Origin of the sequence: Bacteroides sp. AM16-13 (assembly GCF_003602705.1) — a bacterium.
GTDB classification, from domain to species: domain Bacteria; phylum Bacteroidota; class Bacteroidia; order Bacteroidales; family Bacteroidaceae; genus Bacteroides; species Bacteroides xylanisolvens.
Map to the genome: position 1 here is coordinate 57672 of NZ_QTLK01000003.1, position 230686 is coordinate 288357.

Annotated in this window: 166 protein-coding genes and 2 tRNA genes (2 of these 168 only partly in view); 106 read left to right on the forward strand and 62 right to left on the reverse strand. The window is 41.2% G+C overall.

The window, feature by feature from the left end; translation table 11 throughout:
* Both DW173_RS02840 and mazG read left to right on the forward strand, forming a co-directional pair.
* Positions 1-241, forward strand: partial view of a DUF3810 domain-containing protein gene (locus DW173_RS02840; protein WP_032811710.1) — the final stretch only. 812 nt of this gene lie to the left of the window's left edge; the window shows 241 of its 1053 coding nt (coding positions 813-1053); the start codon falls outside the window, past its left edge; the stop codon is at positions 239-241.
* A gap of 28 nt (positions 242-269) precedes the next feature.
* Positions 270-1058 (forward strand): nucleoside triphosphate pyrophosphohydrolase, encoded by a 789-nt coding sequence (gene mazG / locus DW173_RS02845; protein ID WP_008020955.1) that lies wholly within the window; start codon positions 270-272, stop codon positions 1056-1058.
* 218 nt (positions 1059-1276) lie between these two features.
* On the opposite strand, the gene DW173_RS02850 is transcribed toward mazG, so the two are convergent.
* The 6 genes from DW173_RS02850 to rpsA all read right to left on the reverse strand — a co-directional run bounded on the left by DW173_RS02850 (position 1277) and on the right by rpsA (position 7393).
* The gene (locus tag DW173_RS02850) at positions 1277-1744 is read right to left on the reverse strand and encodes a hypothetical protein (protein WP_049703292.1); all 468 of its coding nucleotides are present in this window, start codon (positions 1742-1744) and stop codon (positions 1277-1279) included.
* A 27-nt stretch (positions 1745-1771) separates the two neighbouring features.
* Entirely contained in the window at positions 1772-2149 is a 378-nt protein-coding gene (locus DW173_RS02855) for a hypothetical protein (RefSeq protein WP_004315844.1), read from the reverse strand.
* Positions 2150-2196: 47 nt separating this feature from the next.
* Entirely contained in the window at positions 2197-2748 is a 552-nt protein-coding gene (locus DW173_RS02860; RefSeq protein ID WP_008016827.1) for an RNA polymerase sigma factor, read from the reverse strand.
* A gap of 24 nt (positions 2749-2772) precedes the next feature.
* Positions 2773-4314 carry a L,D-transpeptidase family protein gene (locus DW173_RS02865; protein WP_233562087.1) on the reverse strand — a complete coding sequence of 514 codons (1542 nt, stop codon included), beginning with the start codon at positions 4312-4314 and terminating at the stop codon, positions 2773-2775.
* Positions 4304-5242 carry a ribonuclease Z gene (locus DW173_RS02870; RefSeq protein ID WP_049703294.1) on the reverse strand — a complete coding sequence of 313 codons (939 nt, stop codon included), beginning with the start codon at positions 5240-5242 and terminating at the stop codon, positions 4304-4306. Before DW173_RS02870 ends, DW173_RS02865 begins: the two co-directional genes overlap by 11 nt.
* 351 nt (positions 5243-5593) lie before the next feature.
* The gene (gene rpsA, locus DW173_RS02875; RefSeq protein ID WP_120143682.1) at positions 5594-7393 is read right to left on the reverse strand and encodes a 30S ribosomal protein S1; all 1800 of its coding nucleotides are present in this window, start codon (positions 7391-7393) and stop codon (positions 5594-5596) included.
* A 96-nt stretch (positions 7394-7489) separates the two neighbouring features.
* Here rpsA and DW173_RS02880 point away from each other — a divergent pair, with 96 nt between their 5' ends.
* Positions 7490-13531 (forward strand): DUF3320 domain-containing protein, encoded by a 6042-nt coding sequence (locus DW173_RS02880; protein WP_120143684.1) that lies wholly within the window; start codon positions 7490-7492, stop codon positions 13529-13531.
* Positions 13532-13581: 50 nt separating this feature from the next.
* Here DW173_RS02880 and DW173_RS02885 read toward each other — a convergent pair whose 3' ends face one another.
* The 3 genes from DW173_RS02885 to DW173_RS02895 form a co-directional block, all read right to left on the reverse strand.
* Positions 13582-14712, reverse strand: coding sequence for a retron St85 family RNA-directed DNA polymerase (locus DW173_RS02885; RefSeq protein ID WP_049703296.1), 1131 nt, complete (start codon positions 14710-14712; stop codon positions 13582-13584).
* Between the two features lie 207 nt (positions 14713-14919).
* Positions 14920-17127: a DUF5686 family protein gene (locus tag DW173_RS02890; RefSeq protein ID WP_199722808.1), complete on the reverse strand. Its 2208-nt coding sequence runs from the start codon at positions 17125-17127 to the stop codon at positions 14920-14922.
* A 168-nt stretch (positions 17128-17295) separates the two neighbouring features.
* Positions 17296-18108 (reverse strand): Rpn family recombination-promoting nuclease/putative transposase, encoded by an 813-nt coding sequence (locus tag DW173_RS02895; protein WP_233562089.1) that lies wholly within the window; start codon positions 18106-18108, stop codon positions 17296-17298.
* A 397-nt stretch (positions 18109-18505) separates the two neighbouring features.
* Between DW173_RS02895 and DW173_RS02900 the strand changes: the two genes are divergently transcribed.
* From DW173_RS02900 to DW173_RS02960, 13 genes are all read left to right on the forward strand, one after another.
* Positions 18506-20695 (forward strand): glutamine synthetase III, encoded by a 2190-nt coding sequence (locus tag DW173_RS02900; RefSeq protein WP_055235832.1) that lies wholly within the window; start codon positions 18506-18508, stop codon positions 20693-20695.
* A gap of 116 nt (positions 20696-20811) precedes the next feature.
* A complete protein-coding gene (locus DW173_RS02905) occupies positions 20812-21513 on the forward strand; it encodes a Crp/Fnr family transcriptional regulator (protein WP_009039694.1) in 702 nt (233 codons plus the stop codon).
* 34 nt (positions 21514-21547) lie between these two features.
* Complete coding sequence (locus tag DW173_RS02910) at positions 21548-22102, forward strand: RNA polymerase sigma factor (RefSeq protein ID WP_008645681.1); 555 nt, start codon at positions 21548-21550, stop codon at positions 22100-22102.
* A 67-nt stretch (positions 22103-22169) separates the two neighbouring features.
* Entirely contained in the window at positions 22170-23330 is a 1161-nt protein-coding gene (locus tag DW173_RS02915) for a FecR family protein (RefSeq protein WP_008645680.1), read from the forward strand.
* A 29-nt stretch (positions 23331-23359) separates the two neighbouring features.
* Positions 23360-26926, forward strand: coding sequence for a SusC/RagA family TonB-linked outer membrane protein (locus DW173_RS02920; protein ID WP_199722809.1), 3567 nt, complete (start codon positions 23360-23362; stop codon positions 26924-26926).
* A gap of 19 nt (positions 26927-26945) precedes the next feature.
* Positions 26946-28490, forward strand: a complete 1545-nt coding sequence (locus DW173_RS02925) for a RagB/SusD family nutrient uptake outer membrane protein (protein ID WP_004315454.1) — start codon at positions 26946-26948, stop codon at positions 28488-28490.
* Positions 28491-28521: 31 nt separating this feature from the next.
* A complete protein-coding gene (locus DW173_RS02930; RefSeq protein WP_120143686.1) occupies positions 28522-29535 on the forward strand; it encodes a hypothetical protein in 1014 nt (337 codons plus the stop codon).
* Positions 29536-29546: 11 nt separating this feature from the next.
* Positions 29547-30572, forward strand: a complete 1026-nt coding sequence (locus DW173_RS02935) for a TlpA family protein disulfide reductase (protein ID WP_120143688.1) — start codon at positions 29547-29549, stop codon at positions 30570-30572.
* Between the two features lie 31 nt (positions 30573-30603).
* Positions 30604-32310 (forward strand): S8 family serine peptidase, encoded by a 1707-nt coding sequence (locus DW173_RS02940; protein ID WP_004315451.1) that lies wholly within the window; start codon positions 30604-30606, stop codon positions 32308-32310.
* A 10-nt stretch (positions 32311-32320) separates the two neighbouring features.
* Positions 32321-33460, forward strand: coding sequence for an aspartyl protease family protein (locus tag DW173_RS02945; RefSeq protein ID WP_004315450.1), 1140 nt, complete (start codon positions 32321-32323; stop codon positions 33458-33460).
* A gap of 1 nt (position 33461) precedes the next feature.
* Positions 33462-34622, forward strand: coding sequence for an aspartyl protease family protein (locus DW173_RS02950; protein ID WP_004315449.1), 1161 nt, complete (start codon positions 33462-33464; stop codon positions 34620-34622).
* 20 nt (positions 34623-34642) lie between these two features.
* Entirely contained in the window at positions 34643-35932 is a 1290-nt protein-coding gene (locus tag DW173_RS02955; protein ID WP_008645677.1) for a thioredoxin domain-containing protein, read from the forward strand.
* 157 nt (positions 35933-36089) lie between these two features.
* On the forward strand, positions 36090-38519 hold the full coding sequence (locus DW173_RS02960; protein WP_117810829.1) for a glycoside hydrolase family 20 protein: 2430 nt from the start codon (positions 36090-36092) through the stop codon (positions 38517-38519).
* A gap of 195 nt (positions 38520-38714) precedes the next feature.
* Here DW173_RS02960 and trxB read toward each other — a convergent pair whose 3' ends face one another.
* Genes trxB through DW173_RS02975 form a run of 3 tightly spaced genes read right to left on the reverse strand, consistent with a single transcriptional unit; the run spans position 38715 to position 42861 of the window.
* On the reverse strand, positions 38715-39665 hold the full coding sequence (trxB, locus tag DW173_RS02965) for a thioredoxin-disulfide reductase (protein WP_004315443.1): 951 nt from the start codon (positions 39663-39665) through the stop codon (positions 38715-38717).
* 36 nt (positions 39666-39701) lie between these two features.
* Positions 39702-40349 carry a LolA-like putative outer membrane lipoprotein chaperone gene (locus tag DW173_RS02970; protein ID WP_120143690.1) on the reverse strand — a complete coding sequence of 216 codons (648 nt, stop codon included), beginning with the start codon at positions 40347-40349 and terminating at the stop codon, positions 39702-39704.
* A gap of 19 nt (positions 40350-40368) precedes the next feature.
* Positions 40369-42861: a DNA translocase FtsK gene (locus DW173_RS02975; protein ID WP_120143691.1), complete on the reverse strand. Its 2493-nt coding sequence runs from the start codon at positions 42859-42861 to the stop codon at positions 40369-40371.
* Between the two features lie 126 nt (positions 42862-42987).
* On the opposite strand from DW173_RS02975, the gene DW173_RS02980 reads away from it, so the two are divergent.
* The 23 genes from DW173_RS02980 (at position 42988) to DW173_RS03100 (ending at position 70818) form a co-directional block, all read left to right on the forward strand.
* Positions 42988-43650, forward strand: coding sequence for a DUF5063 domain-containing protein (locus DW173_RS02980; protein WP_117683290.1), 663 nt, complete (start codon positions 42988-42990; stop codon positions 43648-43650).
* 8 nt (positions 43651-43658) lie between these two features.
* Positions 43659-44327, forward strand: a complete 669-nt coding sequence (locus DW173_RS02985) for a 3'-5' exonuclease (protein WP_004315434.1) — start codon at positions 43659-43661, stop codon at positions 44325-44327.
* 112 nt (positions 44328-44439) lie between these two features.
* Positions 44440-45618 (forward strand): class I SAM-dependent rRNA methyltransferase, encoded by a 1179-nt coding sequence (locus DW173_RS02990; protein ID WP_004315432.1) that lies wholly within the window; start codon positions 44440-44442, stop codon positions 45616-45618.
* A gap of 523 nt (positions 45619-46141) precedes the next feature.
* On the forward strand, positions 46142-47392 hold the full coding sequence (locus tag DW173_RS03000) for a nucleoside permease (RefSeq protein WP_008020916.1): 1251 nt from the start codon (positions 46142-46144) through the stop codon (positions 47390-47392).
* Positions 47393-47405: 13 nt separating this feature from the next.
* A complete protein-coding gene (locus tag DW173_RS03005) occupies positions 47406-47999 on the forward strand; it encodes a bifunctional nuclease family protein (RefSeq protein WP_074707531.1) in 594 nt (197 codons plus the stop codon).
* Between the two features lie 8 nt (positions 48000-48007).
* Positions 48008-48706, forward strand: coding sequence for a 16S rRNA (uracil(1498)-N(3))-methyltransferase (locus DW173_RS03010; RefSeq protein ID WP_004315426.1), 699 nt, complete (start codon positions 48008-48010; stop codon positions 48704-48706).
* Between the two features lie 51 nt (positions 48707-48757).
* The gene (locus DW173_RS03015; protein WP_120143759.1) at positions 48758-50305 is read left to right on the forward strand and encodes a DUF4836 family protein; all 1548 of its coding nucleotides are present in this window, start codon (positions 48758-48760) and stop codon (positions 50303-50305) included.
* A gap of 20 nt (positions 50306-50325) precedes the next feature.
* The gene (locus DW173_RS03020) at positions 50326-50970 is read left to right on the forward strand and encodes an ATP-binding cassette domain-containing protein (protein ID WP_009039688.1); all 645 of its coding nucleotides are present in this window, start codon (positions 50326-50328) and stop codon (positions 50968-50970) included.
* A 105-nt stretch (positions 50971-51075) separates the two neighbouring features.
* Positions 51076-52281, forward strand: a complete 1206-nt coding sequence (locus tag DW173_RS03025; RefSeq protein ID WP_004313013.1) for a hypothetical protein — start codon at positions 51076-51078, stop codon at positions 52279-52281.
* A 21-nt stretch (positions 52282-52302) separates the two neighbouring features.
* Entirely contained in the window at positions 52303-54957 is a 2655-nt protein-coding gene (locus DW173_RS03030; protein ID WP_120143761.1) for a TonB-dependent receptor plug domain-containing protein, read from the forward strand.
* A gap of 875 nt (positions 54958-55832) precedes the next feature.
* Positions 55833-56753: a tRNA (adenosine(37)-N6)-dimethylallyltransferase MiaA gene (gene miaA / locus DW173_RS03040; protein ID WP_004316676.1), complete on the forward strand. Its 921-nt coding sequence runs from the start codon at positions 55833-55835 to the stop codon at positions 56751-56753.
* Positions 56754-56810: 57 nt separating this feature from the next.
* A complete protein-coding gene (locus DW173_RS03045; RefSeq protein ID WP_004316677.1) occupies positions 56811-57737 on the forward strand; it encodes a diacylglycerol/lipid kinase family protein in 927 nt (308 codons plus the stop codon).
* A 117-nt stretch (positions 57738-57854) separates the two neighbouring features.
* Positions 57855-58655: a 3-deoxy-8-phosphooctulonate synthase gene (gene kdsA, locus DW173_RS03050; protein ID WP_009039686.1), complete on the forward strand. Its 801-nt coding sequence runs from the start codon at positions 57855-57857 to the stop codon at positions 58653-58655.
* An 81-nt stretch (positions 58656-58736) separates the two neighbouring features.
* Positions 58737-61574 (forward strand): M16 family metallopeptidase, encoded by a 2838-nt coding sequence (locus DW173_RS03055; protein ID WP_120143693.1) that lies wholly within the window; start codon positions 58737-58739, stop codon positions 61572-61574.
* 24 nt (positions 61575-61598) lie between these two features.
* Entirely contained in the window at positions 61599-63092 is a 1494-nt protein-coding gene (locus DW173_RS03060; protein WP_008020902.1) for a DUF5687 family protein, read from the forward strand.
* A gap of 38 nt (positions 63093-63130) precedes the next feature.
* Positions 63131-63838 (forward strand): ABC transporter ATP-binding protein, encoded by a 708-nt coding sequence (locus DW173_RS03065; protein WP_074708534.1) that lies wholly within the window; start codon positions 63131-63133, stop codon positions 63836-63838.
* A gap of 46 nt (positions 63839-63884) precedes the next feature.
* Positions 63885-64415, forward strand: coding sequence for a C40 family peptidase (locus tag DW173_RS03070; protein ID WP_004316687.1), 531 nt, complete (start codon positions 63885-63887; stop codon positions 64413-64415).
* A 26-nt stretch (positions 64416-64441) separates the two neighbouring features.
* Positions 64442-65326, forward strand: coding sequence for a TraB/GumN family protein (locus DW173_RS03075; protein WP_120143695.1), 885 nt, complete (start codon positions 64442-64444; stop codon positions 65324-65326).
* A 38-nt stretch (positions 65327-65364) separates the two neighbouring features.
* A complete protein-coding gene (locus tag DW173_RS03080) occupies positions 65365-66003 on the forward strand; it encodes an HAD-IA family hydrolase (RefSeq protein ID WP_009039680.1) in 639 nt (212 codons plus the stop codon).
* Positions 66004-66196: 193 nt separating this feature from the next.
* Complete coding sequence (gene rplU / locus DW173_RS03085) at positions 66197-66514, forward strand: 50S ribosomal protein L21 (protein ID WP_004316691.1); 318 nt, start codon at positions 66197-66199, stop codon at positions 66512-66514.
* A gap of 21 nt (positions 66515-66535) precedes the next feature.
* On the forward strand, positions 66536-66799 hold the full coding sequence (gene rpmA, locus DW173_RS03090) for a 50S ribosomal protein L27 (RefSeq protein ID WP_004316697.1): 264 nt from the start codon (positions 66536-66538) through the stop codon (positions 66797-66799).
* Positions 66800-67084: 285 nt separating this feature from the next.
* Positions 67085-68359: a serine--tRNA ligase gene (serS, locus tag DW173_RS03095; RefSeq protein ID WP_004316699.1), complete on the forward strand. Its 1275-nt coding sequence runs from the start codon at positions 67085-67087 to the stop codon at positions 68357-68359.
* A 158-nt stretch (positions 68360-68517) separates the two neighbouring features.
* The gene (locus DW173_RS03100; protein WP_074910206.1) at positions 68518-70818 is read left to right on the forward strand and encodes a bifunctional dihydroorotate dehydrogenase B NAD binding subunit/NADPH-dependent glutamate synthase; all 2301 of its coding nucleotides are present in this window, start codon (positions 68518-68520) and stop codon (positions 70816-70818) included.
* 145 nt (positions 70819-70963) lie between these two features.
* Here the strand turns inward: DW173_RS03100 and panD are convergent, their stop codons facing one another.
* Both panD and panC read right to left on the reverse strand, forming a co-directional pair.
* Entirely contained in the window at positions 70964-71317 is a 354-nt protein-coding gene (gene panD / locus DW173_RS03105; protein ID WP_004316702.1) for an aspartate 1-decarboxylase, read from the reverse strand.
* An 18-nt stretch (positions 71318-71335) separates the two neighbouring features.
* Positions 71336-72181 carry a pantoate--beta-alanine ligase gene (gene panC, locus DW173_RS03110; RefSeq protein ID WP_074910211.1) on the reverse strand — a complete coding sequence of 282 codons (846 nt, stop codon included), beginning with the start codon at positions 72179-72181 and terminating at the stop codon, positions 71336-71338.
* 142 nt (positions 72182-72323) lie between these two features.
* Here panC and DW173_RS03115 point away from each other — a divergent pair, with 142 nt between their 5' ends.
* Positions 72324-73157 carry a glycogen/starch synthase gene (locus tag DW173_RS03115; RefSeq protein WP_008020874.1) on the forward strand — a complete coding sequence of 278 codons (834 nt, stop codon included), beginning with the start codon at positions 72324-72326 and terminating at the stop codon, positions 73155-73157.
* Between the two features lie 21 nt (positions 73158-73178).
* Positions 73179-74870, forward strand: a complete 1692-nt coding sequence (locus tag DW173_RS03120; RefSeq protein WP_074708548.1) for a DUF4270 domain-containing protein — start codon at positions 73179-73181, stop codon at positions 74868-74870.
* A 372-nt stretch (positions 74871-75242) separates the two neighbouring features.
* Here DW173_RS03120 and DW173_RS03125 read toward each other — a convergent pair whose 3' ends face one another.
* From DW173_RS03125 to DW173_RS03135, 3 genes are read right to left on the reverse strand one after another with little or no spacing between them, the layout of a single operon-like run.
* Positions 75243-76697 carry a glycoside hydrolase family 57 protein gene (locus DW173_RS03125; RefSeq protein WP_004316708.1) on the reverse strand — a complete coding sequence of 485 codons (1455 nt, stop codon included), beginning with the start codon at positions 76695-76697 and terminating at the stop codon, positions 75243-75245.
* 17 nt (positions 76698-76714) lie between these two features.
* Complete coding sequence (locus DW173_RS03130; protein WP_004316709.1) at positions 76715-77980, reverse strand: glycosyltransferase family 4 protein; 1266 nt, start codon at positions 77978-77980, stop codon at positions 76715-76717.
* Positions 77981-77996: 16 nt separating this feature from the next.
* Positions 77997-79934 carry a glycogen debranching enzyme N-terminal domain-containing protein gene (locus DW173_RS03135; protein ID WP_074910216.1) on the reverse strand — a complete coding sequence of 646 codons (1938 nt, stop codon included), beginning with the start codon at positions 79932-79934 and terminating at the stop codon, positions 77997-77999.
* A gap of 213 nt (positions 79935-80147) precedes the next feature.
* Here DW173_RS03135 and DW173_RS03140 point away from each other — a divergent pair, with 213 nt between their 5' ends.
* Positions 80148-80804: a rhomboid family intramembrane serine protease gene (locus DW173_RS03140; RefSeq protein ID WP_087318523.1), complete on the forward strand. Its 657-nt coding sequence runs from the start codon at positions 80148-80150 to the stop codon at positions 80802-80804.
* Between the two features lie 140 nt (positions 80805-80944).
* On the opposite strand, the gene DW173_RS03145 is transcribed toward DW173_RS03140, so the two are convergent.
* Positions 80945-81544: a MarC family protein gene (locus DW173_RS03145; RefSeq protein ID WP_004316176.1), complete on the reverse strand. Its 600-nt coding sequence runs from the start codon at positions 81542-81544 to the stop codon at positions 80945-80947.
* Between the two features lie 137 nt (positions 81545-81681).
* Here DW173_RS03145 and DW173_RS03150 point away from each other — a divergent pair, with 137 nt between their 5' ends.
* Entirely contained in the window at positions 81682-82350 is a 669-nt protein-coding gene (locus DW173_RS03150; RefSeq protein WP_004316175.1) for a Crp/Fnr family transcriptional regulator, read from the forward strand.
* Between the two features lie 95 nt (positions 82351-82445).
* Here the strand turns inward: DW173_RS03150 and guaA are convergent, their stop codons facing one another.
* On the reverse strand, positions 82446-83969 hold the full coding sequence (guaA, locus tag DW173_RS03155; RefSeq protein ID WP_120143696.1) for a glutamine-hydrolyzing GMP synthase: 1524 nt from the start codon (positions 83967-83969) through the stop codon (positions 82446-82448).
* 131 nt (positions 83970-84100) lie between these two features.
* Positions 84101-84547 (reverse strand): large-conductance mechanosensitive channel protein MscL, encoded by a 447-nt coding sequence (gene mscL, locus DW173_RS03160; RefSeq protein ID WP_004316173.1) that lies wholly within the window; start codon positions 84545-84547, stop codon positions 84101-84103.
* Positions 84548-84689: 142 nt separating this feature from the next.
* Here mscL and gap point away from each other — a divergent pair, with 142 nt between their 5' ends.
* The 7 genes from gap to DW173_RS03195 all read left to right on the forward strand — a co-directional run bounded on the left by gap (position 84690) and on the right by DW173_RS03195 (position 91969).
* Positions 84690-85700 (forward strand): type I glyceraldehyde-3-phosphate dehydrogenase, encoded by a 1011-nt coding sequence (gene gap, locus DW173_RS03165; RefSeq protein ID WP_004316172.1) that lies wholly within the window; start codon positions 84690-84692, stop codon positions 85698-85700.
* 173 nt (positions 85701-85873) lie between these two features.
* The gene (locus tag DW173_RS03170; RefSeq protein ID WP_120143698.1) at positions 85874-87934 is read left to right on the forward strand and encodes a M3 family metallopeptidase; all 2061 of its coding nucleotides are present in this window, start codon (positions 85874-85876) and stop codon (positions 87932-87934) included.
* A 38-nt stretch (positions 87935-87972) separates the two neighbouring features.
* Positions 87973-88488 (forward strand): DUF4847 family protein, encoded by a 516-nt coding sequence (locus DW173_RS03175; RefSeq protein ID WP_087318520.1) that lies wholly within the window; start codon positions 87973-87975, stop codon positions 88486-88488.
* A gap of 8 nt (positions 88489-88496) precedes the next feature.
* On the forward strand, positions 88497-88946 hold the full coding sequence (locus DW173_RS03180) for a dCMP deaminase family protein (protein ID WP_118194540.1): 450 nt from the start codon (positions 88497-88499) through the stop codon (positions 88944-88946).
* 30 nt (positions 88947-88976) lie between these two features.
* Positions 88977-90728 carry a S41 family peptidase gene (locus DW173_RS03185; protein ID WP_008020856.1) on the forward strand — a complete coding sequence of 584 codons (1752 nt, stop codon included), beginning with the start codon at positions 88977-88979 and terminating at the stop codon, positions 90726-90728.
* Complete coding sequence (locus DW173_RS03190; protein ID WP_008020855.1) at positions 90706-91233, forward strand: 5-formyltetrahydrofolate cyclo-ligase; 528 nt, start codon at positions 90706-90708, stop codon at positions 91231-91233. Before DW173_RS03185 ends, DW173_RS03190 begins: the two co-directional genes overlap by 23 nt.
* Positions 91178-91969 (forward strand): histidinol-phosphatase, encoded by a 792-nt coding sequence (locus tag DW173_RS03195; RefSeq protein WP_008771137.1) that lies wholly within the window; start codon positions 91178-91180, stop codon positions 91967-91969. The genes DW173_RS03190 and DW173_RS03195 overlap by 56 nt, the downstream gene beginning before the upstream one ends.
* Here the strand turns inward: DW173_RS03195 and DW173_RS03200 are convergent.
* Both DW173_RS03200 and recF read right to left on the reverse strand, forming a co-directional pair.
* On the reverse strand, positions 91956-92243 hold the full coding sequence (locus DW173_RS03200) for a DUF721 domain-containing protein (protein ID WP_004316165.1): 288 nt from the start codon (positions 92241-92243) through the stop codon (positions 91956-91958). The two genes, DW173_RS03195 and DW173_RS03200, sit on opposite strands and share 14 nt — an antisense overlap.
* Positions 92230-93348 carry a DNA replication/repair protein RecF gene (gene recF / locus DW173_RS03205; RefSeq protein WP_008771136.1) on the reverse strand — a complete coding sequence of 373 codons (1119 nt, stop codon included), beginning with the start codon at positions 93346-93348 and terminating at the stop codon, positions 92230-92232. The genes DW173_RS03200 and recF overlap by 14 nt, the downstream gene beginning before the upstream one ends.
* Positions 93349-93508: 160 nt before the next feature.
* On the opposite strand from recF, the gene DW173_RS03210 reads away from it, so the two are divergent.
* The 8 genes from DW173_RS03210 to DW173_RS03245 all read left to right on the forward strand — a co-directional run bounded on the left by DW173_RS03210 (position 93509) and on the right by DW173_RS03245 (position 103241).
* Positions 93509-94192 carry a tetratricopeptide repeat protein gene (locus DW173_RS03210; protein WP_004316163.1) on the forward strand — a complete coding sequence of 228 codons (684 nt, stop codon included), beginning with the start codon at positions 93509-93511 and terminating at the stop codon, positions 94190-94192.
* Positions 94193-94342: 150 nt separating this feature from the next.
* Positions 94343-94837 carry a 6,7-dimethyl-8-ribityllumazine synthase gene (gene ribH, locus DW173_RS03215; RefSeq protein WP_004301766.1) on the forward strand — a complete coding sequence of 165 codons (495 nt, stop codon included), beginning with the start codon at positions 94343-94345 and terminating at the stop codon, positions 94835-94837.
* Between the two features lie 51 nt (positions 94838-94888).
* Positions 94889-94971: transfer RNA gene (locus DW173_RS03220), tRNA-Tyr, on the forward strand.
* An 8-nt stretch (positions 94972-94979) separates the two neighbouring features.
* Positions 94980-95052: transfer RNA gene (locus tag DW173_RS03225), tRNA-Gly, on the forward strand.
* A 1241-nt stretch (positions 95053-96293) separates the two neighbouring features.
* Positions 96294-97703, forward strand: a complete 1410-nt coding sequence (locus tag DW173_RS03230) for a Gfo/Idh/MocA family protein (RefSeq protein WP_120143763.1) — start codon at positions 96294-96296, stop codon at positions 97701-97703.
* 114 nt (positions 97704-97817) lie between these two features.
* Positions 97818-98708 carry a YitT family protein gene (locus tag DW173_RS03235; RefSeq protein WP_004312663.1) on the forward strand — a complete coding sequence of 297 codons (891 nt, stop codon included), beginning with the start codon at positions 97818-97820 and terminating at the stop codon, positions 98706-98708.
* Between the two features lie 72 nt (positions 98709-98780).
* Positions 98781-102122 (forward strand): glycoside hydrolase family 2 TIM barrel-domain containing protein, encoded by a 3342-nt coding sequence (locus DW173_RS03240; RefSeq protein WP_199722811.1) that lies wholly within the window; start codon positions 98781-98783, stop codon positions 102120-102122.
* Positions 102123-102152: 30 nt separating this feature from the next.
* Positions 102153-103241, forward strand: a complete 1089-nt coding sequence (locus tag DW173_RS03245; RefSeq protein WP_120143699.1) for a phosphotransferase enzyme family protein — start codon at positions 102153-102155, stop codon at positions 103239-103241.
* A gap of 32 nt (positions 103242-103273) precedes the next feature.
* On the opposite strand, the gene DW173_RS03250 is transcribed toward DW173_RS03245, so the two are convergent.
* The 5 genes from DW173_RS03250 to DW173_RS03270 form a co-directional block, all read right to left on the reverse strand.
* Positions 103274-103924 (reverse strand): DUF3256 family protein, encoded by a 651-nt coding sequence (locus tag DW173_RS03250; protein ID WP_120143701.1) that lies wholly within the window; start codon positions 103922-103924, stop codon positions 103274-103276.
* A gap of 45 nt (positions 103925-103969) precedes the next feature.
* Positions 103970-104872 (reverse strand): DMT family transporter, encoded by a 903-nt coding sequence (locus tag DW173_RS03255; RefSeq protein ID WP_120143703.1) that lies wholly within the window; start codon positions 104870-104872, stop codon positions 103970-103972.
* Positions 104873-104890: 18 nt separating this feature from the next.
* Positions 104891-105640 (reverse strand): tRNA pseudouridine(38-40) synthase TruA, encoded by a 750-nt coding sequence (truA, locus tag DW173_RS03260; RefSeq protein WP_120143704.1) that lies wholly within the window; start codon positions 105638-105640, stop codon positions 104891-104893.
* A 47-nt stretch (positions 105641-105687) separates the two neighbouring features.
* A complete protein-coding gene (locus tag DW173_RS03265; RefSeq protein ID WP_120143706.1) occupies positions 105688-109830 on the reverse strand; it encodes a response regulator in 4143 nt (1380 codons plus the stop codon).
* Positions 109831-110130: 300 nt separating this feature from the next.
* A complete protein-coding gene (locus DW173_RS03270) occupies positions 110131-110763 on the reverse strand; it encodes a DUF5033 domain-containing protein (RefSeq protein WP_120143708.1) in 633 nt (210 codons plus the stop codon).
* A 496-nt stretch (positions 110764-111259) separates the two neighbouring features.
* On the opposite strand from DW173_RS03270, the gene DW173_RS03275 reads away from it, so the two are divergent.
* The 13 genes from DW173_RS03275 to DW173_RS03335 all read left to right on the forward strand — a co-directional run bounded on the left by DW173_RS03275 (position 111260) and on the right by DW173_RS03335 (position 127934).
* Positions 111260-111829, forward strand: coding sequence for a DUF3575 domain-containing protein (locus DW173_RS03275; protein ID WP_120143766.1), 570 nt, complete (start codon positions 111260-111262; stop codon positions 111827-111829).
* 12 nt (positions 111830-111841) lie between these two features.
* Entirely contained in the window at positions 111842-113293 is a 1452-nt protein-coding gene (locus DW173_RS03280; protein ID WP_120143709.1) for a DUF3868 domain-containing protein, read from the forward strand.
* Positions 113294-114633: 1340 nt separating this feature from the next.
* Positions 114634-115890 (forward strand): Mfa1 family fimbria major subunit, encoded by a 1257-nt coding sequence (locus DW173_RS03285; protein ID WP_120143768.1) that lies wholly within the window; start codon positions 114634-114636, stop codon positions 115888-115890.
* A gap of 116 nt (positions 115891-116006) precedes the next feature.
* Complete coding sequence (locus tag DW173_RS03290; RefSeq protein WP_120143711.1) at positions 116007-117086, forward strand: FimB/Mfa2 family fimbrial subunit; 1080 nt, start codon at positions 116007-116009, stop codon at positions 117084-117086.
* Between the two features lie 12 nt (positions 117087-117098).
* Positions 117099-118466 carry an Mfa1 family fimbria major subunit gene (locus DW173_RS03295; RefSeq protein ID WP_199722812.1) on the forward strand — a complete coding sequence of 456 codons (1368 nt, stop codon included), beginning with the start codon at positions 117099-117101 and terminating at the stop codon, positions 118464-118466.
* Positions 118467-118478: 12 nt separating this feature from the next.
* Positions 118479-119471 (forward strand): fimbrillin family protein, encoded by a 993-nt coding sequence (locus tag DW173_RS03300; protein WP_120143713.1) that lies wholly within the window; start codon positions 118479-118481, stop codon positions 119469-119471.
* 28 nt (positions 119472-119499) lie between these two features.
* Positions 119500-121632, forward strand: coding sequence for a fimbrillin family protein (locus DW173_RS03305; protein WP_233562088.1), 2133 nt, complete (start codon positions 119500-119502; stop codon positions 121630-121632).
* 22 nt (positions 121633-121654) lie between these two features.
* Positions 121655-122689 carry a BF2992 family fimbrillin-A clan protein gene (locus tag DW173_RS03310; RefSeq protein WP_120143714.1) on the forward strand — a complete coding sequence of 345 codons (1035 nt, stop codon included), beginning with the start codon at positions 121655-121657 and terminating at the stop codon, positions 122687-122689.
* 19 nt (positions 122690-122708) lie between these two features.
* The gene (locus DW173_RS03315) at positions 122709-123935 is read left to right on the forward strand and encodes a DUF4906 domain-containing protein (RefSeq protein ID WP_120143716.1); all 1227 of its coding nucleotides are present in this window, start codon (positions 122709-122711) and stop codon (positions 123933-123935) included.
* 19 nt (positions 123936-123954) lie between these two features.
* Complete coding sequence (locus DW173_RS03320) at positions 123955-124215, forward strand: hypothetical protein (RefSeq protein ID WP_120143718.1); 261 nt, start codon at positions 123955-123957, stop codon at positions 124213-124215.
* A 259-nt stretch (positions 124216-124474) separates the two neighbouring features.
* Positions 124475-124972, forward strand: a complete 498-nt coding sequence (locus DW173_RS03325; protein ID WP_120143720.1) for a hypothetical protein — start codon at positions 124475-124477, stop codon at positions 124970-124972.
* A 20-nt stretch (positions 124973-124992) separates the two neighbouring features.
* Complete coding sequence (locus DW173_RS03330) at positions 124993-126639, forward strand: flotillin family protein (protein WP_120143722.1); 1647 nt, start codon at positions 124993-124995, stop codon at positions 126637-126639.
* Positions 126640-126803: 164 nt separating this feature from the next.
* On the forward strand, positions 126804-127934 hold the full coding sequence (locus DW173_RS03335) for an AAA family ATPase (RefSeq protein ID WP_049701976.1): 1131 nt from the start codon (positions 126804-126806) through the stop codon (positions 127932-127934).
* 413 nt (positions 127935-128347) lie between these two features.
* Here the strand turns inward: DW173_RS03335 and DW173_RS03340 are convergent, their stop codons facing one another.
* Positions 128348-128785, reverse strand: a complete 438-nt coding sequence (locus tag DW173_RS03340) for a DUF6078 family protein (protein WP_008020821.1) — start codon at positions 128783-128785, stop codon at positions 128348-128350.
* Positions 128786-128976: 191 nt separating this feature from the next.
* Between DW173_RS03340 and DW173_RS03345 the strand changes: the two genes are divergently transcribed.
* The 20 genes from DW173_RS03345 (at position 128977) to miaA (DW173_RS03440) (ending at position 147089) form a co-directional block, all read left to right on the forward strand.
* Positions 128977-129837 carry a hypothetical protein gene (locus DW173_RS03345; RefSeq protein WP_120143724.1) on the forward strand — a complete coding sequence of 287 codons (861 nt, stop codon included), beginning with the start codon at positions 128977-128979 and terminating at the stop codon, positions 129835-129837.
* Positions 129838-129919: 82 nt separating this feature from the next.
* Entirely contained in the window at positions 129920-130597 is a 678-nt protein-coding gene (locus DW173_RS03350; RefSeq protein ID WP_008020814.1) for a DUF5715 family protein, read from the forward strand.
* A gap of 101 nt (positions 130598-130698) precedes the next feature.
* Positions 130699-131646: a PhoH family protein gene (locus DW173_RS03355; protein WP_004315678.1), complete on the forward strand. Its 948-nt coding sequence runs from the start codon at positions 130699-130701 to the stop codon at positions 131644-131646.
* Positions 131647-131659: 13 nt separating this feature from the next.
* Complete coding sequence (locus DW173_RS03360) at positions 131660-132604, forward strand: phosphoribosylaminoimidazolesuccinocarboxamide synthase (RefSeq protein WP_117809785.1); 945 nt, start codon at positions 131660-131662, stop codon at positions 132602-132604.
* 161 nt (positions 132605-132765) lie between these two features.
* Positions 132766-133503 carry a bifunctional demethylmenaquinone methyltransferase/2-methoxy-6-polyprenyl-1,4-benzoquinol methylase UbiE gene (ubiE, locus tag DW173_RS03365; RefSeq protein ID WP_004315680.1) on the forward strand — a complete coding sequence of 246 codons (738 nt, stop codon included), beginning with the start codon at positions 132766-132768 and terminating at the stop codon, positions 133501-133503.
* Between the two features lie 39 nt (positions 133504-133542).
* Complete coding sequence (locus DW173_RS03370) at positions 133543-134289, forward strand: shikimate dehydrogenase family protein (RefSeq protein WP_008645474.1); 747 nt, start codon at positions 133543-133545, stop codon at positions 134287-134289.
* Between the two features lie 18 nt (positions 134290-134307).
* Positions 134308-135258, forward strand: a complete 951-nt coding sequence (locus tag DW173_RS03375) for an alpha/beta hydrolase (RefSeq protein ID WP_008645475.1) — start codon at positions 134308-134310, stop codon at positions 135256-135258.
* A 72-nt stretch (positions 135259-135330) separates the two neighbouring features.
* Positions 135331-136248, forward strand: coding sequence for a TPM domain-containing protein (locus tag DW173_RS03380; RefSeq protein WP_120143726.1), 918 nt, complete (start codon positions 135331-135333; stop codon positions 136246-136248).
* A gap of 71 nt (positions 136249-136319) precedes the next feature.
* Positions 136320-136619, forward strand: a complete 300-nt coding sequence (locus tag DW173_RS03385) for a hypothetical protein (RefSeq protein WP_120143728.1) — start codon at positions 136320-136322, stop codon at positions 136617-136619.
* Positions 136616-136936, forward strand: a complete 321-nt coding sequence (locus DW173_RS03390) for a type II toxin-antitoxin system RelE/ParE family toxin (RefSeq protein WP_008645477.1) — start codon at positions 136616-136618, stop codon at positions 136934-136936. The genes DW173_RS03385 and DW173_RS03390 overlap by 4 nt, the downstream gene beginning before the upstream one ends.
* An 8-nt stretch (positions 136937-136944) precedes the next feature.
* On the forward strand, positions 136945-137526 hold the full coding sequence (locus DW173_RS03395) for a LemA family protein (protein WP_004304537.1): 582 nt from the start codon (positions 136945-136947) through the stop codon (positions 137524-137526).
* A gap of 212 nt (positions 137527-137738) precedes the next feature.
* Entirely contained in the window at positions 137739-138905 is a 1167-nt protein-coding gene (locus DW173_RS03400) for an AIR synthase-related protein (protein WP_008997792.1), read from the forward strand.
* A gap of 3 nt (positions 138906-138908) precedes the next feature.
* Positions 138909-140021 carry a peptide chain release factor 1 gene (gene prfA / locus DW173_RS03405; RefSeq protein WP_004301709.1) on the forward strand — a complete coding sequence of 371 codons (1113 nt, stop codon included), beginning with the start codon at positions 138909-138911 and terminating at the stop codon, positions 140019-140021.
* Positions 140022-140103: 82 nt separating this feature from the next.
* A complete protein-coding gene (gene pyrF, locus DW173_RS03410; RefSeq protein WP_004301706.1) occupies positions 140104-140928 on the forward strand; it encodes an orotidine-5'-phosphate decarboxylase in 825 nt (274 codons plus the stop codon).
* Between the two features lie 30 nt (positions 140929-140958).
* Positions 140959-142188 carry an HD domain-containing protein gene (locus DW173_RS03415; RefSeq protein WP_004308539.1) on the forward strand — a complete coding sequence of 410 codons (1230 nt, stop codon included), beginning with the start codon at positions 140959-140961 and terminating at the stop codon, positions 142186-142188.
* A gap of 82 nt (positions 142189-142270) precedes the next feature.
* Positions 142271-143311: a UDP-3-O-(3-hydroxymyristoyl)glucosamine N-acyltransferase gene (gene lpxD / locus DW173_RS03420; protein ID WP_120143729.1), complete on the forward strand. Its 1041-nt coding sequence runs from the start codon at positions 142271-142273 to the stop codon at positions 143309-143311.
* A gap of 11 nt (positions 143312-143322) precedes the next feature.
* Positions 143323-144708: a bifunctional UDP-3-O-[3-hydroxymyristoyl] N-acetylglucosamine deacetylase/3-hydroxyacyl-ACP dehydratase gene (locus DW173_RS03425; RefSeq protein ID WP_022199903.1), complete on the forward strand. Its 1386-nt coding sequence runs from the start codon at positions 143323-143325 to the stop codon at positions 144706-144708.
* 18 nt (positions 144709-144726) lie between these two features.
* Positions 144727-145494, forward strand: coding sequence for an acyl-ACP--UDP-N-acetylglucosamine O-acyltransferase (gene lpxA / locus DW173_RS03430; protein WP_004320906.1), 768 nt, complete (start codon positions 144727-144729; stop codon positions 145492-145494).
* A 21-nt stretch (positions 145495-145515) separates the two neighbouring features.
* Entirely contained in the window at positions 145516-146070 is a 555-nt protein-coding gene (locus tag DW173_RS03435) for an IS1096 element passenger TnpR family protein (RefSeq protein ID WP_120143731.1), read from the forward strand.
* Positions 146071-146192: 122 nt separating this feature from the next.
* Positions 146193-147089 (forward strand): tRNA (adenosine(37)-N6)-dimethylallyltransferase MiaA, encoded by an 897-nt coding sequence (miaA, locus tag DW173_RS03440; protein WP_087318798.1) that lies wholly within the window; start codon positions 146193-146195, stop codon positions 147087-147089.
* A gap of 49 nt (positions 147090-147138) precedes the next feature.
* Here the strand turns inward: miaA (DW173_RS03440) and DW173_RS03445 are convergent, their stop codons facing one another.
* From DW173_RS03445 to DW173_RS03455, 3 genes are all read right to left on the reverse strand, one after another.
* Positions 147139-148770 (reverse strand): M56 family metallopeptidase, encoded by a 1632-nt coding sequence (locus tag DW173_RS03445; RefSeq protein WP_120143733.1) that lies wholly within the window; start codon positions 148768-148770, stop codon positions 147139-147141.
* A 23-nt stretch (positions 148771-148793) separates the two neighbouring features.
* Positions 148794-149162 carry a BlaI/MecI/CopY family transcriptional regulator gene (locus DW173_RS03450; protein ID WP_004301694.1) on the reverse strand — a complete coding sequence of 123 codons (369 nt, stop codon included), beginning with the start codon at positions 149160-149162 and terminating at the stop codon, positions 148794-148796.
* A gap of 139 nt (positions 149163-149301) precedes the next feature.
* A complete protein-coding gene (locus DW173_RS03455) occupies positions 149302-149604 on the reverse strand; it encodes a hypothetical protein (RefSeq protein WP_004301693.1) in 303 nt (100 codons plus the stop codon).
* A 154-nt stretch (positions 149605-149758) separates the two neighbouring features.
* On the opposite strand from DW173_RS03455, the gene DW173_RS03460 reads away from it, so the two are divergent.
* The 3 genes from DW173_RS03460 (at position 149759) to DW173_RS03470 (ending at position 153999) form a co-directional block, all read left to right on the forward strand.
* Positions 149759-151969 (forward strand): S9 family peptidase, encoded by a 2211-nt coding sequence (locus DW173_RS03460; RefSeq protein ID WP_008645487.1) that lies wholly within the window; start codon positions 149759-149761, stop codon positions 151967-151969.
* A complete protein-coding gene (lipA, locus tag DW173_RS03465; protein WP_009040139.1) occupies positions 151969-152817 on the forward strand; it encodes a lipoyl synthase in 849 nt (282 codons plus the stop codon). The genes DW173_RS03460 and lipA overlap by 1 nt, the downstream gene beginning before the upstream one ends.
* A gap of 63 nt (positions 152818-152880) precedes the next feature.
* Positions 152881-153999, forward strand: coding sequence for a hypothetical protein (locus DW173_RS03470; RefSeq protein WP_049701970.1), 1119 nt, complete (start codon positions 152881-152883; stop codon positions 153997-153999).
* Here DW173_RS03470 and DW173_RS03475 read toward each other — a convergent pair.
* The 3 genes from DW173_RS03475 to DW173_RS03485 all read right to left on the reverse strand — a co-directional run bounded on the left by DW173_RS03475 (position 153965) and on the right by DW173_RS03485 (position 156639).
* Entirely contained in the window at positions 153965-154669 is a 705-nt protein-coding gene (locus tag DW173_RS03475) for an SAM-dependent methyltransferase (RefSeq protein ID WP_008645497.1), read from the reverse strand. The genes DW173_RS03470 and DW173_RS03475 overlap by 35 nt on opposite strands.
* Before the next feature lie 98 nt (positions 154670-154767).
* Positions 154768-155775 carry a hypothetical protein gene (locus DW173_RS03480; RefSeq protein ID WP_008020785.1) on the reverse strand — a complete coding sequence of 336 codons (1008 nt, stop codon included), beginning with the start codon at positions 155773-155775 and terminating at the stop codon, positions 154768-154770.
* A gap of 6 nt (positions 155776-155781) precedes the next feature.
* A complete protein-coding gene (locus tag DW173_RS03485) occupies positions 155782-156639 on the reverse strand; it encodes an enoyl-ACP reductase (protein WP_004301687.1) in 858 nt (285 codons plus the stop codon).
* Between the two features lie 351 nt (positions 156640-156990).
* Here DW173_RS03485 and DW173_RS03490 point away from each other — a divergent pair, with 351 nt between their 5' ends.
* From DW173_RS03490 to DW173_RS03510, 4 genes are all read left to right on the forward strand, one after another.
* Entirely contained in the window at positions 156991-158610 is a 1620-nt protein-coding gene (locus tag DW173_RS03490; protein ID WP_117683310.1) for a glycoside hydrolase family 28 protein, read from the forward strand.
* 152 nt (positions 158611-158762) lie between these two features.
* Positions 158763-160004, forward strand: a complete 1242-nt coding sequence (locus DW173_RS03500) for a DUF4861 domain-containing protein (RefSeq protein WP_008020781.1) — start codon at positions 158763-158765, stop codon at positions 160002-160004.
* Positions 160005-160159: 155 nt separating this feature from the next.
* Positions 160160-161836 (forward strand): glycoside hydrolase 43 family protein, encoded by a 1677-nt coding sequence (locus DW173_RS03505; RefSeq protein WP_120143735.1) that lies wholly within the window; start codon positions 160160-160162, stop codon positions 161834-161836.
* A 145-nt stretch (positions 161837-161981) separates the two neighbouring features.
* A complete protein-coding gene (locus DW173_RS03510) occupies positions 161982-162632 on the forward strand; it encodes an HAD family hydrolase (protein WP_120143737.1) in 651 nt (216 codons plus the stop codon).
* Positions 162633-162655: 23 nt separating this feature from the next.
* On the opposite strand, the gene DW173_RS03515 is transcribed toward DW173_RS03510, so the two are convergent.
* Together DW173_RS03515 and DW173_RS03520 are read right to left on the reverse strand one after the other, a co-directional pair.
* A complete protein-coding gene (locus DW173_RS03515) occupies positions 162656-163057 on the reverse strand; it encodes a HEPN domain-containing protein (protein WP_120143739.1) in 402 nt (133 codons plus the stop codon).
* Complete coding sequence (locus DW173_RS03520; protein ID WP_004301671.1) at positions 163054-163377, reverse strand: nucleotidyltransferase domain-containing protein; 324 nt, start codon at positions 163375-163377, stop codon at positions 163054-163056. The genes DW173_RS03515 and DW173_RS03520 overlap by 4 nt, the downstream gene beginning before the upstream one ends.
* A gap of 264 nt (positions 163378-163641) precedes the next feature.
* On the opposite strand from DW173_RS03520, the gene DW173_RS03525 reads away from it, so the two are divergent.
* Positions 163642-164781, forward strand: coding sequence for a glycoside hydrolase family 88 protein (locus tag DW173_RS03525; RefSeq protein ID WP_049701966.1), 1140 nt, complete (start codon positions 163642-163644; stop codon positions 164779-164781).
* Positions 164782-164847: 66 nt separating this feature from the next.
* Here DW173_RS03525 and DW173_RS03530 read toward each other — a convergent pair whose 3' ends face one another.
* The 18 genes from DW173_RS03530 to DW173_RS03620 all read right to left on the reverse strand — a co-directional run bounded on the left by DW173_RS03530 (position 164848) and on the right by DW173_RS03620 (position 203894).
* Positions 164848-169134, reverse strand: coding sequence for a two-component regulator propeller domain-containing protein (locus DW173_RS03530; RefSeq protein WP_120143774.1), 4287 nt, complete (start codon positions 169132-169134; stop codon positions 164848-164850).
* 974 nt (positions 169135-170108) lie between these two features.
* On the reverse strand, positions 170109-171518 hold the full coding sequence (locus DW173_RS03535) for a glycoside hydrolase family 28 protein (RefSeq protein WP_199722813.1): 1410 nt from the start codon (positions 171516-171518) through the stop codon (positions 170109-170111).
* 35 nt (positions 171519-171553) lie between these two features.
* Positions 171554-174817 (reverse strand): DUF4450 domain-containing protein, encoded by a 3264-nt coding sequence (locus DW173_RS03540; RefSeq protein WP_120143740.1) that lies wholly within the window; start codon positions 174815-174817, stop codon positions 171554-171556.
* Positions 174818-174833: 16 nt separating this feature from the next.
* Positions 174834-176945 carry a hypothetical protein gene (locus DW173_RS03545; protein WP_118219684.1) on the reverse strand — a complete coding sequence of 704 codons (2112 nt, stop codon included), beginning with the start codon at positions 176943-176945 and terminating at the stop codon, positions 174834-174836.
* Positions 176946-177066: 121 nt separating this feature from the next.
* On the reverse strand, positions 177067-178749 hold the full coding sequence (locus tag DW173_RS03550) for a hypothetical protein (protein ID WP_008645534.1): 1683 nt from the start codon (positions 178747-178749) through the stop codon (positions 177067-177069).
* Positions 178749-181892: a SusC/RagA family TonB-linked outer membrane protein gene (locus DW173_RS03555; RefSeq protein ID WP_049701963.1), complete on the reverse strand. Its 3144-nt coding sequence runs from the start codon at positions 181890-181892 to the stop codon at positions 178749-178751. The genes DW173_RS03550 and DW173_RS03555 overlap by 1 nt, the downstream gene beginning before the upstream one ends.
* Positions 181893-181913: 21 nt before the next feature.
* Positions 181914-183584 (reverse strand): hypothetical protein, encoded by a 1671-nt coding sequence (locus DW173_RS03560; RefSeq protein ID WP_049701962.1) that lies wholly within the window; start codon positions 183582-183584, stop codon positions 181914-181916.
* 3 nt (positions 183585-183587) lie between these two features.
* Positions 183588-185294: a DUF5108 domain-containing protein gene (locus DW173_RS03565; protein WP_049701961.1), complete on the reverse strand. Its 1707-nt coding sequence runs from the start codon at positions 185292-185294 to the stop codon at positions 183588-183590.
* Between the two features lie 17 nt (positions 185295-185311).
* Entirely contained in the window at positions 185312-186850 is a 1539-nt protein-coding gene (locus DW173_RS03570) for a RagB/SusD family nutrient uptake outer membrane protein (RefSeq protein ID WP_049701960.1), read from the reverse strand.
* 13 nt (positions 186851-186863) lie between these two features.
* Entirely contained in the window at positions 186864-190115 is a 3252-nt protein-coding gene (locus DW173_RS03575; RefSeq protein ID WP_120143742.1) for a SusC/RagA family TonB-linked outer membrane protein, read from the reverse strand.
* A gap of 20 nt (positions 190116-190135) precedes the next feature.
* Positions 190136-192397, reverse strand: a complete 2262-nt coding sequence (locus DW173_RS03580) for a fasciclin domain-containing protein (RefSeq protein WP_049701958.1) — start codon at positions 192395-192397, stop codon at positions 190136-190138.
* A gap of 99 nt (positions 192398-192496) precedes the next feature.
* Positions 192497-194182 carry a polysaccharide lyase family 1 protein gene (locus DW173_RS03585; RefSeq protein ID WP_008645557.1) on the reverse strand — a complete coding sequence of 562 codons (1686 nt, stop codon included), beginning with the start codon at positions 194180-194182 and terminating at the stop codon, positions 192497-192499.
* A 181-nt stretch (positions 194183-194363) separates the two neighbouring features.
* The gene (locus DW173_RS03590) at positions 194364-195476 is read right to left on the reverse strand and encodes a hypothetical protein (RefSeq protein ID WP_008645558.1); all 1113 of its coding nucleotides are present in this window, start codon (positions 195474-195476) and stop codon (positions 194364-194366) included.
* A gap of 69 nt (positions 195477-195545) precedes the next feature.
* Positions 195546-197975 (reverse strand): glycoside hydrolase family 88 protein, encoded by a 2430-nt coding sequence (locus DW173_RS03595; protein ID WP_369904565.1) that lies wholly within the window; start codon positions 197973-197975, stop codon positions 195546-195548.
* 309 nt (positions 197976-198284) lie between these two features.
* Positions 198285-199595 (reverse strand): glycoside hydrolase family 28 protein, encoded by a 1311-nt coding sequence (locus tag DW173_RS03600; RefSeq protein WP_049701955.1) that lies wholly within the window; start codon positions 199593-199595, stop codon positions 198285-198287.
* Positions 199596-199890: 295 nt separating this feature from the next.
* Positions 199891-200325 carry a hypothetical protein gene (locus tag DW173_RS03610; RefSeq protein ID WP_049701953.1) on the reverse strand — a complete coding sequence of 145 codons (435 nt, stop codon included), beginning with the start codon at positions 200323-200325 and terminating at the stop codon, positions 199891-199893.
* A gap of 46 nt (positions 200326-200371) precedes the next feature.
* Positions 200372-201916: a right-handed parallel beta-helix repeat-containing protein gene (locus tag DW173_RS03615; RefSeq protein WP_120143745.1), complete on the reverse strand. Its 1545-nt coding sequence runs from the start codon at positions 201914-201916 to the stop codon at positions 200372-200374.
* 514 nt (positions 201917-202430) lie between these two features.
* Complete coding sequence (locus DW173_RS03620; RefSeq protein WP_120143747.1) at positions 202431-203894, reverse strand: glycoside hydrolase family 28 protein; 1464 nt, start codon at positions 203892-203894, stop codon at positions 202431-202433.
* Between the two features lie 220 nt (positions 203895-204114).
* On the opposite strand from DW173_RS03620, the gene DW173_RS03625 reads away from it, so the two are divergent.
* From DW173_RS03625 to DW173_RS03645, 5 genes are all read left to right on the forward strand, one after another.
* A complete protein-coding gene (locus DW173_RS03625) occupies positions 204115-206016 on the forward strand; it encodes a rhamnogalacturonan lyase (RefSeq protein ID WP_120079403.1) in 1902 nt (633 codons plus the stop codon).
* 14 nt (positions 206017-206030) lie between these two features.
* Positions 206031-208994 carry a glycoside hydrolase family 2 protein gene (locus DW173_RS03630; protein WP_004308503.1) on the forward strand — a complete coding sequence of 988 codons (2964 nt, stop codon included), beginning with the start codon at positions 206031-206033 and terminating at the stop codon, positions 208992-208994.
* 71 nt (positions 208995-209065) lie between these two features.
* On the forward strand, positions 209066-209314 hold the full coding sequence (locus DW173_RS03635; protein ID WP_004308502.1) for a DUF3791 domain-containing protein: 249 nt from the start codon (positions 209066-209068) through the stop codon (positions 209312-209314).
* Positions 209311-209835 carry a DUF3990 domain-containing protein gene (locus DW173_RS03640; protein ID WP_004308501.1) on the forward strand — a complete coding sequence of 175 codons (525 nt, stop codon included), beginning with the start codon at positions 209311-209313 and terminating at the stop codon, positions 209833-209835. Before DW173_RS03635 ends, DW173_RS03640 begins: the two co-directional genes overlap by 4 nt.
* Positions 209832-210038: a DUF3791 domain-containing protein gene (locus DW173_RS03645; RefSeq protein WP_004308500.1), complete on the forward strand. Its 207-nt coding sequence runs from the start codon at positions 209832-209834 to the stop codon at positions 210036-210038. The genes DW173_RS03640 and DW173_RS03645 overlap by 4 nt, the downstream gene beginning before the upstream one ends.
* Before the next feature lie 70 nt (positions 210039-210108).
* Here the strand turns inward: DW173_RS03645 and DW173_RS03650 are convergent, their stop codons facing one another.
* The 4 genes from DW173_RS03650 to DW173_RS03670 all read right to left on the reverse strand — a co-directional run bounded on the left by DW173_RS03650 (position 210109) and on the right by DW173_RS03670 (position 218214).
* Positions 210109-214401, reverse strand: coding sequence for a two-component regulator propeller domain-containing protein (locus DW173_RS03650; protein WP_120143777.1), 4293 nt, complete (start codon positions 214399-214401; stop codon positions 210109-210111).
* A 225-nt stretch (positions 214402-214626) separates the two neighbouring features.
* Complete coding sequence (rhaM, locus tag DW173_RS03660) at positions 214627-214941, reverse strand: L-rhamnose mutarotase (RefSeq protein ID WP_117810863.1); 315 nt, start codon at positions 214939-214941, stop codon at positions 214627-214629.
* 18 nt (positions 214942-214959) lie between these two features.
* On the reverse strand, positions 214960-216369 hold the full coding sequence (locus DW173_RS03665) for a glycoside hydrolase family 105 protein (RefSeq protein ID WP_117810866.1): 1410 nt from the start codon (positions 216367-216369) through the stop codon (positions 214960-214962).
* A 3-nt stretch (positions 216370-216372) separates the two neighbouring features.
* Positions 216373-218214, reverse strand: a complete 1842-nt coding sequence (locus DW173_RS03670) for a rhamnogalacturonan lyase (protein WP_022199518.1) — start codon at positions 218212-218214, stop codon at positions 216373-216375.
* Between the two features lie 244 nt (positions 218215-218458).
* Here DW173_RS03670 and DW173_RS03675 point away from each other — a divergent pair, with 244 nt between their 5' ends.
* Entirely contained in the window at positions 218459-219598 is a 1140-nt protein-coding gene (locus tag DW173_RS03675) for a glycoside hydrolase family 88 protein (protein WP_009040096.1), read from the forward strand.
* Positions 219599-219704: 106 nt separating this feature from the next.
* The gene (locus tag DW173_RS03680) at positions 219705-221339 is read left to right on the forward strand and encodes a rhamnogalacturonan acetylesterase (RefSeq protein ID WP_009040095.1); all 1635 of its coding nucleotides are present in this window, start codon (positions 219705-219707) and stop codon (positions 221337-221339) included.
* A gap of 318 nt (positions 221340-221657) precedes the next feature.
* Here DW173_RS03680 and DW173_RS03685 read toward each other — a convergent pair whose 3' ends face one another.
* From DW173_RS03685 to DW173_RS03700, 4 genes are all read right to left on the reverse strand, one after another.
* Positions 221658-225056, reverse strand: a complete 3399-nt coding sequence (locus tag DW173_RS03685) for a DUF6250 domain-containing protein (protein ID WP_120143749.1) — start codon at positions 225054-225056, stop codon at positions 221658-221660.
* A gap of 171 nt (positions 225057-225227) precedes the next feature.
* Complete coding sequence (locus DW173_RS03690; protein ID WP_015532405.1) at positions 225228-227363, reverse strand: hypothetical protein; 2136 nt, start codon at positions 227361-227363, stop codon at positions 225228-225230.
* 77 nt (positions 227364-227440) lie between these two features.
* Positions 227441-229162, reverse strand: a complete 1722-nt coding sequence (locus DW173_RS03695) for a RagB/SusD family nutrient uptake outer membrane protein (protein ID WP_004312577.1) — start codon at positions 229160-229162, stop codon at positions 227441-227443.
* A 21-nt stretch (positions 229163-229183) separates the two neighbouring features.
* A protein-coding gene (locus DW173_RS03700) for a SusC/RagA family TonB-linked outer membrane protein (protein ID WP_015532403.1) crosses the window boundary here: on the reverse strand, positions 229184-230686 show its 3' portion. 1548 nt of this gene lie beyond the right edge of the window; only the last 1503 of its 3051 coding nucleotides appear in the window; the start codon falls outside the window, past its right edge; the stop codon is at positions 229184-229186.

The following is a 230686-nucleotide window of genomic DNA, read 5'->3' on the forward strand; positions in this document are numbered from 1 at the left end:
GCAAAGATTACTCCCGGAAGAAGAATACACCCGACTGTTTAAACGCGTCCGACCGGAAATTATCGAATTAGCTAAGAATAATCAGGCGTATTGGGCTGCCAAGTATAGCCCTGTGGTCGGTGCTGTGCAGGATTGGATATACGATCTTTATCTGAAAGGGAATAAGATAGAAAGCGGACGACAAAACTATTCGGAAGTAGTGGGGCTGCTGATTTCCTATCAGGAGTGGAAAAAGAAATAAAAATCAAGAACAAAAAATAGATATATTTATGTCACATACCAGACAAGAACAGATGGAAGCCTTCGGACGCTTCCTGGACATTCTCGACGAACTGCGTGTTAAATGTCCCTGGGACCGCAAACAGACCAATGAAAGTCTGCGTCCCAACACCATAGAAGAGACTTACGAACTTTGCGACGCCCTGATGAGGGATGACAAGAAAGAAATCTGCAAGGAATTGGGCGACGTATTATTGCACGTTGCTTTCTATGCCAAGATAGGCTCGGAAACAGGAGATTTTGACATCAAAGATGTTTGCGACAAACTGTGTGATAAACTGATTTTCCGTCACCCGCATGTATTCGGAGAGGTAAAAGCAGAGACAGCAGGACAAGTTTCCGAAAATTGGGAACAGTTGAAGCTAAAGGAGAAAGACGGAAATAAGAGTGTATTGAGCGGTGTACCCGCTGCCCTCCCCTCGCTCATCAAGGCTTATCGTATTCAAGACAAGGCCCGCAATGTAGGTTTCGACTGGGAAGAGCGTGAACAAGTATGGGATAAAGTGAAGGAAGAAATCGGAGAGTTTCAGGATGAAGTAGCCAATATGGATAAGGACAAGGCGGAAGCTGAATTCGGCGACGTTATGTTTAGCCTTATCAATGCAGCGCGTCTCTACAAGATCAATCCTGATAATGCTTTGGAACTTACCAATCAAAAGTTTATCCGTCGCTTCAATTATTTGGAGGAACATACTATCAAGGAAGGAAAAAGCCTGAAGGATATGTCTCTTGAAGAGATGGATGCTATTTGGAATGAAGCAAAGAAAAAAGGACTGTAAAACCCATGAGTAATATTGATTTAAATGCCATCATCGAAAGATGATTTGGAGTTCATAACACATGCCAAACAGGATATTCCACTATTGATTGCAGAAATAGAATACTTAAAATCAATGCTGTCTAAATAAAAAAATAGAGGCTCTATTCCGTGCGAGTAGAGCCTCTATTTTACTCAAACAGAGCGTCTATTCATACGAGTTAGACGCTCTGTTTTTCTTTATTTCTTCTTCGAATCGTTTCCTTTATCCTTGCCACGATTCATTCCTTTTATCATCTCCCGGTGGAAGCGCATTTCCGCACGCTGCACGAGAAATATCTTCTTACTGGAAAGAATCTTTTTGAACTTACCCAGATAAGTCTTATCAAGCTGATCGGCAGCAATACGATTGTTAGCTACCTTATCGTTGATTTCTGCATATTGAGCTTCCGTTGTCTTATCATCCTTGCCTTTGCGCATCAAATCCCACGATTCATCATTCAGCTTCTTCTTCTTATCCTGGAGTTCAAAATAGACGGGAAAGAACTTGGCTGCCTCCTTTTTACTCAATCCTGCCTGTTCGGTAATGAATTCCTTTTGTTTTGCCCTGAACTCCTCCCGGGATAAATGCTGATCACATCCGTCAGCAGCCCAAAGAACAGGCATAAAGCCACACAACAAAACAACCCATGCGATTAGTTTTCTCATTTTCTGTATTCAATCAGTTTTAATAAATCATTCTACACTTGCGTCACTCAAATAAACATATAACGAATAATCATCCAGCATAGCGCGGTCTAGTGCCACATCCAGCATTTCGTCCGATACGACTTCAGTATCCACCTCCGTCACCGCCACTTCATCGACCGCAGCAGGCTTGTGATCTGTCGACGCTACCCGGATAATCAGGGCCGCACCTACAAACATAGCAGCGAGATAGAGCAATGGTTTCAGTCTTGTCCATGTGCTGACAGATTCTTCCTTGAAAACAACTTTTTCTTTTTCAGGAAGTTTATTCATTACCTCCGAAGTCAGGTTTTCAAAGTAACCATCAGGCACTTTGAAGGAATTTTCCTTACCAAGCTTCTTCAATAGGATATCTTCTTCTTTCATACGTTTTTCTCCTCTCTTTTACTTAGACAACGTCCAATTTAAAAGGTTTAATCTATTTCTTCTAAAAACTTCTCTATTTTCTTCACCGCATGATGATATGACGCCTTGAGCGCACCAACCGATGTGCCGAAGATTTCCGACATCTCTTCGTATTTCATTTCCTGATAATATTTCAGGTTGAACACCATACGCTGTTTTTCCGGCAAAGTCAATAGAGCTTTTTGCAGACACAACTGTATTTCGTCGCCCGAAAAATAGGAGTCACTTTCCAACTTCTGCACAATCGCAGCTTCAGGATCGTCAATATCCACGGTAGTCATAGCGCGCTGCTTGTTCAGAAAGGTAAGACATTCGTTCAGCGCGATGCGATAGAGCCAGGTAGACAGTTTCGCCTCGGCACGGAAATAATCGATATTCGTCCATGCCTTGATGAAAGTGTTTTGCAGGAGATCGTTCGCATCCTCATGCGACAGTACCATCCGGCGGATTTGCCAATATAATTGCTCGCTATACTGCGCCACAATCATTTCAAATCCTTTCCGCTGTGTACTCTCCTCCTGAAGGAGTTTCAGAACTTCGCGTTCGTTATAAGGAATCATAATCTCTTGTATCTGTATGTTTATTTATGGTTTCAAATTCAAGTTGTTCATTGCCTCTAGTAAAGACGAATCATATTTATAAATGTCCTCACAATACCTCAAATTATTATCGGCAGACAGATAAACCGTCTGATAATCTATAAATAAAGATATATATTTCTCTAAACTATAATGTTTCAGTTCGCGATAGGCCGCACTGACAGGCAGCTTCTTCCCCTCTTCACTCACCGGTTTGATATCCATTGCAATGCGGATACGGTCTTCCAATAATTCATCCGGTTCTTTCAACAGGAAGAAAGCAAAGTCGAGTGCTTTCTGAAGGCGGACGCAACCGTGGCTCACTGCACGATTGTTTCGCGTGAAAGCCCACCGGGAAGGAGTATCGTGCAGATATACAGAATGAGGATTAGGAAAGCGGAAGATGATGCGTCCCAATGAATTCCCCGTTTTATTGTCCTGCTTCACTGTATAAGGTACACCTTTTCCTGCATATTTAGCCCAATTAACCTGATGAGGGTTTACTTGTAAGCCGTTCTTATCGTATACCTTCATGCGATTACGGGTGAAATAGGTCGTATCTCTGCGATAAGTAGGGATGATTTCTTTCCGGATAATACTTTGAGGTACATTCCAATACGGATTCAGTTCCATATAATAAATCCTGCTCGACAACAGAGGAGTTTTATTTTTCACACTCCCCACACAGATACGCATCTCCAGGATAGAGTCCGTTTCTTCGTTGATTGCCTGCAACATGAATGCCGCCACATTGGCTATCACATATTTCTGTCCTTTGTCCAATGCATATTGCCAACGTGCCCGCTCCATATTTACCAACAGACGATTCCGGTAATAATCCGTAGTATCCGTTTTCCCCCAAGCATTTACACGAACCAGTTCTTCCTGCATCTTGCGATAAAGCGGAGAAGAAGGCTGTGCTCCATGAAGAGCAGCAATTGGATTTGCACGCAATGAATCGAGGGCGGCATTTGCAAAAGTAACATCACAATGTTTTAAGGGGATACGATTGATCGAATCATTCCATCTGCGTTCCGAAGGCAAGAAACCAAACTTCAACTGGCACACATACGAAAGATATGCGGCTGTCAACTGATATTCCACATCTGCCAACAGACGGTTCATTGTCTTTCCTTCCTGCAACTTCAAAGAACGTATTTGTTGCAATCTCTCACGGATGCTATCAACCGAATAAAGATTCGGGTTAATGCCATGCCGTGAGATGTCTCCCAGCCAGAACAACATAGAGTCCGCCACCTGTGCGGCAGGTTTATCGGACACGAGCGAGTCATTCAACCAGAAGAATTCATCTTTTTCCCGATAATGGGCCAACAAAGCCGAATCCCAGGGAGTTATAGGGTTTTCGTTCAAATAGGAACGGATCATCAGACGAATACTGTCGGCATCTATTTGATAAGCAGGGTTGAACAGTTCTTGCAGGGAAGCCAGAGAGTCCGGTATCGGAGATTGGGGTTTCTCTTTCTTACAGGCTGCCAAACAAACGACGAACAGGATTACCGCTCCCCAAAGCAGGCGTCTATTTCTCATACACAGTTCCTCCATCAACGTCAATACACATATTCTCTTTCGCTAAAATGGTTTGCGGGAAAATGGCGGATGCTTCATCAAATAGAATAGATTCATCCTCGTAACGGGCTGAAAAGTGTCCGATCACCAATTGTTTCACATTGGCGTCCAAAGCTAGTTGTGCGGCTTGCGCAGCTGTAGTATGATAAGTTTCCTTGGCACGTGCCTGCTCTGTCTGCGCAAAGGTAGCCTCATGGAAAAGCAAATCTACATTGCTGATTTGTTCGGCAAGCGACGGGCGATAGATTGTATCGGAGCAATAAGCATATTTACGAGCCGGAGCCGAAGGACGGGTCAAACGCAAATTGGGTATTACTTCTCCTTCGGGAGTTACAAAGTCTGCTCCGTTCTTGATACGGTTCAGTTCATAGACCGGGACTTTATAAAAGTCCACCATGTCTCTGATAATATGGTTCGGACGCTGTTTCTCTTCAAAAAGGAAACCGCAGCAGGGAATTCGATGTTTTAAAGGGATGGTGGTTACAGTCACCGAACGGTCATCGTAGATAAGCATCGGCTCTTTCGTTTCGAATTCATGGAAGAACACCTTATAAGTCAAAGTCTTGCAAAAGAAAGCAAGCATCGGTGCAAACAGTTCTTCCAGTCCTCGTGGAGAATGAATATGCAAATCGGCTGTTCTTCCCAATAATCCGAATGTAGAAATCAGCCCCAACAATCCGAAACAATGGTCACCATGTAGATGAGAGATGAAGATATGATTCAATCGGGAAAATTTCAGTCGCGAACGACGTAACTGCATTTGTGCTCCCTCGCCACAATCAATCATAAATAGTTTTTCACGCAGGTTCACGACTTGAGAGGTCGCAAAATGTCGCGTGGTAGGCAAAGCGGAACCGCATCCCAATATATGTAACTCAAATTTTTCCATGGTATGCAAAGATAAAGCATTTCAGATTCAATCTTGCAAAGGAAGAAACTTTTTTTTCTATTCACCACAGAGGACACGGAGGACGCAGAGGGTAAGAAGGGTAAGGAGGATATGGAGAAGATGCGGAGGATAAGAAGAGGGTAGATTTATATAAATAAAATATATCGCCATCGTTAGTTTGTTAAATCAAGCCTTCACCCCCTCTGTATTCTCCATATCCTTCCTGTCCTCCATATCCTCTCCATATCCTCCTTACCCTTCTTACCCTCTGTGTCCTCTACGTCCTCTGTGGTGAATAGAAAAAGGCGCCCCCAACCGGGAGCGCCTTCATCAGAAAATATTCTGTTCAGATTATTTCTTTCCTTCCAACTGTTCTTTCAATGCAGCCAGAGCGTCGATGTCGCCCAGAGTAGTTGAAGCAGCTTGGTTTTGAATCATCGGAGAATCTTCTCTCTTACCAGAAGATGCTTTCTTTGCGCCAGAAGCAGCTTTCTTTTCTGCTCTTTCTTCAGCTTTAGCTACATCTTCGAAGATACGGCTGTGAGACAGGATGATTCTCTTAGCGTCTTTATTGAACTCGATCACTTTGAATTCAAGTTTCTCATCCAACTGTGCTTGTGAACCGTCTTCTTTTACAAGGTGTTTCGGAGTTGCGAAACCTTCTACACCGTAAGGAAGAGCTACAACAGCACCCTTATCCAACATTTCGATGATAGTACCTTCGTGTACAGAACCTACAGTGAACACTGTTTCGAATACATCCCAAGGATTTTCTTCGAGTTGTTTGTGGCCAAGGCTCAAACGACGGTTGTCTTTATCGATTTCCAATACCTGAACTTCGATGTCAGCACCAATCTGTGTAAATTCTGACGGGTGTTTCACTTTCTTAGTCCAAGAAAGGTCAGAGATGTGGATCAAGCCGTCTACACCTTCTTCGATTTCTACGAATACACCGAAGTTAGTGAAGTTACGTACTTTTGCAGTATGCTTAGAACCTACAGGATACTTCTCTTCGATTGTTTCCCATGGATCTTGTTTCAGTTGTTTGATACCCAAAGACATCTTACGTTCTTCACGGTCAAGTGTAAGAACAACAGCTTCCACTTCGTCGCCTACCTTCATGAAATCTTGTGCAGAACGCAGGTGTTGGCTCCAAGACATTTCTGAAACGTGGATCAAACCTTCTACGCCAGTAGCGATTTCGATGAATGCACCGTAGTCAGCCATAACAACCACTTTACCTTTCACCTTGTCACCAACCTTCAAGTCAGTATCAAGAGCATCCCATGGGTGCGGAGTCAGTTGTTTCAAACCAAGAGCGATACGTTTCTTTTCGTCATCGAAGTCAAGGATAACAACGTTGAGCTTCTGATCCAGTTCAACCACTTCTTTCGGATCGCTAACGCGTCCCCAAGAAAGGTCAGTGATGTGGATCAAACCGTCTACGCCACCAAGGTCGATGAATACACCGTAAGATGTGATATTTTTAACAGTTCCTTCAAGAACTTGTCCTTTTTCGAGTTTACCGATGATTTCTTTCTTCTGTTGTTCCAGTTCAGCTTCGATAAGAGCCTTGTGAGATACAACAACGTTTTTGAATTCCTGGTTGATTTTAACCACTTTGAATTCCATTGTTTTGCCAACGAATACATCATAGTCGCGGATCGGTTTAACGTCGATTTGAGAACCCGGCAAGAATGCTTCGATTCCGAATACGTCTACGATCATACCACCCTTCGTGCGGCACTTGATGTAACCCTTGATAATTTCTTCATTTTCCAGAGCAGCGTTAACGCGATCCCAAGAACGAGTAGCGCGGGCTTTTCTGTGTGACAGAACGAGCTGTCCTTTTTTGTCTTCCTGGTTTTCGATGTATACTTCTACAGTATCACCTACTTTCAGGTCCGGATTGTAACGGAATTCATTCAAAGGGATGATACCGTCTGATTTGTAACCGATGTTCACAACTACTTCACGCTTGTTCATTGCGATTACGGTTCCGTCAACAACCTCACGGTCGTTCACTTTGTTAAGCGTACCGTCGTAAGCTTTTTCAAGTTCATCGTGGCTAACGTTGGTTACTGTTTCGCCATTTTCATAAGCATCCCAGTTGAAATCTTCAATAGGAGCTACGTTCTTTAAGTTTTCCATTAATAATAAAATTGTTTAATACTTTAATTAAATAAGACATTATATTATCTATAAATCGGGCGCAAAGGTAGAAATATTTTCTTGATTGACAAAAGAATGGCAGAAGAAAAGAGATTTATATCCGTATTTTTTGTAATATTGCAATTCTTAATTTATACAGTTTTTGCCATGGACGAGAGATTGGACAAAGTCAAGGTGCAATGCGACTATTTACCGCTTATTAATTTTGCGATACAACAAAACGGAGCATCGGTCATTCATCAGCTTTCTATTGAGAACACGACATCTGCCCCACTGAAGGACATTCAAGTAGTAATCACGACAGAACCGACTTTCGGAAACGCCGCTCCGATGGCTGTTGAACAGATCCCGGCCAACGATTCGATCCGTCTGTCGTCATTCAATCTCACTTTGTCCGCCAACTACTTCACGCAACTGACCGAACGTTTATCCGGCAACCTGAAAATTGAAATTACTGCTGAAGCGGAACCGATATTCTGCCAAACATATCCTATCGACATCCTGGCATACGACCAATGGGGCGGACTCAACGTATTGCCCGAAATGCTGGCTGCTTTCATCACTCCCAATCATACGGCTCTCCTGCCGATTATCAAAAGAGCAGCTTCCATCCTGGGGCAATGGACCGGTAACCCGTCTCTCGATGAATATCAAAGCCGCACTCCGGACAGGGTGAGGAAACAGATGGCTGCCATCTATACGGCTATCGCGGAGCAACAGATTATATATAGTACCGTTCCCGCCAGTTTCGAAGAATATGGGCAGCGTGTCCGGTTAGCCGATTCTGTAATGGCACAGAAATTGGGAACCTGCCTGGATATGGCTTTGCTCTATGCTTCCTGCCTGGAGGCAATCGGGCTGAATGCTTTAATCGTCATCACGCAAGGGCATGCCTTTGCAGGAGCCTGGCTGGTACCGGAAACTTTCCCGGATCCTACGATTGATGATGTTTCTCTATTAACGAAAAGAACAGCGGAAGGAATCTACGACATTACTTTGGTCGAAACGACCTGCATGAACATGGGACATTCGTCCGATTTTGACGATGCGGTGAAGAAAGCAAACGGAAAGTTGACGGACGGGAATAACTTCCTTCTTGCAATAGACATCAAAAGAGCGAGATATTCGGGTGTACGCCCCATCCCTCAACGTATTTTGCACGGACAGGTATGGGAAGTCGACGAAAAAGAGACCAACATTCAGAAAAGTGCCGTTCATGCCACTCCGCAAAGTATCAATCCGTATGATTTATCGGGCAATGAAACCCAGACCGTAATCACCAAACAACTGTTATGGGAAAGGCGGTTGCTGGACTTGAGCCTTCGCAACAACCTGCTGAATATCCGGATTACCAAAAACACGCTCCAACTGATCCCGGCTAATCTGGCTTGTCTGGAAGATGCATTGGCTGACGGAGAAGAATTCCGCATCCTGCACCGCCCTGCCGATTGGGAAAGCCCGGCGATGGATTTCGGAATTTATTCCTCTGTACCGGAGTCTGATCCGGTGGTTGGTTTCATCAACTCGGAGCTTTCACAGAAAAGACTGCGTTTTTATCTGTCCGAAAACGATTTAGGCAAAGCACTGACTCACCTATACCGTTCCTCGCGTACCTCTATTGAAGAGAACGGAGCCAACACTCTTTATCTGGCTCTCGGACTTTTGAAATGGTACGAGACTCCTTCCAGCGAACGTCCCCGCTACGCTCCCATCCTGCTAATGCCGGTTGAAATCATCCGTAAGTCGGCAGCTAAAGGCTATGTGATCCGTTCACGGGAAGAGGAAACGATGATGAATATTACGTTATTAGAAATGCTTCGCCAAAACTTCGGAATTACCGTATCGGGATTAGACCCGTTGCCCACCGATGAAAGCGGCGTTAACGTCAAACTGATTTATTCCATCATTCGTAACAGTATCAAAAACCAACGCAAATGGGACGTGGAAGAGCAGGCCATCTTAGGCATCTTCTCTTTCAATAAGTTCATCATGTGGAATGACATTCACAACAATGCCAATAAACTGGTTCAGAACAAAATAGTTTCAAGCCTCATCAACGGAAAGATAGAATGGGAAGCCGCAACAGAAGAAATAGACGCAACGGATATGGACAAACAACTGTCGCCAACGGACATCGTATTGCCTATCATTGCCGATTCTTCGCAATTGGAAGCTATCTATGAAGCCGTACACGATAAGACTTTTATCCTGCACGGTCCTCCGGGAACGGGTAAATCACAAACGATTACCAATATCATCGCCAACGCACTTTACAAAGGGAAACGTGTCTTATTCGTTGCGGAAAAAATGGCTGCCCTCTCCGTTGTTCAAAACCGATTGGCGGCTATCGGTTTGGCTCCGTTCTGTTTGGAAATTCATTCCAACAAAACAAAGAAATCCGCCGTTATCTCACAACTGAAAGAAACAACGGAAATTATCAGGCAGACACCTCCCGAAGAATTCAAAAAGGAAGCGGAACGTTTGCTGAATTTGCGGGCGGAACTGAATCAGTATATCGAAGCCCTGCATAAAGAATATCCGTTCGGAGTTTCACTATACGACGCCATTATCCATTATCAATCTGTGGACGTCGAACCTTGTTTTGAGATTCCACAACCTTATCTGGATACATTAGACAAAGATACATTTGCGCAATGGGAAGAGGCTATCGAATCGTTGGTCAGAACCGCCAATGCGTGCGGACACCCTTATCGGCATCCATTAACAGGTATCTCGATTTCCGAATATTCATCTGCCGGAAAAGAAGAAGCCTCCCAATTACTTACCGGTTTCATTGATTTATTAAATACCATCCGGCAGAAGTTGGATGTATTTTCCGTACTTCTGAAAGATACGGATATACACCCGACACGCAAGGATTTCCAAACGATTGCCTGTATCATCCGGAGAATACTCGATATTCCGGAGCTGACTCCGGGATTGCTGACTCTGCCGTTATTGAATGAAACGCTGAATGAATATCGTGAAGTGGTGGTTCATGGGCAAAAACGTGATGAACAAAGAAAAGAAATAGAGGCAGGATTCACCAAAGAGATTCTGTCTATCAACGCAAAGCAGACGGTAGCCGAATGGAACCGGGTATCCGATCAATGGTTCCTTCCCAGATATTTCGGTCAGCGAAAAATCAAAAAGGCTATCAACATCTATGCTTTAAAAACCATTGAAACAGAAGACATCAAACCGCTACTCCACCGGATTATCCGGTATCAGGAAGAAGAGGACGCTGTTCAGAAATACACCGGCCAACTCCCCTCTTTGTTCGGACGATTCGGCAAGAATGAGGATTGGACTGCCATTGAGCAGATTATCAATGACATGGCTTCTCTTCACTCGCATTTGCTGAATTACGCAAAGGACATAGCCAAGGTGTCACAAATCAAACAGAATTTGTCTGTACAGCTCACAGAAAGAATTCAAACATTCAGAGATATTCACGCTCACTCTTTCAATGAACTGTATCAGTTGTCGGATACACTCACAGTCATTGAAAAGAAGTTGTCCGACACGTTGGGTATATCAACAGAAGAGCTTTATACCTCTTCAGCCGACTGGATAACGATTGCGCTATCAAAAGCCCAAACCTGGAAAGATAACCTCGACAAACTCAAAGACTGGTATCAGTGGTTACAAGCATACCAAACTCTGAATAAACTGGGAATCGGATTTGTCGCGACAGAATATAAGGAAAAGAATATCCCTACCGACCAACTGACAGACATCTTCTACAAGAGTTTCTACCAGGCGGTTATTCAGTATATCATTGCCAAAGAACCCACGTTGGAATTATTCAACGGCAAAATTTTCAACGATATTATTGCTAAATACAAACAAATATCCGCCAAATTCGAAGAAACGACCAAAAAAGAATTGTTTGCGCGGCTGGCTTCCAACATTCCGTCTTTTACTCACGAAGCTATCCAAAGTTCCGAAGTGGGCATCCTTCAAAAGAATATCCGCAACAATGCTCGTGGCATATCCATCCGCAAGCTGTTCGATCAGATTCCTACTTTATTGTCGCGTATGTGTCCGTGTATGCTAATGAGCCCGCTTTCCGTCGCTCAATTCATTGATACGGATGCTGACAAATTCGATTTGATTGTCTTTGACGAAGCGTCACAGATGCCTACTTATGAAGCGGTGGGCGCTATTGCCCGAGGCAAAAACGTGATTATCGTGGGGGACCCGAAACAAATGCCTCCTACCAGTTTCTTCTCGGTCAGCACCGTAGATGAAGATAATATTGAGATGGAGGATTTGGAGAGTATTCTTGACGACTGCCTTGCTTTGTCTATCCCTTCCAAATATTTATTGTGGCACTATCGAAGCAAACATGAGAGCCTCATCGCTTTCAGCAACTCCGAATATTACGATAACAAACTGATGACTTTCCCTTCTCCGGACAACATTGAATCGAAAGTCAGGATAGTCAACATCAACGGTTATTATGATAAAGGCAAATCGCGCCAAAACCGGGCGGAAGCTCAAGCGGTGGTAGACGAAATAGCCAGAAGATTGAGAAGCGAGGAATTGAGAAAGAAAAGTATCGGTGTGGTGACTTTCAGCATCGTTCAGCAAGCCTTGATAGAAGACTTACTTTCCGACCTCTTTATCTTCCATCCCGAACTGGAAACTCTTGCTCTGGAATGTGACGAACCGTTGTTTATCAAAAACCTGGAGAATGTGCAGGGAGATGAACGGGACGTTATTCTCTTTTCTGTGGGCTACGGTCCGGATGCGGAAGGACGTGTCAGCATGAATTTCGGCCCATTGAACCGGGTAGGTGGCGAAAGAAGGTTGAATGTGGCCGTTTCCCGTGCCCGGTATGAGATGATTATCTATTCCACTTTAAGATCGGATATGATTGACCTGAACCGGACTTCCTCTATCGGAGTAGCCGGATTAAAACGTTTCCTCGAATATGCGGAGAAAGGAACTAGGAATACAATCAACAGTGTGACAGCCCAATCAACGGAAACAGCAGCCTCCATCGAGAATATCATTGCCGATAAACTGCGTTCATTGGGATACACCGTGCATACAGACATCGGATGCTCCGGTTACAAAATAGATATAGGTATCGTTGACACCGAAAATACCTCCAACTATCAATTAGGTATTATCTGCGACGGCAAAAACTACAAACGTACCAAGACCGCACGTGACCGGGAAATTGTGCAAAACAATGTACTGAAAGCACTCGGCTGGGATATCTACCGGATATGGACTATGGACTGGTGGGAAAAACCGGACGAAGTAATAGCTGCTATTCAAGAGGCTATCGCACGCAAAAAGAGTTCAAAGGTTAATGCCCAAACAACGACAACCACCGAAATTGATTCTGCCCCAATGACAGCAGAAAAAGAATCTGTGAACAAAGAGTCGACAGACAAAGAAAAAATAACAAAAGAAGAGCCAATAAAAGAAGAGTCAATAAAAGAAGCAGTACCGACTGCAGAGAGAGATAACAATGAAATTTCATTTGTACTCAAAGCATCACCTGCCACTTCTGAAAAGCAAACTGCTTTCGCATCTTCCGCACAAAGCGGAATACAGCAAAAGTACCGATCGGCAAAGATCACTCCAGGCAGCTATTCGCCGGAAGACTTTTTCTTTAGTGAAAGCTATTCTATCCTCACTTCTCAAATACGGAAGATTATAGAGAATGAAGCTCCGGTCAGCAAATCATTGCTTTGCAAGAAGATTCTGTCTGAATGGGGAATCAGTCGTTTGGGAGCACGGGTAGAAACACAGATAGAGACGGCTTTAGATACACTAAATATCTATCGCACCGAACATGAAGGATTTGTTTTCTGCTGGAAAAACAGAGAGCAATGTATCTCCTACTCTATTTATCGTCCGGTTTCCGAGCGAGAAGCGACAGATATAGCTCCTGAAGAGATAGCCAATGCCATCCGACAACTGTTGACAGACTCCATTAGCCTGCCTGTGGCAGATTTGATAAAAGCATGTGCACAACAATTCGGCTTTGCCCGTATGGGATCGAACATAGACGCTGCCATGCAAAGAGGTATTCGCGAAGCCGTGAAAAGGAATTATGCCAAAATTGAAAATGAACGGGTGACGATTGCGGATTAAATGTTGGTTCGAGTGATCCTGTCTAGTAGATTCAGGTGACAGAAATTAGATCAATACCCTTTCTCCAAACGTTTCAGGGCAGCAATAGAATCGGATACATAGCTATTGTCCGGTTCTATTGACCGCCAATAACAAAGCTCTCCAATCAGCCGTTTCAGATAGACAGGATCACTCGAACCAATCCGTCGCTGATGTTCTGCCAAACCTTTCGTCAGGATGAAATAGACATTCTTTCGGATTTCCCTCTTTCTGGCTTTAGGGATAGTCAGTTTCACACCGGAAGAGATGGACACTCCCGTGATAATCTTTCTACCATACTCATTGATGAAACGGGTCTTTTTATGATTCGGTTCGAATTTCTCATCACGAATGATTTGTTTAATACGGGGAATAATCTGCTCTTTGGGAAATACATCTCCCGAAAAAGTCAGGTCATCGGCATACCGGGTATAAGTCAGTCCGTATTCCGCTGCCAATGCCGCCAACTTCCTATCCATCTCATAACTAACGATATTACTTAACGACGGACTTGTAGGCGCTCCCTGCGGCAAATGTCTGTGCAAACAACACAACGTTCCCAATACTTTAGATACATTTTCCGGATAACCGATCTTCTCAAATGTCTTTTTCACTCTCGGACTCCGTATAGAAAAGAAAAAATCATGAATATCCATTTTCAACACATACCGCTTTCCTAAATGAGGATTGGCATTGTCGACTACAGAATGACCGTTCCGGAAACCTACCGCTGCCGGATGAATCATCGTTACAGGTGATAATATACGTGAATTAATAGTCGCTTGAATGGATTGCATTGTTTTGTTAGGAGCAGAGATCATACGATACCCTCCTTTTCTTTTTCTCATCCAAAATTCCCGGTAATGTACAGAAACGTTTCGTAGTATTTCCTTCAATTGTCCCGTTTCCATTCCCAACAGATTGGCACACCAGACAACAGCCGATTCATCATACTTTTGAACATACTGTGCTCTTGAAACTGTCGCTCCCAAAGCATGCCTAAGCCAGGCTCCATGCTCCCATTTTACTTTAGTAGTCTTTTCTTCCTTACTACCGTCTGTCGCTTTCCATCTTTTATACCCCTCTTGTTTTCTGCTTGAGGAAATCATCTTATAAATCAGAAAACCTGTGACAATAAGTATCGTTATTAGAATTCCGTCCATTTTGTATTATGTATATAAACAAAGAGAAGAGAGGATGAGTTATTTACTAAAATAAATTTAGGTATTTATACCTTAGAATTTATTTTCTAGGAAAAACACCTGTGCTTACGAGGCGACTACACCTCTTTGATGCTAAATTCGGCCCTCATCCTCTCTTATACAAAGATAAGTATAATCTTTCGATAAAACAACCGGAACGGGGAAAAACTATCGGTTGAACAACTCAAACGTGAACTTACAGCCTATTCCTCCGAATTTCCAGTTTTCGCTGCTTACGAAGACTCCCACGTCGAAAATATGCGTACCGATGCCATATCCGACTTCCAGATAAGGTTGAAGATGCGGCATAGAAAGTGCACTGATGTAAATACGTTCATTCTGCACATAACGGGTGTACTTCATCAGATGCCGGAGAATAAGGAATGGAGCTTCGTAGGTGAAATGTCCCCGCACATAACGACGGGAGGAGTTATACCAACGTGAGTCAAGCACCTGAAATACTCCGCCGATTTCATCATTCCAGCCTACGGGAAGATTATGGCGGGAGAAATTGGCAAAGTCCACAAAATACAGTTCATCCTGATTGGTGAATGCCCCGAATCCGAAACGATAATAAATATTACGCATCAATCCCATCCGGATTTGATGCTGAAGGTCAAACTCTATTCTTTCATATTCGCCCGTACTTTTAAATACTCCTTTAATTCCCCGTTCATAATCGACCGAGAAGGTTGGATAGATAGAATGTAAGTTTATCTTTCGCTTTCCGTTCATATAATAGTAGAGTCCCGGCGTCCACTCTATCCGGATGCGGGGAGCGAAACTGATATAAGTGTTCTTGAATTTATCCATAAACTCCGGAGGCGGCATCGGATAATCACCGGTAATCACAAAACGGGAAGGCTCTACGGCTGTTCTTTTATGGGCAGAGAAACCCAGACCGATATCCAGTCCGTTGACTATCTCAACTGTATGGCGGAAGTTAAAATACAAGTCCTTGAAATAATCAAGATGAATTAAATCGAAATTAAAGATACTATCCGGCATGGCTTTCAGTTCGTCGAGCACCTTACTGCTATAGATACGGTTACCATTACCTACATTCAACCGGAAGAATCCCCGTTTCTGCGGCCAGTATTCAAAGTCGGCATTCAACGACCAGTAGAACTCTTTACGCGTGAAGTTGTATCCGAGTTTCGGCACAATACGAAGTAATTTATCCCCTCTGAAAAGACGGTTGTAACGGAAATCCTGTCGATAAGACAAACCGTTGCTTCCGCTATAACTGAATAAAAGCGGATTTATAAACGGAGAGAACCGTACGCTTCCGATATTGGACAAATTGAATTTATAATCTTCTACCATCAAGTCCCCCATCGTTCCCCAAAAGGCCTGACTCTTGGATGGCTTTTGTATGGTAGCCGTGTCACGTCTAAGCGCATTGTCGAAATATAGTTTTTTCTCGCTCTCGTTCAAAGGGATCGGGCGCATGATAGCAAAGGTAGAGGCGTCCGTCTTATAAGCATTCGTATCACACTGTAAAGAGAAAGATTCCGAAAGATTATATTTCCTCTCCTCTTTCTTACGTACCTTCTTTTCTTTCAGTTCGATGGATTTATAATCTAAAGAAGCTGTATAATTACCATCTACCTTATTTCCGAGGAATTTGAAAAGGGCTTCTACATCATAACGCACCGGCAGAAATTCATTTTTTTTGCCGACATCTCCCATCTGAATCCAACAGGTAAATGTTATCAGCTCCGATCTTCCCGAAAAACGGATTTCACGAACACTCCAGACGTTGCTGCTAACCACCATATATCCACCTACCAACTGATCGCTCTTGGTACGGGGAATGAAACGTATCCGATAATCCAGATTGTTAGGATCTCCCATTACGCTGTCTATCCGATACTTATAATATTTCTGCCCGTTTTTAGCCAGTGGTGATAGCAAGCGTTCATCATTCAGCAAAGAAGAAGAGTAGATATTTACATTAAAGTATTCAAGCAAACCCGGCAATCCTCTGTTTCCCCTCACAGTTCCTTGGGAGGCTTTTACTTTTTGGTCGTAAATATTGGGAGCTGTATAATGCAGGTCACTGTATGTTTCAAGCAGATATTCGCGAACACCCTTTTGCAAACGAAACATAGAAGGTACATAGCGGAGAATAAAATTCTTTTTCTGAATGTCCATCTTACCTTTTATATATAGGTTCGCACGATAATCGCTGACTATCGTTTCATACAAAGGCGCAAAGGTCATCACACGTTCTATGATGGAGTCGGCAGAGATTTCCTGATGAGTATAAGGATTCATTATATAATTATTGGCTGCCCCCTTTGATATAAAAGAGAACAGACACAATATGCATCCTATCAATATTTTATCTCTCAATTGTCGTATCTCCTTCATTAACGTAGGCAAATATAAAAAAGAATATCGAAAAGCAATGGAATTAAGCTACTAAAAAGAGTTATCAGGGGAAGGAAGCTTTTCACACCTGATTAATATAAATATATGAATAAACAAAAACGACTCATGTTTGAATGCATGAGTCGCCTATTAATAATAGGAGAAAGATTATAATTTCTCTATTTCTTCTTTCGAAATACCCGTAGATTTTATGATAATATCATTATCCACCCCTAATTCTTTCAATTTACGGGCTGTTTCTCGTATACCTTTTTGTATACCTTTTTGTTCTGCAAAGTCCAACGTATTAAAATAATCGTTGTAAACTTTCCATTCTTCCTCGTACTGCATTCTTTCCTCCTGGGTCATATTCGCTTTGGAGGCTAACTTTTCCAGTCGTTCAAAAACGGCTTTACGAGCCTTGAAAGGCATTCGATCAAGTGTATCCATGTGCTTTAATATATAAATCCAGCGTTCAAAATCATTTTCACATTCATCCTCTTCTTTATTAAAGTTCGGCAATTCAATAAAAATCTGCCGGAACTTACTATTGAAAAGCTTACCTGTATCCCTGTCAGAAAGGATAACATCCGTTCTGATTTTAGAGGGTATATCCTTGTCCATCACGAAGTTCATGAAGAACACTCCGTACACAGCATCTAATTGAAAGTTCCAAATCCCTTTTCTCGCTTGTTGGGTAATAGCCCTAGAGAGATAGAAAAGGGCACGGTCTTTAAAGTAAGGCTGTTCCCGGTTCTGCATTTCTACGATAATATGTTCCCCCGTATTGGTTCTACAATATATATCATAGATAAGTCCTCGTTCTGTTTTTACTTCCGGCTGCTGTTCGTTGTTTAGGAACTGGATGTCGGTAATTACATGCTCTCCTACGAGCAAATCATTCAAGAAGTCGATTAATAACTCCTTTTCTACCTCTCTGCCGAATAAAAACTTAAAGCCAAAATCGGTAAAGGGATTGATAAATCATCCCATTATATGCTGTGTCTCAATTATAAAACAAAGATAGAGTTTTTTTGTTGAATAGTGTCAAGTATGGGATAAAATAAAATGTTTAGCAGTGTGAAAAGAAATGAATGTCGCTATGGGCAAACATTTACAATTCCTTACTCAAATGGCCATGAATAGCCAAATATTCAAACTGTTGTACAAAAACTATCACAACCATTATAAAGTTTGGTTAAACAGATGGCTAAAGAAATGGAGCAACAGAAGCAATAAGAACAGAAGTTGGAGAATCAACAGAGGGGGTATCTATAGAAAAATACATTCATTTCTAAAAATACCCCCTTCAAAATAGGGGTACTTTCAGAAAAAACATATAATTTTGCGCCATCAACCGATAAAAAGTAGACCATTTATGTCAAAAATGCGTTTTTTTGCCTTACAAGAGCTTTCCAACCGGAAACCTCTGGAAGTAACTGCTCCTTCCAACAAACTCTCTGATTATTATGGTAGCCACGTGTTCGACCGCAAGAAGATGCAGGAGTATCTTCCCAAAGAAGCCTACAAAGCTGTAACCGATGCTATCGAAAAAGGTACGCCTATCAGCCGCGAAATAGCAGACTTGATTGCTAACGGCATGAAAAGTTGGGCCAAGTCACTCAACGTCACTCACTACACACACTGGTTCCAGCCTCTGACAGACGGAACAGCCGAGAAACATGACGGTTTTATCGAATTCGGCGAAGACGGCGGAGTAATCGAACGCTTCTCCGGAAAACTACTGATCCAGCAAGAGCCGGATGCCTCTTCTTTCCCTAACGGCGGTATCCGCAACACTTTCGAAGCACGAGGATATACAGCCTGGGATGTTTCTTCACCGGCATTCGTGGTAGACACCACTCTTTGTATCCCCACTATCTTCATTTCTTATACAGGTGAAGCACTGGATTACAAAACTCCCTTATTGAAAGCACTTGCCGCCGTAGATAAAGCAGCAACGGATGTCTGCCAACTATTCGACAAGAACATCACCCGCGTATATACCAATTTAGGATGGGAACAGGAATATTTTCTAGTTGACTCTTCCTTATATAATGCACGCCCCGACCTCTGCCTGACAGGACGGACACTGATGGGACACTCTTCCGCCAAAGACCAACAGTTGGAAGACCACTATTTCGGCTCCATCCCTCCACGTGTCACGGCATTTATGAAAGAACTCGAAATTGAGTGTCACAAACTGGGTATTCCCGCCAAAACCCGTCATAACGAAGTAGCCCCCAACCAATTTGAGTTGGCCCCTATCTTCGAAAACTGCAACCTTGCCAACGACCACAACCAGCTTGTCATGGATTTGATGAAACGTATCGCAAGGAAACATCACTTCAATGTACTCCTACACGAAAAGCCATACAGCGGAGTAAACGGTTCGGGCAAGCACAACAACTGGTCGCTCTGCACCGACACCGGCATCAACTTGTTCGCCCCCGGAAAGAATCCGAAAGGAAACATGCTATTCCTCACTTTCCTGGTAAACGCCTTAATGATGGTTTATAAAAACCAGGATTTACTGCGTGCCTCCATCATGAGCGCCAGCAACAGCTACCGTTTGGGAGCCAACGAAGCTCCTCCCGCCATTCTCTCCTGCTTCCTGGGTTCACAACTATCGTCTACTCTCGACGAAATTGTCCGCCAGGTAGGAAACGAGAAAATGACACCGGAAGAAAAAACCACTCTTAAATTAGGTATCGGACGTATCCCCGAAATCCTACTGGATACTACCGACCGTAACCGCACCTCTCCTTTCGCATTCACCGGAAATCGTTTCGAGTTCCGTGCCGCAGGTTCGTCTTCCAACTGTGCCGCCTCCATGATTGCAATCAATGCCGCCATGGCAAATCAGTTGAACGAATTCCGCGCATCAGTAGAAAAACTGATGGAAGAAGGAGTAGGCAAAGATGAAGCCATCTTCCGCATACTGAAAGAAACGATTATCGCTTCCGAACCGATTCGTTTTGAGGGCGACGGTTATTCTGAAGAATGGAAACAGGAAGCCGCACGCCGCGGACTGACTAACATCTGCCACGTACCGGAAGCCCTGATGCACTATATTGACAACCAATCCAAATCAGTGCTGATTGGCGAACGTATCTTCAACGAAACCGAATTGAACAGCCGTCTGGAAGTGGAACTGGAGAAATATACCATGAAGGTGCAAATCGAAGGCCGTGTACTGGGCGACCTCGCCATTAACCACATCGTACCGACTGCCGTTGCCTATCAGAACCGGTTGCTCGAAAATCTTCGCGGACTGAAAGAAATATTCCCGGCTGAAGAATACGAAGTGTTGAGTGCCGACCGCAAAGAGCTGATCCGTGAGATTTCACACCGGGTCACTTCCATCAAAGTACTGGTTCGCGAAATGACCGAAGCACGAAAAGTTGCCAACCACATGGAGAACTACAAGGAAAGAGCATTTGCATACGAAGAAAAAGTACGTCCATACCTCGATCAAATCCGCGATCACATCGATCATTTGGAGATGGAAGTGGACGATGAAATATGGCCGTTACCCAAATACAGGGAACTGTTATTTACTAAATAAAATGCCTATAAGATTGCACGAAAGCTCCCACTTTTGTGCAATCTTTTTATAGATTCGTTCATTTTCTCATTTTTTCTTTTTACTTTTGTGCTGTATAACACAGTTTTGTAGCACTCATGGTAAAAATGAATATGTCAGACATCGATATTTCGGAACCGTTATCCGATATGTTAGCTCCTTTAAATAACGAGCAAAAGGAGTTTCTGATGAACAATTATACGATACAAACCTACAAAAAAAATGAAACCATCTACTGCGAAGGGGAAACACCTTCTCATCTGATGTGTCTTATCAGTGGGAAAGTAAAAATCTTCAAAGATGGCGTGGGAGGTAGAAGTCAGATTATTCGCATGATTAAACCACGCGAATACTTTGCTTATCGTGCTTATTTTGCCAAACAAGATTTTGTAACTGCCGCAGCAGCTTTCGAACCCTCTGTTGTTTGTCTGATTCCTATGAATGCTATCTTAACTTTAGTTGCCCAGAATAATGACCTGGCTATGTTTTTTATCCGCCAGCTTTCTATTGATCTCGGCATCTCAGACGAACGCACTGTCAATCTGACACAAAAGCATATCCGCGGACGCTTGGCCGAATCTCTCATCTTCCTGAAAGAAAGCTACGGCTTGGAAGAAGACGGATCTACTTTGAGCATTTATCTTTCACGCGAAGATTTAGCTAATCTCTCTAATATGACTACTTCGAATGCTATCCGCACATTGTCACAGTTCGCTACGGAACGACTGATTACAATCGACGGAAGAAAGATCAAAATCATCGAAGAAGAAAAGCTGAAGAAAATAAGTAAGATTGGATAAGAAAATTCCTGCACCAGTCGCTCCACCCTAAATAGTGAACATACATATAGAAAATATAATTGCAGACATCAGACGTGGTAACAAACAGGCTTTCAAAAAGCTATTTGATGACTACTATCCTATTCTTTGCGTGTTCGCATCCCACTATATTGAAGACAAAGAAGTTTGCAAAGACATTGCGCAAGATGTATTGTTAGCTTATTGGGAACGGAAAGAAGATTTCGACAACATTTTGAAAGTAAAAAGCTTCCTTTATACCGTCACCCGAAATAAATGTCTGAATCACCTAAAACATGAACAATTAGATATTCCTAATTTTTCCGGACAGGAAGAATTCGATAGTGGTTTTGAAGCTGCTATTATCGAACAGGAAACATTCCACATGGTTCGCAAAGCGGTAGAAGAATTGCCTACCCAAATGCGAAATATCATCTTATACTCTATGAAAGGGTTAAAAAACCATGAGATTGCTGACAAATTGCAAATTTCAGAAGGCACTGTCCATACGTTAAAGAAATTCGCCTATCGCAAACTTCGCGAAAGTCTCAAAGGCATAAATTACACCTTATTACTATTTTTATGCAAATAAAGTAACTTTTTGATTACCCCGTTTTTTCGATTGGATTGTTTTACTTATATAACAAATCGAAAAAACGATGAATTCATTCAAAGAAAAATTTAAAATTGCAAAAATCTTAGCTTCCTTATTTACTCATTCGTCTACTCCCGAAGAGAAAAAAAACTATCATGCGTGGTTGGATGAAAATCCGGAGCATCAAAAAATAGCCGACCGGATATTAAATAAGGAAACGTATGAAGAAAACAGCCGGTTAATAAAAAGCTTCTCTTCACAAAAGGCATGGGACAGAATCTATCCGCTACTAGGAGGAGAAAAAACATCCGGTTTTCTTTCATGGAAAAGGAGTCTGAAATATGCGGCTCTTCTTTTGCTATTGTTAATACCGATTTCATACCTTATTTATAATTGGGTAGCCGGAGAACCAATCGGTGAAATCACTCCAGGAACCCATGGCGGAGAACTGACTTTAAGTAATGGCAACACCTTCAACCTTTTTGAGAATGTCCTTCCGGAGGGTGCAACTGAAGTGTTCATCATTGACTCCAAAGGGATAAATTATCAAACTCCTGCCAACAAGCCCAAAGTGAAAGAAATCAAAAATACGCTTCGTACACTGCATGGTATGGAATGTCACATTGTCCTTTCGGATGGAACAAAAGTACATCTGAACGCAGAATCACAACTGACTTATCCGATTTGTTTCAGCGATAAGGAACGCATCGTACAGGTTGAAGGTGAAGCCTATTTTGATGTTGCTCCAGATAAAGCACATCCTTTTATCGTGCAAACACCGCACACTTCTATTCGGGTGACAGGAACTTCTTTCAATGTAAGGGCTTATGCGGATGAAGAAGTGGAAAGTACTACACTAATTAGTGGAGCTATAGAGATTAGCAGTGAAAACGAAGATTATGAATTGATTCCAAACCAACATTTCGTATATGACAAAAATAGTCGGGAAAGTACCGTATCTAACGTAAATACAGAATTATACACTTCCTGGGAGTCCGGATCATTCATATTTATGAACGTTCCTCTTGAGAATGTAATGTCATATCTTTCCAAATGGTACGGATTCACATACACTTTTGAAGACGATGCAGCCAGACAGGTACAAATCGGAGCTTATCTCAACCGCTATGCAAACATGAATCCAATTATCGACATGATAATGGAATTAAATATGGTAGACATAAAACAAAGAGAAGGTATACTGCACATTTCTTATAAACAATAACTATTAATACATATTATAACTAACGCATTATGAAAAAACGAACACAATCCTCCTCAAAGGGAGTATCTTATGTAAGCAGAAATTTCGTTAAGCTCTGCCTTTTATGGATATTCTCCCTTTCTTCACTTATGATTCAAGCACAAGACAATCAGCGAATCTCCGTTGATCTGAGAGGCGAAAGCCTGGAATCTACGCTTTGGTATTTGCAAAACCGTACAAAATTCATCTTTATGTACGCAACAGAAGATATCGCTAACATAACCGATATCAGCGTAAGGGCAAAAAACAAAACGATCACCGAAATTCTGGATGAATGTCTGGAAGGAACTAACCTGACTTATGAAGTATCAGGCACTGCCATCGTTATTAAGAAAAGAAAGACTAATAAAATCACGATTAGTGGATGGATACGTGATGCAAGCGGTGAAGCACTTCCCGGAGCTACAGTCACTGTCCGAGGTTCAAAACATGGAGCTATCGCCGGACTAGACGGACATTACACTTTTAATATTCCTGCGCAAGAAGGGTTAATATTAACTTATTCATTCATCGGAATGGAGAAAAAGACTGTAAGATATACAGGAAAGAAAACGATTAATGTCACTCTAAACAGTTCCAGTACTGAAATCGACGAAGTGGTTGTAACCGGTTATCAGAATATTCAACGCCGTGACCTAGTAGGTTCTATTACCACAGTAAAAGCAAAAGATATTTTAATGCCTTCGTATACCACTATTGACCAAATGTTGCAAGGACGTGTAGCAGGTATGATTGTCACCAATACAAGTAGTCGTGTAGGTACTGCCCCGAAAATTCAAATCCGTGGTACCAGTACCTTACTGGGTAATCAAGACCCACTTTGGGTAGTCGACGGCATCATTCAGGAAGACCCCCTGGAATTGAATGCATCTTCTCTCATGACAGAGGACTTGAAAAACATTATCGGTAATCAGATTTCTTGGTTAAATCCTGCTGATATCGAAAGCATTAGTATTTTAAAAGATGCTTCTGCGACCGCTATTTATGGTTCAAAAGCATCGAATGGTGTTATTGAGATCACAACCAAAAAGAATACGACTGATCGTCTAAGTGTCAATTACACCTCTAATTTTGTAATGGGTACGCGTCCCAACTATGGACAGTTTAATTATATGAACTCCAAAGAAAGAGTACTATTCTCACAAGAAGCTTTTAACTGGGGAACACCTTATGGCACAGAACCAATCAAACAAATATATACTTATGAAGGATTATTGAATATGTATCTATCGCACGATATATCTTCTGAAGATTTTCTGGCACAACGCAATGTTCTGGAAACACAAAATACAGACTGGTTCAAACTACTAACCCGCCGTTCTTTTAGCCATAACCATAATATAAGTGTTTCCGGCGGAACAAATAAATACAGTTATGCAGCTTCTATGGGATATTCCAATAGCGAAGGGCAGGAAATAGGAAACGACAGTGAACGTATGACCGGACGCGTTGCCATCACCATACGCCCGGTACAAAAACTAACGATTAATGCAACGATCAACGGTAGCGTAAGTACGAATAACGGTTTTGCCGGAGGAGTCAATCCTATGGGGTATGCTACTACTACCAATCGTTCTATAGACCCTGATGCTTACTATCAAATGAAAGCCTCATACCCATACAATAGCGGAGTCAAATCATTATCATACAATTTCGTAAATGAACGGAATAATAGTGGTTCTAAATCAAAATCAAGTTTCATGTCAGCTTCGCTAGACTTGAAATGGAATATTTTGGACTGGTTAACTTACCAATTTACTGGTGGATATTCCAATAATAACAGCACAAACGAAGCTTGGGAAACTGAACAAACGTTTTATATTGCTGAAACATATCGTGGTTATGATTTCAACTCTGTCTCACCAAACAGTAAAGAGTTTGGAGCAGCCTTACTCCCATTCGGAGGCGAATTATTCACAAATAACGCACAGCAATACTCTTACAACATCCAAAATAAACTGCAATTCAGTAAAGCCTTTAATAATGAGAACCGAATTAATGCTTTAGTAGGTATGGAATTACGTTCTTCCACTAATAAAGGTGTCAGCAATACGGTATGGGGATATGCCCCAGATAGAGGAGAAGTAATAACATTACCAACCACTCCACAAGCTTTTACACCTATTACAGGTTCTAAAGACGAAGGATGGGGGCTTTTAAAAAAGATATATGATGGTGGATGGAGAAAAGTCAATACTACAGACAATTATCTTTCCGTATTCGCCACACTAGCATATTCACTCAAAAACCGATATGTTGTTAATGCAAATATACGTAATGATGCATCCAACCGTTTCGGTCAGGATGCCAATCACCGTATTGATCCTACCTATTCATTCGGTTTCTCCTGGAGAGCTTCAGAAGAGGACTTCATGAGGAAATATGTAAAATGGATAACAACTTTAAACTTCCGCGGCACCTATGGTATTCAAGGAAATGCAGTAACGCGCATTAGTCCGGATTTGATTTTAAATCAGGGGAAAGTGGCAAATCTATACAACAGATATCAGTCTACCATCTCCCAAATCCCAAATCCGAATCTATCATGGGAACGTACCAAATCATGGAATTTCGGTGTAGACCTGGAATTATTCAGTATGTTTTATATGAATTTGGAATATTATACAAGACGCTCCAATGCCATTGTTGAACTGGAATTACCTTATGAATATGGAATAACATCCATGAAACGCAACGGTGGTATTATCCACAACAGAGGTATCGAATACACATTAACTTTTACCCCGATACAGAAACGGGACTATGCATTAAGTGTCAGTTTGAATGCTTCCAAGAACTGGAATGAAGGCGGACATACAGACATTGATGTCAATGCAGCTTCCTTCTTAAGTGGACGTTCAGATATTGTATTAAAAGAAGGATATCCGCTCAGCAGTTTCTGGTCATACTCTTTTGCAGGATTAGACGGAAAAACCGGTGAAGCTTTATTCAATCTTTTGGATATTCCGGAAGAAGAACGTAGCAGACAAATAGATCCGACTACTTATCTGGTATATTCTGGTCAGAAAGAGCCTTATTTCACCGGTGGATTGAGCTTAAGTTTCCGCTATAAATCATTAACTTTAAACACCAGTTTTTCACTTTTACTCGGCAACAAGAAGCGTCTGCCATCACCATACAACCAATTCGCTAGTTCTTATTATATGCCGGATCCATATACAAATATAAACCGCGATTTACTGAACCGTTGGAAAGAACCGGGAGACGAAGCCCATACAATCATTCCTTCTTTACCCAAAGCAGGAATGGCTTATATAGAATTGCCCAACAATGAGAATGTTTATAGCATTCCATTATGGGAACAATCTGACGCTATGGTGGTCAGTGGTTCTTTCTTACGCTGCCGTAACATCGGCCTATCCTGGCAAATGAAACGTGAGTGGTGCGAAAAAATATATATGAAAAATCTATCACTCAACTTTAACATGGATAACATCTTTGTTATCGCCAGCAAACGTTTCAACGGTTTCGACCCGGAAGTTAGCAACAGTGTACTTCCACGGAATTATTCATTAGGTATTAACATTGGTTTCTAAAAAAATAAAAAGATAGACAATGAAAAGAATTATATATATACTAACAGGAATAGTCTTACTATCACTATCCTCTTGCTCAGATTTTCTAGAGCCTAAATCTCAAAGTGAGTACGTTCCCAAAGATGCAAATGCTTTGCAAGAAATGTTAATCGGTTCTGCTTATCCCAAACAGGATAAAAGCAATTTCCTACTACCCTTTCTTAGCTTCTTAGACGATGACATTCAGTTCCACAAAACTGATTATGAATTTAGCATCAACTCTCTAAAAAATATAGAAGCCAAACAAGCTGTTTATACATGGCAACCGGATATGTTTTTCATTATGGAAAGAAATGGTTATCCTCTTCAGAATATCTGGGAAGGATACTATAACTATATCTTAGGCGCAAATGCAGCTCTTGATTATATCGGTGACGTAAATGGTACGGAGGCTGAAAAAAATTATGTAATAGCCCAATCCCTCGGATTAAGAGCTTTCTATTATTTTATGTTAGTCAATCATTTTGGAGCACCATACAACTATAACAAACAGGCTTTAGGAGTTCCACTCAAACTAGACAGCAACCTGCTACCTGAAGACCAACTATTAATGACACGAAACACCGTTGAGGAAGTATACAACCAAATTGTGGACGATCTGAATGAAGCTGAACGTTTATTCCTTACTTTAAGCAAAGATAAACAATATGAACCGAATTATCTGGTTAGCCTTCCAATGATACAATTGCTGAAGTCCCGCGTCTTTCTCTATATGGAAAACTGGAAAGATGCAGCCATATACGCCAACAAAGTAATAAAAGACTGGTCCTTCGCTTTAGTAGACTTAAATAACCTCCCTTCTCCAACAGTGGCAGAGCCTTATTACAATTTTACATCTTTAAAATCATCTGAGGTTATTTGGTTATATGGAAGCGTTTCAGACTTAACTGTATTCAATGATGAGTCGGTAGAGTATGAGGAAGAAGGTTACTTCGGTAATACCACCACCTATTACCGAGAAGCTTTTATCGCTTCTGATAACTTGATTGAAAGCTTTGAAGATGGAGATTTAAGAAAAGAAAAGTATATAGCAAAAGAGTTCAATAAAGATGATAAAGTTTTCTATGAAGACTCTTATACTACTTTCGGCAAATACAAACTTTCAGCTACAGGTGAACCTAGTGGTTCGGAAAACTTTGCTTTATCCTTCAGACTAGGTGAGGCTTATTTAAATCTAGCAGAAGCAGCTGCCCATAATAATGACGAGAGTACAGCACTATCTGCTTTAAAAACCTTACTGGCTAAACGTTATGAACCCGACAAATTTGTTGAGCCTACCGGATTAACAGGTGATGCGCTCAAAACTTTCATCAAAAATGAAAGAAGAAAAGAACTTTGTTTTGAAGGGCAACGATGGTTTGATCTCCGACGCTACGGAATGCCACAAATTATTCATAGATGGGGAGAACAGGTATATACATTAAAACAGAATGATCCTTCCTATACCATGCCTATACCAGACGCCGTCTTAATTAAAAATAAAAAACTGGAGCAGAATCCTTTAGCTCCAAAACGCGAAAGTTAATAGTATATATCTTATGAATTAAACAAAAGAAATGAATATGAAAAAAATATATATATTATGGGGATTACTTGCTTGTATGGCATTATTCACCTCATGTTATGAAGAAGACACACTGACTCCTACAGAAGGAGGCATTGAATTACGCTTTAAAGTACCTCAAGGAAATAATAGTTGGGACGATGACATCGCCCAAATATACGAAGACTATAATGTATATCTTATTTATAAAGATCTGCAAAGGGCTGATTTTAATCGCAGCTGGACAGGCATATCATATGGTAGTGGCTACGAAGGCCAAGGCTGTGTAAACGACGAAATGACCAATTACTATGTCGAATTTATGAAAAAGCATATCTTTGCATACTTGAATCCGCCGATCACATCTAAAGTTCTGCCTATGTATTGGTATTTGGGATACAATGTCTATAGCAAAAGCGTATTAGAAGTTGGAGGCGTAATCCTAGCAAGCTGGATTGTACCCATACACGAAAATTACGATGGGCTGGATTATTGGTGCACTTGTATGTTTGGAGAAGACAATCCCAGCGAGCCTTATTTAATCCCCACAGACAGAGCACTCCTTGACAGACGCCGGAAAATGATATTGGCTCCCGTATTGGAAAAAGCAGTAAAAGCCGGAAACATCATTATACCTGAAGAATTTGAAGTGGGATTCGACCATGTCACTAATCTGATAGCAGGCTTGGGAATGGAAGATGACCCAAACTATTATCTTACCAGAGGATATCCGGGAAGTGTAAACACGTATGTATTCAATAGTATCAGCGAACCAGCCAACAACTCTTATCCTCCAACCAATGAAGAGACTTTTATAGGATATATGCATCTTTCCATGTACTATAACCAAGCACGACTAGCAGAGGTATATCCGGCTGATAAATATCCTTTTCTCACCGAAAAGTTTGCTTTCGTACAGAAATATTTAAAAGATAAATATCAGATCGATCTGGAAGCAATAGCCAACGGACCGGAAGACTGGGATTTACCTTTACCTCCAATACCGGAGACTCCAGATGAAGAATAACAACTCTGATAATGAACTATAAACTCATAATAATGACAAAAGTAAAAAATCTATTATTAACCATATTACTCTTATGCGGTACCACCATATGGGGAAATAACGGGCTAAGAATATCAGGAAGAATAAAAGTATTAAAGCCAACGACTTTACAAATAAAAGATATGAATGAAGGCGTTGTATTAAGCTGCATCATCGGTACTAATAACACATTCAGTACCGATGAAATAAACATCATTCCTGATGTCTACAAACTCTATTTAGGAGAAACCGAACAGAATATTTATCTGGAAAATAACCCGGTAACAATCAATGGCTACTTCGACGAAAAGAACCCTGAACAAAGTTCGCTTTCATTCACTGGCATCGATCCGTTTCTGACTTTACAAAACTATATGCCAGCAGAAAAAGACCCGGATATAGCAACGATTTCTACTTCCGTCAAAGGAAAACTGACTCCTGCCATGGCATCTGCATTGGCCTATCTGGCAGATGTAAATGATTACCAATCCAACAAAATGCTATTGGACATGATACCAGAACAAGACAGAAAGTCCTTATCTGCCAAATGGCTGGTAAACAGGGTAGAAATCCTCTCCCACCAAATCATTGGTGCAGAAAGTCCCGACTTTACTTTCACAGATGCCAACGGAAAAAACGTAAGTCTGAAAGACTTCCGTGGGAAAATTGTCGTACTTGACTTCTGTGCCTCCTGGTGCGGTCCTTGTCGTAAAGAGATGCGTAGTATGCTGACCATATACAATGAATTGAAAGCTGACGATCTGGAATTTATCAGTGTCTCGCTAGATGACAGCGAAGCAAAATGGAGAAAAATGCTGGATGAAGAAAAATTGCCGTGGGTGATGCTATGGGATAAGACAGGATTCCCTAAAAACAGCAAGACTCCAAGTGCTATCCAGACTGATTACGGCTTCTACTCCATCCCTTTCCTTGTAGTCATTGACAAAGAAGGCAAACTTGCTGCACGCAACGTCCGGGGTGAACAAGTACGCGAGGCCATTTTAAAAATAAGACAATAAACAAACTATATAAATTATAACTCTTTTGACAATGAAGAAACTTATATTTCCAATCGTATGCTGTTTTATCAGCGTTACTGTATCAGCCCAGTTAATCAAACCAAAGGCAGAAACACAAAAAAAACAATCCGAACTGGACTGGTTTAACTGTTCTTTCGACCAGGACAGTGTATACGGAGCTGAAGTAAACAAAGCTTATGATTACCTGAAAGCCAACAAAAAGAAAGCAAAGAAAAGACCGGTTGTTGCACTGATCGGAACCGGAATGGACGTAGAACACGAAGACCTAAAACACGCAATCTGGATCAACCCAAAAGAAAAGTCAAACCAAAAAGATGATGATAAAAACGGGCTTGTTGACGACATCAATGGCTGGAACTTCATCGGTGGTAAAGACGGCCAAGTAATGGAAGCTTTGACACGCGAAGGAGAACGTGAATTCTTCCGTCTCAAAGATAAATACGCTGATTATATCTTTGACGGAAAGAAGTATTATAAAATAGTCAATGGAAAACGCCAAGAAGTCCCCGCACCGGAAAACATAGAAGAATATAATTACTATCGCTATAAAGTCATGCCGGAATCAAGAATCGGTGGAGCTTACGGCGGTCTTCAACTATCTTATGTTATAGAAGAATATGTTGAAAAGTTCGATAAGGACATGAAAAAACGTTTTCCCGGAAAAGAGCTGACTGTTGAGGACTTCCAAAGTTGTTATGATCCCAAAGCTGAAAGAGACAGTCTTTCTGAAGTCGCTTTTGTATTTACTGCCTACTATTTCAGCATCTATAATACGGATAAATGGGAACCTGTTTATCAGAATATGGGAAAGAAAAGTGTAGAAACAGGTAAAGCGTCTTATGAAGAGGCTTTAAAGAGATACGGAAGTGATAATCGAAAAGAAATTGTAGGTGACAATCCTCTGGATATTAACGATACGCATTATGGTAATAATGTACTGTTGACATCTGATGCGGCAACAGGCGTAATGAAGGCCGGCGTTATCGCAGCTAAACGTGACAACGGTATCGGAAGTAACGGTATTGCAGACAATGCAGAAATCATGACCTTACGCATCCACCCGGGAGAAGGAGAACCATACCTGAAAGATATGGCATTGGCCATCCGCTATGCAGTAAACCACGGTGCAGATGTAATCGTATTACCGGAACAAAACTCCATATATCCGAAAGAGCAGAAACAATGGGTGTCAGAGGCGTTGAAAGAGGCAGAGAAGAAAGGGGCATTAGTTATAGTTCCGGTTTGGGATCTATCAATGGATATGGATAAAGACGAATTCTTTCCCAACCGTAAGATGAATAAAGAGGGAGAACTTACTAATTTTATGGTAGTTGCTTCTTCAGACAAGAATGGAAATCCGGTATTGAACACCAATTACGGTGCAACTGCTCTCGATATTTATGCTCCGGGAACAGACATTTATTCATCTTATATGGGTGACACTTATCAAAAAGGAACTGGAGAAGGAATGGCTTCGGCTACTGTAGCTGGCGTAGCTGCTCTTGTGAAGTCTTATTTCCCAAAACTGACCGGTTCTCAAATCCGTGACATATTATTAAAAAGCGTCACTTCACGCAAAGGTGTAGAAGTAGAAAAAGGAATCCGCGTGAACGATAGCCCTTCACAAGATTTATTCCTTTTTGATGACCTATGTATTTCCGGAGGTATCGTTAATGCTTACCAAGCAATCTTGGAAGCAGAAAAAGTCAGCAAATAAAGATTAGTCTATGAAATATACTCGTCTAATAGGAACCGTCATTGCCTTTTGCATGGCGGTCCCTTTATTCGCCCAACAATATAAAGCAACCATACCTTATCGGATGGTAGGCGAAAAAATGGTTATCGAAATGAAAGTGAACGGCAATGCACGCCCTTTTATCTTTGATACCGGAGGGCGCACCGCACTTACCACTAAAGCCTGTCAAGCACTACAAATAACAGCAACAGACTCTATGAAGGTGACAGATGTGAATAACGTGGAAAGCTATTACAAAACTACGCGAATAGAAAATCTGACGACTCCCGATGATGTTATTAACTTTAAAAATGCCCCGTCGCTAATCATCAATGAAGTAAAAGGCTGGGAATGTTTTGGAGTAGATGGTATCATCGGAAGCGATTTATTTGCAAGTACTATTGTAAGCATTGATTCGCAGACTAAAAATATCATAGTCACATCTGCCGAAAAGCCTTCTACAGTATCTTTACGAAAAATGCTGAATTTCACGAAAGAAGGGGGAATGCCAATTGTCAATGTACAGATCGCTCCGGTCAGCAACATCACTGTATTATTTGATACAGGCAGTCCCAGTCTGTTATCTCTTATTGAAAGTGATTTTGAGAGAATTAAACCGGAGGCATCTATGGAAGTCGTTTCTGAAGGATATGGGGAAGGAAGTATCGGAGTAGCCGGACAAGCAGATAAAGCATCTTCATATAGAGTACATATTCCCTTATTATCAGTAGGAGCCACCAAATTCCGCAACTTAACGACCCATACAGACAAACACCCTTATACATTACTAGGTGTAAAGTTATTACAATACGGGAAAGTGACTATCGACTATCCACGTGGAAGATTCTATTTTGAAGCTTTCCAACCGGATAATGAAATCAACAATCAATGCAACAACTTCGATTTGACGGTCAAAGACGGAGACTTATTTGTATCTACCGTCTGGAGTAGCACGAAAGGTAAGATAGAAGTAGGAGACAAAGTGATTAAGATTAATGGCAAACCTGCTAAGAAATATGACTTCTGCGAAAGTATTCTGAACGGAATACCGGAATTGAAAGAGAAAAAACAGACGAAGCTAACGATTGAGACTGCTTCCGGAATAAAAAATATTATCTACAAAAAAGAATGACATGAAAAGAATAGGAATACTGACCGGCTTATGGCTGCTATTATTTCTAAACTGCGGACAAGAAATGGTAGCGCAAATCCAGAATAAGGTTTGCGATACCATTCCTTATGAATTCATTCAGGAGAAAATCATTATACCCGTTACTGTTAATGGTGTAAATGTAAAATACATCGTCGATACAGGAGGAAGAACCGGGACTATGTATGACGCCGCAACTGAAATGAAAGCTACTGCCGCAGGATATATGCGCATTTCCGATGTGAATGCACAAGGCTCCAACTATCAGGAAGCCCACGTACAAAATGTTTCCATCGGAAAGAACTACAAAATCAAACAGTTGAAAACGATGGTACTACCTAAGAATCCATTCTTCACAGACCTGGGAGTTGTCGGAATTCTTGGAGGAGATGCCTTTGCACAGTCGGTAGTAACATTCGATTCCCGTTCTAAAATAATGGTAATCAACTATCCTTATCGTCCCGAAAAGTTAAAGGTTACAGACGGAATTCCTTTGTTGGATGAAACTGAACATCATTCCATCGTCAACGTTCGTTTAGGAAATAATGATTTAAAAGTTCTGTTCGACACAGGTGCCGGAGGCTTTCTACTTTATTCTACGGAAGATTACAACAGGCTGGCTGACATCTCGCAAGTTACCAATCATGGATATGGTATCGTAGCTGCCGGAATAACAGGGTTGGGCAAGCCGGTGGATATTAAAAAAGTATCTGTACCTTCCATCAATATCATGGGAAAAGAATTCACAAACGTAGGTAGTACAACAACTGTCATGAATGGAACTATCATCGGGGTGGATCTACTGCAATATGGTAAAGTAATTATTGATTATATGCGGAGACGTTTTTACTTCCTCCCATTTGAAGAAGGGAAAATCGACATGGGTGGTGCTCCCGCTCTTTGGAACGTAAGCATATTACCGCGTAACGAAAGATTCGAAATTACAACTATATGGGATAGCATGAAAGATACAGTTGCTTTCGGCGACGAAGTGATTAATATCAACGGAACTTCTCTTAAAGATTGCCCCATGAGCCAGATGGCCGTAGAAGAAATTATGAATGCTATACCTGGTGATACCGGCTATATTATCATCAAAAAAGATAATCAAGAGAAAAGAATTGAAATCAGGAAAGAGAAATAAACTTTAAACAGAAAGAATATATGAAACGAATAATAACTAAAATGTATCTCTGTTTGCTTGCATTTTGTATCACAGGAGGCATCAGTGCACAAACACAAAACAGTATGACAGAGGTCATTCCATTCAAAACTATTGATGGAAAAATTATCGTGGAAGCCACTATAAATGGTGAAGTGGCTGACTTTGTCCTTGATTTATCGGGACATAACGCTCTACTTCCTGAAGCTCTCAAAAAGTTACACATCAATACAGAAAAGAGAGGAACTTTTAGTTCTTACCAAGATTTTGTATTTAAACAGGTGCCTGTTGGAAAGGTATATGAAATGGGAACAGTAGCTATTGGTAAAAATACATTTGCAAACGATCTTCCGGCTTTCACATTAGAAGACGAACCCTATCTACGCAAGCTAGGGGTTATGGGTGTATTAAGTGGTGCTGTTTTCCGCACTTCTGTATTAACCATTGACATGCAACGGAAGAAAATTACGATTACACAACCCTACCGTCCTTCTTATATGAAACTTAACTATCGGGAAAATTTTAACCTGATAACAGGATTAGGAGTAGTATGCCCGATAAACATTCAGGGAAAGCCGATATCTTTTGTTCTGGATACATGGAGTGAAGGATTAGTGAATCTTACTGAAGCAGATTTCAATACATGGAGCGCACAATATACCAAAGGGAGTAACCAAAAAGTCTCCAATGGATATAAAGAAATAAGTCAAGATGAGGAAAGCCTCATCCTACCTGAAACGATGTTTGTAAAAACAAAGATTGAAGATGCCATAGCAGTGAAAAACCCATTCTTGAAACGTTCCGTATTAGGCAAAAAGATACTGGACTACGGAATTATATCCATCGACTATATTCATCAGAAAATTTATTTTCAGCCGTTTGACATGGTTCCTATACCGGAAGCGGAAGCTAAAGTGACGGAAACCAAAGTTGAAGATGGTAAATTGAATCCAATTACCCGCCAGTTCTTCCTCGAACACATTTTCGACTATCGAAAAGGAAATGATTTCGTTTATAATGGCGACAAACCGGTTGTGATTGATTTCTGGGCAACTTGGTGCGGACCTTGCATGCGTTTACTTCCGGAAATGGAAAAGCTGGCCGAAAAATATAAAGGAAAAGTTATATTCTATAAGGTAAATGCTGATAAAGAAAAAGATTTATGCAGCCACTTCAGTGTACAAGCATTACCTACGTTATTCTTCATCCCGGTAGGCGGCAAACCGATAATCGAGGTTGGTGCTACGCCGGAAAAGTATGTGCAAATCATCGAAGAGCAACTACTGAAATAAAAACTCTCTCTTTATTATATAACTACATTAATCTGAAACTTTAGCTAAAAGCCGGACATCATTCCGGCTTTTTTATTTCCATATCATTGGAACTTATCATTAAAACAAGTACATTTGCCCTGTCAAATCTATTTATAACTTAACACACATTTTGACCATGAAGAAAAGTATTTCTCTTCTTCTTTTGTCTTTGCTTATGATTGCCCCCGGTTGCCAAAAGACAAAAGAAGTGGTGAACGAGTACAACATCGTTCCCAAACCCAATCAAATTCTCCCACAGGAAGGACGTTTTGAACTAAACAGCAAAGTCTGCCTCGTAGTACCTTCGGATGCTCCGGAAGTAAAAAGCATTGCCGACAGCCTGGCCGGACAACTAAAACAGACAGCAGGAATCTCGTTGAAAGAGGCAGAAAGTGCAGATGGAAAATCAGCAATCTGCTTTGTTGTACAAGAAGGTATGCCGAAGGAAGGATATAAATTATCCGTTACTCCCAGTCTCATCACGCTTACCGCTTCTCAACCGAACGGGTTCTTCTACGGCGTACAGACACTTTATCAGTTACTCCCTCCGGCGGTTTACGGAAACCAGTTGGATAAGAAAGCAAACTGGTCGGTTCCTGCTGTAGAAATAGAAGATTCGCCCCGTTTTGTTCACCGCGGACTGATGCTGGATGTTTGCCGCCATTATGTACCGATTGACTATATTTACAAGTTTATCGACTTGCTGGCAATGAACAAGATGAATGTTTTCCATTGGCATTTGACAGACGATCAGGGATGGAGAATCGAAATCAAGAAATATCCTAAATTGACAGAAATCGGTTCTAAACGTGAAAAGACATTGGTAGACTATTACTATGTAAATTATCCGCAAGTATTCGACGGAAAAGAACACGGAGGGTATTACACACAGGAACAAATCAAAGATGTAGTAGCTTATGCTGCAAGTAAATATATCAACGTTGTTCCCGAAATAGAAATGCCGGGACATGCGTTGGCTGCACTGGCTGCCTATCCGGAACTGTCATGTGATTCTACACAGACTTATAAAGTATCTCCTACATGGGGTGTATTCGAACAGGTGTTCTGTCCGAGTGAAACAACTTTCAAATTCTTTGAAGGAGTGATGGATGAAGTAATTGAATTATTCCCTAGCGAATACATTCACATCGGTGGCGACGAATGTCCCAAGACAGCATGGAAGAACAGTGCTTTCTGCCAGCAGCTAATCCGCCAGTTAGGACTGAAGGATGATACGGCTCCCAGCAAGACAGACGGAATAAAGCATAGTAAAGAGGATAAGTTGCAGAGCTATTTCGTTACCCGCATGGAAAAGTATCTGAATAGTAAAGGCAGAAACATCATTGGTTGGGATGAAATCCTCGAAGGTGGTCTGGCTCCAAATGCGACTGTTATGTCATGGCGTGGTGTAGAAGGAGGAATGAACGCTGCCAAAGCCGGACATAATGCGATTATGACTCCGAACCCTTATGTATATCTGGACTACTACCAGGAAGAACCTGAAATTGCCCCGACTACTATCGGCGGATACAACACACTGAAAAAAACATATAGCTACAACCCTGTCCCGGACGATGCAGACGAACTTGCCAAGAAGCATATCATCGGAATACAAGGCAATATATGGAGAGAATATATGCAGACTTCCGAACGTACAGACTATCAGGCCTTCCCGCGTGCAATGGCTATTGCCGAAACGGCCTGGACACAAAACGCAAACAAAGACTGGAAGAATTTCTGCGAACGAATGGTAACTGAATTTGAACGCTTGGAAGTAATGAACACCAAACCTTGTCTCAACTTCTTTGACGTAAACGTAAATACGCACGCGGATGAAAACGCTCCTTTAATGGTAATGTTGGAAAGTTTCTATCCGAATGCAGAAATCCGATATACTACGGACGGCAGTGAACCGAGTAAAACATCCACACTGTACGAAAAGCCTTTCGTTCTGGAAGGTAATATCGACCTGAAAGCAGCTGCTTTCAAAGATGGAAAAATGCTGGGTAAAGTAGCTCACAAGCCATTATACGGTAATTTATTGACAGGAAAGCCCTATACTGTTAATTATAAGATGGGATGGACAGGCGATATATTTGATGAAAACGATGTATTAGGAGCTGACAAGACAACCTTCGGACTGACCAACGGTAAACGAGGAAATAATGCTTCTTATACTCCGTGGTGCAGCTTTGGTATTGTTGAAGGTAAAGACTTGGAATTTATCATTAATTTGGATAAGCCGACACAAATCAGCAAAATAATTTTCGGTTCTTTATTCAATCCGGCTATGAGAATTCTTCCTGCAGGAGGAGTTGCCGTAGAAGTATCAGCAGATGGCAAACAATACACTCCGGTAGCTGAAAAAGCCTTGAAACACGATTATCCGGAAACAGGACGAATTGCATTCACTGATTCCATTGAATTTGAGCCAACACAGGCTACCTTCCTGAAAGTTAAGATTAAGAATGGCGGCACACTGCGCAATGGAGTTAACTTTGAAAAGAACAATGGTCCGGAAGTTATTCCTGCCGAATTATGGATTGATGAAATAGAAGCTTATTAAACAAAGCTAACTATATTTTATGCGGATTTCACGGTGCTGACTCAACAGGACGTGGAATCCGCATCATTTATTCCGGACCTGAATAACAGAACGGTGAACGCTAGTTTAATACTAATGTTCACCGTTTTATTTATAATCAATCACACCCTAAAAGGTATAATTATCATTCATTCGTTTACACCGAAGATATATTTATCACACAAGCCCTTTGGAAGAAAGGTAACGTTCTGCCTCCAAGGCAGCCTTACATCCACTTCCCGCGGCTGTAATAGCCTGACGATAATGCGGATCGGCCACATCTCCTGCTGCAAAAACTCCGGGCACTTTCGTACGAGGACTATCACCGTCTGTAATAATATAACCTACTTCGTCCGTATCGATATACTCTTTAAATATTTCAGTATTCGGTTGATGTCCGATAGCCAGGAAGAAACCGTCGATAGGTAAACTATAACGTTCTTCATCCGGTTCACCCCAACGTTTCACCAGGTTTACACCCTCTACGCCATTGTCACCAAACAAACCAACTGCATTGTGTTCAAAAAGAACTTCAATCTTCTCGTGGTTCATGACACGTTCCTGCATAATCTTCGATGCACGCAGGAAAGGTTTACGGACAATCAGATATACCTTGGATGCAAGACCGGCAAGATAAACCGCTTCTTCACAAGCAGTATCACCTCCACCAACTACAGCAACCACTTTCTTACGATAGAAAAATCCGTCACAAGTAGCACAAGCGCTTACACCCATTCCGGCATATTTCTTTTCATCCTCCAGTCCCAGATATTTAGCAGTTGCCCCGGTAGCAATAATCAATGATTCCGTTTCAATCACTTTATCACCGTCAATTGTTATTTTATAAGGAGCTTTGCTTAAATCTGCTGCCGTAGCGATACCAAAACGAATATCTGTTCCGAAACGGCTCGCCTGTGCACGCAAATCTTCCATCAACTGCGGGCCACTGATACCTTCCGGATAACCGGGAAAGTTTTCTACATCTGTCGTAGTAGTCAACTGGCCGCCCGGCTGCAATCCTTCATATAGTACCGGACATAAATTTGCACGTCCAGCATAAATCGCTGCCGTATATCCGGCAGGTCCTGAACCTATAATCAGGCATTTCACTTTTTCTATTTCTGCCATTTTAATTTATCTTTATTGTTTTGTTATAAAAACATGTTATCTCAAATCTATCACCTCTGCATTGGGATATTGTTTTTTATCAAAAGTAAAAACACGATCCGTATAATTCTGCCCCGTCTGATAACTTGTAACGGTTATCTCATTACGTGTCTGCTGTCCACGCTGCTGAAGCAAAATATATAGAGGTTCATAAGTGTCCTTCGTCACAAAAAGAGTGATACGTTCCAACTCCTGTTTCTTATCCCTGGCAGTCAGAACGACTTCCCAAACGGATTTTCCACGAAACGTTTTGGTTGTCCCCAACTTATAAGAGAATCCTTTCTGATACATATACAGAAATGTATACGGATTTATCTGCTGCAACTCTTCCTGCGTCGGATTACTGACATTCACTTCATCATTCTTTGTCACATAACTCCATTGCGTTTTTCCGTCAAACCAAGTGATGATATCAGATGTTTTCAGTACGAATTTCTCTCCTTTCAACTGAATTGTTCCGTTTTCAGCACCTTCTACCAAGCCGTTTGCCACAGCCTTTACAGTAAAATCAGCCTTCACGCCACCTGCTTTACGAAACGCCTCTGCCGTTTTGTCAAGAATGACTTTAGCCTGGGACTGCTGTTGTTGAGCAATCACAGGCAAAGACAGTAAAGCTATTAAAACACTAAAAATGTACTTTCTCATTTGATTAATAAACGAACTGTTACTGTAAATTGTTCAATCGCATTTCAAGATCATTATCATCAATACACAATACGTCACGCGCCTTACTACCTTGCGTAGGCCCAACAATTCCGGCTTTCTCCAATTGATCCATTATACGGCCGGCACGATTATAGCCAATCGCAAATTTACGCTGAATCAATGAAGTGGAACCTTGTTGATGAATAACAACCAACCGGGCTGCATCTTCAAACAACGGATCGAGACGCCCCATATCAATATCCCCTACTTCACTATTACTATCTTCACTCACATATTCGGGCAAGAAGAACGGAGTAGGATAACCTTGCTGACGGGCAATGAATTTTGTAATCTCTTCTACTTCCGGCGTATCGATAAAGGCACACTGTACACGTACCGGATCAGCTCCCTGCAAGAAGAGCATATCTCCCTTACCAATCAGACGGTTAGCACCCGGACGGTCAAGAATAGTACGAGAGTCCATCATGGCAGATACACGGAAAGCGATACGCGCCGGGAAGTTGGCTTTAATCGTACCCGTAATGATATTGGTAGTCGGACGCTGTGTAGCAATAATCATGTGAATACCGACAGCACGTGCCAACTGCGCAATACGGGCAATCGGAAGTTCCACTTCCTTACCGGCAGTCATAATCAAATCTCCGAACTCGTCAATAACCACTACGATATACGGCATAAACTTATGCCCCTTTTCCGGATTCAGACGACGGTTGATAAACTTCTCATTATATTCTCTTACATTACGTACATGCGCCATCTTCAGCAGGTCATAACGGGTATCCATCTCTACACAAACAGAGTTCAGGGTTTGCACAACCTTCGTTACGTCTGTAATAATCGGTTCGCCTCCATCAGGAAGTTTGGCCAAGAAATGATTTTCAATCACCGAATAGATGCTGAATTCTACTTTCTTCGGGTCGACCAGTACAAATTTCAATTCTGCCGGATGCTTCTTATATAATAAGGAAGTAATAATAGCATTCAAACCTACTGACTTACCCTGACCGGTTGCACCCGCCACCAATACGTGCGGCATCTTGCAAAGGTCGAACATAAAGACTTCATTCGTGATGGTCTTACCCAATACAATAGGCAGATCATATTTGGATTCCTGAAATTTCTTACTTCCGATCACACTTTGTCCGGAAACAATCTTCGGATTCTTATTCGGCACTTCAATACCGATTGTGCCTTTACCCGGTATCGGAGCGATGATACGGATACCGTCAGCAGAAAGGCTTAATGCAATATCATCCTCCAAACCACGGATTTTAGAAATACGTACTCCTTGCTCCGGAGTGATTTCGTATAGAGTTACCGTAGGTCCTACCGTTGCTTTAATCGTACTGATTTCGATTCCGAAACTGCGCAATGTATTGATGATACGATCTTTGTTTGCATTTTGTTCGTCCATGTCAATCGTCGGATCATCATTTTCAAAATGCTTCATCAGGTCGATAGTCGGGAAGCGGTAGTTTTCCAAATCCTTAGTAGGATTATAAGGTTCGAGTTCCGGTCCCTCATATTCTTCTTCAGAAGCAGCAGATTCTACTTCAAACCCGGGTTCCGCTTCTTCCAAAGGTTCGTCCTGCACAGCGGGAACAGGGTTGGAAACAGTCGGTTCAAACACCATCGTCACTCCTTCACTTTCATCAGACAAAGGAGACTCTTCCGGCTCCGGCTGGTTGACATGGAATTCATCTTCAGGTTCTTCAGCCTGTATATCCATTACAGGTGCCGGAGGAGGTGTCTGTTTATACGTCCGTTTCAAATTGAACTCCACTTCCTGCGGTTGGGAAGTCGTGAATTCCTGATCGCCTTCCCCTTCCGGGATGACTTCTTCCTTCTCTTTCTTTTCGCGTTTTAGGAAGCTCAACGCAAAAAGTTTACGCAACCAAATAACAGTACGCGCACTTATATATATAAAGAAACAGATAGCAGTTATCAACAGGATCATCCATACACCAGGTACTCCTACTTGTGAGATTAACCAACGACTGACATTGTATCCATGCATACCGCCCAGATAAATGAAAGAATCCTGATAATGATCCATAAAAGCAAATCCGAAGAATACGGAGAACCAGACTAATAAGAGCGTGCAACCAATAAACCACTTCCACAAGCGGACCACACGTACACGCATCAACTTCAATCCTGCCACTGCCAGAAAAACAAGTATAAAGAAAGAGGAAATGCCGAAACAGTCGTTTATCAGATAGCTTGCCAACTGCGCTCCACGTGAACCGGCATAATTCTTCACCTGATTATTAACAGCCGCCAAATCCGCCGAACTACCGCTATCAATAATACTTTGATCGGCAGCCCCCGTAAAGAAGAAGGAAGAAAAAGCCAACAACAGGTAAACGGAAAAGATGACCAGCATCAATCCAATCACAAAATGAACAGTTTCATTCTTACATACAGCCACAATTTTACTGGGGGAAGAGGGAGTGCTTTCTGCCTCCTTATCTAATTTCTTCTTTGCCATGAGTCTTTTATTCTATTTTTATAAAACTGGAATGAGATTCTAAGCTGCAAAAATAATAAAAAAATAACGAGCACTACGCTCATTCAATCCTTTTTCTTACCTTTGCGTTTCAAATCAATATAGATCATGGAAAAAGAAAGCCAAACGATATTTGATAAGAACGTAATTGAGTTCGTTACAGTAGCCGCCGAATTTTGTGCATTTCTCGAACGTGCCGAACGCATGAAGCGCAGTACTTTCGTTGACACATCATTAAAAATACTCCCCCTGCTCTATCTCAAAGCATCTATGCTACCCAAATGTGAGACGATTGGGGACGAGGCACCCGAAACGTATGTCACAGAAGAGATTTACGAAATTCTGCGTATCAATCTTTCAGGATTGATGGGTGACAAGGATGATTATCTGGACGTATTCGTGCAAGATATGGTTTATAGCGACCAACCTATCAAAAAATCAATATCGGAAGATCTGGCTGACATTTATCAGGATATTAAAGATTTCATATTTGTCTTCCAACTGGGACTGAACGAAACAATGAATGATTCATTGGCTATCTGCCAGGAAAACTTCGGTACACTGTGGGGACAGAAACTAGTAAACACGCTACGCGCCCTTCATGACGTGAAATACAACCAAGAACAGGAGGAGGAGGAAGAGAACGGTAATGAAGAAGGATTTTACGAACCAAGCGACGACAACGATTGTTGTGAAGAAGAAGGCTGTCATTGCCACGACGATGATTGCCACTGTCACGAAGACGGTTGCCATTGCCACGATGATGAATAAATATAGAAATGATTGTAAGAAGAACCATAGATAAAGATGAACTAAAAGAACTCCCGAAAACTGTTTTTCCGGGACGAATTTACGTTATCCAGTCGGAAGCTGAAACGGAAAGAGCAGTAGCTTACCTCCAATCCAGATCTGTGATAGGCATTGACAGTGAAACGCGTCCTTCCTTTACCAAAGGACAATCGCACAAAGTAGCACTCCTCCAGATTTCTTCTGAAGAATGTTGTTTCCTATTCCGGCTCAACATGACGGGATTGACCCAGCCATTGGTTGACTTATTAGAAAACCCGGCTGTAATCAAAGTGGGCCTTTCACTGAAAGATGACTTTATGATGCTGCACAAACGCGCACCTTTCACTCAACAAAGCTGTATCGAGTTGCAGGACTATGTGCGCCAATTCGGTATACAGGACAAAAGTCTGCAAAAGATTTATGCCATCTTATTCAAAGAAAAAATATCCAAATCACAGCGCTTGTCCAACTGGGAAGCTGATGTATTGAGCGACGGACAGAAACAATATGCCGCCACGGATGCATGGGCTTGCCTCAACATCTATAATCTGTTGCAAGAACTGAAACAGACAGGAGATTGGGAAATAGCTGCTCTCCCACCTGCTCCCAAAGAAAGGGAAGAAGTCACTATCGGCCCTATAAGCAATCAGCAGTCATAGACGATAAATGATAAGTGATAAGTGATAAATAATAAAATAAGTAATTAATAACCAATAACAAAACTATCTCAATCCTCCTCTCCCTGGGAGAGGGTTAGGGAAAGGCTATATTATGCATAAAGTATATCTCAAACCCGGTAAAGAAGATTCTCTTAAGAGATTCCACCCCTGGATTTTTTCCGGTGCTATCGCCCGTTTTGACGGAGAGCCCGATGAAGGTGAAGTTGTAGAAGTATACACCTCCAAAAAAGAATTTATTGCCGAAGGACATTTCCAGATCGGAAGTATTGCTGTGCGCGTACTGTCTTTCCATCAGGAACCTATCGATCACGATTTTTGGAAACGCAAACTGGAAATAGCATACGATATGCGTCGCAGTATCGGCATCGCTACCAATCCGACCAACAACACTTACCGGCTCGTTCATGGTGAAGGAGACAATCTCCCCGGACTGGTTATTGACGTTTATGCCAAAACTGCAGTCATGCAGGCACACTCTGCAGGAATGCACGTAGACCGCATGACAATTGCCGAAGCTTTATCCGAAGTAATGGGTGACAAGATCGAGAATATCTATTATAAATCAGAAACAACTCTTCCTTTTAAAGCAGATCTTTTCCCCGAAAACGGTTTTCTGAAAGGAGGAAGCAGTGATAATATCGCGCAAGAATATGGTTTGCAGTTCCATGTAGACTGGCTGAAAGGTCAAAAGACCGGATTCTTTGTAGACCAGCGCGAAAATCGTTCTTTACTGGAACGTTATGCCAAAGACCGCTCGGTACTGAATATGTTCTGCTATACCGGCGGATTCTCATTCTATGCCATGCGCGGAGGTGCAAAGCTCGTCCACTCTGTCGACAGCTCTGCCAAAGCAATTGATCTGACTAATAAAAATGTAGAACTGAACTTCCCCGGTGATTCCCGCCACGAGGCTTTTGCCGAGGACGCTTTCAAATATCTCGACCGCATGGGCGACCAGTATGATTTAATCATTCTCGACCCGCCCGCATTTGCCAAACATAAAGACGCCCTGCGGAATGCTTTACAAGGTTATCGCAAACTGAATGCCAAAGCATTCGAGAAAATCAAACCGGGCGGCATCTTGTTTACTTTCTCTTGTTCGCAAGTAGTAAGCAAGGACAATTTCCGTACTGCCGTGTTTACCGCAGCAGCCATGTCAGGACGTAGTGTACGCATCCTGCATCAACTGACTCAACCCGCCGACCATCCGGTAAACATCTACCATCCTGAAGGAGAATACCTGAAAGGCCTGGTACTTTATGTAGAATAACCGGATTCACCACGGATTACACGGATTAACACAGATTTTTATCACAAAGTCATGCAGGAGTTCCACAGGGTGGCACAGGGTTTCACGGAGTCCTTTCCTTTTCTAAAATGAGAGCATAGAATCCGAATATGATGATTGATTGATAAAAATCTGTGTTAATCCGTGTAATCTGTGGTGAAACAGAAGGGCAGTAACAGAAAAATGGAGGATTCAAAGTTAATTAGAGTTAACAAATAGAAGATTTTCGAGAAAACATTATGTTGTATAACATAAACCATCTATCTTTGCACTGTGTTTTTCATGGTATTAGATTTAAGGTTAACAAAGATTGGCTGTCTGGGATAGATAGCCTTCTTTTTTTTATACCCCCTTCATTTGTTTTTTCACGACCAAATCTCTTCTTTTCTTCGCATTTATGCCATTTTTATCCCCTTTTTATCAAATTACTTGTCCACCTATTCAACGAAAATATTATATTTGCAAGGTTTATGAACATGAAGAGAAACACAAATTAAAAAAAGTCATGAGTATAAAAGTTCGTTTGATTATTATGAACTTCCTGCAATTCTTTGTATGGGGGTCCTGGTTAATATCACTAGGTGGCTATATGGGAAGAGAACTTCATTTCGAAGGAGGACAGATCGGAGCCATTTTCGCTACTATGGGGATTGCCTCTTTGGTAATGCCGGGTATTATTGGTATCATTGCCGATAAATGGTTTAATGCAGAACGTTTATACGGGCTTTGCCATATCGCAGGAGCCGGATGCCTCTTCTACGCTTCTACCGCAACAGGATACGACCAGATGTATTGGGCTATGCTACTCAACTTGTTGGTATACATGCCCACGCTATCCCTCGCTAACACTGTATCGTACAATGCACTGGAACAGTATAAATGTGACCTGATTAAAGACTTCCCTCCCATCCGTGTATGGGGAACGATCGGTTTTATCTGTGCCATGTGGGCGGTCGACCTTACCGGGTTTAAGAATTCAAGTGCACAACTTTATGTAGGTGGTGCTTCCGCGTTACTGCTCGGGCTTTATTCTTTCACCCTTCCCGCTTGCCGACCGGCTAAATCAGAAAACAAATCATGGCTCTCCGCTTTCGGTCTGGATGCGCTGGTGTTATTCAAGAAAAAGAAGATGGCTATTTTCTTCCTTTTCTCCATGCTTTTAGGTGCAGCATTGCAGATTACAAATACTTACGGTGATCTTTTCTTAAGTAGCTTTGCCAGCATCCCCGAATATGCAGAATCATTCGGAGTGAAACATTCGGTAATCCTGCTATCCATCTCGCAGATGTCGGAAACACTGTTTATTCTTGCCATACCTTTCTTCCTGCGCCATTTCGGAATCAAGCAAGTCATGCTAATCAGTATGTTTGCCTGGGTGTTCCGGTTTGGGCTGTTCGGCTTCGGAGATCCGGGATCGGGACTATGGATGCTGATCCTTTCCATGATCGTTTATGGTATGGCCTTTGATTTCTTCAACATTTCCGGTTCATTGTTTGTTGAACAAGAAGCCAATTCCTCCATCCGTGCCAGTGCACAGGGGTTGTTCTTTATGATGACCAACGGACTGGGAGCCATCATTGGCGGATATGCCAGCGGTGCGGTAGTTGATGCATTCTCTGTGTATGCTGACGGCAGACTGGTGAGTCGCGAATGGATGGATATCTGGCTGATATTCGCAGCATACGCGCTGGTGATCGGCATCCTGTTTGCCTTGGTATTCAAGTACAAACACCAGCAGGAGAGTAAAACAAATTAAGTAAAAGAGAACGATGGACAAAAAGGTAGAATTACAAGTTATAAATATCACGAACAGCCAGGCGCAAGTAGGCGCGTTTGCTATGCTATTAGGCGAAGTGGACGGTGAACGGCAACTGCCTATCATCATCGGTCCCGCGGAAGCCCAGGCTACCGCTTTATATCTGAAGGGAGTAAAAACGCCCCGTCCGTTGACACACGATCTGTTTACAACAAGCCTCACCATACTGGGAGCCAGTCTGATACGTGTGTTAATTTACAAAGCAAAGGATGGTATTTTTTACTCCTATATTTACCTTAAGAAAGACGAAGAGATTATACGCATCGACGCACGGACTTCAGACGCCATTGCCTTGGCAGTGCGTGCTGACTGCCCGATCCTTATTTATGAATCTATTCTTGAACAGGAATGTCTTCACATGTCGTCGGAAGAAAGAACCCGTTCTGAAGAAACAGATAATGACGAAGAGGCTGAAGAAGAACATGATTTGCCGGGTGCTACTTCCAGAACGCTTGAGGAAGCACTGGAACAGGCTATCAAAGATGAGAATTATGAATTAGCCGCCCGGATACGTGACCAAATCAACTCAAGAAATAAAAACCAGTAAGTAACATTATGCACGTATTTTATACTCCCGATATACAGAAAAGCAACGAACTTCCCGAAGAGGAAGCACAACATTGTACCCGCGTTCTGCGATTAGGTATCGGAGATGAAATCACTCTTACGGACGGTAAGGGGAACTTCTACAAAGCTGAAATTACTGTTGCGACCAACAAACGTTGTTTTGTAACGATCAAAGAAACGATTTTTCAGGAACCTTTATGGCCGTGCCATTTACACATTGCCATGGCACCGACGAAGAACATGGACCGTAACGAATGGTTTGCAGAGAAAGCTACCGAAATCGGATTTGACGAACTGACTTTCCTCAACTGCCGTTTCTCGGAACGTAAAGTCATCAAGACCGAACGGATTGAAAAGATTCTTGTATCAGCAATCAAACAATCTCTCAAGGCACGGTTACCTAAATTGAATGAGATGATCGAATTCGATCCGTTCATCAGACAAGAGTTCAAAGGACAGAAGTTTATCGCCCACTGTTATGAAGGTGAAAAACCTTTATTAAAGAATGTCCTGAAACCCGGAGAAGACGCCCTTGTCCTGATAGGTCCCGAAGGGGATTTCAGTGAAGAAGAAGTGAAGAAAGCCATCGAACAGGGATTTGTTCCGATTAGTTTGGGCAAATCACGACTCCGTACGGAAACAGCGGCACTGGTGGCCTGCCATACGCTGAATCTACAAAATCAATAATGAAAAGAAACGTCTGAATCAATGATTATACAACTTTTAAATAACATAAGTATGGCAAAGAAAACGATTTCACGACTCTCGGTACTGGCAGTACTGATTGTTTTTCTGGCAGCATGTTCCAAAACATCGGAGTATACCAATGTGATACCGGCTGACGCCTCGGTAGTTGCCTCTATCAACCTCAAATCCCTTGCAAGTAAAGCGGGATTGGATGATAAAGAGAATGAAGCTGCGAAACAAAAAGTACTGGAAGCACTGAAAAGCGGAATGAATGCCGCTACCTTCCAACAACTGGAAAAGGTCATGAAGAATCCGGGTGAATCGGGAATCGATGTCGAATCTCCATTCTATGTATTCTCATCCTCTTCTTTCCCTTACCCTACTGTTGTAGGTAAAGTGAACAACGAGGACAATCTTCATGCTTCACTCGACGTGATGGCTAAAGAACAAATCTGCCAGCCGATAAGCGAAGCTGACGGCTACAGTTTTACAACAATGAATGGCGGCCTGCTCGCTTTCAACAATTCTACTATATTGATAGTCAATGTAAGCGGAACCACTCAAACTGAAAAAGCCAAAGAAGCCATCACTAATCTGTTGAAACAGACGGCAGATAACAGCATTGTAAAATCAGGAGCTTTCCAAAAAATGGAAAAGCAGAAAAGCGATATCAACTTCCTTGCTTCTATGGAAGCTATCCCTGCAACCTATCGCAACCAGATAAGCATGGGGTTACCAACCGAGGTGAAAGCAGAGGACATCACTCTTGTAGGAGGACTGAATTTTGAGAAAGGCAAGATTGCCCTCAAAACAGAAAACTATACTGAAAACGAAGCCGTGAAAGCGCTTATAAAAAAACAAATGGAGTCATTTGGAAAAGCAAACAACACTTTCGTTAAATACTTCCCGTCTTCCACGCTGATGTTCTTCAACGTAGGTGTGAAAGGAGAAGGGCTTTACAACTTATTGAGCGAGAATAAGGAATTCCGCAATACAGTATCTATTGCTAAAGCAGACGAAGTAAAAGAGTTGTTCGGCTCGTTCAATGGTGATATTTCTGCCGGATTAATCAACGTAACAATGAACAGTGCTCCTACTTTCATGATGTATGCGGATGTTAAGAATGGTAATGCCCTCGAAACAATTTATAAGAACAAGCAATCATTGGGACTGAAAAGAGGGGAAGATATCATGCAACTTGGCAAGGACGAATATGTCTACAAAACAAAAGGCATGAATATATTCTTCGGTATCAAGGATAAACAAATGTATGCTACCAATGATGAATTACTCTACAAGAACGTGGGCAAAGCTGCCGACAAGTCGATAAAAGATGCTCCTTACGCATCGGATATGAAAGGTAAAACCATCTTTGTAGCAATCAACGCTGAAGCAATACTGGACTTGCCTGTTGTTAAAATGGTAGCAGGTTTCGGAGGACAGGAAGTTAAAACATATATTGAGTTAGCCAATAAGGTTTCTTATCTGTCAATGAGTTCAGAAGGAGAAATCAGCGAGATCGACCTTTGCCTGAAAGACAAAGACGTCAACGCTCTCAAACAAATCGTAGACTTTGCCAAGCAATTTGCCGGCATGTAATTAATTTGTAAACAAACGGTATGAATAGTATTCACCTGCAGCAAACACTTCCCCAAGTGTTTGCTGACCGTAATTCGGTGACTTCGGATGTATGGCACCAGGATCTGATCTTCCGGAAAGAAGAAATGTATCTGATTGAAGCAGCTTCCGGCACCGGCAAATCTTCGTTGTGCAGCTATATCTATGGTTATCGCAACGACTACCAGGGGATTATTAATTTCGATGAAACCAATATCAAAGCATACTCCGTGAAGCAATGGGTCGACCTAAGAAAGCATTCACTAAGTATGCTTTTTCAAGATTTACGCATCTTCACCGAACTGACCGCTCTTGAAAATGTGCAATTGAAGAATAACCTTACCGGATGCAAAAAGAAAAAAGAAATCTTATCATTCTTCGAGCAACTGGGTATCGCAGATAAAATAAATGTGAAAGCCGGCAAACTATCTTTCGGACAGCAGCAACGTGTTGCCTTTATCCGGGCACTCTGCCAGCCGTTCGACTTTTTATTTCTGGATGAACCGATCAGCCATCTGGATGATGATAACAGCCGCATCATGGGTGAACTTATCATTGCCGAGGCAAAGACACAAGGAGCCGGTGTAATCGCAACCTCCATCGGTAAGCATATCGAGTTGCCTTACAACCATATACTTCAACTGTAACGAGTAATAAATAACAAAAAATGAGTGGAAAATAGTAAGTGAGAAAATCAGCCGTCTCCCTCCACTGCAACATTTCAAATCGTAAATCGTAAAATTATAAATAAAATGCCAACTCTTGTCTGGAAGCTCCTCCGCCAACATATCAGTATCGGTCAACTGGCCGGTTTCTTTTTAGCCAATCTATTCGGCATGATGATTGTATTACTTAGTGTGCAGTTTTATAAAGATGTCATTCCGGTATTCACCGAGGGAGACAGCTTTATGAAAAAGGATTTCATCATAGCTACAAAGAAAATCAGCACACTCGGTTCTTTTGCAGGAAAGAGTAATACGTTCTCTGCCGAAGATATTGCGGATTTGAAGAAACAACCGTTTACCAAAACAATAGGGGCTTTCACTCCTTCTCAATTCAAAGTATCGGCAGGATTGGGCATGCAGGAAGCTGGTATTCATCTTTCCACGGATATGTTCTTTGAGTCTGTTCCTGATGAGTTTGTCGACATCAAACTCGACAAGTGGCACTTCGACGAAAGCACGCATACCATACCCATTATCATTCCCCGTAACTACCTAAATCTTTATAACTTCGGGTTTGCACAAAGCCGTAGTCTTCCCAAGCTCTCGGAAGGATTGATGGGGCTGATTCAAATGGATATTATGATGCGTGGAAACGGACGGGTGGAACAGTACAAAGGAAACATTGTCGGCTTCTCCAATCGTCTGAATACGATTCTTGTTCCCCAGTCTTTTATGAAATGGGCGAATGAGAATTTCGCACCGAATGCAGAAGCACAACCGGCGCGGTTGATTATCGAAGTGAGCAATCCGGCGGATTCCGCTATCGCCAGCTATTTTCAAAAGAAAGGATATGAAACGGAAGACGGCAAACTGGATGCCGGAAAAACGACTTATTTCCTCCGTCTTATCGTAGGCATTGTATTGGGGGTAGGTTTATTTATTAGTATTCTTTCATTCTATATCCTGATGTTGAGCATTTTCTTGCTCTTGCAGAAAAATACGACTAAGTTGGAGAGTTTGTTATTAATCGGGTACAGTCCCAACAAGGTAGCATTGCCTTATCAGTTACTCACGGTAGGACTGAATGTTATCGTACTTGTATTATCCATCGGATTAGTCTCCTGGCTACGCAGTTATTACATAGACAGCATCCGATTATTGTTTCCACAACTGGAAACCGGGTCATTATGGGCAGCTATCAGCATGGGCGTTGTGTTATTCATTGTCGTATCGGTGATTAACATACTGGCAGTAAAGAGGAAAGTACTTTCTATCTGGATGCATAAATCATAAATGTATTCAAAGATATATCGTATGAAAAGCAAAACTACATTTTCAATGAATAGAGGTTCAATGGCTTTCTTTTTCGGAATGTTATTCTGTTTTACCTCATTATCCGGACAAAACACACAAGATACAATTCTTGCGTATTTCAATCTGCTGGAGAAAGTTCCGCAAGAGAAATTGTATCTGCATTTGGATAAGCCTTTCTATGGAGCAGGAGAAAAAATCTGGTTCAAGGGGTATCTCGTAAATTCTGTCACTCATCAAGACAATACGCAAAGTAACTTCATCATTACGGAGCTTGTCAATCGTTCCGACTCTATCGTGGAACGCAAGAAGATTCGCAGAGATTCGTTAGGTTTCCATAATGCTTTCACGCTCCCTCCCACTCTCCCTGCAGGTGACTATTATTTGCGGGGATATAGCAACTGGATGCTTAACCAAGAACCAGAATTCTTTTATTCACGTAATCTGAAAATTGGTAATTCGATTGATAACACGATTGTTTCAACTATTGAGTATCAACAAGAAGACGAATCACATTATACAGCCAGGGTCAGATTTACCAGCAACACACAAGAGGCTTTCGGAAATACAACCATCCGCTATCGCACCATTGAAAACGGAAAGATAAAAGATAAAGGTAAAAGAAAGACGGACGAAAGCGGTTTGATTTCTATTTCTCTGCCGGATCTGAAGCCTATTGCCACACGCCAGATTGAAGTAGAATTTGACGATCCTCAATATATTTATAAGAGAACGTTCTATCTGCCTTCGTTTACAAAAGACTTTGACGTTAAGTTCTTCCCGGAAGGCGGAGCTCTCTTGACCGTTGCTCATCAAAACATAGCTTTCAAAGCTCAAGGATCGGATGGTTTTTCCACAGAAATAGAAGGATTTCTGTTCGATGCAAAAGGAGACACATTAACTGCTTTTCGTTCGGAGCATGATGGTATGGGAGTTTTCACCTTGAACCCGATTGCAGGGAATTCCTATTATGTGATTGCCAAGTCTAGTGACGGCATTACCAAGCGATTCGATCTTCCGGCCGCAGAAGAAAAAGGAATCGCTCTTTCCATGACGCATTACAAAAAAGAAATACGCTACGAAATCCAAAAAACAGAAGCTACCCAGTGGCCCCAAAAGTTATTCTTGATTGCACACACTCGTGGAAAGCTGGCAATCTTGCAACCGGTCAGTGCCGACAGGACTTTTGGAAGAATGAATGACAGTTTATTCAACGCAGGTATCACCCATTTTATGTTAATCGACCAACAGGGAAACGCACTTAGCGAACGTTTAGTTTTCGTGCCCGACCGGAACCCGCATCAATGGCAAATCCTTGCGGATAAGCCTACATACGGAAAAAGAGAAAAGGTTTCCTTGCAAATTTCAGCAAAGGATGATAACGGAACTCCGGTAGAAGGTAGTTTCTCCGTCAGCATTACAGACAGAAGAAGTATCCAGCCGGACTCGCTTGCAGATAATATCTTATCGAATCTTTTACTAACTTCCGATTTGAAAGGATATGTAGAAAATCCGGGCTATTATGTTCTTCAGCAAGACCTGCGGACTCTCCGCACGATAGACTTCTTGATGATGACGCACGGATGGCGCAGGCATCATATCCGGAATGTACTGACTTCGCCTTCATTGAACCTCACCAACTATATGGAAAAGGGACAAACCATCAGCGGACGTATCAAGGGTTTCTTCGGCGGCAACGTCAAAAAAGGACCTATTTGTATTTTAGCTCCCAAACAGAACATCATTGCCACTACTACCACAGATGATAAAGGAGAATTCATCGTCAATACATCATTCAGAGACAGCACAACTTTCCTCGTTCAGGCACGTACCAAAAGAGGATTCGCCGGAGTAGACATCGTGATCGATGCTCCCCAATACCCGGTAGCTTCTCCTAAATCTCCTTTTCATGATGGAACGTCAACCTCCTTTATGGAAGATTATTTGCTAAATACCCGCGACCAGTATTATATGGAGGGTGGAATGAGAGTATACAACCTAAAAGAAGTAGTCGTTACAGGAAGCCGCAAGAAAGCCAGCTCGGAAAGTATTTATACAGGAGGCATCAACACCTACACTATCGAAGGAGACAGACTTGAAGGATTCGGCGCACAGACGGCCTTCGATGCAGTCAGCAGGCTTCCGGGGGTCAGTGTGACAAACGGAAACGAAATACATATCCGTAATAATCCTGAACAGCCCGTTATCGTCATTGATGATGTTGTCTATGAAGACGACAACGACATACTGACCATGATTCAAACCAGCGACATGTCCAGTTTGAGCCTTCTTCGTGGTGCTGATGCAGCAATTTTAGGTTCCCGCGGTTCGGCAGGCGCTATTGTCATTACCCTGAAAGACGGCAAGGATCTTCCGGCAAGACCGGCACAGGGCATTATTACATGTACTCCATTGGGATATAGCGATTCAGTAGAGTTCTATCAGCCGACTTATGACACTCCCGAGAAAAAGAATGATCAACGTTCGGATTTACGAAGTACTATCTACTGGAATCCATCCTTACAACTGGATGCAGACGGAAAAGCAACTATAGAATATTATACTCCGGACAGCACTGCACCGGAGGATATTACCATAGAAGGCGTGGATAAAAACGGAAAGGTATGCCGGACGATACAAACGATCAACAAAAAATAAATGAAACTGAATTTGAGATATGAATAGACTCATTATTGGTACAAAAAATGAACTAAATACAATCTATTCCGTGCTCCCTGCAAACGATTTTTCATTTTCATTTCTCATATTCTCATTGTTTTTAGATAAACGGAAGATAATCAGATTAATATCTTATGAGAAATACTTTTTAAAACGGTATTTCTCATAAGTTTATCCGTATTTTAGCTCTAAATAGACCTTATTCTCATAGTGTTTCAAGGTATTTCTCATAGTGTAATGTGCCGGAAGCCGGCATTGAATAAATAGAACGATGTATTCCTTTTGCTTGTTCCATATACAGTGCCTTAGTCCCATATATTGTGGGAAAAGATTCCCAACAGCTTGGGAAAGGATTCCCTCATTTTGTGGGAAAGTTTTCCTTCAATATGTGGGAATACTTTCCCACAATATATGGGACAATCGGAACTAATGAGCATCTTCAAGCAAAAAGCCACTATTTTATCTAAATAGTAGCTTCATTTCCTGATAAAAATAAGGTAAGTCGAAAGAAAAAAGGAAGGACGAATGGCTTTTGACTATGAGAAATACCCTGAAACACTATGAGAATAAGGTCGATTTTGAGCCAAAATACGGGTAAACTTATGAGAAATGCCGTTTTAAAAAGTATTTCTCATAAAATATCTATCTGATTATCTTTCGTTTATCAAAAACAATGAGAATATGAGAAATGAAATGAAAAATTCTTTTTCAGTGCGTGGAGGTGGGAATTCATTTTGTACAAGAACGAAAACATAAAGAATCCTTCTCCCTCTCCTTATCTTGATAAAAAAGTGATTGAATATCAAACAGGTTAAAATTATTTCGTAATTTTGCAGATATAAAAGAATGAAGCTATGCCGGACTATGATTTAATCGCCATACTCGGACCTACAGCCTCGGGTAAAACTCCCTTTGCCGCGGCCTTGGCCTATGAACTCAATACAGAAATTATCAGTGCCGACTCTCGTCAGATATACAGAGGGATGGATCTCGGTACGGGAAAAGACTTGGCAGACTATACAGTAAACGGACGTACAATCCCCTACCACTTAATCGATATTGCAGATCCCGGATATAAATATAATGTATTCGAATATCAACGCGATTTCCTGATTTCTTACGAATCAATCAAACAAAAAGGCTGTCTCCCCGTTTTATGTGGAGGGACAGGCATGTATCTGGAATCCGTATTGAAAGGATATAAGCTGATGCCCGTGCCGGAAAACCCTGAATTACGTATTCGTTTGGCAAATCATTCGCTCGAAGAGTTGACGGAAATATTAGGCCGGTACAAAACATTACACAATTCTACCGATGTAGATACCGTGAAACGTGCTATCCGTGCGATAGAGATTGAAGAATATTATGCTGCCCATCCGGTTCCCGAACGGGAGTTTCCTGAATTGAACAGCCTCATTATCGGAGTGGATATTGACCGGGAACTGCGTCGTGAAAAGATCACCCGCCGCTTGAAACAACGGTTGGACGAAGGAATGGTAGATGAAGTGCGGCAATTGATCGAGCAAGGAATTGCGCCGGATGATTTAATCTATTATGGGTTGGAATATAAATACCTGACATTGTATGTTATTGGAAAACTAACCTATGAAGAGATGTTCAACGGTCTGGAAATTGCGATCCATCAGTTTGCCAAACGACAAATGACCTGGTTTCGCGGCATGGAAAGAAGAGGATTTACCATCCATTGGATGAATGCGGAACTGCCGATGAAAGAAAAGATAGCTTTTGTAAAAGAGAAACTGGAAGGGATTTAGTATCTTTGTCAGTTATATAGTGTGATTTTTAATACACAATAGGATAGATATACGAATATGAGTGTAGAACCAAAGAAATGGGGAGTGATTTACAACCCGAAAGCTGGTACCCGAAAGGTAAAAAAGCGCTGGAAAGAAATTAAGGAGTACATGGACAGCAAAGGCGTGGACTATGACTATGTACAATCCGAAGGTTTCGGTTCGGTGGAACGTCTCGCCAAGATTTTGGCCAACAATGGTTATCGCACGATTGTCATTGTGGGCGGTGATGGGGCATTAAATGATGCCATCAACGGCATTATGCTATCCGATGCCGAAGATAAAGAAAACATCGCTCTCGGCATGATTCCCAATGGTATCGGAAACGACTTCGCCAAATATTGGGGGCTTAGTACCGAATATAAACCGGCTGTCGACTGTATCATTAATCACCGGCTGAAGAAAATAGATGTGGGGTACTGCAATTTCTACGATGGAAAAGAACACCAACGCCGCTATTTCCTCAATGCTGTTAATATCGGACTGGGGGCACGAATCGTTAAAATCACCGATCAGACCAAACGCTTCTGGGGAGTGAAATTCCTGTCCTACGTGGCCGCCCTGTTTTCTCTTATATTTGAACGGAAACTCTATAGGATGCACCTCCGCATCAACGACGAGCATATCCGCGGACGCATCATGACCGTATGCATAGGCAGTGCCTGGGGATGGGGACAGACGCCTAGCGCCGTTCCTTATAACGGATGGCTGGATGTCTCCGTTATCTACCGACCGGAATTCCTGCAAATTATCTCCGGACTATGGATGCTGATTCAGGGAAGAATCCTGAATCATAAGGTAGTGAAAAGCTACCGGACGAAGAAAGTAAAAGTACTCCGGGCACAAAACGCCGCTGTGGATTTGGACGGGCGGTTGTTGCCCAGACATTTCCCGCTGGAAGTAGGGGTGCTTTCGGAAAAAACAACGCTTATTATTCCAAATTGATAAATTCAGGCACGGATTACGCGGATTACACGTTTTTTAGTAAATCTACATCTGCAAAAGCCGTATAGTCCGCGTAATCCGTGCCTGAAACATAAACTTATAATTAGATTAAGAAAAATGATAGAACTTAAGAACAATCCTGCCGGTAACTTCTTTCTGTTGGCGGGTCCATGCGTTATAGAAGGTGAAGAAATGGCAATGCGCATTGCCGAACGAGTAGTAAAAATCACCGAAGCTCTGCAAATTCCATACGTATTCAAAGGCTCTTACCGCAAGGCAAACCGCTCACGCCTGGATTCGTTTACAGGTATCGGTGACGAAAAAGCACTCAAAGTATTAAGAAAGGTACATGAGACTTTCGGAGTTCCGACTGTGACAGATATTCACAGTGCAGATGAAGCAGCTATGGCAGCCGAATATGTAGATGTACTTCAAATCCCGGCTTTCCTTTGCCGCCAGACCGATTTGTTGGTTGCAGCAGCGAAAACCGGAAAAACCATCAATATCAAAAAAGGACAGTTTCTTTCTCCGCTGGCAATGCAGTTTGCTGCCGATAAAGTGGTGGAAGCCGGAAACAAAAGTGTGATGCTCACCGAACGCGGAACGACTTTCGGTTATCAGGATCTTGTTGTAGACTATCGCGGCATCCCTGAAATGCAATCATTCGGTTATCCGGTTATTCTGGATGTCACCCATTCCCTGCAGCAGCCCAACCAGACCAGTGGAGTAACCGGTGGAATGCCGCAACTGATAGAGACAGTAGCCAAAGCTGGTATCGCCGTGGGTGCTGACGGGATATTCATTGAGACACATGAGAATCCTGCGGTAGCTAAAAGTGACGGTGCCAATATGCTAAAGTTAGACCTTCTGGAAGGGCTGTTAACGAAGTTAGTCAGGATACGGGAAGCCATAAAATAACTCTTTTCCCTGTCTATTTGTGATTTACAACCAAACAAGACGACAAATAACAAAGAAATATTTATTTAAACTAAATAGAACATGAAACATTTATTACGTGGATTATTTATTGCAGTCCTTTTTATATGCTGCAATTTCCAGCTCGTACTTGCACAACCCATGCAAGAACTGCCTGTGGACAAGAACGTCCGCATCGGTAAACTGGACAACGGGCTTACCTATTACATTCGACACAATGCACTTCCTGAAAAACGAGTAGAATTCTACATCGCACAGAAAGTAGGTTCTATCCTTGAAGAACCGCAACAACGTGGTTTGGCTCACTTCCTGGAGCACATGGCTTTCAATGGAACCAAAAACTTCCCGGGTGATGAGACAGGTCTTGGCATTATACCTTGGTGCGAAACGAAAGGCATCAAATTCGGTACAAACCTGAATGCATATACCAGCGTCGATCAGACGGTATATAATATCAGCAACGTACCGACTGAAAACATTAATGTAGTAGACTCTTGCTTGCTTATCCTTCACGACTGGTCGAGTGCCATCGACCTTGCTGACAAGGAAATAGACAAAGAACGTGGCGTAATCCGCGAAGAATGGAGAAGTCGTAACAGCGGTATGCTCCGTATCATGACCAATGCACAGCCTACGATGTATCCGGATTCTAAATATTCAGACTGTATGCCTATCGGAAGCATTGACGTTATCAACAACTTCCCGTATCAGGATATCCGCGATTATTACGCCAAATGGTATCGTCCGGACCTGCAAGGTATCGTTATTGTAGGTGACATCAACGTAGATGAAATTGAAGCCAAACTTAAAAAAGTATTCGCAGACGTAAAAGCTCCGGTAAATCCGGCCGAACGTATCTACTATCCGGTAGCAGACAATCAGGAACCGCTGATCTATATCGGCACCGACAAAGAAGTAAAGAATCCTTCTGTCAACATTTTCTTCAAACAAGATGCTACCCCGGATTCTTTGAAGAATACCATCGCTTATTACGCAACGAGCTACATGGTCAGCATGGCTATGAATATGCTGAACAACCGTTTGAACGAACTTCGCCAGACTGCTAATCCTCCTTTCACAAGTGCCGGTGCAGAATATGGAGAATATTTCCTTGCCAAAACTAAAGAAGCATTCAGTATCAGCGCAAGCAGCAAAATCGACGGAATCGATTTAGCTACGAAGACTATCCTGGAAGAAGCAGAACGCGCACGCCGCTTCGGATTTACAGCAACAGAATATGACCGCGCACGCGCCAACTATCTGCAAGCCGTAGAATCTGCTTACAACGAACGCGAAAAAACCAAAAGTGGTTCTTATGTCAACGAATACGTTAACAACTTCCTTGATAAAGAACCGATTCCGGGAATCGAAGTTGAATATACGCTCCTGAACAAACTAGCTCCGAATATTCCGGTAGAAGCTGTTAACCAGATCATGCAACAACTGATTACTGATAATAACCAGGTAGTTCTGTTGGCCGGTCCGGAAAAAGAAGGAGTGAAATATCCTACTAAAGAAGAGATTGCCGCTCTGCTGAAACAAATGAAGTCATTTGACTTGAAGCCTTATGAAGACAAAGTCTCTAACGAACCGCTGATCTCGGAAGAACTGAAAGGTGGCAAAATTGTTTCTGAAAAAGCCGGAGACATTTATGGTACGACTAAGTTAGTGCTTTCCAACGGTGTAACTGTATATGTGAAGCCTACTGATTTCAAAGCTGACCAAATTGTTATGAAAGGGGTAAGTTTCGGTGGTACGAGCATATTCCCGAACGAAGAGATCATCAATATTGCTCAATTAAACGGAGTAGCCCTGGTGGGTGGTATCGGTAATTTCAGCAAGGTTGACTTGGGCAAAGCTCTTGCCGGTAAACGTGCAAACGTGGCTGCCGGTATCGGTAATACAACAGAAACGGTTTCCGGTAGCTGTGCACCGAAAGATTTCGAAACAATGATGCAACTCACTTATCTGACTTTCACTTCTCCACGCAAGGACAATGAAGCATTCGAATCTTACAAGAATCGCTTGAAAGCCGAACTTCAAAATGCGGATGCCAACCCGATGACTGCTTTCAGTGACACTATTACAAGTGTATTATATGGTCATCATCCGCGTGCTATCCGAATGAAAGAATATATGGTAGACCAGATCAACTACGACCGTATTCTCGAAATGTACAAAGACCGCTACAAAGACGCAAGCGACTTTACTTTCTACCTGGTGGGAAATGTAGACTTGGCAACGATGAAACCGTTGATCGCCAAATATCTGGGTAGCCTGCCATCTATCAACCGTAAAGAGACTTTCAAGGACAACCACATGGATATCCGCAAAGGACAGATCAAGAATGTATTCGCAAAAGCACAGGAAACTCCGATGGCTACCATCATGTTCCTTTATAGCGGTAGTTGCAAATACGACTTGCGCAACAACGTCCTGCTTAGCTTCTTAGATCAGGCTTTGGATTTGGTTTACACAGCAGAAATCCGTGAAAAAGAAGGTGGTACATACGGCGTAAGCTGTAACGGCAGCCTGGGTAAATATCCGAAAGAAGAATTGGTTCTTCAAATCGTATTCCAGACTGATCCTGCCAAGAAAGACCACCTTTCTGCTATCGTTGTGGAACAACTCCACAAAATGGCCAAAGAAGGTCCGTCTGCCGAACACATGCAGAAGATTAAGGAATATATGCTGAAGAAGTATAAAGACGCCCAAAAAGAAAATGGCTACTGGCTCAATAACATGGACGAATACTTCTACACCGGTATCGATAATACAAAAGACTATGAAAAGTTGGTCAACAGCATCACTGCAAAAGAAGTACAAGACTTCCTTGCCAAGTTGCTGAAACAGAACAACGAAATTCAAGTCATTATGACTGTACCGGAAGAAAACAAATAAATATTTCTCTAGTATATCTACTGAATGATGATATTCAACGAATTACGTAAACATGGAAGGCTCGCCGCCAAACGGCACCCGATGTATGAAAAGAACAAAGTTGCTAAAATACTCGGTTATGTCATGGGCGCATTTTGGGCCGGTTACCTGATATTTTTCGGTACGACGTTCGCGTTCGGTTTTTCAGATATGGTTCCCAACCGGGAACCATATCATGTAATGAACGCAGTGGTTCTGATCTTTATCCTGGCACTGGACTTCCTGTTGCGTGTTCCGTTACAAAAAACACCGACACAGGAGGTAAAACCTTACCTCCTGTTGCCGGTTAAACGAATTCGTGTCATCGACTTTTTACTGATCCGCTCGGGACTAAGTCTGTTCAACCTGTTCTGGTTGTTTCTGTTTGTCCCTTTTTCCTTCATCACTATTACCAAGTTTTTCGGTATCTCCGGTGTTATCACCTATCTTATCGGTATCCTGCTATTAATTATTGCCAACAATTACTGGTACTTGCTTTGCCGCACTCTTATCAACGAACGTATTTGGTGGATTCTATTACCTATCGCTTTCTACGGTGGAATAGGCTGCCTTCTTTTTATTCCCGAAGATAGCCCGCTCTTCTATTTCTTCATGGATCTGGGAGACGGATATATACAAGGAAACATTTTCTATTTTCTCGGCACCATACTTGTGATTGCCCTTTTATGGCTGATTAACCGCAAAATCATGTCCGGGCTGATTTATGCAGAGCTAGCCAAAGTGGATGATACCCAAATTAAACACGTCTCCGAATATAAATTCTTCGAACGTTACGGAGAAGTGGGCGAATATATGCGGCTGGAACTGAAAATGCTCTTACGCAACCGCCGCTGCAAAGGTGCACTACGCAATATCTCTATCGTAATTGTAGCTTTCTCCGTTGCACTTAGCTTTTCCAGTGTCTATGACGGTAATTTCATGACCTCTTTTATTTGTGTGTATAACTTTGCCGTATTCGGAATGATTATCCTTTCACAGATAATGTCATTTGAAGGCAACTACATTGATGGTCTGATGTCTCGCAAAGAATCGATTATGAGTTTGCTGAAAGCTAAATATTACACATACAGTATTGGTGAGATTATACCTTTCATACTGATGATCCCCGCTATCATCATGAACAAACTTACCTTACTGGGTGCTTTTGCCTGGTTTTTCTATACCATTGGCTTTATCTATTTCTGCTTCTTCCAACTGGCTGTTTACAACAAACAGACAGTACCTCTGAACGAAAAAGTGACAAGCCGACAAAACAATAGCGCCATACAGATGTTGGTCAATTTCGGTGCTTTCGGCGTACCGCTTATCTTATACAGCCTGTTAAATGCACTTTGGGGAGAAACAATCACTTACACAATCCTGTTAGTGATTGGTCTCGGATTTACCCTGACCTCTCCTTTATGGATAAAAAATGTATATCATCGCTTCATGAAACGGCGGTACGAAAATATGGAAGGCTTCAGAGACAGCCGCCAATAAACGTTCATGAATCATTAACTATATAAACATTGAAGATCATGATTACCATTGATAAACTTAAAAAGAATTTCGGTGAAAAGGTTGCCGTAGACATAGAACATTACGAAATCAATCAAGGCGACATGCTCGGATTGGTGGGTAACAACGGTGCCGGTAAAACAACTCTTTTCCGATTGATGTTGGATCTGCTGAAAGCAGACGATGGAAAAGTGATTATAAATGATATTGATGTCAGCCAGAGTGAAGACTGGAAAAGCATTACCGGTGCTTTCATTGACGATGGCTTCCTGATCGATTATCTCACTCCGGAAGAATATTTCTATTTCATCGGGAAAATGTATGGACTCAAAAAAGAAGAAGTAGACGAACGTCTTATCCCTTTCGAACGCTTTATGAGCGGAGAAGTGATCGGACACAAAAAATTAATTCGCAACTACTCTGCCGGTAACAAGCAAAAGATCGGGATAATCTCCGCCATGCTTCATTATCCGCAATTATTAATCTTGGATGAACCGTTCAATTTCCTCGATCCAAGTTCACAGTCTATCATTAAACATCTGCTTAAGAAATACAACGAGGAGCATCAGGCTACGGTTATCATATCCAGTCACAACCTCAATCATACCGTAGATGTATGTCCACGGATCGCTTTACTGGAACACGGGGTCATCATCCGGGATATTATCAACGAAGATAACTCCGCAGAAAAAGAACTGGAGGATTATTTTAATGTAGAAGAAGAGTGAGGGAGATTTATGAGTTATGAGTTATGATTGATGGGGTTGATAATTAATGATTGAGATACAGTTGATGAAGGCAAAATTAAAATTTATCTATCTATTAGTTGGGCTGGCTGCTATATTTAGTTCCTGTCGCACTTCCGCTCCCCGGCTGGACTATCAAGCATTGGCACGAGCTTCTATTTTATTAGGTGTAGATGTCAATCTGGAAGATAATCATAAGCTCTATCTCGAAGCAGCCGATTGGATAGGGGTTCCTTATCGTGGTGGAGGTGATTCTAAACGAGGAACAGATTGTTCGGGGCTGGTTTATCAAGTGTATCGAAAGGTATACCGCACCCAAGTGCCACGCAATACAGAGGACTTGAAAAAAGAAAGTAATAAGGTCGCTAAGCGAAACCTTCGGGAAGGAGACTTGGTATTCTTTACCAGTAGCCGTTCAAAAAAGAAAGTAGCTCATGTAGGTATTTATCTGAAAAACGGAAAGTTCATTCATTCCAGTACCAGTAAAGGAGTGATCGTCAGCAACTTGAACGAGAGTTATTATACCAAACACTGGATAAGCGGAGGCAGGATACGTTAATTATCAACTTCTAATGATATAAAATTATGAAATCATTCATCGGAGCAGTTATATTTATCTGTGTGGCATTCAGTGCCAATGCACAACTTTTATGGAAAGTGTCCGGCAACGGACTAACCCAACCGTCCTACATCATAGGTACTCATCACCTGGCACCATTCAGCATCATGGACAGCATTGCCGGACTTCAAAAAGCGATGAATGAAACGCAACAGGTGTATGGAGAACTGAAAATGTCGGAAATGCAGTCGCCCGCCACCATGGGAAAGATGCAAAAGGCAATGATGATCGAAAGTGATACCACACTGACCTCCCTCCTTTCTCCGGAAGACTTTGAGACTGCTAACAAATTCTGCAAAGAAAACCTGATGGTAGACTTAAATATGGCTCCGAAGCTAAAACCTGCCTTCCTGTTGAATAATGTAGTGGTGATGGCTTACATAAAACACGTAGGAAAGTTCAACCCGCAAGAGCAACTCGACACGTTCTTTCAAAGCCAAGCCACCCAAAACGGGAAAAAAGTGGATGGTCTGGAAACTGCCGAATTCCAATTCAACCTGCTTTTCAACGGTAGTTCACTACAACGACAAGCACAGCTACTCATGTGCACTCTTAATAACATAGAAGCAGAAGTAGAAAACCTGAAAAAGCTCACGAACGCTTACATGAAACAGGATTTGAACACTATGTTCAAAATCAGCGAAGAGCGCAAAGGTAATCAATGCGACGCACTTCCCTGCGAAGAAGATGCCCTTATTTACAACCGTAATAAAATATGGGCTGAAAAATTACCGGCTATCATGAAAGCCGCTCCGACTTTTGTTGCGGTAGGCGCCCTGCACCTTCCCGGGGAAAAAGGATTATTAAAGTTGCTAAAAAGCCAAGGATACACAATAGAACCTGTGAAATAAGAAAAGTATTTAGTACTTTTGCGGAAAAGTTTTCCCCAATGAACTACAAAACCTATTTATTCGATTTCGACTATACATTAGCCGATTCGTCGCGTGGTATCGTTAAATGTTTCAGAATTGTGCTCACCCGGCACCAGTATTTAACCGTTACCGATGAAGCTATCAAGCGCACGATCGGCAAAACACTGGAAGAATCATTCAGTATCCTTACCGGAATTACCGACCCGGAACAGTTAGAATCTTTCCGGCAGGAATACAGACTGGAAGCTGATGTACACATGAATGTAAATACCTGTCTTTTTCCTGATACATTATCTACACTGAAAGAATTGAAGAAACGGGGTGCCCGCGTCGGAATTATCTCTACCAAGTATCGCTTCCGAATATTGAGTTATCTGGAAGAATATCTGCCAAAGGATTTTCTCGATATAGTTGTGGGAGGAGAAGATGTAAAAGCACCGAAACCTTCACCGGAAGGGGTACTATTTGCTTTGGAACATTTGGGAAGTACACCCGAAGAAACTTTGTATATCGGAGATAGCACGGTAGATGCCGAAACGGCCCGAAATGCAGGAGTAGATTTTGCCGGCGTATTGAATGGAATGACAACAGCCGAGGAACTCCGTGACTATCCACACAAAATCATTATGCAGAATTTGGGAGAGTTGGTCCAATAAGCTGCAATGAGAGTTAAAATGCTCATTTATTTGCTGTAATCATTTTATCTCCTGCAAAAAATAAAAGAAATATTTGTCGGGAACGAATAAAAATAGTACTTTTGTGCCCGATTATTCCGCAACGGGTTCGATAAAGAGCTCTTTAAGTGATTAAAGACCACCCGCCGGAGCTAACTTATACATTATATATAAGATGTACGCAATTGTAGAAATTAACGGTCAGCAGTTTAAAGCAGAAGCTGGTCAAAAGTTGTTCGTTCACCACATCGAAGGTGCAGAAAACGGTTCAACAGTAGAATTTGAAAAAGTTCTTTTGGTAGACAAAGACGGAAACGTTACAGTAGGTGCTCCTACCGTAGAAGGCGCTAAAGTTGTTTGCCAGGTTGTTTCAAACTTGGTTAAAGGCGACAAAGTTCTTGTTTTCCACAAGAAAAGAAGAAAAGGACACAGAAAACTGAACGGTCACCGTCAACAGTTCACTGAATTAACAATTACAGAAGTAGTAGCTTAATCAATTAAAAAGTAAGAAGAAATGGCACATAAGAAAGGTGTCGGTAGTTCTAAGAACGGCCGCGAATCACAGAGCAAGAGATTAGGCGTTAAGATATTTGGTGGCGAAGCTTGCAAAGCAGGTAACATCATCGTTCGTCAAAGAGGTACTGAATTCCACCCGGGTGAAAACATCGGAATGGGTAAAGACCACACTCTTTTCGCTTTAGTAGACGGAACAGTTAATTTCAAAGTAGGTAAAGAAGATAGAAGATATGTTTCTATCGTTCCTGCAACAGAAGCATAATTATCCGGACTGAAAATATTTAAGACAAGGAGATGCAATCTGCAAGATTGTATCTCCTTTCTTTTTATATCCAATTCACTTCATAGCCCAGCTTCTATATAAAACACCCATCATTAAAATACGTTTATATACAAACAGACATCAGAGGTTTATATACAACACACAATAGTATTATTTCCATATATATTATTTCTATATATATTATGATGGTATATATTTGCTTGATTATTCGTTTTTTCTTTATCTTTGTAAGCTTAAATAAGAAAGTTCATAAAAAGTATAGATATGCTTACCATTAAACAAATTACAGAAAACACAGAGGCGGTACTCCGCGGACTGGAAAAGAAGCATTTCAAGAATGCAAAGGAAACGATCGATCAGGTGATCGCTCTTAACAACAAGAGACGTAGCACACAAAATGAATTAGATAAAAACCTGGCAGAGGTTAACTCACTTTCGCGCACCATCGGTCAACTGATGAAAGAAGGCAAAAAAGAGGAAGCTGAAACTGCACGTGCCCGCGTTGCCGAACTAAAAGAAGGCAACAAAGAGCTGGATGCTGCCATGACACAGGCTGCAACTGATATGCAGAATGTACTTTATACCATCCCAAACATACCTTATGACAGCGTACCGGAAGGCGTAGGTGCCGAAGATAACGTCGTAGAAAAAATGGGAGGTATGGAAACCGAACTTCCTAAAGATGCACTCCCCCACTGGGAACTGGCAAAGAAATATGATTTAATAGACTTCGACCTGGGCGTAAAAATCACAGGTGCGGGTTTCCCAGTATACAAAGGTAAAGGAGCACAACTTCAACGCGCCCTTATCAACTTCTTCCTGGATGAAGCACGCAAATCCGGATATACCGAAATCATGCCGCCGACAGTAGTCAACGCCGCTTCCGGCTATGGCACCGGACAGCTTCCGGACAAAGAAGGACAGATGTATCATTGTGAAGTAGATGATTTATACCTGATCCCGACAGCGGAAGTTCCCGTAACTAATATCTACCGCGATGTGATTCTGGAAGAGAAACAATTACCTATAATGAATTGTGCGTATACACAATGTTTCCGTCGCGAAGCAGGTTCTTATGGTAAAGATGTACGTGGCCTGAATCGTCTGCACGAGTTCTCCAAAGTGGAATTGGTTCGTATCGACAAACCGGAGCATTCTAAACAATCTCATCAGGAAATGCTGGACCATGTAGAAGGACTGTTGCAAAAACTGGAACTCCCCTATCGCATTCTCCGTCTTTGCGGTGGAGACATGAGTTTCACTGCTGCTCTTTGCTTCGACTTCGAAGTATATTCTGAAGCACAGAAGCGTTGGTTGGAAGTAAGTTCCGTATCCAATTTCGACACTTACCAGGCCAACCGCCTGAAATGCCGTTACCGTAATGCAGAAAAGAAAACCGAACTCTGCCACACACTGAACGGTTCAGCATTAGCACTGCCACGTATTGTTGCTGCCCTACTCGAAAACAATCAAACTCCGGAAGGTATCAGAATTCCGAAAGCATTGGTTCCGTATTGCGGCTTTGACATGATAGACTAAGACTTGGCATGACAGACTAATAAAAGTACCCATATACAGAGAGCCACTCATCAAAAGAGTGGCTTTTCTTTTATATTTCGTAAATTAGCTGTATCTTTGCCAAAATTTATATCATTCTGATAGCAGTTACGTAATAAAAACAACAAATTAATTAGATAATGAACAAAATCATTAGCAAGGAACGCTTTTCTGAAAAAGTATTCAAATTTGAAATTGAAGCTCCTTTAATTGCTAAATCCCGTAAGGCCGGACACTTTGTCATCGTGCGTGTAGGTGAAAAAGGAGAACGTATGCCATTGACTATCGCAGGTTCTGACCTCAAAAAAGGTACCATTACTCTGGTAGTGCAGGAAGTCGGACTTTCTTCTACCCGTCTCTGTGAACTGAATGAAGGCGATTACATCACTGACGTAGTAGGCCCGCTCGGACAAGCTACCCATATAGAGAAATTCGGAACAGTAGTCTGCGCTGGTGGTGGTGTAGGCGTAGCTCCGATGCTTCCTATCGTACAGGCTTTGAAAGCAGCCGGCAACCGTGTTATCACTGTACTGGCCGGACGCAACAAAGACCTGATTATTTTAGAAAAAGAAATGCGTGAAAGCTCTGACGAAGTAATTATCATGACAGATGACGGCTCTTACGGTCGTAAAGGTCTGGTGACAGAAGGCGTAGAAGAAGTTATCAAACGCGAGAAAGTGGACAAATGCTTCGCTATCGGTCCTGCCATCATGATGAAGTTCGTTTGCTTGCTGACTAAGAAATATGAAATTCCGACTGATGTTTCATTGAACACCATCATGGTGGATGGAACTGGTATGTGTGGTGCTTGCCGTATCACTGTAGGAGGAAAAACTAAATTCGTTTGTGTAGACGGTCCTGAATTCGATGGTCACCAAGTGAATTTTGATGAAATGCTGAAACGTATGGGCGCGTTCAAAAATATCGAGCGCGAAGAAATGCATAAACTGCAACCGGAATGTGAAGCAACCAAAGAAATCGACGAGAAAAGCCGTAATGCAGCCTGGAGACAGGAATTACGCAAATCAATGAAACCGAAAGAACGTACAGCCATTCCCCGTGTAGAAATGAACGAGCTTGACGCTGAATATCGTTCACACAGCCGTAAAGAGGAAGTAAATCAAGGATTAACAGCAGAACAGGCTGTTACAGAAGCTAAACGTTGTCTCGACTGTGCTAATCCGGGATGTATGGAAGGCTGTCCGGTAGGTATTGATATTCCTCGCTTCATTAAGAATATCGAACGTGGAGAGTTTCTTGAAGCTGCTAAAACATTGAAAGAAACAAGTGCGCTTCCGGCTGTTTGCGGTCGTGTGTGTCCACAGGAAAAACAGTGCGAATCAAAATGTATTCATTTAAAAATGAATGAAAAGCCCGTCGCTATCGGTTATCTGGAACGTTTCGCAGCTGATTACGAACGTGAAAGCGGGCAAATCTCCGTACCTGTCATTGCAGAGAAGAACGGCATCAAAATAGCTGTGATCGGTTCGGGACCTGCAGGATTGGCATTTGCCGGAGATATGGCTAAATATGGATATGATGTAACTGTATTCGAAGCATTGCATGAGATTGGTGGTGTGTTGAAATATGGTATTCCAGAATTCCGTTTGCCAAACAAGATTGTAGACGTAGAAATCGAGAACCTTAGCAAGATGGGGGTTAACTTCATCAAAGACTGTATCGTAGGAAAAACAATCGGCGTAGAGGACTTGAAAGCTGAAGGTTTCAAAGGAATATTTGTGGCTTCCGGCGCCGGGCTGCCTAACTTTATGAATATCCCGGGAGAGAATTCCATCAATATCATGTCGTCCAACGAATACCTCACTCGCGTTAATCTGATGGACGCTGCCAGTGAAGATTCGGACACTCCGGTAGCTTTCGGTAAAAACGTAGCAGTAATCGGTGGTGGTAATACAGCGATGGACTCTGTTCGTACTGCCAAACGTCTTGGTGCAGAGCGCGCTATCATTATCTATCGCCGTTCGGAAGAGGAAATGCCTGCACGTATCGAGGAAGTAAAACATGCTAAAGAAGAAGGAGTTGAATTCCTTACACTACATAATCCGATCGAATATATTGCTGATGAACAAGGTTGCGTAAAACAGGTTATTTTGCAAAAGATGGAATTAGGCGAGCCGGATGCTTCCGGACGTCGTAGTCCTGTAGCCATCCCGGGAGCAACAGAAACAATTGATATCGACCTGGCAATTGTCAGCGTCGGAGTATCCCCTAACCCAATTGTTCCAAGCTCCATCAAAGGACTGGAACTAGGACGAAAAGGAACCATCACTGTGGATGATAACATGGAATCTTCCATCCCTATGATTTATGCAGGAGGCGATATCGTTCGCGGTGGCGCTACTGTTATTCTGGCGATGGGCGATGGCCGTAAAGCCGCTGCCGCCATGAATGAACAATTGAAGGCAAACGCCGGTAACTAAATTGCCACTTATTAACAGGTGAGCTAAAGCCAACTCACACGTGGGCGGAACATCACTCGTCCCCCGGCATAAAAATAAAATAAGAAAAGCCCCGTCTACAAAATGTAAACGGGGCTTTTCTTATTTCAAATATCAAAGATACTTTCTACTTTACCACTTTGTTCGTCGCAGGATCGGGGAAGATTACAGCCGGTTTAAACGACTTGGCTTCCTCAAAATCCATCAATGCATAGGACATGATTATAACAATATCATCCGGTTGCACCTTGCGGGCAGCAGCACCATTCAGGCAAATTTTACCCGAACCGCGTTCACCTTTGATAATGTAGGTTTCAAAGCGTTCACCATTGTTATTATCAGCGATATACACTTTCTCTCCCGCAATCATGTTTGCAGCATCCAACAGGTCTTCATCAATCGTGATACTACCCATGTAGTTCAGATTGGCCTCTGTGACACGTGCACAATGAATTTTCGACTTCAACACTTCAATCATCATAAGGTTTCGTCTTTTTAGTTATTCTTTATATTTAATATTATCAATCAGCCGGACTTCTCCACAGAATACTGTGATGCATCCAACTGCATAGGAAGTATCCTCCCAATTACTAATTTTCTGCAATGTGTTTCCGTCTACAATCTCAAAATACTCCATGCGCAAGCCCGGAGCAGCTTCGATTGCATCTTCTACCATCTTTTGCGTCTCGCTCACCGTGTGAGTGGCTGCAAAGTTACGACTTTTAAATAAGGTCCGGGAAATATTTAAAGCATTTTCACGTTCTTCTGCCGATAAACGTTTATTCCGGCTACTCAATGCCAGTCCGTCTTCCTCACGCACAATTGAACAACCAACAATTTCAAGGTTATATTTCAATTGTCGAACCATCTCACGAATAATTGCTAACTGCTGAAAATCTTTCTCCCCGAAATATGCGCAGTCCGGCTGTACGGCATTAAACAGTTTGCTGACAATCTGGCAAACACCGTTAAAATGCCCCGGACGGAAAGCACCTTCCATCACCGTATCTAATGGTGCATAGCTAAATTGACGGGTATCCGGTTCCGGATACATTTCGCTTACCGAAGGAGCAAAAGCGAAATCTGCTCCGCATTCTTCCAACAAACGGCAATCTGCATCTAATGTACGCGGATACTTCTCTAAGTCGTTTTTATCGTTAAACTGTGTGGGATTCACAAAAACACTCACAACAGTTACACCATTCTCACTTACGCTGCGCTTTACCAGAGATGCATGTCCCGCATGTAAAGCACCCATTGTAGGAACCAGTCCCACCTTTTTACCTTGGGCTCTCAAGGCAGTCAATTCTGCCTGTAAGTCCTTGATAGTGTGCACTACTTTCATTTTCGTCAATTGGTTTATGTTTTACTCGTTTGCAAAAACTCTGCAAAATAAACTAATATTTGCCACATAAAGAAAGAATATCTTATTTAATGTGTCTTTTTTTTCGTATCTTTGCAGAATATTATAGTGAACTATTGTTATTATGACAAAGGCGAATAAAGTTTTATTTATTACTCAAGAGATTACACCTTACGTTTCAGAATCCGAAATGGCCAATATAGGTAGAAACCTTCCACAGGCGATACAAGAAAAAGGCCGTGAAATCAGAACCTTTATGCCTAAATGGGGAAATATCAATGAGCGCAGAAACCAGCTGCACGAAGTGATCCGCCTCTCGGGTATGAACCTGATCATCGACGATACTGACCACCCCTTGATTATAAAAGTTGCATCTATCCAATCCGCACGCATGCAGGTATATTTCATCGATAACGATGATTATTTCCAGAATCGTATGCAGACAGCGGACGAAAATGGTGTAGAATATGAAGATAATGATAGTCGTGCCGTTTTCTACGCACGCGGCGTATTGGAAACAGTGAAAAAACTTCGCTGGTGTCCTGATGTCATTCACTGTCATGGCTGGATGACAGCTCTAGCTCCTCTTTATATAAAGAAAGCCTATAAAGACGAACCTTCTTTCCGCGATGCCAAAGTGGTATTCTCTGTTTATGAAGATGACTTCAAGAATACACTTAGCGATGATTTCGCAGCCAAATTGATGCTGAAAGGTATTTCCAAAAAAGATTTAGGTGATTTGAAAGAGCCGGTAGACTATGCTGCTCTATGTAAACTCGCCGTTGATTATTCGGATGGAGTCATACAAAACAGCGAAAAAGTAGACGAGTCTATTATTGAATATGCCCGCCAATCTGGCAAATTGGTACTTGACTACCAGAACCCGGAAAACTATGCAGATGCCTGCAACGAGTTCTACGATCAGGTATGGGATGCTACTGCAAACGAAGAAGAATAAAAAAATCAAGATACGACGATCATGAAAGCAAAATACGCCTTAATAGCTTTACTGGCAATCACTTTTTGGGGTTGTGATGATAACACTGCCGGACTGGGATTGGGAATGTTTCCGGGAAGCGACCAGAATATCAATGGAAAGCTATCTACCTTTGATGTGACTACAGAATCCGTTCATGCCGGTAAGATATATGCAATGACTAATGTGGGGTATGTAGGTAAGTTCACTGATGAAACATTCGGAACTTACCAGGCAGGGTTCTTGGCACAACTTAATTGTCCTGAAGGAATGACTTTCCCAGAAGCTTTTTCTGGAACCACCGAAAGTGGTACTGGAAAGATGATGACAAATTTCGAAAACTTGGCAGAAGGTGTATCTGGTAACTACACCATCATTAAAGACGAGAACGGAAATCCTATTGGTAACTGCCAAATCAATATTTATCTTTGGTATGACAGTTATTTTGGAGATTCATTAACAGCTTGCCGACTAAGTATGTATGTATTAGATAAGAAAAAAGGCGACAAGTATTGGAATGAAGACCCAGATGCTTATTATACCAATATCGACCCTACAAGATATTATGATAGTACGACAAGTTTATTAGGCAATAAATCTTATACAGCAGTTGATTTGTCTATTAGTGATTCTATACGTAATCTTTCAACTTACGTTCCTTATATTAAAATTACATTGGATCAGACTAAAACACAGGATTTGGGACTGAAACTTTTAAAAGAAGGACGCACGAAAGACCTATACAAAAAATTTCAAAGTATATTCCCCGGATTGTACGTAAAAAGCGACTATGGAGACGGTACTATCCTCTACGTAAATTCCGTACAAATGGATGTAGCATTCTTGGAGCATGCCAGAGACAGCATAACAGGTGGTCTACGACACACATCTGCTGGAAAAGACTCTGTAATATACAACGGACGATCATTCACATCTACCCGTGAAGTCATCCAAGCCAATCGATTGGAAAACGATACAGAAAAAATTCAAGAATGTATAAATGAGCCCAAATGGACTTACTTAAAGAGTCCTGCAGGAATTTTCACTCAAATAACCCTCCCTATCAGTCAAATAGCAGAAAAGCTCCAAGGAGATACTTTGAATGCAGTTAAATTAGGAATTCCTATCTACAATGAAACTAGTGACAAGAAGTTTGGTATGTCTACTCCTCGTAATGTTTTATTAATACGTAAAAAGTATAAAGATAGTTTCTTTAAAGATAATCAGCTTAGTGATGGTATAACTTCATCTCTATTTAATTCTACTACTACTAGCTTTACTCAATATACATTCAACAACATTACTCAAATGATTAATGACTGTTTAGCAGATGGAGAAAGAGAAGAAGCAGAAAAGAAACTCAAGAATGGTGGAACGATAACTCTCCAAATAACTGACGCAGAAGGAAATGTCAAAGAAGAGACTGTTGATAATATCGTAGATTGGGAAAGATTAAGCGATTGGAACAAATTTATACTTATTCCAGTACTTGTAACCACAGATGCTTCCTCAAGTAATAGCTATTATGGTTCTTCGAGCAATGTTATTAGCATACAACATGACCTGAAACCTGGTTATGCACGATTAAAAGGAGGTACAAATGCCACAAATGCTTCTTTAGATAAAGAACAACAAGATAAATACAAATTAAAACTTGAAGTTGTTTCTACAAACTTTGGAACAAAATCAAAATAAGAAATAGTTGAAATATTATAAAGCAATAGCGCAGGTTACTCAATGTAACTTGCGCTATTGCTTTATAATATATTTATAGAGAAGTCAGATAGAATAATTCCATAATAAAACCGCTCAAACAGCAATCTTTGCTAGCGTACGTTATAGCTATAAATAAGCCTAAGATCCCTGATTAATATAGAAGAAATAGTGACGGTATATGCTTAGGATATTAACGGTATCGTCACCATATAGCGTCACTATTTCTATCGGATAGCGTTACTATCTTACAAAAGTATATTCTCCTACAAAGATCTTAACTTAATCCATAATAAAAACCGTGAGTTTGATTTTATCTCACTCACGGTTCCATATAATAAATTTTTATACTTCTTACTTAACAGCAGCCTTTTTAGCTTTCCCCGTAGACTTCTTCGACTCGGCTGTTGCTTTCTTTACTTCAGCTTTCTTTGCAGCAGGTTTTGATTTAGTAGCAGGGGCCTCTTTCACTACCGGCTCTTTAGCATTAGTAGCCTTTTTGACCGCCGTTTTCTTTGCCGCTTCTACTTTTGCCTGTAATTTAGCCAATACCTTTTCCAATTCAGTAATCTCATCCCCCTGATTCTTAATGGTAGTCAACAAAGAATTTAGTTCTTCACTGTCTACATCAACAGGATACAGTGCATCTACCCGTTTGATAAAGTCACCCAAAATATTCATATAGTTGGTGAAAGCATCATAAGGAGAATCATAGATACCACGGTTCAACCACATCCCATTGTTCTTCGTTGTCATAAAACGGAAGTTATTGCTGGCCTGCAAGTAATCCCAATCCTGCTTAATACGACGATCATCACATAAATGAACACGTTCGGCTACACTATACAGTTTATTGAAAGCCTCACGTTGCATAACATTACCCAGCCAACAACTAGTATCTCTTTCTTCATCTACCCATGACATCGGATAGGCAACATCAAGCTGCGACACTGATTTCAGCTTCGTTACGATTTCCGTCGGTGTAGAGAACGTGATTCCCTTAGCTTTTGCACATTCAGGCAGTGCCTTCATAAATTCAAGAATATTGGAAGATAACGGTTGAGCCATACCAAGTGCACTCAATTCCATAAAGATATTGATGACTTGTTCTTCTTGTGGCAATGCATCGATCCAATTAATATACTTATCGGCAAACAAAGGATATTCCGCCCAATCTGAATTAGAGAAACGCAAACTGATGTCGTCAGAGAGTTTGAAATCCCGCAACAAGAGCTTAAGACTTGGAGCCTGATTACAGTGATAAACATAATGCGGGCTCTTCCATCCCAACACATGTTTAGCACCTTCCGTCAACATTCCCTTGAAGCCCATAGAAGCTACCAATCCACCAATTTCATCAGAATAAATCAGACTAGAATTGCGGAACACTTTCGGTTCTTTGCCAAACATCTGTTTCATCTTATCACGTTGACGAAGTACTTCTTCACGGAAGCAATCCTCGTTAGCCAGTGAAGACAAACCATGAGAATAAGGCTCACATAAGAACTCGCAACACCCAGTTTCATTCAACTGGTGCAATAAATCAATGACTGCCGGAGCATGAATTTCCAATTGTTCCAAGGCTACTCCCGAGATAGAAAGCGCTACTTTAAAAGCCCCCCCCGAATTTTTCGCCATCTCAATCAATGTATTGAGAGCAGGAATATACGAACGTTCAGCGACCTCATTCATACCCGTTTCGTTGGCATAATCATCATAATAATAATGGTCATTACCAATATCGAAGAAACGATAACGTTTCAAATGGATAATTTGATGTATTTCAAAATAAAGACAGATAGTTCTCATTTTTATTTATTGTTTTGTTATTTACCATAGTTTCTTAACACAGACTCGTAGAGAGCACGGATTCTCAAGCCGACTTTTTCCCACGTAATCCCATCTACTTCCTTCTTTCCCTCTTCTTTGAGATATTCGAAAAGAGACGGATTGGTACACAGAGAATGGATAGCGTCAGCCATCGCATGAATATCCCAATAGTCCGTTTTTATCACCTTATCAAGAATCTCGCCACATCCAGATTGCTTAGAAATGATGGAAGGTGTTCCACACTGCATAGCTTCCAGCGGAGCGATACCGAAAGGTTCAGAGACAGATGGCATGACAAATACATCACTATTCTTATAAACCTCATATACCTGTCTGCCTTTCATGAAGCCCGGGAAGTGGAATCGATCGGCAATACCACGTTCAGCAACCAAGTTAATCATGGCATTCAACATATCGCCCGACCCCGCCATTACAAAACGAATATTACGAGTACGCTGCAATACAAGCGCAGCAGCTTCTACAAAATATTCCGGTCCTTTCTGCATTGTAATACGTCCGAGGAAAGTGACCACCTTTTCTTTTGAGTGATCGGGACGCGGAATATCCAGCAGTTCCTGCGACAATGGATAAACAGCATTATGCATTGCAAATACCTTTCTGGGGTCCTGATGATACTCATTAATAACAGTGCGACGAGTAAGCTCGGATACGCACATGATACAATCGGCATGATCCATACCATTCTTCTCAATCGAATAAACAGTAGGATTGACTTTGCCACGAGAACGGTCAAAATCCGTAGCATGCACATGGATGCAAAGCGGCTTTCCGCTAACCATTTTGGCATGTACTCCGGCAGGGTAAGTCAGCCAGTCATGCGCATGAATGATATCAAACTCCTGCTGACGGGCTACTACTCCGGCAATGATCGAGAAATTATTAATTTCTTCGTGCAAGTTCCCGGGATAACCACCTGCAAATTCCATACATCCCAAATCATTCACATGCATATAAGAAAAATCAGCATAGATATGATCGCGGAAAGAGTAATATTCTTCCGGTGTCATTTCCAACAAACGTGATTTCAAGTAGTCATAGTGGACATCACGCCACACGATGGGTACTTGATTCATACCGATTATTTTCAAGAACTTTTCTTCTTCGCCGCTAGGTTTAGGCATACAGAAAATCGTCTCCATATCACCTTGCAGACTCAATCCTTTAGTTATTCCATAAGAAGCAACCGCAAGACCACCATATATTTTGGGAGGGAATTCCCATCCAAACATTAAAACTTTCATCTTCGTTCCTCCTTTTTTAATAATACTTAGACAGTAGCTTTAAGACACGCAGTATTTCTGCTACATTCATCGCGAACGATACTGCGCCACGTCCTTTGAAAGGCGGGTTCCCATCAAACAATTCGGGAATGGAACCAACGCAGTGGCTTGTCATCTCATCATCATAACTAATCAGCTGACGTTCAACGAATGACAACCCGCTCATCTTATAAATTCGAAGATAAGCTTCCAGATAGAATCCCATCAACCAAGGCCAAGCAGTACCCTGATGATAAGCATAATCCCGTTGTATCTGCGGACCTACATAGTTCGGATTATATCCACCGCTCTTCGGACTCAACGAACGAATTCCTTTCGGAGTGAGCAGCTCTTTGGTCACAATATCAAGCACCTGTTTCTTTTGCGCACGATCCAAAGGAGAATAATCAAACGCTACGGTAAATATCATATTAGGACGTACACTCCAGTCCATCATATTACCGTCTACGTAATCAAGCAAATAACCATATTCATTACGGAATACCTCGACAAAAGATTTTCCTGTCACTTCTGCCTGTGCATCAAGTTCATCTGCCAAGTACACATCACCACCTTCACGCACCAAATCAGCGATAAAACGCAGTGCATTATACCATAACGCATTAAATTCAACAATATATCCAGTACGAGGAATCACCGGATGGCCGTTCACAGTAGAATTCATCCATGTAATCGCTTTGTCCGTACCATTGGCAAAAAGTAATCCATTATCATGCAAGAAAAGATTCTCATGTCTTCGCTGACGGATAAACTCCATAATATCTTTCAGAAGCTCTCCATATTTCTGACGGCATTGTTCGCGGGAAGTCTCTTTGGCATATTGCTGCATAGCCCAGACAGCCCAAAGCAAAACGTCAGGATGCTCCATCTCATAAATTTTGTATCCTACAGGTTCTTCATTAATAAAATTACGAATCGCCTTTTCCGCCGTTTTCATCACATCCTCAAACTGGTCGATCTCATCAAGCGCAAGCGTCAGTCCAGGCAAGGCGATAAACATATCACGAGCACGGCATTTAAACCACGGATAACCGGCAAGAATATAATGTTCATCTTCCTGTTGGTTATGGAACTGATGAGCAGAATTTTTCAGACAGTGGTAAAAGCTATCACGTGGGGTACGATCAGCTACTTCAGCCTCAAATGTTTGTTTCAGTCTACGAGGAGTTACTTCTGAAGTTCCGGCAGAGAATACAATACTCTCTCCTTTCTTTATATCCACTTCGAAATAACCGGGAACATAAAGGTCTTCATTGAAGTCATATCCACGTTCCTGTTCTTTCGGGTATTCAATCCCCCGATACCAGTCGGGCATGAAATGAAATTCACACTTTTTATTCAACTGCATATAAAGTTCCGGATAACCGGGATACATACAGGTTTTAATACCATTTTCCACCAGTTGATACTCGCGGCTTGCCTGTGGGTTTTCGTGAGTGTACTCACGTACACTTCTGAAAGCAAGGAACGGCCGGAAGCGCAGGGTTGTAGCCGAATGCGCATCAAGTAAAGTATAACGAATCAGGATTCTATTTTCATGATGTACAAAGATTTTTTCTTTGCGGAGGATTACACCTCCGACACGGTAAGTTGTTGCCGGGATATGCTCACAGTCAAACTCACGGATATACTTGTGCCCGTTAGGACTAAAGCTGTTTCCCTGATATTTGTGCAATCCCAAGTTAAACTCCGCACCGTGTTGAATTACCGTTTCATCAAGAGAAGATAGCAGCACATGATTTTCATCGTCGAGATTGGGAACTGGAATTACCAACAGGCCGTGATATTTGCGTGTGTTACAATCAACAATCGTCGTACAATGATAAGCTCCTGCTTTGTTCGTCCGGAGGATTTCCCTTTGAAGAGATTCTTCCAGATTCGTCATGAGGGTCTTGTCAAATCGTAAATAACTCATAGTTGTGCATTATTAAAGGTTAATTATTGGTCATTATATCGTATATCTATTTATTGTTACATACCGCATATATTGGCTGTAGCAGCATATACAACGGGTATAACGCCCAAATGTACAAATTATAGATAAAAACAAAAATAAAAAGGCTTTTTATTTTCAGATTTTGTGCAAATATTCGTAGTATTGCGTAAAATATCTAAAGAAAAGAATGTCATGAAGCAAGATATTCAGCGTATCATGCTGGCTGCAGCAAAGCCTTTGTTTCTTATTTTTATTCTCTATATACTCAAGATTATGGAAGTCGGGATGGACTGGGACTTCTCTCGCTTGGGGGTATATCCTATGGAGAAACGGGGACTGACCGGCATTTTAACCCATCCGCTGATACACAGCGGGTTCAGTCATCTATTAGCAAATACAATCCCTTTATTCTTCTTGTCATGGTGTCTTTTTTACTTTTACCGGGGAATAGCCGGTAAAATTTTTATTCTCATTTGGCTCGGAAGCGGACTACTTACTTTTCTGATCGGAAAACCGGGATGGCACATCGGTGCCAGCGGACTGATCTATGGCTTTGCTTTCTTTCTCTTTTTCAGTGGTATTCTCCGCAAATATGTTCCACTCATTGCCATCTCTTTACTTGTCACCTTTTTATATGGAGGAATTATATGGCATATGTTTCCTTATTTCTCCCCTACCAATATGTCGTGGGAAGGACATCTTAGCGGAGGAATTATGGGAACGCTCTGCGCTTTCGTTTTCGTAAATCACGGACCGCAACGGCCGGAACCTTTTGCAGATGAAACAGAAGAGGAAGAAAATACAGAAGAAGAAGCAACAACTGCAGCAGCAGAAGAAGAAACGCTATAAATGCCAACTCATGTCACCCATATTGGCAGACTTGTGCCATCGAAGTGGCACGCTTGTGACAGAGGCATGTCACAGTTGTGCCAACACGATGGCACAACCGATACAATAGTTTTCAATTTAACAAGAAGGATTAAGCCAGATCAAGACCGATGCAACGCTTCAATCAATAACGTTATATTGGCCGTAAACAACCTTACAGAAATAGCCAATAAGATGATACCAAAAAACTTACGAATAATATAGATACCACCTTTTCCCAAGAAACGTTCTACACGACCAGTCATACTCACTACAAAGTAAACCCAGATCATGTTCAATACTAAAGCTATAATGATATTAACACTGGCATATTCCGCCCGAAGAGAAAGCAAAGTAGTAAAAGCTCCGGCACCTGCCAACAAAGGAAAGACAAGCGGCACCAAAGTAGCTTCTTTGATAGGACCCTGATTTTTGAAAATCTCAATATCCAAAATCATCTCCAAAGACATGAGGAAGATAACAAACGCACCGGCAACTGCAAACGATTCGATATCTACATGGAAGAGTTTCAGCATCATATCTCCCGCATAGAAAAATCCGATCAGCAAAACAAAAGAGATGACGGTAGCTTTCATTGCATTCACATCTTTCCCCTTTTCTTTCAGGTTAATTATAATAGGTATAGAGCCGATAATGTCTATCACGGCAAAAAGTACGATAAACGCACTAACCATCTGTTGCCAATTGAAGCCTGCAAACATAATTTCCTCCTTTTTTTCTGCAAATATACTCTATTTTTATACATTCAAACAATAAAAAAAACAAAAAGAAGGGTCAGATATTGACAGCCGTGTTGTATTATGAGTAAATTTGTACGATTAACAAGAGATTACAACATATGGAAACAATGTTCGACACTTTGCTCCAATTGCCTTTATTTCAAGGTCTTTGTCATGAAGATTTCACAAGTATTCTGGATAAGGTCAAGCTACACTTTATCAAGCATAAAGTAGGAGAAACTATCATTGAGAGTGGTAGTCCGTGTAAACAACTCTGCTTCCTGTTAAAAGGCGAGGTTTCTATTGTCACAAATTCCAAAGAAAATATATACACCGTCATTGAACAGATGGAAGCACCTTACCTGCTGGAACCACAGTCGCTGTTTGGCATGAACACTCATTACACTTCTGCTTATGTGGCACATACAGAAGCGCATACTGTCAGTATCAGCAAAGCATTTGTACTTAGCGATCTGTTCAAATATGAAATATTCCGGCTCAACTATATGAATATCGTAAGTAACCGGGCACAAAATCTTTACTCCCGCTTATGGGAAGAGCCGACACAGGATTTAACAGAGAAAATCATTCGCTTTTTTCTGTTACATTGTGAAAAGATTCAGGGAGAAAAGATATTCAAAATGAAGATGGACGATCTTGCCCGCTACTTAGACGACACCCGACTGAATACTTCAAAAGCGCTCAATGAGCTACAAGACAAAGGATTATTAGAATTACGTCGGAAAGAGATTCTTATTCCAGATGCACAGAAGCTGGTAAGCGAGTAGATACAGACTGACTCATTATAAAAAGAACCTATCCATCATAAAAATAGCCTCAACAGGAATTCCTATTGAGGCTATTTTTAGATTATAAAGTGTTATTATTCCCACTCAATGGTTGCTGGTGGTTTTGAACTGATATCATAGGTTACACGGTTCACTCCCTTCACCTTATTAATAATATCATTCGATACCTTACCCATAAATTCATAAGGCAGATGCGCCCAGTCGGCTGTCATGGCATCTGTAGATGTCACAGCACGTAAAGCAACTGCTCTTTCGTACGTACGTTCATCTCCCATCACGCCTACAGACTGTACGGGCAACAAGATAACTCCTGCCTGCCATACCTGGTCATACAATCCCCAGTCACGCAATCCCTGAATAAAAATATCATCAGCATCCTGCAGAATACGTACTTTTTCAGGAGTAATATCACCCAGAATACGCACTGCCAGTCCCGGTCCCGGGAACGGATGGCGGGTAATCAGATGTTCCGGCATACCCAACTCACGACCTACCCGACGAACCTCATCCTTAAACAACAAACGAAGTGGCTCACACAATTTCAGATTCATCTTTTCAGGAAGTCCACCTACATTATGATGGCTCTTAATCACTGTACCCGTGATAGACAATGACTCGATGCAATCCGGATAGATTGTACCTTGAGCCAACCATTTCACGTCTTTGATCTTATGAGCTTCTACATCGAACACATCGATGAAACCCTTACCTATAATCTTACGTTTAGCTTCCGGTTCGGCCACACCAGCCAGTTCCGTAAAGAACTTTTCGCTGGCATCAACGCCAATCACATTCAAACCAAGACATTCGTAGTCTTTCATCACATTCTTGAACTCATTCTTACGCAGCATACCATGATCTACAAAGATACAAGTCAAGTTCTTACCGATAGCTTTATTCAGCAGCACTGCCGCAACCGACGAATCGACTCCGCCACTCAAACCGAGAACGACCTTATCATCACCCAACTGATCTTTCAGTTCGGCAACCGTGCTCTCAATAAAAGAAGCCGGCGACCAGTCTTGCTTGCAGCCGCAAACATCTACCACAAAGTTCTTCAGGATTTGAGTTCCGTCTTCACTATGGAATACTTCCGGATGGAACTGGACACCCCATACCTGCTCCCCTTCTATCTGATAAGCAGCAATCTCTACTTTATCTGTTGAAGCTATTTTCTTGAAATTATCAGGAATAGCAGTAATCGTATCTCCATGACTCATCCACACCTGCGACTCCTCACGCACTCCTTTAAACAGTACATTATCTTTGCAGAAAGAAGCCAAATGAGCACGTCCATACTCACGCGTTCCGGCCGGTTCCACTTTTCCGCCATTGGTGTATGACAGATACTGTGCACCATAACAAATACCCAATATCGGATATTTACCACGAATTTCACTCAAATCTACTTTGAAAGCATCTTTATCGTAAACCGAAAAAGGGCTTCCGGAGAGAATGACTCCTTTAATAGTCGGGTCTTCTTTAGGAAACTTGTTATAAGGAACGATTTCACAATACGTATCCAATTCACGTACACGGCGACCTATGAGCTGTGTTGTCTGCGAACCGAAATCAAGAATTATTATTTTTTCCTGCATATCAATGGTTGGATTTTGAATAAATTGAGTTGCAAAAGTAGAAAAAAGTACGCAATCTATATTAATAATGAAGAGAAAAATAAAGGAGATTCACAAGTTTACACCTGAAATCTCCTTCATTTTAATTAGAATCAATTATTTTTTTCTTTCAGCAAATCACGTATCTCCGTCAACAAAACTTCTTCTTTCGTTGGCGCAGGAGGAGTTGGAGGAGCAGCCGCTACTTCTGCCTGTTTTTTAGTTGTCAGTTTCGTAATCAAACGTATAAATAAAAATATAGCAAAAGCGATAATCAGAAAATCAAAGGTGGCCTGCAGAAACTGGCCATAATCCAATGTTACAGCCGGAGCTATCTCCTTACCGTCGGCACCGATCTCTGCCGCTTTCATCACCCATTTCAAATCCGTAAAGTTCACACCGCCAACCAATAAACCAATCGGAGGCATAATAACATTAGCAACCAATGATGATACGATTTTTCCAAACGCACCACCAATAACAACACCGACAGCCATGTCTATGACGTTACCTTTCATGGCAAACGCCTTAAAGTCCTGTAAAAATGTACTCTTTCCCATCTTTTTTCAATATTTAATGTGAATTTAATGCGCGAATATAAAAACATTTTTGTAATTTTGCACCGCATTTGAAAATAAAACAAGTGCGGAGGTAGAGAGATATTTGAACAAATATTATAAAACCCTTAAAAGTTTAAACAAAATGATTAAAGTAGGTATTAATGGATTCGGACGTATCGGACGTTTCGTTTTCCGCGCTGCAATGACAAGAAACGATATTCAAATCGTAGGTATCAATGACCTTTGCCCGGTTGATTACTTGGCTTACATGCTGAAGTATGATACAATGCACGGTCAATTCGACGGTACTATCGAAGCAGATGTTGAAAACAGCAAATTGATCGTTAACGGTCAAGCTATCCGTATCACAGCTGAAAGAAATCCGGCTGACTTGAAATGGAACGAAGTAGGTGCAGAATACGTTGTTGAATCTACAGGTTTGTTCTTGAGCAAAGACAAAGCTCAGGCTCACATCGAAGCTGGTGCAAAATATGTTGTAATGTCAGCTCCTTCTAAAGATGACACTCCGATGTTCGTTTGCGGTGTAAACGAAAAGACATACGTAAAAGGTACTCAATTTGTATCTAACGCTTCTTGTACTACTAACTGTTTGGCTCCTATCGCTAAAGTATTGAACGACAAGTTCGGTATCCTTGACGGTTTGATGACTACAGTTCACTCTACAACTGCTACTCAGAAAACAGTTGACGGTCCTTCTATGAAAGACTGGAGAGGTGGTCGTGCTGCTTCTGGCAACATCATCCCTTCTTCTACTGGTGCTGCTAAAGCTGTAGGTAAAGTAATCCCTGCATTGAACGGCAAATTGACTGGTATGTCTATGCGTGTTCCGACTTTGGACGTATCTGTAGTTGACTTGACAGTTAACTTGGCTAAACCGGCTACTTACGCTGAAATCTGCGCTGCAATGAAAGAAGCTTCTGAAGGCGAATTGAAAGGTATCCTGGGTTACACTGAAGATGCAGTAGTTTCTTCTGACTTCTTAGGTGACGCTCGTACTTCTATCTTCGACGCTAAAGCAGGTATCGCTTTGACTGATACTTTCGTTAAAGTTGTATCTTGGTATGACAACGAAATCGGTTACTCTAACAAAGTACTTGACTTGATCGCTCACATGGCATCAGTTAACGCTTAATTAGAAGCTTGAACCATATAGAAAACCGCTGCGGGAAACCGTAGCGGTTTTTTTATACATTTCATTTTATATATTGTTAAAAAGCAACGTGTTATCCGTTGAATAAGCAACAATTTTAGTAGTTTTGTACTTCTATGGAGAGATTATTAATAACATTGATACTAGTTTGCACTATGAGCAATATAACAAACGCCCAGAATCCTTTCTACGGGCAATACCATACGCCGCACGGAACCGTGCCGTTCGACCGGATTGAAACTGAACATTATGAGCCTGCTATCCTCGAAGGAATCAAGCTGCAAAATGCTGAAATAGAGGCTATCATACAGAATCCGGAAAAGGCTGATTTTAGCAATACGATAGAAGCTTTCGAAGAATCAGGGGAATTACTGGATAAAGTAGTTGCCGTCTTCGGTAATATGTTGAGCGCAGAAACGAATGACGATCTGCAAGAACTCGCTCAAAAGATTATGCCGTTGCTTAGTGAACACAGCAATAATATCACACTGAATGAAAAGTTATTCGCACGTGTGAAAGAAGTGTACAACCAAAAAGAGACTTTGCAACTGACACAGGAACAAAAACAGTTACTGGAAAATGCATACAACAGTTTTGTTCGTCATGGTGCCAATTTGGAAGGAGAAGCGCGGGAAGAGTACCGCCGCCTGACTAACGAGTTGAGTAAACTGACGCTTACTTTCAGTGAAAACAACCTGAAAGAGACAAATGCCTATCAGATGCTGTTGACAAAAAAGGAAAGTCTCGCCGGATTACCCGAAATTATCATAGAAGCTGCTGCTGAAACAGCCAAGAGCGAAGAAAAAGAAGGATGGGCGTTCACGCTTCATGCTCCAAGCTACGTTCCTTTTATGACGTATTCCGACAATCGTGATTTACGCCAGAAATTGTATATGGCTTACAATACAAAATGTACGCACGATAACGAATTCAATAATATCGATATCGTAAAAAATATAGCCAATACACGTATGAAAATAGCCCAGCTATTGGGATACAAAGATTATGCGGAATATACGCTAAAGAAAAGAATGGCTGAAAACAGTGAGTCTGTATACAAACTGCTTAACCAACTGCTGGAAGCATATGCTCCTACCGCACAACAAGAATACAAAGAAATCCAAGAACTGGCCCGCGAAGAGCAGGGAGATGATTTCGTTGTAATGCCTTGGGACTGGAGTTATTACTCAAACAAACTGAAAGACAAAAAATTCAATATCAATGAAGAAATGCTCCGTCCTTACTTCGAATTGGAACAAGTGAAAAAAGGAGTGTTTGGACTAGCTGAAAAGTTATATGGAATTACTTTCCGGAAAAATACAGAAATTCCGGTTTACCATAAAGAAGTGGAAGCCTTTGAAGTGTTTGATAAAGACGGAAAATTCTTAGCCGTCTTATATACTGACTTCCACCCGCGTTTAGGTAAGCGCGCCGGAGCTTGGATGACAAGTTACAAAGACCAATGGATAGATAAAAAGACTGGCGAAAACAGCCGTCCGCATGTATCCGTTGTGATGAACTTTACCAAGCCAACCGAGAATAAGCCTGCTTTATTAACATTCAATGAAGTAGAAACATTCTTGCATGAGTTCGGACATAGCCTGCATGGTATGTTTGCCAATTCCACTTACAGAAGTTTAAGCGGAACCAATGTATATTGGGACTTTGTGGAGCTTCCTTCGCAGATTATGGAGAACTTCGCCATAGAGAAAGATTTCCTAAATACATTTGCCCGTCATTATCAGACAGGAGAAGTTTTACCGGATGAATTAATAAAACGTCTTGTAGACGCTTCTAATTTCAATATTGCTTATGCTTGTCTGCGGCAACTAAGTTTCGGTTTACTTGATATGGCGTGGTATACTCGCAACACTCCTTTTGAAGGAGACGTGAAAGCTTATGAACAGGAAGCCTGGAAGGATGCACAAATATTGCCGATTGTACCAGAAGCTTGCATGAGTACGCAGTTTTCCCATATCTTTGCTGGTGGATATGCCGCCGGATACTATAGTTATAAATGGGCGGAAGTACTGGATGCTGACGCTTTCTCATTGTTCAAGCAAAAAGGAATATTCAATCAGGAAGTTGCAGACTCGTTCCGCAATAATATTCTGTCGAAAGGAGGAACGGAACATCCAATGGTACTTTATAAACGTTTCCGCGGACAGGAACCAAGTATTGATGCTTTATTAATCAGAAATGGAATAAAGAAATAAGTATTAAGTATAAGGTATTAAGTATTAAACATAACCGTATGAAGAAGAATATCTATAAAATAGTAGGATTATTACTATTGCTTCCTTTATTTTCAGGGTGTAATGATTCGGACGATGTAGCCGCTATCTTTACAGGAAAAACGTGGAAACTAAATTATATCACTGTGGATGGAGGTCATGAGATGTTTGGCTTTTGGGAGAATGAGGAACAAGAAAAAGCAAGTATCAAAGAGCTTAATAAGAATGGTACATACAATATCGTATTTGATGGTACAGTAGATGGAGATGTTATGAACGGAAATATAAAAGGAACTGTCATTGCAACCAGTACTTTTGAAGGAAAATGGAGCGCCAATGCCAAAAACAACAGCTTTAAAGCTACTGTTACCACTGCAGGTAATTATGGTAACGACCAACTCGCCAGAAATTTTATAGAGGGGCTTAATGCTGCTACATCTTACGAAGGAGATAGTAATAACTTATACCTTTTATACAAACCGGCATCCGGTAAACAAACTTTCCGTATGGTTTTCCGGGTAGTTAGTAATAAATAGTAAACAACATGGACACTGAAAAGAAACAATTAGAACTTGACAAACGTTATATACGCATGGCCAGTATATGGGCTGAAAATTCCTATTGCCAACGCCGCAAAGTAGGAGCTTTAATTGTTAAAGATAAAATGATTATCTCCGATGGATATAACGGAACTCCTTCCGGTTTTGAGAATGTATGCGAAGATGAAAACAATCTGACAAAACCATACGTTCTGCATGCGGAAGCAAATGCCATTACCAAAATAGCACGTTCAAACAACAGTAGCGACGGTGCTACCATGTACGTCACCGCCTCTCCTTGCATCGAATGTGCAAAGTTAATCATACAGGCAGGGATCAAACGGGTAGTTTACTCCGAACATTACCGCCTGGAAGATGGAATTGAGTTATTAAAACGGGCGGGAATCGAAGTTATCTACACAGAATTAGATAACCATTCCTCTCCGAATATATAAGAAGACGAACGTTAAAAAAAAGGAATAGACATGAGTACAAAAAACTCTTCACGTTTTACACCTGTCATCATAGCAGTCAGCGTGGTAGTCGGGATTCTTATCGGTACATTTTATGCCAAGCATTTTGCCGGCAACCGTTTGGGTATTATCAACGGTTCCTCCAATAAGCTAAACGCATTGTTACGCATTGTAGACGATCAATATGTCGACACCGTAAACATGGCCGATTTAGTGGAAAAAGCCATGCCGCAGATTCTGGCCGAATTAGATCCACATTCAACTTATATCCCTGCCCAAAATCTCGAAGAAGTCAACTCGGAACTGGAAGGTAGCTTTAGCGGAATCGGTATCCAGTTTACCATACAGAACGACACCATTCATGTGAATGCAGTCGTTCAGGGTGGCCCTTCTGAAAAGATAGGATTGATGGCGGGCGACCGTATTGTTACCGTGGACGACAGTTTGTTTGTCGGTAAGAAAGTAACCAACGAACGGGCTATGCGCACTCTGAAAGGCCCGAAAGGTTCACAAGTGAAATTAGGTATCAAACGAACAGGAGAAAAAGACTTATTGCATTTCAACATTACCCGTGGAGACATTCCTCAAAATACCGTTGATGCAGCTTATATGCTAAACGATGACATTGGTTACGTGAAAGTCAGCAAATTCGGACGTACCAGCCATGTAGAATTATTGAATGCACTGGCACAACTCAACCATAAAAAATGCAAAGGTCTGATCATTGACCTCCGCGGTAACACCGGAGGATATATGGAAGCAGCCATCCGCATGGTGAATGAGTTCCTGCCCGAAGGCAAATTAATCGTATACACTCAAGGCCGTAAATATCCACGTGCAGAAGAATTCGCCAACGGTACAGGTAGCTGTCAGAAAATGCCACTCGTCGTATTGATTGACGAAGGTTCTGCTTCTGCCAGTGAAATCTTCACCGGAGCTATTCAGGATAACGACCGGGGTACAGTTGTAGGACGCCGTTCCTTTGGTAAGGGGCTTGTGCAACAACCGATCGACTTCAGTGATGGTTCGGCTATCCGCCTGACAATCGCCCGCTACTACACTCCATCCGGACGTTGTATCCAACGCCCATACGAAAGCGGTAAAGATCGTAACTACGAACTGGATTTATATACCCGTTACGAACATGGGGAATTTTTCTCACGCGACAGTATCAAGCAGAATGAGAGCGAACGCTATAACACCAGCCTGGGACGTACTGTTTATGGCGGTGGTGGTATCATGCCGGATATATTCGTACCGCAAGATACAACGGGAGTCACCTCTTATCTTTCTACTGTTATCAACCGGGGACTGACTATTCAATTCACATTCCAGTACACCGACAATAACCGGAAGAAACTTAGCCAATATGAAACAGAGGAAGAATTGCTGAATTATCTTCGTCATCAGGGATTGGTAGAACAGTTTGTCCGTTTTGCCGACAGCAAAGGAGTGAAAAGAAGAAATATCCTCATTCAGAAGTCATACAAACTTTTGGAGAAGAACCTCTTTGGTAACATCATCTACAATATGCTTGGACTGGAAGCTTATCTTCAATATTTTAACAAGACAGATGCTACCGTCATTAAAGGCATTGAGATACTCGAAAAAGGAGAAGCTTTCCCAAAAGCTCCGGTAGCCGTTGAAGAGGAAGAAGTGACGAAGGACAAAAAAGATGGAAAGAAAAAAAGAACTGCGCAAGCGTATAGCATTACTGAAGACCCAACACGCGGATTCGACTATGCGAAAGCTGCAATCAGCTAACATACTGACCGCCCTTGAAGCCCACCCGGCTTTCAGGGCGGCCAATACCGTACTACTATACCATTCGCTAAATGATGAAGTAGACACACATGAGTTTATCCGAAAATGGAGCAATAAGAAACGAATCTTGCTCCCCGTAGTGGTAGGCGATGATTTGGAGCTTCGGATATATACCGGGCCTGAAAATATGTCAATCTGTGGTGTCTATGGCATAGAAGAACCAACCGGGGAAGCATTCACAGACTATGCAGCCATCGACTTCATCGTCGTTCCCGGAGTAGCTTTTGATGCTAAAGGTAACCGTTTGGGACGAGGAAAAGGATACTACGACCGCCTCTTGCCACGCATACCATCAGCCTATAAAGCTGGGATTTGTTTCCCGTTTCAACTAGTAGAAGAAGTTCCTGCGGAATCATTCGACGTCCGCATGGATATAATTATAACAATCAATGAAGACGAATTATCACACCCATACCACCCGCTGCCATCATGCGACAGGGAGTGACGAAGAATTTGTTTTAAGTGCCATCAAAGGCGGCTATCAAGAAATAGGCTTTTCAGACCACACTCCGTGGAAATACCACACCAATTATATCTCCGACATCCGCATGCTCCCTGAAGAGTTGCCGGGCTATGTGGAAAGCCTCCGTTCGCTACAAGAAAAATACAAGAATCAAATCAGTATAAAAATAGGATTGGAATGTGAATACTTTCCTGAATATATACACTGGTTAAAAGGAATCATCAAAGAATATAAGCTGGATTACATCATCTTCGGAAATCACCATTTTCATACAGATGAGAAGTTTCCCTATTTCGGCCGGAATACAGATTCGGTAGACATGCTCGAGCTCTACGAAGAGAGTGCTATTGAAGGGATGGAAAGCGGACTATTTGCCTACCTTGCCCATCCGGATTTATTCATGCGTTCCTACCCGGAATTCGATCATCATTGCAAACTGGTCAGCAGACATATCTGTCGTACAGCAGCACGGTTAAACCTACCGTTGGAATATAATCTTGGTTATGAAGAGTATAATGACATTCATGGAATCACCACCATTCCTTACCCGGATTTCTGGAAAGTAGCCGCCCATGAAGGTTGCACCGCTATCATCGGTGTAGATGCTCACAATAATCAATATCTGGAAAATCCTTTTTATTACAGCCGTGCAACCGAAACACTTCGCAAGCTGGGTATAAAGGTTATAGACAGAATCCCTTTCCTCAACGAAAAATAATGTTTGTAATAACCATAGCACCGACTCTCTGATTGAGTGTGCGCACCAATACTTCACGCCCCATCATCAACTCCTGCCGGAGAGCAGCAGAAGTAAGATGCACATACAATGTCTGATTACGAATATAAAGATTGCTGGTATAAGCCGCCGCCGGTCCTAAGACTTGAGGCCAGGCATCCAACAGTCTTTGTTCGTTCAGCGGAGACTCCAAACTCTCCTGACGAAGAAACTGTTGAATCAGTTTTCCTATTTGTTCGGCATCATTGCGCTTCATCGTCAGCCTCCATTTCTTGAATTGTACCCTCTTCTACACGAAATATCTTATAATCACTACCTACCTTATGTAAAATACGGTCCAGATGCCCCCGGTTCGTATCCGTTATAAATATCTGCCCGAAATTGTCTCCGCCCACTAACTTCACTATTTGCTCTACGCGGGAAGCATCCAGTTTATCAAAAATATCATCTAATAATAATAAAGGAACAGTTCTGCCCGTACGTTTCAAGAAATCAAACTGTGCCAGTTTTAACGCCACCAGATATGTTTTATTCTGTCCCTGCGAGCCTTCTTTCTTTATCGGAAATTCGCCCAACAGCATATTTAACTCATCCTTATGAATCCCCCGCAAAGAGAACCCCATTATCTTATCCCGCTCCCTGCTCTGCTTCAACACTTCCAACAAAGAAGCATCCCGTGCATGAGACTCATAAGATAATCCCACAGCCTCTTTATCCTGAGAAATAAAAGAATAGAAAGATTGGAAAATAGGAATAAACTCCCGGATAAACGCTTCACGCTTCCGGAAAACGATTTCACCGGCTTGAGACATCATTTCCTCCCATACAAGAAACAATTCTTCCTCCACCGGGAACTCACTCTTCAGCAATGTGTTACGCTGCACTAATGCTTTATTATACCGTATCAGTGCTTCAAGATATTCTTTATCATACTGCGAAATCACTACATCCATAAACCGGCGACGTTCATCACTCCCTCCGGCTATCAATTCAGAATCGGCAGGTGAAACCATCACCAAAGGCAGGAAGCCGATGTGATCCGAGAAGCGGCTATATTCTTTCTTATTCCGTTTAAATTGTTTCTTCGAACGGCGTTTCATTCCACAATAAATCTCTTCAGGAGTTCCGTCCTCCGCTTCATAGAAACCCTGGATGACAAAGAAGTCTTGTTCATGACGAATATTCTGAGAATCAATCGGATTGCCGGAACTTTTACAGAAGGATAAGAAATACACTGCATCCAGCAGATTCGTCTTCCCCATCCCATTCAGTCCAAAAAAACAATTCAGTTTGGCAGAGAATCCCAGCTCCACCTCTTCCAGATTCTTATAATTTAATATAGATATTCGTTTCAGTATCATTGTGCACACGTTAATTTGTTCACAAAAGTAGCAAGATTTTCGTGGTTTTCGGGTGTAAAACAAAAAAAGATGCTTCTAAATTTCATTTGTAGATATAAAAAAACTACTTTTGCGAGTCGAAATATCAAACTGTGAATAATAACAAAAAGAATCATATAAAATGGCAGAACAAAAGAATCAGAACGAACATCTGAACGTAGAAGATGCACTGACACAATCGGAAGCATTTCTTATCAAGTACAAAAACGCAATTATTGGCGGTGTTGTTGCTGTGATTATTATTGTAGCAGGTTTTATCATGTACAAAAACCTCTATGCTGAACCACGTGAAGAAAAAGCACAAGCAGCTCTTTTCAAAGGACAGGAATACTTTGAACAGGATGCTTTTGAACAGGCTTTAAACGGTGACAGCATCGGTTACACAGGTTTCCTGAAAGTAGCTGATGAGTACAGCGGAACAAAAGCTGCTAATTTGGCAAAAGCTTATGCTGGTATTTGCTACGCACAACTTGGCAAATATGAAGAAGCAGTGAAGATGCTGGATAGCTTCAATGGAAAAGACCAAATGGTTGCTCCGGCAATCTTGGGTGCTGCAGGTAACTGCTATGCACAACTTGGTCAACTGGACAAAGCTGCCTCTACTTTACTGTCGGCAGCAGACAAAGCTGACAATAACACATTAAGCCCGATTTTCCTGATACAAGCCGGAGAAATCTTGGTAAAACAAGGAAAATATGACGATGCAGTAAACGCTTACACTAAGATCAAGGATAAATACTTCCAGTCTTATCAAGCTATGGACATCGACAAATATATCGAACAGGCTAAATTGATGAAAAAATAATACCTTATTATATAAGGAGATCGAGGCACGGATTACACCGGATTAAGCGGATTATCTATTAAAACCGTGGAATCCGTGAAATCCGTGCCTTTCTTCTTAATTTCCCATACTTTCAAACTTCATTTTATAATTCTCAACTTTTAATTTACTATGGCAACAGCTTACCATAACTTATCCGAATATGATTTCAATTCCGTTCCGAATGCAGAAGCAATGAAATTTGGCATTGTCGTATCCGAATGGAACTTCAATATTACCGGTGCTTTACTGAAAGGCGCAGTCGATACATTAAAAAAACATGGAGCAAAAGACGAAAATATTCTGGTAAAAACTGTACCGGGAAGTTTCGAACTAACTTTTGGCGCCAATCAAATGATGGAAAATTGCGATCTTGATGCAATTATTGCAATTGGTTGCGTAATTAAAGGAGATACTCCACATTTTGATTATGTTTGTATGGGAGCAACCCAGGGAATTACCGAGTTAAACGCAACTGGCGATATACCAGTTATTTACGGATTAATTACCACAAATACAATGGAGCAAGCAGAGGATCGTGCCGGTGGCAAACTGGGTAACAAAGGAGACGAATGTGCAATTACTGCAATAAAAATGATCGATTTTGTTTGGAGTTTAAATAAATAGTTGTATCTTTGCACCGCAATTGAGAAACAAACCTCCTCAAAAGCAAAAAAAGGGCAAATACCAGAGTGGCCAAATGGGGCAGACTGTAAATCTGCTGTCTTTCGACTTCGGTGGTTCGAATCCATCTTTGCCCACAAAAATTGCGGAAGTAGCTCAGTTGATAGAGCATTAGCCTTCCAAGCTGAGGGTCGCGGGTTTGAGCCCCGTCTTCCGCTCTCCAAAGAGAATCTGAGAAATTAGATTCTCTTTTTTTTGTTTTACTTTAGACCGCTAAGATTATGAAACGGCGGCATATCCCTAAAAATTAATTCATTCCGGTACGGAAATGCGGCTCAGTCTGAAAACGGCTCCCAAGATACTACCGCTGACAATAACTCGTCAATATGCAGCTTTTATTTCTTTCTCTTGCTTATATTATTCTTTCAATTGCCTAACGAGTTATCGTTTGACAGTTGTTGAACGAACGCTTGACATATGTTGAACTATCGCTTGACTATAGTCAAACGAAAACTACTTAGGCAATGAAATAACTATCAATAGGTAAACGATTGCTTAAAAATAACTAATAAAATCATTAGTGGCAATTGATTCCAAACTATGTAGTTTTGAATAAAATAATGAAGTATTCTGGAAACGTTGTGGTAAATCTGAAAAAGATGATTGAGTTTTTAAGATTCCCCGTTATCTTTTTATTATAAGATATGGGTCAAAGGTGAGGGATGGTGAGGGTAGATTTATAACTTTCGTATTTTTTTTATAGATAAAAAAAGGAGATAGTATAGAAAATAATAAAATAAAAGGTTATAAATCTACCCTCACCATCCCTCACCCTTGACCCATTCATTAGCGCACCGTTTAACTCGTGTCTATGCAGTTCTTAATTAAATGGGAATTTTGCAGTTAGGCTGAAAGCCTTACAATTATATATTTATTGGGGTGCCCTGAAAGGGCTTAATTATATAGCGTAGGGCAACGCCCTACGAAAAAAGCACACCAGCCACAAGCCCTGAAAGGGCGGAACTGTATACAATTATGCCCTTTCAGGGCGCAAATTCAGATTGTCGTTTTTACGTAGGGCGTTGCCCTACGCTATATAATTAAGCCCTTTCAGGGCACTCCGCAAAATTATCATTTAGCTCATTTCCGTACCGAAATGAACTATAATGGATTACCGGCTTATGTAGTTAATCAAAACAAAAGAAGTAAACGTTAAGCAATTTTAAAAAGACCACTTCTTTTTAGGAAAGACCTTCTAATGGCCTGTCTTTTATATGTATTTGTCGATACACAAGACTATACAAAATCAGGTAGAAAAAGTTTGAATCATTTTCTACCTCATAATAGAAGTTTATGATGAAAATATCAGTTATAAATATAAATAGTTGGCTAATTAATTACTATTTTTGACACGTAAATGAAAAACAGCGAATAACCCCTATTAAAAACTTAAAATATGATGAAGAAACTACTCACAGCCACTGCTATCGGCTTGGCTTTGTTAACTTGGCACACCAGTTGTACTCAACAACCAAAGGCTCCGGAAGCCTTTACTCCTATCAAAGTAGAAACTCCTGCCCGCCCTGCCGGACAAGAAGATGTAATCCAACTCGTTACTCCTAAAATTGATACCGTACGTGTCGGTTTCATCGGCTTAGGAATGCGTGGTCCCGGCGCCGTAGCACGCTGGACTCATATTCCGGGAACTAAGATTGTAGCGTTATGCGACCTGCTTCCCGAACGTGTTGAAAAATCACAAGAAATTTTGAAGAATGCCGGACTCCCTGCAGCTGCTTCTTACAGCGGAGAGGAAGATGCATGGAAAAAACTTTGCAAACGGGATGATATTGATCTTGTATACATAGCTACAGACTGGAAGCATCATGCTGCAATGGGTGTCTATGCCATGGAACATGGCAAGCATGTAGCCATCGAAGTTCCTGCCGCTATGACATTGGATGAAATCTGGCAGTTAATCAACACTTCTGAAAAGACCCGCAAGCATTGTATGCAGCTCGAAAACTGTGTATATGACTTCTTTGAACTGACTTCTTTAAATATGGCACAACAGGGCGTATTCGGAGAAGTGCTTCATGTAGAAGGTTCATATATCCACAACCTGGAAGATTTCTGGCCTGAATACTGGAACAACTGGCGAATGGATTATAATCACCTGCATCGCGGTGACGTATATGCGACTCACGGTATGGGCCCCGCTTGTCAGGTACTTAATATCCACCGTGGCGACCGTATGAAAACATTGGTATCTATGGATACGAAAGCTGTCAACGGACCGGCTTACATTAAGAAACAAACAGGAGAAGAAGTGACCGACTTCCAGAATGGTGACCAGACTTCGACCTTGATTCGCACAGAAAATGGCAAAACGATGCTGATCCAGCACAATGTAATGACACCCCGCCCATACAGCCGCATGTACCAGATAGTGGGAGCCGATGGCTATGCAAGCAAATATCCGATTGAAGAATATTGCCTGCGACCTACACAAGTTGATTCTAAAGATGTGCCTAATCATGAAAATCTGAATGCACATGGCTCTGTACCCGAAAATGTAAAGAAAGCCTTGATGGACAAATATAAAGATCCGATTCACATAGAGTTGGAAGAAACTGCCAAGAAAGTAGGCGGCCACGGTGGTATGGACTTTATCATGGACTACCGTCTGGCATATTGCCTGCAAAATGGATTACCATTAGATATGGACGTTTATGACCTGGCAGAGTGGTGTTGCATGGCCGAACTTACCAGACTTTCCATCGAGAATAATTCTGCTCCGGTAGAAGTCCCCGATTTCACTCGCGGCGGATGGAATAAAGTACAAGGCTATCGTCACGCTTTTGCAAAATAAAACTGAATATATCCTTTTAGCACGAACATAATGAACCAATCCGGCTTCTCCCCCAAAGCCGGATTATTCATGGGTTCGTGTTTGAACATTTTATAGATTATCATAATCACTTTTATGAAAACAGCTATTCCAAAACCTTCTAAGCAAAGCATTATCCGTGAAGCCAGAGATTATGTAATGATTGCCATCGGCATGATTTTGTATGGCATCGGTTGGACCGTTTTTCTACTTCCGAACGATATCACTACCGGGGGAGTACCGGGTATTGCTTCTATTGTATATTGGGCTACGGGTTTTCCCGTACAGTATACGTACTTCAGCATCAACTTCTTTTTATTGCTACTGGCCCTCAAATTGCTGGGGATGAAGTTTTGCATTAAAACTATTTTTGGAGTATTTACCCTCACCTTCTTTCTGTCCGTCATTCAAAAGCTGACAGCAGGTTTCGGACTCCTTCACGACCAGCCCTTTATGGCATGTGTTATTGGAGCATCCTTCTGTGGAGGGGGTATAGGGGTTGCTTTTTCGGCAAACGGAAGCACAGGAGGCACGGATATTATCGCAGCCATCATCAACAAATACCGGGACATCACATTAGGAAGAGTCGTACTCATCTGTGACATGATTATTATTTCTTCCAGTTATTTTGTCTTAAAAGACTGGGAAAAAGTGGTATATGGGTTTGTTACTCTTTATATTTGTAGCTTCGTTCTCGACCAGGTAGTGAATAGTGCCCGCCAATCCGTACAGTTCTTTATCATATCCAATAAATATGAAGAAATAGGACGGCATATCAACGAATATCCACACCGGGGAGTTACGATTATCAATGCAACCGGCTTTTATACAGGACGAGAAGTAAAGATGATGTTCGTATTAGCCAAGAAGAGGGAATCGCCTATCATCTTCCGGTTGATTAAAGATATAGACCCGAATGCATTTGTGTCACAAAGTGCTGTCATCGGAGTTTATGGAGAAGGATTCGATCATATCAAAGTAAAATAAAAAAGAAATGAAAAACCAATATTGAGAAACATGAAATTTCGACCAACCCCCAATTTATTAACAGGCATTTTCATGGGAATATTTTCCCTGACAACATTTAATGTAATGGCTGAAAAAGCCGTGAAACCCTATTGGCAGGATGTGCAGGTAGTTGAAGTCAACAAAGAGTATCCACGCACTTCTTTTATGACATACAACAATCGCGCTGATGCCTTGAGTGGCAAGTTCGAACGAAGCAAGTATTACCGCTTGCTGAACGGAACCTGGAAATTCTACTTTGTAGACTCTTACAAAAAGCTTCCCGATAACATTACTGACCCGAATACGAATACAGATTCGTGGAATGATATTCAGGTACCTGGTAACTGGGAAGTACAAGGACACGGAATAGCCATCTACACCAATCATGGTTATGAATTCAAGCCACGCAATCCGCAACCTCCGACTCTTCCCGAAGCGAATCCGGTGGGAGTTTACCGTCGGGATATCGATATTCCGACAGATTGGGACGGACGGGACATCTACCTGCATCTGGCAGGAGCCAAGTCCGGCGTATATGTATATATCAACGGGCAAGAAGTTGGATATAGCGAAGACTCCAAAAATCCGGCAGAGTTTCTTATTAACAACTATGTGAAGCCCGGCAAAAACGTGCTTACCGTTAAAATCTTCCGTTGGAGCACTGGTTCCTATCTGGAATGTCAGGACTTCTGGCGCATGAGCGGTATTGAACGCGATGTTTATCTATATTCACAACCTAAAGCAGCCCTCAAAGATTTCCGGGTGAAGTCTACCCTGGATGACAGCTACAAGAATGGAATCTTCAGCTTGAATGTCGATTTGAGAAATCACGAGAAGGCAGCAACTAATCTCACATTAGTTTATGAGCTATTGGATGCACAGGGAAAAGTAATCTCTACTGAAGAGAAGACCGCCTATATCCCATCGGACGAAGTACGTACACTTTCTTTCGATCAGAAGCTGGCAGATGTCAATACATGGACATCCGAACATCCGAATCTGTACAAACTGCTGATGACCGTCAAAGAGAATGGCAAAATAAATGAGATTATTCCTTTTAATGTAGGATTCCGCCGTATTGAAATCAAACCTATCGAACAAAAAGCTGCTAACGGAAAACCATACGTTTGCCTGTTCATTAATGGTCAGCCACTGAAACTGAAAGGGGTAAATATTCACGAGCACAACCCGTCAACAGGTCATTATGTAACAGAAGAGTTGATGCGTCGTGACTTCGAGCTTATGAAGCAACATAACCTGAACAGCGTACGCCTTTGCCACTATCCGCAAGACCGCCGTTTCTACGAACTTTGCGATGAATACGGTCTTTATGTATATGATGAAGCCAATGTCGAAAGCCACGGAATGTATTACGATCTTCGGAAGGGCGGTTCATTGGGTAACAACCCCGAATGGCTGAAACCACACATGGACCGTACCATCAATATGTTCGAACGCAACAAGAACTATCCGAGCGTCACCTTCTGGTCGTTGGGAAATGAAGCTGGAAACGGATATAATTTCTATCAGACTTACTTGTGGCTGAAAGAGGCTGACAAAGAGCTGATGAATCGCCCTGTCAACTATGAGCGTGCTCAATGGGAATGGAACTCCGATATGTATGTTCCGCAATATCCGGGTGCCGACTGGCTGGAAAATACAGGAAAGAACGGCAGCGACCGTCCTGTAGCTCCTTCCGAATATGCACACGCAATGGGAAACTCCACCGGAAACCTGTGGGGACAATGGCAGGCGATTTACAAATATCCGAACCTCCAGGGTGGATATATCTGGGACTGGGTAGACCAAGGTCTTCTCCAGAAAGATGAGAATGGAAGAGAATACTGGGCTTACGGAGGTGACTTCGGTGTAGATGCGCCGAGCGATGGCAACTTCCTCTGCAACGGTCTTGTCAATCCGGATCGTGGTCCGCATCCGGCAATGGCTGAAGTGAAATATGTACATCAGAATGTAGGCTTTGAGGCAGTAGATGCCGCTGCCGGTATATTCAAAATCACCAACCGTTTCTATTTCACCAATCTGAAAAAGTATCAGATTCACTATAACGTACTCGCTAACGGAAAGACTATAAAAGGTGGAAAAGTATCTTTGGATATTGCTCCGCAGGCATCCAAAGAATTCACCGTACCGGTAAACGGCTTGAAAGCCCAACCGGGAGTGGAATATTTTGTAAACTTCAGCGTGACAACCACAGAACCTGAACCGTTGATTCCAACAGGATATGAAATAGCATACGACCAGTTCCAGCTTCCTATCCAGGCAGAGAAAGCTATTTATAAAGCAAACGGTCCGGCACTGAAAACAACGACTCAAGGAGATGAGCTAATCGTTTCTTCTTCCAAAGTGAATTTTGTATTCAACAAGAATAGCGGATTAGTTACCTCGTATAAAGTGGACGGCACAGAATATTTCAAAGACGGATTTGGTATTCAGCCTAACTTCTGGCGTGCTCCTAATGATAATGATTATGGTAATGGCGCTCCTAAACGTTTACAGGTATGGAAGCAATCAAGCAAAAACTTCCACGTAACGGATGCAACCATGACAACAGAGAATAAGGTAGTTTCCTTAAATGTGACCTACTTATTGGCTGCCGGCAACTTGTATGTTGTCACATACAAAATCTATCCAAACGGAGTAGTCAATGTAAATGCCAAATTCACGTCAACAGATATGCAGGCAACAGAAACTGAAGTTTCCGAAGCTACCCGCATGGCTACGTTTACTCCCGGAAGTGACGCTGCCCGCAAGGCCGCTTCCAAACTGGAAGTTCCCCGTATCGGTGTTCGTTTCCGCTTGCCGGCACAGATGAATAACGTACAATACTTTGGCCGTGGTCCGGAAGAGAACTATATCGACCGTAATCATGGAACCCTCGTTGGCGTATATAAGACAACAGCAGATAAAATGTACTTCAACTATGTACGTCCACAGGAAAACGGACATCACACCGATACCCGTTGGATCGCTTTATCTCCCGCCAAAGGAAACGGCCTGGTTTTGGTAGCCGACAGTACGATCGGTTTCAATGCCTTGCGCAACTCTATCGAAGACTTTGACTCTGAAGAGGCTCTGCCCCACCCTTACCAATGGAATAACTTTAGCCCGGAAGAAGTAGCCAATCATGATGAGAATGCCGCCCGTAATGTATTGCGGAGAATGCATCATGTTAATGACATCGTTCCGAGAGAATTCGTAGAGGTTTGTGTGGACATGAAGCAACAAGGTGTAGGCGGATATGACAGTTGGGGTGCACGCCCGGAACCTTTCCACCAAATCCCGGCTAATCGTGATTACCATTGGGGCTTCACATTAGTACCTGTTCGCTCGGCTAATCAGGCCAACGAAGCGGCTAAATACGATTATCGATAACCTTAGTATAAATTTTTAAAGAAAAAACCCATGAAAGATTTATCTAGCATTGTAGCTAAATTTAAAGTCCAAGGTACGATAGAAGAAATCAAACCTTTGGGTACAGGACTTATTAACGACACTTACAAAGTAAACACCAAAGAAGCAGATGCTCCCGACTACGTTCTGCAACGCATCAATCATGCCATTTTTCAGAATGTAGAGATGCTTCAATCCAATATTACCGCTGTCACCAATCATATTCGCAAGAAACTAACGGAGGCAGGAGAATCGGATATAGAGCGCAAGGTTTTGAGTTTCCTCGAAACAGAAGAGGGTAAAGCATATTGGTTCGACGGTGATAGCTACTGGCGTGTGATGGTATTCATCCCACGCGCCAAAACGTATGAGACAGTGAATCCCGAATATTCAAATTATGCTGGAGAAGCTTTTGGTAACTTCCAGGCTATGTTGGCCGATATTCCGGAAACATTGGGTGAAACCATACCTGATTTCCACAATATGGAGTTCCGCCTCAAACAACTACGTGAAGCCGTTGCGAAAGATGCTGCCGGACGGGTATCGGAAGTGAAATACTATCTGGACGAAATAGAGAAGCGTGCAGATGAAATGTGTAAAGCCGAACGTTTATATCGTGAAGGAAAACTCCCCAAACGTGTTTGCCACTGCGATACGAAAGTGAATAACATGATGTTCGACGAGGATGGCAAAGTGCTTTGTGTCATCGACCTGGATACGGTAATGCCCAGCTTTGTCTTCTCCGATTATGGCGATTTCCTTCGTACAGGTGCCAACACGGGTGATGAGGACGATAAAGACCTTGATCGTGTAAACTTCAATATGGAAATATTCAAAGCGTTTACCAAAGGCTATCTGAAAGGAGCCAAATCATTCCTGACTCCAATTGAGATTGAGAATCTTCCTTATGCAGCCGCTTTATTCCCATACATGCAGTGTGTACGGTTCTTGGCAGACTATATCAATGGAGATACTTATTATAAAATCAAATATCCGGAGCATAATTTAGTTCGTACTAAAGCACAATTCAAACTGCTTCAAAGTGTGGAAGCCAACACACCGGAAATGATCGCATTCATCAACGAATGCTTAAAGAGTTGAGAATAGAGGAAAAAAAGAGAATGGAGAATTATCTATTTGGTAAAGGCTCCATTCTTCCAATGATAAACAATCGGACGGCGGAGAAACGGTTTCAGTTTCTCTGCCGTTTCTGTTGACATATAATCAGGAGTAGCCAATGTAACAGTCAATTCTGTATTTTCTTTATTAAAATCGGCTTTCATCAATAATATATCTGCCGAACGGCGTGCTTCGTCAAACTCATACACGCCTGCTGAATCCGGCGTATTCAAAAAGTCGCCCATCACAGGCAGGGTAATAAAGAGAGATGCTGTAAGCGGTTTCCAGTCATCTGTATAGAAACGGATGCTGCTGTCGCAGGCAGGTGCACAAGCTGTAGAGACTGTACAGATCACGTTCGTCGAGTCATTCAAAGCCAACACTTTCATCTGCCAGGTAGATTGAGAAGACATCTGCATACGGATATAATCTTTACTTAGATCAGTCATCTCCGACTTCTTGCCGAAACGATTCTCTACTTGCGCTTTCATCTTACTTTCCAGAAAGTCAATACAATCTTCCCGGTTTACTTTGGTTAGTAACGGGCTTAGAGAATCCGGCATATTCACAAACAGCGTTTTGGCTTCTTGTGCCCAAAGAGCGGTCGAAGCAAAGAGTCCGACAGCAGAAAAGAATATAGTGATTACAAGTTTATTTATTTTCATATCTATCTTATTTAACCTGCGACAAACAGATTTTGTGTAACTGTTTTAATTTTTAGACCCCAAATATAAGAATATCATTCCGATTAACACCAGTATAAGGTCAATCGCTTTGCTTTTTAAATTCTTTTCACGGAAGAGAAGCGCACCGAAAGTGAAAGAGACTACTACACTTCCCCGACGGACCATCGAAACGATGGAAATCATGGAATCGTCATAGCTCAATGCGTAAAAGTAAACGAAATCGGCAGCCGAAAGGAAGATAGAAATCAGGATAATCGTCCAGTCCCAGCGAAACGGGGTGGTAGACTTTCTTTTAGGCCACCAAAGCAATAATAGAATAGGACACATAATAAACACCTGATAAACATTATACCAGGATTGTACCAGCATCGGATTCAGAGACTTCATCAGATACTTGTCATACAATCCGCTGATAGCACCTGTAATGGCAGCCAACACAATAAAGAATATCCATTTGTTATGTTTAAAATCAATTCCTTCTTTCTTCCCCGAACGACTTAACATAAAGAAAGAAACAATGGCCAGCATTACCCCGATCCATTGATAGAGATTCAACCGTTCGCCAAATACCAGCATCGCTCCCACGAGCACCATCACCGGACGAGTGGCGTTGATAGGTCCTACTATGGTTAAAGGCAGATGTTTCATTCCGAAATATCCGAATATCCACGAAGACAACACGATGAACGACTTGATGATGATATATTTATGCTGTTCCCAGCCAACAACGGGAACATCAAATATCGTTCCTCCCAACAGGTCCGGTTTATATACGGATATCAGGATAAACGGCAGAAAGATGAGACTGGAAAAAAATGTATTTAGAAACAAAACGGGAAGTACCGCATTATCTTTCAACGATTTCTTCTTGAATACATCATAAAAGCCCAGCAAAGTAGCCGAGAGAAATGCTAATAATAACCACATGAGAATATTTATTATTTATTATTCAAATATACTTTCGGGATATTCCACATTTACCAGAAACAGGGCTTGCCCCGGAGCAGATGTTCCGGCTTTGCAACGGTCTTGTTGTTCGATAACCCGCCGGAAGCCTTCGATAGTAAGTTTCCCCCGTCCCACTTCAATCAGCGTACCTACGATAGCTCGCACCATATTTCGCAGGAAACGGTCGGCACGGATGGTAAACACCCACGTAGCATCATCTTCCTGGGTCCATTCGGCATGAGTGATATGGCAGATATTGGTCTTTACATCCGTATGAAGTTTGCTGAAGCTCGTAAAGTCAGTGTACTCGAAAAGGGTACGTGCAGCTTCATTCATGAGTGCATAATCCAATTGATTATAAACTCGCCAACGATATTGCCGGTTAAAAGGATATTTCGATGTCGTTACATAATACTTGTAAGTTCGCGCAGTCGCATCAAAACGGGCATGCGCATCCGGCCGGACCCGGCAAACACGATAAATGGAAATATCGGGAGGTAACAAACGGTTTAATTTATCGGCAACTGATATTTCATCCAACGGCTCATCGAAGTCAAAATGAGCAACCATCAGGGAAGCATGTACCCCGGCATCTGTCCGGCCTGCCCCTATTACTTCAATTTCGCGACGCAGAAAGGTAGACAATGCTTTCATCAGACATTCCTGCACACTAATCCCATTCGGTTGAATCTGCCAACCGTGATAGTTGGTTCCGTCATAAGCCAAATAAATAAAATACCTTTGCACGCTAATTCCTCTTTTTAGGGTTTTCGACTGCAAAAGTAGTCATTTTTTCATTCATACGTAGAAGGAGTCGTGCCAAATGCATCTACAAAATGTTTGCGGAAAGTCGGAATATCATTATACCCCACCATTTCAGCTACTTCCTGTACACCATATTGTTTCGTTTTCAACAATACACCTGCCCGACGCATACGTACTCCTCTAATAAGCTCAATAATGGTATAATCAGTGCTCTGCTTTACTTTTCGATACAGCGTAGGTTGACTCATATTCAATTCCGACGCCAGTTTCTTCACACTAAAGTCAGCCTCACAAATATTTTCCTCCACAATTTTTATTACAGAAGTGATAAACGGATCTTCCGGCTTTACTTCCTCTCCCGACTGCTCTGTTTCATCCACATTAACAATATCTGTTCCAGGCAATTTAAACAACTTAGTATACATCTGTTTCAGTGCCTGACGACCATTTATCAAATTGCTAACCTTCGCCTTCAGAATTCCGGGAGTAAAAGGTTTCAATACATAATCATCCGCTCCCAACTCCAAACCATGAATTATATCGTCATCCTCTACTTTTGCTGTTAGCATAATAAAAGGAATACTACAAGTATCCGGACATTCCTTCACTTCACGGCAACATTCAAATCCGTCCTTGATCGGCATCATGACATCACAGATAATCAAATCCGGCAACTCCTTCATCGCCATATCAACCCCTTCCTGACCGTTAGTCGCCATTAACAAATTATATTCATTGCCGAATAAGACTTTCAGATAAAGACGAATATCTTTATGATCCTCTACAATCAGTACTGTCTTTTTAGTAACATTCGTATCAGGTTGTACTAATTCTTTAAGAGGTAATACTTCAGTAAAAAGTGTTGGCTCCTGTTTTACTACATTATCATTTACTTTCAGCTCTGATTGAGATTGTTCTGATACTTCCGATTCCAGTTCTGGCAGTTCTTCCGGATCAATAAACAATATGTTCGGTTCATTTTCCAAAACAGCTCTATCTATCGGAAGATTCACTGTGACCTTCGTACCTTTTCCTTCAGTACTTTCTAATAAAATTGTTCCCCGATGTGCTTCAATCATCTGTTGCATAATAGTAAATCCTAGCTGTGCAGCAGACAAATCATTCTCCAAAACCTCACTCTCACTCATTAGTTGTTCGGCAGTTCTCACCTTCCTCTTTCCATTATCTTCTACCGTCAAACTAACATAATGCGAATTATTTTCCATTATCTCACAAACAGAAAAAGAAACTGTCCCCGCATAATGTGTATGAGTGAAAGCATTTGTCAACAGATTATGAATAATAAATTCTATTTTCTTTTTATTTACATAGAACTCCAAATCTTTCTTAATCCTTTTCTCGCAACGAAAATCAATCGGATATACTTTCAGCAAACCACGAATCCCAAAAACATTGCTATCAATCATCTTTTCTACGGAATAAGGAGCTACCTCCAATTTCGTCTCCAAATTCCCCTGACCATATATAGCTAGTAACTGATCGCAAGCGTCGAGCATGCGAAGCGAATTCCGGTATGCCACCTGTAAAGAGAGATTCGATATTTGGGAATTATCTTTCTGTAATTCTTTCAACGGAGCAATAATCAATGAAAGAGGAGTACGCAATTCCTGTACAAACAGCATAAGCAAACGATTCCGCAAAACTTCTATCTCTTTCTTTTGAGCCTGTTTTATCTTTTCCAAATTTAGATTCTCCTTTAATACCAGTTCCCGGTCACGATGTATCTGCTTGCGATGTTCTTTCTTCCTGAAATAAGTATAGAAAATATAAAAGGATGCAACAAGTAACAATACATAAGCTATATAAGCCCACACTGTTTGAAACCATTTATCTTTTACAACAACAAGAATCTCATTCACATTCCCTTCCTTGCCATCCGGAAAGACTAGTTTTGTCTGCAAAGTATATTTCCCGGCAGACAGCCCATTGAACCATAACCCTTCCGAAAGGGGCACCATCCTCCAATCTTTATCTGACGGAAGTAGCCGATAAGCAATCTTACGTTCTGCCATCCCATAACGTAAATCAGAAAAAAACAAATGAAAATCATTATTAGCAAAATCGAATACAAGTTCCTTCTGTTGTTCCGGTGCCCCCGAAAGAACCACCTGCCCATTTCGTTTCTCTCCTGCCAGAATTGTTTCGCCCCCCACTTCTACATCTGTCAACATCAACCGTATTTTTTCACAATCGGTTTTCGTTGCAAAAGGATCAAAGAAAATTAATCCCCAGGAATTTGCCCAAAGCAGTCGTCCATCATTCAAACGACATACCGCACTGCAATTTCCTACCGAAAGATAATTATAGAAAGCTTCCTGCCCATTTCTAATTGTCATCACTCCGACATTATTTCCTGCCCAGGTATTACCAATACGATCATCAACCATACAGCCCACATGTCCATTAGTCAATCCGTTTTGCAAAGTATATATAGCTTCTATCTTATCCTTCTCTCTTCCATCAATACGGACAACGACATTCAAATAAGCTGCATAAATCTGATTATAGTTATTTACGTAAATAGTTCGTACAGCAGTCTCTTCCAACCCGTTTTCCTTTTCAAAGTTTCCTTCCACCCGAATTTGCACCCCGTCCGTTTCAAGTCTCTTTAGACCTTTATCCGTTCCAATCCATACATTACCTTCTTTATCCTCTGCTATTGCAAATACATTTTTTATTTCTTCTGGTAATTTAATACTCTTGCATTCGTGAGTTTTAGGTTCAACTTGTATCAATCCATTTGAAGTACCTACCCACAAACGATTCCATGAGTCCAGACAGAGCCTATGAATAACAGTCTGTATCCTCTCACCTTTATTGTTTTGCAGATAAAAAGACTCTACATCATTTGTTAATGGATTGATGATAACAATCTCTCCCCGATTACTTCCCAACCAAATATTCCCGTTCTTACCTTTATATATATGAAAGCGTCCGGAAAAGTCTAACGCTTTCTTCCAAGGTTCAAAATGTGTATCCAACGAAAATATAGGAGTAGTACTTTTCATGATCCCCCCATCGCTAACAGTCAACCAAACATATCCCTTTGAATCTTCGACTATGCCATCCACCCGAGAGCCAAAATCTTGCCGTACCCTACTATACATACTATCACTAATATCAAATTTCACGACTCCGCCGCCAAATGTACCGACCCAAAGTATTTGTTGTTTATCATCCCAAAACAAACTAGTCATTTTATTTTCAATACTTGAATGAAATGCCTTCTGATTCTTCGTCAGCAAAGTCAACACAAACGGACTCTTACACAAATTTTCATTATCAAAGCGTAATTTATACAACCCATTCCAAGTTGTCAGATAAAAAGTCCGATTATCCTTTGAAGTCAGATCCGTAACATAAGAATTTGAGAATTCAGACTGACCTTTCCCCTCCATTGAGATAACACGCTCTTCATTCGTTTTAAGGTCATAACATATAATATCATCCCATAATCGGCAAATCCATAAATAACCATGTCTTAAAAACAATCTATTTACTACACTGTATTCCTTGATTAAAGAAGTTGTTTTCGTCACCAAATCATAATGCATCACTTTCCCTTGATTAATAGAGAAATACAGATTTGTTTTTCCGTCACTACAAAGATGAGCTACCTTTCCTCTTACCAAAGGTTCCGGATTTAAAACACATAACACAAAATCATTTTCTCCTTCTGTCTTACGAACAGCACGCGATTCAAATAAGCCTTGTGAGGTAGTCAGATAAAGGTTTCCTCCATTCCAATAAAAATCAAGAACGTCTTTCAACTTCAAAGTCTTATCAAAACGCACCGGTAGAAACTTTTCATTACCTTTGTCAAAACAAGCAATTCCACCTTGATAAAGTAAAGCATAATATAAACCGTCGGGACCTTCGCGAAGAATTTTCACAGCCTGATGTAGAGGAGTAGAAAGAGAATCAATGCTCATAATGAGAGGATAATCACGAAATCTAAATCCATCATAACGTGAAATTCCCTTATCTGTAGAGAGCCATATAAAGCCATCACTTCCATAACAAACATTATAAATAGTATTGTTACTGACCCCATTTTTGATTACTACTGGTTCCAGATCCCAATGGCTGTCTATTGAATATACAGGGAGAAAACTTAACAGTGACAGTAATAAAAAGAAGAATTCCTTCATATCTTAATAGTATTTTGTTCATGTGTATTGGTCGATAAAGGTATATAAAATAATTATCACCAAATCGTATAACAAATATTTTTTAGAAATAATTCACAATAAAACAAAAGTCCCTCTATTCTTTTGAAATAGAAAGACTTTTTCTGTCTGTTTTGCTCATTACGCAATCAATCTCCAATTACTATATTGTTTGCTGTTTGGTCCCTCTTTTTGCTCAAAGAAGCTATTCGTATGACACACACGCTCCTTAGTAATATATATATAGTACTAATACCTAAATACAATAAATTCTTATGATATTTATTTAGCAGCTTTCAGAGTAAAGCTATAAGTACCTTGCCCAGCAGCGAAGTTATAGCTACCCTTAAAATTAACTGGCACCTTTACCACACAATTGCCCTGGTCGCTAACACGGAAATAAAGATAAGTAGTAGAATTGAAGATGCTGTTACCATCAGCAGTTGTTGATAAAGAAGCACCATATCCCTGCCAACTGAATAAGTCAGTTGAAGAAGAGTAAGTAGTACCTACATAATATACCGTACCTTTATCTATATTAAAATTCAATGATACACACAATGCGAATTGTTCAACGAAAGCACCACTTCTTGTGCGAGCCTGATATTCGGCAAGCATTTTCACTGCTTTCTTATCAGTAGCATCACCATAAAATCCTTCTGTTGTTTCTGATTCACAGTTACGGACAGTATTACCATTCTGACGAAGTGCTTCTAACACACTTGCCATTTCCTCTGCAGTGACAGCAGGAACCTCATCAGTTTTCTGATCATAAGCAGCAGATTCAATACCATACAAAGATTTCATGGATTCAAAATTTGAAGAGTTATCTTCAAAACTATCACTTTCAGCATTAGAACATGCTACAAAAGTTAATGCCAATACACATACGAAAAAGAATTTAATTGATCTCATATTAGTTCCTCCTAAATTTTACTTGTTTTTTTTAACTTGCTTGCGAATTGTTGTTTATCAGTTCGCGGTCCTTTTACACTTTTAATTGTTTATTTATTCATGTTCCTTAGGAGGGGAATCTTAAACTTAAGTTATCTTATTTATCTTTCCTTGTTTGTTTGTACATTGCAAACATAGGTATTTTATTCAACTAGAAAAACTTTTCAAGGGGAAAAATGAATGATTTACCACTCTTTAACGAATAAAACACAGCTTATTCAAGCTTATGATTAAGATATGCAAGTATTAAAACACCATTCATGCGCAAATCATTCAATACAAGCAAGGAAAACACCATTCATCAGCAATGAATGATTAGCCATCCATATAAGAATTATTCACCACCCATCTTATTAATTTCCATTGAAGATGAAGCTAAGAAAGATGAATCTGCCAATCAGCACCTATCTATAATATGCCTACTTTTGTATCATCAACAAACAAAACCCATCATGCGATGAAAAAGAAAAGAATCTTATTTTTGTTCGTTACCCTGTTTGCTTCTACCTTATTATATAGCCAGGTAGTTGGAGTTAAAACGAATGTCGTAATGGACGCGCTTAAAATTATCAATCTCGGAGCCGAAGTCGGCTTAAGTAAAAAATTAACCCTGGACTTGTATGCCAACTATAATCCCTGGAAATACAAAGATCAGAAGATGATGAAGATGCTTGCTTTCCAACCGGAACTCCGGTATTGGTTTTGTGACAAATTCAATGGTCATTTTGTAGGTATGCACCTTCACGGAGGTGTTTATCAAGCAGCCGCCATCGATATGCCATGGGGCATTTGGCCCGAATTGAAAGAGCACCGTTTCAAAGGGCATTTCTATGGTCTGGGTGTCTCCTACGGTTATCAATGGATTCTGGGCAAGCACTGGAACCTTGAAGGAAACATAGGTGTAGGCTATGCACGTGTCAAGTACGAGCAATTCGAATGTAAGACATGCGGTGAAAAAGTCAAAGAAGGACATAAGAATTATGTAGGTCCAACAAAAGCCGCAGTCAGTTTAATCTATTTATTTTAAAACAAAACAAATATGAAAAAGATATTATGCATACTCTTCTGCCTGCTGCCTGTATTAGGCGGGAAAGCGCAGACTCTATACAGAGATCAAGTGCGTATAGAAAAAGAATCTATCACACGTAGTGAAGATAATAATGTATTGACTATCAATCTTGATATTGTCCTGCAGGAAAATCTAAAGTTAGCATCCAATCAAGTTGCTACATTAACTCCATTTCTTGAGGCAGACGGAAAGACGCAGGTATTGCCTTCTATTATAGTGTACGGGCGTAAGCGCGACATCGTCAGCCAACGCAACCATCAGACTCCCGAAAATACCTATACCATCTTGCGGCGCAAACAACATCAGGCACAAAAAGTAAACTATCTGGTGCAAATGCCGTTCAGGGCATGGATGCGCAATGCGAATATGAAGCTGAACATTGACTTATGCGGCTGCTGCGACATCCTAGAAGAGAGCAGTGGTGAATTAATCACCCAGTTGAACATTTTACCACTGAAATTAAAACCCGCTATCGCCTATATTACCCCTAAAGCCGAAAACGTAAAACACCGTGCGGTAGAAGGAAGTGCTTTTCTGGATTTCCCGGTCAACAAAATTATTATCTATCCGGAGTATCGCCGCAACACTAGCGAATTGGCTAAAATACGCGCAACGATTGATACAGTACGTAATGACAAATACACCACTCTCACCAGTATAAGGATTCACGGTTATGCTTCACCTGAAGGTAGCTACGCTAATAACACCCGCTTGGCGAAGAATCGTACCCAGGCACTTGTAGATTATGTAACCAGTTATTATAACTTCGACAAGCAACTCATCACTTCGGATTACACCCCGGAAGATTGGGAAGGTTTCCGCAAGTTTGTTGCAGCTTCATCTATGGAGAAGAAAGAGGAAGTTCTTCGCCTGATAGACGACAAAGGCATAGACATGGATAAGAAAGAACGTGATATTGCCAATTTGGTTGGTGCGCAAACATACCAATATATATTAGCAGAATGTTATCCGGCTCTTCGCCATTCGGATTATACAGTCAATTATACAGTACGCGGTCTTAGCCTTGAAGAGTCTAAAGAGATAATCAACAAGCGTCCGCAGTTATTGAGCTTGCAGGAGATCTACCGGATCGCGGAAAGTTGCGAACCGGGAAGCGAAGAATTTAACCACTCTTTCCAAGTAGCCGCTACTATGTTTCCGGACGACCCCATTGCAAACCTCAATGCCGGAGCAATGGAGATACAAAAAGGTGGCGATATGACAATTGCCAAAAAACATCTGGCTAAAGCTGACCAGAAAGCAGCAGAAACGCTAAATAATTTAGGAATTATCGCCATGATAGAAGGTGATTTGAAAACAGCTGAAGAATATTTCAATGCAGCCAAAGCAGCCGGTCTTACAGAACAAGCGGATACCAACCTGAAAGAATTAAAGAAGAAACAAAATTACCCCGTAAAATAACAAAATCACAAACACAAATAAACATCGTTTATCCCTATGATTTTATAATTAGAATCTATCCCCAATTAAAAACGCATTACTTGAGAAAGTAGTGCGTTTTAATTATATATCCAGACCATCCATCCAGTCACTTACTAAAAAAAGACTCTTCTTAAAAAAAGAATATTTAAGCAATCCAGAAAGGGCTGAATCACATCATCCTATTAAAAAGAGCAGGAAAGCTTCGGCATTGGCAAGTGCGAAAATTCATATTCCTACTGTTCGATAGACTTTAGTAATCAAAGTGCAATAGTTTCCCCTTTTTAGTTATAAAGTAGAGAACTTTAAAGTGAATAGCATGTCATTCTGCCAGTTCTTACACTTCTGATATTTATGATTAACCAGAGAAAAAAGAGGCTCTTAATAACCTCTTTACATCTTCCTCACCGAGTAGTGCTAGTTTCCCCGGTGAGGAAGGAACCGATGCACACCGAGGAACATCTCATTGGTTTTAAAGCAACGAATGCTTTATAGACAAAAAAAGATGTATATTCTGTATCGGTTTATACAATAACCGTTTGCATTTACGTATATGAATACATTTATTTATGCAGTTTCTTCCCCAGTTCATTATTTTTAGAATGGTCGTATTCTTACGTAATCTTAAAAATAGCACATTAAAGCAGAAAAGGCATATTATCCATATTTTTATATCACCTACCTGTTCCACATCATATAGTTTACCATGCAACACAACATCAGTAGTAAATCATTCAAAACAGAATGAAAGAAATGCAATTTATTCCATTCCGCCCAGATAGTTGCATAATTTATCCCACAACACAAAAAAAAGTTGAAGAAAAGAGTACAATATACAACAGCGGAAAAAGAAAAGAACAGGTGGTATATCATTCATTACCCTCAATAAATCATTCACAAGACGACTAATTCACCCGCCTAAAAAAGGATATTTGAACGATTGAAAAATTCACCCTAAAAATTGAAAAAAACACCAATCAACGATTAAGTATTTCTCCCATACCTTTGCAATGTCGATAAGGAACAAAAGTTCCTCGAAACAAACAAAACAAGAAATTAAGTAATAAACAAATAAAAGAAACATTGCCTATAAGAAACAAACAAAAAAAATCCTCCTCCTGGAAGTTAGTTCTTTTCCTTATATTATATAAGGGCTTCCGATTAAAAAATGGTGTTTTTTTACAAAACAAACGGTCCTCATCCTTTAGATGACTCTTCCCCCCAAAAAAAAGAAAAAAAATCAGTCATGACTACATAAATAATAATATGTAGCATGCAATTAAAAAATGATTATTACATCACACATTAAACTCATAACAAAAATGAAAGTTAGAAATTTATTATTAGCAGGTTTGGCAGTAGCTGCCATGACAGCTTGTAGCAACGAAAATGACGAAATCGTTAATAACGGTCAAGTACAAGGTACAGAAAACGCTTTAATACGATTAGGTATTTCTTATCCGACATTAACTCGCGCAGCGGGAGATACAGAAGACGGATTAGTAGGAGAACAACTTTTTAAAACTGCCAAAGTAATTGTTAATGGAGACGTCCATACTTATGTATATGATGATTTCAAACCCAGCACTGATCCTAATGAAAAAGGTTTATATTTGAAAACTGGTATTCCAGTTTCTGAAGGAACAGCTAGTGTTTATGTTATTTTAAACCTACAAGGAGAACCGACAACACCATATGCAAACATGACAGCAAGTGCTGCTGACTACACTACTACTTCTTTAGACGGTCTTACTAACTATGTTGCTAAAGACGGTGAATTCTTAATGAGCAATGCAGGAGGTTTAGTAGCGACAACAAAAGTTATAGCAGGACAAGAAGCAACTGTCAAAGTAAACGTTGAACGTGCAGCTGCCAAACTAATGGAGCAGTCAAAAAAAGAAGCATTTACAAACATTACTCCGGGAACGTATAATGGTAAAATATTGAATATAACATTAAAGAAGTACTCATTCGTTAATTTGCAGAAAGATACTTATGTATTGGCAAATACAACTCCAATAGCATCTAATTTCTTCCAACCATACGATGCAACCAATGATACTTGGGGATATGCAACCAAAGTAATCGTTGGTAATATTCAAGAAGAAACCCCAGCTGCAACTAAAAACATCACATACTGTTTGGAAAACAAAAATGTAGACAATAATACATGTGTTGTATACGAAGCAGTTGCAACATGGGATAATGAGGCAGAGCCTGCAACCTTCTATGTAACTTCAGAAAATGTTGTATATCAAGATTTTGCTACATTACACGAAAAGTTCGGAAACATGCTTGATGCAAGCCATCTAACAGCTGATAGTAAAGCGGCAGATTTCAGAGCAGCAGGAGTTCCTATTAAAATGTACGAAGATGGTAAATGCTACTACAAAGCAGATATTTACACAAATACTATAGCCAATAAGACAATTGTCAGAAACAATGTATATAAACTGAATGTATCAAGCATCACTAAATTAGGAGATCCGACTCCGACTCCGACTCCGGATGCCGCAAGTCTGACACTAAGAGTTAAGGTTCTTCCATGGACAATTAACTTGGTAGACATCATTTTATAATTTGCATCACACAACAATAAAACTGGATGGGAAGGGACAACTTCCCTTTCCACCCAGTTCTCTTATTCGATAAGATAAACAAAACAGACTTTCCAAAAGTATAAAAAACAAAGAAAATGAAACGAATACTGACCACCATACAAAAAGAAGCGAACAAGATACTGTTACTCACAGTATTGGCTGGTGCAATGGCATCCTGCGACTCTGTCCTGGATTACAACGAAGGCGATTGCAGCATCGAATATTTGGTAAAGTTCAAGTATGATTATAATATGGAGAAAGTAGACGCTTTCGCTCAAGAAGTAAGAGCAGTCACACTTTATGCTTTTGATGACGATGGAAATATGGTATATTTCAAAACAGACCAAGGCGAAATACTAGCAGATGGAAACTATGCCATGAAACTAGATATTGAACCCGGAGAATACCATTTAATCGCATGGGCGGGATTGGACAACCAATCGTTTGCAGTGCCTGTGTTATACCCACAAACATCTCAAATCACCGAACTAAAGGTTAAGACTCTACGAGAAGAATTCATTCCGACACGTTCGGAAGATGAAAAAGATAAATATATTGTAGAAAAAGAGCTCTCTTCATTATGGCACGGAGAAGTTAAGAAAAGTGCATTTACTCGAAGCGGAAGAGAGCGCATCACAGAAGTTTCTCTAGTGAAGAATACAAACAACATCCGCATTGTGGTGGCACAGGTAAACCAACATCCTGACCAGCCAGTCACCAGAGTATTAAAAAAAGAGAATCTCAAGTATACCATATATGATGAAAACGGATACATGAACTATGACAACTCATTGCTTCCGGATAATATGTTGACGTACAAACCATTTGCCACAGAACAAGAATTCATTACATCACGTGCTTTCACCCAAGATACAGACAGCGAATATCCGGCAGCTATTGCAGAATTGAGCGTTGGACGACTCATGGAAGACAAAAAACCGGAACTGAACATCACCAATACAGAAACGGGAGAACAAGTGATTAAAAATCTGGATATGATTAAATACCTGAATATGCTTAAACAAGAGCACTATAAAGATATGGATCTACAAGAATATCTGGATCGAGAAGACCGTTACAGCATGATATTCTTCGTCGACGAAAATTTGACACTAATTAAATCCGTCATACAAATCAACGGATGGGTTATTCAGCTTAACGATTTCGAACTCTAAATAAACAAGATAATGAGACACTCCAAATTAACATATAATCTTCTGGTTGCCTTGATAGCAATTGCCGGTTTTTCTGGATGCTCACAAGATGAGTTCATCGAAGAAAAGGATCTACAACCGCAAATTGAAGCCCAATTAATGTTATCCATCAACCTGCCGCAAATCGGCACACGGGCTATTAATGAAGAGACATTATCCGGTACAGCAGAAGAAAGTAAATGCCGCAAACTTACATTGTTTATCATGAATACCGATGGTACAAATATTCAAGATAAAACTGTAACCGGAGAAGACTTGGAAAATGAGTTCTTATATTTTATTGTAAATACGTCTATCGGTGATAAAAAAATATTTGTTGCAGCTAACATGACAGATGAACAAATAAAGGCTGTCAAGACGGCTGCAGATCATAATCCGGAGCAAGTAATAAAAGATATAAAAGAGGTCACTACAAATTATAACTTTGTAATGACCGGGCAGGCAGTTACTGAAGACAGCAACAGTGAAATCATCAACATAGAAGAACATAAGATGACAAGAATCAAAGCTACTTTGACACGTGTCACATCTAAGGTTTTGTTGACTTGCACTACAAAAGAAAATACAGGATATGTCAACTTGATCAAAGATAACGGATACATAAGATTGAGTGACGTACATTATATTCTGGAAACAACCAATAAAAAGTTCTTCCCATTTCAAAAAGCAAATAATGAAGACCCGAACTTCCTGATGAGTACAACACTCCAGGCTAATTATGACGCCAACTTCTTTGCAGCAGCAACGAAAGTGACAGAGGGAGAAATTGCAATACAGCATGATGCCCAACGAATAGAAGGAAGTGATAATCCATATACAGAAGGACTCTATTGTCTCGAAAACACAATAGATATAGACGGTGAATACTCAAATGACTTTAGTGATCCTCAAAAAGTTGCCACTTATTTGAGAGTAGCTGCTAAGTTTACACCGAAGAACATTGACGGAATCACCGGTTTATCTGAACAGGATGCGAAAAAGAAATTATCCGGCAATGGAACATTCTATACTTGTAAAAAAGGAACGGCACTTGCTAAAGAAATGTGTTACAGCAGCATAGAGAAGGGGATCAATTACCTGAAGAGTGAATACAACCTGACTGTCACACCCAATGATTTCACCACTTATGAAGATGGTTGGCAGTATTACGAGACATTTGTCAACTCTCCTACAAGTTTTAGTAAAGAGGCAGGAATAGTACGTAACAACTATTACATTATCAATGTTCGTGCGTTCACCACCTTGCAATCGGATAAGACAATTGAAGTCAATACCACCATGGTACCATGGGTTCTTAAGGGACGGACTACGATTGATGTTGAAACAGGAAATAATCAATAAAGGAGTACAGCTATGAAACTAATAAGACAACATAACATCATCAATGGAGTGCTCCTGATGGCAGCAGTCAGCGTTAGCAGTTGCGATAGTATACTAGAAGACGACTCCTTGCCCGTTAGCAATGAAAATATAGAAATAAGTTTCACCCGTTCCAGTGAAAATACAGTTAGCCTCAATGACAATGGCACTTTCAAAGTTGCGTTCTTCACAGGAGCAGACTACCACTTTTATGCTGCAACGGACAACCTCTCGGGAATTGACAATTACAAAGAAAATGCCTACGACACAGCAATTCCTTATCCAAACGGTAACGCTGTATATGCAGTAGGCTACGCTCCAAGTAATCTCTTAACAGCATCCGATGACTATAAGCAACTGACTTTGGCATCAACAGCTTCGGCAGGAACAGTTGACGTGTTAGCCTCACAAACTGAAACAGGAAGTAAAAGTAGTCCTTTTTCAAATCAATCGCCACTTCAATTCCAGCACCTATTAACTAAAATCACTTTCATCGCCAAACGTGATAAAAAGATGCAAAGCAGCAAACATGTACACGATGTAAAAGTGACACTCGGCACATCATATCTCATTAATAAATGGGAATATAACAATCAAGGCATTTATATGGCAGCCGGAACACAAGGAAATATGGAGAACCTAACGTTACACGTTCCTGATCAATATCTGACTGACATCGACACTGAATACATCGTAGGTACATGTTATCTAAATATGCCAGCCCATAACAATGGAAAGCTTTCTTTCAGTCTGGAAGCAACCCTGACTCCGGTAGGTTCAACCGATGACATTAAGGCTGATTATGGAGAAATGAACATACAACTACTGGAAGCTAATAATCAGATTCCGGTATCAACAGCAAAAGCGGGAGAAGCTTATGAAGTAGTCATTAACTTCACTCAAGATTCATTTACGCTAACCGGTGTAAAAGCACCTTGGAAAACAGGAGGATTAATCACAGTACCCATTAATCCGACTAACAACTAATAAGAACATCCAAAACAACAATTAAGCCATGATGAGATATAATAACATAATAAACGGTTTGCTGGCGATTGCATCTATATTAGCATTCACAGCATGTGCGGAAGACACCGCTTACGATGATAATGTTGCGGAAGGGAATGGAGTTTTTAGATTTTCCGGCGTTCCAAGCATATATACAAGAGCGAACGCATCTGTTGATTACCAGGAACAATTTGAAACAGGTACCAAATACCAGCTATTCGCTATCGAAGCTAGTAATTGGAGCACAAATTACCTTCAGAAAAATCCAAAAGAAAATGCGATAGAAGGCACTGAAACAGCCGACCATACTATCTCATTTGATGGAAACAATAAATTCAATAATCATAGTTTAGATTTTTACGCAGTTACTCTAAGTGATAAAACACTTGTACCAAATATTAAATATAATAGTAATGGTGCACCCACCTGTTATGTTTCTTATGATAACGGAGCATTAACAGATGTGATGTGGTCGGGTAATCTAAAGAATCAAACTTATAAAAATTCAGGAAAATTACAGTTGAACTTCGAACACACTTTATCCAAGCTTCATGTATATGCACAGAAGAATGATGAATTAGCCAGTTCTACTGTTGTATTGAAAGAAGTCAAATTAATTGATTATTTATCAGGAGACTTAAGTCTTGAAACCGGAGAATTCAGTAGCGAGACAGACACAAGAGTTGACAATTCAACACATACACATTCTGTATACACAGGGACAGCTGTGATTAACGAAGAAACAGCTAAGAAAGAAATTTTTTCGGCAATGGCATTCCCTACCAGAGGAACCGAAACCGATTCTCACGCCTTAGGACTCAAGGTGACAACTACAGTGGATGGTAAAGAAAAGACCACTACCTATCGTATAAAAGAAGTAGATGTGGAAAATACAACTGATAATAAAAATCCCAAATACAAGGCATTCAAATTTAAACCGAATTATGAGTATGACATCGTACTGACTATGACTCAAACAACCATGGTAGTGACCGTAATTCCACGTGTATACGATTGGATAGACGATAATTCAGATTACGAAGATACACAAATAGGTAGTTCGGTTACATTTGGCGGCGTGACATGGATGGATAGAAACTTAGGAGCTACAAGTGCTGATGCAACAAAAAGTATTCAGAGCTGGGAAGCATCCCGTGGATTTTACTACCAGTTCGGACGTAGTATTCCTTATTATTTGAACGGCAGTTGTTTAGATCCTAATGTAAAGGATCCTGCCAAAGCAGTTCCCGCGTGTAATGGTTCGAAGAAAGAAAACAATGCTAAACCTTTCCCATACGTTCCCAATAATTATAGTGTTGTACAACGCACTGGTAAAGATCAGGGCTATGATGACTGTGCACAGGATCCGGGAGAGAAGGATGCCAAAAAATCATTTAGCTTCAGTTCATCAGAAGATGAAGATTATGGTAGAGATTGGGCATCCGATCATTCCGTAAGTGCCACATATTGGGATAATTCAGTAAATCAGCCTTGCCCCAAAGGTTGGAGGCTACCTACTAAAGATGAATTTTTATCAATTGTTCCCAGCAGTCAAAATGCGGGAGATATAACATTCTTAAATCATAGCGGAACTTATAGCATAACAGAAAAGAATGATGTTTACAATGAGAAAGCAGTATATGTAGGAGTCCCTGTCAGTGAGCAATCGTGGGGTACAATCTACGCTATCAAACGTCAAGGAACGCCCAATGCTTATCGGGTACGTTGGCAGATACAACGTGTAGGAGATACAGCAAATGACAATGATAAATGTGACACAGGAAGCAATGCACAGGGATATCGTTCGGTGCTTGTTATTTCACGTTATCCCGCTAAGGAAGATAGTGAACTGACAAAGGATAATTACAACACAGACTATACCGATTGGGATAATCCCGTAGAAACACTCATGTTACCGATAAGCGGATATATACATGTAGATGGAGGAGCAGCCCTGATATATGCCGGAAGTGAAGCGATTTATCATACATCCACAGCAGATACAAATAAGAATAAATCATGGAGTTTCCGCATAAAGTTCAGTGGTGATATAAACCAAAGATATCTATATATGTGGAATGACGAAAGACGTGGTTATGGTTGTTCTGTACGCTGTGTACGTGATAAGAATGTGAATTAAGAACAAAACAAATAGAAGAGATATGAAAGCAAGGAATTATATACAACAACTAATGCTCCTTCTCATACCGGTTGGGTTACTAACAGCCTGTCTGTCCGAAGAAGAAGGAGAATGCTTACCCAATGAAGGCAAAGTGCCGGTAACGGTACAATTAGGAGGCCAGTATGCCATTATGTCCGGAAAAGATGCACCTGACAGTAACACTCGCGCTATCAATAATTCAGCACTGGATAGAGTTAAAATTCTGAACCTTTCAGAAGGCAGTACGTTGTGGCTTTTCGCAAAAAGCAGTAAAACTACACAAACACAGGGTTATGTTGTAAAGACCGGAGACGGTGGTGTTCAATCACTTTACCCTTGTTCTCAATTTGATGAAAATGGGGATTACAAGGAAGAAGATGTAAGTAAGACTCCATTGTTCTTAACCCCGGGTAGATATACATTTAGTGCTATTTCGCCGGCGAAGGCATCTTATAAGGACGGTAAATGTATTATTAAGAATGGAGAATATGTAATAGCTACCAATAATAGTTGGACACAAACTGAATCTACCACTTGTGATATATCAGGCAATGAAGGAGTTATTCTTCTCAATCCGCTGATGCAAGTAACTTCCCGCATGAAGTTCTTAATCAAAGGTACTGATAAAATAGCCAATTTATCTATCATGCAAGCAGGTGTTGAAATAGACGGCATACAAATAGATCCTACTTCTGGAGACAATTATACCGTAGGAAGCAATATGCCATCTAATTTAGGAGATAAATACAATAGAATCTATGTACCAGCTAAGAATTTTATTACCACATCCGAAGGAATACTACAAGGAGAAACAGGTATCTTACCAACAGATTGCCGCTCTACCCCAGTAGTAGTTATCATGAATGTATTAGTAAATGACGTCCCCACACAATTTACATATTCTATCGTAGGCAAGCAATTCCTACCGGGATATTCATACAATTACACCGTTACACTTGATATAAAAGACGGTATTACAGTAGCCAACTGGCAAGAATCTTCCTGGACAGCTGATATAGATCCCGATATTAATTAAATAGTAGGAGAAGAAAATCATGAAACGAAACTCTATATATACTTTAATAGCTTGCTTGCTTTTAGCAGCCTGCTCGTCCGAAGAGGAATGGAATCTATCTGACCATACTCCGGCTATTGAACTTGGAGAAGGACAAATCGCTGTACAACTCAATCTACAGACTACGGACTTTACAGTAGAAGAAACCCGCTCTGCCACCCCGATAGATTTACAAATAGAAAACCCGATGTACAATCTATGGTTATTGCACTATAATGAAGAAGGGGGATTGGTAGAAAGTGATACAAAATATATTCATCTGAATGATAAAGGAGAATTAGCGACTAATTATACTGCTACATTAACACTTGCTGATAGTAATCAAGGAACACTTTGTTTAATTGCCAATCTTGAAGGAACAGGCAGTGGCAATAATCCTTCAACTGCCTATGCTCCAAGTAACGACAAGGGTTCATGGCCAAAAACACTGCAACTATTACAGAAAGAACTTTTGACCTTGCCTATCAACCAAAATGCAACAGATGCTACATTGGGGTTACCGTCCAAAATGTTTATGTATGGTTTCTATCAAGGTACATTAAATACTTCGCATCCGGTTAATATCACATTAGGACGTATGGCAGCCCGTTTGGATATTGTAATCAAGGCAGCGGATAGTAAAAGCACATTGCATAATATTCAATTGCAATTAAAAAACGCAGTCATCAAAAGTCATTATTCACCGATGAAGATAGATAGTGAAGAAAATGTTTATGTGGATTTTCCCGAAGATAAGACTTTTAAAAATGAGACAGTGACTAGTTCAGCACCAATCACTTGTTACTACTTTACAGGAGAAAATATCACACCGGAGATTGGAAAAGAAACAGTACTCATCGTAAAAGCTGATAAAGTTACTGCTGAAACAAAAGAAATTGATGTTATTGTAAAATGCAATGAAGGTGATGCTGGCGCTCAACAGTGTGGGTATGAAGAAAATCCAGACTACAATAATCAGAAGGGCGGTTTTATTGATTATGATACAAAAACTTATTATCGTACCACCAGAGATGGTGATTGGTTTTGGGGGTATACTTATAACTACGTCTACTATAAAAAGGAAACACGTACAGTCAAAGTAGAAGGTTCAGAAAAGACCGTCCCATGTACCTACACCATCAAACTAGGTGCTAATGCTCCGGGCACAAGTGATGATTATTCTCTTTACCGTAACAATAATTATACCTTTAATATCAACTTAAAATAACCTTTAAATACGCCATATTATGACACCCAAAGACATCCTACAACTAGAATCAACAGATAAACGCCAAGCGTATCTGTTTGAAGAGAACGGACGCTGGTATGCATACGAACATTCAGCCAACCGGATAGAGAAGTTCGTGAAAGGTTTTGTAGACTTTAAACACAAAGTGCAAGATGTCTGCGGTAGGATAAAAATAGAGATCGACATCAACGTTTTGGAAAAATGCTCCATAACGTTGTGTGAAGACTCTCTGCTTGTACTCGACTGTCCTACAACATAAAAGCGGCAAAAAGTACAAGCGACAGAAACCGATAAGTAGAAAAATTTACACAGATATTGTTTGTTTTGTTTGTGTTCCTCACCCCACTCAGAGACAGCTTGCGAAAGTAGTGCTGAGTGGGTGGGGTTTTTTTGTAATACCGAAAAGCAAAGCAAGAATAGGAAATAGCTATTTTTTACGAATTATCTTTGTTTATCTCATATAAACCTGTATATTTGAGGTATTATAACTAGAGACTTTACATTAATACAAAATAACTATGAGCCATACTATTTTCCTCATCATCGCCCTCGTCACGACAGGAATCTTTCTTATTCAATTCGTATTATCCATCTTTTTCGGAGACATAGATGCAGATGTAGACGTGGATGCTGATATTAGTAGCGTAGTTTCTTTTAAAGGACTTACCCATTTCGGAATTGGATTCGGCTGGTACATGTATCTGGCGGGAAACACGGAAATCCAAAGTTACGTCATCGGTATTCTGGTAGGACTTTTCTTTGTTTTCGCCGTCTGGTTCCTTTATAAAAAAGCTTATCAACTGCAACAAGTGAACCACACCGAGCAGACCGATCAGCTTGTGGGACGGGAATGTGTGATCTATTTCAAACAAAGCGACAGCAAATATACAGTACAGACCACCCGGGACGGAGCCATGCGCGAAGTAGACGTCATCTCCGAATCCGGAAAAGCATATCAGACTGGCGACAGAACGATTATCACCAGTTACAAAGACGGAACACTATTCATTCAATAATTATTCAAATACACAATTTTATGACACAAGAAATGTTAATCATGGCTGCTATACTAGTGGCAGTCATCCTACTCACTTTTATTGGTATCCTTTCGCGTTACCGTAAATGTAAGAGTGATGAAGTCCTCGTTGTATATGGTAAAACGGGAGGAGAGAAAAAATCGGCAAAGCTATATCATGGTGGTGCGGCTTTTGTATGGCCGATTATTCAGGGATATGAATTCCTGTCCATGAAACCAATGCAGATCGAATGTAAACTGACCGGCGCATTATCCGCTCAAAACATTCGTGTAGATGTGCCGACTACAATCACTGTAGCTATCAGCACCGATCCCGAAGTGATGCAAAACGCTGCTGAACGTATGCTGGGATTAACGATGGATGACAAGCAGAACTTAATTACTGATGTTGTATACGGTCAGATGCGTATGGTGATCGCCGATATGACTATCGAAGAATTAAATTCAGACCGTGATAAGTTCCTGGCAAAAGTGAAAGATAACATCGATACCGAACTTCGCAAATTCGGTTTGTATCTGATGAACATCAACATCAGTGATATTCGCGACGCTGCCAACTACATTGTCAACTTAGGTAAGGAAGCTGAAAGTAAAGCACTGAACGAAGCACAGGCTAACATCGAAGAACAGGAAAAGCTGGGTGCTATCAAAATTGCCAATCAGATTAAAGAACGCGAAACTAAAGTTGCGGAAACCCGCAAAGACCAAGATATCGCTATCGCAGAAACGAAGAAACAACAGGAAATCTCTGTTGCAAATGCGGATAAGGACAGAATCTCGCAAGTAGCCATCGCCAACGCGGAAAAAGAATCGCAAGTAGCAAAGGCTGAAGCTGAAAAGAACATCCGTATCGAGCAGGCAAATACTGAAAAGGAAAGCCGTGTTGCCGAACTAAACTCGGATATGGAAATCAAACAGGCGGAAGCTGCCAAGAAAGCTGCCATCGGACGAAATGACGCACAGAAAGAGGTGGCTCTATCAAATTCCGAACTAGCCGTAACACAGGCTAACGCCGACAAGCAAGCCGGTGAAGCTGCCGCGAAATCGGAAGCTGCCGTACAGACTGCACGCGAAATTGCGCAAAAAGAAGTGGAAGAAGCTAAGGCACGAAAAGTGGAATCTTCATTGAAGGCTGAAAAGATTGTTCCTGCAGAAATCGCCAGACAGGAAGCTATCCTTCAGGCAAATGCCATCGCTGAAAAGATTACCCGCGAAGCGGAAGCACGCGCAAAGGCTACTTTAGCACAAGCCGAAGCGGAAGCAAAAGCTATCCAAATGAAACTGGAAGCAGAAGCGGAAGGTAAGAAACGGTCATTACTTGCGGAAGCGGAAGGTTTCGAAGCAATGGTAAGAGCGGCCGAATCGAATCCGGCTATCGCTATCCAATATAAGATGGTAGACCAGTGGAAGGAAATCGCCGGCGAACAGGTGAAGGCATTCGAACACATGAACTTAGGAAATATCACCGTATTCGACGGAGGAAATGGTGGAACTAGTAATTTCCTGAATACATTAGTAAAGACAGTAGCTCCGAGCCTTGGCGTATTAGACAAACTTCCTATCGGTGAAACAGTGAAAGGTATTATCAATCCGGAAAGCAAAACGGAGGAAAAGCCTGCAACCAAAGCTGATGGAGAAAAAAGATAAGAAATAGTTGTAATCCGACATAATATACGCTGATGAGAAAAGAATGATCGCTTGTTCTCATCAGCGTTTGTTTTTTATATAATTCAAATAAATCTTTGAATATTCCAGATTTATTACGTTCTTTGTGTTACATAAAATATGTAACGTAAAATATGTAATAAGTCATGAAGCCATACAATCCATTCCTTGTATACGGTTACAACAGTCCCGAATACTTTTGCGATCGGGAGAAAGAAACTGATAAAATGATTTCAGCTTTACTAAATGAACGTAACCTGACCTTAATATCCCCCCGACGCATGGGAAAGACGGGACTCATCAAAAATGTATTCTATCGAATGAAGCGGGAAAATAATCCGAATGCTGCCTATTTTTATATGGACATTTACTCCACACGTGATTTAAAAGCATTCATCCAGTTACTTGCTCAAAATGTACTTGGAGAATTAGATACTCTGTCCCAAAACATACTCCGGCAAATGACTGCTTTCTTCAAATCTTGCCGTCCTATTATCAGCGCTGACGAAAGAAGTGGTATGCCTACCGTAACATTAGACTTTGCTCCTACCCACGCTGAACAAACATTGAAAGAAATACTCAATTATATGGTAGCCTCAAAGAAACAGTGTTATCTTGCCATTGATGAATTCCAACAAATTACAGAATATCCGGAAAAAGGTGTAGAAGCATTGCTCCGCTCTCATATCCAATTCATGCCCAATGTACATTTTATCTTTTCCGGAAGTAAAAAGCATGTAATGGAAGAAATGTTTACTTCTGCAAAACGTCCTTTTTATCAAAGTACCCAAATCATTGTATTAACGGAAATCCCACTGGAGAATTATTATTCGTTCGCACACTCATTCTTTGCTAAGGAAAAAAGAGAGTTGACACTAGAAACATTTTCTTATTTGTACCAACTTGAAAACGGACACACATGGTACGTCCAAAGTATACTCAACCGATTGTATGAAAAGAAAATCAACCCCATTGATAACCGACTGGTAGATAGATGTATAAACGACATTTTAGATGAACAGGAAACCATATATCAAAGTAACCTGACTCTACTAACCAACAATCAAGTAGATTTATTGAAAGCTATTGCCACAGAAGGCTGTATAAAAAGCATAAATGCCAATGACTTCATCAAAAAGCATCATTTAAAAACGCCCAGCAGCGTTAACGTGGCACTAAAATCCTTACTGAATAAAGAACTGATATATAATACACCAGATGGGTATATTGTCTATGACCGTTTTTTCGGAAAATGGCTGAAAGATGCAGTAATCTAATACGCACTAGAAATGATTTCGTGAAATCATTTCTCATGTTCTCATACTTCACATGATAATTATCTGTAATTCAAAGCAATAGCACTATGAGAAATACTTTTTAAAAAGGTGTTTCTCATAGTATTTTGCCTGAAATGTCATAAAAAACCGGTATTTCTCATACTTTCATCATGCATTTCTCATACCGGAACTGCTATATAATACCTACATAATAAATGTCAACCCAACCCGAAGATAAAAAAAAGGCAGCCAACTATTATCAGGGTATTACAGCCCCCGGTAGTCCCACATATTGTGGGAAAAGATTCCCTAGCTGGAGAGAATTTATTCCCTCATTTTGAGGGAATAAATTCCCATAATATAAGAGAATACTTTCCCACAATATATGGGATTACCGGAACTAACGGATATACTTACCCAAGATCATAGTATTCGATATATTCATCATATTGAGGCGTTTCTGTAACTCCCCTCTTTCGAAAAAGTTCTTGTATATACTTTTGTTCCTTTGGTTTAATCAACCGTTCTTTATTGCAACAACGATAATAGATCGTTTTGCCGAAGTAGGCTATCATCTGTCGCTTGATAACGGTGGCATCAGCAAGCGGCACCCGATCCAGCAAATGTTTCATTCCCCGTGCAAACAACACCGGCTTTTCATCAATAAAGTAAGTACAGTCTTCACCATCGGAGGTGACATGTTCGGGATTAATAACCATTACAGCAGCCCGCTCTTTCGGCATTCGGAGAGTTACTTGTCGTCGCAGACATTTGTCCGCACGCAAACAATGTCCATTCAAGCAATGAGCGAAGCTAACGGGCATAGAATTGTAATCGAAATCTGTTTTCATGTGTGTTATGTTTAGTGGAAAAGTGGCCTATTTTTATAAACCGCTACAAATGTATGAAAATAGCTGGAGGACAAGAAATAAATACACTATTTACTTCAACACATTGATAAAATCTTTATATTTGCCTCCAACATCAATACAGGAACTTATAAAACTATATCTCTCCTGCAAAACTATAAAACAGAATAATCATGAAGACAAAACATTTACCTGGAGCACTACTGTCATTTCTCTATACAATTATCTTTTTTAGCTGTGGAAATAACGATGAAAAAAAGATATATTCTTTATCCTTCGAAAAAGAGTATTACGAACGACCTTTGTTAGGAACAGCCAATATCACCATCACAGGTGGAAACAGGGACTACACCGTAACTGTAGAAAAAACTGACATTTTAAATATAGATGTAGATTTGTCCAGTTCGATAGGAATGGGAAGCTTAAGGGTCACCCCAAAAAAGAAAGGAGAAACAAAGGTGAAAGTAAAAGATAATATCACCAACGAAACAGTTGATTTAAGAATTAAAATAACAGACAGCTATTTGGCGTACGCTATAGAAAAAAGTAATCATCCGGCACTTTCCAATGGCACTGTAGTTTATCTGATTAACAATGAAGCTAAAGAATGCTATTTTTTCCGTTATATTGAGTTTAGAGACGAACTATCTCACACTCCAATAGCAAAAGGAACATACGACTTTTTCACCAAGTTAGAAAGCGGTTCCGGCAACTCGTCTCCTACATACGCCATACCTTATTTAACATTAAATTATACATCTGACGAACAAGAAAATTTCACGGATGCATCAGTTCCCCCCACCCCTCACAAATTAAGATTTGAGCTATACGATGGGGTTACGAGTGCAAATGCTGTCCTAAATCTTATATCAAGATTTCTAGGTGTAGATTGGAAAGAACTTGTAGAAAAAGCTCTTACCAGAAGCGAACATACAATAGTACCCACACTAAAAACAACAATTGACAATACAGATTATACCATAATAGGTATATTAAATACCTATCCTGAAATACCAGAGAATATTTTGGAATAACCTCAAAAGTATGGAATTGAAAATAATGCAAAGCATGGAACGTATGAAAAAATAGCGTATATTTGCGAGCAAAAAATATAAAATGACTATTTATAAGCTTCGCATATTACCGCTATTTTTACTAGTTATTGGGCTTACAACGCTTACTTCGGGCTGCAAAAAGAAAGACATGTCGCTGAAACTGAATGAGCCACGCAATATTCGTGGCGTCGTCAGCTATAAACGTTCTTTCCCTGATTTGAATGACGCACATCTGGAAGTAGCCAAAAAGATAGGTATCCGTCCATTGGCAGACCGGGAAGCAGCAGAAGATATGAAAGAAAAGCTAACTCATATTACCGACAATGAGTTTTATGTAGTAGATTCACTGACACACTCTATCCCCTATCTCGTACCGCGTGCCAGTGCACTGCTCGATACAATCGGTTCCAATTTCCTCGATTCATTGGCAGCCAAAGGTCTAAACCCCAACCAGGTAATTATTACTTCCGTACTGCGTACCGAAAACGATGTGAAACGCCTCCGCCGTCGCAACGGAAATGCTTCCGCCAACTCGGCACACTGCTTTGGAGCCACCTTTGATGTCAGTTGGAAACGTTTCAAAAAGGTAGAAGACAAGGATGGAAGACCGTTACAGGATGTAAGTGCCGATACACTGAAACTTGTCTTGTCCGAGGTTTTAAGAGACCTGCGACAAGCTGAAAAATGCTACATCAAATATGAATTGAAGCAAGGATGTTTCCATATCACCGCCCGATAATCGGGAGATGAGTATAAAATGCAATAAAATTCACCTCCAAACAATCAGAGAATCCAAAACGTTTGATTAAATTTGCAGAAATTTTTCTTTAATACAACTTAATGATAGAGAAGCTGATTGTTCTTGAGGACATTGATCCGGTTATTTTTTACGGTGTAAACAACGCCAACATACAGTTAATTAAAGCTTTATATCCAAAGCTACGCATAGTTGCCCGAGGCAATGTCATCAAAGTGCTGGGCGACGAGGAGGAAATGTGTGCCTTCGAGGAAAATATCACCAAACTTGAAAAGTACTGCGCCGAATATAATTCACTGAAAGAAGAAGTCATCATTGACATTATAAAAGGAAATGCTCCGCAAGCGGAACAGACAGGAAACGTGATTGTGTTCAGCGTCACGGGCAAGCCTATCATCCCCCGAAGCGAAAACCAGTTGAAACTGGTAGAAGGATTCGCCAAGAATGATATGGTATTCGCCATCGGTCCGGCAGGTTCGGGAAAAACATACACCGCTATTGCCCTTGCCGTGCGTGCATTGAAAAACAAAGAAATCAAAAAAATCATTCTTAGCCGCCCCGCCGTAGAAGCCGGAGAAAAGCTCGGTTTCCTGCCCGGCGACATGAAAGATAAGATCGATCCATACCTGCAACCTTTATATGACGCCTTGCAGGATATGATACCTGCCGCCAAGTTAAAGGAATACATGGAATTGAACATTATCCAGATTGCCCCGTTAGCCTTTATGCGCGGACGTACGCTGAATGATGCAGTCGTCATATTGGACGAAGCCCAGAATACTACCGCACAACAAATCAAAATGTTCCTCACCCGTATGGGTATGAACACCAAGATGATTGTGACGGGAGACATGACACAGATTGACCTTCCCGCTTCACAAACGTCAGGATTGGTGCAAGCCCTCCGCATCTTGAAGGGAGTGAAAGGGATCAGTTTTGTTGAACTGAATAAGAAAGATATTGTACGCCATAAACTGGTGGAACGTATCGTGGATGCTTACGAAAAGTTCGATAAAGAAGCGAAATTTTAATATATATATCATTATGAAAGCATTAACAAAAACAGATTTCAACTTTCCGGGACAGAAAAGTGTGTACCACGGAAAAGTGCGCGATGTGTACAACATCAACGGCGAAAAACTCGTCATGGTAGCAACCGACCGTATTTCGGCCTTTGACGTAGTACTACCTGAAGGTATTCCTTACAAAGGACAAATGCTGAACCAGATTGCAGCTAAATTCCTCGATGCCACTACTGACATCTGTCCGAACTGGAAACTGGCTACTCCGGACCCAATGGTAACAGTGGGTGTGTTGTGTGAAGGTTTTCCGGTGGAAATGATTGTACGTGGTTACCTGTGCGGTAGCGCATGGCGGGCTTACAAAAGCGGTGTACGCGAGATTTGCGGCGTAAAATTGCCGGACGGAATGCGCGAAAACCAAAAATTCCCCGAACCGATCGTCACTCCGACTACGAAAGCAGAAATGGGATTGCACGACGAAGACATCTCTAAAGAAGAAATCCTGAAACAGGGATTGGCTACTCCGGAAGAGTATGAAATCCTCGAAAAATATACATTAGCCCTTTTCAAACGCGGTACTGAAATCGCAGCAGAACGCGGACTGATTCTCGTAGATACAAAATACGAATTCGGCAAGCACAACGGTACTATCTACCTGATGGACGAAATCCACACTCCAGATTCAAGCCGTTATTTCTATGCTGAAGGTTACCAGGAACGTTTCGAAAAAGGCGAACCCCAGAAACAACTTTCTAAAGAGTTCGTTCGCGAATGGTTGATGGAAAACGGTTTTCAGGGCAAAGACGGTCAGAAAGTGCCTGAAATGACTCCGGCTATCGTACAAAGCATCAGTGACCGTTACATCGAATTGTTCGAAAACATCACCGGTGAGAAGTTTGTGAAAGAAGATACCACCAACATCGCTGAACGTATATTCAAAAACGTTGAAACGTTCTTGAATCGTTGATAGTCAACAAATGACAGATAATAAATGATAGTTGACAGATAATGAATGACAGTTCGTATGCAATTCATCGCATATAACTTCAACCTTAATTATTATCCGCCAACTATCATTTATCAACTATCATCTTCCAACTATCATTTATCAACTATCAATTAAAAAGAATGGACTACCCACAACAACATATCAAGCCTTACGACGAAGAAGGAAAAAAGACCGAGCAAGTGGAACGAATGTTCGACAACATCGCGCATGCATACGATAAGCTGAACCATACCTTATCTCTAGGTATCGACCGCAGCTGGCGCAAAAAAGCGATTGCCTGGTTACGCCCTTTCCAACCGCAGCGTATGATGGATGTAGCTACCGGCACAGGAGATTTTGCTATCCTCGCCTGTCGTAAACTGCAACCTGCCGAACTGATCGGGACGGACATCTCGGAAGGCATGATGAATGTGGGACGTGAAAAAGTAAAAAAGGAAGGACTGTCGGACAAAATCTCTTTTGCCCGGGAGGACTGTACTTCACTCTCTTTTGCCGACAATGATTTTGACGCCATCACCGTAGCTTTCGGTATCCGCAATTTCGAAGACCTCGACAAAGGACTCTCCGAAATGTGCCGTGTATTGAAACCGGGCGGTCATCTTGTGATTCTGGAACTTACCACTCCGGATCGTTTCCCGATGAAACAATTGTTTTCCATCTACTCAAAAGTCGTCATTCCATTATTGGGCAAACTGCTCTCCAAAGATAACAGTGCCTACCGCTATCTGCCGGATACCATCAAAGTATTTCCTCAAGGGGAAGTGATGAAAGGAGTCATCGCCCGAGCCGGATTTAGCGAAGTCAACTTCAAACGGCTGACCTTTGGCATCTGCACGCTTTATACCGCAACAAAATAGCAATTCATTGTGAATGATTAATTTAACCCTTATTATATTATGGAAAAATATGGTTTAATCGGCTATCCTCTGCGACATTCATTTTCTATCGGATACTTTAATGAGAAGTTCAAATCCGAAGGAATCAATGCAGAGTATGTGAATTTTGAGATTCCCAGTATCAATAACTTCATGGAAGTGATCGAAGAGAATCCCAACCTGTGCGGGCTCAATGTCACCATCCCTTACAAAGAACAAGTGATTCCTTTTCTGGATGAACTCGATCGTGACACCGCAAAGATAGGCGCAGTCAATGTGATTAAAATCATTCGCCAGCCAAAAGGAAAAGTCAAGTTGGTGGGTTACAACTCCGATATCATTGGATTCACTCAATCCATCCAGCCCTTGTTGCAGCCTCATCACAAGAAAGCGTTGATTTTGGGTACCGGCGGAGCTTCCAAAGCTGTCTACCACGGTCTGAAGAATCTAGGTATCGAAAGCATCTTCGTATCGCGCACCCACAAAGCCGACGATATGCTGACTTATGAAGAACTGACTCCCGAAATTATGGCAGAATACACAGTCATTGTCAATAGCACTCCCGTAGGAATGTTTCCTAAGGTAGATTTCTGCCCTAATATCCCTTATGAACTTCTGACACCAAACCATTTGCTCTACGATTTGTTATATAATCCGAACGTTACGCTGTTCATGAAAAAAGGAGAAGCGCAAGGGGCTGTTGTAAAAAACGGTCTGGAAATGCTCCTGCTTCAGGCATTTGCCGCCTGGGAGATATGGCATAAATAAGGGTTAAAAGAAGTTTTTATGAGGAGAAAAGTAGTATATAGCATCATTATTATCATGCTGGCATTGACCGGCTGCACTATCGGAGGAAGTTTTTATATGTTAAACTTCTCATTGACTCCGAATGCCAAAATTTTGTCTAAAGATGCTGACTCTTATCCTTTCATGTATAAAAACTACCCTTTTTTGCGTCCATGGGTGGATAGCCTGAGACAAGTGGATGCACTGAAAGACACTTTTATCATAAACCCACACGGCATACAACTACATGCGTATTATGTGGCTGCTCCCCAACCTACCAGCAAGACCGCAGTCATTGTACACGGGTATACGGATAATGCTATCCGCATGTTTATGATCGGTTATCTGTATAATCGTGATTTAGGATATAATATATTACTTCCTGACCTGCAACATCAGGGAGAAAGTGAAGGCCCTGCCATTCAAATGGGCTGGAAAGACCGTCTAGATGTATTGCAATGGATGAACATCGCCAATGAAATCTTTGGAGACAGCACGCAAATGGTTGTACACGGAATTTCAATGGGAGGTGCCACCACCATGATGGTATCTGGTGAGGAACAAAAGCCATTTGTCAAATGCTTTGTAGAAGATTGCGGTTACACCAGTGTATGGGATGAATTCTCACACGAGTTGAAAACAAGTTTCCATCTTCCTCCTTTTCCACTCATGTACACCACAAGCTGGCTTTGCGAAAAGAAATATGGATGGAATTTCAAAGAAGCTTCTTCACTGAAACAGGTAGCCAAATCACAACTTCCAATGTTATTTATCCACGGGGACAAAGACACGTATGTGCCTACCTGGATGGTATACCCGCTTTACGAAGCCAAACCGGAGCCCAAGGAACTATGGATTGTGCCGGGAGCCGCTCATGCCGTTTCATACCAAGAGAATAAACAGGAGTACACCGACCGAGTCCGTGCATTCGTCGGACGATACATCCATTAAACCTATTATAACAAGGAGTTTTAGATTCATAACAGAAAAAGTTTCTATATTTGCAAAGATAAAACAAGCGTTATGAAATCAATATTAACTTTTATACTAGCAACTTTTCTTCTGTTCCCACTACAAGCTCAAGAGAAAGTATATACGGTAGACAACCTTCCGAAAGTTCACCTGCAAAACAAAATGCAATATGTTTGCAACCCGGCAGGAATACTTTCACAGGCTGCTTGTGACAGTATAGACTCCATGCTTTATGCCTTGGAACAACAAACAGGAATTGAAACAGTGGTTGCCGTAGTTCCCTCAATTGGAGAAGAAGATTGTTTCGACTTCTGTCATCAGCTGCTTAATAAATGGGGTGTAGGAAAAAAAGGCAAAAACAATGGATTGGTCATTTTATTAGTCACCGATCAACGCTGTATACAGTTCTATACCGGTTATGGTCTGGAAGGAGTACTTCCTGATGCTATCTGCAAAAGGATTCAAACAAGATATATGATTCCTTACCTCAAAGATGGGAATTGGGATGCAGGAATGGTGGCTGGTCTAAAAGCGACTTGCCAGCGGCTCGACGGTTCGATGGAAAATGATGCTCTCTCCGATTCTAACAGCGGTGGTTCTTTTGATTTTATTCTTGCTATTCTTTGTTTTATCACCATTGGCGGAGGTCTTGCTTTCTTTTCGGCACGCAAACAAAGTCGCTGTCCGAATTGTGGTAAACATCAATTGCAGAGAAGCGGAAGCAGAGTCGTATCCCGGATTAATGGAGTGAAGACCGAAGATGTCACCTATACATGTAGAAACTGTGGACATACCATCATACGCCGCCAGCAAAGTTATGACAATGATTACCATCACCGGGGCGGTGGCGGAGGCGGTCCGTTCATTGGTGGTTTTGGCGGAGGCAGTTTCGGAGGCGGAGGCGGTTTCGGTGGAGGCAGCTTTGGCGGAGGAATGGGCGGAGGCGGTGGTGCCGGTTCTCGTTTCTAAAATAAATGTTATCCAATGCCCTAGTTTCGAAATAAATTAGTAACTTTACCTAATGACTAAGACAGAAGAAAATGAAAGAGAATAAAGAATATCAAGAAAAAAAAGAACAAGAAAAAGTTGTCCATGAGCCAACTGGTTCTTACGGTATGGACACCATCACCATGAGACAGAAAATTATGGAACGAGTTATGTTAATGGAAGAAAATCAGCTCAAAGAAATGCTTCGATTCTCCCACGAATTGGAACAAAAATCATGGTTATTACCACATACTCAAGAAGAATTAGAGATCGCAATCAACAGAGGTATGGAAGATGTCAAGGCAGGAAGGATTGTTTCACATGAGGATGTTCTCAAATATTATATGAAATGACAAATATTGTTTGGACTCAATCAGCTTTGCAAACGCTAGAATTAGTTTATTTACAAACATTACAATATACAAAAAACGAACGTATAGCTGCTAAATTACATAATAAACTTATCAAAGAAGCAGAGATGCTTAGAACTTTCCCAAATGCGGGAAACATTCTAAATACTTCAGAAAGAGTTACACTCTGTTACAGAGCATTAGTAGTAGACACTAATTATAAACTTATTTATTACGTTGATGCTAATAAGGATGTAATCATTGTGACAGTTTGGGACGTTCGTCAAAACCCTGATAAATTAACAAAAACTATAGAATAATTAGAAACATGAAGAAGTCAATTATTATCATCTTAGCCGTTGTGGCTATCCTTGTTATATGGGCAGTAAGTGTATATAACGGTCTGGTTACTATGGACGAGAATGTAAGTGGTCAATGGGCAAATGTAGAAACTCAATATCAACGTCGTGCCGACCTGATTCCTAACTTGGTAAACACAGTGAAAGGATATGCAACACATGAAAAGGAAACCTTGGAAGGAGTTGTTGCCGCACGTAGCCAAGCTACTCAAATCAAAGTAGATGCTGCCGACCTGACACCGGAAAAGCTGGCGCAATACCAAAAGGCACAAGGTGCTGTAACATCAGCATTGGGCAAGTTATTAGCTATCACCGAGAATTATCCGGACCTGAAAGCTAACCAGAACTTCCTGGAACTTCAAGCTCAACTGGAAGGAACCGAAAACCGTATCAATGTAGCACGCAAAAACTTCAATGATGCTGCCCAGGCTTATAATACCAATATCCGCCGTTTCCCGAAGAATATCTTTGCAGGAATGTTCGGCTTCGATAAGAAAGCATATTTTGAAGCAGAGGAAGGAAGTGAAAAGGCTCCGAAGGTAGAATTCTAAAAAAAGATTAGATAAAACCCTTCTATAATTAAGAGTTAAATTCATAGTTCTCATTACTATGATTTTAACTCTTAATTTTCTATTATTTTTCTCCTTTTCAATAGAATATCCTAAAGTATAAAAGTTAATGATTAACATTTACTAGTACCTAGTTGGCTGTACCAAAAAAAAGCTGTACTTTTGCAGCCGTATACAAAATAATTCTATAACTCATGAGTAATCAACGATACATGATGCGTGGAGTAAGCGCATCAAAAGAAGATGTGCACAACGCCATCAAGAACATCGACAAAGGAATCTTCCCGAAAGCATTCTGTAAAATTATTCCCGATATATTGGGAGGTGACCCGGAATATTGCAACATTATGCATGCCGATGGTGCCGGAACCAAATCATCTCTTGCTTATATGTACTGGAAAGAAACGGGTGACTTATCCGTTTGGAAAGGTATTGCACAGGATGCATTGATTATGAATATCGACGACCTCCTTTGTGTAGGTGCCGTAGACAATATCCTTGTTTCATCTACTATTGGACGTAACAAACTGTTGATTCCCGGAGAAGTAATCTCCGCCATCATCAACGGAACAGACGAATTGCTGGCCGAACTCCGTGAAATGGGTGTAGGCGTATATGCAACCGGTGGTGAAACTGCTGATGTCGGCGATTTGGTACGTACCATCATCGTTGACTCTACCGTAACTTGCCGCATGAAACGTTCAGACGTTATCGACAATGCCAATATTCGTCCGGGTGACGTGATCGTTGGTCTGGCTTCTTACGGACAAGCTACTTACGAGAAAGAATACAATGGCGGTATGGGCAGTAATGGTTTAACAAGTGCCCGCCACGACGTATTCGGAAAATATCTTGCTGAAAAATATCCGGAAAGCTATGATGCTGCAGTTCCTGAAGAGTTAGTTTATTCCGGTAAATTAAAACTAACAGACAGCGTGGAAGATTCTCCAATTAATGCAGGTAAGTTAGTACTCTCTCCTACTCGTACATACGCACCGGTAGTCAAAAAATTGCTTGATGCATTGCGTCCGGAAATCCACGGAATGGTACACTGCTCCGGTGGTGCACAAACTAAAGTTCTGCATTTTGTAGAAAACGTACGCGTAGTAAAAGATAATCTTTTCCCTGTTCCTCCTTTATTCAAAACGATCCAGGAACAAAGCGGTACGGACTGGGCAGAAATGTACAAGGTATTCAATATGGGACATCGTCTTGAAGTCTACCTGTCACCGGAACATGCAGAAAAAGTGATAGCTATCTCCGAGTCATTCGGTATCCCGGCACAGATTGTAGGACGTGTTGAAGCATGCGAGCAAACAGAATTAATCATTAAGAGCGAATTCGGAGAATTTAGATATTAAAGAATGGCAGACAATAGTACCATACTAGAAAAATTAGACGGACTCGTAGCCCGTTTTGAAGAAATATCTACCCTTATCACAGACCCGGCAGTGATTGCCGACCAGAAACGTTATGTCAAGTTGACTAAAGAATATAAGGAATTAGACGACTTGATGAAAGCAAGGAAAGAATATATCCAATTACTGGGTAATATTGAAGAAGCTAAAAATATCCTTGCCAATGAATCGGACGCTGAAATGCGCGAAATGGCGAAAGAAGAAATGGACAATAGTCAAGAGCGCCTTCCGGTATTGGAAGAAGAAATCAAACTGATGCTTGTCCCTGCCGATCCGCAAGACAGCAAGAACGCTATTCTCGAAATCCGCGGAGGTGCAGGAGGCGACGAAGCAGCTATCTTTGCCGGCGACCTCTTCCGTATGTATGCCAAATTCTGTGAAACCAAAGGTTGGAAAATGGAAGTCTCCAATGCGAACGAAGGGACAGCCGGTGGATTCAAAGAAATTGTTTGTAGTGTGACAGGCGATAATGTATACGGAATTTTAAAATACGAATCGGGAGTACACCGCGTACAGCGTGTTCCTGCGACGGAAACGCAAGGACGTGTTCACACTTCAGCCGCATCCGTGGCCGTGCTTCCCGAAGCTGAAGAATTCGATGTAGTCATCAACGAAGGAGAAATCAAATGGGACACTTTCCGAAGCGGCGGTGCCGGCGGACAGAATGTAAACAAGGTAGAATCCGGAGTACGTCTGCGCTATATCTGGAAGAACCCGAACACCGGTATTGCCGAAGAAATCCTTATCGAATGTACCGAGACACGCGACCAGCCGAAAAATAAAGAGCGCGCCTTGGCCCGTCTCCGTACTTTTATCTACGACAAAGAACATCAGAAATATATCGATGACATTGCCTCCAAACGTAAGACAATGGTATCTACCGGAGACCGTTCAGCCAAAATACGAACTTACAACTATCCCCAGGGACGTATCACCGACCACCGCATCAACTATACAATCTATAATCTGGCAGCCTTCATGGACGGGGATATCCAGGATTGTATCGACCATCTGATCGTAGCGGAAAATGCAGAACGCCTGAAAGAAAGCGAACTTTAGAGAAGTGGAGAGTTGAGAATTGAGAGTTGAGAACGGTTTCTTAAAATAGTAAATAGTAAATTGCAAAATAGTAAATAACAAGATGGATAAGCAACAATTATTTGAAAACATAAAGCGCAAAAAATCATTCCTTTGTGTAGGACTTGATACTGATATCAAGAAAATCCCGGAACATCTGTTGAAAGAAGAAGATCCGATCTTTGCATTCAACAAAGCAATCATTGACGCGACAGCTGATTTGTGTATCGCCTACAAACCCAATCTGGCTTTCTATGAAAGCATGGGTGTAAAAGGATGGATCGCATTTGAAAAGACAGTAAAATATATCAAAGATAACTATCCGGATCAATTCATCATCGCTGACGCAAAGCGTGGTGACATCGGAAATACTTCTGCAATGTATGCCCGCACATTCTTTGAAGAATTGGATATCGACTCTGTAACAGTAGCCCCCTACATGGGTGAAGACAGCGTTACTCCGTTCCTTACCTACGAAGGCAAATGGGTGATCCTGTTGGCATTGACTTCCAACAAAGGATCTCATGACTTCCAATTGACAGAAGACGTAAACGGCGAACGTCTGTTCGAGAAAGTATTACGCAAATCACAGGAATGGGCTGGCGATGACCGCATGATGTATGTGGTAGGTGCTACTCAAGGACGTGCTTTTGAGGACATCCGCAAGATTGTCCCGAACCATTTCCTTCTCGTACCAGGCGTGGGAGCACAAGGCGGTTCACTCGAAGAAGTTTGCAAATATGGTATGAACAGTACATGCGGATTGATTGTTAACTCGTCGCGTGGTATTATCTACGTAGATAAAACAGAGAAATTTGCAGAAGCTGCCCGCACCGCCGCACAAGAAGTGCAAGCACAAATGGCTGAACAACTCAAAGCAATTCTCTGAAAAGGGAAAAAGGATCTCTAAAGAAAACGAATGCCTTACGAAAGAAAGATAATTAACGACCCCGTATTCGGGTTCATCAATATTCCAAAGGGGTTACTGTACGATATAGTACGGCATCCCCTTTTGCAGCGTCTTACCCGCATCAAGCAAGTAGGATTGTCATCTGTTGTGTACCCCGGTGCGCAACACACCCGCTTCCAACACTCCTTAGGTGCTTTTCACCTGATGAGTGAAGCTATCACCCAACTGGCCTCCAAAGGCAATTTTATCTTTGATAGTGAAGCGGAAGCCGTGCAGGCCGCCATCCTGTTGCATGATATAGGACACGGCCCTTTCTCGCATGTGCTGGAAGACACGATTGTAAAAGGAGTCTCGCACGAAGAGATTTCTCTCATGTTGATGGAACGGATGAACAAAGAGATGAACGGCCAGCTAAGTCTTGCCATTCAAATCTTCAAGGACGAATACCCGAAACGCTTTCTGCATCAACTCGTAAGCGGTCAGTTGGATATGGACCGGCTTGATTATCTTCGCCGCGACAGCTTTTATACAGGCGTAACGGAAGGTAACATCGGCTCTGCCCGAATCATCAAAATGCTTGATGTAGCGGATGACCGTTTGGTTGTCGAATCCAAAGGGATCTATTCTATCGAGAATTTCCTCACGGCACGTCGCCTGATGTACTGGCAAGTATACCTGCATAAGACGTCCGTGGCATACGAAAAGATGCTGATTAGTACTCTATTGCGTGCCAAAGAACTGGCTTCACAAGGAGTGGAACTATTTGCATCACCCGCATTACGTTTTTTCCTTTACAATGATATCAATCCTACGGAATTCTATAACAACCCCGACTGTCTGGAGAATTTTATCCAGCTGGACGACAATGATATATGGACAGCCTTAAAAGTGTGGAGCACCCACACAGATAAGGTGCTTTCCACTTTAAGCACAGGAATGATAAACCGAAATATCTTTAAAGTGGAAATTTCGTCGGAACCTATTAGTGAGGACAGAAAAAAAGAATTAACTTTGCACATCAGCCAACAATTAGGCATAACCCTTTCCGAAGCGAACTATTTTGTCTCTACCCCCAGCATCGAAAAGAATATGTATGACCCGGCAGATGACAGTATTGATATTATCTACAAAGACGGCACTATCAAAAATATTGCCGAAGCATCGGACATGCTGAACATCTCATTATTGTCCAAAAAGGTAAAGAAATACTATCTCTGCTATCAGAGATTACACAGATAAGTATAAAATATTCATGCAATAACACGGAAATCTGAAAAAAAAATCCGTTATTTGTGAACTAATTAAATTTTAAATAAAAGACATGGAGTTCTCGGCTAAGCAAATTGCAGCATTTATCCAAGGGGAAATCATTGGAGACGAAAACGCTACGGTACACACATTCGCTAAAATTGAAGAGGGAATGCCCGGAGCAATTTCTTTCCTGTCAAATCCCAAATATACACCTTACATCTACGAGACACAATCAAGCATTGTCCTGGTTAATAAGGACTTCACTCCCGAACACGAAATTAAAGCTACTCTTATCAAAGTAGACAATGCATACGAAAGTCTGGCTAAATTGCTCAATCTTTATGAGATGAGCAAGCCTAAGAAACAAGGGATAGATTCATTAGCTTTCGTTGCACCCAGCGCCAAAATTGGTGAGAATGTATACATCGGTGCTTTTGCCTATATCGGCGAAAATACCGTGATTGGAGATAATACTCAAATTTACCCCCACACTTTCGTTGGAGATGGCGTGAAGATAGGCAACAGTTGCCTGCTTTACTCCAATGTAAATGTTTATCATGATTGCCGCATAGGTAATGAATGTATCCTTCATTCGGGTGCAGTGATCGGAGCTGACGGATTTGGCTTTGCTCCCACTCCGAACGGATATGATAAGATTCCGCAAATCGGAATTGTTATTCTGGAAGATAAAGTAGATATAGGTGCTAATACGTGTGTAGACCGTGCTACAATGGGAGCTACGGTAGTACACAGCGGTGTCAAGTTAGACAATCTGATACAAATAGCACACAATGATGAAATAGGTTCGCATACCGTTATGGCTGCGCAAGCCGGAATTGCCGGTTCTACCAAAATTGGTGAATGGTGTATGATCGGTGGCCAGGTAGGTATTGCAGGACATTCTAAAATAGGAGATAAAGTTGGATTAGGCGCACAATCAGGTGTGCCGGGAGACATCAAGTCCGGTAGCCAGCTTATCGGAACTCCTCCTATGGAACTGAAACAATATTTCAAATCATCCATTGCACAAAGAAGCCTGCCGGATATGCAGAAAGAACTGCGTAACTTGCGCAAAGAAGTAGAAGAATTAAAACAACTATTAAATAAGTAAATAAGTAACCAATGCTGAAACAAAAAACGCTGAAAGATAGCTTTTCACTGAGCGGGAAAGGTCTTCACACTGGACTTGATCTCACTGTAACATTCAATCCAGCTCCGGACAATCACGGATATAAAATCCAACGCATTGACGTAGAAGGACAACCAACTATCGACGCAGTAGCCGACAATGTAACAGAAACCACCCGTGGTACTGTATTGTCGAAAAATGGAGTCAAAGTAAGCACCATTGAACATGGTATGGCAGCCCTTTACGCATTGGGCATTGATAACTGCCTGATCCAAGTTAACGGACCGGAATTTCCTATTTTAGATGGTAGTGCACAATATTACGTACAAGAAATAGAACGTGTAGGAACAGTAGAGCAAAATGCCGTCAAAGACTTTTATATTATCAAGTCTAAAATTGAGTTCCGGGATGAAACGACAGGTTCTTCTATTATTGTACTACCTGACGAGAATTTCAGTCTGAATGTACTGGTTTCATACGATTCGACTATTATCCCGAATCAGTTTGCTACCCTTGAAGATATGCATAATTTCAAAGACGAAGTGGCTGCCAGCCGTACTTTCGTCTTTGTTCGTGAAATAGAGCCATTGCTCTCCGCCGGATTGATTAAAGGTGGTGACCTGGACAATGCGATCGTAATCTACGAACGCAAGATGTCACAGGAAAGCTTTGACAAGTTGGCAGATGTGATGGGAGTACCTCACATGGATGCCGATCAGTTAGGCTATATCAATCACAAACCGTTAGTTTGGCCCAATGAATGTGCCCGTCACAAACTGCTTGATGTCATTGGTGACCTCGCTTTAATTGGCAAACCGATTAAAGGCCGTATCATCGCTACCCGTCCGGGACATACTATCAACAATAAATTTGCCCGTCAAATGCGGAAAGAAATCCGTCTGCACGAAATACAGGCACCAAGCTACGACTGTAACCGCGAGCCGATAATGGATGTAAACCGTATCCGCGAATTGTTGCCGCACCGTTATCCTTTCCAACTGGTGGACAAAGTGATTGAAATTGGTGCCAACTACATTGTAGGTGTCAAAAACATCACAGCCAACGAACCTTTCTTCCAGGGACATTTTCCACAGGAGCCCGTTATGCCGGGAGTACTTCAAGTGGAAGCAATGGCACAAGTCGGAGGCTTGCTCGTCTTGAATTCCGTAGATGATCCTGAACGTTATTCTACCTATTTCATGAAAATAGATGGAGTGAAATTCCGTCAGAAAGTAGTGCCGGGAGACACCTTGATTTTTCGTGTAGAACTGCTGGCACCTATCCGCCGCGGTATTTCTACCATGAAAGGATATGCGTTTGTCGGCGAGAAAGTTGTTTGCGAAGCAGAGTTCATGGCACAAATAGTAAAAAATAAGTAATAATTGATATTTAAAAGCATGATAAGTCCTTTAGCGTATATCCATCCCGAAGCTAAAATCGGGGAAAATGTAGAAATTGCGCCTTTTGTATTTATAGATAAGAACGTAGTTATCGGCGACAACAATAAAATTATGGCTAACGCCAATATTTTATACGGTTCACGTATTGGTAACGGAAACACAATTTTTCCGGGTGCCGTTATCGGAGCCATTCCGCAGGACCTCAAGTTTCGCGGTGAAGAATCGACAGCCGAAATCGGAGATAATAATCTGATTCGTGAAAATGTAACAATCAACCGTGGTACGGCAGCTAAAGGGCGCACGATTGTGGGAAATAACAATTTATTGATGGAAGGTGTACACGTAGCACACGACGCATTGGTTGGTAACGGATGTATCATCGGTAACTCTACCAAGATGGCAGGCGAAATCGTCATTGATGATAACGCGATTGTCAGCGCCAATGTATTGATGCATCAATTCTGTCATGTAGGCAGTCATGTAATGATTCAGGGCGGATGCCGTTTCAGTAAAGATATTCCTCCTTACATCATTGCAGGACGCGAACCGATCGCTTTCAGCGGAATCAATATCATCGGCTTGCGCCGTCGTGGTTTCTCCAATGAAGTGATCGAAAGTATTCACAATGCATATCGTATCATTTACCAAAGTGGTTTGAACACGACAGAAGCATTGAAAAAAATAGAAGATGAATTCGAAAAGAGCCCGGAGATTGACTATATAGTCAATTTTATCCGTAATTCAGAACGTGGTATTATTAAATAAACAGTTCAAAATAGTCATATTATGATATACAGATTTACTATCATATCTGATGAAGTTGACGATTTTGTCAGAGAAATACAAATTGATCCGGAAGCAACTTTTTATGACTTCCATGAAGCAATACTGAAATCAGTAGGGTACGCAAACGACCAGATGACTTCTTTCTTTATCTGCGATGACGACTGGGAAAAAGAAAAAGAAGTAACCCTGGAAGAAATGGACGACAATCCGGAAATGGATAGCTGGGTGATGAAAGAAACTACTATCAGCGAATTGGTAGAAGATGAAAAACAGAAACTGCTATATGTATTCGATTACATGACAGAACGTTGTTTCTTCATCGAACTATCCGAAATTATCACCGGAAAAGATATGAATGGTGCCAAATGTACCAAGAAATCAGGAGATGCTCCTAAACAAACGGTAGACTTTGAAGAAATGGCCGCTACCGGAGGTTCTCTTGATCTGGATGAAAACTTCTATGGAGACCAGGACTTCGACATGGAAGACTTCGATCAGGAAGGATTTGACATAGGTGGTGACACTAGCAGCCCATACGAAGAAGAAAAATTCTAAGTATTAAGTATCAAGTATTAGGTATTAATTGCTATGTAGTGTCAGGCAGTTAATACCTAATATTTTTTTTAGTCCCGTACGCTTTAATACTTAATACTTCTATACTTAATACTTAAAAATCTATGCCTACTCTCATTGTTCTTATAGGTCCTACAGGTGTGGGGAAAACGGAGTTGAGCCTGCGCTTGGCAGAAACATTTCAGACAAGCATTGTATCTGCCGATTCGAGACAGCTTTATGCCGAATTAAAAATAGGCACAGCAGCTCCTACTCCCGATCAACTTAAACGTGTCCCCCATCAACTGGTCGGCACGCTCCACCTCACAGACTATTACAGCGCTGCTCAATACGAAACAGAAGCACTGGATATTCTGGAGAAATTATTCACGCAACACGAAGTCGTGATTCTCACTGGTGGCTCAATGATGTACGTAGACGCTATCTGTAAGGGAATTGACGATATTCCTACCGTTGATGCGGAAACCCGTCAACTCATGCTACAAAAGTATGAAGAGGAAGGCCTTGAACAACTCTGCGCAGAACTTCGCTTGTTAGACCCGGAATATTACCGGATTGTAGATCTGAAGAATCCCAAGCGGGTAATTCATGCGTTGGAGATTTGCTATATGACCGGACGCACTTATACTTCTTTTCGCACCCAACAAAAAAAACAGCGTCCTTTCCGTATTCTGAAAATCGGCCTGACTCGTGATCGGGAAGAACTTTATGACCGTATCAACCGTCGGGTAGACCAGATGATGGAGGAAGGATTATTGGAAGAAGTACGTTCCGTCTTTCCCTATCGTCACCTCAATTCACTCAATACAGTAGGCTATAAAGAACTGTTCAAATATCTGGACGGAGAATGGGAACTCCCCTTTGCTATAGACAAAATCAAGCAAAACTCCCGCATTTATTCGCGTAAACAGATGACCTGGTTCAAAAGAGATGAAGAAATAAAATGGTTCCACCCGGAACAAGAAACGGAGATACTAGCGTACCTCCGTCAATCTTTATAACATTATATTTTGACAATATTTAGAAACAGAAGACATCTAAAATCTACTGCTATTCTTCAGATGCAGTTACTTTTATTGTTGAAGTCACTGTATCATTAATAGCACGAATAGAAATTTGACGGGCTTGATATTCTTCTTTCACTAATAGATTTACTTCAATCACTCCATTCTTTCCCTTATCACCATAAGCAGCCAATGCAGTCTTATCTTTTAATACAGATATACTCCTAATACGATCAGGAGAAATATTCGCTAAAGGATCATCACCAGTAGCCTCTTTACCATCAATTATAACCAAAGGTTTACCTCCATCAGCAGAACGAAACGTAGCTCCCCAACTCTTTGCCCCACTATTTAATGCATCCAACCTTGTTTTATTAATGCCTTCGATTTCAATCTTTCTCGGCGCAAACTTTTTTTCCGAATATAGTTTTATATCCATCACTCCATCCTTAGCCTTTTCTCCATAAATCTTAATAGCTTTTTCAGGACCTATGACAGACACACTTTCAATACGTTCAGGATTCAAAGCATTTACTACTTCACGATCAGACTCCTTCCCATTAATAATAACCAAAGGTTTTCCTTCGCCGGAAATTCCTTGTACCGAAATAGCCACCTTCTTTTTCCCGGATGTTAAGACAGAATCTTTTTTTTCTGTACGATACCCTACCACTACTACCTTATTCTTGGTAGTATCAATAGGCTCCTTAACAACATTTTCTTCACTCTTTTTTTCCACAATTGCTGCCAAATCATTAACTTTGACTGCAGAAATCTCTTCCACTTTTTCAGAGATTTCAGGACGGGCAAAAGCAGTTACTGCAATAGCTGCCAACGGAAGTACATACAAATACTTCAACCGTGCCCACGGATTCGATTTTTCTTTTAACATCATAGTGATACGTTTTTTAAGTTTACTGTGATTAAAGCTGTTGGCCATAGAGTAGAGCCTTGTGCCAACGGCTTTTTTTATTAATAATAGTTGATATTCTTTCGCGTTTACACCCTCATTAATGACGGTCTCGTCCGCTTCATATTCGTGAACGTTCTGCAACTCCTGTTTCAACAACCATGCACCAGGATTGAACCATTGGAAAAAGATGCAAATATCCGCCACCAATAAATCTACTGAATGACGATGGTGGATATGAGCCATTTCATGAATAAGGATTTCCCTCCCATTTTCCTCCAGGTCTTTCCGGCTGATGACAATATACTTCATCCAACTGAACGGAGCTATCTCCTGATTGTGCACCACAAGTGTAACCCCTTTCTCCAACTTCTCATGTTTGCCGGAATGTATCAACCGGAAGAGACAAATCAAAGAATAGATATTGCGACAGGCAAGAAACAGAATACCCGCCAGATAGACCAACAGAACAATCTGTACCCAAGATATGGCCGACGTCTCCTGCACTGCACCGACATTGGCAGGAGTAACCTCCAACTCTGCCATCAATAGCAATTGTTCAATGGAAAGCACAGCCTGCTGCACTTCAACCTGATGCCGGGTAGTTACTTCGATACAAGGAATGAGTAATGAAAAGAACAACACTCCCAATAAAGCCATACGATTGAAACGATGAAAGGTTTCCTTGCTAAGTAATAACCGGAAAAACAGGTAAAACAGAACAAGACAAACAGATGATTTTAATATATAAATGAAGAAAACTCCCATAGCATAGATTTTCGTTTAATAGATTAGTGTTTTTTGTCAGCCTGTTCCACTTCCTCGATGAGCTGTTTCAATTCATCCAAGGAAATATCTTCCTCCTTAACCAAAGAAGAAACGGCATTTAGGTAAGAATTATTAAAATACTTACTAATCACATTCCGCAGCGTTCCTTTACGAAAATCTTCTTCACTGACTACGGGATAATATTGATAGGTATTTCCGAAAGTATAATGAGCTAGAAAACCTTTTTCTTCCAACCCACGCACAATCGTAGATAGTGTATTGAAATGTGGCTTGGGATCTTCATAGAAAGCCAACATTTCCTTCACGAACAAGGGACCTTTTTCCCAGAAAAAGCCCATGATTTCTTCTTCTTTTGCTGTTAATCCTTTCATATCTGCAACTTTGTTTGCTGCAAATAACGAAAAGTTTTAGTTCATAAACTAATTTATCTAGTTAAAGTAAACTAAAAGATATAGTTAAGACGAATAATCTACTATTAAACACCTGTGAAACAGATTTATTACATCTCTTTTAGCTCCACAGTTTATTGACAATAAAGTTGCCGATAAAGAACAAGTCGCCCATAAAAATAATGCTGAATACCAGAAAAGTGAAACAAGTACTCCACCGGGCTCCTCCCTCCTCTTCGCCACGTTTGATACGAAGCAGGGAACTATGTAAACAATCACCTGCTATGAACAATACAAACAAACTCGGTATCAAGTCACCCCATGACACCAACCACAGATTATCACCCTTTCCCATCAGGAACGTCAATGCCACGGCCAATAAGAAGACAGAAGCATATTGCAAGTCTTTTCTTTTTGAATTCATAGTGGTAATGTTTAAAGTCCTTTTCACAAAGATATTGAATCTCACCCAATAATCCTTATCAAATCTATATAAAAATCGGTCAGGCTTTGTTGAATCTAAGTTTATTGTTACTTTTGCAAGTACGAATTAAAACCAAAACCGATTATAAACGCAGATGAAAAAGATCAGCATCACTTTATTACTCTGCCTTCTCTGTCTGACCGGAATGGCACAAGGACAAAAGGCACTCGATTTAAAAGATATTACTTCCGGACGTTTCCGCCCGGAAAATATTCAGGGAGTAATCCCTATGCCTGATGGCGAACACTACACACAGATGAACGCTGACGGCACGCAAATCATTAAATACTCTTTCAAGACAGGCGAGAAAGTAGAAGTGATTTTCGATGTAAATACCACACGTGAATGTGACTTCAAGAACTTCGACAGTTACCAATTCTCGCCCGACGGTCAGAAATTGCTGATTGCTACTAAAACAACACCTATTTACAGGCATTCATACACAGCTGTACATTACATTTACCCTTTGAAACGAAATGATAAGGGCGTTACGACAAACAACATTATTGAACGGCTGTCTGACGGTGGACCTCAACAGGTCCCCGTCTTTTCTCCGGACGGTACCATGATTGCATTTGTACGCAACAATAACATATTTCTTGTTAAGTTGCTTTACGGCAACAGCGAAAGCCAGGTCACAGAAGATGGCAAACAGAATTCGGTAATCAACGGTATTCCTGACTGGGTGTATGAAGAAGAGTTCGGCTTCGACCGTGCTTTGGAATTCAGCGCCGACAATACGCTGATTGCTTTTATCCGTTTCGACGAGTCGGAAGTTCCCTCCTACTCTTTCCCGGTATTTGCCGGACAAGCACCCCGCATTGATGCTTTAAAAGATTATCCGGGCGAATATACATACAAGTATCCGAAAGCCGGATATCCGAATTCGAAAGTAGAGGTACGCACGTATGACATCAAATCACATGTCACCCGTACAATGAAACTCCCATTGGATGCAGACGGATACATTCCGCGTATACGCTTCACAAAGGATGCCAATAAACTGGCTATCATGACATTGAACCGCCATCAAGACCGTTTTGATCTTTACTTTGCCGATCCTCGTTCCACACTTTGCAAACTTATACTTCGTGATGAGTCTCCTTATTACATAAAGGAGAATATTTTCGATAATATCCAGTTCTATCCGGAATATTTCAGTCTACTTAGCGAACGTGACGGTTACAGTCACCTCTATTGGTATAGCATGGGGGGTAATCTGATTAAAAAAGTTACTAACGGTAAGTTTGAGGTGAAAGATTTTCTGGGATATGATGAAGAAGACGGTTCTTTCTATTACACCAGCAATGAAGAAAGCCCTCTGCGCAAAGCTGTCTATAAAATAGACAAGAAAGGCAAGAAGCTCAAACTATCCCAACAGGTAGGAACCAATACACCGCTCTTCAGTAAATCAATGAAGTATTACATGAACAAGTTCTCCAACTTGAATACTCCGATGCTGGTTACACTGAATGATAATTCGGGCAAAACACTCAAAACGCTTATTACCAATGACGGATTGAAACAAACATTGTCCGGATATGCTGTGCCACAAAAAGAGTTCTTCACTTTCCAAACCACAGATGGCGTGAAGTTGAACGGCTGGATGATGAAACCGGTTAATTTTTCCGCATCTAAAAAATATCCGGTACTGATGTATCAATATAGCGGTCCGGGCTCTCAACAGGTATTGGATACCTGGGGAATCAGTTGGGAGACATACATGGCAAGCCTTGGTTATATCGTGGTATGCGTGGACGGTCGCGGCACAGGAGGTCGTGGAGAAGCTTTCGAGAAATGCACTTATCTGAAAATCGGAGTCAAAGAAGCCAAAGATCAGGTAGAGACTGCCTTGTATCTCGGCAAACAGCCATACGTGGATAAAGATCGCATCGGTATCTGGGGCTGGAGCTACGGCGGATACATGACTCTCATGAGTATGAGCGAAGGAACTCCCGTATTCAAAGCAGGAGTAGCAGTGGCTGCACCCACCGACTGGCGTTTCTATGATACGATTTACACCGAACGCTTCATGCGTACTCCGAAAGAGAACGCGGAAGGATATAAGGAATCATCAGCCTTCACCCGTGCTGACAAACTACATGGAAACTTGTTGTTGGTGCATGGCATGGCAGACGATAATGTGCACTTCCAAAATTGTGCGGAATATGCCGAACAGTTGGTTCAGCTTGGAAAACAATTTGATATGCAAGTGTATACAAACCGCAATCATGGAATATATGGTGGCAATACCCGCCAACATCTATACACACGGTTGACCAACTTTTTCTTGAACAATTTATAATGACGGACAGAGTACGTAAGCCCGAATGGCTGAAAATTAATATCGGTGCCAACGAACGATACACCGAAACCAAACGGATTGTCGACTCCCACTGCTTGCATACTATATGCAGCAGTGGGCGTTGCCCTAATATGGGGGAATGCTGGGGAAAAGGAACTGCCACCTTTATGATCGGTGGTGACATCTGTACGCGCAGTTGCAAATTCTGCAACACACAAACCGGCCGCCCGCACCCGCTAGACATAAACGAACCTACCCATGTAGCAGAATCCATCGCACTGATGAAACTGGATCATGCTGTCATCACATCCGTAGACCGGGATGATCTACCGGATTTGGGAGCAGCACATTGGGCACGTACCATCCGGGAAATAAAACGGCTGAATCCACAAACAACAATCGAAGTGCTCATTCCTGATTTTCAAGGCAGGATGGAGTTGTTAGATTTGGTAATCGAAGCCCGCCCCGACATTATTTCACACAATATGGAAACCGTACGCCGCATTAGTCCGCTAGTGCGCAGCGCGGCAAATTATGATACAAGTTTGCAAGTTATCAGACACATTTCCGGAAAGGGAGTTAAATCTAAAAGCGGCATTATGGTCGGACTGGGTGAGACCCCGGAGGAAGTCGAAACATTGATGGATGATCTGTTAGCAACCGGTTGCCAGATTCTTACCATAGGCCAATACCTTCAACCGACTCACCGGCATTATCCCGTTGCGGCATATATCACTCCGCAGCAATTTGCAGAATATAAAACTGTAGGTTTAGAGAAAGGATTCAACATCGTAGAAAGCGCTCCCCTTGTTCGTTCCTCCTACCATGCAGAGAAACATATTCGTTAGTAAACAAAACACATACCCTATTTGTTTTATAGATAGAACCGACAAATAAACATAAATATAGAGATGGCTCATAAAGGAATACTTTCTTCCGCATTTAACATGTCGCTGGGTTTTATCCCCGTTATTATTTCCATTTTATTGTGTGAACTTATAACGCAAGACACGGCTATTTACATCGGTACAGGCATAGGTATTATAGGTATATACCTTTCTTATCGACGTAAAGGATTGTTGATTCCTAATTTTATCCTCTATATAGCGACCGGAGTGTTAGCACTATTATCCGTAGCAGCTCTCATTCCTGGTGATTATGTTCCCCCCGGTGCGCTTCCACTTACGCTGGAAGTCAGTATTCTCATTCCGATGCTAAGTCTTTATATGCATAAGAAAAGGTTTATCAACCACTTCTTAAAACAGATAGGTTCTTGCAACAAACGTTTATATGCGCAGGGAGCAGAGGCAGCCGTTGTATCTGCCCGCATTGCCTTGATTTTCGGAATACTGCATTTTATTATAATCAGCATCACCGTCATTTTCCAAAACCCACTAAGTAAGACAAGTCTGTTTGTACTCTATAAAGTGTTACCTCCTACTGTCTTTCTGATGAGTATCCTGTTCAATCAGATCGCCATCCGTTTCTTCAATCATTTAATGTCACACACGGAATATGTTCCTATTGTAAATACCAAAGGAGACGTGATCGGAAAAACACCTGCAATAGAAGCTGTTAATTACAAAAACGCATACATCAATCCGGTGATAAGAATTGCCATATCCACTCACGGAATGTTATTCCTTTGCGACAGGCCATCAACAGCCATTCTGGATAGAGGGAAAGTAGATATTCCCATGGAATGTTATCTTCGCTACGGAGAATCTCTGGAAGCAGGCGCCACTCGTTTAATCAACAATGCTTTTCCTCATGAAAAAGGTATCAAACCTGAATTCAACATCGTTTATCACTTCGAGAATGAAGTGACCAACCGTCTTATCTATCTATTCATTGTCGATATCAAAGACGATTCCATCCTTTGTACCCCCCGCTTTAAAAACAGTAAGCTGTGGAGTTTCAAACAGATAGAGGAGAACTTAGGAAAGGGCTTCTTCAGCAGTTGCTTCGAAGATGAATATGAACACCTGAAAGGCGTTATTTATATAAGAGAAAAATACAGGGAATCTTAGATAAATCGGGCACGTGTCCTTTCCAGTCCTTCACTGTACGCGTCTGTATATACTCTCCTTCACAAGTAATATTGGCAGCGATACAGAGCTTTGTTTGAGGACGGCAATTCAACAAAATATCTTCTACCATCTTATGATTCCGGTAAGGCGTCTCTATGAAAAGTTGCGTCTGATTTTCAGCATACACACGCTGCTCCAGTGCTTTTAGTTTCTTGGCACGTTCTCCCGGTTCAATCGGCAAATAACCGTGAAACGCAAAACTCTGCCCGTTAAAGCCGGAAGCCATCACGGAAAGGATAATGGAAGAAGGTCCGACCAAAGGAACCACTTTCAGCTTTTTACGTTGTGCGATAGCAACCACATCCGCTCCCGGGTCAGCTACTGCCGGACAACCTGCTTCGGAGATAACCCCCATTGAAGCTCCACCCACCAAAGGTTGCAGATAACCGGAAATATCATCAGGAGAAGTATGCTTGTTCAACGGGTAAAATGTCAATGCATCAATATCAATCTCCCGGTCCACCTTTTTCAGGAAACGCCGGGCAGAACGAACATCTTCGACTATAAAATACCGGATACCAGAAATGATCTCCTTATTATAAGAAGGCAATACCTTTTCAATAGACGTATCACCTAACGTCACGGGCAACAAATAGAGGGCAGTTTCCACTTTTTAAATTGAGAATTGAGAATTAAGACTATACTTTAATGTTAAAAATCAAATAAGGTTTTGAGCGAAGCTAATTAAAAATTGAAAAACGCAACAGTTTAGGAAGCCAGATAGTTGGATTCACTTAACATCACATGATAATCAGTAAATTCCAGGAGATCTTTCAGTTTCATGTCCTTATGCTTTTTCATATAAGAGGCGATGATTCTTGCTCCCATCCATGTTCCGATCAATGCCGGAGCTTGAGCACCCAACATATCGACAGCAGGAGCAGGCTTCATATAATAGCGGATCACCATCGGGTCTCGTGCATGCAGATGATCGTTGGTACAGATATAATTCCATATCTCCTTTTCATTCTCCTTACACCAGTCGTTTTCCTCCTTGGAATATCCCATCGCTTCGCCGATATCACTATATCCTAATAAGTTTTGCACGACGTAGTTGATTTTTCCGGAGTGCATCATCAAGTCAATCAAACAAGTACCCTCATGATAGTTCATTCCGTAACGGCTCAAAAGATAAAAAGCAAAACAATCCGGCACAATCCGTTCCGGACGCATCGAGCGACATTGATAATCGTAATAGAAACGCTTATAAAGAGGATAATCTTCCCCCATATATTTATCAAGACTGATCCCTAATAAAGAATCCACCAAAATTATAGATTCGTTGAAGGCAGACACTTGCGAATAGATAAACGGCACTTTTGTATCAGGCACTTCCTTCTTCAGTTTCCGGAATCCTTTGTTTAGTCCTTTTTCCACCTCATCCAGATTAGGGTACTTTGCTTCTACGTCGCTAAGCAAACGGACTAAAGTCGTATCCGAATAGAATTTCTGCAGACGTTGCGAAATGGTATCATCTTTCACCGTACCGATAGACAATACATCCTCAATCAGGATTTTCGTCGGCATACGGTAGTCCATCGTCAACTTCTGCATAGCAGAAAAGCTGTTGGAGCGAACGTATTCGCTCAACAGCTTATCATATCTTAGAACAGAAATCTCCTCTTCCTTCTGCTCCGTACCCTTTCCCGTGCTTATCCCGCAGGAGGCGAAAAGCATACTAATTAAAATAATAAGAAGAGAGATCCGTAGTTTCATAATCTTTTATCCGTAAATGATGTTACCATTTTCGTCCATATACTCATCGAGTCCTTTCTCATAAGTAGCCATGGCACGAAGACTCATACCTACGCTGGAGAATCCACCGTCATGGAATAAGTTCTGCATAGTCACCTTACGGGTAAGATCGGAGAACATCACGATGCAATAATCGGCACATTCGTCAGCCGTAGCGTTTCCGAGCGGAGACATACGGTTGGAGAAATCAAACAGTTTATCCATACCCTTCACGCCCGAACCGGCAGTAGTAAATGTAGGAGACTGCGAGATAGTGTTCACACGTACGCTATGTTCGCGTCCGTAGATGTAACCAAAGCTACGTGCAATAGATTCCAGCAATGCCTTAGCATCTGCCATATCATTGTAGCCGTAGAAAGTACGCTGTGCGGCCACGTAGCTCAAAGCAACGATAGAACCGTAATCAGCAATAGCGTTCAATTTCTTGGCCGACTGAATCATTTTGTGGAATGAAACAGCTGAAATATCCAATGTCTTATCCAACATTCCATAGTCAAGGTCATCGTAAGTACGTTTCTTGCGCACGTTGGGAGACATACCGATAGAGTGGAGTACAAAATCAATTTGTCCACCCAGTATATCCATGGAGGTCTTGAATACATTTTGCAAATCTTCTACGCTGGTGGCATCTGCCGGAATAACCTGGCAATTTAATTTCTGGGCCAAAGCGTCGACTTCTCCCATACGGATAGCCATCGGAGTATTTGATAATGTAATAGTTGCACCTTCTTCTACGGCACGCTCTGCTACTTTCCAGGCAATAGACTGATCGTTCAAAGCACCGAAGATAATACCTCTTTTTCCTTTCAACAAGTTATAACTCATATCTTTTAATAGTTAAATTTTGTGCAAAGATAGGAACTTTCTGCATAAAAACACGAGAAGTGTGCAAATAATAGACAGAAATGACAAAAAATACACGTATTCTATCAATTAGTCCACATCCTCTTGGGGTTTGCCACCTATCTTTGCAATCGATAATTAAGAGGTTTTTTCATAATATTTATTTAAGGTTAGAATTAGGTTAACATGAATTTGTCTTATTCCTCTCCTGCAGGCTGCCTGCGACAGATCGCCTGCGGAAGGACATAAGAATTATGAAATCGCCCTCATTAATCATCACCCAACTACCAAGAAAAACAATAGATGTATAACCCTATAGAAATAAGTTACTAAATGAACACATTGACAAAAAGACTCTTCTGGATGGCCATATCCTGTTTACCGTTTATCTCATCAGGATGTAAACAAAGCGAGACTGCCGTAAAAGAAAGCTCCATCAGTGACGCTCTCTACCAGAATCTACCTTTTGAAATGCCCAAAGTACAGCAACCGGTTTTTCCTGCTTACGAGGTAAACATTGAGAAATTCGGAGCCAAAGGCGATGGTCTGTTTCTGAATACCAAAGCAATCAACGATGCTATTAAAGAGGTGAATCAACGCGGAGGGGGTAAAGTGATTATCCCGGAAGGCATCTGGTTGACAGGACCTATCGAACTGTTGAGTAACGTGAATTTATATACGGAACAGAATGCATTGGTGCTCTTCACCGGTGATTTTGAGGCATATCCTATCATTGCCACTTCTTTTGAAGGATTGGAAACCCGTCGTTGCCAATCGCCTATTTCCGCACGCAACGCAGAGAACATCGCTATCACAGGATACGGCACATTTGACGGAAACGGCGACTGCTGGCGTCCGGTAAAAAAAGGCAAACTGACTGCTTCACAATGGAAAAAGCTGGTAAACTCGGGAGGTGTTCTTGATGAAAAACAAGAGATATGGTACCCCACAGCCGGTTCACTGAAAGGGGCAATGGCTTGTAAAGATTTCAATGTACCCGAAGGTATCAATACAGACGAAGAATGGGCTGAAATCCGTCCGTGGTTGCGCCCGGTGTTGTTAAGCATCGTCAAAAGCAAGAAAGTACTATTGGAAGGTGTTACTTTCAAAAACTCACCAAGCTGGTGTCTGCACCCCTTGTCCTGCGAAGATTTTACAGTTAACAATATCATGGTCATCAATCCGTGGTATTCCCAGAATGGCGATGCCATCGACCTGGAATCTTGCAAGAACGCGCTCATTATTAATAGTGTATTCGATGCGGGAGATGATGCTATCTGTATCAAATCCGGTAAAGATGAAGACGGCCGCCGTCGCGGTGAACCTTGCCAGAATGTTATCGTTAAAAATAATACGGTACTGCACGGACACGGTGGATTCGTAGTAGGCAGTGAAATGTCGGGTGGTGTGAAGAACATCTATGTAGAAGACTGCACATTTATGGGCACAGACGTAGGTTTGCGCTTCAAGAGCACTCGCGGACGTGGCGGTGTGGTAGAAAACATCTACATTAATAATATCAACATGATTAATATTCCGAACGAACCGTTGTTGTTCGACCTGTTCTACGGTGGAAAAGGTGCCGGCGAAGAATCGGAAGAGGATTTGCTGAACCGCATGAAGACAAGTATTCCTCCGGTAACGGAAGAAACACCCGCTTTCCGCAATATTCATATCTCTAATATTGTTTGCAGAGGTTCGGGACGTGCCATGTTCTTCAATGGTTTGCCGGAAATGCCGATCAGCAATATTACCGTTAAGAATGTCGTGATGACAGAAGCTACGGATGGCGTTGTTATCAGCCAAGTTGACGGAGTTACTTTGGAGAATGTATATGTAGAGTCTTCTAAAGGCAACAATATATTAAACGTCAAAAATGCTAAGAATCTGACCGTAGACGGAAAGGTTTATGAAGAATTGGGAGCGAAAGAAGAAATTTTAAGCCTCAAATAAAGTTCATTGCAAAAAGAAAACCACAATATCATTATATAGAGTAAAAAGCTCAAATAGCAGACTATAATCTTTTCAAAAGATAGACAGTCTGCTATTTTTTCTGTTACTTTTGCAAGGAGAAATACGACGTATAATTTCAGCCTTAGAAAATCATGAAGAAGAATCTTTTTATTTTTACTTTCCTTTTAGGAGTTTTCAGTCTGTCTGCCCAGGCGCAGAAACAGGAGAAAACCATCACAGTTGAAGTACAAAACAACTGGAATCAGGCCAAAGCGGATGCTCCAGTTGTTATCAACCTGCATGAGTTGCACGCCGGCTTCAAAGTTAAATCCGCTGTTGTCATGGAAGGAACAAAGGAAATACCTTCACAGCTGGACGATTTGAACAGAGACCGCAAGATGGACGAACTGGCCTTTGTGACCGACCTCCCTGCTCACGGTAGAAAAACATTCCAGGTTACACTCTCTTCGGAGAAAAGTGCAAAGACTTATCCGGAAAGGGTTTATGCCGATATGTTTATAGTAGACAACCGGAAAGGCAAACATCAACGGGTGCAGGCTATCACCGTTCCCGGCACCAGCAATATATACAGCATGGTACGTCCGCACGGTCCGGTTCTGGAATCGGAACTAGTGGGCTATCGTCTTTATTTCAATGAGAAACAGACACCGGATATTTACGGCAAGTTCAACAAAGGACTGGAGATTAAAGAATCGCAATTCTACCCGACGGATGAACAATTAGCTAAAGGATTCGGAGATGACGTACTTCGTGTGTTCGACAGCTGCGGACCGGGCGCATTGAAAGGTTGGGACGGACAAAAAGCAACGCATATCACTCCAGTGGACACTCGCACAGAACGTATCATCTCTTATGGACCGGTGCGGGTGATTGCAGAAATTGAAGTGACCGGATGGAAATATCAGGATCAGGAACTGGATATGATGACACGCTACACGCTTTATGCCGGACATCGCGATCTTCATATCGAAACATTCTTTGACGAACCACTCAATAAAGAAGTTTTCTGCACAGGTGTGCAAGACATCGTAGGTACTTCCAAATCTTTCTCCGATCATAAAGGGCTCGTAGGAAGTTGGGGAACAGACTGGCCGGTCAACGACACCGTGAAATATGCCAAAGAAACTGTAGGACTGGGCACTTGTATCCCTCAACGTTATGTGAAATCGGAAGAAAAGGATAAAGCCAATTTCCTTTATACCATTACCGCTCCGGGAAATAAATATTTCCAGTATCACACTACTTTCACCTCGATGAAAGAGACATTCGGATATAAAACACCGGAAGCATGGTTTGCTCATCTCCGCGAATGGAAAGAAGAGCTGGCTCATCCGGTGACAGTGAAAATAAAAGATAACCGCACCAATAAATAGGATAGAAACAAATACAACTAAACAAAAATTACGAGGTTTCTACCAATTTTTCTATGACTCTGCACAAATATTCCTCCTTGTGCAGAGTCTTTTTATTTACCTTTGCCATCAGATAAAACCAACGAATCATATCTATAAAATAATCTATCTATAACATGAAACGATTGACACAGACTTTAGCCTTTTGCTTATTAACGGTTTTCACCGCAGTAGCACAGAAGAACTATGTATCTGAAGTATGGGTTTCCGACCTCGGAAACGGTAAATACAAAAATCCGGTACTTTATGCCGACTACTCCGATCCGGACGCTTGTCGCGTAGGGGATGATTTCTATATGACTTCATCCAGTTTCAACTGCTTGCCGGGATTGCAAATCCTTCATTCCAAAGATTTAGTCAACTGGACAATCATCGGTGCTGCAGTTCCCAATGCCCTCCCTCCTATCGAAACTCCGGAACGACCGGAACACGGTAATCGTGTCTGGGCTCCGGCTATCCGTCATCACAACGGTGAGTTCTATATCTTTTGGGGAGATCCCGACCAGGGAGCTTTTATGGTGAAAGCCAAAGATCCGAAAGGTCCGTGGAGCGAACCGGTCTTGGTGAAAGCGGGAAAAGGCATCATTGACACTTGTCCGTTTTGGGATGAAGACGGAAAAGTATATATGGTACACGCATACGCAGGAAGCCGTGCCGGACTGAAAAGTGTAATCACTATCTGCGAACTGAATGCGGAAGCAAATGCAGCGATCACTCCTTCTCGTATTATCTTCGACGGTCACGAAGCACATCAAACTTGCGAAGGTCCTAAAATGTATAAGAGAAACGACTATTATTATATCTTCCATCCGGCCGGCGGGGTACCGACAGGCTGGCAGGTCGTACTACGTTCTAAAAACATCTACGGTCCTTACGAATGGAAAACAGTACTCGCGCAAGGTAACTCTCCGATCAACGGTCCTCACCAGGGTGCATGGGTGGATACTCCTACCGGAGAAGACTGGTTCCTCCACTTTCAGGATGTCGGCGCTTACGGACGTATCATGCATCTCCAACCGATGAAGTGGGTGAACGACTGGCCTGTGATCGGTATCGATAAAGACGGCGACGGCTGTGGCGAACCTGTCTTGACTTACAAGAAGCCGAATGTAGGTCAGACATATCCTATCTGCACTCCGCAGGAAAGTGACGAGTTCGACGGATATACACTTTCTCCACAATGGCAATGGCATGCTAACATCAATGAGAAATGGGCCTATTACGCAGGCGACAAGAGTTATGTGAGGTTATATTCTTATCCAGTTTTAAAAGAATATAAGAATTTGTGGGATGTAGCCAACCTGCTCTTGCAGAAAACTCCTTCTGATAATTTCACCACAACAATGAAACTTACGTTCAGCCCTAATCCTAAACTTAAAGGTGAACGCACCGGACTTGTTGTTATGGGCAGAGATTATGCCGGAATCATTCTGGAAAATACAGATAAAGGTTTGATCTTATCTCAAGTTGAATGTAAAAGAGCGGATAAAGGAAAACCGGAACAGGCAAATGCTTCTGTTAATCTTTCTCAAAATACGGTTTACCTGAAAGTTCGTTTCAGTTGTGATGGCAAGAAAATCAAGGGTAGCGAAGGCGGACATGACCTCATTGTGATGTGCAACTTCAGCTATAGCCTCGACGGAAAGAAGTATCATCCACTAGGCAATCCTTTCCAGGCAAGAGAAGGACAATGGATCGGCGCTAAGGTCGGTATGTTCTGCACACGTCCTGCCATCGTTACTAACGACGGAGGATGGGCAGATGTAGACTGGTTCCGTATTACCAAGAAATAAGCAGCTTTATTCTGAACAAGCATAGTCAACAGTTGTGCCAACGTCTTGGCACAACTGTTTCATTTTATAGACATCTAATCCATTTTTTATTTCTACCTTTGCATCTAAAAGATAGTCTATATAGGATAAACAATAAACCAAAACAATGAAGAAACTAGTTATATTCGATCTGGATGGAACATTGCTAAATACCATCGCCGACCTTGCCCATAGTACGAACTACGCTTTAAACAAATTAGGATACCCCACTCATGAAATAGAAAAATACAACTTCATGGTAGGCAATGGTATCAATAAACTTTTCGAGCGTGCATTGCCTGAAGGAGAAAAGACGGAAGAAAATGTACTCCGTGTTCGTAACGAGTTTGTTCCCTATTATGATATTCACAATGCAGACGATAGTCGTCCCTATCCGGGTATTTCATCGTTATTGTCTTATCTGCGATCCGCAGGTATTCAGATTGCCGTAGCTTCCAACAAATATCAAGCTGCTACCGAAAAGCTGGTTGCCCACTACTTTCCGGAAATTCATTTCACTGCCGTTTTCGGCCAACGGGAAGGAGTCAATGTCAAGCCTGATCCAACAATCGTTTTTGATATATTAAAACTTGCCAATGTACAAAAAGAAGATATTCTTTATGTAGGTGATTCCGGTGTAGATATGCAAACAGCAGCCAATGCCGGTGTAACTGCTTGCGGAGTGACATGGGGATTCCGACCACGTACGGAACTGGAAGAATTTAATCCTGCATATATGGCAGATGCGGCCGAAAAAATAAAAAAAATGGTCTTTTAACGATGATATCCTTACAAGAATAGTTATGATTCGGCAAGTAAAACTTCAATAGTCTCAATAAGTTCTCTTGCCGGAGCTTTTATCGTACTGATTTCATTCTCCGATATTGAATAAATGCAATTATAATCCCCTTTTTGCCGTAATTGTTCCATACGCGCCAAAAAACTTCCCAAACGTGCACTAATTTTGCCTGTTTTTATAAAATTCAAGCCAAAGCAAGCTATCAACCCATCATGGGTTTTACATGATAATCCATTTTGTATTAATAAAGCCTGAACAGCATGAAAACAGGCATAATAATATCTATTGGAAGCAATATCCCAATACTTCATATCAAACATCTCATCTGCTTGTTTCAAAAATACTTTAGCTTTCTCCAACTGTAATATCACCAAAGAATTACGTTCTTCATCTGTCAATTTCATACTAATTCAATTCCTTCCTGCTCTACATTTTTATAAAATGGTGTAATACAACTTGCAGCCCATTCTTTCATCGTATACATAATCGGATTAATTCGCGCTCCCAAGTCCCATCCCAACATAGTTAAGGGAAAGCTTACCTTATCATAATCTTCAGGCTCCAATTTTTCTTTATCCAAGATAATCAAAATATCCCAATCAGAATCAATCCGTGCATCCCCACGAGCTTGAGAACCAAACAACAAAGCCTTGCCACCTTTTGGTAAATGCTCTGTCAATGCCTGCTTAATAGACTCTAATATTTTATTTGTATGACTTTTCATATTCGTCTCCCCTTACTCTTCTACAAATATACAATAAATATCAATACAACAATATGACTTACAAAAAAATCGCTCTTGCTAATTATTCATACTTGGTTCTTATCCATGACTAATATGAATAAAGAATAAAGTCTAATATTACATATTTTCCGTACAAATTTCAATATCACTTTCCTTACAATGCATTTTCTTTGCAACAGATAAAGAAAGGCTCACCTTTGTGTGCCTCAATCTAAGAACAATAGTAATCTAATTTATTATAAAATGAAAAAGCATCTTATACTATTTTTTGCAGGAGTAATATTGAGTTACGGGAATATAAAAGCACAAACAGCTCCCGATAAAAAAGAAATTCTCAAAGTAACCCTTCAAGTGAACGACTATTTCATGAAAAAATATGCCGATTATCGTACTCCTTCTTTTGTGAAAAAAGTAGTTCGGCCCAGTAATATCTGGACACGAAGTGTATATTACGAAGGCTTAATGGCACTCTACTCCATCTATCCCGCAGACGAATATTATCTCTATGCCAAAGAATGGGCGGATTACCACCAGTGGGGCTTCCACCGTGGGACAACCACCCGTAATGCAGATAATTACTGCGCCAGCCAAATCTATCTCGATTTATACAACATTTGCCCCGATCCTGAGAAAATACGGAAAACGAAAGCCAATATGGATATGTTGGTCAACACTCCACAAGTAAACGACTGGTGGTGGATAGATGCCATCCAGATGGGGATGCCTATATTTGCCAAAATGGGGAAACTTACAGGCGAACAGAAGTACTTCGACAAGATGTGGGATATGTACGAATATACCCGTAATAAACACGGAGAGAACGGAATGTTCAATGTCAAAGAAGGTTTGTGGTGGAGAGACCATAATTTCGACCCTCCATACAAAGAGCCGAATGGTAAAAACTGTTATTGGAGCCGCGGTAACGGATGGGTATATGCCGCTTTAGTACGGGTAATGAATGAAATTCCATCCGATGAAAAACATCACCAAGATTACATCAATGATTTTCTAACCATGAGCAAAGCACTGAAACAATGCCAGCGTGAAGATGGCTTTTGGAATGTCAGTCTCCACGATCCGTCAAACTTTGGAGGCAAAGAGACTTCCGGCACAGCTCTTTTCGTATATGGTATGGCTTGGGGCATACGTAACGGTCTATTAGATAAAAAGACCTATCTGCCTGTAATCATAAAAGCATGGAATGCTATGGTGAAGGATGCAGTTCATCCGAATGGTTTTCTTGGTTATGTACAGGGAACCGGCAAAGAACCGAAAGACAGTCAACCTGTCACATACGACAAAGTTCCTGATTTTGAGGATTTCGGAACAGGATGTTTCCTTCTTGCCGGAAGTGAAATCTATAAGTTAGACCTCAATATGTAACTGATAAACATACTTATCCTGAATCCGGTCTATCCTTCACAAACCAGATTCAAGGTAAGTATATAACTACGTTTTACTTCTCTCCCCTCTTTGGTAAGCCGAAGGAGATACTCCAAACTGCGCTTTAAAACATTTACTGAAATAAAGAGGATCGTTAATACCCACTTTATAAGAAACTTCCGCAACAGTCAGATTCCTTTCAGTCAAAAACAGTTCGGCAGCCTTCTTCATTCGTACAACACGCAAATATTCATTCGGTGAGTATCCGGTCACTCCCCGTAATTTCTTATAAAATACAGTTCGTCCCATCCCCATCATCTGCGCAAATTCATCAATAGAAATGTTGTATTGAGAATAAATCTTTTCCACCACAGCCACCAACTGATCCGCAAACTCCTTATCCCGGTCCGTGTTACATAAAGCAGGACGTACTACCCCCGGTTCACTGGAAAATTTCTTCCGCAACTTTTCGCATTGCTCTATCAGCCGGAACACCTGCGCAAGCAAAAGCTTAAAACTAAATGGCTTTGCAACATAAACATCCGCTCCCGCTTCAAGTCCTTCCAGGTGCTTATCCGGTGAAGTCAAGGCAGTCAGCAGAATAATAGGAATATGACTTGTCGCAAATTCAGTTTTCAGTTTCTTTGTCACTTCGAAACCAGTCATCCCGGGCATCAATACATCGCAGATAATCAAGTCTGCGTCATAGTTGCATGCCTTTTCAAATCCGGATATTCCATCCGCAGCCACTTCTACTTCAAAATAAGCACTAAGCTCCTCCTGCAGGAATCCACGAATATCATTATCGTCTTCGATGACTAATATTTTATGTTTTCTTGATGTGGTGACTGTCTTTTCATGTTCCTGACATTCTTCTGAAAGTTCCTGTAAATGGTGAGTCTGCATATTCGCTTCTTCCAGCAGGAGATTGCCGGGAACCAGGAAGTCTTTTTCCGAATAAACAGTTTTATCAGTCGGAATACATACCGTAAATACGGAACCTCCCCCTTCATTATCTTTATATTCAATCGTTCCCTTATGCACCTGCACCAATTCATGGCTCAAATGCAACCCTACTCCAATGCTATCTCCGGAGAAGCTACTTTGCATGAAACGTTTAAACAATTCTCCCTGCTTTTCTTTAGGAATACCTACTCCGGTATCCGCTACCTGAATGTATAAACACTTCTTCACCTCATCCACATTCACAGAAAACAGAATTGTCCCACCCGAAGGAGTATACTTAAAAGCATTTGAAAATAAGTTATACACCACCTTATCCAAATTGCCTTTATCAATAAACATTTTATAGGATGGCACAGACGGTAAAAAGCGGAAATCCATCTTCTTCTGTTCTGCTACGTCACTGAAACTTAAATATATTTCGTACAGGAAAGCAACTACATCAGTTTCCTGAAGAGAAAGAGCCAACTTATTATTCTGCATTTTTCTGAACTCCAGCAACTGATTTATCAGCCTCAACATACGTTGTGTACTTTTATCCATGACTTTCAACGGATGCAATAAAGCTTGTGGAATATCATCCGTCCGGTACATTTTCTCCAATGCTCCTTGGATCAATGTAAGCGGAGTACGGAATTCATGAGAGATATTTGTGAAAAATACCAGTTTATACTCTGTCAGTTGTTTTTCAACATTGATGCGGTTGCGCAACCTATTGAAATTAAAAATGATACGATATGTAAAGTACAAAGCTATCAACATCAGGATGAAATATCCGAGCATAGCCCAATTCGTTTTCCAAAACGGAGGCACGATAACAATCTTCAAGGTTGTTTCGGTATCATTCCAAATACCGGCACCATCACAATATCTCACATGGAAAATGTAACTGCCCGGCTCCAGATATTTATAAGTGGCAAAACTTAAAGAAGACGGAACATTCCATCCCTTGTCATAGTTTTCCAGCCAATACATATACTTGATTTGACCATTATCCGAATAATCGAGAGTAGAAAAATCAAGCATAAAAGAATTCTGGAAATATTTCAATGTAATCTTATCCGAATAGGCTAAAGATTCTTGCAAAGGAGAACCCGGCATATTAGGCTTCACCTGAATTCCATTAACGGACAATCCTGTGATAACAATAGGAGAAAGCAATCTCTCTGTTGGAATCTTCTTCGGGTCAATAATCGTCAATCCGTAGTTTGTTCCAAAAATCAGTTTACCGTCTGCACCCATACACGCACTGTTCTCGCTATATACATTTCCTAATGTATAAGATGAGAAGAAATAATTCTCGAAAGAATGGCTGTTGGGATTGAATCTTGAAATTCCATATTCCGTAGCAATCCATAATTGTCCCGAATGATCTTCTAAAATAGATTGCACCATATTATTAACCAGTCCTTCCGCTATTCCATAATGTGTATATTTCAAAGACTGACAGTCGTCTGCCAGTTCGCATAGATTCAGCCCGGCACCCGAAGTTCCTACCCACATGCGTCCTTTGCTATCACGAAACAGGCAACGAATCTCATTGCTGCAAAAATTGCCATCGGTGTAGCTGAACAAATGATAGTTATCTTCATTAGCAATCAATGAGTCAGGGTGGAAAATGCAGATACCTTCACTTGTGCCCATCCATATCATCCCTTTCTCATCTTCTGCCATTACTCTGACTATCCGTAAGCCATACTTCTTTCCTTGAAAGAAACGACGGAACTTGTATTGTCCTTTTTCCGTTGATTCTGCCAGATCCAGTCCTCCTCCAAATGTCCCCACCCACATACGATCTTTCTTATCGCGAAGAATGGAATAAATATTAGAATGAGATAAGGCAAAAGGATTAGACGGATCCGTTTTATACCACGTATCTCCTATTTTTAGTCCGTCTCCCCGGGTTCCTATCCATATATTCTCCTGACTATCTTCTGAAATCGCATAAATATTATAGGGCAAATAATGATTATCTATCTTAGTTTTCAGATGAGAATCATAATTATACAATCCACCTCTTCGCGTTCCTACCCATATATCTCCATTCGACATTTTAGTCAGTAACCGGATTGTATTCGAACGGTCAAAAACATCCGGTGATTCTGGATAGACATGTGTAATGCCTTTATTTGAAATGGAAATATGAGACAAACCGGAATATTCGGAGCTTACCCATATCCCTCCTGTTCTGTCTTTCATCAAACATAACAAAAAATCTGACCCTATAGGTCCTGCATTCTTCCCTTCGGAAACAAAGTGTTCCAACCGATCTTCCTGAATATCGTAGGTGAAAAGTCCGTTTCCATAAGTTGAAATCCACACAATCCCCCGGTCATCACGCACCACATGATAGCGTTCATAATCTATATATTTCATCTTCTCTTCAGGGATCAGTTGAAAATCCTTTATTTCTCCGCTCTTCGAGTTTATATAATAAATTCGTCCTGTGTTATTGTAAGCCCAACAATCTCCGTAATTGTCATGAATCACTTTTCCATTATTTATTTTCAGTTCCCGGCAAGGAGTTATTTGAAAGTTCTGAAAATCAAATTCATATACCCCTTCGCTGGAAGTAAATATAACCCATTTATCTTTTATCAATGAATGTGTACTGACAGATGTATTACCGGCAATAGCAGACAGTGACGCTAAACAGTCTATTTTTTTCGATCCATTTACACAACGATACACATCTCCACTCTTTGTCAGAAAATACATATCCTCTCCATGAGGGAAAGAAGAAGAAAAATTCAATTTCCTATCGATAAATTCAACTTTCCCTTTATAAACAGACGCAAGTCCCTGCATGGTACCAATCCAGATCCTGCCACTAGAATCTTCATTTATAAATTTAATCCGGTCATCGGGCAGGTTTCCAAATTTCGTTCTAAACTTCACAGAGGTCATAGTCCGATCGTCCTCACAAACAATTTGGCGTACACCGTTCCTTCTATGCCAAAGCCACACATCTCCATTAGAGGACATAAATATTTCCGAATAGTTCTCTCCATCACTTCCGGTACCGGTAAAATCTACAAAACAAGCTTTCTGTAGGTCATAACAGCTGAATAATTCCGGTACAGTCTTTATCCACAAAAAACCGTTCTTATCCTCTGCCACATGTTTTATTCTGTTATCTGCTAAAGAAATCTGATCGTGTTTTCCACTTTCCAACTGATAAGTAAGAAAAGTATTTCCATCATAACGGGTCAATCCGTCTAAAGTACCCAACCATAAGAACCCTTTACTGTCCTGAAACATGCATCGTACAGAATTACTAGGTAGCCCATCACTGGTTCTCATTTGTTTGGAACTAAGTTCAATATCAGCATACAAATCCGATAAAGAAAAACTTAATAAAACGAAGAGGCATAATAATTTATATTTCATATAGTGCTTGGGGTTATTTTGATTGCTGGTTACAAAGATACATCTTTTCATAGTTTTTTTAAGATTTATACAAGCAAAACTAACCAAAAGGAATAACGAATACAAAAAACATAGCAGACTATTTCGAAATGAGGATTATTGTCCATATATATGTCATTTTTTCCATATACCAACTAATGATTTGCATTAAATTACAATCGTGGCAAATCAAAACGGTGGGGAAACGAATTAAACTGTAACCACACATAAAGTATACAGTTTAACACGACATCGTGTCAGCTCTACAGGCCAATTTTGAAGTTAGGTTAACAGCCAACTAGAGTCGTCCACTTAGCTAAAGGAAGTTGACCACATAGCCAACTAAAGTCGGCTATATGGTCAACTATAATTGGCTAATATCATGTCTACTATTTCAATCCAGTATTCAATCATATTCGTCTTCCTATGTTCTTCCATAGTTGGGAACCACTTTGACCAGGGCTTCTTTCTTAAGAGTGTGAACAGTGTGAAGAATGTGAAGAGCTAAAAAAGGATCTTTAATCACAGTAAACACCTGTCAAACTACAACTTACGTCTCTGTGAAATTTGTGAAAGACAAAAAGTGCTTTCCTCATAATCTGAATAGTTGATTAATAATTTATATTTTTGTTCTGTACATCGTGTGTATAGGAAGACAGAGATACCTCTGCCTTCCTTTTTTGATTGCAAGAAACGCAAATCATCAGAATAACAATAAGACCAAGGATTTTCCTTATTTTTTATAGTTGTTGATGAATTACTCGGAATACTGATTAGAAAAACTAATCCAACCATAATAAAGCCTAAATTCATTTTTTTCACAAGAACTACTTTAAAAATAAGGAGCTGTATTTTTCCATAATATTAGTACGAAGGTAACATAAACTTGTACGTCATAGATAGTCTTCCATTCTTCTTCATTCATAGCCGGATTTTTTATCTATCACGATTATACCCTATTTCACCAATTCACCATTGATATAAAGTTTTTTGAAAGTAACATCTTTCGCCCCTTTAATATCATTTGCTCCTTTGGCTACATTATTAAAATGAGAATCCTCTACACTGATATTATATACATGTTTATCATCCTCCAATCCGATAATAAGCACACCTAATTTACTCTTCTCACAAGTCACATTTTTCAAATGCACGTTACGAACAATCGGGTCAAAACCTCTCTTACATTTTTCCCGATTCTCATATTGCAAGTTGATGCGCAGCACTGCTTCACGACATTGTCCTACCGTTACATTACGCACATATACATTTTCTATAAGTCCTCCACGGCAAGTGCTCGTCTTAATACGAATGACACGATCCAGATTCGGGCTATCCATCCGGCAATCTTCTACAAACAAATTGCGGTAACCACCCGAAATCTCACTGCCGATCACGACTCCTCCATGTCCATTCTTCATCATACAACCGCGTACAATAATATTCTCACTGGGAATATTCCATTTACGTCCGTCTTCATTACGTCCTGATTTAATGGCAATACAATCATCACCCGTGTCAAATGTGCAATTCTCAATCAACACATTCTTACAAGATTCAGGATCACATCCGTCTCCGTTAGGTCCACGATTGAAAACAGTCACTCCGCTAACAATCAAGCTCTCGCAGAAAAGAGGATGAATCACCCAAAATGGAGAATTTAACAAAGTAACGCCTTCAATCAAGATGGTGTGGCAGGAATGTAAGTTCAATAGCTGCGGACGCATACCATCTTCCGGCTTCATCAGACGCTTGTAGACAGGAGTCGATGTTTCACCATACATCAACAGACGTTCACGACCTCCATTGCGTTGAGCCACCATGCCTTCTTTCCAACCATACTTTACAGCTCCACACATCGGCCACCAAGTTTCCATACTACCTTGTCCATCGATAATCCCTTTTCCGGTTATGGCAATATTGCTTTCACCATAAGCATAAATCAAGGGATGAGCGTTATAGCAATCAATTCCTTCCCAACGGGTTAAAACTGCAGGAAAATAAAGGCTTTGATCTGTAGAGAATTTCAAAACAGCTCCCTCTTCGAGATGGAAATTCACATTGCTCTTTAGAGTAATAGGTCCGGTATAGAAAGTACCTTTAGGAACAATTACTGTACCACCTCCTGACAGACTGCACTGTAGAATAGCCTGATTAATGGCTTCATGGCAAGGATTAGCCTCATCATCCGTTTTTGCTCCAAAATCAGTTATAAGAAATGTTCGTTTCGGGAAAGAGGTCCGTTTAATCTGTTTTTCGATACGGGCGCTTTCTTTAAATGCTTTATCAAAATCAACAGTATTCGCAGATGTTACCTCTGACACCAAAAGCAACATCAGTAGTAAATTAATAGTTCTTCTCATCATAATTCTTATCCTTTTATTAATATGTTATTTTTATTTTATTGCAATGTAACTCCCATCAGACCGATAACAACATCGTTTGAAAGTGTTTCCAACGTCAGATGACTTAACTCTTTGGAAGGATTCAGAGGCATGTCCAAAAGTACACCTGCTCCTCCCTCGATGGAACGTCCATAAACACCCTTTATGCCTAAGTCCTTTCCCAAATCATTGCTAACCAAACCCGTCTTAAAATGAATGCGATAAGGACGGGGAGAAACAACGGTGAATGCCTGACCATCAACATAGAAATCTTGCTCAATAGGACACCAGTTATCCGGATTCACTAATTCCAATACATCAGAAGTTCCATCTGTATAGTATACACGAACAATACCATTAGCAATGCGACACTGCATGTGGTTGGTACTGCCTGCCATCATTAAATAGGCATGAGAAGCCCGACCGGAAAGCGGAATACTTAAACTGTCCGGATAATTATCCCACAACGAAGTAAAAGCAATATTGCTTCCTTGAGCCAATGTTCGGAATGGCACACCCAGTTTGGTAGTCAGCATCTCATCACGTACCAAGGCACGCAAACCTGCATCATCAATATCAGCAGTTAATTTCGGATGACACCACTCGCCAATGCCCTGAACAGGAAGTTGTAAAGTAGTATAAGGCGAACGGGGTGTCAGATACTCATTCCGGAAAATATCAGTCACATTCGCATTGAACAAAGAATCCATATTCATCATCCGGCACTCTGACGTATTCACCTGTGAGAAAGGAAGAATGACCGGTGATTTTTCCGATTTCGTAATCTGTACGTTTACAGGCTGCCACCATTCCATCTGTCCTTGTTTCATGCGAACAAAGAATGTATGATGCCCCAAATGATCATTGACCTTACTTCTTATAGATGTATCACTAACATTCGGTTGTATCAGCACTCCCTGCGGATCATATATTTTACCGAATACCGCCCCTAAAATGGATGGAATACGGATTTCCGCTAAAGCCTCCGCCTGTATTTCAGGCAGAACCGGATTCAGACAGTTTCCTTTCCACACAATTTCGACAATTGCTTTTTGGGCAGAAGAAGCAGGAATAACAACCACCGGATAACCGGAAGCAGCTTCCGCAAAGCTCCAGTCAACTTCTTTCCCATTTACTTTCACAGAATGAATCCTTTCTCTTCCGACATTCACTTGTAATGTCAATGCCAAAGGCGCCTTAAAACGTTGCTCTATCCGGTAAATATCCGTATCATTCTCCCTGACAAAGTGATAGGTTATGTCAGGCAAAGAAATAGAAGCTTTTAACCATCCTGCGGGAAATCCCGGACGAATCACCGTCTTCCCGTTCAATACATCGGGTAAAATGCCATACAATCCTTGTACCAGTAATCGGGAAGCTACCCCTATCGGATCTCCAAAGTCACGATAACATTCTCCACGGGCAGCATCATAAAAGCTGACTTGCCCCAAATTTCCGGGACTGTTACCTAAGTACATACCATCCAGAAATGAACTTTTCATCAATCGATATGCTTCCTCCGGACGTCCTGCCTGGAAATAGGCCAAAGCTGTATGCATCACCTCTGCGAAAGCCACATTATTGATACTCCAGGAATAAGGTAACCAATTGGTAGTGGCAATCGTTGCATACCCCTCTTCCAATCCATCGGCATACACGGGGATATGTGGTATTTCCGTATCAACATACCGTGTAGCCTGATATGCTTGAAAAGGATCGGCAACGTCGCTATCGAGTGCATGGTATATAGTCCATAATCCCGGACTTTCGTGAAGCCGGCGATGTCCCATAAAATCCTGATATTCCGCCCAACAACCTTTGCTCTGCATCCAAAGACGGTTATTCATCGCTTTCAATATTTGCTCGGCTTCGTTCTGATAAGGTGAAGGGTCTTCGCCTATCAAAGAAGCAAGAAAAGCAGCCATTTTATTGGCACGATAGTTATAAGCCGACGAATGGGTGACTGCGCCACTGTTGTAGTAAAGCGCATCACTTGCCCAAATACAAGCGTATGCATCATATAAACCATCATTGTCCGGATCATAATTTAATTTTTCCCAAGCTAGATGGCGGGTAATCACAGGCCACATTTTGCGGACATACGCAGTATCTCCCGTCCAGTTGAAGTGCCATAACAATTCATCCATGTAACAAAGATTCATGTCATAGTGGTGCATCTGGTTGTTACGTTCAGGATTCCGGCAAATATACCCATTGCTATATTGAGGAGTTCCCCAACGTTTTTCCGAACGCGCCAGATTCATTGTAGAATCTTGTGCCGGATGAGGTATTGTATTCGGGACATCAGTCACCTGACTGGCTGCATAAGCATCAAAATGAGTCCGTGCCCGGTCATGCCAACCTAAAGCATCACCAGTATATCCGGCCCTCCACCCACTTAACGGCATACGCCAGCCAATAGCACCGTGCAACCAAACCTGTCCGTCCCAAATTCCATCGGCAGCTGCGACCAATGCACCACCCAACGTGTTCAAATAAGGGTCCGGCGTTTCTATCTTCAAATGAGAAGCCAATGCCAAAGAAGCTGCCTCCGCTTGTTGATAGAGCTTACGGACATTATAACCTTCGGGAACCTCCCCACGTACCAAGTATACTTCTTTCTGCAAAGGAAGTTCACCAGTGACAAGGTCAGTCGCTTCGACAGGAAGTTCGAAGCAATCAGCCGGATCTACCCCCATATCTCCATTACGACTCAAACGTTTTCCGGTAGCTCCCCCATGTTGCCAACGAAGTATAGCTCCTTTAGGCATATTCGAAGGAGAAAAACGCCAAATAGCTCCATCCATATCGGCTAATGCCAATACAGAAATACGCAGTTCTCCTTTTCCCCAAGACGGGTCTGTCAAATAATAGGTACGTTTTCCAGCCGAATAACGGGATTCACAATGCCCGGTGCAGTCAAGCGCCAATTCTGTTCCGTCACGAAGAATGACTTTGAAACTTATATTTCCTCCGCGTCCGTTATTATAAAAAGCAAAAACCGGTCGGTCACTTGTTTCTACCCGAAAGGGACTGTGACTACCGTACAAAGCACGGGTATACCGATTCTTACCATTGACACAAACAAACTCATCACCATCGGGACGATATTGCAACGTCCTTTTTGTACCTCGCAGATGTTCATTCAAGGAGATGGATTCTTTAAAGTCACCGATCTGCTTTGCCTCTCTTTGAGCATTTAATGGCATCACCGACAACATCAAGAGGCAACAAACAGTCAGCTTTCCTTTTAAAATAAAATTCAGATGAAAATAACTCATATTTTTTTGTGTTTGATTATGGTAATGGCTTCAATCCTTCCCAACGGACATTCCAAGTTCCATCTTTCGGAAATCCCGGATTAGTCTCCGTACATCCGTCCCAACCGGCACACATCATCGCAATAGCAGTCAGCAAGCCGCCATTACCCGGTAAATAAATACGTAAACGACCGTCCTGATAATTATGACCATTCGGCAAGTATGTGTTTGTGCGTTTATCCATCAGTAAAGCTCCGACGGCCTTTTCCGGTTCACCCAAACGGGCAGCATTCATAGCCGTCATCGGATAATCCCATCCCCAGGTTTTACCCCAATTCCAGTTATCCCAGATCCAGTGCAATGTATTTTTCATATAATCTTCCCGGATAAGTTTATTCATCGGAAGTATACCAACTGCACCTAATACAGCCATGTGGTCGGAAGTATAACGAATGTCTTTATAGGTATCTGTAGCTGTTTCGGCAGCCAGATAAAGCCCTTCTTTATTAGATGCCAAAGGAGAAAGTTTGTCGATCATTTCATCCCATTCCAGACTACGTTGCTGTCCCATACGCTCACGCCATTGTTGGGCGGTCTGCATGGCAAAATGCCAGTAAGAAAGTTCGAAAGGAGGATTAACTGTTTCTGCAGCACGCAACGTTTCTTGTGCAGGAATGGCACCTTTCAATACGTAACGTCCTTCCAGTTCATCGTATGTAGCAAAAGAGTACATAAATTCTGCAGTCGCCTGTACCAAACGATTATATTTCTCCAATACTTCTTTAGTCGGATCAGCACGATAAAGTAATTCTGCCAAATAAATTAAATGAGGTTGTTGCCAAATCAGAAAACTTCCTACTTTGGAAGGGGCTTCTATTCCTGAAGGATCGGTCATTTTCATCCAGCGAACACCATCAAACCCTTGTCTTTGGGCTATTTGACGCGCTATCGGTTCAGCCTTCTCATACCAGCCTAATGTACGGTCAAGTAAGTTGCTACGATTCCAAAGAGCAAATTGAGCTTCGTGCCACCAGATCATTTCAAGATGAAATTTGCCAAACCACGAATTATAGGTAAGCCCCGTCTCTTGCGGAGGAGTAGTACCTGCACTCTGAATAGCAAGCAAATATTGGCTAAGTACCACACGTCGTTCCAGTTCTTTGGCCCGTGGGTCCGTACATGCCGAAAAGTCAACAGCTGCGCCTTCCTTCCAAAACGAGTTCCAATAGTTTTTTGCTTCTTCTTGAGTTTGTGCTACAGTAACAGGCTGCGTTGAAGGAGCTGTACTAGTAAAAGCACATGTAAAAGCTAAATGATCGTCCATCGGAGTCAGGACAAAATAATGTTTTGCTTTCTCATTGAAAGTAGCCTTCCCTTCCCAATACAAAGTTACGAAATACTCTGTGCTATCTAAAGTATGTTTCAAAACTGCGGAAGATTCATTTTGAGTAACAATAGTCGTTGTATGTTTATCAACGGCTTCCCAATTACATGCATCATCACAATGAGCGCCCGTAGGATACGGAAAGCGAAAACAAATCCCGGTATGCGCCTTAGAGGTAATATTTGCAGCAATCATATCATTAGAAGGATGGCAGACTGTCTCCACTTGATAATCTTCACCGTTTAATTTAAACCGACTTTCGATTTTTCCATCCCACAAGCAAAGTTTCTGATGAACGTCAGTTACCTGTCCAATATCCGTACCTTCTTCCACGTCAAAGCCGACAATTCCTAAATGAAGACGATGCGGATTGACACGAAACCAATTAGCGGCATCCTGTTGTCTGCCTTCTTCTTTGAATTGAGTAGCGTAAAGTTCTTTCTTTCCCCTGCCAAAATCGTATTCTTTCAGGGTTTCTTCCGGAGTAAGCCGGTCCGGATTGGCGAAACTATGCCAGCCCCACTGGCTCTGCGTTCCCAATGGAACTCCTTTTTTATAATTGTCCGGAAACGTCTGTAATCCGGTTATGTCTACCGTATAAGCAAATTCTCCATTTCCTACAGAAAGTGAAGCTAATGAATCGAATGCCGTCACAACAGGACTATTCCTTTCTACTAATGCCTCGCGGTCAATTATCGGCTGATTTCCATCTCCGCAAGCTGTCCAAATAAAAAGTGCTGCAATAGATACTGCGAATGTTTTCATTTTTCTTTATTATTGTTATTTACAAAAGTATTTATTTTTGAAACAAATGACGCGGATTCTCATTCAAAAACCCGCGTCACTCCACCCTAATAATCCAAACCAAAGGATGATTTGAGGATCTTTATTTTAAATTCCATTTGATAAAATAGTCTCCATTCATTATTTTGGAACGAATGTCTTCAGCATTGCCAGTAGTTTCGTACTTTTCCGAAATATACTTCGCCATGAAACTATTATCATTATAACGTTTTGCCATACGAATCATAGCCGGATAAACTTTTCCTTCGCATGCCATTTCCAGCATCATTTCTTTCAATATTTCTTCATCATTGTTTTGCTTATCGGAGGTAAAGGTACGTGATCCTAAACCACTATAACTTACTTCCGTTCCACGAATCCCCTTGTCACCATATTTACGGCTAGCGATTCCTGAAGTTCCATTTGAATAATTGTATACGGTACTAGCATTTGTCCAATGAGGGGTAAACCCATACCAGTTACCAGAATAAGTTCCTTCTTCATTAACGTCGAATTCACTAATATACCCACTAACACCAACATTAATTAAAGCGTCTATTACCGCTCTTCTACCCAACTGATTGAAAGCTTCCGCCAACATGAAATAGAGGTCTGCCCCTCGATAAGTATACACAAATACGTCATCACGATAAGCAGCACGCAAAGGACTGGAAATCGGACGAAATTTACAAACCACCCATTTTCCATTGTAATCATAAACCGTACGATCCATTCGGAAATCTTTGGTTTGATTACCCAGCGGATCGAATTCATTGTCTTTGAAACGTTCAACTGCCACTTCGGCCGGTGCTAACCAATATTTATTCGGATAATCAGAATCGAAATGTTTCAACAGATTGTTCGTCTGTCTGTTTTGATAGTCATACATGATTGCTGATGCAGATTCATAATCATACGGTGTCTCATTATTAAAAAAATTATTATAATGACTGAACAACATATCATTACGTAAAAAAGCAATAGATTGATTGTTGGTCTTTTCATACATACTATTCATTTTGTTAAGTATCATATTGATACACTGCTGGTATCTACCTAACCACAAGCAAATCTCTGCATATAAAGCATAATAAGGCGGAGTCATCATATCCCAACGACGATATTCACTGTTCGCTAATTCTGTGTCCGGATCTACCCAGTCTTTCCAAGCCGTTTCATAAGTTCCATCAATGTTATCAAAACCAATATCCAACAAATTCTTACAAGCAACCATTGTTTCATCAAGATTCAACACGTCAAACTTTGACAAGTCTCTTAATGAAGTCATCGGTTTATCCACCCAAACTACCTCTCCATAGATTTTGGCAATTGTCATAAACATCCATGTCTTAACACGTAGCGTACTGCTGACCAACGCCTTGTAATGGCTTTCGTTAATAGAATTATTTTCTTCGTATGTTTTCAATTTTCGAAGATAATCGTTGCAAGCATTAATCACTTCGTAAAATCCGGAAGGATCTGCATACGAATTACCACTCAAATCATCATCATAATTATACAAGTTATAGAGTTCAGTGGGTGCCGTTGCAGTCGGCACCACCATTTCTCCACGAAGTTCATTCAGATAAATCACCTTGTCTCCAATAGCTTGCATTTTAGTCATAATACCAATGTAACCGGAGTACATCTCACTTTCTTCCGATATATAATCCTCATTATCGAGTGTAACATCCGTATCGGGATTAAAGAAATCATCACATCCTCCCAATAAGGTAGCCGCTAGAATGAAAGCGACATTTAATAATATTTTTTTCATCTTCATCATTAGAATTTCAAGTTAATACCCAATTTGACAGATTTCGGTTGCATTACTTTCGCATAATCAAATCCTTGTATTGCACTATTACCGGACGAGTAAGCAAATTCCGGATCCAGTCCCAAGTATTTAGTAGCAGTAAGCAGATTTTCTCCTGTCACATACAGTGTGCCGGAACGGAAGAACTTCCAAACTGGCTTATCAAAACTATAGCTTAACGTAACACTCTTCATGCGCAAATAAGAAGCGTCTTCAATCCAGCGAGAAGAAAATTTGTTATTGCCAATAGCGTCTCCATAATTGGCACGCGGAATATTGGTCACTTGTCCTTCCACACTCCAACGATTGGCTACAGCAACACTTTGGTTGGAAAAAGATGAAGCTGATTCCAGTGTCTGCCTTACTGCATTGTAAGCTTCGTTTCCTTTTGAATATGAGAACTCAGCAGCTAAAGCAAACTGTTTGTAACGGATGTTGGTGTAAAATCCTCCAAAATAATCAGGAGTAGCACTACCCAAAGATACATAATCTTTAGAATCGATCCGACCATCATTATTCTGATCTACATAACGTACATCACCGGCACGGTATGGCTGATTACTACTGTTCAGCAATGCTGCCTCTTCTGCCTCCGACTGAGTGGAGTAAACACCCGTTGCCTGAAGTCCGTAAAACTCATATGGATTACCTCCTACTCGACTCACCAACATGGAACCGTCTTCATATTCAATTACTTCTTGTTCCTTGCCACCTAACGACTTGATTTTGCTTTCCATAAAAGAAATGTTACCTCCGACAATCCATTCAAAATCACGCAGGCGAACAAGTGAAGCCTGTAAAGAAAGCTCTACTCCATTATTGTCAATCTTACTGACGTTTGCATAATAAGCAGACGTACCATAAACTGCAGATTTACTAATGTTCATAATAACATCTTTACTTCTTCCACGATAGTAATCAACCCCTACGTTAATACGATTTCTTAAAATGCTTGCGTCCAAACTCAAGTTCATTTGTGAAGTTACTTCAGGTTTCAAGTGTGTATTCGGAATTTGTGTACGCAAAATACCTGACACTGCCATATATGGCGAACTACTATAATACGACTTTCCGTAATTAGAAGAAAAACGACTGTTTCCCATCAGACTATATTCCGCACGAATATCCAGACGATTTATCCAATCTTTATCAATCAGGAAAGACATGTTTTTCATCATCCAGGTGGCACTACCTGACGGATATACCTGGAAATGATTTGTATATCTTCCGTTGGCAGAAGAACCGTCAATTGCCATATTGAATGCAGTATTCAGAACATTATTATAAGTATAGTCGACATGAGCATAGATATTCGCCCAGTTCCATTTGTTCTGATAACCATCGAAATAACGACCAACAGCATTTGCAGATCCCAACACCTGATAGAAATCATTAGTAGTGTTACGGGCATATGCTCCGTCATATTCCTGCAAAGTAGTCATTGCCTGGAATCCTGCCATAACGTTCAGTGCATGACGGCTGTTGAACAACTTGTTGTAGCGCGCATTTAAATTATAAAAGTAGTTAGTGGCTTCCGCTACACCTTCTCGTATCGTATTTTCTTCTGTACCATATGAGTCGGTGATAGGAACAATGGTAAGATCCGTACGTCCCGGAACAAAAATGTGTTCTTTATTGTAATTATAATACAACCCAAACACACCACCAAGAGAAAATCCGGGAAACATTTTATAATTGAAACCAGCTTTGATATTGACGTCATACTGCCGACTTCTCGCATCTAATGTATTAACAATAGCCAGCGGATTACTTACGGCATAAGCCATATTCTCGCTAATTCCATAATAATAGGTAGAATAAACCGGAGTAAATATTCCATTATCAGATTTTTGGTAAGGGGCCAGCAACGGAGACTGTGCATAAGCAGTGAGTAACGGATTGGTACGCATATTCATTCCTTGTTCCTGATAATTGCCATTGATATATGCCAATCCGACAGTAGCATAGACTTCAAAATTCTTACTCACCAAGAAGTTTCCGTTCAACTGGGTATGGTAGCGATTCTGCTGGGTACTTTTCAATATTCCATCTTCTTTAGAGTACCCCAAAGATAAATCATATTTAGCGATAGCATCACCACCTTCTACCCGAAACAGATTCTCCGTTACGAATCCTCTCCGGTAGATTTCATCCTGCCAGTTCGTATTGTTATTGTAGTAGTTAGCATATTTGCTGTTATTAGGATCACTCATAAAAGGAAATTCAGTAAAGAACTCATCCATATTACCGAAATAACTCATACCCATATCCGACAAATACGAACGGTAGTTGATTCCGTTTAATAATGGCATACGCTTATTATTCCAATTGATACCAAATTGTCCATAGTAACTGATTTCCGTATTCATGTTGTCCGAATTAGCACCATCTGTCTCAATCAGAATAACGCCATTAGCACCCATAGAACCATATAAAGCAGCCTCTGCACCTTTCAAAATTGTAATATTCTGAATATCCTGCAGATTGTAAGCTTGGAAAATATTACGGCTCAATCCGTTAATCAACGGAGAATCATTCACGTCCGGTATATGAGGTATACCATTAATAACAACTAACGGAGCATTGTTACCCACAAACGAACGTACTCCACGGAAATTGAGATAACTTCCCTCTCCAGGCATACCGCTACCACGAGTTACCTGCAAACCGGCAATTTGTCCAGCCAAAGCACGGTCTATCTTCATGCCGGCAGGCACAAAGTCTTTTTTGGCAATATTCTCAGCGGAAGTAGTAACACCGTTTGTCTCAATACGGAAAGGCAACACCGTTGTCTCATTATACTTGTACTCCGATTCGGGAATCAGAATAATAGACATCTCCTTACGGTTATTTACCGCCTGAAACACTGTATAATACCCGGCAGCCCAAACAGAAATATTGGCTTTCTGCGGATCCTTGCATTGAATTTGAAATACTCCATTTTTGTCCGTAGTGACATCTTCACTTCCGGTGACAGAGATTACCGCACCCTCAATCGGAATATTCAGGGTAGATAATATTTTACCGCTTATTTTGCCTTGTTCCTGTGCATACAGATTAGCTGCGAACAGGCAAATTAACAGGGCGAAAAATAAAACTTGTATCTTTTTCATGTTGTCTTTATTTTCATAAGATTAATAACAGTCCTTAGTTGGTCTTAGGCACCAATGATATAACGATGCGTGTTTCAAGTTGCTTCCAGAGCCTTTAAAGCGGATCACAATTTCAGAAGCTTTATCACCTGGAATAGTAACTGTGCCTACAGTACCACCGTCACGATCGTATTTTGCTTTATCTTTAAATCCTTGTTTAACAGCTTCATCTATATTTTCCGGGTATCCCCCTTCTTTACCACGGTCGTAATGGAGAGCAGAATTGTTGTTTAATTTAGACTGTGAAAAAGTACCAACTTGAATTTCCTCTCCATCTTTGAAAATTGAAAAATCAATCGCTCCCAAGTCTTTAGCTTGCCGGAATCCCATAGCAAACGTGTAAGTTCCAGGTGGAATTTTGTATGAAGTAGCGACATAATCTTTTCCTACCATTTCACCTCTAAACGGGGTATAGTCCAGCGTATAATTTTTATTTTCCAAATCTGTCAGAGTAAAATAAAGTACCCTATATCCTATCTTGGGAAATCCTAATGCCGGCCATCCATTTATAGTTGCTTCGTCTGTTTCACTGATCTTTTCAAATGAAAGATTCGTAGTGTTGAAATACTTTTCTTTATCACTTGCGCTCAGATATTCATAGTTTCTGAAAAGTTCCTTAAGACGGTAAATCAATACGTTAGTCGGTATTTTCATTTTTGTGACACGGTAAGCCGTTCCGTTACTCATAGGAATCGGATTTTCAAGGTCTACTTCCTGTACAGTAGTACGCCATTGTTTATCAAACACAGAAGTCAGATCTTCGTTTGTTTCAAAATCTTCCTTGCTATAAACGCTGTTAAAAAAAGCAGCTTGGAACACCCAATTCTCCAAGATGCTGTCTGCGCGTACCATATTCCAATCAGCCAAATTTTTCCGTGCGGTACTCAAGGCCTGATTCACCACATCATTGGAAGGGAGCAACATAGTAGCAGTGAGATTCTCAGACATGATGTTGAATTTTCTATTCTCGAAATAAGGAGCTTTGACGGTAAATACAGAATCATACACAGTATTTCCTGTCTTATCTACTCCTATCACCGTACTTGCATTTTTATCAAATGTCAAGACATAACGTGATCTGACCATATTACGAAAAATAGAATAATCGTCTCCCAAATTCTCAATAATTTCATACAGACTTCTCGGAGACTCTACAGCCTGATCCAATAAATACAAATATCCATTGGTTAGCTTAATAACTTTAGTAACATTTGCATTGTTGAAACGAACACCGGCAACTGCTCTAGTCTCAGGAGAAGTGGTAGAAATATTTAGATACTTACCACTCCACATCAAAATACGCTGTCCGTCTTCCAAATTAGAAGGAGAGATGGATGCATCAGAAATATAGGTTTGAGCAGTATATATAGGATCATCCCCTGCTGCAATACCTGATTCTACAGCTAGAATAGTGTACATCTGTTCTTTCTCCAATAGTTGCTCCACCATACCTGTTTTGTTAAACAATTGGTACATATCGCTCAATGAAGGCTCCTGAGCCAAATAATCGGTAATGGTTGCATTAACTACAGAAATCTCCGTATTATTCACCTTACTGGTATCTTGGGCATAATGCTCATCCCATGTGTCGGTACAACTACTCCCTATCAATCCGATTAGAGCAATGCCAAATATATATTTTCTTGCTTTCATAATTTATTCGTCAAATATAGGTTCAAATAATAAGTAATCAATAAGTATACGATAGTTGGGGTCTTTACTTGCAGCAGGGTCATTCATCACTAATCGGAAAGTGTGAGTAGAAGTCTCTGTAAATTCCAGTTCAGAATAAAGCACATAGGAATAACATCCTAATGTTTTAGAAGGAACTGTCGTATAAGGAGCGCATGTAACAGAGTTTTCTCCATCAAAGCTGAAAATCATTTTCCCTCCGTTACTGCCGCCTGTACTGGTTCTTATAAATTCCATGGAAGTGGCGTAACCAAATCGTAATGTCACTTTGTACTTTCCTTTAATAATAGATGGCGTTTGCATGGAAACCCAACCTGTATTACCCAAGTTTAACATCAGGAAATCCATATTATTTGCAGTATTCCATCCATTATTGGTTCGGGTAGTAAAATAAGTGACATTGTAATAACTACCATAAGTTCCAGAAGGATTATTAAGGCTATATTCATAACAATTGAGACCTGAAACATCACACTTTTTCTCTGCTGTACCAAAAGATTCTTGGAATTTGATCCCATCTTCTCCGTTACCAGCCGCTATCCAATCGCCAATAATAGAATAATTGCATACGTCAAACAAAACAGTTTCCGGTTCGGCTTCCGCCACAGGCAAGTAAGAAGAAACTTGATGAATATAACCATTTTTAGCTTGTAAATTACAATAGTCTTCTACAAAACAAGCTCGATTCTCATCCCTGTAGTTCAAATAGAATATCTTGTCTTCTTTGCTGATTCTTATCACGCTTCCAGCATTCAGTGTATTCCATATTTTGGAGGTTGCGTCCGGTGTATCAAAGCTACGTAATTTACTCAAATCATAGCTTCCATCCAAAACATGATAAGCTACATATTGATACAATACATTCTCTGGATTAGTATAATCACTGCCTGCTCCTAACAGTTGTACCAAGTCTTGCAAACTGTTGACACCTGCTTCCTTGAATACATCGTCCGATACTGCCAACAATGTATAATTGCGTTTCTGCTGAGTGGTCTGACCCAAATCATCTACTATATCATCATATATAACATCTAATTCCGCACCCACTCCTGTAGCATCCATTGCAGATTTCAGAATTGTGTAGGGACGTCCGCTTTCAGATATACGAGCATATACACTTTCTGTAAGTGGCGTCAGCGTATTTTCCAATACATATACATAACCGTTAGATACCTTATTTGCAAACTCTATTACATGAGCTTCATTATTCAGGTAAACAGACTGCATACCACCACCTCCAACTTCCGCACTTCCGAAAGATACCATCAAGACATCATCAGAAACGGTCCTTTTTGCTAATGCCCCTTCCTTCTCTATAAAAATTTCCTGACTAATGGTATCCTGTACTATGTGATAGGACACTAGGCTACGTGCATACTCTGTACCCAAATCTTCAATGGAAGAAACTCCCTTTCGATTATAAAATTCTTTTACAGCAGCATTATTAGGTACAAAAAGTGTAAAAGACTGTGTTGCCTGATTTACAGCATTGTACAAGTCTGCATACTTCATAATGTGAATCCATTCGGAAAAGTCGTCTGACCTGTTGGACAAATAAGTTCCTGCAGGCTGCATATCGAAAACAACATATGTATCTCCGTCATACGGATCATTGCAAGCTGCACATAAAATAATGAACAGCATCCAGTATATTTTTTTCATTTTTTTCATTGCATATCGTTATTTAATTATTCATAATAAGGATTTTGCTTCAATAACGAGTTGGTGGATATGTCACTGGCAGGAATTGGCAAATACCAAGCATTGTCGTTGTCTAAAACAGAGCCCAACCATCTGCTTTCCGCGGTAAGATTATTCTCCATTATAAGTATTTTGAAGCGACTTTTATATTTGAAGTTCTGTTGCTTGCCATATCGTAACAGATCGTACCAGCGTTTTCCTTCTGCAGCAAATTCCATATCCCGCTCGTCCAGCAACATTTCCAACAATATTTCCTCAGTAGCTTCATTAATATTTTCCGCACTGACTTCATCTCGTGGTCTCAACTCAGAACGTTCACGTATTCTATTTATGATAGCCAATGCTTCTGTCCAATTGGCAGAACCGCCAATACGAATCAAAGCTTCCGCTTTCATCAACATCACATCTGCCATACGATAAATAATATAGTTGGCATCCAAAATTGTACGTACTGCTTCCCGATCGGCTACACCCAACCCTGAGTATTTCCAAATAATACCATTTTCCGGATAGCTGGTATAAGTTATACCAGCAAACGAACCATAATAGGTACGATTTACTTCATCCTGATTTTGGTAGAATTCATTTATCAAGCGGATAGTCATCGGTTCTGAATACATATAAGTATTGACCGTGACATCAGAGCCATAAGGAAGAAGTTTTGACGGACTTCCGCCTCCTTGTGCATAATTCGTTTCGTCATACTGTATCTCAAAGATAGATTCATTACTATTACCAGGATAAAACATATTGTACCATTGTCCAGGTGTTGACATAAACACGGGACGTATGGGAGCTGTGGAGTTAATCAAGTAATCAGCGTATGTAACACATTCTTCATAATCTTCCGCCCAAAGACAGGTTTCCGCCATTAGTGCATATAGAGCCCATTTGGTAGCACGTCCTTTAGTAGCCCATGTTCCGTTAAATGTTTCTTTAGCGGCATCAGTTGCCAATGCTGCACGTACATCACTTTTAATTTGTTCCAGAATCTCCACTTCGGAAGACTTTGGCACGTCAGTAGGCATGGCATCGTCTACATAAGGTTCAGTAATCAAAGGAACTTCCCGAAAGTTGCGTACTAAATATAAATACGACAGTCCACGCAAGAAATAAGCTTCCGTCAAATGTGAATCCATTTGCGATTGATAGTAACTCTCGTCTTTCTCAATTACCCCTGGTGCATATTTCAATACAGCATTTGCCATACCGATTACTTGATAGAATGTTCCCCATTGAACGGCTGATGTACTGGGCAATACTGTAAAATTCTGAATTTGACCAGCCGGAGTCGACCTTACCGGAACAATAACGGAACTTCCTCTCAATTCCCCCCAATCTATGATATAGGGAACGCAATCACGCAAACGACTGTAACCTTGTGCAAGAATTGCCTCTACATCTTCGGAAGATTCCCAATACATATCGGTAGATTGTTTATCTTTAGGCTGTACATCGAGCCAATCGCTGCATCCGCTCATTAATAAGCCACCGAATAGTAACAATATAGTAAATATTTTTTTCATTTTCGTATATCTTTTAGAAACTTAAATTAAAGCCAGCAACAAGTTGAATAGAAGCAGGTGTAGTGGCTGTATCTTTGGCATACGTATTCTCAGTCTTTACCTCTGGGTCCTGCCCTGTGTAATTAGTCCATGTGAAAAGATTGTATCCGGTTACGTACACATCAATATTGTTGAATCCCCAACGCTGAATCGCTTTCTTCGGCAAACGATAGGTGAATGATAAGGATTTTAAACGCAAATAGGAAGCGTCTTCCACAAAGCGATCAGATCCCAGTGTATTGTACCCCTCTCCATAAAGTGCACGTGGAATGTCGGTTTGATCACCTTCATTACGCCAACGTCTGAGGACAGCCGTACTTTGGTTATCAATACCACGCATAGACTCATTATTCAAGCGAGTAGCGTTAACCACATCCTGCCCGTAACGCCCATAGAAAATAGCAGATAACTTAAACTGCTTATAGCTGACATTGAGTCCTGCACCTCCTGTAAGTCTCGGATTTGAATTACCCAAATAGACTATATCGTACTGATTGATAACACCATCATGATTTACATCTTCATAGATTGCATCTCCGGGAGCCACGGTATATGATCCATTCCTCATAACAATTGCATTACCGGAAATATCTTTCATCACGTTACCTTCAATGTCACGTGCATAAGTTGCGTCTTTATTTTGATAAACGCCTTTGTAACGATAACCATAGAACGATCCCATCGGACGACCTTCTTCTCTACGATATGCGTAATTACCATTACCGAAAGTATAATTCTCTTCGATATAATTATCAGGCATTTCCGTAATCTTATTCTCATTGTGGGCAATATTGAAGTAGACTCCCACACGCCAGTCTTTGTTTTGGAACGGAACAGCGTCAACACGGAATTCCCATCCTTTATTTGTCATTTTCCCGGAATTCATGTAGCTAATTTGATAACCATTTCCATAACCGATAGTGGTCGGCATCTTTACCTTTGGTTGTAACAGGTCTTTTACATATTTCTGATAGACATCAACAGTAAAGCGAAGTTTGCCTTTTAAGAAAGTAGCATCAAGCCCTGTGTTATATTCGGTTGTTGTTTCCCATTTCAGTTTATTAAGTTGCATAGAACTCGGAGTAATGGCACTCATATCCATGTAGTTATTCCCGGAAGCATAAGAACCCAGATAGAGTGAAGCACCACTGGCTGAATTCCCGGTCTGTCCCAAACTAAAACGAAGTTTGAACTCATCCATCCAGTCATTCGAAAAATCCATGAATTTCTCATCTGCCAAATGCCAAGCTAAACCAACAGTAGGAAACATACCAAAACGTTCCGATTTACCCATGGTCGAATTGCTTTCCATACCTAGTGAAGCATTGATAATGTAACGGTTCAATAAGGTATAGTTCATTAAAGCTACACCGTTAATATTGCGTGTTTTGGAATCACCAGAACTAATTTTGCGTACAGCACTTCCAATGGTAGGATCAGCAAGTCCTGAAGATACGTTACCAGAAGTTTCGCTTCCATAGCTGGATTTATTCGTTTCCGTAGTACGGAATACTGCAGTCGCGATAATTGCATGTTTATCGTTCCAGTTTTTGCGATACATCAACTTATTTTCCGTATTTATAGTTAATAAGTCAGAAGAGGTATCCGTACTACGATTTGACATTTTGTCTGTCCATGCAAGACCAGTAGCCACCTGTGGCAAAAACATACGCCCTTTAGTATTACGGATATTCATGTTAACATATCCTTCATAAGTCAGTCCATTCAAAATGTCATATTTAATACGAAAATTCATTTTACTTTCCCGCTGTATGGTTCGGTTGACACTCTCATTTGCCATAGCAATAGGATTATAGTACTTATCACCATTAAAAGCAGGATCCAATGTAGAATTTTCATTGTGATTGAAATACTGTGATGTACGATTCCCTGTCTCATCGTCAATGTAGTAAGGTGATTTGTTCGGTGCTTTGCGGAAAGCTTCCCCACGTACATTATAATAGTTATTATTTCTCTCAGATTGAGTATAAGAGAACTGTGCATAAAAATTCAATTTGTCAGAGAACTTATAATTTACATTCAATGAAGAATTCAAGCGGCTGAAATCGGTTCCGACAGTCGTACCTCCTTCGTCCAAATAACCCAAAGAAAAACGATAAGTCGCTCTTTCACCACCACCACTCATAGAAAACGTATTTTCCCATGACTGAGTATTCCGACGCACTTCGGACAGCCAATCTGTATTCTGGTTATACTCGTCAAAATATGTCCAATCCGGTTGATAACCGATCTCAGGAGAACCGTAAAGCATTTGCAAGTAGCTGGTAGAGTTGGCAAGACCAATATAATTGGCACTATTCCACAACGCTTCAGATACCAAAGCAGAATATTGGTTACCGTTCAACATCGGAATGGTTTCCGGCTCAAACTTAGCGGAAAATTTGGATGAGAAACTAAAACGTGTTTTCCCTTGTACCCCCTGCTTAGTCTTGATAACCAATACACCGTTGGCACCGGAAGTACCCCAAACGGCAGTAGCTGCTGCATCTTTCAACACTTCGATAGACTCAATATCTTGCGGAGAGATATTCAACAAGGCACCCAAATCGTCATTATTGATGGTAGAGAAATCAGTATTATCATCAATTTCTGCCGGATAAGGAACTCCATCTACTACAATCAGTGGTTCTGCATTAGCATTCAGTGTACTACCACCACGAATCTGTATGGAAGCACGTGCTCCAGGGTCGCCACCACCTAATACAATATCCACACCACCGAGCTGTCCTTGCAAGGCATCTTCGATGGAAGTTACAGGAGCAACAGCCACCAAATCTTCCATACTAACCTTCTGCGTTGCAGAAGATTGTTCTCTAGCACTGATACCTAAGTCATTCCGTTCGATTCGTTTTCCTTGCACAACAACTTCATTAATGGTCTGTGTATCATCTTTTAGGACAACATTCAACCGTGTCTGACCGTTGTATTTGATTCTTTCACTCTTTTTTCCAATATAAGAAAAAACGATGATCAGATTGTTCTCATTCGGGATCGGAAGGTTATAAATACCGTCCAGATTTGTGACAGTACCACCTAAAGAACGGTTTTGGGAGTTGAGAATATTTACGTTCACCCCTATCATAGGTTCTGCTGTCGTCCCGAACATCTCGGTCACTTTTCCAGAGAGGACTTTCGCTTGTCCGAAAGCTTCGCCAGTAGTTGCTGCGAATACGATAGCAATCAGTATGTATTTTAATAATTTCATAATCTCTGTTTTTCTGTTAATCAAAAGACATCATCAATCAGATGGAAACAACCTCCTTCGTATGCAAATGGGAAGTAATCGTAATCTGATACCACTTGACATTTGTTTCCACCTTCCAATTGGATACTTAGTGAAGTTCCATTATCTGTATAAATTAGCTGCGGTGCAGTAGCTCCTTCCGTCTGTACCACACGTTCACTCCAATAACGCCCATTTTTAAAATCGGATCCTATATACGGATAAGATGGAATAACGTTTTGAGCAGCAGTAATAAAATAGGAATTCAAATAATTTGCCAATTCTTTTGCATCAAATGTACCACTTAACTTACCTTCAGCATCAAATGAAGCATCAATCGCTCCTGGAATTTTATTTGATGCCAATGCCCGCTTTATAGCATCGTTAGTCGGGATAAATGCAACGAACCGTCCTTTACCAAATAAATTCATCATAATCTGATTGGATATAAGATTTGCCTCACGCAATAACTGAGCAAAACAGTAATAGGGATAATTGTGATCCGCACAGATAGCAATGTTATAAGCCAAATCCCCGCTCTCTGCTGCAAACAATTGTTCAGCATCAAAGCTATATGTACTTCCGTTACTTCCATTTTTAAGTTTAGTAAATGGTGTAAAAACTGTACCATTGAACTGAGGATTCAACTGTTGATTGAAAGTTGAGCTACAAGTGATGTTTCCATCTTTAACGAACCAGTAGTTCCAGGTAGACTCCGTAGGAATCACACGCGTTCCTCTTTCTGGTAATTCACTTGATTGTTCACTCGAGATACTAGCTGAATGCAAATACACGATATTTTGCTTGGCAGTATTGCTGATTTCCGCCCATCCATCATCTCCTTCTGCTTCCAACCCCTGTGTACTGTAAACCGTCCGAATGCCAGAGGCTTCAAATTGTTCGGCTGTAGGAACCAAGACAATATATTTACTCAAGTCAGACACATAAGAAGAGAACAGTGAACTCCCTAACAATGCGTAGAGAAAAGAACGTGCACTTTTATATTGAAACAAAGGTCCGATAACGGAAGCAAATGTGCTAGGTTCCTTAATTTCATCCATACCATAGAGAGCACCATTAACACACATCGTTTTTTCATTCAATGCAGCAGGATTAATATTAAGAGATGAGCCCGCCAAATTCTTCAATTCATCGTCTCCTAACTCTTCAGGGAATAACATACTACCTCCATAAATAAATTGATAGAGGAAATAATTCAACGCTAGCGCATCTACTTCCTGCATAGAAGAATAACCACCGATTTTCCAAAAGCTATCAAAGAAACTATTAATAGCAGTGTTTGACGGTGCAAAAATACTATAAGAAAGAGCTGTCAACGCCGTAAAATTCAAATAGCTGCTTGTAGGCCATTCACAAGCAATATTTGGCAATCCCCCATGCTGATACTGATAGAGCGTATCCACTCCGTATGCTTTAGCATATGACTTACTCAATTCATCATCTGCAACGTAAACGCCAAACGAATCATACAAATCAAGGAAAGTCGAGTATTTTTCTTTATTTTTCAGTTCCGTATAAATCGTTTCTAGCGGTTCAACGACTCGATCAACAGCATGAATATAGCCGTTATTAGCAATAATTCCATATTCTTTTACAGATGCATTAGATACATTGAAACCATCATCTCCCGTCCAAGTAGAATTGGGGTAGAAAGCCTCGTAATTATTTTTAGCATCTATACCTTTCGTCTGGAAATAACGGTAGGAAAATATAGGCAAATAACGTTCTAAGTGATACACCATGACAGAAGCCCCTGTAGGGGTTGTCTCAACAGTAGGAGCATCGCTACTTCTTGTGCGGTGTTTGTAATACAATCCTGCTTTTATGTTCTGCTCCTCTTCCGTTTCCGTACTTCCTGTTGGACGGAAATTGACTAGTTTCTCCTTATTATAAGAATAATAGAGCACGTGGTACCCAATCAATTTACTCACTTCGTTAACAGGCATATCACTGATGCTGGTAAATCCTCTCTTATTCAAATAAGTTTGAAAAGCATCGTCGTCTGGAGCAATAATAGTTAAAATTGCTTTACCCTCCAGCATTTGCTTGTAGCCAGCAATCTCTAGCCCCTGCAAGAAAATAGAATAGTTTCCGTGTTCACCGGAACTTAACACTTCCCATGCATTGTCTGCTACCCAATCAGGTACTTCATAGTGCTCATCCATGCTATCTTTACATGCAGTTAAGAGTAATGGAAGACATAGCAGCCAAAGCATTCTCCGTAAAAATACTTTGTTGTTCATTTTTTTTATTAATTTAAAATTAGGAGTTCTCTCTATCATTATTCAAAATTCAGATTAATTGATAATGTATAATCTTCATTATTTATTGTATTTCACTATTTATTCACCGTATGCTTCATTCCAAGCCTTTTCATACTCATCTGGGAATTCGAGTGAAAGAGCATAGTTTTCAATCATCGTATATCCGTTCTCTGCAATACGAACGGCATCTCCTGCATTATTTTTATTTAGCCCCCATTTGTCCTCAAAATCATCGGGTATGCCGTCGCCATCCGTATCTTTTCTAGCAGTGCCAACATTAATATTTTGCCAAGTCTTGGCAAGAGGGTATTGTGTCTCTATGTTTTGATTTCTAAAAATTGTTCCTTTAGTACCTAATGAAGTCAGTTCATCAATCATGAATTTATCTACCAAATCACGATTGGGTAAAACCGGTCCAACATTTTTAACAATCCAATGATAAGCTTCTGTAGCACTAGTTTTTATGCTGATTTCCGAATGTTGGCTATCTGGTTTACTCAGAAAGACAGGAGTGGCACTACAATAGGTTTGCCAATTACCCTGAGTGATTTCGAATCCATTTAATGTGCCGTCTTTATCGTTATCATAATAATTACCTACACAATAAGTATCAAAATCACCATCACCATTACCACCTATAAAAGGTTTAGTTGGATTTACTTGTTGATAAGTATCTACCAAATAATTTTTATTGTCACTACTTATTCCATTATAATGATATTTCGTTTCATCATCGAACATACTCTTATCTGTAGTTTCTATAGGATATGACGTATTCACCCATGTATAAGCTGGTCCTTTGATAAAATAATTATTTTCAATAACTGTGTTAGAGTGCCCTGAAGATTCCCCCCCCATATTATAAGCCGCTCCATTTCCCCAATTATAGATAACATTGTTAACAAATTGATTCAATCCTTTCACTTTAAAATTACGAGTTTTATTATCAATAAATAGATTTCGGAAAACAGTAACTCCTTCTTCATCACTAGTTTGAACTAAACCTCCACAAGAATGATTCTGGCATCCTTGTCCTAAAATTGAATTCTGCAATGTTATGTTATAGAGACCTTTCGGTTGCTTGTCATTATTGAGTGAAAAACATTCATCTGTTCCCCATGTGAAAGAACAATGATCATAAATTTGATCATGCCCATAGGCAGCTCCTCCTGCGTCTATGTTGTCACTGCCACTAACCTGGCGACCAGTACGCATACGCATATAACGTACAATCAGATTATTTGCATTGGTGGAAGAAGTCCTACCATTATAAAGTTCGATGCCATCACCGGGAGCTGTCTGAAACAAGACTGTTTGATTGTCCTTAAACACAAGTACTTCTTTATTCAAATCAATCACACCTGACACGTTAAACACTATAATTCTGTTTGCTTGACTAACAGCATCTCTTAACGATCCAGCACCACTATTATTCAAATTAGTTACTACATAAATTTCCCGGTTGTTACTACCACGTGCACCATCAGCGTTTCTACCATACCCTACTGCACCCGGAAATGCCGGTGCATAATTGGCTAAGACAGGAAATGCCGGACCAGAACTTGTATTACCACCACTTTCTTCCTCCTCTAGATATGAACTGTAAGGATTGATAGCAGGATCTGCATCCTCCTCATCTACAGGTTCTTTATCCACGCAAGCCGCTAACGACGAGAGTGAAAACAAAAAGAAATATAAAATGCTTGTTAAGCATCTCACGGCAATTGGACATGCCTTTTTTTGAAAAGTTGCTGTGTTTCTCATTTTATATAAAAAAATAATTAATAAATACTCATTTGATTAATAAATTAAATTCAAACCTAAAAAATTGTATATCCGTTGTCAAGTATACTTAATTATTTTGCTATTTACGTAATCAGTAGTTGAATATCTATTTTAATATTGATCCTCATCTTTATACGTAAAAATCAAGACTTTTTAGTTATTAAGGTACAATGCCCCATTGTGATGCATAAGCATCCTGAATTTCTTTGGTATTGAAACATACAATCTCAATATTAGGATAATAATCAATAGTAGCATCTATCCTAACTGAAGATTCGTCTAATTCATCCATAGGATACCATTCTGAATATTCTCCGTCATCCCATTCTACTCTATAATAAGCTGAATACCACGAAACTTCTGTTTCACCAATCATAGTATCAATATTTGACTGTAATTTAGCCCATATACCTGTTATTAAATATAATTTATAGCCAATATCATCACCATTTGGTAATCTTACCATTTTATGCCAACTTACATTATTAACAGCCATTCCATTCCTATCTATAGAAAAGTCTTGTTCACAATACCCTTTATAACAATATTCTTTTTGAGTAGAATTATATACAATTCCAAGAACAAAGTCAATATCAGTTGGCCTAGCTGGTTCAAAAATGGATCTCCATTGATAATAAGTATTAACACTAACATTTCCGTTTACATAAGGACCTGAAGAACCATCGTCGTATGTTTCATCATAAAATCCTAATGTAATATCTAATGTGTAATCATTGTTTTCAGTATAAGGAAAATCTACATCAAATTCAACAGTAAAGGCTGAATTTGTGAAAGAAGAATCCGCTCTTTTAAGAATAATTCTATCGTAGAGCACCGTACTTGCTTCACCGTTCTTTAAGGTTACCAAAGCATTGCATAGTTCAATCGGATATGTATATGATTTACCATCATCAATTTCTATATTCAATTTAATTCGATGTTTTCCGAAAGGTATCAAGAAATTACCTTTTACATTCTTTCCACTTTGTGGATAAAGGCATCTAGTAAGATCTTCCTGATTATCAATATATACAAAACACTCATCTACATGATCACCCGTATTATACTGATAATCAAAATAAGGTTTTGTGAATAAATTCAGATTAACCATACATGTATTATCACTTGTCCCATCATTTAACAGTCCTTGCTGCACATCTCCTTGCATCAATGCAGTCTCTTCATATTCCATAAGGCCATTACCATCACATGAGATAGCAAGCAAAGGAATAATTAAAAATAACATCGATTTGATAATTTGTTCTTTTTTCATGGTATTACATTTTATTTGTTCATTAATTGAAACTGTAGTCGAAAATTTCCTATCATTTCTATTTCTATATTATTTGTTCAGTTCAATACATCCCATAATGAAAGGTCCTGTTGCTTTAGCATCATTATCTCTCATTTTCTCTCCTATATAATACTCAAAACTACCGTCACGATAAGGCTTACCGCCTAATCCACCCACTTGGCAACATCTTGTCAATGTCAATGTTCCGTCCGAATTTGAGATTAGCAGTTTATTGCACAGCCCCTTAAAGGCTTTTTCTGCAATAGCACGATACTGACTATCAATGTATCCTTTATTCACAGCTTTCATATAGGCATACATACATTGTGCCGTAACAGAAGCTTCCGGGAAATTACCGGTACGTGAAGGTTGGTCAATTACCTGATACCATAAACCATTTTTATCTTGGTATTTTGAAAGAGTTTCTGCTAATTCTTTCGTCCATTTAATCATATCAGCATAGCCTGAATGATCTTGGGGAATATATTCCAAAGCATCTACCAAAGCCATAAACCACCAACCAATACTACGTCCCCAGAAATTAGGAGAATGGCCAGTTTCCGGATCAGCCCAGCGCTGGCTCCGGTCCTCATTCCATGCATGATAATAAAGTCCCGTCTTGGTATCGTATGTATGCTGATGGCAGAGAGTGAACTGTTTAACAGCCTCATCAATCCATTCCGGACGATTAAATTCAGCTCCATATCGAGCCATAAAAGGAGAAGCCATATACAATCCATCCAACCACATCTGATTAGGGTATATTTTCTTATGCCAGAAACCTCCATCTGTTGTACGAGGTTGCTTTTTTAGCTGATCTATCAAATTCTCGATAGCCAATTTATATTTCTCCTTTTTGGTTTCATTGTACAAATCAAACAGAACTTTTCCGGAATTGATATAATCCAAATTATAGGTTTCTTTCTTATATAAATGAATCTCTCCTTTGTCGTCTACCAAAGAATCAGCCCATGCCTCTACATAATCAAAGTACCTACGGTCTCCTGTTTTCTTCCAAACTTGTAACATCGCACAACAACCTACTCCTTGCGCATAACCAAAATACAGGCGTTTTCCATGATCCAGTTGCCACGCTTCCGGAAAACGACGAATTTCCGAATCGGCAAACAGACGATAATAAGTGTCGGAAGAAAAAGTATCCGTACGGAAAGGAACTGCCGGAAGTCCGGCTTTATTAAACAGATTCACTCTAAAGAAAGTCCCATAACCGTAGCGTACAGCTACAGGTGCAGAGACATAAGTTGAAGAAAGTGTTATCAAACTTCCATCAATTACAGCTTCAGCCGGATAAAACCGCGCATCATTGCCGGCAATAAAAAATCCTTTTACCGGTTCATTGCCGGGTGTCTGCAGGCCACCTTCCGCAAATTCAAAATCTAATGTAATTTCTCCCCCATTCACTTTCATTGATTTGTAGAGAGGTCCTGAATAAACAATCTTTTTACCATATTGCTTTGCTAATGCCCAAGCTGCCAGCCGTTCGCCCGGTGCAACTTTATTTCGTGGATGTATGTCGGTAGAATCGGCTGCATCCGTCACTACTGCCATACCAATATTTTCAAGTCCACTTAACCATGTTTTTAATTGTGCTTCACGAATACCTGCCGGTTGTTTGTAATGTGGTGCAATCTGTACAAAATAGAAAGGCATATCCGGCTGATTCCACTCTTTCCGCCAACTATTTATCAGTTTAGTAAATACTTCCTGATATTTCTCATAGCGTACAGAGTTGGATTCTCCCTGATACCAGATATTTCCTCTCACTGTATACCCTAGTATAGGAGCAATCATACCATTCCACAAAGTAGCCGGAACCTTACACTTATCTTTTTCCCTACTCACCTTTTCTTTTGAATACTGTTTTAAGACATCAGCATACAGCGGATTGTTTTCCATCACTTTCATACTTGTCCATGATTCAGCATGTGTTCCTCCCCAAGTAGACTGAATCAATCCAACCGGTGTACTCAAATCTTTATACAATTTACGTCCAAAGACAAATCCTACAGCAGAAAAGTCCTTCAGATTCTCCGGATTACAAACCACCCACTTTCCAACGCAATCTTCTTTTTCATCATCAGGTGCCAGTTGATGCTCTACATGAAACAGGCGGATTTCCGGGAAATCAGCATCTTTCATTTCTTCCGCTTCATTCAACATTCCTGTTTTCCATTTCACTTGCGGATTACGGGCTACGGGAAATTCCATATTTGACTGTCCCGTACAAAGCCAGACTTCACCTATTAATATATTATTGATCCGGATCTTATTATCACCTTTCAACATTACAGATTGTCCGGAAGTAGCAGCCGGTGTTTGTATCATCAATTCCCAATGACCGTTTTCTAAAGCAGTCACCTTGTATTTCTTATGATCCCATGAAGTCTTTACCAAAATCTTTTCTCCGGGACGTGCCTTTCCCCAGAAACGTACTTTCGCATTTTGCTGAAGTACCATATTATCTGATAATATAGAGGGAAGTTGTATATCTGCATGAATACCTATTGGAAAGAAACAGACCAATAACCACAGACAAAAAATAATTCTACAGAATTTCATTGTATTTTATAGTTTTAGATTCAATATTTTACTGAATAAGCACATGTCAAAGATACCGCATTACATGGTAGAGTTAAAGAAAAGGAATATGGAGAATTCGACTTTCTTATGTAAATTCATATGTGTACAGCCCATCACACGCCTATTTTGTACGATTTTACAGGCTATGTACGATTTTCCAGTCTTTCTACCATCTACCATTCTTTTTTAATTCACTTTATTTATCTCAACCTTTCTCATAACCAATGCATCAATAATATTTTCATCTATCTTCACATCTTTTTTAGCCGTAATAGTCAAATTGTCAAAACAGAAATTGGATAATTTATATTGTTTTGATTTCTCTACAGCAAAAAAGGAATCACAATCCAGATGAATATTACGCATTGTAATATAGCTGGAATACGAGACTGGCATATCCTTGCGATCTTTCAAATCATAAAACTGTGTCCAAGGAGCAATAAAGATACAATTGCGGACATTTCCTTTTATGTCTTCAACGAGGATGTACTTATATTGTTGGGGAGTATCCGGACGCATTTTCAACCACAACAGGCGTTTAGCCTGATCCAGATTGCAGCGTCGAAGAATTATATTATGATTATATATCGATTCGCTACCGCAAGTCAGCACTCCGTGACAGAATCCAAAAGTACAGTCTTCAATGATAATATCACAATTGCCACCATTATCGGGATTTTGATCAGCCCATGGTCCTTTACCGCCTTTTAATGCAATTGCGTCATCATTAACCGACATATAGCATCCCTTGACAAGTACATTTTTACATGCATCAATATCAATTGCATCCGTACTTGGAGCCTTTACGGGAGAAGAAGGTGAAAAGATATGCAAATCCAAAAGTTTTACGCTATCACATTTATAAATGTGAGTTGTCCAAAACGGAGAATTAACAAGTCGCACATCTGAAACTTGTACATTATTGCTATGAGATATATGAAGTAGACGAGGACGCAATTCATCCATATTAGTACATTTAGGGATAACACTACGCCGTAACCAGAATGACTTCCAATATCGTTCACCATTTCCATCAACTTTTCCTTTTCCGGAAAGGGTGAAACCATCTACCTTATCAACATTAATCAAAGCTGAAAAGTACTTTAGGTTCTGTCCCTCCATCCGTGTTTCTATTACAGGAAAGTTGCTAATATCGTCACTACCTTTCAATACAGCCTTCTTTTCCAGATGCAAGTGTGTTCCCGGCTTAAAGAAAAGCGCACCACTAAGATAAGTACCTTCAGGTATAACAACGACTCCGCCTCCATTATTAGACGCCAAATCTATAACAGCCTGAATTTTCTCTGTCTGTAATAGTGTACTATCATTCACTACTCCATAGTCGGTAATCAAGAAATTCTTTCCTAATCCATTTATATCAGTTTTTTCATTTTTGTAAAACCAATCCGGTATAATCTTACCATCGGGAAATTTTTCCTGACTAAACAGTTGCAGACTACAACATGTTGCTACTATTAAAAATGCTGACTTTATCATTTTCTATATCTCGTTACTTTTTTTGCAAAAGTACCGCATGTTTCCATTTGCCCCAAAGCAAAGGATATGGAGATATTGATTTTCTTATGGAGTTCTATGCAACAGATTCAAATACTACTTATCTATATACAATATTCCATATTCAGACTTATTTTTGTACATACATCGAATTAAAATAAAACGCTCTCCACAGTATCAAAAAAAAGCGCATCCTCTTTATAAAAGAAGACACGCTACGAATAGAGTTAAGTTTTTCTTATATCATTTATTCCGGGATGAACAATCCGGTAGACTATTATTTTGTAAACACAATCTCTCCTTTACGTCCGCCACCACGAAGAAAGATTTCATAAGTACTATTTCCTGATTCTTTTATTTCCAGCAGATCCAAATCCGTATTCTTTGTTTGTTCCCCGCGTATAACCGTTTTTAATACCCCGCCTGTTTTCCGCCCAGTTGAAAGTCCTCCTTTCCAAGTGAGTATATATTGTTTTCCTTCTGTTAGATTAGTTATTGCTACTTTTTCTGTAGCCAAAGTCATGCACCAATTATTGGGCTGTTCAAGTTCGACCGCAATATCCCAGGTGAAATGAGGAGTTCCGGTTATACCCGTTTCTTCCGTAATAACATCTTCCTTGCTACATGATGCGATAAGCACACAAAGCAACAGGAAAAGCATTGCTTTCCTAAATACATCCAATGGTCTGTTTATGATCGTTTTTCTATTCATATTCTCTTTATTTTATGAATCGGTTTCATAATTCTACATTTCTGCGTTACCTTATCACTTTCAATTTAGTTACGCCACCATTATCTGTTGTCGCTTTCAAATCAATTTCTCCCTTATAGGCCGATAAATCCACTTGTCTATCAGAGAAAGAGACTGCCTTACCATTAATATAGAAGTACACAAATGCTTCTGCGCCATGACCTACTATCTTTGCCACATTTCCCTCAACAAGTATTGCCGCATCTTCCAGCCAACCATAGCTAGTATCTTCACCGCCCCCGGTAAGGAAACAACCCATTCCGGCATTATATAATTTACTATTCGTCTTCAGCCGCAAAAATTCTACATAAGGAAGACTTCCGTCTGACTTACGAGGCAAGGTAAGCTGGGAAGCATCCAAACTAACAAAATCATCATCCGTCACAGCCATGTCTACCGGAAGAAAAGAGTTGTTTGCTATTTCACATTCCGCTTGATTAACGTCTATGATATGTTTTCCCGAAGACCTCGGTGTATGTGACAAGTTATTCATTATAATATGACCATATCCCGGTACGTCAACCGCTTCCGATGCAGTCTTCCTGTTCAACATACAGAAATTGGACGGGTTCTGATAACCCGTATTATTATACCACGCTATCCCTCCTAAATGATGATTGGCATAAAACCCCTTATTCTTATTCATATAAGCAAGGCAGTACTGAACAATGTGCATAGGAATCACACTTGGTGCTTTAGGATTATCACTCATCCCATATCCCCCGGACTTAAACCCGGTGCCGTCACCAGCTTTACCCCCGTCTTTCGTATATCCATTCAAGAAAGACCAACAGTTATCAATGGTAAAAACCGCCTGGCAGTTAATCAAATCAAAACCATCATCACTGTTATACCACGCACGACACCCCCGGAATACATTGCCCGTATATTGGGGAGAAGTGAGATGTCCACCGAATCCATCTACATTTCCACCTTTACCGCCGTCGGATACAGGATCATAATTATTATAGGCATCGCAATTCAGCACCAGATTGTTCTTACCCGTCACTATATAGAAACCGATCGCCATACCGTCATGCATCGACAGATGTTCGTAGATATTATCACTTCCCCCTTCATTGCGAAAACATTCGGACTGGGTATGTCCCACAATAGTTACTTGTGTTCCCACCACCTCTATATTTCTGAAATGCAAATAAGAGCCGCTTACATAAAACACAATAACACGTTCATTTTCCGGCTTTACCGCCGAAAGGTCAAAAACCGGACGCTCATTTTTATAACCGGAGTAACAAATTCGTTTGTCCGGTCCAGTTCCACTCTTTGACATTTTAAATACCCGGCTCCAAGTAGTACTTCCCGCAGTATAATGTTCCATTATCTCTGCTTCCGTCACTCGATATGTACCTTGCCGGATATATACAGTATCTCCTGCCATCACTTTTGATTGTGCTTTGCCCAATGTGGCAAAAGGCTTATCAATCGTCCCGCTGTTTGAATCGCTTCCATTAGTAGCCACAAAATAATTCGTAGCCGAAAGAGAAAAGAGGAAACATCCTATAAAAAAAAGAAGAAGGCTAATGCGTTTCATGGTATATCAAGTATTATGTAGCAGCAAAGCTACTGTTTTTTATACCATAGGAGCTGTAATATCGTACGCAAAAAATAGAATTTTGTGACAACGACGTCTATATCATTTACTTTTCATAACATATCCAAGATAAAGCATAATTTATCTTGAACCAAAAAAAGAAAAAAGATGACTCTTCTTTCATAATCTTCGTCAACGTTCTTAATAAACTATTGAATAGTTTATTATAAACGGTATCCAAGTTTATTATAAACGATGAATCTCCGAATTAAGGATATAACCGTGATTTTTCGCAACAAAAAAGGCTGCAAATCCCATAAAGATTCGCAGCCTTTGGCTCATACAGAAACTCTCACAGCTTAACTACTGTAAGGACTCCCTGATATATTGTCATCATATTGTACTAGTTTCTTTTTCATTCTTTTTAATCAAACCTTTTATCCATTGATATTCACACCTACAAATATACAACATAAAAAAGGCTTTGTCAAGAGCTTCATGCCTGTAAGGAGAATTATTTGTAATTAATCTCAATCTTACTATCTATATTATCCGTTTGCCGCAATCGGCTTTTATCTTTTACCGTCAAATGAATATCCTGTAACTGGAAATTCTTTCCATAAGTTATCTTTCCGACAGATTCCACCTCCGCATTAATGTTAGACAGATAAAAATTCTCGATGCGATGACTTGCGCTCCATCCCGAAGCGGAAATAAAACGTTTTGCTCCATCTGCTTTTACGTGAGAGAAATACACATTACGAAAATGAGGATACCCCTTTTCCTTCGGCTCTACCGGAGTCAACATAGTAGTCCAGTGTTCAGGAACATCTTTTCCTTCATATTCTTTCGACAAGGCAGAATAACTATATTTCGGATTCCAGTTCAAATCGACAGACAGGATATGAGTCACACTATCAGCCTCAACACGCGTCATATAGATATTCTCGACCGTTCCGCCACGGTTCATGGATGATTTCAGACGCAATGTCGTTCCTGTGCCATACGCTATCAAATCATGAGCCAGTACATTGCGGATAGAACCGGAAGTCTCACTTCCGCAAGTCAGTAAGCCCGCACCTTTACGGGCGATACAGTTACGAACCACCACATTCTCCGTCGGACGATTCACACGCAGTCCATCCGCGTCACGCCCTGCCTTAATACAAATATTATCATCGTTGCAATCCACATCACAGTTTTCTACCAGAATATTGGTGGATGAATCAATATCAATGCCATCCGTACTTGGTCCGTGACCTCCTACATTATTATTAATAGTAAGTCCGCTCACCGAACAATGATCCGAATACAAAATCTGACAAGCCCAGAATCCTGTACGCACCAACGTAAAGTCTTTCAACGTGATATGCTTGCTGTTGGAAACTAGTACTCCCCTCACCCGCTTGCAATCATAATCCACAATCCAGCGCAGATTCTTCTTCTCATATTCCTCCCGCATCGCCCAATATTTATCCCAGAATACTTTTCCGCGGCAATCGATAAAACCTTCCCCCGTAAGAGCAGCATTTTCCGCATCCATTATATTGATAACAGCCGAAGGCCATGTCATTTCGATACCGGCAATGCGGGAAGGAAATTCCGGATAGTCCTGAATATTATCACTCGCAAGCAAAGTAGTACCTTTACTAAGATGCAGGTTCACACCACTCTTGATAAACAAAGCACCTATTTTATAATACCCCGGGGCAACAACTACCGTGCCTCCTCCCTGTTGGTGACAAGCATCAATAGCGGCCTGGATAGCAGGAGTACTAAATACGGAAGTGTCATTCCGCAACCCGAACTTTCCGGCATCCCATTCTGTGTTTTCCGGAGTCCTCCGCGCCCCCACTTGATCGGCCCACGATAAATCCGGCTTTGCAGACACACTTCCCCAATCATAAGCGGGAGTTGTCTTTTTCGGAGTTGTAACACCAATCAAGGCCAATAGTACAATAGATAAAAGATACTTCATAATTACTTCTTTTAGTTCATGTTGCAAAATTATCGCATATCATCAAAGAGGTAATGGACGGATGTACGCAAAAGATAGAATATTATATCATACGGACAATTAATTTGAAAGGGTGCACAATTGTATATAGTCTTTGTACATTTCTCCATTTCATACATTCAAAAAAGGAGTAATTTTGCGAGTGAATAAATATAATAAGGTCCAAACCGATGAAACAAATATGAGAAGAATTGCAATTTATCTATTGTGCATATTCATGTTACTGCCTGTTGCAACAATGACAGCACAACCTGGTTATAACTACTCAAAGTTACAACGGGAGAAACTAAACCGCGGCGTAGTTGCCATTCGCGAAAACCCTTCAGAAGTAATCGTTTCGTGGAGGTATCTTTCTTCCGATCCGATACAGACCGGTTTCAATGTGTACAGAGACGGGAAGAAACTGACAGACACTCCCATCACAGTCAGCACCTTGTTCCGTGATAAGAATAACAGTCAGAAAACGGCTGTTTACGAAATACGTCCTGTTCTAAAAGGCAAGGAAACGCATCACATTGACGGTACATACACACTCCCGGAAAACGCGCCTCTCGGCTATCTGGAAATTCCCCTGCAAAAACCGGCCGACGGAGTAACTCCGGCAGGTGATACCTACACGTACAGTCCCAATGATGCTTCCATCGGTGACGTAGACGGTGACGGCGAATACGAAATTATCCTCAAATGGGACCCCAGCAATTCACACGACAATGCACATGAAGGCTATACAGGCGAAGTATACATCGATTGTTACCGAATGAACGGAGAACAGCTATGGCGTATCAACTTGGGTAAAAACATACGTGCAGGAGCTCATTATACTCAATTCATGGTGTACGATCTGGATGGCGACGGCAAAGCGGAAGTAGTGATGCGGACTGCCGACGGAACAGTGGACGGAAAAGGAAAAGTAATTGGAAATGCCGATGCAGACTATCGCGAAGCCGGTTCCTTTGACCAAAGCAGGAATCAAATGATGAAGCAAGGACGTATCTTGAAAGGTAAGGAATACCTGACTGTTTTTTCAGGAGACACCGGTGAAGCCTTACATACCATCGACTATATCCCTGCCCGCAGCAACGTTGCCGACTGGGGAGACGCAAAAGGTAACCGAAGCGACCGCTTCCTGGCTTGTGTAGCCTATCTTGACGGAGTACACCCAAGTGTTGTCATGTGCCGAGGCTACTACACGCGTACTGTTCTGGCTGCCTTCGACTGGAACGGAAAAGAACTGAAGAACCGTTGGGTATTCGACAGCAACCATCCCGGATGCGAGCTGTACGCCGGACAAGGAAACCACAATCTGCGTGTAGGCGATGTGGATGGTGATGGATGCGACGAAATCATTTACGGTTCCTGTGCTATCGACCACAACGGCAAAGGACTTTATTCTACCCGAATGGGACATGGAGACGCCATCCACCTGACACATTTTGACCCTTCACGAAAAGGTCTGCAAGTATGGGACTGCCACGAAAACAAACGTGACGGAAGTACGTACAGAGATGCCGCCACCGGAGAAGTGTTATTACAGATAAAAAGCAATACCGATGTAGGACGTTGTATGGCCGCCGACATTGACCCGACTCATCCGGGTGTGGAAATGTGGTCAGGAGATTCACAAGGAATTCGAAACGTAAAAGGAGAAATCATAGCCCCTAAAATGAGAAATATGCCGACCAATATGGCTGTCTGGTGGGATGGAGACCTATTACGCGAACTATTGGATAGAAACATGATTATTAAATACGACTGGGAAAACAAAAAGTTTGTTCCGCTTGTCAAATTCACAGGAACTCTTTTCAACAATGGAACGAAATCGAATCCTTGTCTCCAAGGTGACATTATAGGCGATTGGCGGGAAGAAGTACTCGTACGCTCCGAGAACAACGCTGCTCTCCGGCTCTACGTTTCGACTATTCCGACCGAATACAGATTCCACACCTTCCTTGAAGAACCGATATACAGAATCAGTATCGCTACCCAAAATGTAGGCTATAACCAGCCAACACAACCGGGATTCTATTTCGGACCGGACCTTATAAAAATGAAAGGTACTTTCAGAGGATATCAATTCAAGTAAGTTAAGAGACTATCATGAAACACAAATTATTTCTTTTCACATTTCTCCTGGCTATACTGTCCGCCATTAATATACAGGCATCCGAACGCAAAAAATACAATTTCAACAGCGAATGGAAGCTGCGGATAGGAGACTTTCCTAAAGCCAAAGATACAAAATTCGACGACAGTAAATGGAAACAAGTAACTTTGCCCCATGCCTTCAATGAAGATGAAGCATTCAAACTTTCCATTGAACAATTGACAGATACAGTGGTATGGTATCGCAAGAGTTTCCAGATTCCGGAACTGAAAAGTAATCAGAAAGTATTCGTCGAATTTGAAGGAGTACGCCAACGCGGAGACTTCTATCTTAACGGACATTATCTAGGCAGACACGAAAACGGTGTTATGGCGGTAGGGTTCGACCTGACTCCACATATCAAAGAGGGTGAGAACGTGATTGCCGTTCGCACCGACAACGACTGGATGTACAGAGAAGAAGGAACTAACTCTAAGTTCCAGTGGAACGACCGCAATTTCAATGCCAACTATGGCGGTATTCCTAAAAACGTCTTCTTGTACGTTACTGATAATGTATATCAGACTCTTCCCCTATATAGCAACCTGAAAACGACAGGCGTATACGTCTATGCCCAAGACTTCGACATCCAAGGACGCAAAGCTACGATTCATGCCGAATCGGAAGTCAGAAATGACAGTAAAGCTACCCGGCAATTCAGCTATCAGGTGACTATACTTGATGCCGACGGCAAACTAATGAAAACTTTCCAAGGTGATAAAGTGACTTTGAAAGCCGGAGAGACTAAGACGGTAAAAGCATCTGCCATCCTTCATAATCTTCACTTCTGGAGTTGGGGATATGGTTACTTGTATACGGTAAAAACCGCTTTGAAAGATGATAATAATCAGATATTCGACGAAGTCAGTACCCGCACCGGCTTCCGCAAGACCCGCTTCGCGGAAGGAAAGATATGGTTGAACGACCGTGTTATCCAAATGAAAGGGTATGCACAGCGCACCAGCAACGAATGGCCGGCAGTAGGTCTGTCCGTACCTGCCTGGTTGAGCGATTTTTCTAATGACCTGATGGTGAAAGGAAACGCGAATCTGGTTCGCTGGATGCACGCTACTCCGTGGAAACAGGATGTAGAATCCTGCGACCGTGTAGGTCTGATACAGGCAATGCCTGCCGGAGATGCAGAAAAAGACCGTGAAGGACGTCAATGGGAACAACGGGTGGAGTTGATGCGAGACGCGATTATCTACAACCGTAATAATCCGAGTATCCTGTTCTACGAATGTGGCAACAAAGCCATCAGCCGCGAACACATGATAGAAATGAAAGCTGTCCGCGACAAATACGACCCGTTCGGCGGACGTGCCATCGGATCACGTGAAATGTTGGATATCCGCGAAGCGGAATACGGTGGCGAAATGCTGTACATCAACAGAAGCGAACATCATCCGATGTGGGCGACCGAATATTGCCGCGACGAAGGTTTAAGAAAGTACTGGGATGAATATAGCTATCCTTTCCACAAAGAAGGTGACGGACCACTTTATAAAGGACAACCGGCCACTGACTATAACCGCAACCAAGATGAACTTGCCATCACCATGATAGCCCGCTGGTATGATTATTGGCGTGAGCGTCCCGGAACGGGTAACAGAGTCAGCTCCGGCGGTACTAAAATTATCTTCTCCGACACCAATACCCACTACCGGGGTGCGGAAAACTACCGAAGAAGTGGAGTGACGGACGCGATGCGTATCGAAAAAGATGCTTTCTACGCACATCAGGTAATGTGGGACGGATGGGTAGATACGGAAAAAGACCAGACCTACATCATCGGACACTGGAACTATCCGGATAATACGGTAAAACCTGTGCAGGTAGTATCTACCGGAGAAGAGGTGGAGCTTTTCCTGAATGGTAACTCCCTGGGTAAAGGCAAACGCCAATACAATTTTCTCTTTACTTTCGACAACGTAGCCTTCAAACCGGGCAAACTGGAAGCTGTCAGCTACAATAAAGCAGGGAAAGAAATCAGTCGTTATGCTGTAAATACAGCCGGTGAACCTGCCAGTCTGAAACTTACCGCTATCCAAAACCCCGAAGGCTTTCATGCAGACGGTGCGGATATGACATTGATACAGGTGGAAGTGGTAGATAAAGACGGACAACGTTGTCCGTTGGACAACCGCACTATTCAGTTCACACTCAAGGGTCAGGCGGAATGGCGCGGAGGTATTGCTCAAGGTAAAAACAATCATATTCTTGATACAAACCTTCCGGTAGAATGTGGTATCAACCGCGCACTGATCCGCAGCACGACGGCTGCCGGAAAAGTAACTCTGACAGCACAGGCTAAAGGACTTCTAAGTGCCTCTCTCACATTGGAAACGGTGCCTGTAAAAGTGACCGGAGGTTTGAGTACCTATCTTCCGCAGGCCACTTTGAAAGGCAGACTGGATAGAGGAGAAACACCTTCTACCCCTTCTTACAAAGACAGCAAAAAGGGTGTACGAATCGTTTCGGCAAAAGCCGGTTCCAACAATAATGATGCTGAAAAAAGCTACGATGATATCGAACTGACCGAATGGAAGAATGACGGTAAACTAAGCACTGCATGGATTACCTATACATTGGAAAGAGATGCCGAAATAGACGATATATGCATCAAACTGCAAGGATGGCGTTCACGAAGTTACCCGCTGGAAGTATATGCCGGCAACACCTTGATTTGGAGCGGAAACACGGATAAAAGCCTGGGATATATTCATCTCAATGTAGAAAAGCCCGTACGTGCTAATACGATAACCATCCGCTTGAAAGGAAACACCAGTGACAAAGATGCTTTCGGACAGATTATCGAAGTAGAGGCTATAGCGGCCAATACAATGGAATTGGAAAAAAGCAGTAGCAAACACCAGTTGAGAATCATCGAAGTTGAGTTTCTCGAAACAATCAAATAAAAAAGTTCCGGCAATGTTGTTTATTTGCCTGCCATCAAGTATCTTTGTTCATAAACTGAATTTTAACGCTTATGTGTAAACAACCGGATATCCTAGAAAGTGAAAAGATTCACTTTGCAGTCATGGCAATAGAAGCTGGAGCACGCGAAATGGGAATTTCTCCTATGGAAATGCGCCGACGTTTAGAGAAAATGAATCTAATCAAACGTCTTCTACTGGACAATTACGAAGTGATGCACACACAAAGTCTAAAACATGTAGGCGAGGATGTGGTCGAGGCTTTGAAGAACTGGGAGGCACAGGAGGGCGAGAAGGGATGAAAATAACACTTTATCATGGCTCCACCCTTTCTATAGAGCATCCCTTAGCCAAAGTGGGACGTGCCGATTTAGATTTCGGTAGAGGTTTTTATCTAACCTCACTACGCTCACAAGCAGAACAGTGGGCTGCCCGCGTACAACTATTACGGGCAAGTACTACTGCATGGATTAATGTATACGAATTTGATATGGATGCAGCTATAAAAGCTGGATTCAAGCTACTTCGTTTTGATGCTTACGATCAGCATTGGTTGAATTTTATTGTCGCTAGTAGGAATGGAAAACAGCCTTGGAAAGATTATGATATTATAGAAGGAGGCGTAGCAAACGATCGGGTTATTGACACCATAGAAGATTACCTTAACGACATTATCACCATAGAGCAAGCCCTCGGGCAATTGGTATATGCACAACCTAATCATCAGATATGTTTGCTCAATCAGCAACTCATTGATACATATCTACATTTTGATAATAGTTTTCCACTGGATACTATGGACAGAAAAGGAGGTAACAAATGAGAGAACAAGTACTTTGGAGAAAAATCAGTCGCATCGTCCTATTATTATCAGCCCGATTGGAGATAAGCCCGGAAAGAGCATTAAATCTGTTTTATGAAACGAATGTATGTGCCATGTTACATGACTCCCGTTACGGACTGCATCTAATGAGTGATACTTATATTATAAATGATGTATTGCGTGAATTACAAGACAAGCAGTAATTTTAGAATATATTATGATACCAAGCAAACAAAATCTCTTCTTTTCATACCGTTCCTTTTTGAATCCTTATCACTCATTTTTTTCATTTATTCCTTCATTATTCACACCACGCTGATAAACCGATGGTGCCACCCCAAACTGTGCTTTAAAGCATTTGCTGAAATAAAAAGGATCACTGATGCCTACCTTGTAAGAGACTTCCGCAACCGTTAGATTATCTTCTGACAGCAACAACTCCGCCGCTTTCTTCATTCGCACCACACGCAAATATTCATTAGGCGAATATCCTGTTACGCCGCGTAATTTCCGATAAAAAACGGTTCGTCCCAACTTCATAAGCTGCGCAAACTCATCAATAGAAAATTCCGGGCGGGCAAGATTCTGTTCGAGAATGGCAGCCAAGCGGTCTGCAAATTCTTTATCCCGTTCGGTAGTACACATAGCCGGTCGCACAATACCCGGTTCGCTGGAGAACTTCTCACGCAATTTATCACGCTGCTCGATCAAACGGAATACACGTGCCAACAGCAGTTTAACGCTGAATGGTTTGGCGATGTATGCATCCGCACCTGCCTCAATTCCTTCCAGATGCTTTTCCGGTGAGTTCAACGCAGTCAGAAGGATAATGGGAATATGACTCGTATCAAAATCTGTTTTTAGTTTCTTGGTTACTTCAAATCCGGTCATACCCGGCATCAGAACATCACAGATAATCAGGTCGGCATCATACGTACGGGCCTTTTCAAATCCGGACGTGCCGTCGGCAGCCACTTCCACTTCAAAGTATGCGCCGATTTCTTCCCGTAGAAACTCACGGATATCATTATCATCTTCAATAATCAGCACTTTCCGTTTATTCAAAGGAGCAGCCATCTTTTCCGGGTCAGGAAGCTCTTCCGAAAGCTGTAACAAATGATGTGCATGACCGTCCGCCTCTTTCAGCAATACGTTGCCCGGAACAAGGAAGTCTTTCTCCGAATACACCGTCTTATCTGTCGGAATACATACGGTAAATACAGAACCGCCACCTTCATTGTCTTTATACTCAATCGTACCTTTATGCACCTGCACCAGTTCGTGGCTCAAATGCAGACCGACCCCAATACTGTCACCGGAGAAATTACTCTGCATAAACCGCTTGAACAATTCATTCTGTTTCTCTTTAGGAATCCCTACTCCCGTATCCGAAACCTGAATCTGCAATGTTTGTTTCCCTTCGTCCACATTCACCGAAAGAATAATCGTTCCGTTGGAAGGAGTATATTTAAATGCATTTGAAAGCAGGTTATAAGTCACCTTATCCAAATTACCTTTATCAATAAACATCTTATAAGATGGCACTGAAGGCAAGAAACGGAAGTTCATATTCTTCTGTTCCGCCACGTCGCCGAAGCTCAAGAATATTTCATAAAGGAAAGCGATGACATCCGTTTCCTCTAAAGAAAGTGCCAGTTTATTATTCTGCATCTTTCTAAATTCCAATAACTGGTTGATGAGCCTCAACATACGCTGCGTGCTCTTATCCATTGTTTTCAGAGGATATATCAATTCGCGCGGAATATCCGTGACACGCTGGATTTTCTCCAAAGCTCCCTGGATTAAGGTAAGCGGCGTACGGAATTCATGAGAAATATTGGTGAAGAAGACCAGCTTATATTCAGTCAGTTGCTTCTCTACGTTAATACGGTTACGCAAACCATTAAAGTTCCGGACGATGCGGAAGGCAAAATACAAGGCTACCATCAATAACAGAACATAGCACAACATTGCCCAGGTAGTCTTCCAAAACGGTGGGACGATTACAATCTTCAGTGTAGTTTCACTGTCGTTCCATATACCCGATCCATTGCTGGACTTGACATGAAGTATGTAGGTTCCCGGATTCAGGTACTTAAAGGAGGCGAAATTCAGTGGAGAAGGAGCACTCCATCCCTGGTCGTAGTTTTCCAACCAATACATATATTTCGTATGTCCGCTATCCGAATAGTCGAAAGTGGAGAAATCTATCAGGAATGAGTTTTGAAAATATTTCAGCGTAATTTCATCCGAATAAGCAAGAGACTGTTTTAAAGGAGAATCCTCCATCTGCGGATTCATCTGGGTCCCATTGACGTACAAATCAGTGAAAACAACCGGAGAAAACGTTTCACTATCTTGTATCTTTTCAGGGTCGATCACAATTAATCCATAGTTTGTACCAAAAAGTAATTTCCCGTCTTCACGCATACAGGCACTATTCTCACTATACACATTACCTAAAGTATAGGAAGAAAAGAAATAGTTTTCAAAAGAACGGGTGGACGGGGTGAACTTGGAAATTCCATATTCAGTTGCTACCCAAAGGTTTCCTTTTCTATCTCCCAAAACAGACTGGATCACATCGTTGACCAACCCTTCGGAAGTTCCGTAATGCTCATATTTCAATGAATGATAGTCGTCCTGCGGCGTACAAAGGTTCAGTCCCGAACCGGAAGTACCAATCCACATACGTCCCTTCGTATCACGATAGATACATTTGATTTCATTACTGCAGAATTTTCCGTTTGTATAACTGAAGAGATGATAATTATCACCATCCGCAATCAGTGAGTCCGGATGAAAGATACAAATCCCCTCACTGGTTCCTACCCAGACCATTCCGTTTTCATCTTCTTCTATCACACGCACCATCCTCATTCCGAACGTTTTCTGGAAGAAATGCCGGAATTTATATTTCCCGTCAGAAGTAGGTTCAGCCAATTCGAGCCCTCCACCGAATGTACCCACCCACATACGGTCTTTGCGATCGCGATAAATAGCAAAAACGTTATTATCCGACAATGAAGTCGGGTCGGACGGGGTATTATAATACCAGGTATCTCCCACCTTCAATCCATTACCACGGGTTCCAGTCCACATCCGTCCCTGGCGATCTTCAGCGATCGCATAAATATTGGAATGAAAATATTGATTCGTCATTTTCGACTGAAGATTTGCGTCAAAGGTATAAAGTCCGCCTTTACGCGTACCTACCCAAATATCGCCATTAGACATCTTGGTCAACATACGGATGGTATTCGAACGGTCGAACAGTTCACGGGACTCGGGATAGATGCGGGAAGTTCCTTCATTCAACACTGAAATGCGGGATAAACCCGAATATTCCGAAGCTACCCAGATGCCACCGGCACGATCTTCCATGACATATTGCAGGAAATCCGAACTGATATGACTTTGATCGTTGATGTTGGCAACGAAATGTTCCAGTTTATCTTCGGCTGTGTTATAAGCAAAAAGCCCATTCCCATAGGTAGAAATCCAGATGATTCCGCGGGAATCATGTACGATATGATAACGTTCGAAGTCGATGTAACTGATCTTATCTTGAGGGATCAACTGGAAATCTTTACTTTCACCGGTTGCGGCAACCACATAGGTGAGGTGTCCTGTATGATTATATATCCAATAGTCTCCGTGGTTGTCGCGAATCAGTTCGCCCTTTTTAATATTCAGACGGGGGTCAGCGGCTACTTCTCCGGTCGTAAAATCATAAGTATATACTCCGGTCGTAGTCAGAATCATCCATTTATCTTTCAACAAGAAATTTCCGGTAGGCGACGTCTGCCCTGCAACGGTTGAAAGGGCAGCCAGCTTCTGCATCTTCTGCGTAGCCGAATGGTAATAATAAATATCTCCATCTGCCGTAAGGAAATACATGTCATCCTTATAAGCCAGAGAAGAAGTGAAATGAATCAACCGGTCTTCTATCCGATATTGTCCATTGGAGACAGAAACTAATCCGCATTGAGTGCCGATCCAGATACGTCCACTGGCATCTTCATTCACGAATTTCACCCGGTTGTCCGGCAGGTTTCCACGTTCTGTCCTGAATACGGTGGATGTCATTTCACCGTTTTTCTGATGCACCATACGTCGGCAACCATTGCCTTGATGTGATAACCATACGTCTCCGTTGGCTGTAACAAATACAGTAGAGTAATTCTGCCTTAACTCGCCGCAACCCGTGTAATCAACAAAACGGGCACGTTGCAAATCATAGCAGCTATATAGTTCAGGTGTAGTGGAAATCCATAAAAAGCCATCTTTATCTTCTGTGAGATCGTAAATCCGGTTGTCGGCCAAAGACACTTTATCTCCGGCTTCCGGACGAAAGGTCAGGAAAGAGTTGCCATCATAACGACTTAATCCGTTCAAGGTAGCCAGCCACAAAAAGCCTTTGCTATCCTGATAGATGTATCGGATAGAGTTGTTGGGAAGACCGTCACTAGTTCTCATTTGTGTAGAACGAAGCTCTATTGCACTATAGGCATTCAGTACAAAGCTAACAAGGAAAGTGAAGACTAAAAGGTGTCTTTGCGTCATAAAGATTCCAAGATTAATAATAAATGTTGGACAAAAATAATCAAGATAGTTGAGATAATAAAAGAAACACTCCATTAAATAGTAGGAAGTGAATATGCTAAAGGACAATTATTACCATTTTTTAGACGCGGATTACACGGATGACGCGGTTTTTTTATTCTTAAATCTGTGTCATCCGTGTAATCCGCGTCTAAAAAATTACAGACTGATAGAATTACTGAAAACTCAATCCATGTGGAATACTTCCGGCAAAGGAATGGATACCGGTGAGTTATCCGGATTCACTTCCATGATATCCGCCATATAGTCCCACCATTTCTGTACGATTTCCATATTGCCTAAATCCTGCGAACCTGCTCCCCCTTCCGTTTTTTGGAAAGCAAACAGGATATTTGTTTCTTTATCCCAATAAATCGAATAGTCCGACACTCCATTCTGTGAAAGCAGCGCTTTCAATTCGGGCCAGATGGCAGCATGTCTTTTTTCATATTCGGCTTCAAATCCGGGTTTCAAATACATTTTAAATGCTTCTCGTTTCATAGTTTCAATCTATTAAAGTTAATCTTTCTTTTCTTCCGTGTCGACAGCAAAAATAGGTGCTGTCGTCTTTTGTTTCACCTGGTAGTATTGAACGGCACTGTCATTCATCTGCGGATATTGATTTTTCAACAGGCGAATCATTTCCGCACCTGCCCAAAGAACCGGTCCGTAACCATGAGCCGCATATACATTGACCGGACGGTAATAGTAAAAAGCGGGGTCGAAAGCCATTCCCGTACCGACACAGGTGCCTTCCACTTGCCCCTCCGCATTTATCTTGCCGGCTACGGCATGCCATCCCAGATGGGCAACCGGTCCGTAAGCAATGGCGTCAATCCATCCTTTATTGATGGCGTGTGCCAGACAGTATACATATATTGCAGTAGCGGAAGTTTCCAGGTAAGAATCATTCCGGTCGAGCAGTTGGTGCCATAGTCCCTCTCCGCTTTGTAAGGCTGTCACTCCACGTACATGAGCCCGGAAATAATCCATCACTTTCGCACGTTGAGGATAGTCTTCCGGTAGAACGTCGAGCAGTTCGCAAGCCGTCAACATAGCCCAACCGTTGGCGCGCGCCCAACAAAAAGCAGGATGATCGCTACTGCTTTCCACCCATCCGTGACGATACAGTCCTTTTTCGGGGATAAACATGCGGTCGGCAAATTGCAGGAATTGTCTCACCGCTTCTGCCAGATATTTATCTTTTTGCCCCTTGTCATAATAACTCATTTGTGCTACTGCCGGAATACCCATAAACATATCATCCAGCCAAAGAGTGTTATGCTGCGGACGGTTGCGTGCAAAAGTTCCATCTGCCAGACGATACTCTTTATTAATGATGAAATCAAAATAATTACGTATCAGTTCATCCACAGGAAGCGAGGGATCTTTCAAACGGACTTTCACCATCGCCGCGCATACAGCTCCTGCGTCATCCAGTGCGTGCGGAGTGAGGATTTGAAGCAACTGCGGGTCCGTTGTGCCCTTTTCTTTATAAACACGCTTGAAATGCGGTGCTACTTCGGCCAGAAACCGGAAACGATTCTGTACATAATCCATATAGCGTATGTCGCCCGTAGCTTCGGATGCCGCTATCAAGGCAGAGTAGGTCACTCCCCATTCATAACTTGCCAAACGGAAAGCTCCACGCTCCAGTTGTGCCTCCTCTCCCATCGTTGTATAGTCGGTAATCACTTTACCCGTATTCTTGTCTACCACACGGGCGGGAGTCTCCTTATCTATATAAGCAAATACACGGTCTACCTCTTTCTTTACCTGTTCCGGTGCCAAATCACCATACGTGCCCTGATAAGCAGGTTGCAATAAATGCAAAGGGGTGTTTGAGTCATTCACTACAGTTTTCTTTTTCTGTGCGCTGACAGGCAAAGCTATCAGCAACAAAGCAATGGCTATGATACGAATATTCATATTTTATTTTTTAGGTATTTTACATCCTCTGAATAGGGTTCCCTGCAAATCCGGTCCAAAGTAGAATCCCGGTTGTGTCGGCTGGTTGTAAGCTACGTTCTGGGTAGCGATACTGATGCGATAAACAGGATCCTCCAAAAAGGTGTGGAAGCGGTAATCAGTGGGAATGGTAGAGACATAAAGCCGCAAAGCGGTATTATCGGCTGTGCGCAACAGTACTTCTTCCCGCCAGTCGCCTACAATATCCCCTTGCAGGCAAGGTGTTGCCTTCGTTCCGTTGTTGGAAAGAGCTCCTTCGAAAATGGCTATACGCTCACAGACTCCTTTCTTCCAATTATATTTGCTGACTATATTTCTATCCAATAGTTCGCGCAGTAAATCACCGTCCCACCAGACAGCCATATTACATGACAATCCTCTGACACGGGCTTTCACCACTTCTCCTTTTATATTTCTTATTCCTCCGGAAGCAAGAGACCACATTTCAACGCCCGGTTGGGTCGGGTCAATATCAGCCGCCATACAACGCCCGACATCTGTACTATCTTTTATCTGGAAAAGAATTTCTCCGGTTGCCGCATCTCTGTACGTACTTCCGTCACGCTTGTTTTCGTGACAGTCCCATACTTGCAACCCTTTGCGGGAAGGATCGAAATGAGTCAGATGAATCGCGTCTCCATGTCCCATCTTCGTTGTGTACAATCCTTTGCCGTTATGGTCGATGGCACACGAGCCGTAGATAATCTCATCGCATCCGTCACCATCTACGTCACCTACCCGAAGGTTATGATTACCTTGTCCGGCATAGTCTTCACAACCAGGATGGTTACTGTCGAAAATCCAGCGTTCTTTCAGTTCCTTTCCATTCCAGTCGTATGCTGCCAATACTGTACGGGTATAATATCCACGACACATCACAACACTAGGATGGATACCGTCGAGATAGGCAACGCAAGCCAAAAAGCGGTCACTACGATTACCACGATTGTCTCCCCAATCCATCAGGTTTCCTCTTTCTGGTACGTAATCAATTGTTTGCATCGCTTCTCCTGTCAGTCCGTTGAAGACAGTCAGATATTCCGGTCCGGTCAAAATACGTCCCTGTTCATTCCGATAGTCAGCTTGCGCATCTCCAATCACTTTTCCTTTTCCGTCCACTGTTCCGTCGGCGGTTTTCATTACTACTTCCGCTTTACCGTCGCCATCGAGGTCAAACACCATAAACTGGGTGTAGTGTGCACCGGCACGTATATTACGTCCCAGATTAATGCGCCATAAATGTTGCCCGTTTAATTTATAACAATCGAAATATACCTCTCCGGTGTAACCGTCATGCGAATTATCGTGTGCGTTCGACGGATCCCATTTCAAGATAATCTCATATTCCCCGTCACCGTCCACATCGCCGATACTGGCATCATTAGGAGCATAGAAATAACTTTGTCCTGCCGGAGTCGTACCGTTTTCAGGACGATTCAGCGGGATGTTCAGATAACCAGCCGGAGCATCGGACGGCAATTGATAATTGCTTTCCGTTTTTGATTGGATAGCTTTGACGGTATAAAGTACGGATTCCGTACCTTTATATATATCCTGAAAGAAAGTCGCATTTCTTATCGGATATTTGTTTACCTTTTCACCGTTTCTATAAATATCAAAAGATTCGTCCATCGGGTCGGAGGACAGATAACGCCAAGACACGGCAACAGTAGATGGATTCTCTCTGATGGCAATTACACCGCGTCCCAAATGTTCGCGTTTCAGTTTCGAAAAGTCATAGTTCGGCTGCGCCACTACAAAAGCAGCTATCAGACACAGACTTAAAAAAGCACTTATGCATTTCATAGTTTTATCGTTAATCAATTTACAACACAAAAGTAAACGGTACAGCCTACTTATAAAATAGAATATTGTACAGATCTATGTAGAAATCATCATATAGCCCACTTTTAAACCGCATTATAACTACCTGGTGAACAAAAATGAATATATCTGAACGGAAATCCATTGAAAAAGAAAAGTGCGTCCCTTATCTTTGCCAATGAAAATTAGAATGAACACCCAATTAATAAAACAGAATTATTTCACCATGAAGAAATCACTACTCTCATTCTTTACAGTAACCCTTCTTTGTCTTATGACAGGAAAGCCGGTCATGGCACAAGAGTTACCTGCACAAAAAGAGACTTTAGAGACCATCGTAAAAGTAAACGACTACTTTATGAAAAAGTATGCCGATTACACATTGCCTTCTTTCTATGGCAGAGTCCGTCCAAGCAATATATGGACGAGAGGCGTATATTATGAAGGATTAATGGCTCTGTATGGCATTTACCCGCGTGAGGATTATTATAAGTATGCCTACGATTGGGCTGATTTCCACAAATGGGGAATGAGAAACGGCAATACGACCCGTAACGCAGACGACCATTGCTGCGGACAAACGTATATCGACCTTTATAATATGTGTCCGTCCGATCCGAATATGATCCGGAATATAAAAGCAAGTATCGATATGGTAGTCAACACTCCGCAGGTGAACGATTGGTGGTGGATTGACGCTATCCAAATGGCAATGCCAATCTACGCAAAGTTTGGAAAAATGACCGGTGAACAGAAATACTACGATAAGATGTGGGATATGTATTCTTACACTCGTAACGTGCACGGAGAAGCCGGAATGTATAATCCTAAAGATTGCTTATGGTGGCGCGATCAGGACTTTGATCCTCCTTACAAAGAACCGAATGGAGAAGATTGCTACTGGAGTCGTGGAAATGGCTGGGTATATGCAGCTCTTGTACGGGTATTGGATGAAATCCCTGCCAATGAAACACATCGCCAGGACTATATAAATGATTTTCTCGCTATGAGCAAGGCACTTAAAAAATGTCAGCGTGAAGATGGTTTCTGGAATGTGAGTCTTCATGATCCGACGAACTTCGGAGGTAAAGAGACTTCCGGAACAGCACTGTTTGTATACGGCATGGCTTGGGGAGTGCGCAACGGACTGCTCGACCGCAAAGAATATCTTCCCGTCCTTTTAAAAGCATGGAACGCTATGGTGAAAGATGCCGTACATCCGAACGGATTCCTGGGATATGTGCAGGGAACAGGCAAAGAGCCTAAAGACGGACAGCCGGTTACTTATAAGAGTGTGCCCGACTTTGAAGACTACGGAGTCGGTTGTTTCCTGCTTGCCGGAACAGAAGTTTATAAATTAAAATAACATACACAGTTTTTTCATTAGGTTTAGTTAGAGGTTAGTTAGTAGCTAGTTCCCTCACTGACTGTTTAGACACCGGTCAGTGAGGGATTTCAAAGAGAACAGATTCATGAAAAACAAATTATTCCCGTATATATGTTGGCTGATGGCCATTACATTTAGTTTGCAACTGCAAGCACAAAATAAAGTTTCCGCTCCCATGGCAGATGTCAATCAGGTAATTGACAACACGCTGGACAGCCTGAATAAAGCACGTACCTCGCGACCGGAAGCCGGTTCGAGCCGGAAAGGTGACAACCCTGTTCTGTTCCTGGTAGGTAACTCTACCATGCGTACCGGAACTTTAGGAAACGGCAACAACGGACAATGGGGATGGGGCTATTATGCAGGCGATTATTTCGACTCTAACCGGATTACTGTAGAGAATCATGCACTGGGTGGAACCAGTAGCCGTACTTTCTATAACCGTTTATGGCCGGATGTAATCAAAGGAGTACGCCAGGGAGACTGGGTTATCATCGAACTGGGGCACAATGACAACGGCCCATACGACAGCGGACGTGCCCGTGCTTCCATTCCCGGAATTGGCAAAGATACACTGAACGTAACGATTAAAGAAACCGGAGTGAAAGAAACCGTATATACCTACGGGGAATATATGCGTCGTTTCATTCAGGATGTAAAAGCCAAAGGTGCTCATCCTATCCTATTTTCGCTTACTCCCCGCAATGCTTGGGAAGACAAAGACAGCACCATCATCACACGTGTCAACAAAACTTTCGGATTGTGGGCAAAGCAGGTGGCAGAAGAACAGCATGTTCCTTTTATTGATTTGAATGATATCAGTGCCCGCAAATTTGAGAAGTTCGGCAAGAATAAGGTGAAATATATGTTCTACATCGACCGTATACATACAAGTGCTTTCGGTGCTAAAGTCAATGCAGAATCCGCTGCTGACGGAATACGTGCGTATGAAGGACTGGAATTAGCCAATTATCTGAAACCTGTTGAGAAAGATACAGTGACAGGTTCCAGTCGGAAAGAGGGACGTCCGGTATTGTTTACTATCGGAGATAGTACGGTCAGAAATGAAGATAAAGACAAAAACGGTATGTGGGGTTGGGGAAGCGTAATTGCTGACGAGTTCAATCTAAATAAAATTTCTGTAGAAAATCGTGCGATGGCAGGACGTAGTGCACGTACTTTCCTCGATGAAGGTCGTTGGGATAAGGTATACAATGCCTTGCAACCGGGGGACTTCGTTCTGATTCAGTTCGGACATAATGATGCAGGAGATATAAACAAAGGGAAAGCCCGTGCCGAATTGCGTGGTTCCGGTGATGAAAGCAAAGTATTTCTAATGGAAAAGACTGGTAAGTATCAGGTAATTTATACGTTTGGCTGGTATCTTCGGAAGTTCATCATGGATGTTCAGGAGAAAGGCGCCATTCCCATCGTTCTTAGTCATACGCCACGCAACAAATGGAAAGATGGAAAAATAGAACGTAATACCGAGTCTTTTGGCAAGTGGACACGTGAAGCTGCGGAAGCTACGGGAGCTTATTTTATCGATCTGAATAAGATTAGTGCCGATAAACTAGAAAAGAAAGGTGTGAAGAAAGCAGCAACTTACTATAATCATGACCATACACACTCTTCTTTGAAAGGAGCGCACATGAATGCGAAAAGCATTGTTGAAGGGTTGAAAAAGAGCGATTGCCCGTTAAAGAATTACTTAAAGTAAGAACATAAGGGATAAAGTACGCTATCTATCCCGTAATCTATTAATAGAAAAGTTACTCTTATCCCTTTGCAAACTTCTTTTGGATTAGTACCAAAGTATCAGTTGCTTAAGACTAATCTATAAACGCAAGTTCCGTTTATAAAAATGCAAGTTTTGTTTTTATAATCAAAAGCTTCATTTATAAAAACAGAACTTGCGTTTATAGTTTATAATAAGTTGATTGTAAGTTTGGTATTAAAAGAAAGGAAGTTTACCCTTAATGCGGAAGAACTTTGCTATTAATAGATTGGGAAGCAACTAGTGCTACTTTACACTCGTTCAGTTATCTATTGGAATAACTTCCTGCATATAAATAGCATCCAGACTCCAAAGAGCAGCATCATTCGTGCTGATGCTCGTACATTCATCTAATAGAGACGGTACTTCCGGCGGAAGTATGGTGGTGATGCGGAAAGGCGGTGCAGGTGTATGTTCCAACCGGGTAAACAAATCTTTCCAGGCTTCTTCAGCCATTTGGGTATTACGCAAGTGATAAGCTGCGTAAGCCATCAGGCGGGAAACACGAAAACGGCTATGGCTAAGCTCCCATGCTTTCTTCTTGTAACGTGCAGCATGGTCAAGCCAGGCGTCTTTCCATTCGGGTATATCAATCATACGCATCATTTCATTGGCTATCTCAAATCCGCCCATGATCGTCATTAAATGGTTGGTTGTTTCCAGTTTGGGGTCACATTCGGTTGTGATGATCCCTGTTGACGGATCAAATCCTAGAGCTTTGGGACCGGTAAAAAGGCGGTTAGGCAGGGCGGCAATGCTTTTCATTCCTGCTATTATTTTATCACGATAAGTTGTGTTACCTGTGCGCTCCCATTCTGTCATCCAATTACCGGCATAAGCCAGCCAGTCGGGGCCGATACGCAAACGGGCGGGAGCAGTACAAGGATATTCACTGCGAGGTTGGGCTAGGCGCATAGGGTCCAGTTCATAGAGTTTGTGGTCGGCATCCTTCACTTCAGTCATTAAATCACCGCAACGTTCGTCCGTAGTAAGGTAATAGTAGAAACGGTTCCAGGCGGCCTGGCTGATTCGCGCTTCTTTTGCTCCGCATCCCCAATGACTTACATTATGCCGACTGCCTAATCCGGCATTGGGACCGATATGATAGACATCCACTTCACCCGTATGACGCGTCATAGCTTCTGCCATACGCCAAATATCAATACGCCCGGTACGCAGGAAATTATACCATAGCCACATATTAGAAGCCAGTTCCGTATTGTCCCAGGCAAATCCTCCGACATCGTAACGCCAGGTATGACGAACGGGGTCATAAGCGTGCATCACATCACCATAATTCCAGAAACCGTACCATTTGTTTTGTTCGATTGCTTTCTGATAGAAGTCAATGTAAGCATCCAAGCGGTCTTCTACACGAGTACGGAATGGAGTAGTACGGTCAGGGAGACTCCATATCCCGAAAGCTTGGCGGGCATGAAGATAATTCGGGGTTGGCAGTAACAGACTAGGGCTAGAAAATTGTTTGGCATAATCAGCAAAAGCCTTTTTCCCGGTATATCCACTTTGTGGGATCAGTGTAAACGTAGTTGTACGGGCAATGCCGTATGGCGTATTCATGCCCTCCTGAACATCTTCATAGCTGGCATTCAGGTCATGAGCTATACGATCATAATGCCGCAAATCCATAGGTTCGGACTCCGGGCTCCACAACCAGGCGGTAAGGGTAGCTACCGGGGTTCGTGCGTCTGAAATTTCAATAGAAGAGGGATAAGACTGCCAAAAGTCATGCATACAAAGTCCTAATCCTCCGGTAATATCTCCAACAAAAGTATATCCATCGCTACGTGTGCCGGAAAAGGTTCCTATCCAGGGATTATCGTTATTGGCACGTTTACGAATGGAGAAAGCATCGGCAGTGAGTTGAGACAGACGGTAATCATTCCATGAAGCCCAGTTATCGAGCAGAGAGCGGTTCTTTTCATCGAAAGATTCATAAGGTGGAATACGTTTGCCTTCCATTTGCTGTTGTTGCAGGGAGGGTTCATCTGTTGACTTCTGTTGTGCATCTTTCTTTTCATTACTGTTTTTCTTATTATCTGTCTTATTTAAAGTGAGTATGCGACGCCCTACCAATGGTTGTACCGGCTCGCTCCACACTCCTCCATCTGCACACGAGAAAGCAATATGACGATTATACAGAGCTTCACGCATAGGAACGTCGAAACGGATACCTAAACTACGAATGAAATCTTTCTTCTGATCTCCGTCATAGACGAAACTATGTACCATTTTGATCTGTTCACTGCAACCATAAAAGTAGAGACGTACCACAAAAGGAAGCCACTCACGGTTATTCCATTTGTTCATATCAGAGTTATTCGCATAGTTCCCTTCCTCTTCAGAGTGATTCGTATCAATCTCCTTATTCCTGTTCCGATGTATCCCTTCCAACTTTACAAGTGCCCGTACAGAGCCCAGACGTTCTATGGTTACTGATTTTATTTCTCCTATGTAACGAGTAAAAGATATTTGAGATGTATTTTCTTGAATCGGCTCGCTTTGAGTATTACAAATCAGACGCGCTTTCTCTCCTACTTTAGTTCCTTTATATAATAGACTATCAATCAGGAAATCTCCGCGTTGGGGAATAAATACGGAAATTACCCCTGTTTCAATTTGAATATTTTCAGGCGTTTCAGTGATTGCAATAGAAGCATCAGGCTGTTTATTGATAGTTTTTGCTTTCCGGGGGGCTTTTTCTAATGTCAGTCTTTCTGTTCCGGCAGGAATGACTCCGGCAACTCCGCTCCATTTCACGGAACCATCCGGCCAGTAAGCCAACGGCCAAGTATCTACCGGAATCTCTTGATTTCTATCTGTTTTTAGTCGCAATGAAGTTTCAGGAAATAGGTAGCCTTCATCAAAAGGAACTCCGAAGCTTACAGCTTTGTCTTGTTCAGGAGTATTGCCGATCCAATGTAAAGGAACAGTAGACGTTTGGGGTGGCAAACATTCGTAGCGGAAGTTTGTAATACGGGTACGGGATAAGGTGGTACGAAAGCCGAACCATCCTTCTGTCAGAGGTTCGGCATCGCGGAAGTCCACCAGTCTCTTGCCGTCTATGTAATAACTAACCCTATTATTTTCATTTGTTATCTTAATGTGATACCAGTGATTCGCTTTTAGCAAATGTTCGGTATCTGTATATTCTTTCAGTATGGCAGGACGTACCTTGGGATCTGTGATTCCTACTTCATTGCCGTCATAACGACGGAAGCGTGTAGTAGAGTTATAGTTTCCACCATATCCCATGTAATAGAGTTGCAAAGAATAACAATTCAGAAAGATTCCGCTACGCCACTTCTCACGTTTCCATATATTATCAGGATGTTTGGGGTCCGAAGCCATCCAAAAGCAATTCAGGTCACTCAAGCGGTCTCCTTCTTTTTCTACAACTACACACGCATCATATTCAATGGTTACCCGTCCGCTCATCTTTTCTTTCCTCCATAAGGTAAGGCCTTTAGGAGACAGTATTTCAGCGGTATCACCCTGAAATGTCACTTTATAATCCGGAGATTCCGACTCTACCTTCCAATATTTATGAAACTGGCGGGCGTTGAGGCAGGAAACTTTATTGTTTTGTGCGTTTGTTCCCAAAGTGATGAAGAGGAACAAAAGGATAAAGAGTTTTTTCATATGTATATTTGCTATCTCACCTTACAAAGGTAGGGAGAGCCGTTCAATTAAGAAATAGAATATTATCCATATATATGGCGATTCGTTCAACTATGAAAAAAAGAACAACCCGACACTGTAACCGGATTGTTCTTTCCTTATAAACTTATACTAAATAGAATAAGATTTTTCTTATTCTTTCGGTTCTTCCGTTTCGGATGACTTCAAAGTTTCGGCACCTACATAATAACCCAGGTTAGTTCCCTGATTATATCCCATGTTCTGCATAGCCTGAGACATGTCATAGTTATGGTCGGTCATCAAGTGTGGCAGACGGTGTGTAGTAGGATGATTCGTTGAGAATATATAGATTGATTTATAATCACTTGAGCCTAAAATAACCTCTTCACGGTAATCACCCAAAAAATCACCATAATAACAAGGATTATATTTTGAGGCATGATTTCCCTGATTACTACCATAAAGGTCAAAAGATATCAGACGATTCTTATTTGACTTGTTTACATCAGGGTTCGCTTTATAGCTCACAATACAACCGCGGTCTAACATTTCCCTAGTAGATTGACCACTCCAATAAATAGCCACATTATACATCACTCCGCTACCAATTCCAGTAGGATATGTAGTAGAAACCAATCCGGTACCATTACAACTAAACATACCTTCTTGTGTAGAAGACCAATATTCAAAATCCGGACTATCCGGATCAACATCCGCTACTATACAACGCCCAACATCACTTGCATCTGCCGGTAAATTTCGTCCATGACCGGTGATCATACTACCATCTCTTGCATTCATCACCTGACAGGCATATCCATTTCCCTGACCTTCATAATCTTTTGACTCTTCAAAAGAAGCAACAATCTGCAATCCGGAACGGTCTTTTATGAATTTTCCGACATGCAATATATCTCCATGCCCATTTCCACTACACCATAACTCGCTTCCATTATCGTCAATAGCTGCCGAACCATACAAAATCTCATCCCTTCCATCACCGTCCAAATCAGCAACACGGAAACAGTGTGAACACATCCCTAACCATTTAGACGAATGATCTGCTGTATCAAACTTCCAACGTGGAACCAATTCATTACCTTTTAAGTCAAGTGCCCAAACCTGCCAATTCTTATAAATACCTCTACTGATTATCAAACTAGGATTAGCCACTCGCGCTCCGGTTGTTTCATCAGGAATACCATCCAAATAAGCAACACCGATAAAGAAGCGATCCATACGATTGCCAAAATCATCTCCCCAATATTCACTCCAATACTTGGCACGTGATACTTTCGATCCTTCTCCTCCACGTGGAATATTATCTATACGAGTTATTTCACGTCCGTCATATCCCCTGCAAATAGAGATATATTCGGGACCCTCCATTATCAAACCGCAAGTAGTAGCTGTAGACGGGTCATTCTGATCTCTCGCAATAGCCGCTCCGGAGTACCAACCTTTACCATCTGTTTGACGATTACGATAATCATTCACTTTCCCATTTGCGTCAGTGATAATCTTGCCATCGGCAAACTTTGTACCTTCGGAAGTACGGAAAGCAATTTCACACAAACCGTCACCATCAAAATCATACAAGATATAAGAAGTATAATGTGATCCGGAACGGATGTTAATTCCCAAATCAATCCTCCACAAGAAAGTCCCGTCCATTTTATATGCTTCCAACAGAGTAGTACCATTAAACCAAACTCCCATATTCGCTCCGTCGTATGGTTCTCTCTTCACCACAATCTCTAATTCACCGTCACCGTCCAAGTCACCTAGCTGAATATCATCAGGAGAATATGTAATCGATGCATCGGGTACATTCATGTTTAATCTAATTTCATGATAAAACTTTTCTGCCATTTCAGAAGTAAATGTATAATCGCAAAGCGTTTCAGCCTGATTAGCAAGAGTAACCCGATATACATTCGTTTTTGATACATCAATATCTGCATCCACCCAGGAAGTCGTATTTGAAATAGGTTCTTCATTCAATTTCACTTCCGTCTCACCGTCTACTGATTTATAAATATCAAAAGCAACATTAGACGGATCGGTCTTCAATAATCTCCAGCTAATCAATGCGGATGCAATCCCTGATGCGTTATTGGGATCAGAAGCCGAAATAGGATCATAACTCACCCACATGGCGCGGCTACCCGTTATGACTTCGGTCGGCAGAGGAGGCAATTCTTCTGTTTGATTGCCATTGTTCACTTCAACGACGGGGTCATTATCTGAGCAAGCAACTATAGCCAGCAAATAAAACAGCCCCAATATTATATAATGTATCTTCATTTCTTTCGTTTTTTATTCTATAAACATCCGTTCTATGCAAGAATATCCTATTTCTATTCATCAGTATTCCGGTTAAGTTACCAACCCGGATTCTGCTCCAAATTAGGATTTTTCGATTTTTCACTCTGAGGAATCGGGAAGAAATACATCTTATCATCCCAACTTCTTTCTTTTACCTTACGCTCATACGTATAAGTATCATCCCCATTTTTCGTAATTTTCATTTCAACAATGTTCTTGAAATGTTTGTCCCCCTCCTTCCAACGACGTACATCCCAAAAACGATGTCCTTCAAAAGCCAATTCTACCATACGTTCATTCTGATATTTCTTCCAGAAAGCATCATTGGTCATCCCTTGAGGGAATCCGGGCATTCCGGCACGTGTACGAACTACTTTGATAGCATCTACAGCCGAAGTTGTAAATTCACTGTCCGTTGCATACGGACTACCCAGATACTTATATACAGCTTCCGCATAATTCAAATAGAACTCTCCAAAACGGAACGTAATCCATGAATGATAGGTCTTTGAAGCTGTACCGGCACGCAAGTCTACTGCCGTCTGACAATACTTCTTCAGATAATAACCTGTCGGAGTTCCGCCACTCAAAGGTTCCGCATTTAATCCGCCCTGATAGGTTTGCAGAGGAACAGTATTCCAGTTAGGCCATTTTTCGTCTCCATTTTTGGCAATAGTCAGATAGAAACGAGGGTCGCGGTTGGTATAATAAGGATTAGTAGGATCGTAGTTATCCAACTCGTCCGGGCGCAACCCTGTATCCTTCATCTCATACGCATCCACCAGTGTCTGTGTGGGACAGTTTCCACCTTTACAATTTTCCAACCCTACCGGGAAGTTATATCCCTCAAAAGAATTAGTGGTAGTAGTGGCACGACGGAGAAAAATCAATTCACTAGTAGCGTCATTGTAATTATCCTTACTCCAAAGTGATGAATAATCCTCCACTAAGAGTTTTGCCTTTTCAGCAAATCCATTACTGTCATCTAAAATTTCCTTATTGGCTTTAGCTGCACGATACCACAGATCTTTATTATCAGTCGGGTTAAACAAAGGACTTGCCGCATATAACGCAGCACGAGCTTTCAAGGCCAATACCGTTTTACGGTTGGCACGTCCTGTTTCCGCCGGACTACTAGGCAATGCCATATCTCCCAGTTTACTGTAATCGACAATAATCTTATCCTTTATATCATCACATTCGGCTATGATATAATCAAAAATCTCCTGTGCCGGTCTGCGCGACAATGTATTCGATTCTTCGGCTGTTAATATATGGTCGCTAAACGGCACATCTCCATATTGCCGTACCAAGTTAAAGTAGAAATATGCACGAAGGAAACGCACCTCATACTGGTAATTGGTATAACGGAACATTTGTTGTGCATAATCACTGTTCAAAGCCAACTCGGGAAATGTCAGTCCGGTAAACTTCTCCAGATATAAATTACAATTGGCTATCCCTTCATAACAGGACGTCCACATACTACTTTTAGCATTTGACGGACTCCAAGAACCATTGTAAAAATCTTCAATCTGATTTCCCGAATAAGCATATTCAGCCTCATCAGTAGCAGAACCAAGGATTGCCCCGCTATAGTTTCCAAAGTCCACATCCATGGACAAATAGATATTTGTTATCAGCCCTCCCACATTACCGAAGTTGAGCTTCACAAAATCCTCATCATAGTTATTGTACTCATGATATTCCATCTTATCTGAGCAGGAACCGAGTGTGACTACACACATCATTCCGTAGATAATGTTTTTCAGTTTCATTCTTTCGCTTTGTTTTTATGATTAAAAACCAATCGTAACACCGACTACTACACTCTTATTCAGCGGAGTCGCTACACCATAACATTCCGGATCTGCCACATCAATGTGATCTGAACAGAACAAGTCTGTTCCTCTAACATATAACTTGGCACTCCCCAATATCTTAGTCTTCTTCATCAATTCTTTCGGGAATCTGTAATACACCTCCGCATTACGCAACTTCAAGAATGACCGGTCTGCCAACCAAACCGTATTAGCCTGATAGTTATTGGCATTACTCTGTGAACTCAAACGAGGATATTTGGCATTTTGATTTTCCGGTGTCCAACGATTCTCATAATAATGAGTAGAAAGTGTCGTATTATTTATCAATGGCCAAAACATACTCTTCGTATTCAATAAAGCAGAATAGTTACCTGTTCCCTGAAACATTACATCTACCCCAATCCCTTTCCATTCGGCTCCCAAATGGAAAGAATAATAAATTTCCGGGGCTGTCGTACTATAACCAATAGCAGTTTTATCATTAGCATCAATGATTCCGTCTCCATTCACATCTTTATATTTTATGTCTCCCGGCACTACCGTAGTAAAGTTTTGTGTAAGGCTGTTTGCTATATCTTCTTTATCTTTGAAGAAACCTTCAGCTACCATTCCATATACTTGGCCCAACCGATTTCCTGTTTGCACAAGATTCTTATACAAACGCGGTTCTTCCAGTTGTTCCTTAATTTCATTCTTATTCCAAGCAAAATTACCGCCAAGATTAAACACTACATCTCCTAACCTTTTCGTATAGTTAAGTCCTAGTTCCATACCATAACTATCAACGATTCCGGCATTCTCGAACGGAGCATCAACTCCCAGTACATCGGTATATTTACCCTCGGAAGAAACCCAAATATCTTTTCTCCGTTGATAATAGCCTTCTGCCGTCACATTCAATCCATTGAACAACATAGCATCAACACCAACATTATATTTATACGCTTTCTCATGTGTCGAATTAGCAGTTGCCAAGCGACCGATAATAGTACTTCCGAATTCAGAGTCGTAACTACTGTTAAACTTATATTGCGTACCGGTAGTCGTATAAATCTGGTCCCAATAGTCATATACGGTAGTACTTCCGTCTTTAGGCAGATAATCAACATTGATCACTCCAAACGAAGCGCGCAATTTCAAGAAGTTCACCCAAGACACATCTTTCAACCATTTTTCTTCCGAAAGTACCCAAGCAGCAGAAATGGTAGGAGAAAAAGCCCATTTATGTCCCGGTGCCAATAAACTGGAAGCCGAGCCAACCAATGCCAGATCCAAATAATAGCGATTAGAGAAACCTACATGATTATACCAAGAAACATTTTGCCGATAAATAGTAGTGTTCAGACCGTATGAATCACGATATTCATAATCCCATTTCAATTGAGAATACACATCCCACTTTTGGAATGAACGATTATAATCTACACTACCTGCAAAATTAAATTGACGCGCCCAATTGTCAATACCCGCACCCGAACC

Bases quoted from the DNA above. Each gene is read 5' to 3' on its own strand.
- mazG (WP_008020955.1), top strand. From the start codon at position 270: ATGTCACATACCAGACAAGAACAGATGGAAGCCTTCGGACGCTTCCTG.
- DW173_RS02850 (WP_049703292.1), bottom strand. From the start codon at position 1,744: ATGAGAAAACTAATCGCATGGGTTGTTTTGTTGTGTGGCTTTATGCCT.
- DW173_RS02855 (WP_004315844.1), bottom strand. From the start codon at position 2,149: ATGAAAGAAGAAGATATCCTATTGAAGAAGCTTGGTAAGGAAAATTCC.
- DW173_RS02860 (WP_008016827.1), bottom strand. From the start codon at position 2,748: ATGATTCCTTATAACGAACGCGAAGTTCTGAAACTCCTTCAGGAGGAG.
- DW173_RS02865 (WP_233562087.1), bottom strand. From the start codon at position 4,314: ATGAGAAATAGACGCCTGCTTTGGGGAGCGGTAATCCTGTTCGTCGTT.
- DW173_RS02870 (WP_049703294.1), bottom strand. From the start codon at position 5,242: ATGGAAAAATTTGAGTTACATATATTGGGATGCGGTTCCGCTTTGCCT.
- rpsA (WP_120143682.1), bottom strand. From the start codon at position 7,393: ATGGAAAACTTAAAGAACGTAGCTCCTATTGAAGATTTCAACTGGGAT.
- DW173_RS02880 (WP_120143684.1), top strand. From the start codon at position 7,490: ATGGCAGAAGAAAAGAGATTTATATCCGTATTTTTTGTAATATTGCAA.
- DW173_RS02885 (WP_049703296.1), bottom strand. From the start codon at position 14,712: ATGGACGGAATTCTAATAACGATACTTATTGTCACAGGTTTTCTGATT.
- DW173_RS02890 (WP_199722808.1), bottom strand. From the start codon at position 17,127: ATGAAGGAGATACGACAATTGAGAGATAAAATATTGATAGGATGCATA.
- DW173_RS02900 (WP_055235832.1), top strand. From the start codon at position 18,506: ATGTCAAAAATGCGTTTTTTTGCCTTACAAGAGCTTTCCAACCGGAAA.
- DW173_RS02905 (WP_009039694.1), top strand. From the start codon at position 20,812: ATGGTAAAAATGAATATGTCAGACATCGATATTTCGGAACCGTTATCC.
- DW173_RS02915 (WP_008645680.1), top strand. From the start codon at position 22,170: ATGAATTCATTCAAAGAAAAATTTAAAATTGCAAAAATCTTAGCTTCC.
- DW173_RS02920 (WP_199722809.1), top strand. From the start codon at position 23,360: ATGAAAAAACGAACACAATCCTCCTCAAAGGGAGTATCTTATGTAAGC.
- DW173_RS02925 (WP_004315454.1), top strand. From the start codon at position 26,946: ATGAAAAGAATTATATATATACTAACAGGAATAGTCTTACTATCACTA.
- DW173_RS02930 (WP_120143686.1), top strand. From the start codon at position 28,522: ATGAATATGAAAAAAATATATATATTATGGGGATTACTTGCTTGTATG.
- DW173_RS02935 (WP_120143688.1), top strand. From the start codon at position 29,547: ATGAACTATAAACTCATAATAATGACAAAAGTAAAAAATCTATTATTA.
- DW173_RS02940 (WP_004315451.1), top strand. From the start codon at position 30,604: ATGAAGAAACTTATATTTCCAATCGTATGCTGTTTTATCAGCGTTACT.
- DW173_RS02945 (WP_004315450.1), top strand. From the start codon at position 32,321: ATGAAATATACTCGTCTAATAGGAACCGTCATTGCCTTTTGCATGGCG.
- DW173_RS02950 (WP_004315449.1), top strand. From the start codon at position 33,462: ATGAAAAGAATAGGAATACTGACCGGCTTATGGCTGCTATTATTTCTA.
- DW173_RS02955 (WP_008645677.1), top strand. From the start codon at position 34,643: ATGAAACGAATAATAACTAAAATGTATCTCTGTTTGCTTGCATTTTGT.
- DW173_RS02960 (WP_117810829.1), top strand. From the start codon at position 36,090: ATGAAGAAAAGTATTTCTCTTCTTCTTTTGTCTTTGCTTATGATTGCC.
- trxB (WP_004315443.1), bottom strand. From the start codon at position 39,665: ATGGCAGAAATAGAAAAAGTGAAATGCCTGATTATAGGTTCAGGACCT.
- DW173_RS02970 (WP_120143690.1), bottom strand. From the start codon at position 40,349: ATGAGAAAGTACATTTTTAGTGTTTTAATAGCTTTACTGTCTTTGCCT.
- DW173_RS02975 (WP_120143691.1), bottom strand. From the start codon at position 42,861: ATGGCAAAGAAGAAATTAGATAAGGAGGCAGAAAGCACTCCCTCTTCC.
- DW173_RS02980 (WP_117683290.1), top strand. From the start codon at position 42,988: ATGGAAAAAGAAAGCCAAACGATATTTGATAAGAACGTAATTGAGTTC.
- DW173_RS02985 (WP_004315434.1), top strand. From the start codon at position 43,659: ATGATTGTAAGAAGAACCATAGATAAAGATGAACTAAAAGAACTCCCG.
- DW173_RS02990 (WP_004315432.1), top strand. From the start codon at position 44,440: ATGCATAAAGTATATCTCAAACCCGGTAAAGAAGATTCTCTTAAGAGA.
- DW173_RS03000 (WP_008020916.1), top strand. From the start codon at position 46,142: ATGAGTATAAAAGTTCGTTTGATTATTATGAACTTCCTGCAATTCTTT.
- DW173_RS03005 (WP_074707531.1), top strand. From the start codon at position 47,406: ATGGACAAAAAGGTAGAATTACAAGTTATAAATATCACGAACAGCCAG.
- DW173_RS03010 (WP_004315426.1), top strand. From the start codon at position 48,008: ATGCACGTATTTTATACTCCCGATATACAGAAAAGCAACGAACTTCCC.
- DW173_RS03015 (WP_120143759.1), top strand. From the start codon at position 48,758: ATGGCAAAGAAAACGATTTCACGACTCTCGGTACTGGCAGTACTGATT.
- DW173_RS03020 (WP_009039688.1), top strand. From the start codon at position 50,326: ATGAATAGTATTCACCTGCAGCAAACACTTCCCCAAGTGTTTGCTGAC.
- DW173_RS03025 (WP_004313013.1), top strand. From the start codon at position 51,076: ATGCCAACTCTTGTCTGGAAGCTCCTCCGCCAACATATCAGTATCGGT.
- DW173_RS03030 (WP_120143761.1), top strand. From the start codon at position 52,303: ATGAAAAGCAAAACTACATTTTCAATGAATAGAGGTTCAATGGCTTTC.
- miaA (WP_004316676.1), top strand. From the start codon at position 55,833: ATGCCGGACTATGATTTAATCGCCATACTCGGACCTACAGCCTCGGGT.
- DW173_RS03045 (WP_004316677.1), top strand. From the start codon at position 56,811: ATGAGTGTAGAACCAAAGAAATGGGGAGTGATTTACAACCCGAAAGCT.
- kdsA (WP_009039686.1), top strand. From the start codon at position 57,855: ATGATAGAACTTAAGAACAATCCTGCCGGTAACTTCTTTCTGTTGGCG.
- DW173_RS03055 (WP_120143693.1), top strand. From the start codon at position 58,737: ATGAAACATTTATTACGTGGATTATTTATTGCAGTCCTTTTTATATGC.
- DW173_RS03060 (WP_008020902.1), top strand. From the start codon at position 61,599: ATGATGATATTCAACGAATTACGTAAACATGGAAGGCTCGCCGCCAAA.
- DW173_RS03065 (WP_074708534.1), top strand. From the start codon at position 63,131: ATGATTACCATTGATAAACTTAAAAAGAATTTCGGTGAAAAGGTTGCC.
- DW173_RS03070 (WP_004316687.1), top strand. From the start codon at position 63,885: ATGATTGAGATACAGTTGATGAAGGCAAAATTAAAATTTATCTATCTA.
- DW173_RS03075 (WP_120143695.1), top strand. From the start codon at position 64,442: ATGAAATCATTCATCGGAGCAGTTATATTTATCTGTGTGGCATTCAGT.
- DW173_RS03080 (WP_009039680.1), top strand. From the start codon at position 65,365: ATGAACTACAAAACCTATTTATTCGATTTCGACTATACATTAGCCGAT.
- rplU (WP_004316691.1), top strand. From the start codon at position 66,197: ATGTACGCAATTGTAGAAATTAACGGTCAGCAGTTTAAAGCAGAAGCT.
- rpmA (WP_004316697.1), top strand. From the start codon at position 66,536: ATGGCACATAAGAAAGGTGTCGGTAGTTCTAAGAACGGCCGCGAATCA.
- serS (WP_004316699.1), top strand. From the start codon at position 67,085: ATGCTTACCATTAAACAAATTACAGAAAACACAGAGGCGGTACTCCGC.
- DW173_RS03100 (WP_074910206.1), top strand. From the start codon at position 68,518: ATGAACAAAATCATTAGCAAGGAACGCTTTTCTGAAAAAGTATTCAAA.
- panD (WP_004316702.1), bottom strand. From the start codon at position 71,317: ATGATGATTGAAGTGTTGAAGTCGAAAATTCATTGTGCACGTGTCACA.
- panC (WP_074910211.1), bottom strand. From the start codon at position 72,181: ATGAAAGTAGTGCACACTATCAAGGACTTACAGGCAGAATTGACTGCC.
- DW173_RS03115 (WP_008020874.1), top strand. From the start codon at position 72,324: ATGACAAAGGCGAATAAAGTTTTATTTATTACTCAAGAGATTACACCT.
- DW173_RS03120 (WP_074708548.1), top strand. From the start codon at position 73,179: ATGAAAGCAAAATACGCCTTAATAGCTTTACTGGCAATCACTTTTTGG.
- DW173_RS03125 (WP_004316708.1), bottom strand. From the start codon at position 76,697: ATGAGAACTATCTGTCTTTATTTTGAAATACATCAAATTATCCATTTG.
- DW173_RS03130 (WP_004316709.1), bottom strand. From the start codon at position 77,980: ATGAAAGTTTTAATGTTTGGATGGGAATTCCCTCCCAAAATATATGGT.
- DW173_RS03135 (WP_074910216.1), bottom strand. From the start codon at position 79,934: ATGAGTTATTTACGATTTGACAAGACCCTCATGACGAATCTGGAAGAA.
- DW173_RS03140 (WP_087318523.1), top strand. From the start codon at position 80,148: ATGAAGCAAGATATTCAGCGTATCATGCTGGCTGCAGCAAAGCCTTTG.
- DW173_RS03145 (WP_004316176.1), bottom strand. From the start codon at position 81,544: ATGTTTGCAGGCTTCAATTGGCAACAGATGGTTAGTGCGTTTATCGTA.
- DW173_RS03150 (WP_004316175.1), top strand. From the start codon at position 81,682: ATGGAAACAATGTTCGACACTTTGCTCCAATTGCCTTTATTTCAAGGT.
- guaA (WP_120143696.1), bottom strand. From the start codon at position 83,969: ATGCAGGAAAAAATAATAATTCTTGATTTCGGTTCGCAGACAACACAG.
- mscL (WP_004316173.1), bottom strand. From the start codon at position 84,547: ATGGGAAAGAGTACATTTTTACAGGACTTTAAGGCGTTTGCCATGAAA.
- gap (WP_004316172.1), top strand. From the start codon at position 84,690: ATGATTAAAGTAGGTATTAATGGATTCGGACGTATCGGACGTTTCGTT.
- DW173_RS03170 (WP_120143698.1), top strand. From the start codon at position 85,874: ATGAGCAATATAACAAACGCCCAGAATCCTTTCTACGGGCAATACCAT.
- DW173_RS03175 (WP_087318520.1), top strand. From the start codon at position 87,973: ATGAAGAAGAATATCTATAAAATAGTAGGATTATTACTATTGCTTCCT.
- DW173_RS03180 (WP_118194540.1), top strand. From the start codon at position 88,497: ATGGACACTGAAAAGAAACAATTAGAACTTGACAAACGTTATATACGC.
- DW173_RS03185 (WP_008020856.1), top strand. From the start codon at position 88,977: ATGAGTACAAAAAACTCTTCACGTTTTACACCTGTCATCATAGCAGTC.
- DW173_RS03190 (WP_008020855.1), top strand. From the start codon at position 90,706: ATGCGAAAGCTGCAATCAGCTAACATACTGACCGCCCTTGAAGCCCAC.
- DW173_RS03195 (WP_008771137.1), top strand. From the start codon at position 91,178: ATGAAGACGAATTATCACACCCATACCACCCGCTGCCATCATGCGACA.
- DW173_RS03200 (WP_004316165.1), bottom strand. From the start codon at position 92,243: ATGAAGCGCAATGATGCCGAACAAATAGGAAAACTGATTCAACAGTTT.
- recF (WP_008771136.1), bottom strand. From the start codon at position 93,348: ATGATACTGAAACGAATATCTATATTAAATTATAAGAATCTGGAAGAG.
- DW173_RS03210 (WP_004316163.1), top strand. From the start codon at position 93,509: ATGGCAGAACAAAAGAATCAGAACGAACATCTGAACGTAGAAGATGCA.
- ribH (WP_004301766.1), top strand. From the start codon at position 94,343: ATGGCAACAGCTTACCATAACTTATCCGAATATGATTTCAATTCCGTT.
- DW173_RS03230 (WP_120143763.1), top strand. From the start codon at position 96,294: ATGAAGAAACTACTCACAGCCACTGCTATCGGCTTGGCTTTGTTAACT.
- DW173_RS03235 (WP_004312663.1), top strand. From the start codon at position 97,818: ATGAAAACAGCTATTCCAAAACCTTCTAAGCAAAGCATTATCCGTGAA.
- DW173_RS03240 (WP_199722811.1), top strand. From the start codon at position 98,781: ATGGGAATATTTTCCCTGACAACATTTAATGTAATGGCTGAAAAAGCC.
- DW173_RS03245 (WP_120143699.1), top strand. From the start codon at position 102,153: ATGAAAGATTTATCTAGCATTGTAGCTAAATTTAAAGTCCAAGGTACG.
- DW173_RS03250 (WP_120143701.1), bottom strand. From the start codon at position 103,924: ATGAAAATAAATAAACTTGTAATCACTATATTCTTTTCTGCTGTCGGA.
- DW173_RS03255 (WP_120143703.1), bottom strand. From the start codon at position 104,872: ATGTGGTTATTATTAGCATTTCTCTCGGCTACTTTGCTGGGCTTTTAT.
- DW173_RS03265 (WP_120143706.1), bottom strand. From the start codon at position 109,830: ATGAAGGAATTCTTCTTTTTATTACTGTCACTGTTAAGTTTTCTCCCT.
- DW173_RS03270 (WP_120143708.1), bottom strand. From the start codon at position 110,763: ATGAGATCAATTAAATTCTTTTTCGTATGTGTATTGGCATTAACTTTT.
- DW173_RS03275 (WP_120143766.1), top strand. From the start codon at position 111,260: ATGAAAAAGAAAAGAATCTTATTTTTGTTCGTTACCCTGTTTGCTTCT.
- DW173_RS03280 (WP_120143709.1), top strand. From the start codon at position 111,842: ATGAAAAAGATATTATGCATACTCTTCTGCCTGCTGCCTGTATTAGGC.
- DW173_RS03285 (WP_120143768.1), top strand. From the start codon at position 114,634: ATGAAAGTTAGAAATTTATTATTAGCAGGTTTGGCAGTAGCTGCCATG.
- DW173_RS03290 (WP_120143711.1), top strand. From the start codon at position 116,007: ATGAAACGAATACTGACCACCATACAAAAAGAAGCGAACAAGATACTG.
- DW173_RS03295 (WP_199722812.1), top strand. From the start codon at position 117,099: ATGAGACACTCCAAATTAACATATAATCTTCTGGTTGCCTTGATAGCA.
- DW173_RS03300 (WP_120143713.1), top strand. From the start codon at position 118,479: ATGAAACTAATAAGACAACATAACATCATCAATGGAGTGCTCCTGATG.
- DW173_RS03305 (WP_233562088.1), top strand. From the start codon at position 119,500: ATGATGAGATATAATAACATAATAAACGGTTTGCTGGCGATTGCATCT.
- DW173_RS03310 (WP_120143714.1), top strand. From the start codon at position 121,655: ATGAAAGCAAGGAATTATATACAACAACTAATGCTCCTTCTCATACCG.
- DW173_RS03315 (WP_120143716.1), top strand. From the start codon at position 122,709: ATGAAACGAAACTCTATATATACTTTAATAGCTTGCTTGCTTTTAGCA.
- DW173_RS03320 (WP_120143718.1), top strand. From the start codon at position 123,955: ATGACACCCAAAGACATCCTACAACTAGAATCAACAGATAAACGCCAA.
- DW173_RS03325 (WP_120143720.1), top strand. From the start codon at position 124,475: ATGAGCCATACTATTTTCCTCATCATCGCCCTCGTCACGACAGGAATC.
- DW173_RS03330 (WP_120143722.1), top strand. From the start codon at position 124,993: ATGACACAAGAAATGTTAATCATGGCTGCTATACTAGTGGCAGTCATC.
- DW173_RS03335 (WP_049701976.1), top strand. From the start codon at position 126,804: ATGAAGCCATACAATCCATTCCTTGTATACGGTTACAACAGTCCCGAA.
- DW173_RS03340 (WP_008020821.1), bottom strand. From the start codon at position 128,785: ATGAAAACAGATTTCGATTACAATTCTATGCCCGTTAGCTTCGCTCAT.
- DW173_RS03345 (WP_120143724.1), top strand. From the start codon at position 128,977: ATGAAGACAAAACATTTACCTGGAGCACTACTGTCATTTCTCTATACA.
- DW173_RS03350 (WP_008020814.1), top strand. From the start codon at position 129,920: ATGACTATTTATAAGCTTCGCATATTACCGCTATTTTTACTAGTTATT.
- DW173_RS03355 (WP_004315678.1), top strand. From the start codon at position 130,699: ATGATAGAGAAGCTGATTGTTCTTGAGGACATTGATCCGGTTATTTTT.
- DW173_RS03360 (WP_117809785.1), top strand. From the start codon at position 131,660: ATGAAAGCATTAACAAAAACAGATTTCAACTTTCCGGGACAGAAAAGT.
- ubiE (WP_004315680.1), top strand. From the start codon at position 132,766: ATGGACTACCCACAACAACATATCAAGCCTTACGACGAAGAAGGAAAA.
- DW173_RS03370 (WP_008645474.1), top strand. From the start codon at position 133,543: ATGGAAAAATATGGTTTAATCGGCTATCCTCTGCGACATTCATTTTCT.
- DW173_RS03375 (WP_008645475.1), top strand. From the start codon at position 134,308: ATGAGGAGAAAAGTAGTATATAGCATCATTATTATCATGCTGGCATTG.
- DW173_RS03380 (WP_120143726.1), top strand. From the start codon at position 135,331: ATGAAATCAATATTAACTTTTATACTAGCAACTTTTCTTCTGTTCCCA.
- DW173_RS03385 (WP_120143728.1), top strand. From the start codon at position 136,320: ATGAAAGAGAATAAAGAATATCAAGAAAAAAAAGAACAAGAAAAAGTT.
- DW173_RS03390 (WP_008645477.1), top strand. From the start codon at position 136,616: ATGACAAATATTGTTTGGACTCAATCAGCTTTGCAAACGCTAGAATTA.
- DW173_RS03395 (WP_004304537.1), top strand. From the start codon at position 136,945: ATGAAGAAGTCAATTATTATCATCTTAGCCGTTGTGGCTATCCTTGTT.
- DW173_RS03400 (WP_008997792.1), top strand. From the start codon at position 137,739: ATGAGTAATCAACGATACATGATGCGTGGAGTAAGCGCATCAAAAGAA.
- prfA (WP_004301709.1), top strand. From the start codon at position 138,909: ATGGCAGACAATAGTACCATACTAGAAAAATTAGACGGACTCGTAGCC.
- pyrF (WP_004301706.1), top strand. From the start codon at position 140,104: ATGGATAAGCAACAATTATTTGAAAACATAAAGCGCAAAAAATCATTC.
- DW173_RS03415 (WP_004308539.1), top strand. From the start codon at position 140,959: ATGCCTTACGAAAGAAAGATAATTAACGACCCCGTATTCGGGTTCATC.
- lpxD (WP_120143729.1), top strand. From the start codon at position 142,271: ATGGAGTTCTCGGCTAAGCAAATTGCAGCATTTATCCAAGGGGAAATC.
- DW173_RS03425 (WP_022199903.1), top strand. From the start codon at position 143,323: ATGCTGAAACAAAAAACGCTGAAAGATAGCTTTTCACTGAGCGGGAAA.
- lpxA (WP_004320906.1), top strand. From the start codon at position 144,727: ATGATAAGTCCTTTAGCGTATATCCATCCCGAAGCTAAAATCGGGGAA.
- DW173_RS03435 (WP_120143731.1), top strand. From the start codon at position 145,516: ATGATATACAGATTTACTATCATATCTGATGAAGTTGACGATTTTGTC.
- miaA (WP_087318798.1), top strand. From the start codon at position 146,193: ATGCCTACTCTCATTGTTCTTATAGGTCCTACAGGTGTGGGGAAAACG.
- DW173_RS03445 (WP_120143733.1), bottom strand. From the start codon at position 148,770: ATGGGAGTTTTCTTCATTTATATATTAAAATCATCTGTTTGTCTTGTT.
- DW173_RS03450 (WP_004301694.1), bottom strand. From the start codon at position 149,162: ATGAAAGGATTAACAGCAAAAGAAGAAGAAATCATGGGCTTTTTCTGG.
- DW173_RS03455 (WP_004301693.1), bottom strand. From the start codon at position 149,604: ATGAATTCAAAAAGAAAAGACTTGCAATATGCTTCTGTCTTCTTATTG.
- DW173_RS03460 (WP_008645487.1), top strand. From the start codon at position 149,759: ATGAAAAAGATCAGCATCACTTTATTACTCTGCCTTCTCTGTCTGACC.
- lipA (WP_009040139.1), top strand. From the start codon at position 151,969: ATGACGGACAGAGTACGTAAGCCCGAATGGCTGAAAATTAATATCGGT.
- DW173_RS03470 (WP_049701970.1), top strand. From the start codon at position 152,881: ATGGCTCATAAAGGAATACTTTCTTCCGCATTTAACATGTCGCTGGGT.
- DW173_RS03480 (WP_008020785.1), bottom strand. From the start codon at position 155,775: ATGAAACTACGGATCTCTCTTCTTATTATTTTAATTAGTATGCTTTTC.
- DW173_RS03485 (WP_004301687.1), bottom strand. From the start codon at position 156,639: ATGAGTTATAACTTGTTGAAAGGAAAAAGAGGTATTATCTTCGGTGCT.
- DW173_RS03490 (WP_117683310.1), top strand. From the start codon at position 156,991: ATGAACACATTGACAAAAAGACTCTTCTGGATGGCCATATCCTGTTTA.
- DW173_RS03500 (WP_008020781.1), top strand. From the start codon at position 158,763: ATGAAGAAGAATCTTTTTATTTTTACTTTCCTTTTAGGAGTTTTCAGT.
- DW173_RS03505 (WP_120143735.1), top strand. From the start codon at position 160,160: ATGAAACGATTGACACAGACTTTAGCCTTTTGCTTATTAACGGTTTTC.
- DW173_RS03510 (WP_120143737.1), top strand. From the start codon at position 161,982: ATGAAGAAACTAGTTATATTCGATCTGGATGGAACATTGCTAAATACC.
- DW173_RS03515 (WP_120143739.1), bottom strand. From the start codon at position 163,057: ATGAAATTGACAGATGAAGAACGTAATTCTTTGGTGATATTACAGTTG.
- DW173_RS03520 (WP_004301671.1), bottom strand. From the start codon at position 163,377: ATGAAAAGTCATACAAATAAAATATTAGAGTCTATTAAGCAGGCATTG.
- DW173_RS03525 (WP_049701966.1), top strand. From the start codon at position 163,642: ATGAAAAAGCATCTTATACTATTTTTTGCAGGAGTAATATTGAGTTAC.
- DW173_RS03530 (WP_120143774.1), bottom strand. From the start codon at position 169,134: ATGAAATATAAATTATTATGCCTCTTCGTTTTATTAAGTTTTTCTTTA.
- DW173_RS03535 (WP_199722813.1), bottom strand. From the start codon at position 171,518: ATGATGAGAAGAACTATTAATTTACTACTGATGTTGCTTTTGGTGTCA.
- DW173_RS03540 (WP_120143740.1), bottom strand. From the start codon at position 174,817: ATGAGTTATTTTCATCTGAATTTTATTTTAAAAGGAAAGCTGACTGTT.
- DW173_RS03545 (WP_118219684.1), bottom strand. From the start codon at position 176,945: ATGAAAACATTCGCAGTATCTATTGCAGCACTTTTTATTTGGACAGCT.
- DW173_RS03550 (WP_008645534.1), bottom strand. From the start codon at position 178,749: ATGATGAAGATGAAAAAAATATTATTAAATGTCGCTTTCATTCTAGCG.
- DW173_RS03555 (WP_049701963.1), bottom strand. From the start codon at position 181,892: ATGAAAAAGATACAAGTTTTATTTTTCGCCCTGTTAATTTGCCTGTTC.
- DW173_RS03560 (WP_049701962.1), bottom strand. From the start codon at position 183,584: ATGAAAGCAAGAAAATATATATTTGGCATTGCTCTAATCGGATTGATA.
- DW173_RS03565 (WP_049701961.1), bottom strand. From the start codon at position 185,294: ATGAAAAAAATGAAAAAAATATACTGGATGCTGTTCATTATTTTATGT.
- DW173_RS03570 (WP_049701960.1), bottom strand. From the start codon at position 186,850: ATGAAAAAAATATTTACTATATTGTTACTATTCGGTGGCTTATTAATG.
- DW173_RS03575 (WP_120143742.1), bottom strand. From the start codon at position 190,115: ATGAAATTATTAAAATACATACTGATTGCTATCGTATTCGCAGCAACT.
- DW173_RS03580 (WP_049701958.1), bottom strand. From the start codon at position 192,397: ATGAACAACAAAGTATTTTTACGGAGAATGCTTTGGCTGCTATGTCTT.
- DW173_RS03585 (WP_008645557.1), bottom strand. From the start codon at position 194,182: ATGAGAAACACAGCAACTTTTCAAAAAAAGGCATGTCCAATTGCCGTG.
- DW173_RS03590 (WP_008645558.1), bottom strand. From the start codon at position 195,476: ATGAAAAAAGAACAAATTATCAAATCGATGTTATTTTTAATTATTCCT.
- DW173_RS03595 (WP_369904565.1), bottom strand. From the start codon at position 197,975: ATGGTACTTCAGCAAAATGCGAAAGTACGTTTCTGGGGAAAGGCACGT.
- DW173_RS03600 (WP_049701955.1), bottom strand. From the start codon at position 199,595: ATGATAAAGTCAGCATTTTTAATAGTAGCAACATGTTGTAGTCTGCAA.
- DW173_RS03610 (WP_049701953.1), bottom strand. From the start codon at position 200,325: ATGAATAGAAAAACGATCATAAACAGACCATTGGATGTATTTAGGAAA.
- DW173_RS03615 (WP_120143745.1), bottom strand. From the start codon at position 201,916: ATGAAACGCATTAGCCTTCTTCTTTTTTTTATAGGATGTTTCCTCTTT.
- DW173_RS03620 (WP_120143747.1), bottom strand. From the start codon at position 203,894: ATGAAGTATCTTTTATCTATTGTACTATTGGCCTTGATTGGTGTTACA.
- DW173_RS03625 (WP_120079403.1), top strand. From the start codon at position 204,115: ATGAGAAGAATTGCAATTTATCTATTGTGCATATTCATGTTACTGCCT.
- DW173_RS03630 (WP_004308503.1), top strand. From the start codon at position 206,031: ATGAAACACAAATTATTTCTTTTCACATTTCTCCTGGCTATACTGTCC.
- DW173_RS03635 (WP_004308502.1), top strand. From the start codon at position 209,066: ATGTGTAAACAACCGGATATCCTAGAAAGTGAAAAGATTCACTTTGCA.
- DW173_RS03640 (WP_004308501.1), top strand. From the start codon at position 209,311: ATGAAAATAACACTTTATCATGGCTCCACCCTTTCTATAGAGCATCCC.
- DW173_RS03645 (WP_004308500.1), top strand. From the start codon at position 209,832: ATGAGAGAACAAGTACTTTGGAGAAAAATCAGTCGCATCGTCCTATTA.
- DW173_RS03650 (WP_120143777.1), bottom strand. From the start codon at position 214,401: ATGACGCAAAGACACCTTTTAGTCTTCACTTTCCTTGTTAGCTTTGTA.
- rhaM (WP_117810863.1), bottom strand. From the start codon at position 214,941: ATGAAACGAGAAGCATTTAAAATGTATTTGAAACCCGGATTTGAAGCC.
- DW173_RS03665 (WP_117810866.1), bottom strand. From the start codon at position 216,369: ATGAATATTCGTATCATAGCCATTGCTTTGTTGCTGATAGCTTTGCCT.
- DW173_RS03670 (WP_022199518.1), bottom strand. From the start codon at position 218,214: ATGAAATGCATAAGTGCTTTTTTAAGTCTGTGTCTGATAGCTGCTTTT.
- DW173_RS03675 (WP_009040096.1), top strand. From the start codon at position 218,459: ATGAAGAAATCACTACTCTCATTCTTTACAGTAACCCTTCTTTGTCTT.
- DW173_RS03680 (WP_009040095.1), top strand. From the start codon at position 219,705: ATGAAAAACAAATTATTCCCGTATATATGTTGGCTGATGGCCATTACA.
- DW173_RS03685 (WP_120143749.1), bottom strand. From the start codon at position 225,056: ATGAAAAAACTCTTTATCCTTTTGTTCCTCTTCATCACTTTGGGAACA.
- DW173_RS03690 (WP_015532405.1), bottom strand. From the start codon at position 227,363: ATGAAGATACATTATATAATATTGGGGCTGTTTTATTTGCTGGCTATA.
- DW173_RS03695 (WP_004312577.1), bottom strand. From the start codon at position 229,162: ATGAAACTGAAAAACATTATCTACGGAATGATGTGTGTAGTCACACTC.